Origin of the sequence: Aeromonas sp. R4-2 (assembly GCF_040908295.1) — a bacterium.
Classification (GTDB): domain Bacteria; phylum Pseudomonadota; class Gammaproteobacteria; order Enterobacterales; family Aeromonadaceae; genus Aeromonas; species Aeromonas veronii.
On record NZ_JBFODL010000005.1, the window covers coordinates 1 to 179033 of the forward strand.

Sequence of the window (179033 nt, forward strand, 5' to 3'; positions counted from 1 at the left end):
TTTTTTCTACAAACTGGTGGTCGTTACTGGGATCGAACCAGTGACCCCCTCCTTGTAAGGGAGGTGCTCTCCCAGCTGAGCTAAACGACCTGGGAATTCTGTCTCCACCGAGTGGAGAAAATGGTGGGTCGTGCTGGATTCGAACCAGCGACCAATTGATTAAAAGTCAACTGCTCTACCGACTGAGCTAACGACCCTCACCACGACCAGTTCCGACTGCATTACTGCTTCGGCTCTGACGGCGGCCTATATTACGGATTTAAATTTCCGGTGCAACAGAAAATTCGTAATTTAAATCCGTTTGCTCACTGTGCGTACAAATGCAGGCTGTTTTTACAGTAGCGTTACGAAAACAGTGACATACAGCAATGTTACAGCTTGGCCAGACTCTGTTTGGCCAACTGGGCTGGCGAGGTGTTGGGATAGCCCTTGATCACCTGCTCATAGAAGGATTTGGCTTCCGCCTTCTTGCCATCCAGTTGCGCCAGCATACCCAACTTCAGCAGCGCATCGGCTCGCTTGGGGGATTTGCTGTATTTGTTGGCCACGGTCGAAAACTGGGCCGAGGCACCGGCTCTGTCACCCTTGTTGAACAGCAACTGGCCGAGCCAGTAGTGTGCATTGGGAACATAGCCTGAATTGGGGTACTGCTTGATAAAGCCCTGGAAAGCCGGAATGGCTTTGTCGTAGTTCTTCTCTTTGAGCACCATGTTGACCGCTGCGTCGTAGGCCTGGTTCTCATCCTGATTGGTTGAGTAATTGGCGGCAGCAGCCGGTGTGGCAGCAGCAGTGGCCGGGGCGGCTGGAGCAGCTTGCTGGCTGCTGGCAACCTTGTCGAGCTCCTGGTAGAGCTGGCGCTGGCGCTCTTGCGACTGTTCCATCTGGTAGGTCTGCTGCTCCAGCTGACCACGCAGCTCGGAGACCTCCCCTTGCAGGGAGTCGACCTGTTGCTGCAATTCAGCTTGCAGTCGCAGACGGGCATTGAGGGTGCGCTCCAGCAGGGCAACCCGATCTTCCAGGCTACCGGTGGGCACGATGGCGCCGTTGTTGCCGCTAAGGACAACCCCACCACTTGAGTCACCGCCCAGATCGCTGACAGGAGCCGCAGCTTGCGCATTCAGAGCAACCAATACGGCCAGCGCAACGACAGCTTGCTTGTACACAGATTTCATTCGGATCAAACCTTAGCGTTTAGTACAGATAAAACGGCCAGCGCCATCGTCGCTCGCATATGCAGATTTCATTCGGATCAAACCTTGGCGTTTAGTGCAAATAAAACGGCCATCGAAATGGCCGCTTGCATATAAACGAACTTCGTTCGGTTTAAACCTTAGTAAACCAGAACCGCGCGGCGGTTTTTGGCAAAGGCATCCTCGGTGTGGGACATGTCCAGCGGCTTCTCTTCGCCATAGCTGACGATGGAGAGCTGCTCGGCCTGCACACCCAGGGTTTGCAGATACTTGGCAACAGCCTTGGCACGACGCTCGCCCAGGGCGATGTTGTACTCCGGAGTACCGCGCTCATCGGCGTGACCTTCGATCAGGACTTTAACGCTCGGGCGCTCGCGCAGGTAGCTGGCGTGGGCATCCAGCAGATCAGCGTACTGACCCTGGATATCGTAACCGTCGAACGGGAAGTAGATCACATTGTCACGCTGCAGTGCTTCGAACTTCTGACGCATCTGCTCTTCCGGGGACAACATGCCGTTGGCGCCGCCGGTTTGTACACCGCCCATGCCGTCGGTCATACCTGATTCAGCGCCAGCGGCGTCGGAATCAGAAGAAGAACTACAAGCGGCCAGGGTGAACAGTGGCAGTGCGATGGCCAAACCCTTGAGCAGTTTATTGAGTTGCATGCTATTTCCTTAAACCTTTATAACAAAACAAAAAACAATTGGATTTTTATCAATTCAAGAAGGGCGACCAAGCTGGTGCACGAATTTCACCGCTACTGGTCGGAAGCACAGCCTTGAAGCGACCATCAGTCGACACCAACGCGAGACTCTTACGACCCTGATAGATGGTGGCATAAATGATCATGCTGCCATTGGGAGCCACACTTGGCGACTCATCCAGAGCACTTTGGGTAAGGACCAACAGGGCATTGTTTTCCATGTCCTGACGGGCAATACGATACTGTCCCTGAACACGGGTCACCATCACCATGATTTTGCCATCAGGAGTGATGGATGCACCCTGGTTGGATTCACCTTCCCAAGTCATCCGGCGAGTCATACCAGTCGCCAAATTTACGCTATAAATCTGGGGTTTGCCACCACGTTCAGAGGTGAACAACAAATTTTGCCCATCCGGCATCCAGGAGGGTTCAGTGTCGATCACACGGCTGGTTGTGACGCGGGTCAGCTGCTTGCTAGCGACATCAACCACATAGAGGTTTGGTGAACCATCTTTGGAGAGAACGATAGCCAGACGACGACCATCCGGAGACCACTCCGGCGCCCCGTTGATACCACGGAAACTGGTGATCAGGCTGCGCTGCTGAGTGTAAATATCCTGCACATAGATTTCGGACTTCTGGTTCTCGAAGCTCACGTAGGCCAGCTTGCTGCCATCCGGCGACCAAGCCGGAGACATCAAGGGCTCGCGGGAGCGCAGCAGGGTCTTCTCGTTGTAACCGTCGTAGTCAGAAATACGCAGCTGGTACGGGAACTGGGTACCCTGCTGTACGGAGACGTAAGCCAGACGGGTCAGGAAGGCACCGCGTTCGCCAGTCAGACGCTCATAGACGATGTCGGAGATACGGTGGGCAAACTGGCGCATCTGGGCACCCGGGATGGTCGCCATGCGGCTATCCAGTATGTAACCGTTGCTCTCGCCACCTTGCGCCTTGGCCAGCTGGCCTTTCAGCACATCGACCAGCTCGAAGTTGACCTTGTAAGTGCCGTCACCGACTGCCGAAATGGAACCCACCACCACGGCTTCAACCCCTTGGGAGGCCCAAGGAGCGAAGTTGATCTCGCTGCTGCTGCTCGGGGTCTGCGGCATCTGGCCACGGGCCAGCGGCTTGAACTTGCCGCTACGCATCAGGTCGTTGGAGACCACTTCCGCGATGTCCTGCGGCAACTGTCCGTTGCCTTCCCACTTGAAGGGAGCAACGGCGATGGGGCGTGCGCTATCAATACCGCCGGTGATGACGATGTCCAGGGCCGCCTGGGCACTCTGGCCCAGCAACAAACAGCCAACCAAAGCAAAAAATACTTTTCTGATCATGGCTTAAATACTCGGTTCCAATATAGATGAGAGGTTAAATTCCTTTCTCGGCGAGAGGTTGCCAACCGGAGGCAAGCAACCTCGTTTTATCACGCTTAGATACTCGGTTCTAACTTCAGGTTAAATTCCTTCAACATCTCGAATGCCGCAGGATCCTTGGGCACAGGCAGTTGATTGGCTTTCAGAACAGCCGCCTTACCGGAACGACAGACCGCCGGGTCACCCTGGCCGTTATCTACCGATATGACAAAGCCACTGCTCGCAAGACGTACGCCGATAGTACATGTTTTGCCCCGCATGGTGGGATCCAAAATCATATACCGCTCAACAGTGGCCTTGATGAGCGCTGCATATTTGTCGACTTCGCCCTGGGCTGCTGCCGATGCCGCCTGGCTGCGGGCATTGGCCTCAGCCGACAGCTGCTGCTGCATCATCTCTTCCATCTCTTTTTGCAGCTTGGCCTGCTCGGCGGCTTTACGCTTGCGCTCAGCCGCGATCTTGGCCTGCTTTTCGGCCTCTGCCTTGGCTTTCTTCTCTGCGTCAGCTTTTGCCTTTTTCTCAGCCTCTTCCTTGGCCTTCTTCTCGGCCTCGGCTTTGGTTTTTTTCTCTGCTTCTGCCTTAGCTTTCTTCTCGGCTTCGGCTTTGGCCTTCTTGTCAGCTTCCGCTTTCTTGGCCTTGGCTTCTGCCGCCTTGGCCTTCTCTTCAGCCTCTTTCTTCTCTTGTTCCTTTTTCTTCTTCAGCGCCAACGCCTTGCTCTCGGCTTCCGCCGCTTTACGCTCGGCTTCGGCTTTCTTGGCCTTCTGCTCTTCCAGCTTGCGGGCTTCCTCAGCTTTTTGGGCCTTCTCTTCCGCCTGCTTCTGCTCGGCAACCTTCTTCTGCTTCTCGGCCTCGGCCTTGCGGGTCGCCTCTTCGGCCTGCTTGCGCTTGGTCTCGGCGATGCGAAGCTGCTCCTGTTTCTGAGCCAGCTCGCGCTTGGCGAGATCCGTGTCTTCCTTATCCTTCTCTTTCTCTACCTTTTGAGGCTTGGGCTGAGATTTCTGCTGCTGGATCTGCTTGGCCTGTTCGTTGAGGAAGTTCTCATCGAGCATGACGGCATTGACGATCTGCCCCTTCGATTCGGGTCGTTTCGGTTTGCTGAAATCGAGCCCGACAAACAGGATGATGCCGATGATCAGGTGCAGCAGAAACGACGCGATGAGATAACCGGAAATACCACGCTTCACATCCATCTCCGTTAGTTCACCGGATCTGTCATCAGGCCAACCTGAGGCACACCCGCATTCTTGAGGGCCACCATCAACAGGATCACCTCTTCGTAGCGCACGGCCTTGTCACCCGCGACCACCACGGGGGCATTCTGGTTGATCGCCAGATAGCCCATGGCTTTTTCGGTGATGTATTGCTGCATCGCCTCTGGCGTGCCGCTTGGCACCGGCTCGTCATCGGCTTCGCCAGCCTTGATGACATATTCGCCTTCGGTATTGACGCTGACGATGAAGGGTGGCTTGGCATCTTCCGGCAACTGCTCGGACTCAGCCTGTGGCAGATCCACCTTGACCCCTTGCGTGATCACCGGCGTGACCGCCATAAAGATGATAAGCAGCACCAGCATGACGTCGATATAGGGAACCACGTTGATCTCGGCCACCTTCTTGCGCCGGATCCGCTGATAGGTTTGCATTACTGATCACCCTGCTGCTGTGCAATTTGACGGTTCAGAATGGTAGTGAACTCGTCCATGAAGTTGGCGTAGGCGTTCTCCAGCCGCTCGACCTTGTTGGAGAAGCGGTTGTAGAAGATAACCGCCGGGATAGCGGCAAACAGACCCATGGCGGTGGCGATCAGCGCTTCCGCGATACCCGGCGCCACCATTTGCAGGGTGGCCTGCTGAACCTGACCCAGGGCGATAAAGGCGTTCATGATCCCCCATACGGTACCGAACAGACCGATATAGGGGCTGATGGAGCCGATGGTCGCCAGCACCGGCAGATTGGATTCCAGATCATCCACTGCGCGGGAGAGGGAGACGCGCATGGCGCGGTAGGTACCATCCATCACCGCATCCTGACCACGGGCACCGGCCTTGAGCAAGCGGGCATACTCCTTGAAGCCGGAGTAGAAGATATCTTCCATGCCTTCGATATCATCGCGGCGGGAAGAGGACTCCTGATAGAGGCGATTGAGATCGACCCCTGACCAGAAGCGATCTTCAAACTGTTCCGATGCGAGATTGGCCGCCTTGATCGCCTTTGAACGCTGGATAATCAGCGCCCACGAGACAATAGACATGCTCATCAGGGTCATCATGACCAGTTTTACCAACAGGCTGGCTTGCCAAAACAGGCCAATAAACGAAATTTCAGCGTGCACTTAACAGCACTCCCTTGATTTTTTCAGGTATAGCTACAGGTTTCATTTGCGGATGACTGACACAGGCTATCTGTACCATGGCCTGGGTGATCAGTCGTCCATCAGCCGCCAGGATCTGCTGCGAAAAGCGCAGGGATGCGCGTTTCACTTCAATCACTTGCGTTAATACATTCAATAGTTCATTAAAACGGGCCGCCGAGCGGAAATCGATCTCAGTTCGGCTCACCACGAAGGCATATCCCTCCTGCAGCCAGACGTCCTGTTCGACCCCTTTGGCACGAAGAAACTCGGTGCGAGCACGTTCCATAAACTTGAGATAATTGGCGTTGTAGACGATGCCCCCGGCGTCGGTGTCTTCGTAGTAGACACGCACCGGAAACTCAAAGACTTCCCCCATAACAATCTGTGATCCATTCGACAGTCAGATGGGGGGCTATCATAGCGCAGGGCTGAATAGGAAAGAAGCAGGGGGAGACAGGGAAATCCTGCCTCCCCCCGTTTTTTATGAAAGGAAATATGAATGTGTCAGCCAGAGGCCATACAACAAACTGGGCCAGGCGAGCCAGGGGTTGAACAGCACACGTCCGGGCAGGCTTTTCAGATGAAAGCCAAGCCCGTTAAGTACGCCACAACAGACGGCCCACATCAGCCAGGGAGCAAGCCAGAGACCATGCTCGCTGGTATTGGCCGCGATCAGATTGGGGGCCTGTAAAATAGCGACGGCCAACAGGGCCGCCGCGAGTAACATCAACCCCTGCCACGGCTGCCGCTCCAGTGGAGCGGCCAGCCTGGCGAGTCGATCACTTGTTTTCATCGATCTGACGATCCATGTTCTCGGTGTGTTCCAGCCACAGCGCATTGATGATGCCAAATGCACAGGCCAGCAACAGCCCCAGGATCCAGGTGAAATACCACATTGTCAGCGCACCTCTTAATAGAGAGATTGTTGGTTATCTTCGATGTGCTTGTTGGTTACCCGGCCAAACATCTTGATGTAAGTCCAGATGGTGTAACCCAGCACAATCGGTACGAAGATCGCTGCGGCCACAGTCATCACCTGCAAGGTGTTGAAAGAGGCGGTAGCATCCCACATGGTCAGGCTCAGTGACGGCTCAAGGCTTGAGGGCATCACGAACGGGAACATGGAGAAACCGGCAGTGAGGATGACCCCGGCAATCGCCAGCGAGGAGCTGGTAAACGCCAGCCAGCCGATGTTCATGCGGGCAAACAGCGCAGTCAGCAGGCTCATGGCCAGGCCCAGTACAGGGGCAGCCACCATCCACGGATAGAGGGTGTAGTTGTTCATCCAGGCACCCGCCTGCAGGACAACTTCCTTGTTCATCGGGTTGGATACCGCGTCAGTCGCAGCAGCCTTGACGATGACATACCCTTCCATACCGCTTACCCACCAACCTGCGGCAGCAAACAGCACCAGGGTCAGCAGTGAGCAGATCATGGCGGCAGTGCGGGAACGCGCCAGCACTTCACCGTCGGTCTTCATCATCAACCAGGTTGCGCCCTGGGTGAGCAGCATGAACAGACTCACCAGACCAGCCAGAATGCCGAACGGGTTAAGCAGACCAAAGAAGTTGCCGTGATAGGTCAACATCATGAACTGGTTAAACTCGAACGGAACGCCTTGCAGCAGGTTGCCAAAGGCCACACCAAAGACGATGGGCGGTACGGCGCTACCGGCGAACAAGGCCCAGTCCCAGTTGCTGCGCCATTTGGCATCAGCACGCAGCGAGCGGTACTTGAAACCGACCGGACGCAGGAACAGCGCCATCAGAGTCAGGATCATCGCGATGTAGAAGCCGGAGAAGGTCGCGGCATACACCATCGGCCAGGCGGCGAACAAGGCGCCACCGGCAGTGACCAGCCACACCTGGTTACCTTCCCAGTGCGGCCCCATGGTGTTGAGCATCACGCGGCGCTCGACATCTTTCTTGCCGACGAACGGGAGCAGTGCGCCTACCCCCATGTCGAAGCCGTCAGTGATGGCAAAACCGATCAGCAGTACGCCGACCAGAGCCCACCAGATGACACGCAGAGTTTCGTAATCAAACATGGTCGCTCTCCTTATGCCTTGATCTGTTCAAAGTGATACTTGCCAGTCTTCAGGCTGCTGGGGCCAAGACGGGCATACTTGAACATCAGGTACATCTCGATAACCAGAAGTACGGTATAGAACAGGCAGATACCGATCAGAGAGAACCAGATCTCGGCTGCAGGCAAATTGGATGCAGAGAGGGAAGTCGGCAACACCTCTGCAATGGTCCACGGTTGGCGACCATATTCAGCGACAAACCAGCCAGCTTCGATAGCGATCCACGGCAGCGGGATACCCCACAGCAGACCCTTGAGCAGCCACTTGCGCTTGCCGATCTGGTGACGGGCACTGTCATAGAAGGCCATACCAATCAGCACCAGCATCAGCATGCCGACGGCAACCATGATGCGGAAGGCGAAGAACAGCGGCAGAACCTGCGGGATGGAGTCATCCACAGCAGCCTTGATCTGCTCGTCGGTAGCATCGGTCACGTTGCTGGTGTAGCGCTTGAGCAGCAGACCGTAGCCCAGATCCTGCTTCACTTCGTCGAAGCGAGCGCGGGTCTCGTCAGACTTGTCACCGGATTGCAGCTTGGTCAGCAGGTCGTAAGCGGTCATACCGTTACGAACGCGCAGTTCGTGCTCGCTCTTCAGATCCTTCAGACCGGTTACCTGACCGTCCAGAGAACGGGTCGCGATAATGCCCAGCGCATAGGGGATCTTGATGGCGTAGTCGGTGCGCATCTCTTCCTGATTCGGAATACCGAACAGGGTAAAGGCGGCCGGAGCAGGTTCAGTCTCCCACTCGGCTTCGATAGCGGCCAGTTTCACCTTCTGCACTTCACCGGTCTCGTAACCGGATTCGTCACCGAGGATCAGCACGGACACGATGGAAGCCATACCGAACGCGGCGGCAATGGCGAAGGAGCGACGGGCAAAGGCCACATCACGATTCTTCAGCAGGTAGTAGGAGGAGATACCCAGCACAAACATGGCGCCACAGGTATAACCAGCCGCCACAGTGTGGACGAACTTGACCTGAGCAACCGGGTTGAGCACCACGTCAGCGAAGCTCATCATCTCCATCCGCATGGATTCGAAGTTGAACTCGGCACCGACCGGGTTCTGCATCCAGCCGTTGGCGACCAGGATCCAGAGGGCGGAGAGGTTGGTACCCAGCGCCATCAACCAGGTGGCAGCCAGGTGCTGATGCTTGCTCAGACGATCCCAACCAAAGAAGAACATACCGACGAAGGTGGACTCCAGGAAGAAGGCCATCAGTCCTTCGATAGCCAGCGGGGCCCCGAAGATATCGCCGACATAATGGGAGTAGTAAGCCCAGTTCGTCCCGAACTGGAACTCCATGGCCAGACCTGTGGTGACCCCCAAGGCAAAGTTGATACCAAACAACTTACCCCAGAATTTGGTCATGTCCCGGTAGATGGTGTTGTTGGTCATCACATAGACGGATTCCATGATCGCCAGGAGAAAGGCCATTCCCAGCGTCAGGGGTACAAACAAAAAGTGATAAAGGGCCGTCGCAGCGAACTGGAACCGCGATAGGTCTACCACATGCTCAGCAATCATGATGTTTCCTCACCGATTATTGGCACGGCTATTTTAAGTTTTAAGCACAAAGCTTCCGTTGGAGGTTAGCGAATGAGCCTTATTGGGACGTGTCACAACAAAACGCGTTCAGTAACCACTGGCATTAACAACAAGGCAATACGAGAACACAAATAAAGCTAATGTTTAACAATTCCAAAACAATCAGCCTAAATTTATTCTCGCCCATGATGACCGGGTTTTTATATCACCTTTATTTGATTGAAATCAATGTAAAAGGACCCGCCATACATGGCTTTGAAAGGCATTTTTAATCTATTTCACGATTATTGACGCGAGCCAGATCACAAAACACGATAAAGCGTAAAACATTGATTTAAATCAATTTAAGAATTTAACATCCCGCCACTCGGTTTAATTTGAAAAGCGTGAATGACGCGCCTTTTTCCATGTTATCCGAGTCAGTCAATCTGATTCGAAAACTCAATTTAAAATTGCAAAGAATGCATACTCATGCGAACCAATTTCATCAATAAAGACATTAGATAAACTAATTTGAAGAGTGCAATTTTTCTTGTTTGCCGGGGTCGATTCGAACTCCTACAATGCGCCTCGCAGTGAGGGCATACCCTTGGATACAGGCCGGTTAATCCGGGTTCACGGTACGTATTCGACGATCAATTTGAACCTGTCTATTGGAATCGAAGATGAAAAAGTTTGTTGCTAAAACCATCCGTTACTACAAGCTTTCCTTTGTTCAGCTCTATCAACTGAACCGACTCTGAGAGCTCGCGACGGCTCACCTGTTTATTTTCCGGTCTGTGTCCAGACGCACTCACTGTCTGTGAACATCCATCCTGAATTGTCTTTGCCCACCGCATCCGCCGTGGGCTTTTTTTTGCCCGGATAATAAAAAACCGCCTTTGACGGCGGTTTCATGTTCAAACGACTGTTTTTACTTCTCATCTGGTCGCTGAAGACCGAAATGAGCGTAGGCTCGTGTGGTCGCAATCCGTCCTCTGGGTGTACGTTGCAGATACCCTTGCTGGATCAGATAAGGCTCCAGCACATCTTCGATAGTATCTTTCTCTTCCCCGATCGCGGCGGCCAGATTATCGAGACCCACCGGGCCCCCCATAAACTTGTCTATCACAGCCAACAATAACTTGCGGTCCATGAAGTCGAAGCCTTCATTATCGACATCCAGCATGTCCATGGCGCGAGCAGCAATGGGGCCGTCGATCCGGCCATCGGATTTCACCTGGGCAAAGTCGCGCACCCGCCTTAACAAACGGTTAGCAATCCGCGGCGTGCCGCGAGAGCGACGGGCGACCTCAATGGCACCATCTTCCGTCATCTCGAGCCCCAGACAACGGGCGCTGCGGGAGACGATATCGGTCAGATCCTTGACGTTGTAGAACTCCAGCCGCTGGACGATACCGAAGCGATCCCGCAGCGGGCTGGTCAGTGAACCTGCCCGGGTGGTGGCGCCAATCAGGGTGAAGGGAGGCAGATCCAGCTTGATGGAGCGAGCTGCGGGTCCCTCCCCGATCATGATGTCGAGCTGGTAATCCTCCATCGCCGGATAGAGCACCTCCTCCACCACCGGACTGAGACGGTGGATCTCGTCGATGAACAACACATCGTTCGGTTCAAGGTTGGTGAGCAGAGCCGCCAGATCCCCCGCTTTCTCCAGCACCGGGCCGGAGGTGGTCTTGATATTGACCCCCATCTCGTTGGCGACGATGTTGGCGAGGGTGGTCTTGCCCAAGCCCGGAGGGCCGAAGATCAGCAGGTGATCGAGCGCTTCGCCCCGCTGACGGGCCGCTTCGATAAAGATCTCCATCTGTTCGCAGACGGTATCCTGACCGGTGTAGTCAGCCAGCTTCTTGGGGCGGATAGCCCGGTCGATAATGTCATCCTCACGGGCGGCACTGGCCGAGATGAGGCGATCTGCTTCAATCATCAACTACCTCACACCAGGCTACGCAGGGATTCACGGATGATATCTTCCACCGACATCCCCTCTTTGGCGATCTTGCTGACAATCTGGCTCGCCTGCTGCGGCTTGTAACCTAGGGCCACCAGCGCACTGGCCGCCTCTTCGGTCACATCCGGTGCCCGCAATTCGGGCTCACTGGCTGGCAAGGTGACCATGGCCGGGGAGAAGAGGTCGTGACTGACCCACCCCTTGAGGCGATCCTTCATCTCCACCACCAGACGCTCGGCGGTCTTCTTGCCGACTCCCGGCAGTTTGACCAGAGAGCTTATCTCTTCACGTTCGACACTCAGCACGAATTGGGTAGCTGTCATGCCGGAGAGAATAGCCAGCGCCAGCTTGGGGCCGACTCCGTTGGTCTTGATCAGCTCGCGGAACAGCGCCCGCTCCTGTTTGTGGTTGAAACCATAGAGTAACTGGGCATCTTCCCGCACCACGAAGTGAGTATGGATGGTCGCTTCCTTGCCGATCTCCGGCAAATCATAGAAGCAGCTCATCGGCATCTGCACCTCATAGCCAACCCCGCCCACTTCCAGCAGGACCTCGGGGGGCTGCTTTTCAATGACAATGCCTCTCAAGCGACCAATCACGGCTCTCTCCTCACCAATACAACTATTCGTAAATTGGCTCATAGCATAAAGAATAACTGGATAAGTATCCAGCATAGGGCAGCAACACCCGCATGGTCAGAGAGGCTTTTTATCCAATTTTCCACCATGCTTGATCGGGTGCAGCCAGTGCACGGGATGTTTCAGCGCCGCACCGGCCCCCGAGCGGGGGATAAACCACTACACTAAACCCGTTCGGAACCGAAACTGGTGCCAATGTCGATACCAAGGAAGGCCATCACATGAAAATTGTTACCACCTCCAATCTGGGTCTTGCCATATTGCTCGGATGTACGCTGGGCATGGGGGTCGTTGGCTGGTATGGCAGCCAGCGGCTAGCCAATCTGCTCTCCTACGTACTGGGCGCCGCCTGGCAGACCGCCGACGGTGCCATGGAGGGCTCCATAGAACTGGGCAATCAACAGCTACAGATTCAGAAGATGCAAAACGGAACCCCGCTCAATCGCGCCGAACTCGATGCTGCCAAGGCGGCGACCGATGATGCGCTGGCCCGAGTCAGCCAGGGGCAGCTCATTGATGGTGCGGCCCTTGCCACCATGGAACAGCACAAGCAGGACTATCAACAGCAACAAGAGAAGCTGCTGGCGCTCTATCACGCCTATACCGAGGTGGATCAGGCACTGCATCACAACGCCGATCTGATGGCTCGCCTCTCGACCCAGCTGGAGGTGATTGGCGATGGGGCGGTCGAGGCGCTGACCCAATCCCCCGACCAGACCATCAGCTGGAACAGCGGCCTCTCCACTCGCTGGGAAGCGGCCGACGGGGGGATGGAATCCAACATAGGCTTTTTGCGCCAGCTCTATGCGCTGGAGAAGATGCGCAGACAAGGAGTCACAGAGGCGATCAAGGCCGAGCTGAAAGAAGCGACCGAGTTCTACCACGAAGCAATCGACAGCATGCTCGGCACCGGGCTGTTCGATATCGAGGGAACCGGCGAATTTGCCGGCAAGACACTGTCGGCAGAGTATCGCGCCCTGTTGGCCCGGCATCAGCAACTGATGGGACAGTGGGTCGATGCGCTCGGCAGCTATCAGGCCCAGCAGTCCGCCTATGAGGTCAGTGCCGATGAGCTGCGACAACAGCTGGTTGCCATCGAGGAGAGCGGCGATGCCACTGTCGAGGATCAGGTGGCCCAGCTCAACGGCATCATCAGCCAGATCCGAACCCTGCTGCTGGGTGGCCTGTTGCTGAGCCTGGTCATGGTCACCCTCTGCGGCTTCTGGCTGACCCGCAAGCTGGTGACCCCGCTGCTGCAAGTGGACAAACGAATGCAGGATATCGCCGCCGGAGAGGGAGACCTCAACGCCCGCATCAACCTGCAACGGGATGACGAGATAGGTTCGCTGGCCAACAGCGTGGATCGTTTCATCGAGAAACTGCAGAAGATGATCAGCTCCACCATGGACAACAACCAGCACATCAGCGAACACGTTCACACCTCGGTCAACCGGGTGGAGGCAATCAGCCAGAGCAGCCGCCAGACCGCCGAACATGCGCTGGCCCTGCACCACGACAGTGAGCAGATGGTGCAGGTCGCCACAGGTATCTCGGACAACTGCAGCATGGCGGCCCACAATGCCAACGAGGTGCGCCAGCTGACCACCGAGAGCAGCCAGTATGTCGCCTCCGCCAGCGCGGGCATGCAGCGGGTGGTACAGGAGGTGAGCGAGTGTGCCATCGCCATCAACTCCCTCAAGGAGCAAGCGGGTCAGATTGGCCAGATCATCTCCACCATCAGCGGCATCTCGGAACAGACCAACCTGCTGGCCCTCAATGCGGCCATCGAAGCGGCTCGCGCGGGGGAGATGGGACGTGGCTTTGCGGTGGTCGCGGACGAGGTGCGCACCCTGGCCAATCGCACGGCGACATCAAGCGCCGAAATTAGCCAGGTGATCAGCAGCATCCAGCAGCAGACCGAGACCGCCTATCTGATGATGCAGCGCAACCTCAAGACGGTGGAGTCTGGCATGCAGGACTCCGAGAACACCAAGCAGATCCTGTTCAAGGTGGAAGGCGCCATCGACCAGCTGGCCGACATGGTGCAACAGGTGGCAGTAGCCACAGGTCAACTGTCACACACCCTGAGCCACTCCTCTGACAAGGTCTCCGGCATCAGTCTGCAAGCCAGAACCGGCGAACAGGAGGCGCAGGAGTGTCTGCAACTCGCCTCCTCGCTCCATCAGGCCAGCCTGCTGCAACAGCGCCTGCTCTCCCAGTTCAGGGTCTGACCCCTTTCAATAGCAAAGATGCCACTCATATGAGTGGCATCTTTTTGTTACCGGTCGCTCATTCCTGCCGCCTTAACTTCCTCAACGTCCTATGGCCAGTTGAATAGCCAGGCTCAGCATGATGATGCCAACCAGCAGGTCGATCCCCTGCTGCACCCGGCTGCGGGCCAACCAGGGCGCCAGTGCCGCAGCACCCAGCGCCAGCGAGTAGAACCACACCAGCGAGGCCAGCATGGCCCCCGCAGCAAAGGCCGGACGCAGGGACTCGCTCACCTGACTGCCAAGGGAGCCGAGCAGCATCAAAGTATCGAGATAGACGTGGGGATTAAGCAGCGTAACTCCCAGCGTCATCGCCAGCACGCTTTTGGCCCCCATCTGCTGAGCAGAATCGGCAAGTCCCTCCCCCTTACCGCGCCAGGCACTGAACAGAGAACGGCCACCAAACCAGCCGAGAAACAGCACGCCACCCCAGGTGAGTAGCGCCATGCCGAGGGGGCTGGTGGCCAGCACATTGGCCCCGCCAAATACGCCGATAGCAATCAGGGTGAGATCGCAGAAACTGCAGAGCGTGGCCGTCAGCAGATGGTGATTGCGATGGATGCCCCGGCTCAGCACAAAGGCATTCTGGGCGCCGATGGGGATGATCATGGCCAGACCGATGGTGAAGCCTTGCAGTGTCGTTGCGAGCATCATGGAGAGCACCGTTCGAAATGATGAATGAGCGGCACTATAGCGATGGTGGTTCCTTCTTAGAAATTCATTGATTTACTGATTGATTCATTTTGCTAATAAAGACCGGCATACCCAGCCGCTGTTCCAGCCCTTGTCAATTACCGGATCTGACAATTGTGACCCTCAGAGTGCGGCAGGAGAATCTGTTGCGCCTGTGGGCTCAGCCTACTGCAGCAATCTGGGGAAGTTGGTCACCACAACTTGCTCCAGATTGGGTAGCAACAGCCCCGTACTAACCCCTTTGGCAATGGCCTGATAGCGGTTCATGGAGCCGGTTTTGCGGGTGACCTGATTGAGATGGTAATTGACCGTGCGCTCCGTGATCCCGAGGATGCAGGCGATCTCGCTAGAGGTCTTCCCTTCGCTGGCCCAGAACAGGCACTCGGTCTCGCGCTCGGTCAAGGGGTCTTTACCCGCACTATCCATCATGCTGAAACGCACCACCCGAATGGCCGCCTCGAAGATGTAATTGGACATCCAGGAGAGGATCGGCGAGGACTCCAGCAGCAGGTCGCTCGAGGCCCGCTCGGAGGTGATGAAGGAGAGAATACCGTTCTCCCCGGCAGCACCGTGCAGAGGGAAGGAGATGCCGTTACGCAACCCGAACTCGGCTGCCAACCCCATCACGTCCATGGTTCCCTCCTGCAAAAAACTGGCCCGCTCATCGAGGCGGTTCCAGTAAATGGGCAGCGTCTGCTTGCGTGCCAGCCGGATCACCGGATCGCACGCCAGCATGTTGTTTTCGGTATAGGCCTGCACCCAGGAATCGGGGCACTGGTTGAACAGCACCACCTTGGGCCTTTGCATCGACATCGGCAGGATCAGGGCGAAGCGATAGTAGTCATAGCCCATCCCGAGCGTAAAGCGACCGATCAGTTCGGCCAGACGATTGCCGTCCGTCACCGAAGTGAAATGTTCGAGGTACTCAAGCAGTTGGTCTCTGTTCATATGAAAGCCCCCTTGGCCAGACATGTGATTATAACGGCGAATAGCAAGATAGAGGGTCCATAATGTTGGTTTTTAAAGGAAAATTGAGAGAACATCCACGAAACGAGGTGGAGAATGAACTCTATCGCTTTCGAAATCGCGTCTTTTCCGACCGGCTAGGCTGGGATGTCGAGTCTCATCGGGGCCTGGAGCGTGACAGCTTCGACACGCCAGACACCCATTGGGTTCTGATCGAGGACGAACAAGGGCTGTGTGGCTGTATTCGTCTGCTCAACTGTGCCGATGCCTATATGCTGCCCACCATCTTCCCCACCGCCCTTGCCGGTGAAAGCGCGCCACGCACCCCAGATGTCTGGGAACTCACCCGTCTGGCTATCGATGCCCAGCGCGCACCGCGCATGAGCAATGGCGTCAGCGAACTCACTTGCGTCATCTTCCGCGAGGTCTATGCCTTCGCCCATGCCCACGGGATCCGGGAGCTGGTCGCCGTCGTCAGCCTGCCGGTGGAGCGCATCTTCCGCCGACTTGGCCTGCCCATCGAGCGGCTCGGTCATCGGCAGGCGGTCGATCTGGGTGCGGTAAGGGGCGTTGGCATCCGCTTCCATCTGGATGAGCGCTTCGCGCAGGCGGTCTCCCAACCTCTGCTGGGCCATTATCAAACCAGCCATTATCCACTGCGGCAACCGTCACCGGTGTTGGCAGTTCACTCATAAAAAATCCCGGGAAAACAGACCCGGGATAAAGATGTCGCTACGATCTGCGCAGGGCTACCCCATGCGGCACCAGAGAGTATCCTCCCTCAATGGCCTGACCACTACTGTCAAAAATCACAGCGCAACGCCCCTTCCGCCGCCCATTGTTGTCCCCTGCCGAGTGACGTAGAGTCAGCCCTTGGGCAACGGAAGGGAGGGAAGATGAAAGAGCTGGACTACAAACTGCTGCGGGCGCTGGATGCGGTACTGCAGGAGCAGAACTTCGATCGGGCGGCCAAGTCGCTCCATATCACTCAGTCGGCCATCTCCCAGCGGATCAAGCAGCTGGAGCAGCAATTTGCCGAGCCGCTGCTCATTCGCAGCCAACCGCTGCAGGCCACGCCACTCGGCCAGAAGCTGCTGGCCCACTATCGGCAGGTACACCAGCTCGAGCTCGAACTGGCGGGGGAGCTGACCCCCGACCAACCGCAGGGACCAATCCGGATCAGCATCGCCGTCAACGCCGACAGCCTGGCCACCTGGTTTTTGCCCGCCATTGCCCCCTTGTTGAAACAGCACCCCATCGAACTCAACCTGCTGGTCGATGACGAGAGCCGCACCCTCGATAAGGTCCGCGAGGGTCAGGCCTTTGGTGCAGTCAGCCTGCATCCCCAGCCGCTGGCGGGTTGCTGCGTCGACGAGCTCGGTGAGATGAACTATCTGCTTACCGCCAGCCCCGCCTTCGTAGCCCGCCACTTCCCTCACGGCCTGACCCGTGAGGCGCTGGCCAAGGCACCGGCGGTGGCGTTCGATCAGCGCGATGACATGCATGTGAGCTTTATGAGAGAACACTTCGGGCTGGAGCCGGGCGGTTATCCCTGTCATACGGTCCACTCGTCAGAGGCCTTCGTCGCCATGGCCGAACAGGGGTTGGCCTATTGTCTCATCCCCGAATTGCAGATAAGAGGCCAGCTGGCAGGCAGGTCACTGCTCAACCTCAGTCCCGACCACGTTCTGACGGAACGCCTCTACTGGCACCGCTGGGTACTGGAAAAAGGGGTACACAAGCAGCTATCCCAACGCCTTATCGACCATGCCAGATCGCAGTTGAAACCACGCTGAGCAGGCCATTCACCTTGGCTTTGCAGGGCTAAAAACGTATAGTGCTGGGCGATCCTTCATCAGGTCTCCACCCAGGTTTTCACTTCAGGTTCCTCACTTATGTTCCAAGACAATCCGCTGCTGGCCCAGCTCAAGCAACAAATCCGCGAAAACATCCCGAAGAAAGAGGGTGTGATCCGCGCCTCGGACCGGGGCTTCGGCTTTCTGGAAGTCGATGAGAAGACCAGCTATTTCGTGCCGCCTCCCTACATGAAGAAGGTGATGCACGGTGACCGGGTGACCGCCCTGATCCGCACCGAAAAAGAGAAGGAAGTGGCCGAGCCGGATACCCTGCTGGAGCAGTCCGTCACCCGCTTCGTGGCCCGGGTCAAGATGTTCCGCGACCGCCTCAACGTGGTGGCCGACCATCCGCTGATCAAGGATGCCATCAAGGCCCGCGTCAAGAAGGGTCTGGATGAGAAAGAGTTCAAGGAAGGTGACTGGGTGGTGGCCACCCTCAAGCGCCATGCGCTGGTCGACGGCAACTTCTCTGCCGAGATCATCCAGAAGATTGCCGCCCAGGAAGATCACAATGTGCCCTGGTGGGTGGTGCTGGCGCGCCACAATCTGGCCCAGGTCGAGCCGGCTGACTTGCCGGAGTGGAAGGTGATCGAAGAGGAGGAGCTGCCCCGTCGTGACCTGACAAAGGTGCCCTTCTTTACCATCGACGGTGCCAAGACCAAGGATATGGACGATGCGCTGGCCATCACCAAGCTGGACAACGGCTGGGAGCTGCTGGTTGCCATCGCAGACCCGACCGCCTATGTGGCCGAAGGGAGCGAGCTGGACAAAGAGGCGGCCCAGCGCGCCTTCACCGTCTATATGCCGGGCCGCAACGTGCCGATGATCCCGCGCACCCTCTCCGACGAGCTTTGCTCCCTGAAAGAGGGCGAGGAGCGCAACACTCTGTGCGCCCGTCTGCTGATCGCCGAAGATGGTCTGCTGCTGGAGGAGACCGAGTTCTTCGCCGCCCGCATCTGTTCCCACGCCCGTCTCAACTATGACGACGTCTCCGACTGGGCCGAGCATGGCAAAGAGCTGTCTATCCACGCAGGCGTACTGGCCCAGCTGCCGCTGATGAAGGCGATGACCGAGGCGCGCATCGCGTGGCGCACCGAGCATGCGCTGGTATTCCCGGATCGTCCCGACTACGACTTCGAGCTGGGCGAGAATGGCGAAGTGCTGGCCATCCACGTCGAGCCGCGCCGCATCGCCAACCGCATGGTGGAAGAGTCGATGATCGCCGCCAACATCTGTGCCGGTCGCGTGCTGGGCAAGAGCGTCGGTTACGGCATCTTCAACGTTCACACCGGCTTTGACGAAGAGTCCCTCGACGGCGCCATCGACCTGCTGAAGAGTGCCGAAGCCCCGTTCGAGCGCGACGAGATCGCCAGCCTCTCCGGCTTCTGCGCCCTGCGCCGCTGGATCGACAACCTCGACACCCGCTGGCTGGATGGCAAGATCCGCCGCTTCCAGAGCTATGCGCTGATGTCCTCCGAACCGGGCGCCCATTACGGTCTGGGTCTGGATGCTTACGCCACCTGGACCTCCCCGATCCGTAAATACGGCGATATGGTCAACCATCGTCTGCTCAAAGCCGTCATCGCCGGCAAGACCCCGGGCGAGCGCCCGAGCACCGAGCTCACCGAGCACCTGACCGCCTGCCGCCGTCTGCACCGCATGGTGGAGCGCGACATCGGCGACTGGCTCTATGTTCGCTACCTCAAGGCCGATGCTGGCACCGACAAGGTGTTCAACGCCGAGATCATCGACGTGATGCGTGCTGGTCTCAAGCTGCGTTTGCAGGAGAACGGCGCCGTGGTCTTCCTGCCTGCCCGCCATATCCTCGACAACAAGGATCGACTGGAGTGCAACTGGGACAACGGCCGCGTCTATCTGGACAAGACCGAAGTGGTCTACGAGCTCGGCCAGATCATCGAGGTGAAGCTGACCGAAGCGGTGGAAGAGACCCGCTCCCTTATCGCCAAACCGGCGGTAGATCTGGTGCCGGGCCCGGCACCGGAAGCCCCGGCGGCCGAGAGTGCGCCAGCCGATAGCAGTGAAACGCCCGCTGAGGCTGCCCCCAAGGCAGAATAAGCCGCGCAGAATCATCTGATCTGCCCGAGAGCCCGCCATCGTGCGGGCTCTTTTTTGCCCGGCATCCCGCCCTACAAGCTGCCATATATACCGTTATGGCACACAGTTCTAGCCACGATTGGCAAAGAACGCAGTGAATATCTCCACCAGCAGGGCTGAAAGCAACCATTATGTGCGCCACCTCTCCTTTCTGACATATTAATCAAGGAGGAATATGTCTATACTCGCTTGGGTACAATCCAAGGGATATTGGTATGCAGGAATGGGACCCGGAACACTTCACCAACTTCGCTCAGTTATGCGAAGTGAGCCTCGCCACCATCCGTGAAAAGACCGATGCCGAACGCCTCTACCTCTGGCTAAAAGCCCCCGAACCGCAGCTCTACAGCTTTCAGCTCGATCAGGGGCTGACCACGCTTGATCTCGCCCATCTCGGTCAACTGACCCTGCCCCACCACCTGATCGACAAGGCGATGGAGAAGGGACAACTGGTGATCGAACAACTCCAACCTCCGCCGGATCCCGGCGAAAATGTGGAGCCCGCCCAGCCGCAGTTACGCGCCTGTTTCCCTCTCAAGCGTCACATGAAACTGGAAGGGGTCATCTATCTGGAGACCCGCCGCCGCATCGATCGCCTCTCCTCCCACCAGCGTCAGGGCATCCAGCTCCTTATCCACTATCTGACTGCCGAGCTCAGCAATCACCTGCTCTCCAGCCAGGTCAATCAGGAGCGGGACCAGCGGCTCCATACCCAGACCGATCTGGTACAGAGTCAGGCACTGCAGGGCTCCTTCCTCACCATGTTGCAGGCGCTGCACATGGTCAGCGTCACCCTCTCCCGCAGTCGCAGCGAGAACGATCTGCTGCGGGATGCCGTGCTGCTGGCCCGCAAGGAGCTGCAGTTCGATCGGGTTGCCATCTTCCTGATCGAACCCGATGGCAAGACCATGCGCGGCACCTGGGGCACCAGCGAAGAGGGCGAGCTGATGGATGAACACAACTTCATCAGCCCCATTCCGGATCACCCCACGGTGCAAGAGGCGCTCAGGCGCAAGGACTACGTGCTGGTGATGGAAGATACCCCCCTCTACTACGAGAAGCAGCAGGTGGGCCGTGGCTGGAACGCCATGGTATCGCTGTGGGATGGCACCACCCCCATCGGCTGGATCGCCGCCGACAACCTGCTCTGGCACCGTCCGCTCAAAGCCTATCAGAGCGAGATCTTCAAACAGTACGCCGCCATCCTGTCGCAACTGCTGATCCGCCAGCGCACCCAGGAGCAGCTGGAAACCCTCAACCGCCAGCTGGAAGCCCGGGTCGCCGAGCGCACCATGCAACTGGCCGAGACCAACCGTGCGCTGGAGGAGGCCAATCACCGCCTCTCCCTGCTGTCGCTGGAAGATCCCCTCACCGGCATCGCCAACCGGCGCCAGTGGGACATCACCATGCAGCGGGAGTGGGAGTGGGCACGACGCACCCAGAACCTGCTGGCGGTATTGATGATCGACGTCGACGAGTTCAAGGCCTACAACGACCACTTCGGCCATGCCAAAGGGGATCTCTGCCTGCAACAAGTGGCCCATGTGCTGCGGGATGCAGAGCGGCGCTGTACCAATCTGGTCGCCCGTTACGGCGGGGAGGAGTTCGTCATTCTGCTCTGCGCCCCGCAACCCGGTGAGGCCGAACAGCTGGCCGGACGGATCCACGATGGTCTTGCCCGCTTGAAAATGCCCCATCCCGCCTCGCGGGTTGCTGATTTCATTACGGTTAGCATAGGCTTTAGCTATCTGGTTCCCTCCCTGGACGGAGCATGGCAGACCCTGACCGAACAGGCTGACCAGGCGCTCTACCACGCCAAGTCACAAGGGAGGGCCCGCACTCTGGCCTATCGGTGATCCCATGCTGTTGCGTCGCTACCCTATCTTCAATCGTCGCCTGGCTCTGGTGGCCTACGGCATCGACTATCAGCTCAGCTCACCGGCCGAATGGCCTTCACTGGCGCAACATTGCCGCCTGCTAGCGCAGGGGCGTCAATATCTGGTGCCCTTCACCCACGAACAGCTCGATGAACAGCGCCCCCTGCTGCTGGATCAGGACGCGATCCCGCTGGTTGAAGCCTCCAGTGAACGCCAGCCCAACTCGTTCCCGGTGCTGGAGCAGTGGCGCGACAGTCGGCGCAGACTGGCGGTGCACGGCGCCAACCGGGATCCACGCTGGCTCGGCGCCAGCCGCCTGCTGGTGTACTGGATGGGGGAAGAGGGGATCTGCCAGCCCACCGAACACAAGCGGATGGCGCTGAACATCGAAACCTGGGCGGATTTTCTCCCGCTGCGGGAGGCTGGGGTCGACTTCTTTGCCGGCGGCTTTCTCGCCCGTCCGGAGCTGGTTAATCAGCGGGCCAACCAGCCCGATATGGCGCTGGTACAGCAGATCCTCCAGCTCATCTGCCACGAAGAGTTCTCCTTCACCCAGGTAGCCCGCCTGCTGGAGCAGGATGCCTGGCTGCCCGGCCTGCTGCTCACCTACGTCAACGCCCCCGGCTTCGATCATGCCGCCCCCATCACCTCGGTGCCCCGCGCCCTCTCCTATCTGGGGGAGCAGGAGATCCGCAAGTTCGTGCTGATCAACGGTCTGGCCCGGGTGAGCCAGCACATGCCGGAGGCCTGCACCCGCATGGCCATCGCCCGCGGCCGCTTCTGCGAGTTGATTGCCCTCACCGCCCTCGGTAAAGCGGAGGCAAGCTGGGCCTTTCTGGTGGGACTGGTGTTCGATGGATCCCTGCTGTCGGAGCCGTTGATGGCCCACCTGCCCAAGAGCGTGCAGCGCGCCATCGAACTGCACGAAGGGCCACTCTTTCATCTGTTTCAGCTGGTCAGCACCTATGAACAGGGTAACTGGGCCCTGCTGGAACAGCTTGCCCCCAAATATCAACTCGATCCGGCCCAGCTCACCCCCGTCTATTTTCAGTCACAAATGTGGGGGCAAGCGTTTCTCACCAGCTAGGTGATGGCGAGGCGGGGAGCCACTGGCTAGAATGGGCTCCCTTTTTTCAGAGACTGACCCGCACCATGACGCTTTCCGGATTCCAAGGCCTGGTCTTTGACCTTGATGGCACCCTGGTCGACTCCATGCCGCTGCACCTCGCCGCTTGGGGACATACCGCCCGCGAGTTTGGCTTTCACTTCGATGCCGACTGGTTCTATGAGCTGGGTGGCATGCCGAGCCGCAAGATAGCCCTGCTGGTCGCACAGGAGCAGCAGATCCCCCTCGATCCGCTCGAAGTCACCCGCTGCAAGACCGCCCACTATGTGGCCAACCTGCACAAGGCGACCGTCTTTCCGGCCATGCAGGCGCTGGTCGAGCGCTATCATGGCGTCATCCCGATGGGGATCGGCACCGGCTCGCCCCGCGTCAACGCCGAAGCGGTGCTGCGCAACACCGGGCTGGATCGCTACTTCTCCGTGGTGGTCACCGCAGACGATGTGGAGCTGCACAAGCCCAATCCGGACACCTTCCTGCTGGTCGCCAGCAAGCTGGGGGTCGAGCCATCAGGCTGTCTGGTGTTTGAAGATACCGGTATCGGGGTACAGGCCGGAGAAGCGGCGGGTATGCAGACCTGCATGGTCAAAGAGGGTCAACCGGTCGGCATAATGGCGTAGTGCGGAAAAAAATATCGCCCTGCAAGGGGCGATCACCGGAACCGGCTCTCATACGGGACATGAATGAAAATGAGAGCAGGTTCCGTCAGCCGCTGACGCAGGGCGCATCAACGGGGAGTGCGGGGCAGACGATTACTCGTTGTTGCCGCCACCCTGATTGTCGTCATAACGACCCGGCGCACCGTGGGGACGCGGCGCCATGGAGACACGTGGCTTGCGAGCACGCTGGATATTCACCTGCGGACGGCCGGTGTGCATGGCGATGGTGGAGATCTTGGCCTTGTAGACCAGCTGCTGGTTACCATGAGCATCGGTCAGCAGCACGCTGTACTGGTCGAACCCGCTGATGGTGCCTTCCAGCTTGATGCCGCTCACCAGAAAAATAGCGACCTGACTGCGGTTCTTGCGCAACCAGTTGAGGGCAGAATCTTGCCCGTTCCCGAGGGAGAAGGCTTGCTCAATCGTGGAGTAGCTGGGGGATTCAGTTGTCATAAATTATTGTCCCGCGGAAAAAAAGTGGCGTTTGATTGTGCTAAATGGGCACTGGCTTGTCAAAGTCATTCTCACTCCCGCCAGCAATAGCGGCCTTCGGGGCTGGTCGCTGACCGGTACAACTGCGATAATCGCCAGCTCTGGCTCTACCACGGGCCTTATCTGGGGTTTTATCTTGCATCCGGTTTCACACCAACACCACACCACCTATGTCCATGATGCCACTGCCTGCGAAGAGTGTGACCTGCTGATACCGGCCACACCGCTCGAGGTGGGACAGGCCAGCTGCTGCCCCCGTTGCGGACACACCCTGAGTCGCCACCTGCCACAGCAGGAGTTGCGGCCGATCTCCTACGGGTTCGCGGCACTCATCATGTTCGTGCTCGCCAATGCCTTTACCTTTATGTCCTTCTCGGCCAAAGGGGTGGGCCAGGAGATGACCTTTTTGCAGAGCATCACCACCCTGGTGGATGAGGGCTATCTGTTTCTCGGCGCGGTACTGAGCCTGACCCTGATCGGCCTGCCGCTGGTTTATATGGGGTCCATCATGCTGGTGCTGTGGCGGGTCGATAAAGATCTGCACAGCAATGCCCTGCGCTCCCTCGGCCGTCTGCTCTGCCGGATCAAACCCTGGCTGATGGTGGATGTCTTTCTGGTGGGGGTGCTCATCTCGCTGGTCAAGCTGATGGGGATGGCCGACATCAAGATGGGGCTGTCATTCTGGGCTTTCGTCGGTTACACGGTGCTACTCATCAAGATGATCTCCTCACTGGATCAGATGTGGCTGTGGCAGCGGCTGTTCGGCCCGTCCGAGGCGCGGGATATCGACCCGGAAGCGGGCGCGCTGGAATCCGGCCTGGTGGGCTGCCATATCTGTGGCGCTCTGAGCGAGGTGGGCAGCCACAGCTGCTCCCGCTGCGGCGGCAAGCTGCATGCCCGCAAGCCGGGCGGCCTGAACCGTACCTGGGCGCTGCTGTTTACCTCCGCCATTCTCTACATTCCGGCCAACGTCTATCCCATCATGGATACAGTGTTCCTCGGTGATGACAGCCCCTCCACCATCCTCGGCGGTGTAGTGCTGCTCTGGGCCATGGGCTCATACCCCATAGCTGCGGTGATCTTTTTCGCCAGCGTGGTGGTGCCGCTGGTGAAAATACTGGCGCTATTCTGGCTTTGCTATATGGTGCAGCGCGGCAATGTCACCTCCCCCCTCGGCAAGCTCAAACTCTATCGCATGACCGAATTTGTCGGACGCTGGTCGATGATCGACGTCTTCGTGGTGGCCATTCTGGCGGGCCTGATCCGGCTCGACAATCTGATGACCATCTACCCCGGCCCTGCGGCCGTCGCATTTGCAGGTGTGGTGCTGATCACCATGGTCGCCGCCATGAGTTTCGACTCCCGCCTGATCTGGGATTTACAACAAGGAGAACGCGAACGTGAGTGAGCGTAAAAAAAGGTGGAAACCGGGCTCTGACTTTCTGAGCTCTGCCGCCGCAATCTGGATGGTGCCCCTGCTGGCGCTGTTCATCGGTCTCTGGATGCTGTTCCAGCACTGGTACTCCCAGGGCCCCAGTTTCACCCTGACAGTCGCCACTGCCGAGGGCATAGTCGCCGGCAAGACGGTGATCCGCTCCCGCGAAGTGGACGTCGGCCGCATCGAGGCCGTCGAGCTGAGCGATGACTATAGCCATGCGGTGCTGAAAGGACGGCTGACCAATGCCGCCTCCGGCATGCTGCGCGGTGACAGCCAGTTCTGGGTGGTCAAGCCCAGAGTGGGCCGTGAAGGAGTATCGGGTCTGAGCACCCTGCTCTCCGGCGCCTATATCGAGCTCGCCCCCGGCAAGAAAGGTCGGGCGCGGGACGAGTACGCCATGCTCGACAAACCGCCGCTCGCCTCCCTCGATGCCAAGGGGCTGCGTCTCACCCTCAGCAGTCGCGACACTCGCGCGCTCGGGGAAGGCTCCCCCATCAACTATCAGGGCTTCACCATAGGTCAGGTAGAAGAGGCGAAGTTCCTGCCCGAGAAGAGCGAGATGCAGTATCAAATCTTCATCCACGCCCCCTATGACATTCTGGTGAGCAGCAACTCCCGCTTCTGGATGACCCCGGGCTTCGAGGTCTCCATGAGCAGCGAGGGGATGAAGGTGAAGATGGATTCGCTGGAGAGCCTGATCGATGGCGGCATCACCATGGGTCTGCCACCCGGCTGGGCCCCTGGCGAGCCGGTCAAACAGATGGAAGGGTTCACCCTGTTCCAGGATGAGGCGAGCGTGCTGGCCGGTAGTCTGGATCAGTTCATCGACTACGTCTTCCTGTTCGATGACAACGTGGGTGGCCTGCACCCGGGTGCGGCGGTGCAGTATCGCGGTATCCGGGTCGGTACCGTCATCTCCGCCCCCTACCTCATCGAGGACAAGGGCGTGCAGATCTTCAAGAGCCGCCAGATCCCGGTGCTGGCTCGCATCGAGGTACAGCGCCTCTCCCACCGCTATGCCAAGGCGGAGAAGGATCAGTGGCGTGCCCTATTCGGCAAGCAGTTCAAGGAGGGGTTGCGTGCCAGCCTCAAGACCTCGAGCCTGCTGACTGGCGGCAAGATCATCGACCTCAACTTCTATCCGGACGCGCCACGTTTCGAACAGGCCAAGCTGGCCGGTTATCAGGTCTTCCCTACCGTGCAGGGCGGGCTGGATCAGATCGAGCGCAAGGTGAACCTCATCCTCGACAAGTTTGTCGACATGGACATGGCAACCACCCTGACCAAGGTCAACGGGTCACTCACCACCCTGGATGGCACCCTGAAGAACATCAGTGCAGTCAGCGCCAACCTGAACAAGCTCACTGCCAAGGATTCCACCCAGCAGCTGCCGGCCTCGCTCAACGAGAGCCTCAAGCAGTTGCAGGAGACCTTGCAGGCCTATGACGCCCAATCGCAGACCAATCAGGATCTGCGTCAGTCGGTGCAGACCCTCAATCAGTTGATGCGCGAACTGCAGCCGCTGGTGCACTCCCTCAACGAGCAGCCCAGCTCGCTGATCTTCGATCGCGCGCATCCATCGGACCCTGAGCCCAAGCGAGGCAAACAATGAAAAAAGAGATCCTGACGCTGGCCCTGCTGGGCCTGCTGGCGGGTTGCAGCAGCCAGCCAAGCCTGCACTACTACTCGCTCGATGCCGACAACCAGCAACCCGTAACGGCCCCGGCCCAACCGCAGCACCAGCTGGTGCTGCGCCCGGTGGCGCTGGCCAGCCAGCTCGACCGGATCAGTCTGGTCTATCAGCTGGAAGGGCAAGAGCTGCACTTCACCGAGTACCATCGCTGGGCCGGTGCGCTGGACGATCAGCTCAACCAGCTCACCCTCAATGGCCTCTCCACCCGCCTGCCGGGCTGGGTGGTACGGCAGGATGGCGCCCGCAAGGGGCCAGTGCTGACCATTCTGGTGGAGCGCTTTCAGGGCCGTCATGACGGCAGCGCCGTGCTGAGCGGCCGCTGGCGCCTGCTGGCGGAAGATGGCACCGTGCTGCGCGATGCCCCCTTCCGTCAGGAGCGGGTGCTGCCGGCCGATGGCTACAACGCACTGGTGAACGAGCTGGGTCAGGGCTGGCAACAGCTGCTCGACCAGATCGCCGCCGAGGTGCGCAAGCAGGGTTGAGCACATCAACCTGCGAGCATCAGATAGAAAAAACGACGCCAGCTGGCGTCGTTTTTTTATGGGCAAGAGTCGGGGGCGACTTATGCCTTGGCTGGCAGGCTCAGGCGGGCAACCGCTTCCACATGCATGGAGTGCGGGAACATATCAACCGGCTGCACTTCGTCCAGCACGAAGCCCTGCTTGACCAGCCAGGCAAGGTCGCGGGCCAGGGTCTGCGGGTTGCAGGAGACATAGACCAGACGACGGGGCGCCATGGCGACCAGGGTCTGCAGCACCGCCTTGTCACAGCCTTTGCGGGGCGGATCCATCACCACCACGTCAGCGGTCACGCCCTGGGCGTGCAGCTCGGGCATCAGCTGCTCGGCCTTGCCGACGTGGAATTCGGTGTGCTCGATGCCGTTGAGGGCAGCGTTGCGGCGGGCATCGCTGATGGCGCTCTCCACCGACTCGATCCCCACCACCTTGGCGGCCTTGCCAGCCAGGAACAGGGAGATGGTGCCGATACCGCAATAGATGTCGAACACTGTCTCGTTGCCGGTCAGCTCGGCATACTCGAGGGCACTGGAGTAGAGCACATCGGTCTGGGTCGGGTTGTTCTGGAAGAAGGAGAGCGGCGAGATCTCGAACTCGAGCTCATGGATCTTGTCGCGGATCACCCCTTCGCCCAACAGCACCCGGTTGGTGGCGCCCAGAATGCGGTTGGTGCGCTCATCGTTGATGTTCTGCACCAGGGTAGTGACCGGCAGATCGCTTAAGCTCGCCAACAGCTCGGCTTCGAACGGTAACCCCTCGCCCAAAGTGACCAGCACCACCATCAGCTCGCCGCTCTTGAAGCCCTTGCGGGTCATCAGGTTACGCACGCAGCCGCTGTGGTTTACTTCGTCATAGGCGGCGATGTCATGCGCGCGCATCCAGTTGCGCACCCGGGCGTTGAGCTCCACGTGCAGCGGATCCTGCACCGCACAGTCATCGGCGGGGATGAGATCGTGGGAGTGCTTGCGATAAAAACCGATCTCGGCACCGGCATCGCAGCCACGCACCGCATATTGCGCCTTGTTGCGATAGGCGAACGGGCTCTCCATGCCAAGGATATCCTTGACCGGGGTGTCACCCAGCCCGACCTGCTCCAGTGCGCTTTGCACCAGTGCCTGCTTGAGCTTGAGCTGGGCCGGATAGGCCAGCGGACGTACCTGACAGCCACCGCACTCGGTGTTGGGACAGAAATCGGCAACCCGATCGGCAGAGGGCTGGAGCAGCTCGGCAACCTTGCCGTGCAGATAGTTCGGCTTGACCTCGGTCAGCTCCACCAGCGCCTGCTCACCGGGCAGCAGACCTTCGACAAACAGGGGGCGATCGAACAGGCGTCCTTTGCCATCTCCTTTGTCGGTCAGTTCCAGGATCTCGATCTGGTGTTGATGTCCCACTAACGGCATGAGCGGCTCCAAAAGTACTAAAAATGGGGGGTGATGAACGCGGCAGAGCCATGCCCATCGAGAAAAGGTGGCAGAGTTTAGCGGAGATCCGGCCAAATTGCAGGCATAAAAAGCCTGCTTGTTGCAATGGTCATTGCCCTTGGTCATCTGCCGGGCGTTGCCACCTTTCGGGTTGCGGCAAATTTAGCCCTTGGGCCGCAACGCCCAGCCTGTTAAAATTCCGCCCTTGAAATTATCCTGGGCCCCGCGCCCGTTCTAGCTAAGGTCTACCGCGATGCGTACCAGCCAATATCTGCTTTCCACTCTCAAGGAAACCCCCTCCGACGCTGAAGTTGTCAGCCACCAGCTGATGCTGCGCGCCGGGATGATCCGTAAACTGGCCTCCGGCATGTATGCCTGGTTGCCAACCGGTCTGCGGGTACTGAAGAAAATCGAGAACATTGTTCGCGAAGAGATGAACAATGCTGGTGCCGTCGAAGTCTCCATGCCGGTGGTTCAGCCTGCCGAGCTGTGGCAGGAGTCCGGCCGCTGGGATGACTACGGTCCCGAGCTGTGCCGTCTGACCGACCGCCACAACCGCCCCTTCGTGCTGGGCCCGACCCACGAAGAGGTGATCACTGCGCTGGTGCGTTACGAAGTGAACAGCTACAAGCAGCTGCCGCTCAACCTCTACCAGATCCAGACCAAGTTCCGCGACGAAGTGCGCCCCCGTTTCGGCGTGATGCGTGGCCGTGAATTCCTGATGAAGGATGCCTACTCCTTCCACATCGACAAAGAGTCTCTGGTCGATACCTACGAGAAGATGCACGCCGCCTACTGCAAGGCCTTCACCCGCATGGGTCTGAATTTCCGTCCGGTGCAGGCCGATACCGGCTCCATCGGGGGTACCGGTTCCCACGAATTCCAGGTGCTGGCCGAGAGCGGTGAAGATCTGATCGCCTTCTCCGATACATCAGATTACGCCGCCAACATCGAGATGGCCGAAGCGCTGGCACCGGCTGGCGAGCGAGCTGCCGCCACCGCAGCCCTGACCAAGGTTGCCACCCCGAACGTCCACACCATCGACGAAGTGGCCGCTTTCCTGAACGTGGCACCGACCGCCATCGCCAAGACCCTGCTGGTACTGGCAGAGGAAGATGAGCACGGCAAACAGGCCGTTATCGCGCTGGTACTGCGTGGCGACCACGAACTGAACGAAATCAAGGCAGAGAAACTGGCTGGCGTGGCCAACCCGCTCACCTTCGCCAACGACGAGCAGATTAAAGCTGCCGCCGGTTGCGACGCAGGTTCTATCGGCCCGGTCGGCTTTGCCGGTCGCATCATCGTCGATCGCAGCGCCGCCCATCTGGCGGACTTCGTCTGCGGCGCCAACGAGACCGGCTTCCACCTGACCGGTGCCAACTGGGATCGCGACATCGCTACCTATGAAGTTGCCGACCTGCGCAACGTGGTGGAAGGCGACCCGAGCCCATGTGGCCAGGGCAAGCTGCTGCTCAAGCGCGGTATCGAAGTGGGCCACATCTTCCAGCTGGGGACCAAGTACTCCGAAGCGATGAAGGCGAGCGTGCTGAACGAAGCTGGCAAGTCCGTCACCATGGAGATGGGTTGCTACGGTATCGGGGTTTCCCGTCTGGTGGCCGCGGCCATCGAGCAGAACAACGACCAGTACGGCATCATCTGGCCGGATGCCATCGCTCCGTTCGAAGTGGCCATCGTGCCGATGAACATGCACAAGTCCGAGCGCGTGGCCGAGCAGGCACAGCAGTTCTACGCCGAGCTGAAAGCGGCCGGTGTCGATGTGTTGTTCGACGACCGTAAAGAGCGCCCGGGCGTGATGTTCGCCGACATGGAGCTGCTGGGCATCCCGCACGCCATCGTCATCGGCGATCGCGGTCTGGACAACGGCGTGGTGGAGTACAAGTGCCGCCGCACCGGCGAGAAGCAGGAAGTGGCCATCAGCGACATCATCGCCATGCTCAAGGCCAAGCTGGGCCGTTAATTCCGCCCTCTTACCGATATAAAAAAGCGCGCCATTTGGCGCGCTTTTTGTTTCTGTCTGCTGACGACGGCAACCGGATGGCTGGCTTCGCCTCAGGGATTGCGACCGATAAAGAGGTCGGTCACGTGGCAGCTGCTTCTGGCTTCCAGCGCGTCGAGCATATAGGCCGCCGCATCTTCCGGGGTCATGAAGCCGCTCGGGTCCACGTGATCCGAGTTGTCCCAGAATTCGCTGCGGATCCCGCTCGGGTAGAGGTTGACCAGCCGTAGCTGCGAGCCTTTCAGCTCCGCGCGCAAGGATTCGAGAAAGCCGCGCATCCCCCATTTGGAGGCGCAGTAGAGGCTCTCGTTGGCCTTGCCCACCTGCGCGGCGGAGGAGAGCACATTGGCCAGTACTCCGCCTTTCTCACCGATAAGCCGCACCGTCTGCTGGGCCACCAGAATGGTGGAGATGAGATTGCTCTCCACCACCCGGCGGATCTGCTCGGCGGTGTAGACACCGACCGGGCCAAACTCGCCCACCCCGGCGCAGTGGATCACCATGTCGGGCAGGCCACCCCACTCCACCGCAGCGGCGAAGGCGACATCGACCTCTTCATGGTGCGCCAGATCGGCGGCGATGCCGATCACCGCGCTGCCGAGCAGTAGCTCCTGCTCCTGCAGTCGCTGATAACGGCGCCCCATCATGGAGACCTGATGGCCCCGCTCAACCAGCCCGATGGTCAGCGCCCGGCCGAGACCAGAACCGGCACCTGTCACTATGATGTGGCCCATGATTGCTCCTCGCCGTCAGCTGACGGGCAGATTAGAAGGTGAATTCGCCGCCCATGAACCAGCCATCGACAGAATGCTCTGATAGATGTTGGCGAAGAATATCACCCCGCGTTGTCAGACAACGTCAGATTAGAAAGTGAATTCGCCGCCCATGAACCAGCCATCAACAGACTGGTCGATATTGGCGAAGTCGACCTTGGCTTCACGCCAGCCGGCACGCAGCTTGATCGGCATGGAGGAGAACTTGTAGGAACCACCCAGACGGTAGTCATAGTTGTCCGCATCGTGAGTGCGCAGATCGCCGAAGAAGGCGATGCCGGTGCCCGGGATCTTCACTTCACTGCCGGCATAGGCCATCAGGGTATCTTCGTCATAACCCTTGCGGCCGAAGTAGACCTGCTCGCCATCGTAGTGACGGCCGGTCATACCCAGATCGATCTTGAACAGATCGTTGTTGAACAGACGGTAGTAGAGGCTCAGATCGTAGGCAGTCAGATCGTTTTTGAAGTTGCCGCCGGAGGTGCTGAAATCGGAGACTTCAAATTTGGCGTTCGGCAGGAAGATGATGCCGTGTTCCAGTTGCAGATAGCCGTTCCAGTTGTAGCTGTCGTCATAGCTGCCATCAGCACTGGTGCCATAAGCCTGACCACTGCCCTTGGCGGCCCATACGTCGGCACCGGCGGCAAAACGCCAGTCGTCAGCGGCCATGGCACTCTGGCTGCACAGAGCCAGCACAAAACCGGCAATCAGCGTCTTTTTCATTACGTCACTTCCTCTTGCATACATGGAAAAGAGCACTATTTTACTCGGTGCAGCCAAAATACCCAGCGTCAATCCTGAACAAACGACGACAAATGTCAGTGCTTCATATGCTTCATCTCTGCCATCGGCTCAATCGGCTTCACCGGCAGTGACAGATCCAGCTTCTGACCATCATCCATGGTGAGGGTGAGCGGGAAAGGGGTCTGCTCGGAGAGCGTGCCCACCTCGAACAGCATGATGTGCAGGCTGCCCGGCTTGAGCACAGCTTCGCCCTTGGCCGGGATCTCGATATTCTCGACCTGACGCATCTTCATCACGCCATTTTCGTGCAGGTGAGTGTGCAGCTCGGCACGCCCGGCCGCAGCAGAAGCCGCCGCCACCAGCTTGACCGGCTGGTCGGCGTCATTCTTCAGCACCATAAAGGCGGCAGTATTGGGGGAGCCCGGCGGCAACAGGCGCACATAACCGTCGACGGCCTCGACCTTGGCCAGTGCAGGCGCCGCCATACCCAGAACCAGCAGAGAATAAAACGCACGTTTAAACATGGTTGAAATCCTTTTATGATGTTGTTAAACGGCGCCAAGGTTACCCCAGCAGCAACCTTTTTTGCACCTTTCAATAACAAGGATTTAGACATGGCCCCCATTCTCATTGCCGAGCAGCAGGATGGCTTGCTCACCCTGACCCTCAACCGCCCCGACAAGCGCAACGCCCTCAATACCGAGCTCTATAAGCAACTGGTGGCAGCGCTGCGAGAGGCGGCAGCCGATGAGGAGGTGCATGTCCTGCTGTTGCAGGGGCAGCAAGATTGCTTTACCGCGGGCAATGATCTGGCCGACTTCATGGGCAAGAGCACGCTGGAGCCCGACGACCCCATACTGCAGTTCCTCCACACCCTGGCCGACTTCCCCAAACCCGTGATCGCCGCCGTTGCAGGCCCGGCTGTGGGGATTGGCACCACCATTTTGCTGCACTGCGATCTGGTCTATCTGGGGGATAACGCCCGCTTGCAGCTTCCCTTTGTCGAGTTGGGTCTGGTGCCGGAGTTCGCCTCCAGCCTGCTGCTGCCGCGTCTGGTGGGGCACCTCAAGGCGGCCGAGCTGTTGCTGCTGGCCGAGGCGATGGATGCCGAGGAGGCGCTGCGGCTCGGGCTGGCCAACAAGGTGGTGGCGGCCGATGGATTGCTCTCCTTTGCCCGCGAGCAGGGGCTGAAGCTGGCGGCCAAGCCGCCCAGAGCGCTTCAAAAGAGCAAGGCGCTGCTGAAACAGGAGCTCAAACAGGCGGTGCACTTTGTCATCGATCTGGAGGCGCGCGCCTTCGCCCAGGCACTCCAAGGGGAAGAGGCGCAGCAGCGGATCGCCCAGAAACTCAAACGGCGGGGCTGAGCCGCGCCCACATCCGTTCAGTTCAGGCGAAAACGGCCGATCAGCTCGCAGCCCAGCACCTTGTCCTGCAGCTGGATCAGCCGGGCAATTTCCGGATTGGGGTGGCGCTTGAGAAAGGCGAGCAGGGCTCCGCGACAGCAACCCAGCTCGCTGATCAGCGCCTCGCACTCCCGATTGGGGCACTGCGGCACCAGCGCAGTCACCAGCTCGGAGGCAAGTTTCAGGTAGCGCAGCTCGTAAGTCGGCTCATCCATCGCCCGCCAGAAGTCGGCCAGCCGGTGGCAGGTGGCGACTCGCATGGTGGCCAGTTCGGTCAACTCGACCTGGGTCATCTCGTAAACATCCCCCAGCGCCTGCTGATAAAAGCAGATCGCAGCCCCCAGCGAACCGGCCTGCCAGGCACGCTCCGCCTCCAGCATGTATCGTTGCCAACTTTGCGGTGTCATCTCGCTCTCCCGAGTCCGTCATGGTGGGAGTGTTATCATGGCTAATTGAGAATAAATATCAACCAGAGGGTTAGTGCAGGATCTCTGCGCAACCTTGGCAAACCCGGCGCCCGACCTTATGATCGTGCCCTTCCCCCCCCTTCTTTGGAGCACACCACAATGCGACCACGCCTCCCGCAATGGAGGCGATGATCATGCCCGGCGTCACCATCGGCGACGGCGCCATCATCGCCGCCCGTTCGCTGGTCAATCAGGATGTGCCGCCCTATGCCATGGTGGCGGGCACCCCGGCCAGGGTGGTGCGGATGCGCTTTGGCGAGGAGGAGATTGCCCGGCTACAGGCCCTCGCTTGGTGGGATTGGCGGGATCAACAGGTCAACGATCTGCTACCGCTGATCCAGCAAGGTGACGTCGCCCTGCTTGAACAGGCTGCTGCCCGCTGGGCGGAGCGCCATGAGTGACCACCGCTAACCGGTAGCTGACAGCATAAGGGCGACCCCGGGGTCGCCCTCTTTTATCTCCGACATGCTCTGGATGCCGACATCGCACATCCACTCACTGCGCGCTTTTGGACTGGTTGAGGCTGCACTGCTTGCCTGGATAACCGGGTAGCTCCTTGGCATCGCTGCCGCAGGCGAGCCGTTTGGCCTGTTGCAGGCGGGCCGCCAGATTGGCGCTGTCCACCGGCATCCACTGCATCTGCTTGCCGAGCCAGCTGGCCCAGGCAAACTCGACGAAATAGACCTGTTTGTCCTTGCGAAAGTAGCCCGCATTCTGCAGCAGTCCGGCGAGGGTGCGATAGGGGTAATCAGGCAGCTTGTCGATGCTGCTCGGCAACTGCTCCGGGGTCAGCGGCTGCCCCTTCTCATCCTTGAGCCAGGCCCAGTGGTTGTTCTGCATCTGACTCCAGAAGTTGGCTTTATCCTGCAGACGGCCAATCACCTTGACCCGGGCATCCTTGACGCCCTGCTGCCACAACGCCTTGGTGAGATGGTGGCGGTCCACCAGCCAGTAGCTGCCATCCGGCGCAATCACTACAGGAATCTCTTTCTTTTTCATCAACTTGTCGAGCTGCTTTGCGCTCATGCCCGCCAATGTGGCCTGGGTCTCATCGACCTGGATCTGGCCGACGCCCCCCTGGGTCGGGTGCAAGGCATCGATGCCGATCTCGCACCAGTTGCCCACCGCCGTGTCGCTCTGGCACGGGGCCAACGCCCAGGCACCCTGGCTCAGCACACAGGCCAGCAATAACCATGCTTTCATCGTTTGACACTCCTCACCACATTGAACTGCACAGACGCCGGGAACGCTCTTCTACCCCGATTGGGAGTGAGAGTCGAATGCTGGCGGTCAGACCAGCAAACGGGATATCATGATTTCCCATCTGTCGGCGATATTTTCTCGCCGAGTTTTCTCCCCGCTTCACACTATTTGAAGGATCCGACCCATGAAAGGATGGACCCCCTTGCTGGCCCTGTTGGGCTGTGCTGCTGTCCAGGCTGCCGATATTCCCGCCGGAACACAACTCGCCGCCGAACAGATTGTCGTTCGCCACCTCAAGGATGAACCTGCGAGCCTGAGCCCGCTCAAGCTGGTCGGCCTGCCGGAGTTGCAGGTGCTGCGGGATCTGTTCGAGGGGCTGCTGACCCAGGGGCCGGATGGCAAACCGGTTGCCGGGGTGGCGGCCAGCTGGGAGAACAAGGACAACCAGTTCTTTACCTTCCATCTGCGCCCGGATGCGCGCTGGTCCAACGGCGATCCGGTCAAGGCCGGTGACTTCGTCTACGGCTGGCGCAAGCTGGTCGACCCGAAAGAGGCGGCCACCTTCGCCTGGTTTGCCCAACTGGCCCGTTTCGACAAGGTGGACGAGATAGTCGCTGGCAAATTGCCTGCCAGCGAGCTGGGGGTCAAGGCCCTTGATGACCACACCCTGCAGGTGACCCTCTCCCAGCCGGTGCCCTACTTCCTGAACCTGCTGAGCCACCCCAGCCTGTCGCCGCTCCATCAGGCCAGCATCGAGCAGTACGGCAACCAGTGGACCCAACCCGGCAAACTGGTGGGCAACGGTGCCTTTGTGCTGAACAACCGGGTGGTCAACGAGAAGCTGGAGCTGACCCCCAACCCTTATTACTGGGATCGGGCCCATACCGTATTGACCAAGGTGATCTTCATGCCGATCAATCAGGAGAGCGCGGCCACCAACCGCTATCTGGCGGGCGATCTGCATATCACCGAATCCTTCCCCAAGGAGCAGTACGGCAAGCTGAAGCAGCAGATCCCGAATGAGGTCTACACCCCGGATCAGCTCGGCACCTACTACTACGCCTTCAATACCCGTCAGGCACCACTGAACGATGTGCGGGTGCGCAAGGCGCTCTCCTACACCATCGACCGCGCGCTGATCACCGACAAGGTGCTCGGCACCGGCGAGAAACCGGCTTATCACTTCACTCCGGATGTAACCGCCAGCTTTACCCCGGCCGCCAACTTGCTCTCCACCAGCAGCCAGCCGGCGCTGGACAGCAAGGCCAAGGCCCTGCTCAAGGAGGCCGGTTACGGCCCGGACAAGCCGCTCAAGCTGACCCTGCTCTACAACACCGCGGAAATTCACAAGAAAATGGCGTTGGCCATCGCCAGCATGTGGAAGCAAAAGCTGGGCGCTGAGGTCGAGCTGACCAATCAGGAGTGGAAAACCTATCTCGACAGCCGCCAGAGCGGTCAGTTCGAGGTGATCCGCTCCTCCTGGGTCGCAGATTACAACGACCCTTCAGCGTTCCTTGGCCTGTGGGGCTCTCGTCACAGCGGCAATATGGCAGGCTTTGCCAATGCCCGTTATGACCAGCTACTGGCAGAGGCGGCCAGCACTCAGGATGCCGCCAGCCGCAGCAAGCTGTTTGGCGAGGCGGAGGCGATCCTGCTGGATCAAGCCCCCATCGCCCCCATCTACCAGTACACCAATGCCCGACTCATCAAGCCATGGCTCAAGGGCTACCCCATCAACAACCCGGAAGATGTGGCCTACAGCCGCCAGCTCTATCTGATCAAACACTGAGACCGGCCACAACGATGCGAGGCCCCGCCGGGCCTCGCTATTGATACTGTTCACACCACGATTTCCAGCCTAAAATGCCGCCCCTTCTGTTCAATTAATCTTCAATACCCAGTCAGACATGCGTTATTTGATACTGCTCTCGTTGTTGTGGACCCTGCCTGCTCAGGCCAACAGCGAATCTCAATGCCAGCAAGAGTTTGTCGGCTGGATGCTGCACCAGCAGCAACAGTTCAGCGATCGCAAGTCTGACAAGATGGAGCGGCGCCGGGCCGAGCGGGCCATCGAGTTGGCTCGTCAGGAGTACGACAAGCAGACCAGCTTTTGCAAGACGATGGAGCTGGTGCGCAGCTACAAAGATAGCGATCCGCGCTTTAAACCGAGAAGCGGCGAAGTTCACGATTTCACACCGGCCAGCTGACCCTCACTTCATCAATTCATTGTGTTGATTAATTGACCCAAGCCAAGTTCGGGTCACTGAAGAGCCTTAGAATGATTAACTGAGAACGACAATAAAAAATATATTTATCAGTTATTTGGCTTTTTCAGGAACGACACATGACCAAACTCCATCAGGAGGGGGAGATACACTTCCCCGACAACATCGCACTCATCTCGACCACGGATCCCGCCAGTCATATTACCTATGCCAACCAGCATTTCTGTGATGTGGCCGGGTATGGTGCTGCCGAGATGGAAGGGGTGCCCCACAATCTGGTGCGACACCCCGACATGCCCAAGGCGGCCTTCGCCGACATGTGGCAGCGGCTGCGACAGGGCAAAAGCTGGATGGGGCTGGTCAAGAACCGCGCCAAAAGCGGTCAGTTCTATTGGGTAAACGCTTACGTCACCCCGATCCTCAATGCGCAGAAGGAGATCGTCGAGTTCCAGTCGGTGCGCACCAAACCCGCCGCCAGCGATGTGGCCTGGGCCGAGCTGCTCTATGGCCTGTTGCGCAGCGGCAAGGCGCTTCCCTGGCTGAGCCGCTTTCACATTGAACCGGGTCAGCTGACCCTCTGGCTCTCCGCTTCTGCCTTGCTCACCACTCTTGCTACCTTTGCCACCGGCAACCTGTTATGGCTGCTACCCACCGCCCTGTTGCTGTTGGCACAGGCAATCCACGGCTGGCGGTTACAGCAGCGACTGGCTCATCTGCTTACCCTTGCCGATCAAGACAAGGGAACCCGCCTCTGTCAGGTGCTCTACACCCGACGACGCGACACCCTGGCGGCCGTCGAACTGGCCCTGCGGATGAAGCAGGCCGAGCTCAAGGCCGTGGTCGGGCGCAGCGCCGACACCAACCAGCAGATCCTGCAGGCAGCCGAAGATGACCGGGGCAATATCCAGACCATTGATACTCATCTGCAGCAGCAGCGCGCCCATAGCGAGCAGCTGGCGACCGCCATCACCGAGTTGAGCCACTCCATTCGCGATGTGGCCCACAGTGCCCATGAGGCGAGCAATCTGGTCATAGAGGTACAGCAGGTCTCCGACGAGGGGCTGCAAGCATTGGCGACCACCCGCTCCGCCGTCAACCAACTCCATCAGGAGCTGGATGCCAACCATGCCGTGCTGGCCCAGCTCACCAGCGACAGCCAGAAGATCAGCGGTATTCTGGAGGTGATCAGTCAAATCGCCGACCAGACCAACCTGCTCGCACTCAATGCAGCCATCGAGGCAGCCCGTGCTGGTGAACAGGGGCGCGGTTTTGCCGTGGTGGCGGATGAAGTGAGGGCGCTGGCTCAGAAGACCCGTGCCTCGACCAGCGAGATCCACGAGATGATCCAGGCGCTGCAACAGACTACACAACAGCTGTCGGACGGGATGACACAAGGGGCACAGACTTCGGTGCGCTGCCAGCAGCACGCAGGCACCACCGCCGACGTGCTCACCCAGATCAACCGGATGCTGGGGCAGGTAACCCGCACCAGCGACGAGATCGCCCAGGCGGTGAGTCAGCAGGCCGATGTGACGACGACCCTCGATGAAGGGGTACACCAGATCCACCAGCTGGCCAGCCACACCGCCGACAACAGCAGGCAGGCGCTAGATGGCATCACCCTGCTGGTTGAGCGGCTGCAAGATCTCTCGCGGCTGATCAACCAGTTCAGATATTGAAGCGACAGCGATCAAAAAAGCGCGTCAACTGACGCGCTTTTTTCGCTTTGCCTGACAGAAGAGTTATTCGCCCTGCTCGCTGGCGGCAAACTCCGGCACCTTGGCCATGGCATCCAGCACCACCTGAATACCGGCGCCCGGCTTGCAGGCGTTCTCACTCAGGTGACGGCGCCAGGCGCGGGCACCCTGCATGTTCTGGAACAGCCCCAGCATATGGCGGGTCATATGGGAGAGGTAGTTGCCCTTGGCCAGCTCCTGCTCGATATAGGGCAGCATCATCCGTACCACCTCATGGCGGCTCGGCACGGCGTTATTCTGGCCGAACACCAGATTATCCACCTGCGCCAGAATGTAGGGATTCTGATAGGCTTCGCGCCCCATCATGACGCCGTCGACGTGTTGCAGGTGCTCGAGAGTTTGCTCCATGGAGGTGACACCGCCGTTGAGGGCGATGGTGAGATCCGGGTAATCCTGCTTGACCCGATAGACCCGAGGGTAATCGAGGGGCGGGATCTCGCGGTTCTCCTTGGGACTCAGGCCGCTCAGCCAGGCCTTGCGAGCATGGACGATAAAGGTGTCACAACCGGCATCGCGCACCCGTTCGATAAAGGCCTGCAGAAATTCGTAGGAGTCTTGTTCGTCGATGCCGATACGGGTCTTCACCGTCACCGGAATATCGACCACATCGCGCATCGCCTTGACGCAGTCTGCCACCAGCGCCGGTTCACCCATCAGGCAGGCACCAAAACGGCCGTTTTGCACCCGATCGGAGGGGCAGCCGACGTTGATGTTCACCTCGTCATAGCCGCGCTCCTCGGCCAGCTTGGCACAGCGCGCCAGATCGGCCGGATTGCTGCCACCCAGCTGCAGGGAAATGGGGTGCTCCTGCTCGCTGTAACCCAGATAATCCCCCTTACCGTGGATGATGGCGCCGGTGGTCACCATTTCGGTATAGAGCAAGGTCTGGCGGCTCATCAGTCGATGAAAGTAACGGCAATGCCGATCAGTCCAGTCCAGCATGGGGGCGATGGAAAAACGCTGCGCCTGCATAAAAATCATCCGGGTTGGCTAAAGAAAGGGGCGGATTTTATCACAACGTGAAGCAGCCCCAGAAAATGAATTTTGTCGCCGCGCCATGCGAGGCCCTGTGATAGTATCCGGCTAATAGAAAGGGTATCTGCGCGATCATGAATCAAGACCAACTTTTACAACGAGCCGAGCGACTCTGTATACAGCGAGGGATCCGCTTCACCCCGACCCGACGTCAGGTATTTCGCCTGCTGGCGGCACACGGCAACGCCATCAGCGCCTATGATTTGTTGGCCCAGCTGCAACAAACCGAAGCCAATGCCAAGCCGCCAACCGTCTATCGGGCACTCGATTTTTTGCTCGAACAGGGCTTTGCTCACAAGGTGGAATCTCTCAACGCGTTTATCTTCTGCTGCCACTTCGATCACGCTCACCCGATGCAGTTGCTGATCTGCGACGAGTGCGGGGATGTGGTCGAGCTTCACGATACGGCGATCGATAGCGCGTTTTCCGAGCAGGCCCACTTGCATGGTTTTACTATTACCAATAAGACGATAGAGGCACATGGCCAATGTGTCCGTTGTACGCCCACTGTAGGAAGTCATCATGAAGGCTGATTTTGTAAATCCGTTCCTGCTATCCCTGCTCAATGTGCTCTCGACCATGGCACAGCTGGAACTCAAACCGGGCAAACCGAAACGCAAGATGGATGAGCTGGCGCGCGGCGACGTCTCCGGCCTGATCGGCATGGTCGGCCCGCAGACCCGTGGCTCCCTCTCCATCAGCTTCGAGAAGGGGCTGGCGCTGGAGATCATGCGCCGCATGCTGGGGGAAGCGCCCGCCTCCATCAACGAAGAGGTGACCGACATGGTCGGTGAAATCACCAACATGGTGACCGGCGGTGCCAAGCGGATGCTGGGCGAGAAGGGCTACGAGTTTGACATGGCGACCCCCATCATCGTCTCCGGCCCCAACCACACCATTACCCACCGTGCCGATGGCACCAAGATCATGATGCCGTTCGAATCGGATTTCGGTCGCGCTACCATCGAAATTTGCTTCGAGTAACCCTATGTGGAAAGCATTGAAATGGATTTTCATCTGCTGGGCCCTGCTGTTGATACTGTCGGACATTCAGATCAGCACCTCCCTCTACAAGTACGAAGATAACCGGGTGCTCATCAACTTCCCGCGCTGGGAAGCCAAGCAGCCCTGGGGCACCTTCGAGTGGCATGCCGGACGGGTAGAAACCCACTGGTATGGTCTGGAGGGCAAACCCAAGCCGTCAGGCCCGCAAATCTGATCCGGTAACGGATCCGGCAGAAACAGAAGAGGCCAACAGATGCTGGCCTCTTTGCTATCTCGTTGATCCTGAATCAAGCCGCTTCGGCCGCCAACTTCCCGCTTGGTCGCACCAGGATGCCGACGATGCAGGCCAGCAGAGTCGGCAGCAGCCAGGCAAGCCCCTTGTCGAACAGCGGCAGGAAGGCAAAGCCGTCCATCGCCATCCCGGCAGCCCCCAGCCCATCGAGGCAACCAAACAGAAAGGCGACCGTCAGCACGCCGCGAAACGCCAGCCGTGGCTGGGCAAACCATCCCTTGAGGAAAGTCACCAGCACCAGCGCGATGGCAACCGGATAGATGGCCACCAGCACCGGAATCGAGAGGCCGATCAGCTCGCTCAGCCCCACATTGGCCACCACTGCACAGAGCGCCCCCAGCAGCATGACCCAGTTGCGATAGGCCCAACCTGTAAGGCCATGGAAGTAGTCGGCACCGGCACAGAGCAGGCCGACCGCACTGGTAAAACAGGCCAGGGTGATGATGGCAGCCAGAATAAACTGGCCCGGTTGACCAAACAGACTCAGGACGTAGGCATTGACGATGGCGCCGCCGTTGCTGATATCGCTCGCCACCCCACCGGCGCTGTTGCCCAGCTGAAAGAGCGAGACATACACCGCCGACAACCCGACCGCCGAGATCAAGCCCGCAATGGTCAGATATTTGAACTGGCTGCGATAATCCTCGATCCCCTTCTGGCGCAGCAACCCGATGATCAGGGCGCCAAACATCAGGGAGGCCAGGGTATCCATGGTGTTGTACCCCTCCAGCATTCCTTTGGTCAGGGCTGCATCTATGTACTCACCGCTGGCATCAGGCATGGTGCCCTGCGGCGTCATAAAGACCCCGACCGCCAGAATAAGCAGCATCGCCATCAGGGCTGGGGTCAGATACTTGCCGACCGCATCAAGGAGCTTGCCCCGATCGAGCGCCACCAGGATCACCAGCGCAAAGAAACTCAGGGTGTAGATCAGTAGTCCCGCATGACCGGTATCGCCAAGCCAGGGCTTGAGCCCCATCTCGTAGGCGACCAGACCGGTGCGGGGAATGGCAAAGGCGGGTCCCATGATGATATAGATGGCGATGGCCAGCGCCGTCGCCGCCCCGGCGGGCAGATAGCGGGTCATTCCGGTCCAGCCACTCGCGCCGCCCCCCGAGCTCCCCTTGGCCACCGCAATCAGGGTGATCAGCGGCAAACCCACCGCCGTCAGCAAAAAGCCGCACATGGCGGCCAGCAGATGCTCACCAGCCATAAAACCGGCCAGCGGCGGAAAAATGATATTGCCAGCCCCCAGATAGAAGGCAAACGTCATAAACCCCAATCCGAATACGTCGGACAACTTCAATGATTTCGTCAAACTCAACCTCATCTGCCTTATCAGCTTGTTATTGATTGCACCCACTGCCTGGCAGATAACCGGTAACAATACCTCTCGCCCCCACACGGCCCTCGGACCGGATGAGGCGCACCACCTTTAGCATAAAGAAGAAGAGTTCGATCTCAATCACCAATTAATATCTTGAAACAATTTACTGCTGCGGAATTAATCGCCGAACAACTCGGCGTTCCATAAACAGGTGTCACACGTGGCGTATGGGAGGTAAGAAGGGGGGAACAGGTTATAGCGGCCAAATACGGCTGCTCAGATGCTATCTGCGAACGGTGACAACTACGGCAGTGTAAAGCGAGGCGAGAAACGAAGCTCACAGAAAACAAAAGAGCCTGCACGGGGCAGGCTCTTGGCAATATCAGATCGGGCGTGATCAGGCAGCTTCGGCAGCCATCTCGGTCGGACGCACCATCACGCCAACTACGCAGGCCAGCAGGGTCGGCATCAGCCAGGCGAGACCCTTGTCGAACAGCGGCAGGAAGGCAAACGCATCCATCTTCATACCGGCAGCACCCAGACCATCCAGGCAACCAAACAGGAAGGCAACCATCAACACGCCACGGAACACCAGACGGGGGCGGCCGAAGTAACCCTTCAGGAAGGTGACCAGCACCAGCGCCACGGCAACCGGATAGATGGCAACCAGCACCGGAATGGAGAGGCTGATCAACTGGCTCAGGCCCACGTTGGCCACCACGGCACAGATAACGCCCAGCAACACCACCAGCTTCTTGTAAGCCATGCCGGTCAGATTGTGGAAGAAATCGGAACAGGCAGAGATCAGACCGACTGCAGTGGTAAAGCACGCCAGAGTGATGATGGCCGCCAGAATGAACTGACCCGGCTGACCAAACAGGCTCAGTACGTAGGCGTTGACGATGGCGCCACCATTGCTGACATCGGTCGCCACACCGGCTGCAGTGTTACCCAGCTGGAACAGGGAGACGTACACCACGCTCAGACCAACGGCAGAGATGAGGCCGGCAATGGCCAGATACTTGAACTGGCTCTTGTAATCGTTGATGCCTTTCTGGCGCAGCAGATCGACGATCAGAGCGCCAAACATCAGGGACGCCAGGGTGTCCATGGTGTTGTAGCCTTCCAGGATCCCTTTCACGAAGGGGCTGTTCTGATAGTCACCGGACGCATCAGGCATGGAGCCTTGCGGCGCAACAAATACTCCGATCGCCAGAGTCAGCAGCAGCAGCATCAGTACCGGAGTCAGGTATTTGCCGATGGCGTCCATCAGCTTGCCCTGGTTCATGGAGACCAGAATGGCCACACCAAAGAAGATCACGGTATAGGCAGCAAGACCCGCCTGCCCCATATCGCCGATAAACGGCTTGAGGCCCATTTCATAGGCAACCAGACCGGTACGGGGCGCGGCAAAGGCCGGGCCTATGATGATGTAGATGGCAACGGCCAGCGCAGTCGCGACACCGGCAGGCAGCAGCTTGGTCATGCCAGCCCAACCGTTACCGGCTTTCGCCACGGCCAGAATGGTCACCAGAGGCAGGCCCACGGCAGTGACCAGGAAGCCAAACATCGCCAGGGAGAGGTGCTCACCAGCCATGTAACCGGCCAACGGCGGGAAAATGATGTTACCGGCGCCCAGATAGAAGGCGAAGGTCATAAACCCTAATCCGAGTACGTCGGACAATGTGAGTGATTTCGTCAAGTTCAACCTCGTCTGTCTTGTAAATTATTGCTTGTTATAGTTTTTATCGGTCGCTGACCGGGTGTGTTCAGGGGGTATAAAAAAAGAGCCCCGCATGTTTTTTCATCGCAACCAGTGGTTTTAGCTGGTCTGGAGCGGGCGCTCGATCTGGAACCAGCATAATGGCGTGAAAAAATAGTTCAAGACGAAATTTACATCTTCAAATAGAAGGGGTTGGTCAGTTGGATATATCTGTCGGAATAGGCCCCATCAGCAGAATGGATCACAATTTCACCCCTCTCACACCTGTTTAATCCTCTGCCAAGTAGCAATAAAACACGATTTGCCTCTTTACCCTCTCTGGTGATAACAGCTGTATAACAAATGCCATGCAGATCATAATTCGCCGAAATGCATAAAATTTCATCGGCCATCGCCGTCGGCAGCACCAGCGCCACCTGCCCGTTCGGGCTCAGCAAACGATCGCAGGCCGCCAGTAATGCGTGGCTGTCGAGGGTACCGGTATGGCGGGCCAACGCCCGCGCCGGATCGCTAAATGACTGGCCTGCCACGAAATAGGGAGGGTTGGAGACGACAAGATCGTAAGGGGCGGCCTGATAATCCTGAATGGCACTCTCTATGACGGTCACCCGATCGGCCCAGGGAGAGGCAGCCGCATTCTCCCGCGCCTGACTAGCCGCATTAATATCCAGCTCGACCGCATCAAGACGGCAGTCAGATCTGCTGCGCTGGGCCAGCATCAGGGCGATCAGGCCGCTGCCGGTGCCGATATCGAGCACTCGACGCGCCTGTTCGACCGGCGCCCAGGCACCGAGCAAAATGCCATCGGTACCCACCTTCATGGCGCAGCGATCGTGATTGATATGGAACTGTTTGAAGGTAAATCCGCGACTACGTCCCATCTGGCCCCCGTCATCTGCAAAAATGGTGGGCGATTATAGCGGCTAAGACACACTCACCAATAGGAGCCGACGAGATAATCGCCTATAATCTGCCGTTTCCTTAATGACCGAGTATTGCCATGAGCCAGTCCTTTGATGATTTCGACCTGCACCCCGCCCTCAACCGGGCCTTGGCCGAGATGGGATTCACCCGCCCCACCACCATCCAGCAGATGGTGCTGGAGCCAGCCCTGGACGGCCGCGATATTCTGGCATCCGCTCCGACCGGTACCGGCAAGACTGCCTCCTTCCTGCTGCCAGCACTCCAGCACCTGCTGGACTTCCCGCGCCGCAAGCCCGGCCCCTGCCGCATGCTGATCCTGACCCCGACCCGCGAGCTGGCGCTGCAGGTGACCGCCCATGCCAAGGCGCTGGCGGCTCACACCAACCTCAGCATCGAGACCATCATCGGCGGCGTCAGCCATGAAGAGCAACTGCCAGCCCTGACCAAGACCACCGACATTGTCGTGGCCACCCCGGGTCGTCTGCTCGAATACATCGAGAAAGAGGAGTTCGAGAGCCACGACATCGAAGTGCTGGTGCTGGATGAAGCGGATCGCATGCTGGACATGGGCTTTATCAAGGATGTGAACCGCATCGTGGAAGAGGCGCGCTACCGCAAGCACACCATGCTCTTCTCCGCCACCCTGGAAGGGGCCGGCCTTGAGAAGTTCGCCAACGAGATCCTCAAGGATCCGGTGGAGCTGCACGCCGAGCCGCCCCGCAGCGAACGTCGCCCCATCACCCAGTGGATCCATCTGGCCGATGACGCCGCCCACAAGCTGGCGCTGCTGACCCATATCCTGAAAGATCCGGAAACCCAGAAAGCCATCATCTTCGTCAAGACCCGCGAGCGTCTGGCGGAGCTCTCCGGCCAGCTGCAGGCTGCAGGTATCTCCTGCGCCTGGATCCGTGGCGAGATGGAGCAGAGCAAGCGTATCGAGTCGATCCGCAAGTTCCACGAAGGGGAAGTGCCCTTCCTGATCGCCACCGACGTCGCCGCACGCGGCATCGACCTGCCGAACGTCAGCCATGTCATCAACTACGACATGCCCTACGGCGCCGATGTCTACGTCCACCGGATTGGCCGTACCGGCCGCGCCGGCAACCGTGGCTGTGCCATTAGTCTGGTAGAAGCCCACGACATGGCGATGGTCGCCAAAATCGAACGCTACACCGAGGAGCGCCTCAAGCGCCGGGTGATCGACGAGCTGCGCCCGAAACACAAAGAAGCGCGGGTACCGGTGAAGAAGAAAAAGCCGGTCGACAAGAAGAAGTCCGCCAAGAAGAAAAAGAAGAAGTGATCGCCTGGCGATAAAGAGAAGGGCCATCCCGCGGGATGGCCCTTCTGCATTCTGAATCACGCTGACGAGTGGTTATGCCACCACTCTGCGCATCCCCATATGGGGGATATCATCTTCGAGATAGCCTTCCCCTTCCGCCACAAAACCGTGTTGGCCATAGAAGCCTTGCAGATGGGCCTGCGCCCCCAGCCAAATGCTGTGGGTCGGCCAGAGCGCCTCGCACGCCTTGACCGCCTCGCTGATCAGCTTATGACCGAGACCGCCGCCGCGCGCCTTGGGTGAGGTCACCACCCGACCGATGGCGGCGCCGCTCTCGTCGCTGATGCCGGGCGCCATGATCCGCGTATAGGCGGCCAGCAGCTCGCCCTGATAGCCGAGCAGGTGCCAGACCCCTTCGCGGCGATCGAGCCCGTCCAGATCCTGAAAGGGACAGGTCTGCTCCACCACGAATACCTCGGCCCGCAGCGCCAGCAACTCATACAACTCGTCAGTGGTCAGTTCAGACCAGGGTTTCAGGATCCAGTTCATCGGCAACTCCTTATCAGTTCGGCCTGCCAGCATAATCGTGGCGCCAGCGCCCCGCATTAACCTTTGTTAAGTTCTTTCAGCCGTTTGCGAATGCGGCTCAGACTGATGGGAGTGATACCGAGATAGGCGGCGATCTGGTGATCCGGCACTCTGGCATCAAGCGCGGGAAAGCTGTCGAGAAAGTGCTGATAGCGCGCCTGCGGGCTGCCGGTCAGCAGCAACTGCTCCTTCTCCTCCTTGATGCGCAGCTGCACCTCCAGCAGGTGCTGGTACCAGCGCGGCCAGCCGGGCAGCTGGCGCAGGTCGGCCAGACTGAACAGCTGCAGACGACAGGGCTCCAGCGCCTCCACGCTGTAGCGGGCCGGCTCGCCACTGAGCAGGTGGTGAAAGTCGAGAAACTCGTCCCCCTCCCAATAGAACTCCTTGATGTACTCGCGGCCATCCTCCAGCACCAGCTTGGCCCGCAGCAGCCCCTGCTCCACCCTGACCAGCAGATCCGGGCTGTCACCAGCGTGCCAGAGGCAGCTTTTCGGGCTGAGGGTCAGCGGGCGGGCAAAAGAGAGGAGGCGCGCGGCCTCCTCTCTATCTGCGACCTGCGCCCAATCGAAGGGGGGTCTGTCAGTCAGCATGATTAACCGCGACGCTGACGCACGGCTTCAAACAGGCAGACGCCGGTTGCCACCGAGACGTTGAGGCTGGATACCGCCCCTGCCATCGGGATGCTCACCAGCTCGTCGCAATGTTCGCGGGTCAGGCGACGCATCCCTTTACCTTCAGCACCCATCACCAGCGCCATCGGGCCGATCAGTTTGGCCTGATAGAGGTCGTGATCGGCCTCGCCAGCGGTGCCGACAATCCAGACGCCGCGCTCTTGCAGCTCGCGCAGGGTGCGGGCCAGGTTGGTGACCTGAATAAGCGGCACCACTTCGGCCGCGCCACAGGCAACCTTGCGCACGATCGGGGTCAGGCCGGAGGCCTTGTCCCGCGGCACGATGACAGCATGAGCCCCGGCAGCATCGGCGCTGCGTAGGCAGGCACCGAGGTTGTGCGGGTCGGTCACGCCATCCAGCACCAGCAGGAAGGGCTGGTTCTGTTGTGCCGCCAACTCATCCAGCAGGCTGGCCAGATCGTGCTCTGCCAGCTTCGGCGCCTCTTTCACCCGGGCCATAATGCCCTGGTGATTGTTGCCTTCCGCTTTGTCATCAAGGGTCTTGCGGTTCACGCTCTGCACCTTGAGACCGAGAGATTCCAGCTCGGCCAGCAGGGGTTGCAGCCGGTCGTCGTCCCGCCCTTTCAGCGCCCATACCTCGATAAAGCGCTCGGGAGTGCGCTCCAGCAGCGCGGTGACAGCGTGAATGCCGTAGATCAGTTCTGTACTCATTTAGTGCTCTTGGCCTTATCGCGAGCCTTTTTGCTCGGTCGTCTGTTGCTCGGTTTGGCGCGGCCACCCTTGTCGGATTTGCCGTGATCCTTGCCCTCTTTACGTTTTTCGTGGCGCTGGGCGCTCTTGGCCTTCTCTTTCTTGATCTCGGCCTGTTTGCGCGCCATCTCTTTGGCGTTCTTGCCGGTGGCCTTGAGCGGCTCTTCCACCATCACGAAGTCGATCTTGCGATCATCCAGGTTCACGCCCATCACCTTTACCCGCACCTTGTCGCCCAGACGGTAGCGACGGCGGAAGTTCTCGCCAATCAGCTGCATGTGCAGGGGATCAAACTGGTAGTAGTCGTTGGTGAGGGTGCTGACGTGCACCAGACCATCGATGTGGATCTCCGCCAGACGCACGAAGAAGCCAAAGCCGGTGACGCTGGCGATAACGCCGTCAAACTCGTCACCCACGTGATCCAGCATGTACTCGCACTTGAGCCAGTCGGCCACGTCGCGGGTCGCATCGTCGGCACGGCGCTCAGTCATGGAACAGTGCTCGCCCATCGGGTCTACTTCTTCCAGCTGGTAGTGATAACCACCGCTCGGGGTCCACTTGTGGCGCAGATTGCCCTGCTGCTCCTTGGCAGTCTGGTACTTGATCGCCCGGTGCAGGATGAGGTCGGGATAGCGACGGATTGGCGAGGTGAAGTGCGCGTAGGACTTCAACGCCAGACCGAAGTGACCGATGTTGTCGGCCTGATAGATGGCCTGACGCATGGAGCGCAGCAGCATGGTGGAGAGCAGCTCCGCATCGGGGCGCCCCTCAAACTTGGCGGCCAGCTCGGCAAAGTCTTTCGGCTCGGGCTCGAGTCCGCCCTTGAGCTCCAGACCCAGTTCGGCCAGAAAATCGCGGAAACCGGTCAGACGCTCTTCGCCCGGACGGTCGTGCACCCGGAACAGGGCGGCGGCTTCGTTCTTCTCGATATAACGGGCAGCAGCCACGTTCGCCTGGATCATGCACTCTTCGATGATCTTGTGGGCATCGTTGCGCACCAGTGGCACGATGCGGTCGATCTTGCGCTGGGCGTTGAAGATGAAGCGGGTCTCCTCGCTCTCGAACTCCACCGCGCCACGCTGATGGCGGGCATGCTTGAGCGCCTTGTAGAGGTTGTTCAGCTCTTCGATGTGGCCCACCAGCGGATCATACTGCTGGCGCAGCTTGGGATCGCCATCGAGGATCGCGGCAACCTTGGTGTAGGTCAGACGGGCGTGAGAGTTCATTACCGCTTCGTAGAACTTGTAGCCGGACATGCGACCAGCGGCGGAGATGGTCATCTCGCACACCATGCAGAGGCGGTCAACTTGCGGGTTCAGGGAACACAAGCCGTTGGAAAGCACCTCCGGCAGCATGGGCACCACGAACTCGGGGAAGTAGACGGAGTTGCCGCGCTGATACGCTTCGGCATCCAGCGCCGTGCCGGGCTTCACGTAGGCGGAGACGTCCGCAATCGCGACCCACAGGCGCCAGCCGCCACCGCGTTTGGCTTCACAGAAGACGGCGTCATCGAAGTCACGGGCATCTTCCCCGTCGATGGTCACCAGCGGCAGGGCGCGCAGGTCGATGCGGCCCTCTTTGGCTTTCTCCGGCACCTGCTCGCCAAGACCGGCAACCTCTTTGGTCACCTCTTCCGGCCAGGTGTGCGGGATACCGTGGGTACGCAGGGCAATTTCGATCTCCATGCCCGGCGCCATGTTCTCGCCCAGCACTTCCAGTACGGTGCCGACGGCATTGATGCGGGAGGTGGCGCGCTGGTTAATGCGCACAACCACGACCTGGCTCTGGCGAGCCCCTTTGTTCTCCCCTTCCGGGATGATGATGTCCTGGCCGATACGGCTGTCATCCGGCACCACGAAACCTACGCCATTCTCGACGAAGTAACGGCCGACAATGTCTGCCTCACGGGACTTGAGCAGGCGCACCAGACGCGCTTCCTGACGACCCTTGCGGTCGATCTCGGTCGGTTGCACCAGCACGTAATCGCCATGCATCAGGCGTTGCATCTCTCGGTTGTTCAGATACAGATCCGGACCACCACCTTCCGGACGCAGAAAACCGAAGCCATCCTTGTGGCCGATTACATAACCTTTGACCAGATTCAGGCGATCCGGCAGGGCATAACATTGGTTGCGAGTGAATACCAGTTGTCCATCACGCTCCATGGCGCGCAGACGACGACGCAAGGCTTCCAACGGCTCTTCATCTTTCAGCTTGAGGACCTTGGACAACTCTTCACGGGACATGGGCTTTTCATGGCCCTTGATGAGTTCCAGGATCAACTCGCGACTGGCGATGGGGTTATCGTATTTTTCGGCCTCGCGTTCGAGGAAAGGATCTTTTTGAGACATAAGCAGGCCTTAGGGTAGGTGGTAACGGTGCCATTATATCGGAGGGGGGGGCGAATGGCATCCATCGGCTGCCTTTTGGCCAATCTCTCTGTCATACTATCTTCAGTTCGCTGGCATGATGAGACACAGAACTCATGAGTAAGGACACATTTGCCCAATCCGCCGCCTATCTCAAACAGGCGGTTCCCTTGATGATCAAGTACCAGATCCCCACGACGCCGGACAATTACCACCTGTGGTACAACTATGTCTCGGCCAGCATGCCCGAGCTCAACCAGGCGATTGATCAGGCAGTCAAAATGCAGGGAACCTGCTCGCTCACCACCTGCGAGCGGCTCTATCACCAGTATCTGGCCGCTCAGGACGAGAAGCAGATGGAGGCAATGAAACTGAGCCTCGCCGCCATGGCCAACGAGCTCGGCCACTCCATGCAGGACGCCATCTCCGATACCGGCATGTTTCAGGAGATGCTCGACAAGAGTTTTGACAAGCTCAGCCGCATTGATGACGAGGGCTTCAGCCTGGAAGACACCATGGGGATCCTGCGGGAGCTGGTGCGCGAATCGCGGGATGTGCGCATGTCCACCATGCACTTTCGCAACCAGCTCAGCAATGCGGAGAAAGAGATCAAGGAGCTGCGGGCGGCGCTCAACGAGACACGCAAACTGGCCAACGAGGATGCCCTCACCAACCTGCTCAACCGCCGCGCCTTCGATCTGGAGCTGGAGGGGTTGATCCGCAGCCAGCACCCCTTCTCGCTGATCCTCGCCGATATCGATCGCTTCAAGAACTTCAACGACGAATATGGGCACCTGCTCGGCGATCAGGTACTGCGCGCCTTCAGTAAACGGCTGCGCGATGCCTGCAAGGAGGGGGTCACCGCCTATCGGCTGGGTGGGGAGGAGTTCGCCATGCTGGTCCCCCATCGCTCGCTGGCGCTGGCCAGACAGATGGCGGAGAGCATGCGCCGCGCCATCGAGCGGATGTCGATTCTGGATCGCAAATCGGGCCGCCGCATCGACCACATCACAGCCTCGTTTGGCGTGGGTGAGTTCAACGGTCAGGAGAGCGCAGACTGTCTGGTCGAACGTACCGACAAGCTGCTCTACAAGGCCAAGGAGCTGGGGCGCAACCGGGTGATGCCGCTCCCTTCCTGATTTAGTCCCCTGCCCGACCGCAATGCCAATGTAAAAAGCCAGTCAGATCAACTGACTGGCTTTTTGGTCTCTCTTGCTCCGACAGGGGCTGTTCATTCCAGCCCCAGTGGAACTCTGCTCAGTGTGAAGGATTACTCCTGCACCTCGCTGACACCTTCGACTTTCACATCAACACGACGATCCGGAGCCAGACAGACGATCAGCTCACGCTTGGACTTGCTGACGCAGCTGTCGCCGGTAACGGGTGAGGATTTACCACGCCCTTCCACATTGATCTTGGCGGCCGGGATCCCTTTACCAACCAGATAGTTGGCAACGGTCTGGGCACGCTGTTCGGAGAGCTTCTGGTTGTAGGCATCGGAACCAATACGGTCGGTGTGACCAATTACGGTTGCCACGCCATCTTTGGGTCGTGCTTCTTCAATCTGGCTATAGAGGCTATCCAGTGCCTGACTGGCCTCTGGCTTGAGGGTCGCCTTGTTGAAGTCAAACAGCACATCGGAGCTCAGGGTGAACTGCTTCTCAACCATCACAGGTGCAGGAGCAGGTTCCGGAGCCGGGGCGGACGCCACAGGGGCAACCTGACCAAAGCGATAAACCGCTGCCAGTGAGAGCAGGCCGTTATCCATTCTCAGACCGGTATCATCGCGGCTGCCATACGGGGTGGTGTACTGGTACTCCAGGCGAGCGGCCCAGTCGAGATTGAACGCATACTCGGCACCCAGTGCACCGACCATGACAAAGCGGCTGTCATCTTTGTAGACATCGCTCTTGGTATCAGCCCAGCCATAACCGCCACCGACACGACCATACAGATCAAGATTATCGGTAACCGGGAAACCCAGTTTCAGGGTCAGTTGAGCCAGCTGTGCTTTTACTTCATCACTGAAAGCGCCTGCCGCCGTAGTGGCATCGTATTTGTAATTGCCCAGATAGTCGTAACCCAGCTCCAGTCCCAGATTCTGGTTGATCTGATAACCGCCAAACACGCCTGCACCCAAGGCATCGTTGGTCTCATTGCCAAGGGTCAGGGCATTGCTTTCATCAATGCCGTAGAAGTTGGACCAACCCAGTTTGGCACCGCCATACCAGGTGTTGTCCTGACCGGCAGCCTGGGCATTGGCCGCCAGCAAGCCGGTAACCAGCAAGGTAATCAATGATTTTTTCATGTTTGAGCCTCTGCAACTTTATGTAGGAGGAGGTTGATTGATATCACCTCGTCTTATAGGTGCAACCACCCAAAAGCGATCGCAGCATATCAACGTTAGCCTATTTTCAAGTCACTGATATCAATTAACAAAAAACACTTTAACGCAACCACGTTACAAAAACAGCAACAAACGTTTGTTATTTGAACTGGATGTGACGCAAAAAGACGCACAGATGAGGGCAGATAGGAGAAAAAGGCCAGCAACATGCTGGCCCGAAGCGATATCAGTGACGAACAAACTCGTAGTGCTGATCGATAAAGTCAGCAACACGCTGGCTCAGTACCTTGTGCACCGTCTTGGTCGGATGCACCTGATCCCAGAACATATGCTCATCGCAGTTGAGAGTCGCTGCTCGCCCTTTTGCCTGCCCGCTCACCACCGCCTGCGCCAGGATCGGGTTACCGGCAATAGCCACTCTTTCGGAGAAACTTAAAGCCGGGGTCGCAGCCACCTCGGCGGCGCTGCCGGAGAATGGCTTCCACGTATAGCCGCCACCGTAGCAAGCGTGTTCTGTGTCACTCAGCCCGAACAGCTGGGGATCGCGCATCATCTCGTCAAACTGCTTGTCCACTTCGAACAGCTTCACGATGCCAAGGGGAGCCAGCTCGCGAGTGAGGTTCTGCAACTTCTGGTTGTGGTAGCTGGCCACATGACGCACCTTCTCCACCACCTTCATGCTGCGGGCTGACGGGGTCTGCCCCAGATCAGGAATGTTGAACAGCAGGATCTGCTGCGCGCCGTTGAGCACCAACCGGTTGGATGCCAGCCGGATGGTATCGATCACCAGATCCGCATCCCGCTCGGTGTTCCAGCCATAGGCCAGATAGTCGTTGGCACCGACCCAGATCACCACCAGATCATCGGGACGGAACTTGTCCTTTTTCAGGAACTGATCGATCTCGTAATCGAGGTTGTTGATCACCTGATATTTGGGATTCCAGGACCAGAAACCGAGCCAGCCATTCAGGGCTCCCAGATGGTTATAGGCCACCGCGGTTGCACCGCCTTCCGCCTCGTTGGCCACGACCAGACCGGGAAAACGCTCGTCACCCAACTGCTCCAGCCACACCGGGCCGTTGCTGAAGCGCCCGTTGAAGTAAGGTGGGCTGGAGGGGAGATACCCCCGCATCTTTTTGTACATCTTGCCGGTGTCGGAGAGGCTGTCACCAAACATCACAACCCGGGAAAAAGGTTGGCGTCCCTCTGCCGCTTGCGCGGTCAATGCCATTAACCCCAATAAACAAACAAGCCATTTTTTCATATTGTTATGCTCTTCGATTAAGCAGGTGAGACCTGCGGACTTCTCCTCGAGTGGCGACAGGCATGGGAAGAGTCTGCTGCCACTGACTTCTGGTGAAGGCGACAGATTACAGTTCCAGATGAAATCACACATGTTCCGCCACCGATGAAATCGCTTGCGCTCACAAAACAGACAATCACACCAGCCTATTTCTTTCACGCTTGTTTCACGCCCCCCCCGGCACAATGCCCTCATACCAACGACAGGAGTATGAAATGAACAAGGCAAGCGCAAGCGTAATCGGACTGTTGACCCTGATGTCTGTCTCCTCTTTTGCCATGGCGGCCTATACCGGCCCGCAGGAGCAGAACAAGGTTTCCGTTGCTCAACTGAAAGATCTGGCCGATGACAGCTGGGCCACCCTGGAAGGGAAACTGGTCAAGCACCTGGGCGGCGAGAACTATCTGTTCCGCGATGCCAGCGGTGAAGTGGAGGTCGAAGTGGATCAGGATGTGTGGCGTGGCACCGAAGTGGGCCCGGATGATCAGATCCGCATCCGTGGTGAAGTAGACCACAGCTGGAACAAGACCGAAGTGGAAGTCAAAACCCTGGAGAAAGTGGGCGCGGCTCCGCAGACCAAGGGCGGCTTTATCGCCAAATAAGGCCACTTCAACGACGAACTGGCCAGACGTTAAAAGGGCGCTTGATATCAAGCGCCCTTTTGCATGGTTAACGCAGCGTTACCGCTTAACCGGCCCGACTGGAAAAGGCTCTCTTGAACCCCTTCTCGGCCTGATTGACCTTGTAGAGGTAACGGCGCGCCTCCTCTTTGGGATGTTGCTCGGTCAACACCTGATAGACCGCCTCGGGGGAGAGCTGGTTGATCCGGCCCGGCGCCGCCTTGCGATCGCTGGAGAAGGTATTGAGCACCCCGCCCGCACCACCGTTATAGGCGGAGATCACCGCATAACGACGGGAGCGCGGATCCTCGATATCCGCCAGATAGACGGTCTGCAACAGGTGCAGATAGGCGGTACCGACATCGATGTTGTAGGCCGGGTTGAACAGCTCCTCCCGGGTCGGCTGGCCGTTCTTGCCCTTGACCCGCACATAGACGTCACGACCGGCAGTGGCAGGGATCACCTGCATCAGGCCATAAGCGTTGGCATGGCTCACTGCATAGGGGTTGAAGCTGCTCTCGGTCTTGATCACCGCATAGATCAGGCTCTCCGGCACGCCGTATTTGCGCGACGCCTCCCGGATGATCCCCGCATACTTGTAGCCACGTCGATCTTCATGGTTAGCCACCATGGGAATATCGACGAAGAAGATGGTGCGAATCCCCAGAGTGCGCTTCTTCATCGCCGTGTTGAGCAGGTAATCGGCATAACGCTCGGCGCGCCAGGAGGCGCGGATTGGCTGGCGCTGATTGTCCAGCACCTGACCGTAGAGGAAGGGCTCGCCGCCGGTCAGAATTTCCCGATCGGAGTAAAGATCCACTTCTGCCGGATCGTCCGGTGTCAGCAGGGTCTCGATGATGGCGCGACGCAGGTGAGCGCGGGGATCGATGCCCGAGACCGTCTCCACCATGATGTGACCGCTGGAGAAGTCGATGTGGGCTCGGCTCTTGTACTGATCCGTGTATTTTACGTAGTCAAACTTACCCGCAAACAGCGCCTCCCTCCCCCATATCTCGTTCACGTTATGGGAGAGCGCACTGATCATGTGTTCAAAACCGCGGATGTCCTTGCCGTTGACCAGATCGTCATCCTCACTCCCGCTGGGCTTGGGGGAGGATGAGCAGGCAGAGAGAAACAGCAGGGTGCACAGCAGCCAAAAAATTCGGCCCATAGGATCCTCAAACCGGGCAGCAGAGCTGCCCATCATTCATTTGCTGCGACTTCAGGAGCGGTCACGCCAGTGTGGTGCCATTCCCGCTCCGATTCACACGTACAACAGCCGGAGAGCTTACTGGGCCGGCGGGGTGTAACCTTCGATCTGCACTTCACCGGCATCAAACAGGTAGCTGACCATCTCTTTTTCCAGCAGTTGGCGATGCTCAAGATTCATCATGTTGAGCTTTTTCTCGTTGATCAGCATCACCTGCTTCTTCTGCCACTCGGCCCAGGCTTCCTTGCTGATGTTGTCAAAAATCCGCTTGCCGAGCTCACCGGGATAGAGTTGGAAATCCAGACCCGGGCCCTCTTTTTTCAGACGTTGGCAAAATACAGTACGGCTCATGTTGACCTCTATGGTTGTAACTCTGGATAGGCGAGCAGACGGGCCGTGGCGGCCGCCAGCCCCACCTCGGCAGGATGGCGTAAGTTATACCAGAGTCGGTTATCTGCTTCCATGAGCCGCAGCGGCTGCGCCTCATCAATGTCAATCAGCAGCGGCTGAATATCGAGATGGAAGTGGCTGAAGGTATGGCGAAAACCGGCCAGTTCACGATAACCGTGATGGCTCAGGCCGAGGGATGCCAGCAGACCATCCACCTCCGCCAGCGAGGCCACCTGCGGGAAGCAGTAAAGCCCACCCCAGATCCCCTGCGGCGGCCGCTTCTCCAGCAGCAGCTCATCACCATGCCGGATCAGCAGCATGATGCCATCGCGAGCCGGAATGCTCTTCTTCGGCTTGCTGTTGGGATAAGCGGTAGGCTTGCCTTGCGACAGCCCCTGGCAATCGGCCCGCACCGGACAGCGATCACAGGCAGGCTTGCTGCGGGTGCAGATTGTGGCCCCGATATCCATCATCGCCTGATTGTATTGCGCCACGCCCAGTTTGGGAGTGAGCCGGATGGCGATCTCCCACAGCTCGTTCTCCACCTGTTTTTGGCCGGGCCAGCCCTGCAGCGCCAGCCAGCGGGTGAGTACCCGCTTCACATTGCCATCAAGGATGGCGTGGGGCTGACCCAGAGAGAGCGACAACACGGCCCCGGCGGTAGAACGACCAATCCCCGGCAACGCCATCACCTCGTCAAAGCGCTCGGGAAAGAGACCATGGTGATGATCGCGGATCTGCTGGGCCGCCTTGTGCAGGTTGCGGGCCCGGGCGTAGTAGCCAAGCCCGGTCCAGTGGTGCAGCACCTCGTCGACAGGGGCATCGGCCAGCGCCACCACATCGGGGAAGCGTGCCATAAAACGCTGGTAGTAGGGGATCACGGTAGCGACTTGGGTCTGCTGCAGCATGATCTCCGAGACCCAGACCCGGTAAGGGGTCTTCTCCTGCTGCCAGGGCAAGGTTTTGCGGCCATGAAGCTCGTACCACTCCAGAACCCGGCTTGCGAAGGTTGATTGATTCACGTTGTTCTCATGTCGTTGATATATGGGGAACTCTGCGGTTCCTTCGGCTCATCTGGCCTGCGCGGGCATAAAGTCATCCCGCAGCACAGCGCCAGCTGTCTGGTGCGGCAGCGTAAGGCCTCGTCACGCCCAAGTCAAAGCCGCGCTGACTGGCGCTGCGGGCAGGTGGTGGTCAGGCAGCAAAGCGGTAACAAAGACGATATACTCGGCCCCACGATTGATGACGGGAGAGACGGTTTGCAGACTTATCTGGTTGGGGGCGCAGTGCGGGATCGCCTGCTGGGATTGCCGCAGGGCGACAGGGATCATCTGGTGGTCGGTGCCACCGTGGAACAGATGCTGGCGCTGGGTTTTACCCAGGTCGGTCGCGACTTTCCCGTGTTTCTTCACCCCAAAACCCAGCAGGAGTATGCCCTCGCCCGTACCGAACGCAAACAGGGTCAGGGCTACACCGGTTTTGTCTGCCACGCCGCCCCCGATGTGATGCTCGAGCAGGATCTGCTGCGCCGGGATCTCACCATCAACGCCATCGCCGAAGATGATCAGGGCCAGCTCCATGATCCCTACGGTGGCATTGAGGATTTGGAAAAACGGCTGCTGCGCCACGTCTCCCCTGCCTTTGCCGAAGATCCGCTGCGCATCCTGCGGGTCGCCCGCTTCGCCGCCCGCTTCCACGCTCAGGGCTTTACCATAGCGCCGGAAACCCTCGCCCTGATGAGCGAGATGACGGCCGCTGGCGAGCTGGCCCACCTCACGCCGGAGCGGGTCTGGAAGGAGCTGGAAAAAGTGCTGCTGGGGCCGACCCCGCAGATCTTTATCGAGGTGCTGCGCCAGTGCGGCGCCCTCAAGGCGCTGTTCCCAGAGATTGATGCGCTGTTTGGCGTCCCCGCCCCGGCCAAGTGGCACCCGGAGATCGACACCGGCATCCACACCCTGATGGTGCTGGAGCAGGCGTGCCGGATCTCCCCGGAATTGACCGTCCGCTTTGCCGCCCTCTGCCACGACCTTGGCAAGGGAGTGACCCCCAAGGAGTTCTGGCCAAGCCATCACGGTCACGGCCAGAAAGGGCTGCCGCTTATTCGCGCTCTGTGCGAGCGGTTCCGGGTACCAAATGAGTGCCGGGATCTGGCGCTGCTGGTGAGCGATCTGCACACCCACATCCATATCGCTTTTGAGCTCAAGCCCGCCACCCTGCTCAAGGTGTTCGACAAGGCTGATGCCTGGCGCCGCCCCGAGCGCTTTGCCCAGCTTCTTGATGCCTGCCGCGCCGACTTCCATGGCCGTACCGGTTTCGAGGAGCGGGTCTATGCCGAGCCGGACTATGTGGCCGAAGCGCTGGCTGCCGCCCAGGCGGTGCCGGTGAAAGAGATAGTGGCGGCCGGTTACAAAGGGGAAGAAATCAAGGAGCAGCTCGCCAAAAAGCGGACCGATGCCATCAGCCGGGTCAAGGATGAGTGGACCTTTATCGAAGAGTAACCTCGGCCCCATAACAGACGGCCGCCCTGATGATGAGCTCCGCAAGGAGAGCATCGCCAGGGCGGCCGTTTTGCATCCAAGTTTATATGTAAAGGGGCGCTAACCCCTGCTGGTGCGGTTATGCCGGACCAATTCGCTCCATCAGGCTCATATGGGATGAGCCATCGTGGCGCTTGAGGTTCTGGCGATACTCGAACTGGCGCTGACTCTCCTGCTTGAGCCCCAGCATCAGCGAATAGCACATCGCCAACATGATCACCGAGAAGGGCAGCGCGGCTATGATGCTGGCCGCCTGCAAGGCTGCCAGGCCGCCGGAGACCAGCAGGATAGCGGCAACCAGCCCCTGCCCCAGACCCCATACGGCGCGGTGCAGTACCGGCGGCTCCTGATCACCAATGGAGAGCAGGGTCGTAATCACGAGCGTGCCCGAGTCACTGGAGGTGATGAAGTAGGTGCAGATGAGCAGGGTCAACACGGCCTTGGCGATCCAGCCGAAGGTATCCCAGTGCAGCAGCTCGACCGTCTTGTAGAGCGCCTGCGTCACATCCTGATTGACCGCAGCGACCACGCCACCACCGCCAAACAGCTCCAGATTCATCGCCGTACCGCCAAACACGGTGAGCCAGAACATGCCGAGCAGCGAGGGTACCAGCAGCACACCGAGCACAAACTCGCGGATAGTACGCCCCTTGGAGATGCGGGCGATAAACATGCCGACAAACGGCGCCCATGCAATCCACCAACCCCAGTAAAACGCAGTCCAGCTCGACTGCCAGGCCGAAGTGCCGTTGGCCTCGGTGTTGGTCCAGAAGCTCAGTTTGACGATGTTCTGCAGGTAATCACCGATGTTCTGTACATAGGCGTTGAGGATATAGGTAGTCGGCCCCAGCACCAGAAAGAGCGCGAGCACGAAAACACTCAGCCAGATATTGAGCTCGGAGAGGAGCTTCACTCCGCGCCCGACCCCGGAAACCGCCGAGAGGGTGGCGATCAGGCTGATGCCGCCAATCAGCCAGAGCTGGTTGGACTGCGACACCGCCATACCAAACATCTGGTTGAGGCCGGTATTCATCTGGGAGACACCCAGTCCAAGGGAGGTTGCCACCCCGAACACGGTGCCGAACACCGCCAGCACATCGGCCGCATGGCCCCAGAAGCCGTAGATGCGCTCACCGAGGATGGGGTAAAGCACGGAGCGGATCGCCAGCGGCAACTTGCGACGATAACTGAAAAAGGCCAGCGATAGGCCAACGATCACATAGATGGCCCAGGGGTGCAGGCCCCAATGGAAAAAGGTGAGGCGCATGGCGATCTGGGCCGCTTCCGGGGTCATCCCTTCGGTAATGAACGGATTGCCCTGCAGATGGTTCATCGGCTCGGCGATGCTCCAGAACACCAGACCGATACCCATGCCCGCGCTAAAGAGCATGGAGAACCAGGCGAAGTAGCCGAACTCCGGTACCTGGTCGTCGTCACCCAGCCGGATGCTGCCAAAACGGCTGAACATCAGGTAGACAGCGAAGAACAGGAACAGGGCGACCACCAGAATGTAGTACCACTTGAACCCGGCAATAATCTGATCCTTGGCACCGACAAACCAGGCGGCCGCGGTATCGGGAACAAATACGCCAAACAGCAAAAACAGGGTGATCACGGTGAGGGCCGTCATGGCCATAGTCGGGTTGAGGCCTTTCAATAGCCCTTTGCTTGCTCGCATCCAGCCTCCTTAGTCGTTGTTGAAAAAGTCTTCGCCCACATGATCACCGGCGCCGCCGATGGCGCGATAGACCAGTTTGCCGGCTGCCTGTTCGCGGTGATCCACCAGCGAAACCGAGGGCTGGCCATTCACGGCGTGACGCTTGCCAAGGAAGATGGCCATGGGGACGCCCAGATTGGAGATACCGCTGGTGATCCAGAGGCGGTTGAAGTCGTAAGAGCCACCGATGAACTCCAGCTGTGCCAGGCCGGTATCTAGGCCAGTCAGATAGAAGTTCATGGCACTTTCGTCAGGAAAGAGGTGCACCAGCACATAGGCGTAGCGTAATTCATTCACCAACTCCTTTAGGTTGAAAGTACCTGTCTCACTGCAAGAGAGGGGTAACTCACCATCATAGTGGTGTACCTTGAGGTTGTTGGGGTCTTCATCATAGGCAGGCTGATAGCGCACAAAAGCCGAGGTATCCGGCAGTTCATAGCGCACTCTGACCACACGTAACTCGGCCACCAGAGACTTGATATCCAGCTCGTCATTCATCATTTCGCTCCTCAAATGTCAGGGTGAATTCCGTGAAATGCCCGTCAACCTAACACAAAATTAATTAGAGCAGAAATTATTACAACAAAAACCATATTGACCTTGTGACGAATTAGGCGGAAAATTTTGCGCCTCTCCATAGCCTTCCAATAACGCACATCCCATGGAAAAACATGATGAAGTGCTGGTCGCCCTGCGCCAGATTATTCGTGCCATCGACATGCACTCCAGGCGCTTGATCAAAGAAGCCGGGCTCACCTCCCCGCAACTCTTGCTGCTCAAAGGGATCGACGAGTTGGGACAGATCTCCATGCGCCAGCTGGCCGATCACACCAACATGAGCCAGGCCACCGCCACCACTATCATGGACCGATTGGAGAGCCGCCAACTGGTGCAGCGCGTTCGCAGCAATACCGACAAGCGCAAGGTTCACGCGACACTGACTGATGCAGGCCGAGCCCTGCTGGCCCAGGCCCCGACCCCGCTGCAAGAGCGCTTCATCCAGCGTTTTCAGGCACTGGAAGCGTGGGAGCAGACCCTGCTGCTGTCTTCCCTGCAGCGCATCTCCGCCATGATGAATGCAGACGAAATCGATGCCGCCCCGGTGCTGAGCGTCAGACCCCTCACCGAAGAGCAGGCATAAGCTGCTGAACAATTTCAGGCATAAAAAAGCTCCCGAACGGGAGCTTTTTTCGATCAGGGGCCGCAGAGGATTACTCTTCCAGGCTGATCCCGATATTGGAGACGCCATCCTGAGAGGCGAATGCTCTGATGGCCAGGATACGATCGCTGTCGCGCTCATGAGCAACCCGCTTGAGCAGCTCGACCTGGAACTCCAGCTCGGCTTCCATGTACTCGTGCTCGTAGAGCTCTTCTTCGGTCAGATCCCGCTCTTCCAGCAGCTCGATAAAACCGGCCACAGTACCGACTGACGCATGGCTGGCATCGTTGGCCTCTTCACCAACCCGGCAGATCACCGAGTTGTAGGCGCAGCCCAGCGCAACACAGGCATCCAGCGCGGGATAGGCACCGTAGGATTCAAACTTGCGGGGATCCGGAATGTGAGACTCGAACTCTTCGAGAATGGCACCCAGATTGACCCGGGATCCCTTGACGGTGAGGTAGACCCACATCTGATCCAGCGCATGCCGGAAAGCGCCAGCATTGCCAAAGCCGGAGGCCTGACAGAACAGGGCATAGTTGGGGTACATGCGCTCTGCCAGCGCCAGGGTGTAGACGGTCTGTTGCCAAGGCTGTAGCTCGGCCAGTCGCTTATAAAACTTGTCACCAAACACTGGAGTCGGATCCTTTGCAAAATGTGGGGCAGATTGTAGCCCACGAGGGGCGCGGCGAAAACGAAAAAGCGCCCTGGTCGGCTATGTTGCGATATGAAGTCAGGTAAGATGGGTCGAGAGCGGCATCTTGTTGCGCCGCAAATTCTGATAAGGAACAAGAGTATGAGCCAACGTACCCTTCTTTTGCTCAGCCAGGATAATGCTCACTACGAACGGCTGCTCAAGGCCGCCAATCTCCCCCATCTGCGCATTCTGCGAGCCGATAACCAGAGTGATGCCGAGAAGCTGATCGGCGAAGCCCATATTCTGATGGCCGAACCGGCCCGTGCCAAACCGCTGCTGCCCAAAGCCAACAAGCTGAGCTGGTTCCAGTCCACCTATGCGGGAGTCGATGTGCTGCTCGACCCTGACAGTCGCCGTGATTATCAGCTCACCAATGTGCGCGGCATCTTCGGCCCGCTGATGAGCGAGTATGTCTTTGGTCATCTGCTCAGCCTGATGCGCCAAATTCCCCTTTATCGGGAACAGCAGAAACAGCGACTGTGGCAAAGCCACCCCTATCAGGGCCTCAAGGGGCGCACCATGCTGATCCTGGGGACCGGCAGCATTGGTCAGCATATTGCCCACACCGGCAAACATTTTGGCATGAAGGTGCTGGGCATCAGCCGCAGCGGTCGGGAGCGGGCCGGGTTTGATCAGGTTTATCAGCTACCTGCGCTCAACAAGATGCTGGCGCAGGCCGATGTCATCGTCAGCGTGCTGCCAGCCACCCGCGATACCCGTCATCTGTTCAATGCCGCCCGCTTCGAACACTGCAAACCGGGCGCCATCCTGTTCAACGTCGGCCGTGGCAGCGCCGTACACTCGGGCGATCTGCTCACCGCACTGCGCACCGGCAAGCTGGCGATGGCAGTGCTGGATGTGTTCGAGCAGGAGCCGCTGCCCGCCGACAGTCCACTGTGGGGCCAACCCAACCTCATCGTCACCCCCCACAACAGCGCCTACAGCTTCCCGGATGATGTAGCCCAGATCTTTGTGCGCAACTACATCCGCTTTATCGATGGCCAGCCACTGGATGGCAAAATCGACTTCGACAAGGGTTACTGACCTCACTGCGCATGTAAAAAGGCCCCACCAATCTGGCGGGGCCTTTCATTTCAGGCGGTGACAACCGGAATCAACCCGCAGCCAGCTCCTTGCGGTAGCTCTTCACCTTGGCAAGGAACTGACGACGCTCCTTGCCGCTCAGGGGTTCAGCCATCGGCAGCTTGGCGGTCATGGCATTGACCGGGCGGTTGTTGATCCGCAGCTCGTAGTGCAGGTGAGCACCGGTCGAGCGACCTGTGTTGCCGGAGAGGCCGATCTTGTCGCCCATCTTCACTCGCTGACCGGTTTTGACCAGCAGCTTGCTCAGGTGCAGATAACGGGTAGAGAGAGTACGGCCATGCTTGATGACGATATAGGTACCCGCCAGCGGGTGGCTGGTTGCCTTCTGGACGACACCATCGCCGGTCGCCAGCACTGGCGTGCCCACCGGTACCGCGAAGTCGGTGCCCTCGTGAGGACGCACCATACCGGTTACCGGATGTTTGCGGGCCGGGTTGAAATTGGAGCTGATCCGATAGCGGCTATGGGTCGGGTAGCGGCGGAATCCGCGCTCCAGACTGTTGCCCTGACCGTCGTAATAGTTGCCGTCATCGGAGAGCCAGGCCGACACCGTCTTGCCCTGGCTGGTCACTTCCACCCCCAGCAACTGGCTGTTGCCAGTGCTCTTGCCTTCCACCGTCTCCTGGCGTACCAGCACTTTGAACTTGTCGCCCTTCTGCAGATCCTTGGCGAAATTCATTCGCCACTGGAACAGGTTGGCAATTTTCTGGATATGGTTGGCCGGAATCCCCGCATTGCGGGCACTGACATAGAAGCTGCCGTTGATCACGCCGTTGTAACGCTGCGGTTGCCACTCGACCTTCTCATTGATCATGGAGGCGGTATAGGCATCGTCGCTGCGTGCCATCACCAGCGTCTGCTTGATGTTCAGGCGAATTTTGAGTTGCTGCAGGATGTTGTCCTGATCGATCAGCAGCTCGATATTCTGGCCCGGCTTGAGGCGCGCCAGATAGTTCTTGTTGTCCGCGTCCAGCACCTTGTAGAGGGTGGTGGTGGAGAGACCGAGATTGTTAAAAATGGCGGTCAGGTTTTCGCCGTTGCGGACCCGGTAATCCTGCCACTGGGGGGTGGTGTCGACCGGGATGTCGTCATCCGGCGCACTCTGATCAACCAGTTCGTGATCGGGAATTTCGTTAAAGTCGGTGTTGTTTTCGTTGGTTGCCGTACCTGCGGTATCAATGGGCAACTCAAGACGCAGCGGCCGCTCGAGGATATCACCCGGAGCTGGCAATAATGCCACTGCTGACAGGGTCATGGCCGTCAGCATCAGCATGGCGTAAAAGTGTTTGCGGGGAACCGGTGGTTCCCAATTGGCAGCCTGTACTACCAAGGGACGGAGACGTTTCATCCGCTATCCTGTATTTAGATCTAAAGAGTGTGAGTTGCGATGTCAGTTGTGACAAAACCGTATAAAACTGTTTGTTGGACACAAATAGTTACAAATAGTTCATCACAATCTGCATGAACCTCACATTTTATGCATAACCCGCCCGGATGGGCAGAAATGATCGTCTTTTTTAACCATTTTTTCCTATTTTTAAGAACCGGGTCGGATTCGATACTGAATAGAAACCTGAAATGTTGCGATAACTTTTCCATGGAGTGGATATGTCGTTAGCAAAACTGTTAATCAGAATAATTGTCGTCCTGTTCCTGATCGGTGCTGCGCTGCTGTTTGCACTGGAAGTCACGACGGTCCGCCAATCCATCCTCGACCAGATGTCAGCCAACCTGGAAACCGCCATCACCGCGCTCGGGCTGGTGCTGCAAGGAACCCTGCTTAATGACGACAATGTGCTGGCCGAGACCATCGTCAATGCCATGTTCGACGGCGGCTTCGTCAGCTCGGTCATTCTGGTGGATCCGGATGGTCAGGTGCTGTTTCAGAAGGTATTCCACTCTACCCAGCAAAATGTCCCCGGCTGGCTTCCCTCGGTTATCGGCATGCCCCCCGTCAAGATTGAGCAAGAGTTGACCGATGGCTGGCGCATGCTGGGCACTCTGACCCTTGAAGGACATAGCGGCTACGCCTATCAGCATCTGTGGAATGCCATCAGTCGCACCGGTCTGGCGCTGCTGGCGGGCCTCATCGTATTTACCCTGATCATCTCCCTGGTGTGCAAACGCCTGCTGCAGCCCCTGGAGCAGATCAACCTGCAGCTGATCCGTATCCGTAAACACCAGTTCAACAGCACCCTGCCCACTCCCTGGTTGCAAGACCTCAAAGAAGTGGCACTTTCCATCAACCAATTGGTTTCCGAACGCAAACGGGATCTGCTGCAACAACGACTCAAAATCACCCAGCTGGGAAAACAGCTGCCACTGACGACCCCACAGCCGCTGCAAGGAGTGAGCCCATTGCCGGAAGGCGGGCAACTGCAAAAATTTGTCTCCACACAAGGGGAGATCGCGCTCTATCAGCGTTTCTTGCCCAGTCAGCCCCTCGGTGCCGACAGCGATCTCGCAACCATCCAGAGCACCCTGCAACAGTGGCAGCACTCTCATATAGAAGGGGTCTTGCTGCCCCTCTCCCTGCTCAATCACCCGCAATGGTCCGAGATCGCCCCTCTGCTAAGCCAGGGGCGAGGAAAAACACTGGATTGGCGCTGGGATGTAGCCACATTCCCCGCCCACGGCCAGTCTACCTTGGCCGCGTTGCAGGAACAGGGGTGTGAGCTCGCCTTCAGCGCCATTCCCCTCAATGCGGATACCTTCAATCAACTTGACCCGCTCAATCCCATCTTTATCAGCTGTCAGCTGACCGATGCGCCGCTCTACTGGAATCTGCTCTCCCAAACCATGCATGCCGCCGGTTATACCCTGCTGGCAGAATCGGGAGAGTGTCGCGACATCGACAAACTGCGGACCTGGGGTATCGATGGTTATGCCAAGGAGGCGCAATCATGAAGAAGCTCGCCATGCTGTTGCCCCTGCTGTGGCAACCCGGCCTGATGGCTGAAACCGTCACTATCACCACCGGGGGTGAGCAGGGGATTTATCACCAGATAACCAAAGAGTTTTGCCGTCTGGCTCATGAGGTCGACGAGCAACTTGCGTGCACACTGCAGAGCTCATCGGGTTCAATAGAAAACCTGACGCGGCTGAAGAGTGGCGAGACCTCCTACGCCATGGTGCAGTCAGACTGGCTATATCAGGCAAGCCAGGGCTTGGGCCCTTTTGCCACGCAGCCGCAACCTGATCTGCGCGCCCTGTTTGCCACCCATGCCGAGCCCTTCACCATAGTGATCCGTGCCGATGGCGATATCACTTCACTGGAACAGCTCAAGCTCGCCCCCATCGACATGGGGTTGAAGAGCTCGGGTACCCGCCAGACGGCGCTGGCTCTGTTCAACATCCTGGGAGCGAAAGAACAGGATCTCGATCTGAAGAGCATGGCCAACCTGCCGGATGCGCTCTGCAGCAAGCAGATCGACGCATTTGCACTGGTGATGGGGCACCCTAACCGGATTGTGCTCGACACCGCCAAACGTTGCGCAGTCAGTTTCCTCCCCATCGATGGGGCCACCCGTGATCAGCTACTCAAAGGGGTCAAATATTACCAACGTAGTCAGGTGCCCGCCCGCATCTACCCCGGCAATCTGAAGGCAACTCCCACCTTTGCCATTGCCGCCACCCTGGTCACCAATGCAAACATGCCGGAAGAGTCTGTCTATCGCCTGACCAAGGCCATGCTGACCCAGCAGACCAAGTTCAATGAGCAGACTTATGGCTACGCCAATATGTTTCACCGGGCACGCAATAAAACCGGCCCGGTGCTGAGTATTGAGCAGCATCCGGGCGCAGCTAAATATTTCGAGGAGCTGAAAGCGGCGGGCAAGCTATAACTGACGACGGGGAGAGCGCAGTTGCTCGCTGGAGAAACGGGTCTTCATCGATGTCCACTGCGCCAACCGATCGGCACTCCCCGCCAGCGTCCCTTCCCGCCGTGACTTCATGATCCAGATGCTTTTGGCATCGAAACTGTAAACGGGAATGAGATCGGTACGCTTGCTGCCCGGCAGGATCCGGCTGTTGATGTTGTCGAGCACCAGTGGGTCAGCCTTGGGTGTCGGAAAATAGAGAGTCACCATGTGGAACTGGTTGTAACGCACCGCCTTGACGTAGGCCAGCCGCAGCTTCTTCTCATCCACCCCCAGCTCCATCAGGGTGTAGTACTTGGAGATGCTGTAATCCTCGCAATCCCCACCCCGGGCGCCGATGAACTCCAGCGGATTGGCCCAGTAATCCTCATCTCCCCACAGCTTGGGATCCTCGCTGTAGGTCAGATTGTTGAAGTAATTGTTCACCAGCTCGATCTTCTGCTGGTCGGTGGTACCCGCTCTGGGGGTGAGCAGGCGAGAGAATGCCTCGGCCCGCTGAATGGCCCGGCCACCATACACTTCCTGCAGCTTGGCCCGCAGATCCGGACTGGCAATATATTCGGAAAGACGCGAAGCCTGCACGTTGGCGCAACATAGCGCCAACGTGCAAGCCGGGATCAACAACCATTTCATACCGGACACTCCATGTCAGATGCTGGAGGTCAGTATAGTCCCTCCGGATGAGAGGCTCAGCAGGCGATCAGCGACACTGTGCGAATGCGTCTGCCAGTTGCTGCATGAATTGGGGATAACCATCCGGGCCGAGCGGTACCTGCTCACCCACCTCGTCCAGCAGCAGCACCTTGGCACCGGTATTACGAGCAACCGACTCAATCACTGCGGGGGAGAATTGCGGCTCGGCATAGATGCAGCTCGCCTGCTTCTCTTCCAAAGCCTTGCGAATATCCACCAGCGTCTTGGCGCCTGGGCGACGCTCCGGACTCACGGTGAAGTAACCTTTTGAACTCATGCCGTAGTGGCGCTCCCAGTATCCATACGCCTCGTGGAATACAAAGTACCCCTTCTCATTCACCGCCTTCATCTGGCCAGCAATCACCTTGTCTTTGGCATCCACTTTGGCATCAAATGCCGCGAGGTTGGCGTCATAACGAGCCTGATTGGCCGGATCCAGCTTGCCCAATTCACTTGCGATCGCCTTGGCAATCACTTTGGCCTGCATCGGTCCAAGCCAGATATGGGGATCGACCCCTTCGTGATGATGTCCCTCATGCCCTTCATCATGGTCACCGTGCTCGTGGACGGCATGATCGTGATCATCATGGTCATGGGAGTCATGACTATCCTGAGTCGCGTAGTTGAACAGCGGCATCCCATCAACCTGAGTCAGGGTCAGAGCATGAGGATGATTGGCCAGCGGCTTGGCCATGAAGCCTTCCAGCTCGGGGCCGACCCACACCACCAGATCGGCACTGTTGATGCTGCGAATATCGGACGGACGCAGGGAGAAATCGTGGGGAGAGGCACCGGTCGGCAGCAATACCTTGGGCTCGCTCACCCCGTCAGTGATCGCCGCGGCAATGAAGCCAAGGGGCTTGATGGTGGTCAGCACCTCAATGGCACGAACAGGCAAACTCACCGCCAGCAGGGCAGTGAAAAGCGCAATAATTCTCATTGGTGAATCTCGTCAGGGGGTGAGTATGTGATAATATAACAGCTGTTTTTTGTTATATTATAACTCTCACTGGCTGTAAACCCCGGAGTTGTCATGAGCCAACTGGTAGAGCTGAAAGAGGTCTCTCTCTCGTTTGATGGACGCACTGTGCTCGACAAGGTCTCCTTTACCCTCAATAAAGGCAAAATCACCACACTAGTCGGCCCCAACGGGGCAGGCAAGAGCACCCTGAGCAAGCTGGTGCTGGGTCTGCTCACCCCAGATTCGGGCAAGATCACCCGCTGCCGCGATCTGAGAGTCGGCTATGTGCCCCAGCGCCTCTATCTGGATCCCACCCTGCCGCTGACAGTACGCCGCTTCCTGCAACTGGGCAAAAATAGCCGCCTCTCCATCGAGGAGGCGCTGGCCCGGGTGGGCGCAGAGGGATTGCTGGAGAACCGGATGCAAAAACTCTCCGGCGGTGAGATGCAGCGGGTACTGCTGGCTCGCGCCCTGCTGGTCAAGCCCGAGCTGCTGGTGCTGGACGAACCGGTGCAAGGGGTCGATATCACCGGCCAGATCGAGCTCTACGCCCTCATCGGCCAGCTCGCCGCCGAATTCAATTGCGCCGTGCTGATGGTATCCCACGACCTGCATCTGGTGATGGCCAGCACCCACGAGGTGATCTGCCTCAATCGCCACGTCTGCTGTCATGGCGAGCCGGAAAGCGTGGCCCGCCACCCCGAATTTGCCCGCCTGTTCGGGCGACCGGAGCAGGAGGTGCTGGCGGTCTATACCCATCATCACCACTGCGATGGCGAACACCATCATCATGAACCGCAGGCTCCCATCATCCGCCTGCCTTCTCGCAACAACGCTCACAGCAAATAGCGCAAGCAACAGGACATTCAAGTGGACAGCTTTCTGTTATACGCCCTCGCGGCCGGTCTCGGCATCGCCCTGCTGGCCGGCCCCCTCGGCAGCTTCGTGGTATGGCGCAAGATGGCCTACTTTGGCGACACCCTCTCCCATGCCTGTCTGTTCGGCATCGCGCTGGGCATTCTGCTGCAGGTCGATCTCACCCTGGCGGTAGTGGTCTGCTGCCTCGCCATGGCAATGCTATTGGTGATCATGAGCCGCAACCAGCAGGTGGCCACCGATACCTTGCTCGGCATTCTGGCCCACAGCGCCCTGTCGCTCGGTCTGGTTACCTTGAGTTTTATGGATAACGTGCGGGTGGATCTGATGGCCTACCTGTTTGGCGACCTGCTCTCGGTACAACCGATGGATCTGCTCTGGATCTACGGCGGTGGCGCGCTGGTACTGCTCACCCTGTGGCGACTGTGGGATCCCCTGCTCTCCATGACCATCTCGGAAGAGCTGGCACGGGTAGAGGGGATCCGGGTCGATGTGCTGCGCTGTGTATTGATGCTGCTGATCGGGCTGGTGATTGCCGTAGCGATGAAGTTTGTCGGGGCGCTGATCATCACCTCCCTGCTGATCATTCCCGCCGCCACCGCCCGCCGCTTCAGCCAGACGCCGGAGCAGATGGCCAGCTTTGCCGCACTGATTGGCTGTCTCGCCGTACTCGGCGGACTGACCCTCTCCTGGTATCAGGACACCCCGGCTGGGCCTTCGGTCGTCGTCTGTGCCACCAGCCTGTTTGTGCTGAGCCAGTTCAAGAGAGCGTAACGGTGCAGGCTAGAGCGGCATGCTCTGGCGTGTCTCCATCATCAGCCACTGGCGCAACCGGCTGATGGCAGGCTCATGAGCCCGCGAGCGCTTGCAGGTGAAGTAGAAGGCATCCCCCGTCTCCAGCTGATGTACCGGCAAGGCCACCAGCTGGGGATCATCGGGCCGCAGCATGTAGTCATTCACGAACGCCACCCCCTGATCCCAGGCCGCCGCCTCCATCGCCAGCAACACATGGCTGAAATGGTGCATCCGCGCCTCGTCCGGAATCACCAGCCCACCCGCCTTGGCCCAGCGCTGCCAATCCTCCCCCCGCGCCTTGTAGATGGACTGCACCGACAGCAACGGCAGCTGCCAGATGGCCTCGGGCCACTCCCCGCAGATCTGCTGCAACAAGCGGCGGCTGCAGACCGGAAAGAGCCGCTCCTGATAGATAAGATCGTGACAGTAGCCCCGTCCGTGGGGTGAGACTGTGATAAAGCAATCCGCCACCCGATCGGAGAGCTCGGGATCTTCCGCCACCATCTCCAGACTCAAATCCAGCTCGGGGTAGAGTTGGCGCAATCCGGCCAACCGCGGGATCAGCCACTTCACCGCAAACGAGCTGTAGACTGCGAGCCGGACTCGCATCTCGCCACCACCACGCAGCTGTTCGCTGCTTTGGGCAATCTGGCTGAGCCCGGCGGCAATCCCTTCGAAATAACTCTCCCCCTGGGTTGTCAGCGAGAGCAGACGCCCCTGACGCAGCAGCAAGCGCTCACCCAGAAAATCTTCCAGCAGGCGGATCTGGTGGCTGACCGCACTCTGGCTGACGTTCAGTTCCAGAGCGGCGCGAGAGAAGCTGAGCAAGCGTGCCACCACCTCGAAATATTGCACCGCACGCAGGGGAGGAAGCTTCATTATCTAAATATCTCATGAGTGGTCATTTTTTATCATTTTACTGGATATCAACCGGCACGCTACCCTCCGCTCATCTGAAGTGGAGGTGGTATGAATGCAGTAGGGATCGGCATCCTTTATCTGGTGCTGGGCAATATGGTAGCGGTCTTTTCCGATGCGCTGGTCAAGGTACTGGAGCCGGATCAGCCCATCTTCCAGTTTGTCTTCTTTCGCCAGCTCTCGGCCGCCATTTTGCTGATGCCCTGGCTGCTCTGGTCATGGCGCCGCAACCCGCCGGTGGCCATCAAGTGGCACCTGCTGCGGGCTCATATCTGGGCGGTCGGCGTCTGCCTGATGGTGGTGGCCCTCACCCGCTTGCCGCTCGCCACTGCCAATGCCCTTTTCTATGCCGCCCCCCTGATGATGGTGCCGCTGGCGGTGTGGATGGCAGGAGAAGCGATCTCGCGCCAGAAGGTGCTGACCGCAGTCATCGGATTTATCGGGGTTTTGATCGTGCTGCGCCCGACCGAAGTGAACTGGGCTGCGCTGGCGGCGCTTGGGGTGGCGCTGTCGATGGCGCTCAACAACCTGCTGATCAAGCGGATCCCGCTCAAGCAGCCCATCGCCCAGACCCTGTTTTTCACCAACGTGCTGAGCATGCCCTTCATTCTCGCGCTGGCCTGGTGGGAAGGGGGCGACTGGCAGTGGCAGATGTGGTGGCCCGCTTTTGGCTCCTCGGCACTGATCATGGTCTATGCGGGATTGTGCGTGGTGGCCTATCGCAAGGCGGAGGCGAGCAAGATCGCCTCGGCGGAATATACCGGTCTGCTGATGGCCGTCGCCATTGGGGTGTGGCTGTTTGACGAGCAACCGGGCCTGCCGCTGCTGCTGGGCTGTATCTGCATCGTCCTGCCGCTCATCGCCATGGCCCGCAGCAAACCAAAACCGCTGGCCGAACCGGCGGTTTAAGCACTCAGGGTCGTGCCAGCAAAGGGGCGACCCTTTGCTGCAGATGGGGAACAATCTCCTGTTCGAACCAGGGATTCTTCCTGAGCCAGAGGGTATTGCGCGGGGAGGGATGCGGCAGCGGCAGCCAGCCGGGGCCATAGTCAGCCCAGCTGCGCACCGTCTCGGTGAGCGACCCCTTGGCCGCCCCCCGCAGGTAATGGGCTTGTGCATACTGGCCAATCAGCAGGGTCAGTTCGATGTTGGGTAGCAGCATCAATACCTTGTCGTGCCAGGTGGGCGCACATTCGGGGCGCGGCGGCAGATCGCCGGATTTTCCCCTGCCGGGATAACAGAGCCCCATCGGCATGATGGCGATGCGGGATTCGTCGTAGAAGGTGGCTTTATCGACCCCGAGCCACTGGCGCAGTCGGTCACCGGAGGGGTCATCCCACGGGATACCGCTGGCATGCACCCGGGTGCCGGGCGCCTGACCAATGATCAGCAAGCGGGCACTCTCGGCCCCGCGGATCACCGGACGAGGCCCCAGCGGCAGATGAGCCTCGCACAGACGGCAGGCCCTGATTTGCTCAAACAACTTATCGATTCGCTGCATGACGTTGATAGTACCAGCATTTCCCTGTTTTCCCTCTTGTGGAAACAGGGCGCGCCCCCTACTATCGCCATGAGTGTTTAATTTAATAAACGGAAAATAATGAAAAACTGGCTAGGTACCGGCACCGCGACCCTCTCCTTCATCCTGTGGGGGATGCTGCCGCTCTATTATCAATTCATGCCCGAGGTCAACATGTGGGAGCTGATCTCCCACCGGGTGCTCTGGTCTGTGGTACTGCTGGGGGCCCTGTTTTTGCTGCTTGGCCACAAGGTGCCCTGGGCACAACTGCGCAGCGAGCCGCGCCAGCTCGGCCTCATTCTGCTGGCGGGCCCCGTGATGTCCATCAGCTGGTGCATGTTCACCTGGTGCCTCACTACCGGGCAGGTGCTGACCACCAGCCTCGCCTTCTTTATGACCCCGCTGTTCAATATCGTATTCGCCGTCATCTTCCTCAAAGAGCGACTCACCCCGCAAAAGCATCTGGCGGTCGCCCTGGCGCTGGCGGGGCTCGCCTACATGCTCTTCTGCTACGGCCAACTCCCCTGGTTCTCCCTCATCATGGGGGCCAACTTCGCCTGCTACGGCCTTATCAAGAAGAAGATCCACTACGACACCGGCTCCAGCCTCTATCTGGAAGCCATGGTGCAACTGCCCGTCGCGCTGATCATCATCGGCACGCTGGCGTGGCACGGGGAAGGGGCATTCGTGAACGGGGATTTGGCCGACAAGCTGCTGCTGATGGGCAGTGCGCCCGCCACCCTGCTGCCGGTGGGGCTGTTCTGCTACGCGGTGGCAAGAACCCGGATGAGCACTGTGGGACTGTTGCAATATATCGAGCCCAGCCTCGCCTTCCTGCTCGCCATCTACTGGTTTGGTGAGGCGCCGGACCCCATCAAGGCAGTTGGTTTCGCCTTCGTCTGGGCAGGTCTGCTGGTGAGCCTGTTACCGCTGCACCGGCTCAAGCGCCGCCCTCAGGGCGTACCGCGATAGGACTCCAGCACCTTGTGCCAGCGGGGATCCCTGTCCATCTGTTCGGCGATGTCGTTGAGAGTGGCATGCAGCTCGGGACGGGATTTGGGCAGCAGGATATGGCGGGTATAGCTGGATTGGGGGAAGGGCGAGATAAACAGCTTGCCCTGATAGTGCTGTGAGTCGATGAAAAAGCCCAGCGATGAACCACTTACCAGCGTCACATCGATGCGACCGCGCACCAGCAGCTCAAGATTGGTCTTCACCTTCTTGGCATCCTGACGCACCAGCTCCCCGCGGCCAGCCGCATCATCGATCCCCTGATAGCGGTAGCCCTCCACCCCGCCAAACACCAACCCCTTGAGGGAGTCAGGCCCGCGATAGGTGACCGGGTTGTCGATGTTCGAGACCAGCTCGTTGGTGTCGCGCATCACCGGGAAAGTCCAGAGATAGCGCTCGCGATGGGGATCCCCCACCCAGGCGGGATTGACCCAGACCACCAGACCGTCAAAGTCGGGATCCGCCATCTCCAGCGCCAGCCGGGCGCGATTGACCAGCCAAAGCTCGATTCTGGGTTCACCCCTCAGCTTTTCATTGAGATACTTGACCAGCTCGCGGCTCAGCCCTGCATCCACTCCGGTGTTGAAGGGGGGATGCTGATGGTAATCGTAGAGACGGATCGTCTCCCCCAGAGCCGGGACCGACAACAGTAACCACAACCAAAACCAGACTCTCATCGCACCTCCTTGAGCTGCCTCTGAGTTTGGCACAGAGAATTTGAATGAGAGAACCCGCGACCACCACTCCAGCGCTGCAACCATCCGCCCCTTCCCGCTGGTCTGTCTATATGGTGCGTACTGCCACCGGCCTGCTCTATACCGGGATCAGCACGGATCCGCTGCGCCGCCTGCGCCAGCACCAGAGTGGCAAGGGTGCTCGCGCCCTGCGCGGCAAGGGGCCACTGACGCTGGCGTGGCAACAGGAAGTCGGCGAGAAGGGGGCGGCTCTGCGCATCGAATATCGCCTCAAACAGCAGCCGAAATCCTTCAAGGAGCAGCTGATCCACAGCCCGGCACTCTGGCAGAGCTGGAGCCCCCAGTGGTTACCCGCAGCCACCCAGCCTTGAGGACGACAGGCAAAAAAAGGCCACTCGATGAGTGGCCGGAAAGGGGAAATCAGGGAACATCACACAACGTCTTGCACAACCTCAGGCGGGTTAGAGGTAGGTATTGGAACGCTTGCTGCGGTTGCTGATCAGCCAGCAAACCGCCAGCACCAGTAGCAACCAGGGGGCCAGCTTGATGATCAGAGCAAGCATGCCACCCAGCGCCCCAAGCAGCACGAACAGGCCGCTCACCAGCAACATGGCTACCAGGGTAAAACCGGTCAGTGCCATGACCAGCAGCACCACCAGCAATATGAAAAATTCCAGCATAACTTGCTCCTTATCAGTACCTTGTCTGCCGGCAGATCAACCCTTCGGTCAATCCAGCCAGCGCTTCAATTCATAACGGGGCGGCATCACCAGCACCGCCAGCAGATAGGCGGCCAGAGCCAGCGGCGGCATCAGGATCAGGGCGAGCAGCGCCACCACCCGCACCGTCACTCTGGATATCCCCAGCCGTTTGGCAATGCCGGCGCAGACGCCGGTCAGCTTGCGATGGACAAGATCCTTGGGCCAGGGAGTCATGGTTATGCCTCCACCTTCTGACCCTTGAGATGGGCCAGCTCGCGCTCTATCTCGTCATTGAGTTCCAGCTCGCGGAACTGGGCTTCCAGCGAGGGATTCTGCCCCAGAGTGGCTGCCTCCAGCTGGGCTTCCAGCTGATCGACCCGCCCCTGAAATCCTTCGAAGCGGGCCATCAGCTCATGCATACGCTGGTTGTCCACCTGAGCGCGGGCACGAATGCGGCTATGGGCGGTCTGCTCGCGCAGGGTCAGCAGTTTCTGCTTCTCCCGCGCCTCGGTCAGCTTGGCGGCCAACCGTTCGCTGTCGGCGGTAAGCTGGGCCAGCACTTCGGCCACCCGGGCCTTGTCCTGTTCCAGCTGTTCACATTTCCGAGCCTCGGCCAACTTCTCGGTCAGCGCGGCGCGGGCAAGATCCTCGCGCCCCTTCTGGATGGCGAGCTCGGCCTTGGCCGACCACTCCTGGATCTGCACCTGCAACGCCTGCTGATGGCGCTCCAGCTGTTTTTGCTCGGCGATGACGCGAGCTGCCTGGGTGCGCATATCGACCTGCACCTGCTCCATCTCCTCGACCATCAGGCGCAGCATCTTCTCCGGCTCTTCACTCTTGTCGAGCAGGCTGTGCAGGTTGGCATTGATTACGTCGGTCAGGCGGCTGAATACGCTCATGGTCTGGCTCCTTGTTGATGGGATGGCTATCTCTTCCCATAGCATTACAAGAGCCGTGCCAAGAAAAATTATTGTTGTTTTACATATAGATGGGAATTTACTGAGGAAATTCAAGAAGGATTTATTGGTGAAAATAGCCAACCAGGTGGTGATTTTCACCAACAAAAAAGGGAGCCTCAAGCTCCCTTGTCGATTCGTCTGCGCTATCCGTCAGGCGGCGTGGCTGTGGCCCAGCTTGCTGTCCAGTTCGGCCAGCTTGGCCTCCATCCGGGCGCGGCAGGTATCGGAGAGATCGCGAATGCCGCTGGCACCGTGCTCCTTGCTGCAGACCGGCGCCATCACTTCCACCAGCACTTCGCCGTTGTCCCAGCGATTGAGGTCGACCTGACCGAAGTAGCTGGAGCAGACGATGGGCACCACGGGCACTTCAGCCTGTACCGCAGTGTGGAAAGCACCTGCCTTGAACGGCAGCAGGCCACGCCCCTGGGAGCGGGTCCCTTCCGGGAACATCCAGATGGAGGTGCCACGGTTCTTGATGCGATCCACCACCTGACCTATGGTGCCGATGGCACGGGAGCGGTTGGAGCGGTCGATCAGCACGTTGCCGGAGAGCCAGAAGATAAGGCCGAACAGCGGCAGCCAGAGCAGGCTCTTCTTGCCTACAGCCACCACACCGGGCTGCACAGCACCGGTCACGGTGAAGATGTCGAAGTTGCTCTGGTGGTTGCAGACGTAGACCGCCGGGCCGACCGATTTGACCTCGTCGGCCACCGTCACCTTGACTCGCAGCCCGATCAGCGGACAGACCGCGTGATACATGCGGGCGAAAACATAGACGTTGTTGGGATGGCGCGGACGAACCAGACAGAGCAGCAGGCCGAACAGGAACCAGAAAATGAGCAGCAGACCAAGCAGCAGCACACGGGCAATTTTGAGCATCGAACACCTCGAGTTTTAACTCGGCGCAGTATACTGATCCCCCTTTTAGCGAACAAGCGTTCGCCAAACAGAACCGACCACCCTCCCCGTCGCGCCACCCACAGTACTGCTCATCAATACACCGCCGACTTGCCCCACCCGTCATTGGTCGTTAGGATGGCCCCATCTTGATGGACGGGGCGAACATGATGTTGCAACAACGGGTAGCGAAACATCTCCTGCTGCTGGTCTGCCTGCTGGTGCTCAATTGTGCGGCCCAGCCGCTGGCCCGGCTTGCCCTGCTCGATCACGCCCTCAGCTGTCAGGTACTGCCCGTTCCAGGCTCGGCAACGGATCAAGAGGATGCCAAACCGGCCAGCCCGCAACCCACCAGCTGCCAGCTCAACGGCAAGTGGCTAAGCGCCGCCACCCTGCTCTGCGTCGAACAGCTCTTCTTTGCCGTGGCCGTGCTGATCGCCCTGCTGGCCCCCCTTTGGCGCTACACACCGCCACTGCCCCCTCCCAGAGTCATCTCGCCGCCCGAGCGGCGTCTGCACCTCACCCTGTGCGTCTGGCGGGAATGAGTTCGACAGCGTTCTTTCGTTAGCTGTCACTCAATTTTTGCGAGACCAAAAAGATGTCGAATCTCTTCAAGGCGGCCCTGCTACTGGGCGGTCTGCTGTGGCAATCCATGGGATTGGCCAGCGACACGGGCTGGCTCACCAGCCCACAGAATGATCACGCCCGAGTACGGCTGCAGGCCGACCGCGGCACGGCAGATCAGACCCGCATCCTGCTCGATGTCGAGCTGGAGTCAGGCTGGAAAACCTACTGGCATAGTCCGGGAGAAGGGGGGATTGCCCCCCAGATCCTTTGGGATGAGCCGGTCGGTGACTTTCAGTGGCGCTGGCCGGTGCCACGCCACTTCGAGGTAGCCGGGCTCAGCACCCAGGGTTATCAGGGGGACGTGACCTTCCCTCTGAGCTTCAACCATCCCGCCGGGCAACCGCTCAAGGGGACTCTACGCCTCTCCACCTGTAGCAATGTCTGCATCCTGACCGACTTCCCCTTCACCCTCGCGCTGGATAGCGCCGCCCCGGCCGACTTCGATTTTGCCTGGGCGAAGGCGATGAGCACCCTGCCCCAGCAATTGCCTGCCGACACCCGGGTCGAGCTCGGTTATCAGCACAACCAGCTGCAACTGCGCGCCGAGCGGGCAGAGGGCTGGCAATCACCAGCGCTCTTTATCGACGCTCTGGAGGGGGCCGAGTTTGGCAAACCGGCGCTTGAGGTAGAGGGCAACACCCTGATCGCCCGGGTGCCGGTGAGCGATGGCTGGCAGGGGGATGCGCCGGATCTGCGCGGCCAATCCCTCGGCTTGCTGCTCACCAGTGGCGAACAGGCATGGCAGGGTAAGGAGACGATCGGCGCGCCGCTCGCACTGCCCAACCAGAGCCATTCGCTGTTCTGGTTGCTGGGAGCAGCGCTGCTCGGCGGCCTGATCCTCAACCTGATGCCCTGCGTGCTGCCGGTGCTGGCGCTCAAGCTGGGAACTGTGTTGCAACATCAGAAGCGTGAACAGGGAGCGGTGCGCAAGCAGTTCCTCGCCGCCAGCGCCGGGATCATCGCCTCCTTCTGGGTGCTGGCGGCCATGAGCAGCCTGCTACGCGCCACGCAAGGGGCCGTTGGCTGGGGCATCCAGTTCCAGAGCGCCGGTTTTATCGGCTTGATGGTGCTGGTCACCCTGCTGTTTTGCGCCAACCTGTTGGGGCTGTTCGAGATCCGCCTGCCCAGCGCCCTCAGCACCCGCCTCACCACCAGCGGCGGCAACGGCCTCGGCGGTCACTTCCTGCAGGGGAGCTTCGCCACTCTGCTGGCGACCCCCTGCTCGGCACCCTTTCTCGGCACTGCAGTGGCCTTTGCGCTGGCGGCACCGCTCGGCCAGCTCTGGCTGATCTTCACGGCATTGGGGATTGGCATGAGCCTGCCCTGGCTGCTGGTGGCGGCCCTGCCACGACTCGCCCTCTGGCTGCCGAAACCGGGACGCTGGATGAACCATCTGCGCATCCTGCTCGGCCTGATGATGCTGGGCTCCAGCCTCTGGCTCACCAGCCTGCTCGACAACCATCTCGGCACTTATGCCACCGGCTGGCTGATGGTTGCCATGCTGCTGGCACTGCTGATTGGCATCATCTGGCGTTACGGCATCCGCGGCTTCACACTGGCGATCGCCCTTACCGCCCTGATTGGCAGCCCCTTGCTGCTGAGCGGCGCCTTTAGCACGCAGGGCTCGGCCAGTGTTGACAAGGTGGTCTGGCAGCCGCTCTCCGAACGCGCCATCACAGATGCGCTGGCCCAGAACAAGCGGGTCTTTATCGATGTCACCGCCGACTGGTGCGTCACCTGCAAGGCCAACAAATACAACGTGTTGCTGCGCGATGAGGTACAACAGGCCCTCTCTGCCCCCGATGTGGTGGCCCTGCGCGGCGACTGGAGCAAACCGAGCGACGCCATCGCCGCCTTCCTGCGTAAGCGGGGCGCGGCGGCCGTCCCCTTCAACCAGATTTACGGCCCGGAGTTGCCGCAAGGGGCCACACTGTCACCCCTGCTCGATAAGGACGATCTGCTGACCACATTGCACAAGGCTGGCCTGCTTCAGGCTGGCACCACCCGATTTTAAGGAGCAACCATGAAACCGACTCTTAGCGCCCTGACCCTGCTGGCCTCCCTTTCCGCAACCCTGCTGGCTCCGGCCCTGCACGCAGCCCCCTTCACCCCGGAGCAGGAGGCGCGCATCAAGGAGCTGATCCGCGAGACCCTGATCGCCAACCCCAAGATCCTCGACGAGGCCGCCGAATCCTGGGAGAAACAGAACGCGGCAGCCCAGGAGGCGCAGCTTGGCAACTTCATCAAGGGCAACAAGGATGTGCTGTTCAACAGCGCCACCAGCCCGCGCCTCGGCGCCAAGAACCCCAAGCTGACGCTGGTGCTGTTCACCGACTACAACTGCCCCTACTGCAAGCAGTTCGATCCCCAGCTGACCAAGCTGCTCAAGGCCTATCCGGACGATCTGGGGCTGGTGATCAAGCTGCTGCCGTTCAAGGGGCAGACCTCCGCCAAGGCGGCCCAATACAGCCTGACCCTGTGGCAGCAAGATCCCGCCCGCTTCCTCACCCTGCACGACAAGCTGATGAGCAAGCAGGGGATGCTGACCGAGGCGGACATCAACAAGGCGCTGGCCGCCACCGGCAACACCGCGCTCAAACCGGCCGCCAAGGCGACCGAAGAGCTGCGCAACAGCCTGCGCATCGGCACCATTCTGGGGGTACAGGGCACTCCGGCGACCCTGATTGGCAACCAGCTGGTGCCAGGCGCCATCCCCTATGAGGAGCTGGAGCAACTGGTGAAGGCCGAACTGGCCAAGCAGGGGTAAGGGATGACCACCAATCCTCAACCCCGCTGGCGCCGCTGGGGCAAGGAGGCGCTCTGGCTGCTGCTGATGGCGCTGATCATCTCGACCCTGCTGGATCTGTGGCGCAGCCCGACTCTGCCAGAGGGGGCGATGAGCGCCCCCGTCACTCTGCAGGATGGCACCAGTACGGATCTCGCTACCTTAAGCCAGGGCAAGCCGCTGCTGGTCTACTACTGGGCCAGCTGGTGCGGTGTCTGCCGTTTCACCACCCCGGCCGTGCAGCAGCTCTGGCAAGAGGGGGAAAACGTGCTGACGGTGGCGCTGCGCTCCGGCAATTCGGAGCAACTTGGCAAAGGGATGAGCAAGAAGGGGCTCACCTTCCCGACCCACAACGACGAGTCGGGGGAGCTGGCCGCCAAGTGGCAGGTGGGGGTCACCCCGACTTTCCTCGTCATCAGGGATGGGACGCTTGTGAGCAGCACCACCGGCTGGAGCTCGAAGTGGGGCCTGCAGCTGCGGCTCTGGTGGGCGTCGCTCTAGCCACACAACAACATTGCCTTCAACAGGGCCATCCCACCGGATGGCCCTTTTTTATGCCGACATCAGGCGGGGAGCGGCATCCCGCGCACCTGAGCCAGCAGGGCGGTCACCGCCGCCGAGCGCAACGCATCGGGGGCGTAGCAGAGCCCCACCCGCCGCTTGAAGGAAGAGGCCGCCAGCTCGGCGACTGTACAACCGGGCGGACAAAGCGAACGGGGCAACCAGGCGATCCCAGCACCGGCGGCCACCATGGTCGCCGCCAGTCGCAGCGACCCCGCCCGCCGTGGATAGAGGGGCGCCTGATTGCCGAGGATGGCGATCAGCCGCAGGTGGGAGTCGTGACGCGGGCAGGTGACCCACGGCTCGTCCGCCAGCGCTGCCGGGGTGAGCGTCCCCTTGCCCGCCAGCGGGTGATCCGGCGGCAGCACCAGCACGAACTCCTCCTCCAGCAGGGGGATAAAGAGCTCGTCGCCACAACGCAGGGATTCACACCCCAGCCGCACATCGCCACAACAGCCCTCCTCCAGGGTCAGCAGGATCTCCTCGTGGGCGAGCGCCCCTTGCACCAGCGCCCCCACCACGCCATCACCCAGATCAGCCTCAATTCCCACCGTCAGCTCGAGGCAGGGGGAGGTTTCACGAAACTCGCGGGCGAGGGAGTCGGTGTCGGCGATCAACCGCTTGGCGCGGGGATAGAGCCGGTGCGCCGCTTCGGTTCCCTCCACCCCGCGCGCCTGCCGCACAAACAGGGTCACCCCCAGCTCATCCTCCAGCGTCTTGATGGTGGTGGAGAGGGTGGGCTGGGTAATGAAGAGGCGAGTGGCCGCCGCCGTGATATTGCGCTCCTCGAAGACAGCCACAAACGCACGCAGGGTTCGCACATCCATAGAATTCACCTATACCAGACAGTCATAAAAGCCATTTTTCACGGCGACACTGGGCAAATATAGTGGCTTACCTGCCACAAGGCATCCCAATTTTCTATATCAGCGTCTATCAACACCGTCAGGAGCCATCATGCGCCATCTCTCTGTCATCGGCCTCGGGGCCATGGGCTCCGCCCTCGCCACTACCCTGCTCAAGGCGGGCCATCCGGTCACCGTCTGGAATCGCAGCGCCGCCAAGGCGGCCCCGCTGCAAGCGCTGGGTGCGACACTCGCCCCCTCGGTTGGCGCGGCCATCGCCGCAAGCGATATCACCCTTGTCTGCGTCGATAACTACACCGTCAGCCAGCACCTGCTGGACGAAGCGAGCGACGCCGTGGCGGGCAAGCTGCTGGTGCAGCTCTCCACCGGCAGTCCGCAGGGGGCCAGAGCGCTGGAGAACTGGAGCCACGCCCGCGGCGCCCGTTATCTCGATGGCGCCATCCTCTGCTTCCCGGATCAGATCGGCACCACTGATGCCAGCATCATCTGCTCGGGGGCCAGCGCTGCCTTTAGCGAGGCCGAGCCGGTGCTGCGCCTGCTCGCCCCTACCCTCGACCATGTGGCCGAGGCGGTAGGCGCCGCCGCGGCGCAAGATTGTGCCGTCGCCGCCTACTTTGCCGGTGGCCTGCTCGGTGCCCTGCACGGCGCGCTGATCTGCGAGGCGGAAGGGTTGCCGGTAGCCAGGGTGTGCGCCCAGTTCAGCGAGCTCTCGCCCATTCTCGGTGGCGATGTGGCCCACCTTGGCAAGACGCTGGCGAGCGGCGATTTCGATCACCCCTACGCCAGCCTGAAAACCTGGAGCGCCGCCATCAGCCGCCTCGCCGGTCATGCCACCGATGCCGGGATAGACAGCCGCTTCCCGCGCTTTGCCGCCGATCTGTTTGAGGAAGGGGTGGCGCAAGGATTTGGTCAGCAGGAGGTATCGGCCCTCATCAAGGTGCTGCGGGCTCGCAACGGAGCGGCACAATGAACGAGCTGACCAACCACACCCCAATTGCACTGGTCACCGGCGCCGCTGGCGGGATTGGCCGCCAACTCTGCATCGGGCTGGCCGAGGCAGGTTATCGGGTGATCGCCACCGATCTGGCTCCTCACGCTTTCGACCATCCCGAGATCCACTTTCACCCGCTCGATCTGCGGGACGAGCAGGCCATCGCGCGGCTCTTTACCGAGGTGCGCGAGCAGCATGGCGGCATCCATCTGCTGATCAACAACGGCGCCATCAGCAAGTTCCACACCCGCTTCGAGGAGCTGAGCGCAGCCCAATTCGATCAGGTGATGACGGTCAATGTGCGCGGCGCCATGCTCTGCGCCCGCGCCTTTGTGCAGGCCAACCGCGGGTTGCCCTATGGCCGCATCATCAATATTGCCTCCACCCGCTGGCAGCAGAACGAACCGGGTTGGGATGCCTACGGCGCCTCCAAGGGGGCACTGGTCGCCCTCACCCAGTCCCTCGCCAACTCGCTGGCCGACTACCCCGTCACGGTCAATGCCATCAGTCCGGGCTGGATCCAGGCGGAGGATTACCACACCCTGACCGAGGCAGATCATCGCCAGCATCCGAGCGGCCGGGTCGGTCGCCCCGACGACATCACCCGCGCCTGCCTCTTTCTGGCCGATCCTCGCAACGACTTTATCAACGGTACCAATCTGGTGGTCGATGGCGGGATGAGCAAGAAGATGATCTACCACACCTCCGCCTCCTTCTGGGAGGAGTGACCTCTGCGGCGGCAGCCCGATTTGCGCTGCCGCCGCCATCTCGCCTCAAGCTCACCCTGCCCGTTTTTTCATCGCTTCTGCCCCGCCGCCCTTGCACTGGCCAGACCGACTGGCAACAATAGGCACTCAACTGACCCCTCTTCATCTAGCCCGTTAATTGATCGCCCAACTCATCGCGTTGGCGGGCTGTTTCCGTTAAAATGACGGGTTTTTGCCGTGCCTGGTTTGCCAATCCCCGCCATCAGGCACTCGCAGCGTGAATCCTATGATGCCAGTGATGCAGGATCTGCCATGAACAACTACTTTCGGGTGCTGGGCGTCAAGTCCAACGCCAGCGAAAACGACATCAAGAAAGCCTATCGTCGGCTGTCAAACCAGTACCACCCCGACAAGCTGCACGGGGCCAGTGAAGAAGAGAAAGAGCAGGCAGCCATCAAGCTGCACCAGGTAAAGCAGGCCTATGAAGTGCTGTCCGATCCGAAACAGCGGGCCGCCTTTATCAAGGATTTCAACAACGTCATCGTGACCGACCCCGCCTCCGCCATGCAGGAGATGTGGGATCAGTTCTACCCCTGAAACAGCAGGCAGAAAGAGCAACTATGCAAAAGAGATGGGACCAGGCGCGGCTCAAGTCGCTGCAAAGCGATGCCAGCGAAAACATCGAATCCTACCGGGATCAGGACGACCCCAAGGGGCTGGAACAGTTCACCGACCAGATGAAGAGCCTGCTGCTGGCCGATATGAGCATGCTGGAGTTTATGCCCGAGTATCTGCCGCTGGCCCTCTATGGCCGGGTGCAGTTCCCGGCCAAGGCCAAGTCGCAGTGGAACAAGTGGCTCGCCAGCGGGGAGCAGCCAAGCTGGGACGAGTTCAAGGTGAGCGTCGGCTTCAACAACGCCGCCCTGCCGCTGGTCAAGGCGGTGCGGGCCCAGAGCGAAGATCAGCTGATGGAAGCCTGCGCCGTGTTGTTCCTGCTCGACAACCCGCTGCCGCGCGGCAGCCACCGTGCCGACGACGACTATGAGCTGCGCGACGAAGAAGATGAAGACGGGGAAGATGCCGACGCCGACTACCACGGCGGCAGTGACCGCTATGGTGATGACGACGGCGATCAGGATATGTACGACGAAGTCCGTTTCTAATTGGGGCAAGGCATGAGCAACAGTCTGATAGAAATTACCGCCATCGAGATCAAAGAGCTGGCCGTTATCGAGCCGAAGCAGGCCAGCGAGAAGTTCGAGCTGATCGCCAAGACCATGTCTGACGACCAGCTGGCAGAAGTGATTGAAAACATTGATATCGTTACCCTGACCCAGATTAACGGCCAGCACGACATCTCCTTCCCCTCCATCATCTCCGAGCTGATGACCCCGGAGCGGATCCGCGACATCGTCTGCCAGCAGCCGCTCTACTGGGAAGAGGCGATCAAGAACAACGCCGACGAGCTGCAACAGCACACCTTCGACTTCCTCAACTACCTGATCCGCACCCAGGATAGCGAAGCCAAGCAGCGGGAGATCCTCGAGTGCGTGGCCGAAGATCCGGCCGGTCTCTTCTACCTCGCCATCCCCTTTATCGAGTTCTATCGCGGCGATCGCTATGAAGAGGACGAAGGCTATCGCGACGTGCTGCACGCCGAAGAGGAAGATCTCGAAGAGTCCTTGCGCTACAGCGAGCGCCAGCAGAGCGAGGATGTCCACGACTACGCGCTGGATGACCCGCGCAGCCTCTTGATGCTCATTCGCGAGCTGGCCCCCGAGGTGGAGAAAGCCATCAAGGCGCTGCTGCGCAACGAGCACTCAACCTGGGACGGCATCATCAACAAGTTTGCCGCCGAGCTGGTGATGCAGGCCAAAGAGAAGAACAAGGTCGAGGAAGACGAGTACGGTGACGTCGACGACATGTTCAGCTTTCTGGATTAAGGAGCCCATTCATGCAGTTAGTCATTCGCGATGCCAACCAGGGCCCCTTTCTGACCCAGGTACTGCGCTTTGGCCGCGACAACGAACTCTTGAGTCAGCAACAGCTCGCCGCCATCAAGGGCAAGGCGGTGCTGATGAGCCTCAAATTCGCCGACAAGTACTACAACAAGTACAAGATGCACCTGCTGGAGCAGGCCGCCCACGACGTCATCGGCGTGGTGAGCCTCGGCCTGCAGGAGCTCTCGGCGCGGGATCCGGCCAAGGCGCTGGCGCTGCTGCAGGCGCCGGAAGGCCCCATCAAGCCGTTCCAGAAGGGCTGGTCGATGCTCATTACCGTCAGCCCCAAGCAGGCTGGCAACAGCCTCTACGGTGACGTGGATGCCCGCCTGCTGGACAAGATCTCGAGCCCGCCCGATGTGGAGGAGTGGCAAGGGTGGCAGGAGTATGAGAAGGCGCTGACCGAGCACAACAAGAGCCGCCTGATGGAGCTCATCGACCAGCACTTCTTCGCCTGCGAGAGCGACCACCCCACCATGGAGGACAAGCTGGCCGAAGCGCTGCTCTACCGCATCCTCTGCGGCAAGGGCAGTGGCGCCGCCCCGCTCAAGGTGAAGCAGGATCTCAAGCGCAAGCTGGCGCGGGAGATTGAGCTCGACGAGAGCTGGTATGACACCGACTACCTCGCCGCCCAGCTCGCCCTGATGCTGAGCGCGCTGCCCGCCGACATGGCCGCCGCCCTGCGTCAGGAGCTGAGCCCGGGCTTTGTGCCCAACCTGCTGCACACCCTCGGCTTTGTGCGCCAGTACCAGCTGCTGCAAAAAGAGAACGCCTCGCCGGAGAAGCTCGACAACATCGAGATGCGCGCCGGTCTCAAGCACCCGCTGCTTGGCTGGCCGCTCTACCACGACTTCTAAGGCCGCTTTCACCGCCCATCAGTCGCACCACAACGCCCGGCCCGCCGGGCGTTGTTCTATCCTCCCCTCACCCTCTCGACAGCAAAGAGAGAACACACGCAAGTCACCCTGAGGCTACCCCTTCTCTTACCGATATTTATTCACTCAATGCCCAAGGATGAATAAACAACCTGCGATACAACGGCTTGGCGCCAGCTGCGTTTCGGGACAACAAAGTGGGACATAGATCCCGCCACAGCGCCATAATCGGCACTAAATAGCCGACTGGCTCACATCAACCGTGCCGCAATCGCGTGGTAAGCCGAGCTACAACCATGACTAAATCACGCATAAAAAGGCGGAATAGATCAATAAAAAGCAATTAATCGCGCCGGATTAAATTTCAGGTATGGCTATTTGTACCGCTTGGCCGCTAAATGACAGACCGGCCTTCAGACCAGCATGGAAGCGCACAAGGCTAGCCGGCAGCAGACCGGTACGCTCTCAGGATGAGTTGTGATTTTCTCTTCTCACAGGAGACAGACCGTGAGCGCTTCGACACCACACCCTCATCACGCCGCCGTCCCACCCGGCTCAGGCGCCCTGTTCTTTATCCAGACCTTCTCGACCCTGGGGTTTGCCGTGCTCTACTCCACGCTGGTGCTCTACGCCACCAAGCGGCTCGGCTTCAGTGAATCCCAGGCCAACGCCATGATGGGGGTCTTCGGGGCCTTCAACTATGGCCTGCACCTGTTTGGCGGTTATCTAGGCGGGCGCTACCTCAGCAACCGCAACCTGTTCGTGATGGGGATGGTGCTGCAGGTGATCGGCTGCTACTTCATCGCCGAGATGGGGATCACCGGCCTCTACTGGGGGCTCGCCATGTTCCTTACCGGCAGCGGCCTCAACGTCACCTGCCTCAACATGATGCTGACCCAGCGCTTCGCCCCGGATGATCACCGCCGCGAGAGCGCCTTCCTGTGGAACTACGCCGGGATGAATCTGGGCTTCTTTATCGGCTTCACGGTGGCGGGCTACTTCCAGCTCACCGAGGATTACCGCACCCTGTTCCTGTTTGCGACGCTGGGCAACATCATCGCCATCATCGCCACCTTCGCCTGCTGGCCCATTCTGGCGGATATCAGCACCCCACTGCGCCATGTCAAAGGGAGCGGCTTCTACCGCCGCATGCTGGCCGGGATCGCCATTCTGGCCATGCTGGTGCCGGCGCTGCGCCTGCTGCTGACCCACGCCAGCTTCAGCGGCAGCTTTGTGCTGACCCTGGGGGCCGTGGTGCTGGTGCTGCTCAGCGTAATGACCGCCCGCCACCCGGACGCCGCCGAGCGCAGCCGCATGGTGGCCTACCAGATCCTCGCCCTCGGCTCCCTCATCTTCTGGTCGCTCTACCAGCTGGCGCCCATGGGGCTGATGCTCTTCTCCGAGCACAACATCAACCTCAACGTGTTCGGGCTGCGGGTTGCTCCCCAGTGGATCCAGAACATCAACACCCTCGTCATCGTCATCGGTGGCCCGCTGATGGCGCTGCTGTTCAAGCGACTGCGCGAACAGGGCTGGAATATCGACATCCCTTCCCAGTTTGCCGCCTCGCTGTTTTGCATGGGGCTCGGCATGCTGGTGCTGCCGATCGGCATCCATCTGGCGGGGGCTGACGGGCTGGTCGCCTTCAAGTGGATCGCCATCAGCTATGTGCTGCAGAGCTTTGGCGAGCTGCTGATCTCCCCCATCGGCTACGCCATGATTGGCAAGCTGGCCCCCGCCAGCCTGCAAGGCTTGATGATGGGCTGCTGGATGATGGTGACCGGCGTTGCCTCGGTGCTGGCGGGCTATGTCTCCGGCGCCATGCCGCAAAATATCGGCAGCACCCCGGTCGCCACCAACCCGGGTTACAGCTCGGTATTCAATATGCTGGGCTGGGGCTCGCTGGCGGGCGGCTTGGTGTTGCTACTGCTGGTGCCCCGCCTGCGCCAGCTGATCGCCTCGAAAATTGCCCCACCACCGGCAGCGACCGCCATTCCTGTTTAATCGGGTTCGGGCCAGCCATTTTATTGGCCCCTGCCAGTGCGACGGTTGAATCAGCAACGCGGCTGATAATGCAAAGGGCCCCGCCATCATGGATGGCGGGGCCCTTCTTGTTTGGTGGGATGGATGACCCACGTCTGGCTGGCGAGCCCCCGTTTAGGCTTCGTCAATCAAGCCTATGTCCCCACAGGTCTCGTTTCTCAAACATCCGATTTTGGGGTTCCCAAACGCAGCAGCTTGAGCAATCGATATAGAAAAAGTGGCTGAATAATCGTCAACACTATGGTTAGCCAAGCCAATAGAGTTATGTTGCCAAGGTGACCATCGACATTTGTTAAAATCATCGAAGAGACGACGGCAGCCGAGCCACTGAATATATGTTGAAAAACATTTTGCAATGACATGAATCCCGCCCTTTCCCAAGGCGCTGCCACTTGACTATTAACAGCAGCTACGGTGATCGTTCGGGTTGATGTAACCACCATGAATAACGTGAAAATCACTATGGTCGGCAACCAAGGCTCATGCAAAAAACCATCCCAAACAACCGCTATCGTCAATGCCCCCATCAAAATCGTCACTTTCATTGCGCCGAAACGGTCAATAAATAATCCGCCAAGCTGCATTGAAAACAGGCTAAAAATGCCACCCATGACATAGTACTGACTCATATCGCCGCGAGGGACATCAAGGTTAAATTGAAAATAAGCAGCTATGTTGGGAACAATAAGGAAGGTGCTGAAAATTGCCAACCCAATTGCCATAAACGCATTCAACACCACAGGTCGCTTCAACATTTCAATGGATGAAAAAGCCTTCTGGTTCAACCCCAAGTGGGCCGTCATTCCAGGCAGCCTTGTATATACCGCCACGCAGACACACAATCCCAAGCCACCTAAAACATAGAAAGGTGCACTCCATCCTTTTAACATTGCCAGCTCCAATCCCAACGGCACACCGGCAATCGCTGACAACGAAAACGCCCCCATCACGATGGCCATCGCTCGGCCACGTTGCTGTACAGGCGTGGCATCCACAACGAGCGCCAGAGCAATGGATGTTGCTGGACCGGCAAACATACCGGCCAGCAAGCGGGTAAAGAATAAACTTTCCATATCCCATGCCAAAGCGCAGGCCCAAGTGGATAGGGTGATACCCAACAATGTGATCAGTGCAACATGCTTTCTATCAAATCGGTCGAGATATCTGGCACATAACAACGATGATAGTGCGGCTGCCAGTGCATACCCGCCTCCTAAATATCCTATATAGGTTGGACTTATATTTAGTGCACGAGATAAATCAGGCCCAAGCGGCATAATCATCATGAAATCAAGCGCACTGACCAATTGAATCAATGCCGCCAACCAGACAACGTTAAAATCCATAACCGAACGATTATTGTGAGTTCTTTCACCCATATTATTTTCATCTAGTATCATAGTGTTTACTCTCAATCTTTAGAGATAAAAACTATACCCACTATCACATTTTAATTTTATTCGTTAAAATGGCATAGATTGTTATCAGATTAGGGATAATCAATGCGTACCGGCATGGAATTGAATGCGCTGAAGATTTTCATTGCAGTGGTTGAAAACAGCAGTTTTGTCGGGGCATCTAAAACCCTTCAAATCCCCACCTCAAATGTGAGCCGCAGTATTTCTCAATTGGAAGAAGCCTTGAACCTTCAACTGATTGAACGCTCAACCCGCCATATGAAGCTCACACAGTCAGGGCAACTGCTCTATACCCGAGTAAAACCACTGCTGGAATCACTGGAGCAAACCGAGGCTGAATTGACATCACAGCAGATTCAGCTGAAAGGGCCATTACGCATCTGCATCCCCAATGAGGCTGGGCCAAAACTGCTCGGTACTGCCATTGCCGACTTTGCCTGCCAACATCCTGAAATAACGATCAGCTGCATTACCAATCTCTCCGGACTTGAATCATTAAGAGAGGATTTGGATATGGCAATCATCATTCACAGAGGTAAGATGGATGATTGCGATTACATAGCCAGCCATTTGACCACCATTCCTTGTACTGTTGTTGGCTCCCCTTCATTGATCCAGAAGTGGGGACTTCCCAACCACACATCACAACTCAAAACTCTTCCATGCATAACAACGGTGAGCGCACTGAAAGGGATGCCTTGGCAATTTACTCGCACGAGCAGTGAATTTTCCACCATCCAGGTGAATGAACACTACCGGGTCAATAGTGGCGAACTGGCATTAAAAGCAGCAATAGCCGGTGTAGGGTTTGCCATTCTTGCCAAGGTATCTTGCCAAGAGTTTATTGATGATGGCAGGTTAGTTGAAATTGAACTTGAGTTACCCGCCGCCCCATTGCAGTTGTTTGCTGTTTATGCGAACCGCCAATATCTTCCTGCTAAAACACGCGTATTTCTTGAGTTTATACGACAAAATATTATGAGCTATCAGTAGCTAAAACCGGCAAAGCCTCAACAGGTCAGACTGACTTTCAAGATATCAAAAAGGTGAGCTTACCAGATTTTATCATTCGCAAAAGTTTGATTGCGCTTCGCCAATCAAAACTATGGCCCATACATACAAATAAATTAGTTTTCAAGCCAACGATTTAACAAATTAACAGTGAACATAACAGATAATGAACAAATCAATACTTTATTTAATTCACTAACACCAAAGTAATTAGCAGTCATACCAGCAAGGAGACCAGAGATAATAACACCCACCATTCGTAAAATATTTTTCATTCAGTCATCTCATATGTATTATTTTTTGGAACACGACTAATATCACAGCGGATCCCAAACCTTTCATTTGAGAAAAAAAGTGTATCAAATGAGAACCCCTCGCTCAACAACTTATTGATAACTATTCTCACCAAAGTACCACTAAGATGGCTGAGACCGATTACTATGCGACCAGAGTGTAGGGTCGATTAGCGAAGCGTAATCGTCCACACCGCAATCTCGGTGGCGATGGACATAGAGAAGAGATCAGCTGGCGCACCGGCAAAATTGTGGCAACCCCTTTTCGCGATCGTCTGATTACGCTTCGCTAATCAGACCTACAACTCTGTCACCCACATATGCAGTATTAACCTGACCAAGTGGAGAAAAATCAACCGGAGTGGATTTTGATGATGTACTTGGGTCATAAGATACAGCACAACCACTCATAAGTGATGTTAACACCATAAAAAATAGAAATTTCTTCATATTAGACTCACTGATTTTAATTACAAAACAAAAAAAATAACACATTTGTCAATTTAGGTGTGTAATAAAGATCATTTTTTTGCCAGAAACGGCCATAAAATGGCAATCATTAATACCTGCAATATAAATGATATAAGTCACAGAATATCATCTCTCAACTCTGATAATATTGCTAAAGCCAACCAAACACATAAACCCAGCTTAAGTGAGTTTACTATTTATGAAAAAAACGATGATTATATTATTCTCAAGCATCCTTCTACTAATTCCCCCAGCCTATGCCAAAAACTGTAAAAAGGGGCAGCCATGTGGAAACTCATGTATTTCATGGAGTAAAACTTGCCATAAAAACACCTATACCTACTCATCTCCGATAGAAAATCAGGAAAAAATCAAAAAACCTGCATCTGCATCTGCGAAGGTATTGGTAAGGTATGTTATCCCTAAAAAATTGAACGTGCGTACATCACCAACTATCAAAGCTAATATAAATACATCTCTTTCTAAAGGGGACTTTGTTTTATTGCACCATCAAGAAAATCAGTGGGCATATATTAGCAAGAGTGGCGTATATGGATGGGTCAGCAAAAAATATCTCTCTTCATCTCCCGTGAAATAATTTATATTAAACAGGAAGGGCGCTTTCGCGCCCTTCTATATTAATTATCCTTCCTGATTTTCCCCAGCTACCTGTTCGGCACCGGCGGCGGGTTCAATCTCGATACGATCAACCCGCTGCAAACCGCGGGGCAACTTGGCGCCACGGCGACCGCGCTCGCCGCGGTAGTAATCGAGATCAGAGGGTTTCAAGGTCAGCTTGCGCTTGCCGGCAAACAGGGTGACCGACTGGCCCTGCGGGATGACGGCTGCCATCACCACAAACTCCTCTCTCGCCTTCACGCGCGCCGACGGAATGCTGATCAGCTTGTTGCCCTTGCCCTTGCCGAGTACCGGCAGGGTGTTGAGCGGGAACAGCAGCATGCGCCCTTCGTTGGAGATGGCCATGCAGAGATCGGTCTCCGGCGAGCCGATCTTCTGGGGTGCCATCACCTGCCCCCCTTCCGGCACGGTGAGCAGCGCCTTGCCGTTCTTGTTCTTGCCGATGAGGTCGTCATAGGTGCAGACAAAGCCGTAACCGGCATCGCTAGCGATCAGGTAGGGCTCGCCTTCGTTGCCCATCACCAGATGACGCACCTCTTCCCCAGCCCCCAGCGCAAAGCGGCCAGTGAGCGGTTCGCCCTGACTGCGCGCGGATGGCAAGGTGTGAGATTCGAGGGCGTAGGTTCGGCCCAACGTGGAGAGGAACACCGCCTGCTGGTTGCTGCGGCCACAGGCGTGGGCCAGATAGCTGTCCCCCGCCTTGTAGGAGAGCCCCTCGACATCCACGTCGTGGCCCTTGGCGGCGCGCACCCACCCCTTGTCGGAGAGGATGACGGTGACCGGTTCGCTGGGAATAAGCTCTTTCTCGGTCAGCGCCACGGCGGTGGCACGCTCCACCAGCGGGGTGCGGCGATCGTCGCCGTACTTCTCGGCATCGGCCAGCAGCTCTTTCTTGAGCAGGGTGTTGAGGCGACGCTCGGAGCCCAGGATCAGCTCCAGCTTGTCGCGCTCTTCGGCCAGTTCGCTCTGTTCGGCGCGCAGCTTGAACTCTTCGAGCTTGGCCAGATGGCGCAGTTTCAGCTCGAGGATCGCTTCGGCCTGGGTCTCGGTAATGTTGAAGCGCTCCACCATCACCTTGCCCGGCTCATCCTCGGTGCGGATGATCTCGATCACCTCGTCGATGTTGAGATAGGCGATCAGCAAGCCTTCGAGGATGTGCAGGCGAGCCAGCACCTTGTCGAGGCGGAACTGCAGACGGCGACGCACGGTCTCGCGGCGGAACTGGATCCACTCGCTGAGGATGGTCTTGAGGCACTTCACCTGCGGCCGGTTGTCGAGGCCGAGGATGTTGAGGTTGACCCGGTAGTTCTTCTCCAGATCCGTGGTGGCGAACAAGTGGGCCATCAGCCCCTCCACATCCACCCGGTTGGAGCGCGGCACGATCACCAGACGGGTCGGGTTCTCGTGGTCAGATTCATCGCGCAGGTCGGTGACCATCGGCAGCTTTTTCGCCACCATCTGGGCGGCGATCTGCTCCATGATCTTGGCGCCGGAAGCCTGATGGGGCAGCGCGGTGATGACGATGTCGCCATCCTCCTCGCTCCAGACCGCCCGCTGCTTGATGGAGCCCTTGCCGGTCTCGTAGATTTTGCGGATATCGTCGCGCGGGGTGATGATCTCGGCGTTGGTCGGGTAGTCCGGCCCCTGAATGTGCTGCATCAACACATCCAGCCCCGCATTGGGGTTGTCGAGCAGCTCGGCACAGGCGTAGGCCACTTCCCGCGCGTTGTGGGGCGGGATGTCGGTCGCCATGCCCACCGCGATACCGGTCACCCCGTTGAGCAGGATGTGCGGCAGACGGGCAGGCAGCACCACCGGCTCCTTCATGGTGCCATCAAAGTTCGGCGTCCACTCCACCGTGCCCTGACCGAGCTCTGAGAGCAGCAGCTCGGAGAAGCGCGACAGCCGCGCTTCGGTATAACGCATGGCGGCGAAGGATTTGGGATCGTCCGGCGCACCCCAGTTGCCCTGACCATCCACCAGCGGGTATCGGTAGGAGAAGGGCTGGGCCATCAGCACCATGGCTTCATAACAGGCGCTGTCACCGTGGGGGTGGTACTTACCCAGCACGTCACCCACGGTACGGGCGGATTTCTTGTGCTTGGAGAGGGCCGACAACCCCAACTCGCTCATGGCGTAGATGATGCGCCGCTGCACCGGTTTGAGGCCATCGCCAATATGCGGCAAGGCCCGATCCATGATGACGTACATGGAGTAGTTCAAGTAAGCCTGTTCGGTAAAGGTGCGCATTGGCTGGCGCTCTACCCCGTCCAGACTGAGCTCGATAGCATCACTCATGTGATTTTCTCTTTCGGTTCGGGAGCCGCCACAGGGCGACTCCGGCTAAATGCTTGCTGGCCCTGTGCGGGCCAGCCGACGGCTTAAATGATGGCGAGGTTGCCCTTCTCTTCGAGCCACTCACGGCGATCGCTCGCCCGCTTCTTGGCCAGCAGCATGTCCATCAGCTGCAGGGTCTCATCAGCCGCATCCCCTTCGCTCTCTCCTGCCGGCTCCATGGTGAGCTGCACCAGACGACGGGTGTTGGGATCCATGGTGGTTTCCCGCAGCTGTTTCGGGTTCATCTCACCCAGACCCTTGAATCGGGTCACCATCACCTTGCCTTTCTTCTTCTCGGCTTCGACCCGCTGCAGCACGCCGTTCTTCTCGTCCTCGTCGAGGGCGTAGTAGACCTCTTTACCGATATCGATCCGGTAGAGGGGCGGCATGGCGACGTAGACGTGACCCTTCTCCACCAGCGTGCGGAAATGTTTCACGAACAGGGCGCAGAGCAGGGTGGCGATGTGCAGACCGTCCGAGTCCGCATCCGCGAGGATGCACACCTTGCCGTAGCGCAAGCCGCTGAGATCCTCGGAGTCGGGATCGAGCCCGATGGCGACCGAGATATCGTGAACTTCTTGCGAGGCGAGCACCTGACCGGCCTCCACCTCCCAGGTGTTCAGGATCTTGCCGCGCAGCGGCATGATGGCCTGAAACTCGCGATCCCGCGCCTGCTTGGCACTGCCGCCCGCGGAGTCACCCTCCACCAGGAACAGCTCCCCCTGCATGGGGTCGGCGCAGTTACAGTCGGTCAACTTGCCGGGCAGGGCCGGGCCCTGGGTAATCTTCTTTCGCACCACCGTCTTGGCGGCGCGCATCCGGCGCTGGGCGCTGCTGATACAGATCTCGGCGATCTGCTCTGCCAGCTCGGTGTTGCTGTTCAGGTAGAGGCTGAAGGCATCCTTCACCACGCCAGAGACGAACGCCGAGCTCTGGCGGGAGGAGAGGCGCTCCTTGGTCTGACCGGCGAACTGCGGATCCTGCATCTTGATGGAGAGGATGTAGGCGCAGCGATCCCAGATATCTTCCGGGGTCAGCTTGACCCCCCGCGGCAACAGGTTGCGGAACTCGCAGAACTCGCGCATGGCATCGAGCAAGCCCTGACGCAGGCCGTTGACGTGAGTACCGCCCTGCGCGGTGGGAATGAGGTTCACATAGGATTCGGCGAGGCATTCGCCCCCTTCCGGCAACCAGCAGAGCGCCCAGTCCACCGCCGACTGTTCGGAGCTGAACGAGCCGATAAAGGGCTGCTCCGGCAGGCAGGTGAACTGCTTGACCGCATCGACCAGATAATCCTTGAGGCCATCTTCGTAGCACCACTCCAGCTTGATGCCGGTGTTCTTGTCGAGGAACTTGATGGTGAGGCCGGGGCAGAGCACGGCCTTGGCTTTGAGCAGGTGCTCCAGCTTGGTGACCGAGAATTTGGGCGAATCGAAGTAGCTCGCCTGCGGCCAGAAGCGCACCCGGGTGCCGGTGTTGCGACGGCCGCAGGTGCCGGTGATGGTCAGCTCCTGCACCTTCTCGCCACGCTCGAAGGCGATGTCGTAGACCTGACCGTCGCGGCGCACCGTCACCTCGACCCGATCGGAGAGGGCGTTTACGACCGAAATACCCACCCCGTGCAGACCGCCGGAGAACTGGTAGTTCTTGTTGGAGAATTTGCCGCCCGCGTGCAGCTTGCAGAGGATCAGCTCCACCCCGCTGACGCCCTCTTCCGGGTGGATATCGACCGGCATGCCGCGGCCGTCGTCGATCACTTCGAGGGACTGGTCTTCATGCAGGATCACCTCCAGATTGCGGGCGTGACCTGCCAGCGCTTCATCGACGCTGTTGTCGATGACCTCCTGGCCGAGGTGGTTGGGCCGGGTGGTGTCGGTATACATGCCGGGGCGGCGACGCACCGGCTCAAGGCCATTGAGGACCTCAATGGCATCCGCATTGTATTGAGTAGACATGGAGGGCCTTGCGAATTGACGTTTGGGGAGAATCTTACTCGTTGGGAGGGTATTGGACAAACTTGGCTGCGGGAAAGGGTGATCCGGAGGGGATTGTGCCCCTCCGGAGCCTGTTTCAACTCCCCTCGGCGGGGCCCGACAGCGCCTGTTGCAGCTGGGAGAGCGAACTTTGCAGCCGCCACACCATGCCTGCCAGCTCTCGCGCCGTGCCATCGCCATGGTTGGCCAGCCCCTGACTGATCCGCTGCAGCTCGGCCAGCGTGCGGTCGAGGGAGGCGTGCTGCACCCCCTGCTCGGTGAGGATCCCCTTCAGGCTGCGGATACAGTTGTCGCGCACCAGATAGAGGGGGTGCTCGTCACCGCGCCACTGGCGCAGCTGCCAGACGATATGGCTGCAGTTGAGCAGCACCACGCCCCAGCGCAGCACCCAGAGGCGGGCGGTCTGATCCTGACTCTGACCGAGCTGGCTGATGCAGTGGTAGATGAGCGACTCGAACTGGCTCTCGCTCTGGCGCGGGGCCGGCTCCAGCTGATCCATGAAGTGGCGGCGCAGGGAGCGGATGAGGCGGCGACTCTTGCGCCGATCCGAGCTGGGTCGCAGCAGCTGAAACGCCAGCGCGGCGCTCATCACCCCCAGCATCTGGGCGAGGCTGCTGTTGATGAACTGCTGATAGTCGTAGCTGGGCGGATTGGTGATGGCGAGAAACGAGCCGAGCAGCACGATCATCTGGCCCCAGAGGCCCGCCTGCCGTACCTGCTGCTGTTTGCAGAGCTGCATGGTGAGCAGCGCCGGAAAGAGCAAGAGGCAGAAGACCCAGAAGTCGTCGATGCGGATCATCAGGCCAAACTTGACCGCAAAGCAGATGAGGCTGAGCAGCAGGATCGCCCTGAGCATGGTGTTGGCCCCCTGAGCCGGGGCCGGGGTCGCCGAGTAGAGCACGCAGCAGATGGAGAGCATGGTGAGCGCCGAGCTGCCCGCATCCCACTGACTGTTGATCCAGAAGGTGCAGCCGAGCAGCACGCAGAGAAAAGTCCGCCCGCCGTTGTAGGCAGCCTCCAGCGTGTCGGTATGGCTGGTGAGAGAGGTGTGACGGGGCGGCGCCGGCCACTCCTGATCGTCGTAGCGGGTCAACCGGTCGAGCCAGCGCTGACACTCCAGATAGCTCCAGCAGAAGTGGCGCAGCCGCAGCAAAAAGGTGCGCAGTCGATAATCATGCTCGCCGGTCGGCATCAGGGGAGCCAGCAACCTCGCGACCCGATACTTGTCGCACCCCGGCTTGCCAAGCTCGGTCAGCAGGGGGGCGAGCAGCGCCTGAATGCCTTCCGGTTGTTCCGGCCAGTTGTGCAGCATGCGGCGCTGGCTGGAGATAAGGCTGATGAGCCGCAGCTGGCGATGGAGCAGGAAGTTGAGCAGCCGGTTGTGGCGCCGCAGCCGGTGATGGCTCCAGACCGCCTGAATGCGCAGCACGTTCATGGTGAGGATCTGGCCGATCAGCCCTTCGTGGGAGCTACGCACCTCGGGCGTCATCTCCCCCAGCCAGAGCAGCTGGGCATGCTCCAGCAGGCGGGCTTGGCTCTTGCGCAGGGATTCCAGCAGGGTTTCGCTATCCGAGGTGCTGGGCAGGATCATCATCATCAGACCGCCGCAAAGGATACCGATGATCACCTCGCTCACCCGCGCCTGGGCAATATCGAAGATATGGTGGGGATCCGCCACATTGACGCAGGAGAAGGCGATGATGGCGGCTGTGTAACCACCGAGGGCAAAAGCGTAGGAGACGTTGTTCTGATAGTGGTTGGATATGTAGGTACACAAGCCCAGCCAGAGGGCGATAAGGAAGCTGAACAGCCAGGGATCGCTGATGCCAAGACCGGTGATCACCACCGCCGCCATCGCCCCCATCAGGCTGCCAACCACCCGTCCCAGACTCTTGCTGATCACTCCGCCCACGGTGGGAAAACTCACCACGGCGGCCGAGCTCATCGCCCAGTAGGGGGAGTCGAGCTGCAGCACGAAGGCCAGCCAGAGCGACAGGCACATGGCCAGCGCATTGCGCAGGGCATAACGCCACTGCCCCCCTGTCGCCCTCCCCCAGGGGGTGCGCAGCCAGAACGACTCGCTCACCCTACTCGCCAATAGTGATGGTGCAGGTGGTGCCGGCGATCAGCGTCACGTCAGCCGGCACATCCAGCAGCTTGATCCGCACCGGCACCCGCTGGGCCAGCCGCACCCAGGGCACGTTGGGTTTGACGTCTATCAGCAGACCGTTGCCGCCATCGACGCTCTGATCGTGGATGGCGCGCCCTATACTCTCCACCTCGCCGCGCAACCGCTGCTCACCGCTGTAGAGCACCACTTCGGCCGGTTTGCCCGGCGCTATGTGGCCGAGCTTGGTCTCTTCAAAATAACCCTGCACATAGAAGGAGTGAGTATCCACCAGCGCCACCAGCGGCACGCCGGCGCTGGCATAGTTGCCGACCCGGGTCTGCAGGTTGGTGATGTACCCATCGCTCGCCGCATGCACCCGGGTCTTGGCCAACGACCACTCCGCCTTCTCCAGATTGGCCTGTGCCACCTGATAGGCCGCCTGCATCGCCTGGGCATTGAGGCGCGCTTCGTCCATCGTCTCGGCGGAGATGACACTGCGCGACAGGCCGCTGCGGCGGTTCGCCTCGTGCTCGGCCTTGTCGAGATCCGATTTCGCCTTGGCCAGCGCCGCCCGGGCATTATCGAGGGCGATCCGGTAGGGCTCGGGGTCGAGCGTAAAGATCTCCTCCCCCGCCTTCACCAGCTGGTTGTCCTTCACCGCGATCTTGATGATCTTGCCCGACACCTCGGGGGTAATGCTGACCAGCTCGGCGCGCACCTTGCCATCCCGGGTCCATGGCCCCTGCATGTAGTAGTTCCACAGCCACCAGCCCGCCGCCAGCGCCAGCGCGCAGACCAGCAGGGTGGAGAAGTATTTGAGGGTGGCGAGAGGTGATTTAGCCATGTAACAGCATCCATAGAGCGCCGCTGACGGCGAGGATAAAGAGGGAGAGATCCATCAGCAGGGGATGCCAGACATCCCCGCCGTAGAGCCAGTCGCGCAGCAGATGGTGCACCGGCAGCCAGCAGAGCAGACCGAGCAGCACCGCCTTGAACAGCGGCGGAAAGAACAGAGAGGCACCCAGTACCAGATCCGGCAGCGCAGAAGGAGTTGTCACAAACGAGCTCCCTGTTGGCAGTGAAGTTCAGAAGAGTCAGGCCATCCCCTGCCCCGGGCGAGGCAAAGTAAACAGGCCGCTAAAGATTAACACTGCCCCGCAGGGCGCAACAGGAACATATGAGCCCTTTTTGTTCAGACCTGTCGATCTGCTGGATGGTGCACGCCATCGCGCGTCGGCACCTCCCCCAGCTCGAACGGGTTCACTTCCTCAGATGTCAATCAAACAGGGTATCGCGCCGCCCCTGCAGCAAGTGCTCATGGAGGGTGCGCAACTGGGAGGCCACCACCCGATGGCAGGAGAGCGGGGGCAAGTCGTCGATGGGGAAGTACCCCGCCCCTTTGGTTTCATCGGTTTCGCCCAGCAGCTGGCCGCCGGTCACCTCGCACAGAAAGAAAGCCTTGTGCGCGTGAGGCAGCTGGGGCGGATGAGGATGTTTTAGCTTGTCGAACAGGGCCAGCAGTTGCACCGCACGGCACTCAAGGCCGGTCTCCTCCACCACTTCACGCACCACGGCATCCGCCGGCGAGTCGCCGATATCGCACCAGCCACCGGGCAGAGTCCAGCAGTCGTCGCTGCGCTCCTGTACCAGCAGGATATGGCCCGCATCGTTCTGAATGAAGGCCCGTACATCCAGCTTGGGGGTGGGATAACCGTTATCGAGGGCAATCCAGTCGCTGATGGCTTCCGGCGCCAGCTCGCTCTGGCTGGCAATAAGGGCCACTGTAGCCGCTCGCAGCGCCTCGAAACGGCCGATATCGAAGGGATCTTTGGAGTAGGTGAGGCCCGCTTGCGCCGTGGCCAGTACCTGTTCCAGAAAGGCGGCCAACGGCGGTTGCATGATTAAAGTCCGAGGAAACGGATGATCTGGGCGGGGTAGCGCTCGAACGCGACAAAGGCGTGGTTGCCGCCGCACTCCAGCGAGAGGCGGGCAAAGCGGTATTCATCCAGCGCCTTGCGATAGTCGAGCACCTCATCCCCCTGCTGTTGCAGGATCCAGAGTCGCTCCGGCGCCGCCACCGGTACCGCCAGTGCCCGCAGCTCATCCATATGTTCAGGCAGCAGTTCGTACTGCTCACCCGTATAGGGATTGGTCTGGGGGCCGAGGTAGTCGCAAAGCAGCTCATGCGGGCGCACCGCCGGATTGATCAGTGCAGCGCGGCAGCCGTACTGCTCGCTCACCCGGGTCGCCATAAAGCCGCCGAGGGAGCTGCCCACGGCGCCGAGCTTGTATTCACTACCATAACGACCCTGCAGATCGGCAATGGTCTGCTCGATAGCCGCCCAAGCCGCCGCTGGCGTATTGGGCTGGGCCGGAATGATCACCTCGATGTCGGGCCGGTTGGCGGCCACCCAGGCAGCCATCTGCTGCGCCTTGGCGGAGCCCGGTGAGGAGTTGAAACCGTGCAGATAAAGGAGAACCGATTTCATGAAATGCTCTCCTCAATAACCGGTGGCGTTGGGGTCGGGCACAAACTGCCCCACCGGCAGGCGCCACACCTCGCTGGCCACCCGCCCATCCGGATAGAGGGTGAGATAGCGCCAGCCCGGGCCGGACTCGTCCAGCGCGAAGCCGTCGGATAGCGGTTTGAACTGGATGCAAGTCGATGGGCTGGCAATCAGCCGCACCCCGCGGTGCACCTCGTCAAACTCCTGATGAACGTGGCCGAACAGGATGGTCTTCTGCTGCGGATGACGGGCCAGCACGGCGAACAGGTCGTCGGCATTCTTGAGATTGTGCTGATCCAGCCAGGCGCAGCCCACCGGCACCGCCTGATGGTGCAGGGTGATAAGGGCGTGGCGATCAGGATATTGGCGCAGGGCGCGGTCGAGGGCGGCCAGCTGGTGATCGCCAATCATGCCGTGGGGTTTGCCGCGCACCTGGGTGTCGAGCAGGATCACCTGCCAGTGCTCGCCCACCAGCTGCTTGGATTCACTGATCCCGGCGGCATGGAGATATTCGGTCATCAGCGGGCTGTCATCGTGATTGCCCGGCAGCCAGTAGATGGGGCGGCCCAGGGGCGCCATCATGGAGGCGAAACGCTGATAGGATTCCGGGCTGTGATCCTGCGACAGATCGCCGGTCGCCAGAATCACCTCGTAGGGGTGTTCATTGGCCTGCACCTGTTCCAGCACGGCGGCCAGACTCTCTGCGGTGCGCACAGCCAACAGCCGCCCTTCGGCACTCGCGAAGAGGTGGGTGTCGGTAATTTGCAACAGGCGCACACTGCCGTCCTGCGCCTGGGGGAGCTCTGTTTCCAAAATCACGCTTCTTTTTATTTGTTCAACTGGAGATATTGATCGGGCTGGTCCCATGTCTGAGACAAAATTTTAGCCATTCGGCCAGAAACAGATTTACCTGCTCCTTTTCGTCCCGCTGGTGCATCTTTTTATTGGGATAATCATAACGTGGTTGCAAACGGGAAATCTGTTGCGCTGCACACACTTCCGCCATCCGCACATCATGATACAAACGAATCTCTATCTGAGCTTGTAAATATTCGGGCAATTCGGGGTTGTGCTGGCTCAGGATCACCTGATTGGTGAAGCGACTCTCGCCAATGATGGTGAGCTGGAACTGCAGATCGTTGCCGACCCGATAGCGGCGCTCGGCCCCGACCTCTCCATCTGGCGGCAGCAGCTTCATCAATGCCATGTAGTTGACCTCGCAGGTACGCTGCAAGGACATCAGATCAGGCACATAGCGCCTGCTCTGTTGCAGGGTCAGCGCCACCTCAGCGATCCGCCAGCCAGCGGGCGCGCAGCTCGCCATGGTTGAGGGCCAACCACTGCAGGGCAATGACCGAGGCCGCATTGTCGATGCGTCCCTCTTTGAGCCAGGCGTAGGCCTGTTCGCGGCTCACCACGTGCACCCGGATATCCTCACCTTCATCAGCCAGACCGTGCAGCCCCTCGGCCTTGCTGGCATCCACCTCGCCCACAAAGACCTCGATCCGCTCGGTGCTGCCGCCCGGACTCACCAGATAGCTGATGGCATGCTCGCAGCGGGCCACCTCGATCCCGGCCTCTTCCACCGCTTCGCGGCGCACCACCGCCTCGGCAGTCTCCCCTTCGTCGATAATGCCGGCCACCAGCTCCAGCAGCCAGGGGGTCGGGCTGGTCTCCATGGCGCCGATGCGGAACTGCTCCACCAGCACTATCTGGTCGCGCACCGGATCATAGGGCAGCAGCGCGGCAGCATGGCCCCGCTCGAACAGCTCGCGCACGATGGGCTGGTTCCAGCCGCCCGCAAATAACCGATGCTGCAGACGATAGACATTCACCTTGAAGAAGCCGTTATATCCAGCTGATTTTTCAATGATTTTCACATCATCGGCGGCGTAATGCCGATCTTGCGGCAAGGGTTGCTGCGACATCCGGGGCTCCCGTCAGCTTGACTTGTATCAGTTTGACCATAAAATCCGAGGAACATGAATGAACGTTCATTCACTCGGCGCATCATGGCAATGAGGGGTGGATTTTAGCAGCCACAGACCATTTGGCTAGGCGCGCGGGGAGAAAACTGCGTCCGGTTCTTGACGTTCCCGTCACCGGACCTGAGACTCTTAGCATTAAATTTTGCTTATAGTAGAGTGATTAAGCTGCAATCAAGCTTGGTCGGTGACAATATTTGCCTCTCCAGCAACCAGTTTGGGTTACTACATAAGGTTAAAACGATCTATGAAAAGAACACTTTTGTCAGTCATGGTGTTGCTGGGCGTCAGTGCCGGTGCCCATGCCGAAAACCTGCTCGACATCTACCAGCAAGCCCAGATCAAAGACCCGCAGTTGCTGCAGTCCAAAGCCGTTCGCGACCAGGCCTTCGAGAAGATCAACGAATCCCGTGCCCCTCTGCTGCCCCAGATCGATCTGGGTGCCGGGCTCAATTATCTGCAAAACAAGAACGATACCCAGAGCAATACCAACGCCAAGGGTGAAGTGACGCTGTCGCAATCCCTCTATCGTCGCAGTAACTGGGTCAATCTGGATATCAGCGAGAAGCAGGCCACCCAGTCAGATGTCGCCTACAACCTCGAGATCCAGAACCTGATGGTGCGCACCGCCAAAGCCTACTTTGATGTGCTCAAGGCGATGGATACCCTGGAGTTCGTCCGTGCCAACAAGGTTGCCGTAGAGCGTCAGCTGGAGCAGACCCAGCAGCGTTTCGAAGTGGGCCTGACCGCCATCACCGACGTCCATGAAGCCGAAGCCTCCCGCGACCAGGCGCTGGCTGACGAGATCAATGCCGAAAACTCGCTGGACAACAGCTACGAGACCCTGCGCGAGCTGACCGGTATCGATCACCGCAATCTGGACATCCTCAACACCGATCGTTTCAGCCCGCAGAAGACCGCCTTCGGCTCCGACAAGTGGCTGGAGCTGGCGCTGGACAAAAACCTGCAACTGCACAGTGCCCGCATCAGCAAGGACATTGCCAAGGAACAGATCGATCTCGCCAAAACCGGCCATGAGCCGACGCTGGATCTGGGTGCCGGACTGCAAACCAGCAATACCGATTACAAGCTGGATAGCATGCCGGGCGGCAATGACAATCAGGCCAATATCGGTCTGACCTTCAAGCTGCCCATCTACAGCGGTGGCGCTACCAGCTCCAAGGTGAAGCAGGCTCAATACAACTACGTAGCGGCCAGCGAACTGCTTGAGAAGAACTTCCGCTCGGTGCAGAGCACAGTGCGCTCCTCCTACAACAACGTGAACGCAAGCATCGGCTCGGTACGTGCCTACAGCCAGTCTGTGGTCTCCGCCGACAGCGCCCTGAAGGCGACCGAAGCCGGTTACGAAGTGGGTACCCGTACCATCGTCGACGTGCTGGACTCCACTCGCAAGCTGTACGAGGCCAAGCAGAAGCTCTCCGAAGCCCGTTACAACTACATTCTCAATATCCTGAGCCTGAAACAGGCTGCCGGTATTCTGGAAGCGCAGGATCTGGTGGAAGTGAACCAGGGTCTGATGCCTGCCACGGCAAAAGCCAAGGGCTGATAGCCGCTATCGGACATGAAAAAGGCGACCGCAAGGTCGCCTTTTTGTTATCCGTATTTCTTCCGGCTTGCTACCGCCGATAGTGAGCCCCGCCAGATTGCGGGGCCAGCAGAACGTTAGCCGCGCTCGCGGATCGTCTTGATGATGTCGGTGGTGGAGCAACCATCCTCGAAGTTGAGAACGCGGACCTCACCGCCATTGGCGGTCACCTCGGCGTAACCGGCGATATCTTCCGGCTTGTAGTCACCGCCCTTGACCAGCAGATCCGGCAGGATCTCGGCGATCAGACGCTGCGGGGTATCTTCACCAAATGGCACAACCCAATCCACCGCGCCCAGCGCAGCCAGCACCGCCATGCGGCGCTCGGTCGGGTTGACCGGACGACCCGGCCCTTTCAGACGGCGAACCGACTCGTCGGTGTTGACCGCCACGATCAGGCGATCCCCCAGCTTGCCCGCGTTGGCCAGATAGGAGACGTGGCCGGCGTGCAGGATGTCGAAGCAACCGTTGGTCATCACCACCTTCTCGCCGCGCAGACGGGCGGCACGAACCGCCACTTTCAGCTGGGCTTCGGACATGACGCCGAAGCCTGTCTCCTGCTCGGTGTAGAGGGCGTTGGCCAGCTCGACCGGGCTGACGGTAGAGGTACCCAGCTTGCCGACCACGATACCGGCAGCGGTATTGGCCAGCGCACAGGCTTCGTCCAGACTCTTGCCTGCCGCCAGCGAGGTAGCCAGGGTCGAGATGACGGTATCACCGGCACCGGTCACATCGTAAACCTCGTGGGCCTGAGCCGGCAGATGCAACTCCGGCTGACCTTCGCGGATCAGGGTCATGCCGTTCTCGGAACGGGTGACCAGCAGGGCATCCAGCTCGAAGCGCTTGACCAGATCCAGCCCCTTGGCGACCAGCTCCTCTTCGCTCTTCACCTTGCCCACCACGGCCTCGAATTCGGACATGTTGGGGGTCAGCAGGGTGGCACCGCGGTACTTCTCGAAGTCGGTACCCTTGGGGTCGACCAGCACCGGAATACCGGCGGCACGGGCTCTCTGGATCATGCCGGGCACGTCGTTGAGAGCACCCTTGCCGTAGTCGGAGAGGATCATCACGTCGCTATTCGGCAGCGCCTGCTCGACCTTGCTCATCAGCAGGGTGGCATCGACGGAGTGGAAGGGCTCTTCAAAGTCCAGACGCAGCAGCTGCTGGTTGCGTGACAGCACCCGCAGCTTGGTGATAGTCGGGAAGTCGGCCAGACGAACGAAATCACAGGCCACCTTGACACCAGCCATCTGACCTGCCAGCGCATCGGCCGCTTCATCCTGACCGGTCAGGCCAAGCAGCACGGCATGAGCGCCAAGGGCGGCGGAGTTGAGGGCCACGTTGGCCGCGCCACCGGGACGCTCCTCAATGTGTTCAACCTTGACCACGGGCACCGGCGCCTCGGGGGAGATCCGACCGGTGGGGCCATGCCAGTAACGGTCCAACATGACATCGCCAACGACCAGAACGCGGGCTTTTTCAAAATCGGGCAGGGTGATCTTCATCTGTATCGACTCTCAAAACCTGAAAAATCAGCGGGCGATTTTATCACACTCTTTTATCCGGTGTAGAAAAAGCCGACCGCAGTTGCCGCCGCTGTCACGCTAACCGGACGCAGGCTACCCCTCTGACCAGCACACAGCCATTCGCCCCCGCCCCCCCTTTTCGGCTAGAATCCCCCGATTGTGTTTGCGAACAAGAGATTAGCCATGGCCCATGACAACGCTCCCCGCCTGGAGCCCCGCCTGTTTCATCCCCGTTACTGGGCCAGCTGGTTCGGCCTAGGCCTGCTCTGGCTGCTGACCCTGCTGCCGTGGCGTAGCCAGATGTGGCTGGGCCGTCAGCTCGGTCGTCTCGCCGCCAGGATATTGAAGTCCCGGGTCAAGATTGCCCGTCGCAATCTGGAACTGGCGATGCCCGAGCTGACCCGGGATGAGCGGGAGAAACTGCTCAAGGCAAACTTCGAGAGCGTGGGCTGCGCCGTGTTCGAGGTGGGGATCGCCTGGTTCTGGCCAGACTGGCGGATGCGCAACCTGATGAAGGTGGAAGGGGAAGAGCACGTCATCGCCGCCATGGAAAAAGGCCAGGGCATGCTGCTGCTCTCCTGCCACTTCCTGACGCTTGAACTCAACGCCCGCTGTTTCGGTCTGGTTCGCCCCGGCGTGGGGGTCTATCGCCCCAACACCAATCCGGTGCTGGAGTATGCCCAGTACCACGGTCGCTGCGCCTCCAACAAATATCTGGTAGACCGGATGGATGTGAAGGGGATGATCAAGGCGCTGCGCAACGGTGACGCCCTCTGGTACGCGCCGGATCACGACTACGGCAGCCACGCCAGCGTGTTCGTGCCCTACTTCGCGGTAGAGCAGGCCGCCACCATCACCGGCACCGCCACCCTGGCGCGGGTGAAGAACACCGTCACCCTGCCCTGCTACAACATCCGCACCAGCGAGGGTTACACCCTACATATCGGGGCGCCGCTCGCCGACTACCCGAGCGGGGATGACATGGTCGATGCCGCCCGCGCCAACCGAGAGATTGAAGCCGCCGTGCGCAAGGCGCCGGAGCAGTACATGTGGCTCCATCGCCGCTTCAAGACCCGCCCCTCCCCCGAGGATGCCGGCTTCTACTAAGCCGCAGCCCCGACTGGGGCCAGATCGCAAAAACCGACAAACCGCCTGCTGGCGGTTTGTTTTTATCTGCTATCAGCCCTGCGCGGCAAGCAAGCGCCCCGAACATCTGCCGCTCGATAACATCCTGCATGTTGGCGCCCATTCCCATCAGCCAGCAGCAAAAGAGACCTCATCGCCGACCGTAAAAACTGAAAGCGGGTTACAAATTTATTGATTCATTGGTAAGCAATGGAGTGTTTCTATAGATCCATCGTCACTACCCGCTGATGAGTGACTGAGTGATTTGTCCCATTCGAATACAAAAATTGAATTTGTGACATGAATCACCTTTACGCAAGGGAGTCACCAAGAAACTTTAGTGACTTGAGTCACATAAAATGACCATGCAAAACAGAAAAGATCGAAATGTAGCCGAATTACAGCATGTGAATGTGACGCAGGTCACTGGTTATGGAGGGGGTACCGCTGGGTATCCGAGAGCTGGATCACAAGATACCCCGTTTTCAGCCTAATTTGATATCAAGCTGGTAGATTGAAGTTGCTTAGACGACCGGGATGGAGGTTCGGCAAAACCGGCCATCCCGACTACCACTTTTAATCAAACAGGCTTAAAACGGGGTCCCGACATGTTATCACCGGATACCAAAGTCAAGATACAGAATTTTGGACGCTTCCTGTCCAATATGGTCATGCCCAACATAGGCGCCTTTATCGCCTGGGGCTTTATCACCGCCCTCTTCATCCCCACCGGCTGGCTGCCCAATGAAACCTTGGCCAAGCTGGTCGGTCCCATGATCACCTACCTGCTGCCGCTGCTGATTGGCTACACCGGCGGCAAACTGATGGGCGGCGAGCGCGGCGGCGTGGTCGGCGCCATCACCACCATGGGTGTCATCGTGGGGACCGACATCCCCATGTTCATGGGCGCCATGATGGTCGGCCCGCTCGGTGGCTGGGCCATCAAGCGCTTCGACAAGGCGATGGACGGTCGCGTCAAGAGCGGCTTCGAGATGCTGGTCAACAACTTCTCCGCCGGGCTTATCGGCATGCTGCTGGCGATCCTCGCCTTCTTCGTGATTGGCCCCTTCGTCAAGGTGCTCTCCGGCCTGCTGGCCGGTGGTGTCGGCTTCCTGGTGGATAACCACATGCTGCCGCTCACCTCCATCTTCGTCGAACCGGCCAAGATCCTGTTCCTCAACAACGCCATCAACCACGGCATCTTCTCGCCGCTGGGGATCCAGCAGGCGACCGAGCACGGCAGCTCCATCTTCTTCCTGATTGAAGCGAACCCGGGCCCGGGTATGGGCGTGCTGCTGGCCTACATGGTGTTCGGCCGTGGTGCGGCCAAGCAGTCCGCGGCTGGCGCCTCCATCATTCACTTCTTCGGCGGCATCCACGAGATCTACTTCCCGTATGTGCTGATGAACCCGCGCCTCATTCTGGCGGTGATCGCCGGTGGCATGACCGGGGTCTTTACCCTGACCCTGTTCAACGCCGGTCTGGTCTCCCCCGCCTCACCGGGCTCCATCTTCGCCGTGCTGTTGATGACGCCGAAAGCCTCCCTGATCGGGGTCGCCCTCTCCATCATCAGCGCAACTCTGGTCTCTTTCCTGGTCGCCGCCGTGTTCGTTCGCGCCCAGCAGCCGGAAGCTGACGAGGCCGATGCCCTCGATGAAGCCACTCGCAAGATGAAAGCCATGAAGGGCGGCAAGCCCGAAACCGCAGCGGCCAAGAAGCCGGGCGGCGAACTGATGGCGGTACGCAATATTGTGGTCGCCTGCGATGCGGGCATGGGCTCCAGCGCCATGGGCGCCGGCATGCTGCGCAAGCGGGTGCAGGCCGCCGGGCTCGATATCAGCGTCACCAACCGCGCCATCGATCAGCTCGACGATCAGGTGGATTGGGTCATCACCCACAAGGATTTGACCGAGCGGGCCCGTCGCCATGCGCCGAACGCTCACCATATCTCGCTCACCAACTTCCTCGACAACGGCCTCTATCAGGAGCTGGTACAGAGCCTGAGCCGCGCTGCCAACGATGACGTTGCCAACCCGCAGCTGCTGGTGGCGGCCAACGACGACAGCTACGAGCCACAGGCCGCCGAAGTCTTTACCCTGAGCCGTCATGACGTGCATCTGGGACTGAAAGCGGACAACAAGGAGGCCGCCATCCTGACCGCTGGCCGACTGCTGGCAGAGCGCGGCTACGTGGCGCCCGACTACGTCAACGCCATGCTGGAGCGGGAACAGCTGGTCTCCACCTACCTCGGCGAATCCATCGCCGTGCCGCACGGCACCATCGCCGCCAAGGAGTTTGTGAAGCGTACCGGCATCGTCATCTGCCAGTACCCGGCCGGGGTCGCCTTTGGCGAGGCTGCCGATGAGGTAGCGCGGCTGGTGATCGGCATCGCCGCCCGCAACGACGAACACATGCAGGTGATAACCCGCCTGACCAATGCACTGGATGAACCCGGTCTCATCGACCGGCTGGCCAGCACCACGGATCCCCAGGCCTTCCTGGATCTGCTGGGTGCCGAACGGGCTGCGTAATCATCTTTCATCGTCTTTGGTTCAAGAGGTTAATATCATGAAAACATTGCATTTTGGTGCTGGTAACATCGGTCGCGGCTTTATCGGCAAAGTGCTGGCGGATGCCAGCCATCAGGTCACCTTCGCCGACGTCAACGACACCCTGATCGACCAGCTCAACCACCGTCAGGAGTACAAAGTCCATGTGGTGGGGGCGGATCAGAAGCTGGATGTGGTGCGTAACGTGGCGGCGGTGAGCTCCGCCGGTCACGAGGTGATCGCCCGTATCATCACCGCCGATCTGGTCACCACGGCAGTGGGCCCCAACATTCTGGACAAGATTGCCAGCACCCTGGCCAAGGGGCTGCAGGCCCGCTTCGATGCCGGCAACTTGACTCCGCTCAACGTCATCGCCTGCGAAAACATGGTGCGCGGCACCAGCCACCTCAAGCGGGAGGTACTCAAGTACCTGCCGGTCGCGTATCATGCCACGCTCGAATCCTGTATCGGCTTCGTCGACTCGGCGGTGGATCGCATCGTGCCGCCCGCCGCGGCTGCCAACGATGACCCGCTGGAAGTGACTGTAGAGAGCTTCAGCGAGTGGATCGTCGACCAGACCCAATTCAAGGGAGAGCTGCCACAGGTGGCGGGCATGGAACCCACCGACAACCTGATGGCCTTCGTCGAGCGCAAGCTGTTCACCCTCAACACCGGCCACATCGTCACCGCCTACCTCGGCAAGCTGCGGGGCTACCACACAGTGCGCGAGGCGATCGAAGATCCGGTGATCCGCAGCAAGGTGCGCCGCGCCATGGAGGAGAGCGGTGCCGTGCTGGTGAAACGCTACGGCTTCGACCCGCGCCTGCACGCCGCCTACATCGAGAAGATCCTGGCCCGCTTCGCCAACCCCTATCTGGTGGACGAGATTGACCGGGTCGGTCGTCAGCCACTGCGCAAGCTGGCGGCGGGAGATCGACTGGTGAAGCCGCTGCTCGGCACCATGGAGTACGGCCTGCCCAACGAGCAGTTGCAGGAGGGGATCGCCGCGGCGCTCCACTATCGCAATGCCGATGACCCGCAGGCGGTGGAGCTACAAGCCCTGCTGGCGGAGCTGGGCCCGGCCAAAGCGTTGGCCCGCGTCACCGGACTGGATGAAGAGAGCGAGGTGGTTCGCGCCATCGTCGCCCGTTACGAAACCCTGTAATGACCCTGCTTGCGGCGCATTCAGCCACCACTGATAGCGCGCCAAGCGCTTGAATGGCAAGGGAATGTGCCCCATATGATAGAAACCGGGAGAGAGGCCCACTCTCTCCCTGTCAGCTGGACCCTATGCACCTATGACCACACACCAGGAAGATGAAGTACTGGAACGACTGAACGAGCAGGATGGCCCCCGCGGCTTCTTTCTCGAAGCCGTGACCATCCTGGAAGAGGCGGTCGACTCCCTGATGCGACGCGCGTTCCGTCAGGAGGAGTATGCCGTCAAATACGCCATCGAACCCCTGCTCAACCAGAGCGGCCCCCTCGGCCAGCTGGAGGTGCGCCTCAAGCTCATCTTCGCCCTCGGCCTCATCTCACTCGAGCGCTATCAGGATATCGAAGCCTATATCAAGATCCGCGACTTTCTGGTGCGCGACCCCAAGGATTACCGCTTCAGCGACAAGCCGATCCGCGATCTGCTCGACCGCCTGCACGGGGTCAATCAGGGCGGCATGATGAAGCTGGAACCTCCTGCCAGCGAAGAGGATTGGGCCTTCTACCAGATGCAGCTCAACCGGCTCGATCAGATGGTGCGCTCCGCACTGGTACTGGCGCTGGCCGACTGTGTCGGCGAGCTCCACAAGGAGAGCCCCATCTAATCCGGCCCCAAGGCCACCCCATCACCACGGTTGGCGTCTGGCTGGCGCCCTGCACACCACCGCCAGCCACCATGACGCCGACTGTCGCACATCTCCCCATCCCGGCCATGATGCTCGCTCCTTCGGGTGTCAATCTGACCAACTTAGCCACTACACTAGCTCCATACTCACTGCCTGAATCGAGGTCTGCATGATTGCCCTCTCTCTGGCCGGGATCGCCCTGGTCTCCGTACTGGCCCAATGGCTCGCCTGGTCGCTGCGGGTGCCCGCCATCTTGTTTCTGCTGCTCACCGGCCTGACTCTGGGCCCGGTCAGCGGCCTGCTCGACCCCGATGCCCTGCTCGGGGATCTGCTGTTTCCGCTGGTCTCCCTGTCGGTAGCCATCATCCTGTTCGAGGGGGCGCTGACCCTTCATCTGGCCGAGCTCAAGGGGATCGGCAAGGTGGTGCGCAATCTCTGCTCCACCGGCATGCTGGTCAGCTTCGCCGTCATCGGCAGCGCCGGTTACTTCCTGCTGGGGCTGGACTGGCGGGTCGCCACCATGCTCGGCGCTGTGCTGGTGGTAACGGGCCCGACGGTGATCGCCCCCATGCTCAACGTGATCCGCCCCACCCGGGAGGTGGACCGCATCCTGCGCTGGGAGGGGATCGTCATCGACCCTATCGGCGCCCTGTTTGCGGTGCTGGTGTTCGAGGCGGTCCGCCTCGGCAGTCAGGGAGATCTCATCAGCCATACCCTGCTGGCGCTGGGCAAGACAGTGCTGGTCGGTTCCCTGATCGGGGTGGCGGCAGGCTGGCTCACCACCCTGCTCATTCGCAAGGACTGGCTACCGGTCAGCCTGCACAAATTCGGCGTGCTGGCGCTGGTGCTGGTCACCTTCAGCCTCTCCAACTGGCTCAGCCACGAGTCCGGCCTGCTGGCGGTGACCGTGTTCGGCATCTGGCTCGCCAATCAGGAGGGGCTGGATCTTGAGGAGGTGCTGGCATTCAAAGAAGACCTCGCTGTCATCCTTATCTCCAGCCTTTTTATCCTGCTGGCGGCCCGCCTCGATCTGGCACAGCTCTGGCAACTCGGCCCCATGGTGCTGGCGCTGCTCTGCGTAGTGCAATTCGTGGCGCGTCCGCTCTGTATTCTGGTCTCGACCTGGGGCTCGGATCTCTCCTGGCGGGCTCGCGCCCTGCTAAGCTGGATTGCACCGCGCGGCATCGTTGCGGCGGCGGTCAGTGCCTCGTTTGCCATCAGCCTGCATCAGGCCGAGATCCCCGATGCCGACAAGCTGGTGCCGCTGGTATTTGCGGTGATCATCTCCACCGTGGTGTTGCAGAGCCTCACCTCGGCACCGCTGGCCAGCCTGCTCAAGATGCGCCAGAGCGCCCCCAACACCTGGCTCATCATAGGGGCCAACTCGGTGGCGCGGGCCATTGGCAAGGCGCTGGCGGATCAGGGGGTGCCGGTGCAACTCTGCGATCCCGCCTGGGAGTTCTGCAAACAGGCGCGGATGAGCAACCTGCCCTGCTACTTCGGCAACCCCCAGTCAGAACATGCCGAGCTGCACCTGCCGCTCACCAGCATCAGTACCGTGCTGGCGCTCTCCCCCAACCGCCACAACAACGCCCTCGGGGTACTGCACTTTGCCCACCTCTACGGCGAGGAGCAGGTCTATTCCCTGCGATCCAGCGAGCAGCACGGCAAGGCCAACCGGGAGAGCGCAACCTTTCGAGCTCGCCAGAACCTGTTCGGTCCCGACATCAACTATGCCAGGCTGAGCGGCCTGCTGAGCCGGGGTGGCCAGATCAAGGCGACCCGCCTGAGCGAGGCGTTCGACTGGGCCCAGTATCAGACCGCCAATCCCGGCGCCATCCCGCTCTTCATCATGGATGGCAAGGGCAAGCCCCAGATCGTTACCGGCCCCGTCACCCCGCAGGCGGGTGAGCTGCTGATCGCCCTGCAGCCGCCCAGAGAGCAGGGCGCCGAATGAACGAAGCCAACAACAATCCGCTGATCGCCCCTCTGCTGGTGCTGCTGCAACAGGCGGCGGGCAGCTACAAGGTGCATGAACTGATGGCGGCTCTGCGCCAGCAGGCGGCGCTCCCCCGGCTGGCCGACGACGAGCAGCTGCAGCTGTTTCGGGTCAACTTCCTGATCATGAACGCCCTCTACCAGTTGCAGGCCGAGCTTTGGCAAGAAGGATGGTGGCTGGTGATCAGCACTCTGGATATCCGGCTCGAACCGCTGGCCGAGAACCTACAAACCAACCACGGCTTTGCCCTTGGCGAAAATCTGCGTAGCTACTATCTAGACTGGCAGGTGTTCTGGCAGACCGATCGTGCCGAAGTTGAGGCCCTGCTCAACCGCTTCTGGCGCGCTTATGACGGTGAGGGGCACAAAGCCGAGGCGCTGGCCCTGTTCGAGTTGAATGAAGGGGCGAGTCAGGAGGCAATCCGCCGCCGCTGGCGGGAGCTGGCATTGCAGCACCATCCGGATCGGGGCGGCAATGCCGAGACCTTTATCCGCATCCGCTGGGCATGGGAGGTCCTGCGGGGATGATCCCGTTGCCGCATATAAAGGGCAGGCATAGACTGGAGCTGGATATTCCCCACAGGAGAGCATCATGACAGTCAGTGAACTTCGTAAGCTCTATCAGCAACAGATCCTGCAAGAGGCCGAAATACTCCACGACGTGGCTATTCCCGGCTGGATCATCGAATTCAGAGGCAAGGATGGCGCCCTCTACGAGCTGACCGACACCCTCGGCTGCCCGGTCAGTTTCGGCACCGTCGAGCAGGCCCGCGAACATCTGCATCAGGTGGCCGACTGCCCGGTTCAGGTGGAGCACCTCTACCGCTTCTTCGAACGCTAGCGCCACCCACCGCACAGTAAAAAGGCTCCCGAGGGAGCCTTTTGTTATTCCGGTTGCTTTCTATTCCGGTTGCAGCGGTTCCGCCACCTTGCCCTCCAGCTTCCTGACCGGCTTTTGCAGGATCAGGTTGGCCGGATAGGTGACCAGATCGCCGTTGTCATCACGCACCCGCACGTAGAACAAGCCAATCTCGGTGATGACGCCGGTGACCGAATCATCTTTGTCGAGGATGCGGATCCGGTCGCCAATCTTGTAGGGGAAGGCGAAGAAGATGGTGATGCTGGCGGTGATGTTGGAGAGGATCGACCACTGGGCGACCATGGCGACCCCCAATACCGCAAAGAAGGAGGAGGCGAGCACCACCAGTCGGGAGAAGTCGAGCCCCCACACCCCGGCCAGTACCAGCAAGGTGGCGCAACCGAGCAGGAAGTGGAACACATGGGCCACGTAGAGCACCCGGTTCTCGCTCACCTGCCTGCTCTGACCGAGCGCCAGCAGGCTCTTGTGAATCAGCCGCCGGATCAGGGTATGACCCAGCAACAGCAGCAGGGTCAGGCCAATTGATTGCCACATGGGTTATGCCTCCTTACCACCAGCGCCGATGCTTGAGCCAGATAGCCAGCCCGCTTGCCAGCGCCACCAAGGATCCGCAGAAGACCCAGAAGGCGGTCGGATTCTCGGCCCCGGGGATACCGCCGAGGTTGATGCCAAACAGGCCGGTCAGGAAACTGGCGGGCAAAAAGAGCAGCGCCATCACCGACATCTGGTAGGCGCGGCGGTTGGTCGCCTCCGCCATCAGATTGTTGATCTCGTCCGCCAGCACGGCAGTACGTGCCACTCCCGCATCGAGGTCGTCGAGCCAGCGCCGCAGCCGATCGGCGATATCGAGCAGACGACGGCGATCATCCTCATCCAGCCAGCTGATCTTCTCGTTGGCAAGGCGCGCCACCAGATCCCGTTGCGGCGAGAGGTAGCGGCGGATCATGATGAGCTGCTTGCGGATCAGCGCCAGCCGGCCATTGGCGGGCATGTCGCGCATCAGCACCATCTCCTCCAGATCGAGGATCTTGTCGTGCAGCTCCTCGACAAACTCCCCCGCCCGATCGGTCAGGGCATCGCAGATCTCCACCAGCCAGTCGGCCGGGGTATCGGCGCCGCCCCCCAGCTTGAGCTGGTTGAAGACATCCTGCTCGGAGAGCAGCGGACGACGACGGCTGCTGATAATGAGATCCGGGGTGATGAAGATGCGCAGCGCCACCATCTCTTCGGGCCTGTGATCCTTGTTGTGGTTGATGCCGCGCAGGATCAGCAGCACAGTCTCTCCCATCCGCACCAGCTTGGGACGATTGCTCTGGCCGAGCAGCGACTCCCTGGCCGCCTCGCTGAGCAAGGGGGTCTGCAACAGCCAGCGCGCCGAATCGGGATTGCCGTAATCCAGATGCAGCCAGCCGGGATGCGCCGCCGGGACTTCGCTTCCCGCCGTCAGCGGCGCCATGCCACCCTTGCCATCCAGGGTCAGGGCATAAATCACTTCACCGGGCACCCGATCCATCTCGTCTCCTTCTCGTTTCATGTGCAGGCCCCAGCTTACACGAAAGGCGGGGCCGACTCAGCCCCGCGCCGGGAAGGGGAGGCCTGTGTTAACATGGCCGCTCTCGTTTTTTATCCGCTTTCACTACAGGAAACCATGCCATGCCCATCTGGGTTGATGCCGATGCCTGCCCCATTCCGGTCAAGGAGATCCTCTACCGCGCCGCCCACCGCGCCCAGGTCGTCACCACCCTGGTGGCCAATCAGGGGTTGCGGGTGCCCCCCTCGCCTTTCATCAAAACCCAGCAGGTGGAGAAGGGATTCGATGTGGCAGATCATGTCATCGCCCAGCAGGTTCAGCCCGGCGATCTGGTGATCACTGGTGACATCCCCCTCGCCTCCTGGGTGATCGATGCCGGTGGCGAGGCGCTCAATCCCCGTGGCGAGATCTACACCCGCGAGACCATCAAGGCGCGGCTCGGCATGCGCAACTTTATGGAAGAGCTGCGCTCGGCTGGCGTGCAAACCGGCGGCCCGGCCCCCTTCAATGCCGCTGACAAACAGCGCTTCGCCAACGCCCTCGACAAGTGGCTGGTCAAAGGCAAGCTGTAAAGAGACCCTAAAGGCGCCCAACATGGGCGCATTTTCGCCGTAACATCCTGATTTTTAAAATAAGAGCTGACCACAACCGTCAGGCTGGTAAGATGCGCCGCCATCTTGTCCACGCCGTAATCATCATGACAGCCCAAGGGCACCTGCTCTTCTCCGTTACCTGCACCCTGATCGCCCATAAACTGCAGCTCACTCCGGCACTGGCCGATGCCAGCCTGTGGCAGACCATCCCTGCCGCGCTGGCCAGCGCCCTGTTGCCCGACCTCGACCACCCCAAATCGGTGCTGGGGCAGCGCCTGCCGTGGATCTCGAAACCTCTGTCGCGGCTGTTCGGCCATCGCGGCTTCACCCACAGTCTGCTGGCAGTCGCCGCCGCTGTCTGGGGGCTGAACCAGAGCCTGCCGCCGGGCACCCTGCCCATGGGGGTCAAGGATGCGCTTATCGTCGGCTACCTCAGCCATCTGCTGGGGGACTGGCTCACCCCGGCGGGCATTCCGCTCTTCTGGCCCATCAAGCGCCGTTACCGCCTGCCGGGCTGGCCGCTGCGCAGCGGCGGTGCCATCGAAACCGGCTTTTGCACTCTCACCCTGCTGGTCGCCGGCTGGTGGTGCGGCTGGCGGCTGTGAGGCAGAAACAAAAAAGCCCCTGACAAGGTCAGGGGCTCAAACCGTGGCGGGTGCCGCCAGAGGATCAGATCATGATGCCAGCGATAACAGCAGAGAGCAGGCTGACCAGGGTAGAACCGTAGACCAGCTTCAGGCCGAAGCGGGAAACCATGTTGCCCTTCTCTTCGTTCAGCGCTTTTACCGCACCGGCGATGATGCCGATGGAGCTGAAGTTGGCGAAAGAGACCATGAAGATGGAGAGGATGCCGACAGTACGCGGAGAGAGCTCGGCAGCCACCTTGCCCAGATCCATCATCGCCACGAACTCGTTGGTCACCAGCTTGGTCGCCATGATGGAGCCGGCTTGCAGCGCTTCACCATTCGGGATACCCAGGATCCAGGCGATCGGGTAGAAGAGGTAGCCCATGACGAACTGGAAGTTCACGCCAAATGCCATCTCGAACAGGTAGTTGATCAGGGCAATCAGGGCGATGAAACCCACCAGCATGGCACCCACGATAACGGCAACGGTGAAACCGGCCATGATGTACTCACCCAACATCTCGAAGAAGTTCTCTTTCTTCGGCGTGTGGTGCTCGTCACCTTCGGCAATGGCCTTGATGTCGGTCACGGAGTTATCCGGCTCGTAGGGGTTGATCAGCGACAGCACCACGAAGGTACTGAACATGTTGAGCACCAGCGCGGCAACCACGTAGCGCGGCTCGATCAGCTGCATGTAGGCACCGACGATGGACATGGAGACGGTAGACATGGCCGTCGCCGCCAGGGTGTACATCTGCTTCTCGTTCAAGTGCGGCAGGATGTTCTTGAGGGCGATGAAGTTCTCGGACTGGCCGACGATCATCGAGCTGATGGCGTTGAAAGACTCCAGCTTGCCCATGCCGTTGATCTTGGCCAGCACGGTACCGATACCGCGGATCACCAGCGGCAGCAGGCGGATGTACTGCAGAATACCGATCAGCACGGAGATGAAGACGATGGGCATCAGCACCATCAGGAAGAAGGAGAAGGCTCCTTCGTTGACCAGGCCACCGAACACGAAGTCGGTACCCTGTTTGGCAAACTCCATCAACTTGGTGAAGCCGGCCGCGAAGCCACCCACCACCGCCAGACCCACTTCGGAGTTCAGCATGAACCAGGCCAGCGCCAGTTCGACCACCAGCAGCTGGCCGATATAACGCAGCTTGATCTGTTTCCAGTTGTGGCGGTTAGCCAGCAGAGAGAGAGCGAGGACCATCACCAGTCCGAGCACAAAGTGAACGTATTCCATACCTGTAGCACCTGAGTAAATTGTAATTTTTGACCGGCGCCATCATAGACATTTGCACATTTAAAAATCAGATAGCCATCACAATCCCGCGCAATATTATGGAGGCGGAATAATACAAACGTTTTTAAATTAATTGTGCAATGAACTGATATTAATCGCGCAACATGGACAATATAAATTCTTTTAAAACATCATGTTGAGTAAGGTCTGCGCCGTTTTCATGTTCTTTGAAAATATTTCATCAGCATTTTTGCAACATTCCATGTGGCGCAATAACTGCTCGTGAAATATTTTCCAGTCATTATATTAAAATACTGAAAATGGAAAACGTTTATCCGCGATAAATAATTAGATGTGTGTTTGAAAAATAGTCCTTATTACATTGTCAGTGCTCGCCCGCGATCGGTTTGGCAACAAATGAACCTTTCATGGCCCCTCGTGACCAGCCGTTCAAAAATCCGCCACATCCGGTGCCACATTCTGGTATGATGCGCGGCCTTAGCGCTCGCGCATCCCCGTTTTCTCCGAAATAGAGTCCTTTTGTGAACAACAGCGAATTTAGCAGCCTCAATCTCTCCCCCGCCCTGCAAGAGAACCTCACCAGCCTGGGTTACCTGCAGATGACCCCGATCCAGGCCCAGAGCCTGCCCCTGGTACTCGATGGCAAAGACCTGATCGCCAAGGCAAAAACCGGCAGCGGCAAGACCGCCGCCTTCGGCCTCGGCCTGCTGGCCAAGCTCAACGTCAACCGCCTCGAAGTGCAGGCGCTGGTGCTCTGCCCGACCCGCGAACTGGCGGATCAGGTGGCTCAGGAGATCCGTCGTCTGGCGCGCGCCCTGCCCAACGTCAAGCTGGTGACCCTGTGCGGCGGCACCCCGACCGCACCGCAGTCCGCCACCCTGAGCTTTGGTGCCCACATTGCCGTCGGCACCCCGGGTCGTATTCTCAAGCATCTGGAGCAAGGCACGCTGGAGCTATCCGGCCTCAAGACGCTGGTGCTGGATGAAGCGGATCGCATGCTGGACATGGGCTTTGGCGAAGATATCAACCGGGTCATCAGCTATGCCCCCCAACAGCGCCAAACCCTGCTCTTCTCCGCGACCTATCCGGAAGGGATCGCCCAGATGAGCCGCGGCGTGCAGCGCAATCCGGTCGAGGTGAGCGTGGAGTCCCTGCACGAGGGGAGCGCCATCGAACAGAAGCTTTACGAAGTGCCTGCCGGTCAGCGCCTCGACGCCCTCACCTGGTTGCTGAGCCACTACCAGCCCAGCTCCTGCGTGGTGTTCTGCAACACCAAGCGCGCCTGTAACGACGTGGCAGACCATCTGGCCGCCAAGGGCTTCTCGGCGCTGGCGCTGAACGGCGATCTGGAACAGCGCGAGCGGGATCAGGTGCTGGTGCGCTTTGCCAACGGCAGCGCCACCATTCTGGTGGCCACCGATGTAGCGGCCCGCGGTCTCGACATCAAGGAGCTGGGCGCCGTCATCAACTACGAGCTGACCTATGATCCGGAAGTGCACGTGCACCGCATCGGTCGTACCGGTCGTGCTGGCCAGCAGGGTCTGGCCCTGAGCCTCTATCAGCCGAACGAAGCCCAGCGCGTCAACTTTATCGAAGAGTACCAGCAGGCTCCGATGCCGCAGGGTGATCTCGACAGCATCGGCCGCGACATCAAGCCGATCGCCCCGCAGATGGTGACCCTCTCCATCGATGCAGGCCGCAAGACCAAGGTGCGGGCCGGTGACATTCTGGGCGCCCTGACCGGTGAAGGCGGCATTGCCGGCGCCGATGTGGGCAAGATCCAGATCTCCGAGCAGTACTCCTACGTCGCCGTGAAGCGCAGCGTGGCGAGCGCCGCCCTGAAGCGGTTGCAGGAAGGCAAGATAAAGGGTCGCAGCTACCGCGCCCGCAAACTGGGCTAAGGTTTTTTGCAAGCCGTTAGCCAGACCACAGGCGCCTGACAGGCGCCTGTTTCATATCTCCGATGCCGCCATGCGGCAAGACAGGCACCATGACCCAAGCAATCCAAACCGATGTGAGCTGCCAGAACTGCGAAGCCTGCTGCTGCCGCCTCGAAGTGATGCTCTTTACCGATACCGGCGTGCCGGACCGTTATGTACTGGAACGGGAAGGCGAGATACCGGTCATGCGCCGGCTCGACGATGGCTGGTGCGCCGCCCTCGACCGCAACACCATGATGTGCCGTATCTACGAGGTGCGACCGCTGATCTGCCGTGAATTCGAAATGGGTGAACCCGACTGCGTTGACGAGCGGGACAAGTGGTTTATCAAGCTGGATTAACCAGGCTCCTCGAATACACTCACCACGATGATGTGCCCCATCCATGTACGAGGTGCGGCCGTTGATCTGCCGCGAATTCGAAATGGGTGAACCCGACTGTGTTGACGAGCGGGACAAGTGGTTTATCAAGCTGGAGTAAACCCGAGCCAACCAGAATGCGGGGTCGTCAAGCGCTCGCAGGTTCACAGGGAGCTGTGTTGAGCTGCTCCCCAGCCACTGGATGGCCGCTGCCTCCTGCTCGAAGTAACGCACCGCCCGAAACTGCAGATCCTTGAAGATGTTATCCGCCAGATAGCGCTTGAAGCCCCCCACGAAGACCACCGCCAGAAACTGACAGCCGCTCTCGGCACACCAGCCAAACTGGCGACGAAAACGGGCCAGCACCTCGGGCCCGGCCGCTTCAAACTCGGTCGCGACCTCGACAATCCCCCAGGGGCCATCCATCAATCCGGCCAGTTCGTGACGAAAGCGCGCCTCATAGGCCATGGCACCAGCCAGATTGAAGGGGCCACTCGGGCGGCAGATCAGCATCTGGCCCCTGCGCTCCATGTCGAATTGCCCATGTGGCTGCATGACTGCACCCATTCCGTTACCACCACCATCGCCTGCAAATTGTTACCACAAGGTAATAATTTATAAGGAAAAGTCCAGCAGCAAACAGGCTTTTCCCAAAGCGTGCTCATCCTATCCAGCAAACCGTCGGCACCTCATGTTACCGACATCCCGCACCGAATCGCTCTCAAGATGTGTGATTGCAGTTAACGAAACGTTACTGCTATTATCCGCGCCGCCACAAACATTCCACCTGCCGAAAGGTTTGGCACTTCAACAAGGATGTGCAATGAAAAACAGGGACTCGAGTCATTACCAACGGATCTGGCGCTGGCACTTCTACGCCGGTCTCTTTGTCGCCCCTTTCCTGATCCTGCTGTCACTGACCGGGATCGTCTATCTGTTCAAACCCCAGCTCGACAACCTGATGTACCCCGAGCTGATGAAGGTCGCCCCCGCCAGCCAGACCCTGAGTGCCGACCAGCTGCTGGCCAAGGCGATGATGACCATGCCCGATACCAGCCTGCGTAAATACCTGCCGCCTGTCGCACCCGATCAGAGCGCTCAGTTCATCGTCAATCGGGGTGAACAGGAACTGACCCTGTTTATGGATCCCGCCAGCGGCGCACTGCTCGGCACCATGGATAACAAGTGGAATCTGCAAGCGGTAGCCCGATCCCTGCACGCCGACCTGCTGCTCGGCACCACTGGGGATCGGCTGATCGAACTGGCCGCAGGCTGGGGGCTGGTGCTGCTGCTGAGTGGTCTCTACCTCTGGTGGCCACGCAAGGGGCCCGGGGTGGGCGGCATCCTCTGGCCCAGAGTGAGCCAGCGCGGACGCCTCTGGTGGCGGGATCTGCACGCCGTGGTCGGCTTCTGGGGCGCCGGTTTCCTGCTGCTGTTGCTGTTGAGCGGCATGACCTGGACCGGTTTCTGGGGCGATCAGTTTGCCGCAGTCTGGAACCGCTTCCCCGCCGCCATGTGGAACGAGGTGCCCAAATCGGCGCCGCTGGCCCGAAGCCTAAATCAGGCCCACGAGCAGACCGTCCCCTGGGCGGTGGAGAACACCCCTATGCCCAGCTCGCAGCTCGTCGATGAGGGGCACGATCACGGCGCCATGAACCACGGCGAGCACGAGGGAGTGGTGATGGCGAGCCAGCGCATTGCGCTGCAACGGGTGGTCGAGATCGCCCACGAGCGGAGAGTCCAACCGGGTTACAGCATCACCCCGCCGGTCGGCGCCACCGGCGTCTACACCATCGCCCTGTTTGCCGACGATCCACGCAACGATGCCACCCTGCATATCGATCAATACAGCGGCAAGGTGCTGGCCGATGTGCGCTGGCAGGATTACGGCCCGGTCGCCAAGACGGTGGAGAGCGGCGTCATGCTGCACATGGGCAAGCTCTACGGCTGGCCCCATCAGCTGGCCATGCTGATCATCTGCCTGATGGTGCTGACCAGCGCCGTAAGCGGCTTGTGGATCTGGTGGTGCCGCCGCCCGCAGGGCCGTCTCGCCGCGCCGCTGCTGCCCGCCAAACTCCCGCCGATGCGCGGTGCCATCGCCCTGCTGATCCTGCTGGGGATCGCCTTCCCGCTGGTGGGCGCCTCCATGGTCGCCATCTGGCTGCTGGATACCCTGATTTTCTCCCGCCGCCCCCTCAGGGTGGCGCGCGCCAGCTAAACCCGCCAAAACCAAAAAGGGCTCCCATCTCGGGAGCCCTTTTCATTGTTCGCCTTGGCGAGCTGCGACCAGCGGTCAGGAGAGCGCTAACCCGATGGAGAGCAGCAGGCTGAACAGAAAGGCGCTGATAGCGGTCTTCTTGAGAGCGCCAGTCAGCACCTCGCCATCGTAGCTTTCGCGAAGGGTCTTGGCCGCATCGCTGAGAGGCTTCATGGCGGGCAGGAAGATCCACGGCCAGAAACTGGCGGGCTGGATCAGGATAAAGGCGATGGTCGCCAGCAGCGCTGCCCCCAGCAGTACCCAGTGATAGGCGATGGCGCGATGGCGGCCAAGGCGCACCGCCAGGGTGATCTTGCCGCTGGCGGCGTCGGTCTCGATGTCGCGCACATTGTTGATATTGAGCACGGCGGTGGCCAGCAGGCCACAGGCGGTGGCAGGCAATAGCAGATCCCACTCCAGCGTCTTGGTGAAGAGGTAGTAGGAGCCGAGCACCCCGAGCAGGCCGAAGAAGAGGAACACCGAGATATCGCCAAACCCGCGATAGCCGTAAGGGGTCTTGCCGACCGTGTAGGTCACCGCCGCGACGATGGCCGCGCCACCCAGCACCACAAATGCCAAAATCTGCAGCCACTGGCCGCCGAAGGCACAGCCCAGCAACAGCAGGCCACTGGCCACCGCCGCCAGTGCGGTCAGCCCCATCGCCACGCACATCTGCTTTTTGGTGATAAGACCGGAGACCACCGCCCGCTGCGGACCGATCCGCTCGCCGTTGTCGGCGCCGGAGACCGCATCGCCGTAATCGTTGGCCAGATTGGAGAGGATCTGCAGCAGGATGGCGGTCAGCAGGGAGAGCGCCATGATGGCGCCATCGAAGGCACCACGACTGGCAGCCAGCCCCGAGCCCAGCAGGATGGAAGAGCAGGCGAGCGGCAATGTTCGCAAACGCGCCGCCAGCAACCAAACAGAGAAGGTATTTGTCATTTTGTGATGGCCAAACAATCGGATATTGATCGTGTTAAGGGTTATCGAACCGGATTTGGGTATACTTGGCCCCGGAGAGTGAAGCTCCCGCGGGCGATTTACATGGACGAATGGGCAGATAATATATAGGAAATCATCGCCCTTTGGCATAAACCTACGGCATCCAGCTACCGGATCGCTCGTTACTACCCGGCTCAGAAAAGAATCCATGTTGGCTCAGACCCATATCAAGCAACAACTGGACGCCCTGCGTCACAGCAACGTCAGCGGCTTCGTACGGTTGCGAGTGGCGATCGAAATCCGCTCCTTTCTGGGCTGGCTCGCGGCGCAAACCCTCTATCCCCGCATCTACTGGCAGGCCCGTGGAGAGGCTCGTCCCGAGTATGTCGCGCTGGGCGCCATCCATGAACTGACCGAACCGCACGCCATCAAGCAGGTGTGCACTAACACAGCCAACCAGCATCATGACGACAGCCCTCGCTACTATGGCGGGCTGGCGTTCGATCCGGCCCAGTCCGGCTGGCAAGGGTTTGGCCCCTGCCGTTTCGTGCTGCCCCGCATCGAGCTGGTGCGCCGTGGCGAATGCGTCAGCCTCTGCCTCAACCTCTGGCTGGATGAAAACAATCTCGAGGCCGAACTGCAGGCGGCCGAAGCCGCCCTCGATGCCCTGCGCCCGGAAGCCCCGCTACCCGCCCTGCAAAAGCAGCCCTGGCAGCGGCAGGATTGCCCCGGCCCCGCCCAGTGGCAGACGCTGGTAGAGCGCGTCACTGCCCCCGATTTTCAGGCCCACACTCCCAAGGTGGTGCTGTCGCGGGAGAGCCTGCTGACCAGTCCGAACCATGATGCGGATATCAATCCCTGGGCCATGCTCGACCAGTGGGCCCGCCACGCCCAGGACTGTTTCCACTTCGGTTTTCAATTCTCCCCCGAGCAGGCCTTTATCGCCTGCTCCCCCGAGCGGCTCTACCGCCGGGAAGATCGCCACCTCTTTACTGAGGCGCTGGCGGGCACCATTCGCCGCTCCGGCGATGAAGAGGTGGATGCCCAACTGGCCGCCGAGCTACTGGCCGACAGCAAGAACCGGCTGGAGAACCGGCTGGTACATGCCGACATCCTCAGCCGACTGGCGCCACTGACCCACGATGCCACCCTGACCGAGCCGCGCATTCTCAAACTGCGGCTGCTGCAACATCTCAAGTGCGATATCGAAGCCGAGCTCAAGCCTGGGGTCTGCGACTGGCAGTTGCTCGACGCCCTCCACCCGACGCCAGCGGTGGGCGGTGCCCCGCGCGAGGCGGCGCTCGCCTTTATCCGCGAGTTCGAACCCTATGATCGGGGCTGGTACGCCGGTGCTTGCGGCATGCTGAGCCGGGAGACCTCGGAGTTCTCGGTCGCTATTCGCAGCGCCCGCATTCAGCCGGGCAGCGTCACCCTGTTTGCCGGTGCCGGCATTGTCGCCGGTTCCGAGCCTGTCGCCGAGTGGGCCGAACTCGACAACAAGATCGCCAATGTGCTCTCCCTGCTGGGATAGTCATTCACCCTTTTCACGCTACGAGAGCCCCTATGCCCACCCGTAAAGAGCCTGCCAGCGAAGAGTTTGCCTGCACACCGTTTTCGAGCCAGCACGCCACCTTCAACCACGTCTGGTCCTCCCTCTTGCTGGAGGAGCTCTTTCGCCTCGGGGTGCGCGACATCGCGCTGGCCCCCGGCTCCCGCTCCGCGCCGCTGACCATGGCAGCCGCAGCGCATCAGGGCTTTCGTCGTCACCTGCACTTTGACGAGCGCGGTCTCGGCTTTATGGCGCTGGGGCTGGCCAAGGGGAGCAACCGGCCGGTGGCGGTGATCATGACCTCGGGCACCGCGGTAGCCAACCTCTGGCCCGCAGTGGCTGAGGCCCAGCTCACCGGCGTGCCGCTGATTATTCTCTCCGCCGATCGTCCTCACGAACTTATCGACAACGGCGCCAATCAGGCGATCGACCAGCAAGGGATCTTCGGCCGCTATCCCGTCTATCAGCAGAACCTGCCGAGCCCCACCCCGACCATTCCGGCGGCGTTTGTGCTGAGTTCGGTGGACCAAGCCTTGGCCAAGCAGGTGCTCACCCCCGGGGTGGTGCACTTCAACTGCATGTACCCCGAGCCCCTCTACCCGGGCGAACACTATCAGGATTTCTCCGACTATCTGGCCCCCCTCGGCAACTGGCTCAACTCGCAGACGCCCTGGAGCCCGTGGCAGCAGAGCGAGCCGACCTGCCCCCCTCAGGCAGAGTGGGAAAACTTTCGGCAAAAGCGCGGCATCGTGGTCGCCGGTCGCATTACCGACCCGCAGCAAGCAAAGGCCGCCGCCGAGCTGGCGGAGCGACTTGGCTGGCCGCTGCTGGCCGATATCCAGAGCCAGCTGCGCTTCGATCGCCGCAATCTGATCGAGCTGGATCTCGCCCTCAACAATGCAGCCGTGGCCGCCGAGCTGGGCCGTGCCGAGGTGCTGCTGCAATTTGGCGCCCGACTGGTCTCCAAGCGCCTTGGCCAATTCATCAAGCAGCAGGCGTGGCACGACTACTGGCTGGTGGACCCGCAGCCGGCGCGGCTCGATCCCGACTACCGGCTGCGCAACCGCCTGCTCTGCAACGCCGGCGCTTTTGCCTCTGCCCATCCGGTCACGGCCAGCAAGGCTCCCTGGCATCGGTTGCCAACTCTGCTGCAACCGGTCGGTCAGGCGATAGCTGCCGCCTGCGATCGCTTCTCCGAGCTCGGAGTCTGCCATCGCATCAATCGCCTTATCGAGGGGCAGCTCTTTGTCGGCAACAGCATGCCAGCCCGACTGATGGATATGCTCGGCGAAACGGGCAAGGGGCCGAGCCGGGTGATGACCAACCGCGGCGCCTCCGGCATCGATGGTCTCATCGCCACCGCTTACGGATTTGCACAAAGCAGCAACCAGCCCACCACCCTGCTGATCGGCGATCTGAGCGCCCTGCACGATCTCAACAGCCTGGCCCTGCTCAGCAAGGCGAGCCAGCCGCTGGTGGTGATCCTGCTCAACAACGATGGCGGCAGCATCTTTCGCATGTTGCCGGTGCCCACCGAAGGGGAGCTGCTGGAGAGCTACTACCGGCTGCCCCATGGCCTCGGCTTTGAACATGCCGCCGCCATGTTTGGCCTCGCCTACCGCGCGCCGACGACCCTGGCCGAGTTCGAGCAGGAGTACGGTTTGGCCCTCAAGGGTGGCGTTACCCTGATCGAGATCAGGGTACCGAGCGAGCAGGTGGCCGATGATCTCAAGGCATTGGGAGCGGCCATCCGTGAGCTGTAACGACACACCGCTGGTTCTGCTGCACGGTCTGCTCGGCGATGCAAACGACTGGCAACCGGTCATTGACCGCCTGCCCGGCCACCACTGCATTGCCCTCGACCTGCCGGGTCACGGCCAGCACCACGAGCTGCGGGTCAGCGACTTCGAGCAGAGTCACCAGTGGCTGTGCCGCGAGCTAGCCAGTCGCGGTATCGAGCGCTACCTGCTGGTCGGCTACTCGCTGGGCGGGCGACTGGCCCTATACCACGCCAGCCGTGAGCCGGCGGGGCTGTTGGGGCTGCTGCTGGAGAACTGCCACCCGGGGCTGCCAGCCGGTGAGCGGGCCGCCCGCATCGCCCACGATGAGAGCTGGGCAGCGCGCTTCGAGCGCGAGCCCCTGGCTGACGTGCTGGCCGACTGGTATCGGCAGGGGGTGTTTGCCGATCTCGACGAGGCGGCCCGCGCCCGCCAGATCGCTCGCCGCCTTGGCAACGACGGCAAGGCCGTGGCTGCCATGCTGCGCGCCACCTCCCTTGGCAAGCAGCCGGATCTCGCTTCCTGGCTGGCACAAGGCGAGTTGCCAGTCACTTATGTCAGTGGCAAGCGGGATCACAAATTCCATCAGCTGGCTTGCCTCATGGCGAGTCAGCATCGCAAAATCAACCACTTGGAGCTGGATGGCGGCCATAACCTGCATGCCCACCAGCCCGAGGCTTTTGCCCGACTCCTTGCGGAGTGGGTCAACCAACAACAAGAAGAGAAGAGTCATGATTGAAGCAATGACTGAAGCGGAACTCTACGCACCTGTCGAGTGGCGTGATTGCTCCGCCGGTTACGAGGACATCCTCTATCACAAGTCCGGCGATGGCATTGCCAAGATCACTATCAACCGCCCCCAGGTGCGCAACGCCTTCCGTCCCCGCACAGTCAAAGAGATGCTGCAGGCGCTGGCCGATGCCCGTTATGACGATCAGGTCGGTACCATCATCCTGACCGGTTTCGGCGAGAAGGCCTTCTGCGCTGGCGGTGACCAGAAGATCCGTGGCGACTACGGTGGCTATCGCGATGACGAGGGGACTCATCACCTCAACGTGCTCGACTTCCAGCGCGACATCCGCACCTGCCCGAAACCGGTGGTGGCCATGGTGGCCGGCTATGCGGTCGGTGGCGGCCACGTGCTGCACATGATGTGTGACCTGACCATCGCCGCCGACAACGCCCAGTTTGGCCAGACCGGCCCGAAAGTGGGCTCCTTCGACGGCGGTTGGGGCGCCTCCTACATGGCCCGCATCGTCGGCCAGAAGAAAGCCCGCGAGATCTGGTTCCTCTGCCGCATGTACGATGCCCGACAAGCCCTCGACATGGGTCTGGTCAACACCGTCGTGCCGCTGGCGGATCTGGAGCGCGAAACCGTGCGCTGGTGCCGCGAGATGCTGCAAAACAGCCCGATGGCGCTGCGCTGCCTGAAGGCGGCCCTCAACGCTGACTGTGATGGTCAGGCGGGCTTGCAGGAGCTGGCGGGCAATGCCACCATGCTCTTCTACATGACCGAAGAGGGCCAGGAAGGCCGCAACGCCTTCAACGAAAAGCGTCGCCCCGACTTCTCCAAATACAAGCGGAACCCCTGATGACACTCGCCCTGTATCGCTATCAACTGCCTTTTACCCAGCCCCTGACCTTTCACGGCAAGGTGGAGGTGGCGCGAGAGGGGCTGTTGGTGCGCATCAACGACGGCTGGGGGGAAATTGCCCCCCTGCCCGGCTTCTCGAAAGAGAGCCTGCAACAGGCAGAGGCAGAAGCCCTTGCCACGCTGGCAGCCTTGGCTGCTGGCGACACCCCGAACCCCGTGCTGCCGTCGGTGCAATTTGGCCTCGACTGCGCGCGCCGGACATGGCCCGAGCAGCGCAACCCGCTGCCGGAGCCCTATCCCCTCATTCAAGGCTCCCCCCAGGAGCTGCTGCGCAACTGGAAAGAGTGGCTGCACCGCACGCCCGGCAAGGCCAAGCTGAAAGTGGCGCGTTACCCGATGCGTGACGAGCTGGCACTGATCCGCCTGCTGTGCGACCGCCTCCCCTCCCTCAAGCTGGTGCTGGATGCCAACCAGGGCTGGACTCGCGAGGAGGCGTGGACCTTCTGCGGCCACCTCGACCCGAATCGCATCGAGTATCTGGAAGACCCCTGCGCCGACTTTGCCGACATCGCCTTTGTCGCCAACCGCACCGGCATGCCGGTGGCGCTGGACGAACTGCTGGCGCAGGGCAAGCCGTGGGAGCCGATCCCGCAACTGCGCGCGCTGGTGCTCAAGCCTACCCTGCTCGGTTCGCTGGCCAACTGCGAAGCGCTGATCGCCCGCGCCCGCGAACTACGGCTCAAGGTGATCATCTCCTCCTGTTTCGAATCGGATCTGGGCCTGAACCAGCTCTTTCATCTGGCAGGCGAGTGGGCACCGGAACAGGCGCCGGGGCTGGATACCCGCCGCTGGATGGCAGGCAACCTGCTGGGGGAAGATGGCAAACCGGATCTGAGTCGACTGGAGCAACTGTATTACCGTGATTGACCCCTCCCGTTCACCCGAACAGACACCTTGCCCGGTACGCCACCGGGCAATCACAGCCCCGAACCGCATTGCCATCCACGCAGTCTCCCCCCTCAGTTACCGCCAGCTCGATGCCCGCCTCAACAGCCTGTGCCAACAGCTGGAACAAGCCGGAGTGCGTCGTGGCGATCATCTGGTAGCGGTGGTGCGCGGTGCGCTGGAAGATGTGCTGCTGGCGTGGGCCTGCGTACGCAGCGGCGTGGTGTTCTGCCCGCTCAACCCCGCCTTTCCTATCGAAAAGCAGCGCGAGCTGGCGGTGCAACTCGATGCCGATGCCTTCTGGTCGGCAGGGGAGATCCCGGCAGGCAACTGGCAACCCTTGTGCCTCGACTTCACGCACGAACTGCCGGCAAGCGAGGAAACATGGCCGCTGGAATCGACCCAGCTCAACAACATGATCCTCACCTCCGGCTCCAGCGGTACGCCGAAAGCGGTGGCGCACCGGCTCTGCAACCACCTTGCCTCGGCACGCGGCTCTGCCACCCTCATTCCCCTCGAGGAGGCCTGCGGCTGGCTACTCTCCCTGCCGCTGTTCCATGTGGGCGGCTACGCCATCCTGTTTCGGGTCTTTCTGGCGGGCGCAACTCTGGTGCTGGATCAGCGTGAACGCTCCCTCAAGGAGCGGCTGGAGTGCCAGCCAATCACTCACCTCTCGTTGGTGCCAACCCAGCTCTGGCGCCTGCTGGCAGAGGGTTTTGATCCCGCCCGTACCCGCCTGCGCGAGCTGCTGCTCGGTGGCGCCGCCATCCCGCAACCGCTGGTGAGCCGCCTCTGCGCCATGGGGCTCGAACCCAAGGTGAGCTATGGTCTCTCCGAGATGGGCAGTCAGGTCTGCACCGCTATCCCCGGCGATGCTGGTGTAGTTGGCAAACCGCTACCGGGACGGGAGGTGTGCATCAGGGAGCAGGAGATCTGCGTTCGCGGCGCCACCCTGTTTGCCGGTTACTACCGGGCTGGCGAGCTGGATCTGCCCCTCGATGACGAGGGCTGGTTTCATACCCGCGACAAGGGGAGGTTCACTGCGGCAGGGGAACTGCTGGTAGAGGGGCGGCTCGATAACCTCTTTATCTCGGGTGGCGAAAACATCCAGCCCGAAACCATCGAGCAGCGACTGGTAGATCATCCCGCTGTCGCCCAGGCGCTGGTGGTGCCGGTACCGAGCGACGAGTGGGGGCAACGCCCCGCCGCCTTTATCGACTGGCACGGCGAGCCGGTTCCCGACTCCGAACTGGCTGCCTGGATCCGTGCCACCCTGCCCGGCTTTATGGTGCCCGACCACTGGCTCCCCTGGCCCGATCTTGGCGGCAATCTCAAGCCACAGCGAAAACAATTTCAGAATATTATTAGGTCGCAATAATTATTCATGCGACAAAAACTGACACCATGGAGCCATCCAAATACACATATGACTCAAAATAAAATGCTGGTGGTATCAAAATCCTCCTCCTCAGTCTGAATAAGTGAGAACGATTACATAAACGGCTTTTTTTTGCACATTTTTTGAACCAAATTAATTGGCTGTAGTACCATACCCTCCACCATGCATTTAGTAGGAAAGCTAACCATATGATAATAAAAGAAATTGACAATTTATCATTATTTGAACAAAGACTGCATGGTGGTAAAATGCACTCCTTGGCAGTAAGACGAGTCACACATGAGTAACAAAATTTATAAAATTGCAGAGGATATCTTTTTCTCCGCTGCAATATTTCGACTCTCGAAAGGGGACAAGGACATCAAGCTCAGCAACAAGGAAGCCGAGCTACTCGAAATGTTATGTGATGAGGCAGGCACTGTCATTCCAAGAAGCAAACTGCAGGATGCCTTGTGGCCAAATCAGGACAATACCGATACCAATTTGAACCGGCAGATACTCTCGTTGAGAAGAAAGCTGGAATCCTTCGGCTTGATGGATGCGATCGATACCATTCCACGGGTTGGCTATATGTTTTGTGCTCCGATTGAGCTCGCTGGGGAAAGTGAAGAACCAGCACCAGCGGAAGAAATTCAAGCGCCGACGCCTTCCCCTGCACCTCAAGCCAGGCGGCAATATACTCGCCGCAAATATGACCGATATTTCAGCCCAAAGCGTATTTTGCTGTTTGCATTGCTGCTGGTCTCGCTGACTTCACTAGCCCTCGTCATTTATAACTATGCGACAGCAAATACACTACGCACTATCAATTTAGGTCAGATTTCTCTCTATATGACCAGCGAGACGGAAAAAACACTGAATGTGAAAATAGATTCACTGACGCCCTTGATAAAACCTGTTTCACGTAAAGCTGATGAGCAGATTTCAATTCTGGTTGGAAAAGAAGCCATCAGCTATTTTTCCATCAACAATAGCAGCAGGAAATTATCCGAAAATATCTTTCTGTTGCGTAGCGGTCACCCTGTGGCCGAAGAAGTTCAATGCGTTATCACAACCATGAACCAGCAGGGAAATAATGTTTCCAACAACTATTACAATAATCAAGAAACTACAGTCAGATATCACAGAGATTGTCAGGCACCAGACAACTGGGTAGAAATGACCAGAAAGAGTAAATATATTGTGACCATGAACAGAGAAATAGTAGTGGCCACCGTGATAGCCACTGACAATCAGGGAAAGACGCTGTTCAATCTGGATTCTGTTGGGGATCTGGAGCGGGATAATGGCGATATTTCGGTCGAGATAAAAAATACCATTGTCAATTTCATTGACCAGCAGGCGCTGACCAATAACGCTATGGTCGCCACTCTGGTCGCGGCGCTAACGCCCCCCAAACAAAAAGCCAAGTTCATTCAATTGCCCGGAGGTATTTACCTTTCCAGTTATCTAGGTGGCGTCATCACCTGGCCTAGCCATGGCAATACAAAAGTCATCCAGCGCAACGACTTCTGAGTTTACTCATAAGCAACGATGAAATTGGCGACGGCAGAATAGTCGCCAGGCTGGATGTTCTTGGCGGTCAATGCCGCTGGATGTCCTTCAACCCTGGCAAAAAATTGAAGCTCATTATCTGCCGCACCACCTAGCAGATAGCCGCGGGAGGCACTACCCAAATTCAGAGGTGATTGAGCCACGTCATACAGGCGGATGCCTGCCCCCCTGGCAATCCCAGCCGTGAATGCCAATCCGCCGCTTAGTTCGGTATCCTGCGAGCCAGTAAAGGTCACCTTGGCCATGCGGAAAATCCCCGGCTTGCAATTGGTCAGACGGATGAAGAACGGCACTAGCTGCCCGACTCCGTTGGCATAGAGTTCCTTCACGTCAACTACCCCCATCTCGACCTCCTGATCGAGGGATTCAGGAGAAACCACACATGGCTGATCGATGATCCTGCCATGGAGATGGACCGTATTGCCAAGCAATTCCAGGTCATTGCTGGCACGGGGGGCTGCCGTTACCCCCAACAACGGGTACAGCACCAAGCCTATCCACAATGTCCGTAGCATAAAACATCTCCTCATTGGAACTCGGCAACAATGGTGGCTGTCGCATAGAAATCGCCCGCCGGAATATCTGCACCTGTCGGGGTTACCGGTGCAGCGATAAAGCCCCAATCACCGATATTTCCCTGCATGGAAACCGGATAGAAGGTATTCAATTTCAGCTGAGAACCATCCAGCTGTTTGAATTTTATCCCTAAATCGGAAATAACATTTCCACCTTGATAGCCATCCCGAGTTGTCCGCAGATAGTCTTGACTGAAAGAGGTTGGTTTTCCAGAAATGCCAAGGTTGATCTTCAAAGCATCCCCTTCGAAAACACCACCACGGCATTGAAATGTCAGAGGGACCGTCTTTTCAAAGTTATTTCCATCCAATCCCGAGCCCGGCAAATCACCAAACTCTACTTCAATCGTCTGCCCACCATTGATCACGCACTCTTCTGGTACATATAAAATTGCAGATGTAATCGTAATCCTAGACATTGGCAAACTATTAAAGTCTGTCGTTGTAGCCCCTAGACGACCATACATCTCTACAACTTGACGATCTGATATTTGCACACCATTAATTATTTGTTTTCTCACGCGAAAAGTTACCTTTCCACGGCTACCGCTTTCGAAATTATTTATTCTTGTCTCTTTCCCTTTAGTACAAGAGTAATTTGGGTAATCGTTACTTTCATTCGGAAATGGGGCTGTAACAAATTTTTTCTTCCAACCAGCTATCCAAATTTCGACTTTCATATCCAAAAAGTCATTTAGTTTTACAAAACCATCACCAGCTTGAGGCAAGCCATCCGTCATTGTTGCTTTATAGTACACTGGAGATTGCGGAATGCTCCTATCTGGGCAGGTAACGATACCTGAGTATTGCCCTCCCAAATTCCACTCAAATGCCTTGGTAGTAAAACCAGGTCTGTTTTGAATGTCAGCCTTGTCCAACGATATATAGTAATCATGGGTTGGGTTAGGCGTCACATAGCCATTTGCCAATGCCGTTCCTGCAAACAGCATAAGACTTGAACAGAAGATAGAACGTAGCATAAGGCTTACTCGCTCTTCACGGCTTTACAGGCATTGCCTGTGCACTGGTATTTGAGATCCATATATCCGCCGTAGTCATTGACGTAACTGATCACAAATTCATTACCCAGTGCTTCCGGGATGGTGACCGTCTGCTCTGACTTGGGGGCAACCATAAAGGCGGAGAAACCCTTGATGGTGGTCCGCTCCTTGCCCTGTGGATGACCTAGGCCCACGTAGGTGATGTAGTAAGGGGTCGGATTGTTGACCTTGAGGGCTTTGCCCTGCTTGGTGATCAGCACCTGATCCTGCCAGACGGCTCCACGCTCCGGCAGAATAGCCTCGGGGCGGTAGAACAGCTTGATCTTGGACTGCACGGCAATCTGCATCACGTTGCTCTTCTCGCTCTTGGGCGGGATCTCGCGCAGGTTGAAGTAGTAGATGGACTCGCGATCCTTGGGCAAGCTATCGATGGCCGGCACACTGGCGATGCGCACGATGGACTTCTGGTTGGCATCCACCCGCTGTACCGGCGGCAGCACCACGAAGGGAGAAGAGATCTTCTGGCCTTGGGCATCTTCAATCCAGGCCTGCGCCAAGTAGGGCAGCTTCTGGTTCTCGTTCTTGATGTTGAGGCTGATGGACTTTGCGCCGCCCGGATAAACGGCACGAGTACGATCCAGCACAATGGCGGCACTGACGTTGAGTGAGGTCATGCCAAGCGCAGCCAGACAGATATAAGAGAGCAGCTTTTTCATCGGTATCCCATTACTTGCAAGTGAGAGTCTTCATCGACAGATCGGTTACTTGTTGCGGCGCCACTATCTTGCACTGGCGGGCCCCGCCCCAGGAGAGTTCAAACGCTTCATTCGGTTTCACCCCGGTCAGATAGACCAGGCCATCTTCATCCACCACCGAGAGCACACGGCCGGAATCCTTGACGACGGTGGCACCAAACGGCGGCACTGAGCCATCGGGTAGTCTGACATTGGCCAGCAGCTTGAACCCTTCCGCAATTTCGAAAGCATTATACCCAATTGCGCCCTCGGTCAGGGTCCCCTGCTTGATGGCATTCATCGCATCGATGTCGTCGCTCAGCTGATCCACATCGACCCGGGTGTCACTCTTGCGATAGTCGGTCATGTCGCTGATCACCGCGACGCCAAAGCGGTTGGTCACGGCGCGGCCATTGTTGAAAGAGATGCCGGAGGTATTGTCGGTATCCACCATCATACGGGTACCGCCACGACGAGTCGCCTGGTGCAGGGCTGCACCGTGCTGGGTCGCCGTCAGACCGCCACGCAGGCTGGCACCAACCGAGGTGTATTCGCTCTGCACGCTGTAGGCATTGAGACTGACCGCTCCGATGTCGCTGTTGTGGTTGTAGTAACCCCGCGCCACGGCGTGGCCATTGCTCTGCACGCCCGCCCCCAACTGATAGGTATCATCCGGTCGACTGTAGTCCTGATAGGTGGCCAGGTGAGTCACCTTGCCGTTGGAGGACTGTACGCTGTATCCCGCGCTCTTTCTGTCCCCTATTGGCACGCTGAGGGTCAACATGACGCTCTTGTCATCCTCGTAGTTCTCGGTCTTGGTCTTGTAGGCCGACACATAGACGGAAACATCCTTGAAGCTGCCGATGTTCACGTTCTTGTTGATAGTGAGGCCGTAGCGATCCTCTGCCTCGTGATCCCAGTAGGTTCGGTGGGTGTAGTCCAGATAAACAGTCAGCGCCTTGGCTGCATCCTCCGCCCAGAAGGTCTTGTTGGCGGTGATGGTGTAGAGCTCCTTGTCACCCCAGGTGTTGTAGTCATCATTCGAGGTCGTAGTGTTGTTCTCCAACCGATCCTTGTTATTGAGGAACTGCGACATGGTCATGAAGTCATGTTGGGAGAAGCGATAACCCGCGAAGGTGATCGAGCTGTTGTATTCATCAAACTGCTTGGCGTAGTTCACCCGTACCGACTGGCCAATCTTGGTCGACAGGCCCGGCAACTTGGCGATGGACTGGGTCAGGTCGGCGGAAATAGCGCCGAAGGCATAGAGGTCACGACCGATACCCAATCCCATGGAGTTGTATTCACCCGCAATCAGGCTGCCGCCGTACAGCGACCAGGAGTTCGCCACCCCCCAGGAGAAATCACCGGTCACAAAGGCAGGGCCGTGCACATCGTGCACCGAATCCGTCTGTTCGGAAGGTGCACCAACCGCCAGGTTGTATCGGACATAGCCAGGGCGAGTCAGGTAGGGAACGGTTGCCGTGTCTACCTGGAACGAATTGACACTGCCATCTTGCTCCTCTACCCGCACATCAAGGCGGCCGCGCACCGAGCTGTCCAGCCCCTGGATGCGAAACGGGCCCGCCGGCACGTTGGTTTCATAGATGATCCGGCCGGACTGGGAGATAGTGACCTTGGCGTTGGTCTTGGCAATACCGCTCACTTCCGGCGCATAACCCTGCAGACTAGGCGGCAACATGCGCTCGTCATTGGCCAGGTTGACGCCGGTATAGCGGAAACCATCGATTAACTGGGAGTTGAGCTGCTGCTCACCTACTGTCAGCTTGGCGGCCATGTTCGGCAGCGGACGATAGGCATAGATACGGTTCAGCTCGGTCGACGTCCGCTCATTATCACCCCAGTAAGAGCTGGCCTGATAGTCACCCCGCAGACGCCAGGCGCCGTAGTTGAACCCCAGCGTACCATAGCTGCTGATGTTGTGATTGGAGTAACCATCGCCTTCGTTGACCTGGGCATTGATGTTGTAATCCAGCATCATCCCCGGGATCCCTTCATCCCATTGCTCGGGCGGAATCCAGTTGGGATCGCTGTACTTCATCCACGCCTGAGGGATGGCAATGCGCAGCAAGCCGTTACCGATATCGTTCGAGATCACTACGCCGTCCAGCGCCAACAGGTTGGCACACTGACCATCGTGCCAAGTATCGATCTTGGCGATGGCCTCGTCGGTCAGCGCCAGCTTGGGGATCACATCTTGCGGCAGGCAGGCCACCCCGCCCTTTCCCTTGCCAGTATCGTTCTCGTAGAAAGGGATTTTCTGCAGAGGCAGCTTGTTCTTGTTGACCTCGATCTCGAGGTAGTAGTCGCCGGGCAGGATGTAGCCTTCGTCGGCAAACTGGGAGAGGTCGATCTTGGTCCGATCATCCAGATCGAGCGCATCAATATTAAACTCCGTTTCTGCCCATGCGTGATTTGCCACCGCCATCAGGCCGGACACGCATAGCATAAAAGCCATTTTTGAATAATGTTTTTTTCTCACAGAGTCTGATGTTGAAACGCTCATATTTTCACTCTAGGAATTGCATAAAGGTCTCACGTAATGAGGTATCTACACTAAGCAATTGGTTTGCTTACATATAATTGAGTTCTAACAGCGTCGTACTGTCCGGAAGAAACAGCTGACTGCTGATGAGCCCCAAATTGAATTCCAGATCACTGTTGACGATATCCGAGACAATAAAGCGCTCACCGGATACCTTGTGATATTGGCCGTTATTGAGAATGCCCAGCTCATCGCTCATGGCACCACGCACGGACATGGAAATAAAAGGCAGTGATGCCACCGTCGCTCCGTCAACCTGACAACCGCTGATTTTCAACGTGCCCGGTTGCTGAGCCTGCAGTGGAATGCTGCGCAGCACCTCCAGCGTACAGCCCGATTCGGCTAGTCCATCCGTTAGTTCGTTGGCGTGGACTGATCCCGCCATCATCACCAGCTGCAGCACCATGGCCGCCATCATTGAAGTTTTCATGATTAGGGTTCGATGTGAGGAAACAGAATGTGTGAAGTTGTGGTGGCTCGCACCACCACAACCCTTGTCACACGTTAAGGCACTCTATTACTCGTAGGAGAGAGTAAAGTTGGTCACTGCAGTGAAAGCACCGGCTTTCAGCGGGTTGGTGTCTTGGCTTGCATAGCCTTTCAGCACGGCGCTAAAGGGCAACTCGTTGTCACCGTTGACCAGGCCGAAGGCGGCAGTCGGGGTACCCAGTACGATCGGAGCACCGCCCGGAGCAGTCATCTTGATACCGGCACCCGCGGCGTCACCACCACCGATCACCAGCAGGCTGGAGTCTACCGGGTCTTTGGCACCACTGAAGGTCACCTTGACGGCATCTTCCTTGTCAGAGATTTCACAGTTCAGCAGCTTGATGCTGAACGGCTTGGAGCTGGACTCACCACCGTTGGCCAGCTCTTTGGTGCTGATCTGGCCCATTTCAACTACCTGGTCAACAGACTCAGGGGCTACAGAGCAAGGAGCGTTGATGATTTCACCGTTAAAAGTGACTTTACCGGAACCGGCACCACCAGCAGCAAAAGCGGAGCCGCACAGCAGCATGGAACCAACACCCATAGCAACCAGAATTTTATTAGCTTTCATTCGTTTATACCTACATTAACGTGTGTTGTACTGCATCACTCCAATCATGCTGGAGTCACGATATTAAGTGATGCCGCGATATACTGCACAGCAACTGTTGGCGTTCGCCTCTCATTAAGCCGATGAGAGGTCATGCCAATAATAAACTGTGCCTTTCAGGTTTATTTAAATAAGCAAAAGCAGCACACCGCATCAGGGGTAGTTCCCGCTACACCTCAACTGCACAACTACATACGTCCTTGTCGTCTGTGCAGAAAGCCGCATTCCGCTTTTGCTTGGCGAACAAATTAACGACTCGTTTGATGCACATCAAATACATTTTGATTTGTATAAATTTTTTTATAAACACATAAAAAACAACAACTTAAACCAACAGTGAAACATAAAACGACATCATGAAATAAATAAAGTTCATATAAAGGACATCTATTGCAATATTGTCAGACTATGAATTTAAAGTTGCATACAAAACTCCAACAAAAACACAACAAAGATAACCTATCTATTTTTGACAATAGTTATCAACCACTTCATAAACCGCCCCCTAAAGAGGTAATCAGGTAATCAGGTAATCAGGTAATCAGGTAATCAGGTAATCAGGTAATCAGGTAATCAGGTAATCAGGTAATCAGGTAATCAGGTAATCAAATTATTGGCAGCCCACACATAAATATACATCTACTACATTACATATTAATTATAGATATGACGCGCTAATATAGAGGCTTGCCCGCAATATTCACAGGCAAGATTTGAGATAAAAAAAATATACGTTATTAATTATGCAGACTAACTGTGATCCATCTCTCATGATTTTTAAGCCGATTGATTTCTCAAAGTGGAGTGTTATCATCTAGACATAGAGTAAAGGGCAAACCGATCGAAAGGTCGGGACGCAAAGCCACCGGTCTAAGGGTTTTGATACCTAAGACAGCGGAGCTGCCATCTGAGAAGAGTGATGTTATTGCCGATTTATGGCATTACTCTTTGATTGCGTTGCCCTTTTCGTACAACACCTGTGACGAAAAGGACATAGATATGAAAGCTCAACACACCGCCTCCCGTTTAGTTCGCAAGACAGTTTTCTCTGTATGCACCTCCTTGCTGCTTGGTACCGCCTTGTTGCCATCCACAGCTTCTGCGGCTGATGGCTCAGTGACGTTTACTGGCACTATCTATGAATCTCCATGTGATTTTTCTGACAGCAGCGTGACCTGCTATTCAGGCATGAACAAGCAAACCATGCCTTTGGCTCACTTGCAGCAAGCCGGTCAAATCAGCTCAATTAGCAGCACTATCAGCTATAAAGTGACCAATGCCAGCAACATGGCGATCGTGACTGTCAGCTATCTCTGATGACTCATCTGTAGTGACGCTGAAATTGGCGCGAAAAAGATGAGCAGGTGATGTTGAAAGCAACTCTTATCAGGTCGCCTGTGCTACCCATACAGGCGGCCAATATCTTTTCATCCCGCCTCCTCACGAACAAATAGCTGGCTTTGCTGATTGAGTCACCAGTCATCATCCGCCCAGATAATGTGGCTTAAGCCATAGGGACATCTCGCTTTTCCTGATCATTTGCTGCATGTCTTGTGTTGATTAAATGAGATCTGACACGCACTTTACACAACTAACAACCTCTTCAATAAAGTCGCATGTGAGCCCTCACTACGGCAGCAGGAGTTCAAAAACAGCAAGCATATAAATCAACTCTATATCATTGATTTATATGTTATTTAAAAAATCATTGATATCCCTCTGAGTCCCTGTAAATTGCCTTGCGATTACTCGCAAGACAATACACAAACAAGAACAAAGGGATAAAAATGAACCGTTCAGGTACCGGGTGGCTGCTGCTGGCAGGCCCCCTGCTTTTGGCGACATCCTCGGCGCAAGCCAACTACTCCCCCAATGACTGGCGACAGTATCAGCTGACTGGCGAATCGAGCCGGCAACTGGCCGCTCGCATCACCGAGATCACCTACGATCTCAAGGCGCGCAGCAGCAAAGCGCCTTACCAGCAGCTTAGGGTCTACCGTCGCTTCGACTGGCAGAGCAGCGATCTCGCCGCACTGGCCGAGCAACAGTGTGGCGAGCCGCAGCTCAAGGTAGATGCGGGCTGGCAGATCCGCTTCGTGCGCTGTGAAGATCGGATCCCGGCGGGCAAGCTCATTCCCGCCAGCAGTTATGACTTTGGTTATGGCCTCAAGCAGGGTCGCTGGGAGCAGCTGGCGGGCACGCCGACCGCCCAGCGGCAGGATCGTCTGCCGCTGCCACAAGCCATCATCCTGGGTCAGAGCGAAAGGGAGCTGGATCGCTGCGAACTCAACGCGCAGGGCCGCTGCGCCGAGTCGGAGTGGCACTATCAGCCGCAGGATTGGCAGCAGTTGCAGGTACTTGAAGAGACCCCGAGTGAGCGGGATGGCCGGTTGGAGCAGATCTTCTTCCGCCTGCAGCCGGTGGCAGGCAGTCAGGCTGCCGCTCAGGTCAGCGAGCTCCACGTCTGGCGCCGCTATCAGTGGCAGCTGGATCAGCTCACGCCTCAGCAGGAGTGTGATGAGCCGCAGGAGCGCAAGGAGGGGAGCAACACCATCCGCTATCGCATCTGCCGTCAGGTGATCCCCGCAGGCAGCGAGGTTCAGGTAACGTTGCAAGATAGCGGCTACCAATACCCAGTCGCTGGCGGCGAGTGGCAACCACTGCCAGAGAGCAAAGAGTGGCAGGAGAGCCGGGTGCTCAATCGCCCCATCGTGCTGGCCAGCAAGGAGGAGCAGCTGGAGTGCCGCCGCGCCAACGGTCGTCTCTGCTCCGAGCCCGAGCAGCCCGATGTGGATCTGCTCGACAGCGATGCCGCCAAACTGGTAGCCGACGTGAGCGGCCAGAACAGTCCTGCCTGGCAGGCGGATTACGGCCACGATGACGCCAAGCTGATGGCGGTGGTGCGCGGCATGCGTGCCCTACTGGCGGCCAACCAGCCGACCCATCCGGCAATGGACAAGCTGCTCTACTATGTGCGCGCCCATAACTACCATGGCGGCGTTGGCAAGGAGAGTGATCAGGCCGCCCGGGCACTGGCCGGGGTGATGATTGATCTGCTCAACCACCCCCTGCTGCTGGGAGCTGAACCACAGGATCAGGCTGGCACAGTGCTGGAAGCCTGGAGCGTAGCGGCGCAGGGACAGCTTGGCCAAGCCGCCTTCCGCCAGAGTGCCGCCCCCATGCTGGCCCAGCTCAACCAGGCGCTCGGCTATGCGGTGCAACATGCGGCGCAGATCAATGGCCACAAACCCTGGGCCGATGGCCTGTTCGAGCTGCTCAATCTGGTCGATCAGAGCGCCTCATACGGTCAGCAAGCTGACTTCAGCGCAGCCGTGCTGCAACAGGAGGCGGCATTGCGCCAGAGCCTGCTGCAACTGGGCCTGAGCGAGCTGGCACTCTGGAAACAGCGCGATGGCTCACGGGATCTGTTTATCTTCAACAACATCCTCGATGCCCACAGCCGCCTCTATCAGATGATGCGCTACCTCCATCACACCAGCCCGGATAAGGCGATTGCCTATCGCCAACAGCTGGATCGCGATGTCATCGCCATCATGCGCCACCAGGGGCTGATCCCGGGTGGACAGCATCCGGCTGCCATGCTGGAAGAGGTCTCCTTGACCCTCTCCAGCTACTACCTCACCTACACGGATCGCACCAGCGAAGCCTGTGTCAGCGGCGAGTTCGCCGGGCTTTGCACACCGATCCGCATGGAAGATATTCTGCCGTTCGAGCACACCTGCTCACCCACCCTGCGTCTGCGTGCCCAGGATCTGACCCAGGCTCAGGCCGAAGGGATCTGCCGCGAGCTGGGTGATGAAGAGCAGCGCTTCCACCAGCAAATGGAGACAGGCTGGCAACCGGTGGCCGATGATCACAACGAGGCGCTGGAGCTGGTGATCTTCAACTCCTCCGCCGACTGGGGCCGCTACGGCAGCGCGCTGTTTGGCGTATCCACCGACAATGGCGGCATCTATATCGAGGGGGATCCGGCTCGCCCCGGCAATCAGGCCCGCTTCTTCGCCTATGAGGCGGAGTGGAAACGCCCTGCCTTCCAGGTGTGGAACCTGCGCCACGAGTACGTTCACTATCTGGATGGTCGCTTCAACCAGTACGGCAGCTTCGGACACTATCCGCTCAACCGCACCACCTGGTGGGCAGAGGGGATTGCAGAGTACATCGCCCACGGCCAGTGCTTTGCCCGTGGTCTGGATAACGTGGCAAACCGCCCCGCCAACCAGCGTCCGACACTGGCGGCGATCCTCCACCTTGACTACGACCAGGGTGGCGAGATGGTCTACTCCTGGTCCTATACCGTGCACCGCTTCCTCAACGATACCGGTCGCGGCGCCAGCTGGCTGGCGCTGGCACAGGCGCTGCGCAATCCGGATCGACAGCAGGCGATGAGCGACTTCGAAGGGGAGCTAGACCGGCTGATCGCCAACGACAGCGATGCCTATCAGGCGTGGCTGAGCCGGGATCTGCTGCCCTGGTGGCAAGCCAACAAGGAGTCAGACGCCTGCAAGGGTAACGACTCCGCCCACTGATAAACCTTCACCTACCAGAGGGGCTGCCATTGCAGCCCCTCGCTTTATCCCTCCGGACTCCCGCCTCTGCTGCGACAACCTCTGCCCGAATGAGGTGCCCGCCCGTTATCAAGCCTGACGCCAGCGGCCGAGTTGTAATAGAATGCCGATAGCCACTCCCAACTTCAGACCCTGACCGCACCGCGCATGAAGAAGTTTGCCAAGATCCTCCTCGCCTGCCTCGTTTTGCTGCTGGCCCTGATTGCCATGCTGCTGGGCTACAGCGAGTGGATCGTCTCGGATGCCCGTCACTACACCTACGATCAGGTGGACAAGGTGCCCTACAACCGGGTTGCGGTGGTGCTGGGTACCTCCAAATATCTCTCCGGTGGCGGCCCCAACCACTACTTCAAATACCGCATCAAGGCGGCGGCCGAGCTCTACAACAATGCAAAGGTGGACTTCATCATCGTCTCCGGTGACAACGCCACCGTGCAGTACAACGAGCCACGCCAGATGCGCCGCGCCCTGATCAAGGCGGGTATCCCCGCCTCCGCCATCTATATGGATTTCGCCGGATTCCGCACCCTCGACTCAGTGGTTCGCGCCAAGGAGGTGTTCGGCCAGGAGCGCTTTACCGTGGTCTCCCAGGGCTTTCATAACGAGCGGGCCATCTTCATCGCCCGCCATTTCGGTATCGATGCGGTCGGCTTCAATGCCGAGGATCCCAGCGCCTATCAGGGGATCCGCACCCGGGTACGGGAAGTCTTTGCCCGCCTGATGGGGCTGCTCGACCTCTATGTACTGGACAAGGGGCCCAAGTTTCTCGGGGCACCGGTCCCCATCGGTCTGCCTGTGCCTTGCCAGTCACTGAGCACCATCGGCAGCCTGCAACCCTGCCTCAAACAGCCCAAACCGGCGGTGGATGAGGCCAAGCCAGCGGCAGTCTCTGCCACGGTTGCCACCGAGTCAGCAACTTCGTCTGCCTCGGCCACGACTGAACAAGTCACTCCTGCTTTATCCGCAGCGGCAACGACTGGTCCGGTCACTCCCGCCAAATCCGCGGCAGAAACCGCCGCAGAGGCGCTCAGCGCGGCCTTGCCCACATTGCCGGTGGCCCCTTCAGCCGCCAGCGTCAGCACTGCCACACCATAAACAGACGACCCGCCAACTGGCGGGTCTTGGTATTACAGCGCGGGTTGTGGCGGTGAGCCTGTACACCCATTCCCAGCGACCAGGTCAGCCTCGCACCGCCTGATAGCGGCGGGCCACTTCGGCCCAATCCACCACCTGATAGAAGGCTGCGATATAGTCAGGACGCTTGTTCTGGTACTTGAGATAGTAGGCGTGCTCCCACACATCCAGACCCAGGATCGGGGTATGGCCATGCATCAGGGGGCTATCCTGATTGGCACTGCTCTCCACCTGCAATCTGCCCGCCTTGTCCACCACCAGCCAGGCCCAGCCGCTACCAAAGCGGCTCAGGGCCGCCTGAGTGAAGGCCTGCTTGAAGGCATCGAATCCCCCCAATTCCCGCTCGATGGCCAGAGCCAGCTCACCACCCGGCTCACCGCCCCCCTGCGGGCTCATCACCAGCCAGAACAGGGAGTGGTTGGCATGGCCGCCACCATGGTTGCGGACCGCCCCCTGCAGGGCGGTTGGCAGGGTGTCGAAGCGGCGCAGCAGATCCTCAACCGGCAGTGCAGCCAGCTCTGGCGCCCCTTCCAGCGCGGCGTTGAGGTTGTTGATATAGGTCTGGTGATGACGGCTATGGTGGATCTCCATGGTCAGGGCATCGATATGGGGTTCCAGTGCGTCGTAGGCATAGTTCAGGGCTGGCAGGGTATGGCTCATGATGACCTCTGTTCGGATTAATGGAGCCGGGATGAGGGCTCGCTCTGACACAGGCAGTGACCGAGCGAACGCATGATCCCGGCGTGGCTGCCGTGGCGCTGTACGAACGTCAGCAACTCGGCACGGGTTGTGCGGGTATGGCGCAAAGCAGCCTCTCGCAGGCGAGAGGAGCAAGCGGGGGAGTGACAGGTCGCCAGCAGGCAGTCGTGCACATAGCAGAGCAGGTCGGCGGCGCGATCGGGCAGAGTCATGGCCACCAGCAGATCCGCCAGATTGTGGTGAGCCACAACCAGCGCAGCCACCGCCTCATCGGCGTCATGCCACAGCACCAATTGCTGACGAGCCAGCCAGAGCGCCTGCTGATAATGGGCCAACGCCTGATGATACTCGCCGCAGTCAAACAGCCGGTTGCCCTCTCTGGTCTGCTGTTTCCAGTGATTCATGCTGCTGCCACCTTCGGTCGACTCGACCCACCCCTTCACCCAGGTTGCTGTCATATGCTTCACACCAACAAATGATAATAATTATCATTACATGAATCATATCCGGGAGACAAGGGGCGTCGGGATCGCAGCAAACAGCCAAAAAAGCGCGGCCACCCCTTGGCAAGGAGTGGCCGCTTGAGGCACCGGTCAGTGGATTCGACCGGCCAATTGGAAGTTAATGGCAGGTCAGATGTTGTTGGCGGGCGAAGGCGGGGCAATTCCCAGCAGCATGTGATCCATCATCCCCACCATGCGCCCTATCTCGGGCTTGGTGATGGTATCATTGGCCCCCAGTTGCAGCGCTTTCTGGCGGTTGTCATCGCTCATCAGAGAGGAGAACATCACGATGGGCATCTCCTTGTAGGAGGGGGTGTCCCGCAGCCGCTTGAGCAGGTGCATGCCATCCATGCGCGGCATCTCCACATCGGTGATCACCGCATTGACGAAGCCGGTCACCGGCATTCTCTCCTCCTGGGCCAGACGATCGAAATCCGTCATCATCTCCAGCCCCTCTCCCCCGTCCTTGGCCGTGATCACGTTGTAACCGGCGGTGCGCAGGGTAGTCTCGATCATCTTGCGGATAAAGGCCGAGTCGTCCACCACCAGAATGGTTTTGCCCTGGCGCAGCGCCATCATGCGATCGTCGATGAGCACCTTGCGATCCTGAGTGACGTCGTACTTCTCCATGCTGAGCTCGGGGTTGATATCGGCGATGATCTTCTCGAAATCGAGGATCATGATGAGGTTGCCATCGCGCCTGACCACGGCCACCACGCAGTCGTTCTCCCCCGCTTCCAGAAACTGGCTGGGGGACTCCACATCCTCCCAGGAGACCCGGTGGATCCTGCTGACACCGTCGATCAGAAAACCGTTGGCCATCTTGTTGAAGTCGGTGACGATCACCACCTTGTGGCTGGGGTCGGGGTTGGTCTTGATGCCAAGCCAGCCCGCCAGATCCACCAGCGGGATCAGCCGATCCCGCAGGGAGAATACCCCCACCATATGACGCTGGGCATTGGGGTAATCGGTTGTCTCCGGCACCCGGATCACCTCGCGCACCTTGGCGACGTTTATCCCGTAATAAGCGGTTTTTTCACGACCGTCCGGTAGCTGCTTCTTGAGGTGAAACTCGATGATCTCAAGCTCGTTGGTGCCACTTTCGGTCAGGATAGATTTACGCTCTTCCCCATCTTTGGACATCATGGTGACTCTCATTCTGGTTGCGCGGGCAGCAGACCGCTGCGGTTTTCCCTCAGTATAGGAATGGAATTCACCCAGCGGCTCGGATCTCGGCAAGATTGCAGCGTTAACCGCTTGATCCCGCAGGCTGGCGGGCTCGTATCTGCCACTCAGGACAACATTGGCAGATGGTGAAATCCATCATGTACTCACAAGGGGGCTGAGATGAGTGAAGGTATAGTCGTGATTGGCGCTTCTGGCGGGATCGGGGCGGCTCTGGTAACACACTGGTTGGCGGCGGGGGGCGGGCCAGTGATTGCCATCAGCCGTCAGCCCGCACCTGCTGGCCTCTCATCGCCGGGTCTGCACTGGCTATGTTGTGATTACAGTGATGAGCAGATGACAGAAGTGGTGGCGCGCATCGCGGAGTTGGCACCGAGACCGCACAGGGTGGTGATCTGCAACGGCATCCTGCATCAGGGGGAGATCCAGCCAGAGAAGCGGCTCGAAGCAATCAATCTGGATGCCATGACCCGTCTCTACCAGACCAACGCCCTGCTGCCGCTGCGCTGGATCAGCCAGCTGTTACCGCTGTTTGGCCGCGAGCCTTGCACTCTGGCCGTTCTCAGTGCCCGGGTCGGCAGCATTGGCGACAACCGAGCGGGCGGCTGGTATGGCTATCGTGCATCCAAGGCCGCCCTCAACATGCTGCTCAGGTGTGCCGCCATCGAGCTGGCCCGGCGGGCCCCAGGCGTCAAATTGCTGGCCTTCCATCCCGGCACCGTGGATACCCCACTCTCCCGCCCGTTTCACGCCAATGTGCCAGCGGGAAACGTGCAGAGTCCCGAGCTGGTAGCCGACCATCTGATTAACCTGATGAACCAGCTGCAACCGGATGGCGAGCTGAGCTTTCTCGACTGGCAGGGCAAACCTATCGAGTGGTAGAGGAACTCAAGAGACGCGCCAGCAGCGCCCGCAAACTCTTGATCACGGCGGGCTTGCCCGCCAGTTGCAACCTCGCGGCCAGCGCCCCCCAGTCGGCATATTGCCAGATGGCTGCGATCAGCAGATAACGCTCGTCAGGAGTCAGCGAAGCCAGCACACCCAGATTGCGCGCCAGCCACAACTGCAGGCTCGACTGGCTCAGTTCGAACGGCTTGTGATGCAGGGCAAAGCACTCAACCTCATCACGCTCGAACTCGCCAAGCTCAGCCGCGGTGATGGTGCTGCCTTGCAGACATTGCCATACCAACTCGGGATCCAGCTCGCTCAACTCACCAGCCAGCAGGGTAGGCAACTGGCGAATGAAACGCTGCTGCCACTGATCCAGCTCGGGCTCATGCTCGGGTTTCAGCGCCTTTAGCAGCAGGGCGGCGTGGCAGCCGCTGGCGGCATCCCGTTGTAGACCAATGCGCAGCACCGTCAGTCCGGCCTTGCGCCAGAAGGGGAGCAGGTCGGCGCTGGCCGAAAAGGCAGAACCGAGGTAATCGATCCCCGCCTGACGATAATGTTCTTCAAGCCTGCCAAGCAGCAGCGAACCCAGCCCGTGGCGGTGTAGCTCGGGATGGATGGCGATACGCATCACCCGGGCGTAGCTGCGCCCCCCCGCCGTTTTAAAACCGGCGTGGGCCAGCAGCGATTGGGGCAGCAGATGGCCGCGCGGACGGCGGCGACCGGCCCAGATCGCCTCGGCCAGTTCGGGCTCTATCTCCCCTTCCCGCGCCACCAGCGCCACACCCAGCAGGCTCGCATCCTGCTCCAGCAGATGGATGTCGAGATCCGGGCTCTCCAGCAGGGACCTGAGATCGCTCGGCGTAGTCTGGTAGTGAGCCAGCACCAGCAAGCCGAACAGCTGGTTGAGCAACGTCTCGTCGCTCGCCAGCGCCTCCTGACTGACCAGACGCCAGCTCGGGCTGGTAGGCGGCAAGGGAGTTGCCACTTCGGCATTGAGGCCGAGCAGGCGGAAGATCAGCGGCTCCAGCGGATCACGCTCACTCCAGCGAATGGGCTCAGAGAGGTGGATCTCCTGCCACTCCGGGGTCTGGCTATCGAGCACCCGTTTGAAGCGCAGGTGAAAACCGCGCCCCGTCCCTTCGTAACCGTGCTCGGTGGTGGCAAACACAATGCGGCTGTGGCGGGCCAGCATGGCTTCAAGCAGCGGGGTCGGAATGGCGGCCGCTTCATCCACCAGCAGCAGATCGGGATTCATCGCCTCGTGCACCAGCCGATCCGGCGAACAGTAGCTCAGCCCTGTCAGCTGTTCCGGCGTGCAATCGAGCCCGCAAGCGGCGTGGGCAAACAGGGTGGCGACCGTCGCCTGCGAGGGGGCCGTCACCACGATGTTCAGCCCTGGCTGCTGGCGCAGCAGCTCGGCGGCAGCCAGCCCCAGCAGCGCACTCTTGCCACGGCCGCGGTCGGCGCTCAGCACCAGCGGACGGCGGCGATGGCCCTGCAACACCTTGTGGATGGCGGGCAGTGCCCGTGCCTGATCGCTGCTCAGCCTGCGCTCGGGCCCAATCGGTTGCCACGGCTGCGAGCAAACTGGCGGCTCCAGAAAGAGGGCTGGATCACCTTCCAGCAACCGAACCAGTCGGGCGATAAAGCCGTGGCCGGCCCGGCTCGCCTCCTCCGGCTGGGCCACCAGCCGGATCCGGTCGGGATCCGGCCATGCGGGCCACTGCGCTCTGGGCGGGGTCAGCAGCAACAGCAAGCCACCGGCGCGCAGAGTGCCCGCCAGCGCCCCGAAGGCGTCGGGATGAAAGCCGCTGAAGGCGTTGAACACCAGCGTGTCGCACTCCTGACCGAGCCGCTGCAGCGCCTTGGCGGCGGGTTGCGGGGCATAACTCTCGGGCCCGGCACCCAGCCAGAAGACGGTCTCGCCGAGCAGGGATTGGGCGCGGGCAATACACTCGGCCTCCTCCCCCTCCAGCCAGATCAGGCGCCGCTCACCGGCGCGGGCCAACGCCTCGCGCAGGCTGTTGAGCTCTTGCGGCGTCATGAAGCCTGGCTGTCAGCCGGTTTGCGGGGCTCGAACATGCGCTCTCCCATCTGATCGATAAAGGTGTGGGCCTTCTGCACCATGAAACGCTCGGCATCGGCCGGATTGGCAAACAGATCGGAGCGGATAAAGCGGTGAGTCTGCAGCACCCCATCCAGCTCTTTGGTGATGCGGCCCGCCAGCCGATACTGGCCACCTTCGGCCATGGGCTCCGGATAGATGAGATAGCCGGCATATTCGGTGGGAGTGACTTCCGGCGCCTTGGTCGGCTCGCCCCCGAACAGGGCGCTGAACAGTTTCTTGAGCATGGTGATCTCCTCTGGTTGCCAGCATTGTCCCTAAGGGGTTGCACAGTGGCAAGCAGGGGATCTTATTACGAATGGTTATTTGCACTACGAACCATTCTCATTTAGATTTCATCTCATTCCACAAGAGGTGACCATCATGTACGTCTGTTTGTGCCGCGGCATCACAGATACCCAGATCCGCAAAGCGGTGCAGTCAGGTAAAAGCGAATTCCGACAGCTCAAGCAGTCGCTCGAGGTGGGCGCCCAATGTGGCAAATGCGTGCGCATGACCATGGAGATCATTGCCGCCGAGCTCGACAAGATGGAGCAGGAGCAACCCGTGCTCTACTACGAAGTGGCCTGATCCGGACACCTCCTTTCTGATGCGACCCGCCAACAGGGTCACCCCTTTTCTCAGGCGAGCTGGCTCGCCAGACCTCTTGTTGTCACTTTTCTGGACTAAGCTCTAACGATCGGAGCCTCAGGCACGAACCAAGGAGCACTGTCGATGAAAGGAGATCCCAAGATCATTGCCCACCTCAACAAGGTGCTGGCCAATGAGCTGATTGCCATCAACCAATACTTCCTGCACGCCCGCATCTACGATGACTGGGGCCTCAAGGCGCTCGGGCACAAGGAGTATCACGAGTCTATCGATGAGATGAAACACGCCGACGAGCTGGTCAAGCGCGTACTGTTTCTGGAAGGTCTGCCCAATTTGCAGGATCTGGGCAAGCTGCGTATCGGCGAGACCGTCGAAGAGATGTTGCGCTGCGACCTCTCGCTGGAGATGGATGCCATCCCCGACCTCAAGGTAGCCATCGCCTATGCCGAGTCGGTGCAGGACTACATCAGCCGCGACCTGTTCCAGGAGATCCTGGAGGATGAGGAGGAGCACGTGGACTGGCTGGAGACCCAGCTCGATCTTATCGATCGCATCGGGCTGGAGAACTACCAGCAGTCGCAACTGCACCACGGCTCCTGAGCCAGCAGGCCAGCAAGCAAAGAGACCCGCCAGCGCGGGTCTCTTCATTTGAGCAGCCATGACCCGAAAACTTTTCGACAGGATCACAGTTAATACGCCCGACGCAGCATCTGTCATGGCTTTCGATTAGGATACGACTCTCTGCCAATAACAATGCTACGGACGATTTCCATGGAACAGATTGCACGCGAGATGGCGCCCCACAAACGGGTGGCTCTGGTGGCTCACGACAACATGAAAACCCCTCTGCTGAACTGGGTAATGCGCCGCAAGGAGGAGCTCAAGCTCCACCATCTCTATGCGACCGGCACCACCGGCACCATGCTCGGCAAGAAGGCGCAGCTGCCCATCACCTGCCTATTCTCCGGCCCCATGGGTGGTGACCAGCAGCTCGGCGCCCTGATCGCCGAAGGGAAGATCGACGTGCTGATCTTCTTCTGGGATCCCCTCAATGCGGTGCCGCACGATCCGGACGTGAAGGCGTTGCTGCGGCTGGCTGCGGTGTGGAACATCCCGGTCGCCACCAACGAGGCGACCGCCGATTTCATCATGGACAGCCCCCATATGCGGCAGGCGTTCAGCGTACAGATCCCGGATTACGCCGGTTATCTGAAGGCACGCACCGAGTGATCGGCTAACCCGTCATGCAAGAGGGCCGCAACAAGCGGCCCTCTTTAATTGGGAAAATGAATCAGCCAGGGACACAAACCGGCGCCGGCTTATAGCGCGCGGGCGAGAATGCGTGCCACCCGATCCGGGTCGATATCCTGCTGCTCACCGAGCGCGGTGCGCCCCACCCGCTTGAGGTTGGAGCAGACCGCCGGAATGCAACTTTCGCTGAGGCCATAGTCGGCCAGCCGGGTACCCAGTCCCATCTTCTGGAAGAACTGCTCGGTGCGGATAATCGCCTCTTCGATGCGCAGGGCCTTGTCCTCGCGGGTCGAATGCCACACCCGCTCGGCAAACTGGGCCAGCTTGTCCTGCTTCTGGCTCGCCCGCTCACGGAGCAGTGAGGGGAGCACCACCGCCAAGCTCTGGCCGTGGTCGAGCCCGTAAAGCGCCGTCAGCTGATGACCGATGGCGTGAGAGGCCCAATCCTGCGGCACCCCGCAACCGATAAGGCCGTTGAGCGCCAGACTGGCCGCCCACATCAGATTGGCCCGCACCTGATAGTTGGTCGGCTCCGCCAGCGCCCTGGGGCCGTTCTCCACCAGCACCTGCAGCAAACCTTCCGCCAGCCGATCCTGTACCTCGCCTCCCACCGGAAAGGTGAGGTACTGCTCGGCAATATGGACGAAGGCATCCACCACTCCGTTACCGGTCTGGCGCGGCGGCAGACTGTAGGTGGTCGCCGGATCGAGCACCGCAAATTGCGGCTGCACCAGCGGGCTTCTGAAGGAGATCTTCACATCCCCCCGGCTCACCACCGAGGTAGGATTGCTCTCGGAGCCGGTGGCTGGCAGGGTCAGCACACAGCCCATCGGCAGCGCCTTGTGCACACTCGCCTGTTTACCGCAGATATCCCAGGGATCATCCCCCTCGTAGCAGGCGGCGGCCGCAACAAACTTGGTGCCATCCACTACCGAGCCGCCGCCGACGGCTAACAAGAAGTCGATACGATCGCGTTTAACCTGCGCCACCGCCTCCATCAACAGCTCGAATCTGGGGTTGGCGCCGATGCCGGAAAACTCCTGCCACGTCACCCCTTCCAGCGCCCGGGTCAGCTGCTCATAGACGCCGTTTTGCTTGATGCTGCCTCCGCCGTAGAGCACCAGCAGCCGGCTGCCGGGCGGGATCAGTTCGGGCAGGCTGGCGATCTGCCCCTCGCCGAAACAGATACGGGTCGGATTGGCATATTGGAAGTTGTACACGGCGGACTCCTCGACTGGCTCAATGCGCGGACATTGTGCGCCTGTGGGGAGGTGAGGTCAAAAGAGGTGGCAGAAGCTTGCCCATCGGCGGTCGACACTGGCCCATCGGTGCCGACCGGGTAGATCTCAGAACAGCGGCAGGATCAGGCAGTTTTGGCCTCATCTTTGGATGAGCTCTTCTTGCCGGTCAGGCGATCCATCGCCTCCTTGAGCATCGCCTCTCGCTGCTCGTTGAGCGGCTTGCTCTGCTCCGCCCGCTCTTCCGGCGTCAGCTTCTTGTTATCGGCGATGGTCTTGAGCTTCTCTTCGATCTCGTTGAACTTCTTGCGATCGAAACCAAGCGCCTTGTCCACCAGCTGCTGCACCACGCCCCCCTTGTCGGAGCTCATATCGAGCGCCGGCGGCAGCTTGTTGTTCTTGGCCAGATGTTCGTAGGTCAGCACCTGCTGGGCTTGGCCGGTCATGCGCTGGGTGGAGAGGCTGACCATCTCCTCCCAGCCACCGCCCTGACCGCCGCTACTGGCACTGTTGAGGGTAGCGAGGGCGCGGTTGTTGGAGGCGCTCTGGGCAAGCTGCTGGCTGTAGGGTTTGATATCCATGGGGGCTCCAATTCGGTGCGCATCTGCGGCAATGGGCACAGGCTGATCCGGTCACATGGGGCGTCAGGCCCCACCATTATCAATTAAACCAGCAAGTTACAGGCCAACTTGTCAGATGTTGCAAGATCCCGCGCTATGGCGGATCTCACCACGCCCCACACGCAAGGCTGGCGTCAGAATCATGACTCATCTGCTGCCGGCTCTCGCTGTTTTGGCACATTTTGCCGTCCACGCGCCACGACGCCAGAGAAAAGTCAGGAACCGCAGATCGATCACAAAACAAACAACCACTCGGGAATACAATTTTGGCGCACATCACAACCAGCCAGCCGTGTCATGGATGATCTGTTCGAAAAACCAATAACAGGCAGACCAATCTGTCGTGCTCACTCCGCTGCCAGTTCGGAGTTGCAGCCTCCCCACACCTCATCCCCTCGTCTGACTCTCACTCACCGCAACCCTTCGGGTACACCTATGAAAAAACACACCTTGAGTCTTCTCTCCGCCACCCTGCTCACCCTGCTTGGCACCAGTGCCGACGCCTGTACCGGCCTCATCGTCGGCAAGGGGGCCAGCGCCGACGGCAGCGTAATGATCGCCAGAAACGAGGATTTTGGCGTCAACAACTGGAACAAGTACCTCGCCTTCCGGCCCGCGCAGCAAAATGAGGGCAAACTCTGGAAACTGGGCAACGGGCTGGAAGTGCCGATGCCCAAGGCGTTTTTCGCCTACTCCGCCATCCACGACTGGGATGCCACCACCAGCGATCCGGCTGGCAAATATTATGAAGAGCGCGGCATCAACGAGTTCAACGTCGCCATCTCGGCCACCACCAGTGCAGAGGTCAACGACAAGGCCCAGAAAGCCGATCCGCTGATCGAGAAAGGAGTGATTGAAGCCATCATCCCGACCCTGATCCTGCCGCAGGCCAAGACGGCCAAAGAGGGGGTCGAGCTGCTCGGTCGCTATGTGGAGCAATATGGCGCCGGTGAGGGCAACAGCCTCTATCTGGCGGATGTGAACGAGGCCTGGCTGATGGAGATCGGCTCCGGCCACCACTGGATCGCGGTGCGGGTGCCGGACGACAGCTACGCCATGGTGGCCAACGGCCTGCGCATTCACGGCGTCAATCTCGACAGTGCCGATGTGCTGCACTCGCCCAAGCTGCTGGAGTTCGTGCGCAAACACAAACTGCTGGATAACGCCGACCCGAAAGATTTCAACTTCGCCAAGGCGTTCGGGGTCATCGCTGACCCCTACAACGTGGATCGGGAGTGGCTCGGCCAGAACATGCTGACGGCCTCCCACAAACAGGCGACCCGGCAGGCGCAATATCCACTGTTTATGAAGCCGGATGCCCCCATCGCCGTGCCGGACGTGGCCAGGGTGCTGAGCGCCACCTATGAGGGCACACCGCTGGCGGGCAAGGCGGAGCGGCCGATCCGCGTCGATCGCCAGCTGGAATCCCACGTCATCCAGCTGCGCAAGGAGATGCCCAAAGAGCTGCAGGGATTGATCTGGCAGAGCTATGGCGTGCTGGCCGAATCAGTGATGGTGCCGCTCTACAACACCCTGGAAAACTATCCCCTGCCCTATCGCACCGGCAGCGACAGCTACTCCGATGATTCCGCCTACTGGCAGTTCCGCAGCCTGACCGCGCTGGCCAGCGCCGATCCGGACAAGTACCTGCCGCTGCTGCGCGGCGTCTGGAGCAAGGAGAGCAACAAGCTTTACAAGGAGGTGGCCCTGCTCGACCAGAGTCTGAAGCAGGCCTATGCCAGCGACAAGGCTACCGCCATCGGGCTGGCCGCCGACTACTCCTACGGCCAGTTGGAGCAGACCTATCAGATGGCCAAAGATCTGCGCTACAAGCTGATGACGGATCTGACCAAGAGCAGCGAGAAGAAGTACTCGGAGGAGGAGTTCAAGAAGATCATGAGCCTGTAATCTGCTCGCCAACGCAAAGAGGCTCCCGAGGGAGCCTCTTTTGTTTCATCCAATGCAGCGATCAGCGGCGGCTGATATTGAGCGGGCCGAAGGTCTGCGCCACCGGCATGATTTCGATGCTGTTGATGTTGACGTGGGCCGGTTGCTGGCTCACCCAGAGCACGGTATTGGCGATATCGTCCGGCTGGATCGCCTCCACCCCCTGATAAACGGTCGCAGCCTTGGCGTCGTCACCGTGGAAGCGCACGTTGGAGAACTCGGTGCCGCCGCACAGGCCCGGCTCCACGTTGGTGACGCGGATGGCGGTGCCCGCCAGATCGGCGCGCAAGTTGAGGCTGAACTGCTTCACGAACGCCTTGGTGGCGCCGTAGACGTTGCCGCCCGGATAGGGGTAGGTGCCCGCGATGGAGCCGATGTTGATGACGTGACCGCGATTGCGCGCCACCATGCCCGGCAGCAGCAGGCGGGTGAGCAGGGTCAGACCGCTGATGTTGGTGGCGATCATCTGCTCCCAATCTTCCAGATCCGCCTTGTGGGCCGGCTCCAGCCCCAGCGCCAGACCGGCGTTGTTGACAAGCAGATCCACCTCGCTCCAGGCGGCTGGCAGAGCGGCGATGGCGGCGCGGGTAGCCGCCTTGTCTTGCACATCGAACGCCAGCGGCAGGAACTGCTCGCCCAGCTCGTCAGCCAGCGCAGCCAGCCGCTCGGCACGGCGACCGGTACCGATCACCTTGTACCCCGCCTGCACCAGCTGGCGGCTGATGGACTCACCAAAACCGGACGAGGCGCCCGTTACCATTGCAATCATCTGAACCTCCATTATCTCAACCGATATTGTTATTTATGTTGTTGAAACCAATCTGATTTATTCATCGCTCAATTCACGTCCGGTCGCCTTGCGCCAGACAAATACCACCAGATGGAGCAGCAAAAGGGCCGAGCCACCCAGCGCAAACAGCAGGCCGGTGAGGGCGTTGACCGAGGTGTCGGCACCAAACCACCACCAGACCAGCCAACCGACCATGCCGATGGCAAAGGTCTGGCCGGCGCAGACCGGACAGCGCCCCAGCTTGGCCCTGATGGCGGTGGCAAGACAGTTGTCGCAGCTCATCCTGCTCCTCTATTCTGCTCGTTCAACATGATCAGTTGGCCTGTGAAGAGGGCTTGCGCGCCTGAGTGCGAGCCACTCTGCGCCGCTCACGCTCCTCGTCGCTCACCAGCGGCAGCACCAGCCGGTGGGCGTGCTGGTCGCGGCCATAGTAGTCCGCCAGCCGCTGCTGGGGACGAAATCCCAATCCCTGATAGAGCGCCAGCGCCTCTTCGTTGGCGTCCCCCACTTCGAGACGAATCGCCCCCCAGCCAGCGGCCTTGCCCTCGCGGATCACCTGCTCCAGCAGGCGGCGGGCCCAGCCCAGACGGCGCACCGTCCAGCGGATGGCCAGCGCCTGAATGACCAGCCGATCCCAGCCTCTGTGCTCCAGCAGGCAGAGATAGCCCATCAGCTGATGTTTCTCATCCAGCAGTAACAGGGTGCGCCCCTTGGCATGGGCCAGCAGATAGTGCCAGCGGCTGCGGCCGAAGGCGACTTCGGGGGGAAAACAGTAGCGTTCCAGATTAACGATGGCGCCCAGATCATCGGTTCGGGCCGCTCGTACGGTCAACACGGGGAGTCCTTGTTCGGTTATTTATCCTCAGCACCAAAAATGCGACTTGTATCACAAGTTACCAAGGCGTCATATTAGGCACTGTAACCTCTTGTTTCCCCTCGCGCCATTGTCGTGCTTTTCGGTGCATCGAAGCCCACTGGGGATCCTGCCTGTTCAGGCAGTCTGATCTGTGGAGCCGAAAATATGAGTACCTATGTCATCGTCGAAGAGCTGGGCGACTGGCCTTGCCATGCCGATTATCTGCTGACCGCCCGCACCTATCTGCAACATGGCGTGCCGACCACCGGCGGCCGACCCCGCATCATCAACCTCTGCCGCAATCTGGAACACCTGAGCGCAGGCTACTACTGCTCGCTGCTGGCCCAGGCTCGCGGCCACCACTGCCTGCCGGGTCTGCAAGCCATCAGCCGCCTGCAACCCCAGCAGCCACCGGCCAAGCTGTGGCGCAAGGCGCAGGGGTGGCTGGCCCAGCAGAGCGAGGATCGGATTAGAGTGCGCGCCATCTTCGGCCAGTGTGAACAGAGCGAGCTGGCGGGGCTGGCCCGCTACTACTATGGCCTGAGCCAGCTACCGCTGCAGGAGCTGACCCTCAAGCGCGGCCGCCACGGCTGGTCCGTGCGCCAGCAGCAGAGCCTGTCACCGCTGGAGCTGAGCCCAAGCGAGAAAGAGTTGATGCTGCACCACGCCCAGGCGCTGGTGGGGACCGGTGATGAGGAGCCGGCGGCGCAGCTCTATCAGCTCGCCATTCTGGTGGATCCCGATGATGGCCGGGCCAGCAGTGACGGGCTGGCGCTGGAGCGCTTTATCCGGGCTGCCGCCGCCCAGGGCATCCGGGCCGAGATCCTGCCACCGTCGGCCATAGAGCGGCTGCCGGAGTTCGACACCCTCTGGCTGCGTGCCGAAACCGCAGTCGGCCACTACACCTTCGAATTTGCCCATCGTGCCGAACAGCTCAAGATGCCGGTGATCGACAGCTCCCGCGCCATCCTCGCCTGCAGCAACAAGCTCTATCTCTACGAGCTGATGGTGCGCAGCGGCGTGCCCATGCCGCCCACCATGGTGGTGACCCGCCGCGGCCGCCACCATGTGGATGAGCTGGTGCAGCGGCTCGGCCTGCCGCTGATGGTGAAGGTGCCCGACGGGGCGCAGGGGCGCGATCTCGCCATGGCCAGCGACGAGCAACAGCTGGCCCGCCTGCTGGACGAGGGGCTGGGCCGCTCCGCCCTGCTGCTGGTGCAGAGCCGGATCCCCGCCGAGTTCGACTGGCGCATCGGCTTTCTCGACGGCTCGCCGCTGTTCGCCTGCCGCCGCTACCGGCCCGAACCCGGCAACCGCATTCGCCGCCGCAAGCACCCCCTCGACATGAGCCGCATCGAGGCGCTGCCGCTCAACGAAGTGCCGGAGCGGGTACTGCAGACCGCTCGCCGTGCCGTGCATCAGCTCGGCAATGGCCTCTACGGGCTCGATTTGCGCCAGCAGGGGCGTGACTGCGTGCTGCTGGAGATCGTCGACAACCCCTGGATCCGCGGCGATATCGAAGACAAGGAGGCGCAGGATCTCTACGAGCGACTGGCCCGCGCCTTCCGCCAGCGGCTGGAAAACCGGGGCCAGAGCACCGCATGACCCCGCCATGACTTTGTCGCCCACAATGACAGAGAGGGCCCCGCGATGGGGCCCTCTCTCATATCAAAGCGTGCTGTGGCTGACTTATTGCAGACGCAGGAAACGCCCGCTCAAGGGCGGTATCTCCACCGTCACGCTGCTGCCGCCGATAGCCAGACTCTCTCCGCTTTGCAGATCCACCAGCGCGCTGCCGCTGTGCAGCTTGCCCGTCGGCAGGTTGTAGCTGAGCGCCGTGGTGGAGAGGTTAAGCAGGTAGACTATCTGCTCCCCCGCCGTCTGCTTGATGTCACCATAGAGACTACCCTCGGCCACCAGTTTGACTCGCTCTCCCTGATAGAGCGCGGGGTGGGCGGCACGCATCGCCAGCAGCTGGGCGAGCCACTCTTTCAGCTCGGCTTGTTCGCTACCCGGCACAAAGCCGGTGACAGCGGGCACCTTGCCATCGCTGCGGGCCACATGATCGTCGCACAAGCCCTGCGCCGCACAGTCACCGCTGACCTTGGCAGCAAAGCCCGGCACCTCGTCGCCAAACTCCTCACCATAGTAGAAGGTGATGGGGCCGGAGCGGGCCGCCATAAAGCTGAAGGCTGCCTTGTGGCGCTGCCAGTACTCGGTCGACTTGAAATTGCCACGCTCCAGCAGATCACCGAAACGCACCAGATCGTGGTTGCCCAGCATCAGGTTCGGCATGGCGTGATTCGGGTAGTTCTCCACCTTGTTCCAGCTGGCGTCAAGCACGCTGGCCCCCTGGCCGCCCTTGCCGGACTCCTCCACCGCCAGCGCCTGCACGATGCCGTAGCGCAACGGGAAGTCGAACGCCGAGGAGAGCGCCGGATTGTCGCTGCTGCCATAAGCCTGAGCGCGAATATCGTCAGCCCCCTTCCACACCTCGCCCACCATGTAGCCGAGGGTGCCCCACTGCTGACCGGCGGCCTTGCGCGCTGCGCTGGCCTGCTCCACCTCGCTGCGAATGGCGCGCCAATCATCCAGCCCAAGCTGATAGGCCTGATCGAGGCGCCAGCCGTCGATGCCGTACTGCTCGACCCAATAGCGGGCCACCTCCTTGAAGTAGGCGAGGCTCTCCGGCTTGCTGTAATCCACCAGCTGGCCGGGATAACCCGCACCGCCGCTGGTGAGGGCTGGCAGACGCCCCTCTGGCGAGGGCTTGCTCACCCCCACCTTGTTGACGTGGCCAAACACCCCGTCGAGGAAGACATAGAGGCCGCGCTGGTGCGCCCCGTCCACCAGCTGTTTGAGCTTGGCATTGCTGCCAAAGTTGGGATCCACGGTAAAAAAGTCGCAGGCGAAGTAGCCGGTGGCATCGAGCTTGTTATCACCGCCTTGCCCCGCGCAGGAGTCGAACACCGGGGTGAGCCAGATGGCGTTGACGTTGAGACTCTTGATGTGGTCGAGACTGTCGATGATCCCCTGCAAATCGCCGTTGTGCTGGGAGGGGCCATAGCCGACGCCGTAGTTGGCACTGCCGTCGCCATCGGCAAACGACTCCACCATTACCTGATAGATGCGCAGGTTGCAGGCGGGTTGATCGTCGCCATAGCAGGCACGACTGGCCGTGGCGACCGGAGGGTGGGTGACCGGCGGATTGACGACGGGGGGAGAGCTCTCCCCGCCTGAACTACCACTGCCGCCGCAAGCAGCAAGTAACAGGGCGGCCCCGAGCAGGCCGCCATAGCGTAACGTTCCCTGTTTCATTGTTATGTTCCCGCTGTGAGAGCAGGCGTCTGATACGCCTGTTTTTCACCATGATAGCGATGCTCACACAGCGGTGTCTGTGACTGAAAACGTTATCTGACTCAACTGGTTAGAGCACCCCTGCCGAAGCAAAACGGTAGTTGAGCGAGAGCCAGTACGAGCGACCCGGCTCGGGGATGCGGCCGCTCTGCTCATAGCCCAACCCCGCCTGACTGCTGTGCACCGACTTGGAGAGGTGCTCGTAGTAGAAGGTGTCGAACAGGTTGTCTACCCCGGCCGAGAGCTGCCACCCTTTGGCAAACTGCCAGGCGCCGCTCAGATTCATGGTGAAGAAGCCCGGAGTCTCCCCCTGATCCTGACCCGCAACGGTACCGGACCAGAGATCTACCCGATCCTGCGCCGCCACCGCGCGCCCCAGCAGGGTGAAGTTCAGCGCCTCATTTGGCTGCCAACCAAGGGCCAGCTTGCCATCGAGCGGCGGCATCTGAGCCAGCGGTTTGTTGTCGCTCTGGTTTTCGCCGTAGACCACCGCCAGACCACCATCGAGACGCCACTGCTCGGCAAACTGCCAGCGCCCCTCCAGCTCGCCGCCCCGGGTCTGGGCATCGATATTGCGCACCTTGTTCGACTTGCTGTTGTAGAGCAGGTAGTCCTTGATATCGGCGCTAAAGAGGGAGAGGGTCAGGTCCAGCTCGCGACTGCGCAGGGCCAACCCAGCATCCCACTGGCGACTGCGCTCCGGGTTGAGGGTGAACGGGGTAGTGTCCTTGCTGCGCTCCCAGTAGTCCGGCGCACGCTCTGCCTGCCCCCACGCCAGATAGCTGGACCAGCGTGGCGACCACTGATATTCGTAGCGGCCAAACCCGCTGTTAAGACTCTGGGTATCGCTGTAGAGGGTCTGTTCACCAGCGCCATAGCGGGTGGTCTCTACCCTATCCTGACGGTAACCGCCCTTGTAGCTGTGAGCCCCCTGCTGACGACCCAGTTCGGCGAAGCCGCCCTGCTGCTCGAAACGCAGGGTGCGCTGGCGATCCTTGGTGGCATAGTCGACCCCACTCCGACTGCGGTGCTGATCCCGGTTGCTGTCGAGCCCGGCGGTCAGCAGCCAGTCTGCTGGCAAGGCGATGTCGTTGGCCCAGCGACCGCCGGTGTTGCGGCGATCCGGGTTGGAGAGCATCTTCATGCCGCTGTTTTGCCGCAGGCTGAAGTTGTCCATGATGTGGTCTATGTAGTTGTCCCACAGGGTCAGCTCGCTGCGCTGCCAGTGAGTGGTGATCTGCTCCTGCTTGAGCTTCAGCCCGAAGGATTCGCGATCAAACATGGGGCCATCCATGGTGCGATCCGCATAGGCGGCGCGAGCATTGCTGCGCTCGGCGGTCAGTTCCAGCCAGGTGTGCTCCCCCGGCGTCCAGCCCAGCTGGGCGGTGCCGTTCTCGCGGCGATAGAAGGATCGCACCTTGTCACCGTGGCCATCGCGGTAATCATCGCTGTCGGAGTGGGTGAACTGACCGCGCAGATAACCATCGGTCGAGCCTGCCGTCATGTCGACCATCTGATCATCGCGGCCGAAGCTGCCAAAGAGGGCCGAGGCATCGGCCTTGAGACCCGGTGCAGTGAACTCGGGTCTGTCCCGCTCGAACAGCACAGTTCCCGCTAGAGTGGCCCCCTGCTCGAGGGATTGCGGCCCCTTCAACACCCGGATCCGGTCAAAGGATTGGGGGAACACATAGGCCGTGGGCGGGTCCATCCGGCCGCCACAGCCACCTGCCAGCATGCCGCCATCCATCTGCACGTTGAGGCGGGACATCCCCATCCCCCGCAGCACGGGATCGCCACCGAGCCCCCCTTTGCGCACCATGCTCATGCCGGTGACATTCTTCAGATAACCGGCGCCGTCGGCAGCGGGCATGGGGGAACCGGGCTTCTTGGGATCCAGCGTCACCTCCAGGGTGCTGGCGGGGCGGGTTGCCACCACCACCATGGGATCCAGCTGTTGCAGCGGTTCCTGACCGGCAGCGCCGTGACAGGCGAGCCCGCCCACCAGCAGGGCAAGAGGTGTGCGCATATGACAAGCCATACATTTTCCTTATGTATTTGTTTATTTTGTTGTTTTCATTCAACCAACCAAACCTTTCAGCAAGGGAAAGGTTTGCCGTCAGGCCGCAAAAAAGGCCTGCGGCGCGAAAGCGGCAAGCCTCTGTCAGGTGAAGCGAAGGCAAGTTGGCAAAATGTTGCGCAGGTTTTACCCAAGTTGGCTCAGAAAGGCAAACGGGCAAACATTCCAGTAACAGGAATCTGGCGTTGGCTCACAAAAAATGAGGATTAGCTGAAGGCTTCCCGCTCATCAATGGGAGAGATGAGGTGATAGACCTCATGAGCGGATAGCGTGCAGCCAACAGGCCACTCCAGTTGGTGGTGACGATTGATGAAGACCCGGGCGCAGTGACGCTCGCTCTCCAGCTTTGCAAACAGCGGCTGGGTTCGCCAGGGGGTCAGATCCAGCACCCCCGTGGTGCCATCCGATAACACCAGAAACAGGCGCCATCCCCGCACATACTCGACATCGATAAAGACCGGCATCCCTTCGGCTCCGATTGAGATAATTCGCGGCAATTATAAACACCCACCCCCCATCCATACGCGCTGTGGCTCACATTTTATCCAGCAGGTTATGCTGTGCTCATTAAGCGCGCGACATCACATTTTTAGATGATAAATGTGTTAATTCCGGCTTTTAACAAAATTGAATGCAACCTTAACCAGTTCGATCTGTCATAACCTCACAACAAGTAAAAAACGTCTGTGGACAGGCGCTTACAGTCTCATTCAGGAACAAAAATGACAGATCTAAAACAGCGACTCGGCCCGTTCTGGCCCTTCGCCATCTTCTGCGCGCTCGCGCTTTTCTCTCTCTCTTTCAGCCGAATCGCCCTCGGTATATGGCAACTGGAACGAGTGGATGCCGTGGCCGGTTGGCAGGAGATGCTGCTGCAAGGGATCCGGGTCGACTTTGCGACCCTCTGCTGGGTCTGGGGTGTCCCCGCCATGCTCACTCTGCTGCTGGCAGGCCCCCATGCCATCGGCCGGGGCTGGCTGCAACTGATGCGCGTCTGGCTGACCGTCGGACTCTGGCTGATGCTGTTCCTCGAGATCTCCACCCCCTCGTTTGTCACCGAGTATGGCGTGCGCCCCAACCGTCTCTATGTGGAGTACCTCATCTATCCGAAAGAGGTGTTCGCCATGCTGTGGGCGGGGCGCAAGGCCGAGCTGCTGCTGGCGTTACTCTTCAGTGGCGCCGTGCTGACCGGCGGTTGGTGGCTGAGCGGCCGTCTGGTACGTGGTCTCTGCTTCCCCCGCTGGTATCTGCGTCCGGCCTTCGCCCTGCTCATTCTGGCCATAGGTTTTCTCGGTGCCCGCTCCAGTCTCGGCCACCGCGCCCTGAACCCGGCCATGGTCGCCTTTGCCGAGGATCCGCTGGTCAACTCGCTCACCGTCAACTCCGCCTACTCCCTCTTCTTTGCCATCAAGCAGATGGGCGCCGAGGAGGATGCCGGCCAGTTTTACGGCGAGATGACGGAGCAGAAGGTGCTCGAGGTCATGCGCAAGGAGAGTGGCCGTCCGGCCAGTGATTTCAACTCCGAGCAGCTGCCCAGCCAGACCTTCAACGAGGCGAGCTTCCAGGGTAAACCGAAGAATCTGGTGATCCTGCTGCAGGAGAGTCTGGGCGCCCAGTTTGTCGGCTCCCTCGGTGGCCTGCCGCTCACCCCCAACATCGATGCCCTGTCGCAGCAGGGTTGGGCCTTCGAGCAGCTCTACGCCACCGGCACCCGCTCGGTGCGCGGTATCGAGGCAGTACTGACCGGCTTCACGCCGACCCCGGCACAGGCGGTGGTCAAACTCGGCAAGAGCCAGACCAACTTCTTCACCATCGCGGATCTGCTCAAACAGCGGGGTTACGACACCAGCTTTATTTATGGCGGCGAGAGCCACTTCGACAACATGCGCAGCTTTTTCCTCGGCAACGGCTTCACCACCATCGTCGAGCAGAAGGATTTCGACAATCCGGTGTTCAAGGGCTCCTGGGGCGCCTCCGACGAGGATCTGATGGCCAAGGCCGACGAGACCTTCAAAGCGCTGCACAAGGAGGGCAAACCCTTCTTCAGTCTGGTGTTCAGCTCCAGCAACCACGATCCGTTCGAATTCCCGGACAACCGCATCGAACTCTTCGAGCAACCCAAACAGACCCGTAACAACGCGGCCAAGTACGCGGATTACGCCATCGGCGAGTTCTTCAAGAGGGCGAAACAGTCCGAATACTGGAAGGACACCCTGTTCCTGGTCATCGCCGATCACGACAGCCGGGTCGGTGGCGCCAGTCTGGTGCCCATCCCCCGCTTCCATATTCCGGGGGTTATCGTGGGCGATGGCATAGTGCCGAGAAAGGATTCGCGTATCGTCAGCCAGATCGACATGGCGCCTACCCTGCTCTCCCTGATGGGGATCAGTGCCGACTACCCCATGCTCGGCAAGGATCTGACGCGCATGCCCGCCGACTGGCCGGGGCGCGCCATCATGCAGTACGACAAGAACTTCGCCCTGATGCGCGGCAAGGATGTGGTGATCCTGCAACCGGAACGGGCGGCAGAGGGCTATGTCTACGACAATGCCAGCGAGAAGCTGACCCTGGCGGCGCAGCCGGACGCCTTGAAGGAGGATGCCCTTGGTCTTGCCCTGTGGGGCAGCATGGCCTATCAGAAGAGTCTCTATCAGACGGCCAAGGATGAACGCACCGCAGCCAATTGAGCCGCTCGTGCTGCTTCAACCCATAGCAGAATAGAAAAAACCGCCAGCTGGCGGTTTTTTCATCTCCCCATATTGTCGGCCCACTGGCCGCTATGGCTGGGGAAAGCAGGGAAGGGAGCGGCTGAACTTGTGCTCGAACACCAGCGAGGTTTCGAGGTGCACCACCTCCTCGCGGGAGGTGAAGTGATCAAAGACGAAGTTGCGCAGGTGCTCGGTATCGGAGACACACAGGTGCACCAGAAAATCATCCTTGCCGCCCATGTGGAACAGACTGATCACTTCGGGCAGAGCCAGAATGGCATCGCGGAAAGCATCGATGATCTGACGGCTGTGGCGGGCCAGTTGCAGGGAGACCATGGCCTGAATGTGGCCACCGAGGGCCTGATAATCCACTTCGCAGTGCGCCCCCTTGAGCACGCCATCCTGCTGCAACTTGCGCACCCGCTCCAGACAGGTGGAGGGGGCAACGCCCACCAGCGCGGCCAGATCCTTGTTGGTCATGCCCGCATCCCGAAACAGATGGGCCAGGATATCCAAATCCAGTTGATCCAGGTTTCTCATCTTAACTCCTTGAACCGCTCAATTTTTTAGACTCTGCCCGTAAACCGGGGCAAACACAACGGCCATTGACATCCCCCCTGCCCCGCCTATCCTTGGCGCCATTCACCGGCCGCAGCCCTGCGGCCACCACGCGAGGATCCGCCATGCACCCGTATCACCCCTTCTGGAGCCTTGAGGTTCCCCGTGTCGACGGTCAGCTGCTGCTGACCCCCTGCCCCGGCACCCAGCAGGTGCCGCTGACCCTGGCGCTCGATCAACTGCGGTTGGCCGGTGCCCACGGGGTGGTGACCCTGATGACAAGCGCCGAGTTGATCCGACTCGAACTGGCGCAGCTCGGCCAGCAGGTCGAACACGAAGGGATGCGCTGGTTCCATCTGCCCATCGAGGATGATCTGGCCCCCGACACCGACTTCGAGGCGGCCTGGCAACAGGCGCTGCCGCAGCTGCGCGAGCTGCTGGGGGATGGCAAACATCTGGTCATCCACTGCAAAGGGGGCAGCGGTCGTACCGGTCTGGTCGCTGCCGCGCTGCTGATGACCCTCGGCCAGCCACAGCAAGAGGCGATGGCCACCATCAAGGCCCACAGACCCAAGGCGTTTACCCTGGCCTGCCACCGCCAATGGCTCGACCAGCTGGCCAAGCGGCTGGCGCAGGGCGACTGACTACTTGCCCCCCTGGTCGTAGGTAAAGACCTTGCCGATATCCTCCACCCGATAGCTGGTGAGCTGATAGACGTAGTAGTTGAGCCAGTTGGCAAACAGCAGGTGACCGTGGCTGCGCCAGCTGGCGCGCGGGGTCTTGCCCGGATCGTTATTCGGATAGTAGTTGACCGGAATGGCCGGTTCGAGCCCTGCCGCCAGATCCCGCTGATACTCCCCGTCCAGCGTCAGGGCATCGTACTCCGGGTGCCCGGTGACAAACACCTGACGACAATCCTTGGTCGCAGCCAGATAGACCCCCGCCTCTTCTGACTCGGCAAAAATCTGCAAGTCGGTCTGGGCGCGGATCAGATCGCCATCAAACGCCGCGTAACGGGAGTGCGGGGCGACGAACTCGTCATCGAAACCGCGCAGCAACGGCTCGTGCTCATCGAGGCGATGGTGGCGGTAAACCCCGGAGAGCTTCTCGCCGTGGGTCTGCTTCTCCATGCCATACAAGGCTTTCAGCGCCGCCTGCACCGCCCAGCAGAGGAACAGGGTGGAGGTGACATGCTGATGGGACCACTCGATGATCTCGACGATGCGCGGCCAGTAGACCACCTCTTCGAACTCCACCAGCCCGAGCGGCGCCCCTGTGATGATCATGCCGTCGTAGTTATTGCCACGCACCTGCTCGAAGTCGTGATAGAAGTTCTCCAGATGGGCCTGCGGCGTGTTCTTTGACTCCCTGTCATCAATACGCAGCAGATCCACATCCACCTGCAGCGGCGAGTTGGAGAGCATCCGCATCAGCTGGATCTCGGTCTCAATCTTCTTTGGCATCAGGTTGAGGATGAGCACCCGCAGCGGGCGGATGTTCTGGGTGACGGCCCGGGATTCCGTCATCACGAAGATGTTCTCCTGCCCCAGCACTTCGGCGGCGGGTAACTGATCCGGGATCTTGATCGGCATGCTTACTCCCTGTACTGCATCAGTAAATATGTCTGGACATCCAGAAGCCTATAATAAAGCTCCTGCCCTGTCATCAGATACCTTTTGTATTCACCCCCGCCTTTGACTAGCATACGGCTCAGTGTGTCTCCTGCTTCCAAGATAATGACCGGTATCAAGATTTCCGTAGATCGACTGCAAGTCGGCAACTATGTATCCCTGCCACTGGGGTGGCGCGAACACCCGTTCCTGTTTTCCAGCTTCAAGATCAAAAGTGAAGAAGAGATCGAGCTGATCCGCCGTCTCGGCCTGAAACTGGTCACCATCATTCCCGACAAGAGCGACGTTCCGCCCAAGCCCCTCAATCAGGTACAGCCTCAGCAACAAGAGAGCGCAGACGCCGCCCAGCGCCAGGCCCAGATGCAGCAGGAGAAAGATCGCCGCATCGAGCAGTTGCAACTCTATCGCCGCAATCTGCAGCAGTGCGAGAAGCAGTTCCAGCAGTCGCTGGCGCAGGTGCGCAGCGTGATGAGCAAGATCCAGTCACGCCCCCTCAATGCCATCGGCGAGGCGCAGGAGCTGGTCAACGCCATGACCGAGCAGCTGCTCTCGGTTGACGAGATGGTGCTTCATCTGGTCTCCGACAGCGAGGATGGCAACAACCTCTACTTCCACTCCCTCAATGTGAGCGTGCTCAGCATGCTGCTGGCCAAGGAGTGCTGCATGACGGCCGACGAGATCCGTCAGGTCGGCATGGGGGCGCTGTTCCACGATATCGGCAAGCTGAAGATCCCGAGCCAAATCCTGCGCAAGACCGAGCCGCTGACCAAGCCGGAGCAGAACCTGATGGCCCAGCACCCGCGCTACGGGCTGGATCTGCTCAATCTGGCCAAGGATTTCCCGGCCGAGGCGAAGGGGATCGTGCTCCATCACCATGAATATCTCGATGGCAGCGGGCCGGAAGGGCTCAAGGGTGGCCAGCTCGATCCGCTGACCCAGATGGTGTCGCTGATCAACGAGTACGATAACCTCTGCCACATGCAGGCCAAGGTGCCCTACTCGGCCCTGAGCGGCCTCTACAAGCAGCGCAAGGCGCAGTTCAATCCGGAGTACCTCAGCATGCTGATCCGGTTGATGGGGATCTACCCCCCCGGCAGCGTGGTGCAACTCTCCAACGGTCAGGTGGGGCTGGTGATGTCGGTCAACGCTTCCCGCCTGCTCTACCCCTCGGTGCTGGTCTACGATCCGCGCATTCCCCGTCAGGAAGCCGCCATCATCGACCTGCAGCAAGCCGAACTGTCGATCGCCAAGGTGATCCACCCCAAACGGCTGCCGCCCGCCGTGTTCGAGTACCTCAATCCGCGTACCCGGATCAGCTACTACTTCGAGCACAACAAAGCCTGATTGTGTTGGCCCGAGGCCAACCGTTGCCACCCGTTTAATCCAAGGAGCCTGCCATGCGTATCGAGATCATCAGTACCGGAGACGAGATAGTGACGGGTCTGGTGGTGGATACCAACGCGGCCTGGCTCAGCGCTCTGCTGCTGGAGCAGGGCTGGCAGGTGCGCCGTCGCCTGACGGTAGGGGACAACCTCGCCGACCTGAAAACGGTGCTGCAAGAGAGTGCCCGCCGCGCCGAGGTGGTGTTGGTGTGTGGCGGGCTCGGGCCCACCGCCGACGACCTCACCGCTCAGGCGGCAGCCGAGGCCTTTGACCAACCGCTCACCCTCTTCCCCGACTGGCTCGCTACCATCGAAGCGCGCTACGCCAGCCGTGGCCGCCCCATGGCACAAAGCAATGCCAAACAGGCCTGGCTGCCACAGGGGTGCGAGATCCTCGACAACCCGGTCGGCACCGCCTGCGGCTTTGTGGTGCGAAGTGGCCAGAGTCAGCTCTTCTTCACCCCGGGCGTGCCGTTCGAGTTCAAGCAGATGGTGCGCGAGCAAATTCTGCCGCGCCTCAAACAGCTGGCCGGGGCACAAGTCGATACCGAGCTGCGTCGCTTTTACACCTTCGGCATCTCGGAATCAGCCCTCAGCGATATGCTGGATGCCGAACCCTGGCCAGCCAGAATCGAGCTGGGTTACCGCTCCTCCATGCCCCTTATCGAGCTGAAGCTGATCGGCCACGGCGCCAGTGCCGCTGACATGGAGAGTGCAGAGCGCCGACTGCTGGATACGATCCGCCCCTGGCTGGTTGGCAGCGGAGATACGGAACCGGCGCAGCAGATCCTGGCGCTGCTGCAAGACAAACCGCTGACTCTGCTGGAGGGGGAGAGTGGAGGTGCGCTGCTGGCGCTTTGTCACGGCCATCCCAGGCTGGAGGCCAACTTCAGCGCGCAACTGGCCGATGAGCTGGCGCAACTGCCGACCACCGATGCGGGCCTGCAACTGACCATAGGGCGAGAGGGGCCGGAGGGAGTGCCACTGCAGCTCAGCGCCGATGGCAAGCACATCGGTCAGACGGTCAAGGTCAGCCACCCAGACCCGGAGAGCCGCCGCAAGATCCTCGCCTTTGCCGCCCTCGACATGCTGCGCCGCCATATGCTGGGTGAGCCGGTACTCGGCGATTACCTCACCCTGGCCAGAACAGCCCAGCGCAGCTGATAACTACCGCCCCTGCCAGCGACCCTACGTCGCTGGCGCTGCGATCCGCCTTTTCACGCCATTGCCAAACAGCACCCATATTTATCCGGCCGCCATCACCGATTTGACTTCAATTCATTGACCATTCAGAGGAAATATCTGAATACTGCCCACTCTCAGGGTTGGCGACTCGCTTTATTAATCACTGAGAGATTAAATGACAGTAGAGGAGCGAGCCGATCGTTCCGTTCTCATCCAGCAAGGAGATGCGGTGTTAAGCAAAGAGTGGTTGCTGCTATCAAGCGATATGGAACTGGTCTGCCTGCGGATTGCCGCCGGTCTCACCAAACCTGTCACGGAACAGGATGTGCAGGCTCTGCTGCTCGCTTCCAACTGTCGCCGCTATCAGCCGCTGCCCGAGGGGATCAAACAGGCCATCAGCCTGCTCAATACCCTGCTCACCAACCCTGCCGCCCCCGTCCCTGCCAACCCCATCCCCATCGGCAAGCGTCAGGATGCCCGACTCGCCGTAATAGTGGAGAAGGATCGCATGAGCGCCATCGCCCAGATCACTGCCGACTGGGGTGGCAAGTATGTGACGCTGGAACAGCTGAAAGAGGCGATCGCCATCAGCGAAATCAAACAGGGGGTGAGTGAGCAACTGCTCACCGCTGCCATCCAGTCAGCCAAGGAGGCCGCCCCCGGCAGTCAGCTCAAGCTGGTGATTGCCAACGGCCAGCCAGCCGTCAATGGTCAGGACACTCGCTATGAGCGGTTGGTGGAGACCCCGGCCGAACGGATCCTCAAACCGCAGGAGCTGGGGCATGGCAAGGTCGACCTGCGGGATCTCGGCTCCATCGTCACCGTCAAGGCCGGCGCTCCGCTGATGCGCCGTCATCCGGCCACCGTCGGGGTACCCGGTTTTACCGTGACCGGTCAGGACCTACCCGCCAAGGATGGCAAAGACAGTCCGATGAGTGCTGGCGAGGGCACCTTTATCTCCCCCGACGATCCCGACCTGCTGATTGCCGGTCGGGCTGGCCTGCCCTGTCAGGAGAAAGCAGGCATGAAGGTGGACGAGGTGCTCAGCGTAAAACAGGTGGATGCCCGCCACGGCCATATTGATTTTGAAGGGGGCTTAATCGTCAGCGGCGACGTCAACCCGGGCATGAAGATCCGGGTCAGCGGTGACATCGTGATTGGCGGCTTTATCGAAGGGGGCTGGATCGAGGCGGGGGGCAGCATTACGGTACGCCACGGCATCATTGGCCGCCGCAACGAGCAGGGGGAGTACCTTTGCCAGCTCAATGCGCAAGGGGAGATCCACGCCAGTTACGCCCAGTATGCCCAGCTGGAAGCGGGGGGGGATATCCAGATCCAGAGCCAGCTCAGCCACTGCTACTCCCGCAGCGGACAAGACATCAAGGTGGGCGATAGCAACATGCGCAAAGGCACTCTGCTGGGGGGCACCAGCATTGCCAATCGCCTGATCATGGCCCCCAGCCTGGGGGCCGAGGCCGCCAACCATACCCGGCTGCAGATCCTTGGCGGCTACTTCACCCACAAGGAGCAGGAACACCAGCTCAAGCTACGCCAGCAGGCGTGTCAGGCCCAGCTGGAGAAAATCAAGGAGCTGGTCATGAAGTTGCTGCAACTACCCAGCGACAAGCGCAATCCGGATACCCTGCGCAAGCTCAAACCGATCCGGGACCATCAGCTGGCCGAACTGGCCCAGCTCGATGAGCAGCTCACCGCCAACCAGGAGGAGCTGCGAAACTTGATGGCTCAGATGGAGGTCATTGCCACCCAGCACCTCTACTCCGGCATCGAGGTCGAGATGGCCAGCTTCAAACGCAAGGTTACCATCACCCGAGGCCCTACCCGCCTGACCATCCATGATGAAACCCTGGAGATGACTCCTTACGAGGGACACAAATAGCTCAACCGGCACGCCCCCATCGCTGAACCGGCCGTGATCCCGCCGCCGATTTTCGCTACACTCGCCACTTCCTTGGCCCCACCGGGCGGGCCACCCAGACTCAGGTAGTGAGAGATGTACAAGCTGATCGCATTGGATATGGATGGCACCCTGCTCAACCCGCAGGGCCAGATTACTCCCCGCACCCACGCCGCCATCAGCGCCGCGCGCGCCAAAGGGGTAACCGTTGTGCTGGCCTCCGGCCGCCCGCTGGAAGGGATGAGCCGCTATCTGGAAGAACTCGGCCTCACCACAGAGCATGACTACGTCATCTGCTACAACGGCGCTCTGGTGCAACAGGTGGCCGATCAGCGCATCATCCGCAGCCAGCTGCTGACCGGCAGTGACGCCAGCGCCGTCGCCAAACTGGCTGATGAGCTGGAAGTGAACGTTCACGGTTTCTCGGTCACCCGCGGCCTGATCAGCCCCCGTGTCAGCACCTACACCGAGCACGAATCTCGCCTTATCGGCATGCCGATCAATCTGATCGACTTCGCCACCCTGCCTGCCGACGAGCAGATCATGAAGGTGATGATGATCGACGAGCCGCCCCAGCTCTCCCGCGCCATCGAGCGACTGCCTGCAGAGCTCTATGAGCGCTATACCGTGGTACAGAGCGCCCCCTTCTTCCTCGAGTTCATGAACAAACAGAGCAACAAGGGAACCGGCGTGGCCGCGCTGGCCGAGCACCTGGGCCTGACCGCCGCTCAGGTGATCTGCGTCGGGGATGCGGGCAACGATCGCCACATGATCGAGTACGCTGGCCTCGGTGTGGCGATGGGCAATGCCACCGACGAGATCAAGGCTCTCGCCCAGCACACCACTGCCCGCAACGATGAAGATGGCGTAGCTCAGGTGATCGAGCAGTTCGTACTGAATGCCTGATCACAATCGAGCGCCGCTGCGCCCGATAAGGAAATAAAAACGGGGAGGCTGTCAGCCTCCCCGTTTTTTCTGGTTAGTTATCTGCGTGATGAGCGGTAATTCGCTCACATCACTGGTTCGCCAGACACTGGGTATGGGAGCCCGGTTGCAGGTAAGGCGTCAGCAGGGGAGCCATCCCCTTGAGCACCTGCACCGGCAGCGCCGAGGTGAAGCGGAACTTGTCAGACTGGCTACCCGGTACATAGGCGGTCAGGGTACCGAAGTGATCCTCACCCAGATAGAAGACGAAGGTTGCGGTGCGGTTGCGCGCCAGCGAGCTGGTCACGTTGCCATAACGGCCCACTGTTTCAATCCGGTTATCCCCGGTCCCGGTCTTGCCCCCCATCTGCAGCACAGTGCCATCCGGCAGGGTAAAGGCACCGGCGATACGTCTTGCCGTGCCCCCTTCAACGACCTTGGAGAGCGCACTGCGCAGGGCGGCCGCCACCTCTGCTGGCATCACCCGGGTTCCCTCGGTGTGCTGCGGCTCAAACTCGGTCTCGAAAGGAGTCCCCTTGGCGAACGAGAGGTGTTCGATACGCAAGGTTGGCGAGCGGATACCGCCATTCTGGATAATCCCCATCAGCTCGGCCAGTGCAGCCGGGCGATCGCCGGAGCTACCCAAGGCGGTCGCCAGCGAAGGCACCAGATGGTCGAACGGGTAACCGAGCTTGGCCCAGCGCTGATGGATATCGAGGAAAGCTTCAACCTCCAGCATGGTGCGGATCCGGCTGTCACGGGCACTGCGATGACGGGTCTTGAACAGCCAGCTGTAGACCTCTTGCCGCTCGTCACGACTGGCCGCCACCGCGTCGGCAAAGGTCGCCTTGTCGAACTCCTTGAGATAGGCCAGCAACCACAGCTCCAGCGGGTGAACCCGGGCGATGTAGCCCTGATCCGGCAGTGAATACTTGCCCGGGCCATAGCTCACATAGAGCTGATTGACCCGTTTCGCACTCAGCTTCTCGCGCGGCAACCGCTCCGCCAGGAAGGCAGCAAATGCGGCTTCGCTGGCTTCCGGCATCAGGTAGCGGTGAACCGCCGCCAGACGTACCGCACTCGGCTTGAGACCGTCGAGGAAGGTATCGAGCTGCTCCTCGGGAGTCTTGCCGCGATATTTTCGCCAGAAGCGCAGCAGATAGGTCTGGCCCTCTTTGTCGGCAAATTTGGCCAGATACTCCTGACGACGGGGATCCTTGTCATCCTTCAGCAACTGGGCACGGTTGCCCTCCTTGTAGAGGCTGTAGCGCACGATATCGCGCATCAGCCGCACAAAGGGCAAGTTAATCGACTCACGCAGAGAGTCACGCAACGTCGGAATACGATTGTTATCCTCGCGGCGGAAGTTGTTGAAGGTGTGCATGCCGCCACCGGTAAAGAACCCTTCGTTGGGGCTGGCGGAGTATTTGCGATCCAGCGCCGCTTCCAGCATTACAGGCAGGCTCTTGTCCTGAGCCGTCATCAGATAGGAGATGGCCCAGCGGCTGAGGTTGTCCTGAGAGACGGCAGCCAGCTTGCGCAGATTCTCGACCGGCATCCCGGCATAGTTGTCGTGCAGCTCGGCCACGATCTCCAGATAGGTAGTCAGTACCCGCAACTTGGCGGTTGAGCCCAACTCCAGCTTGGAACCTTCGTTGATATCGAACGGCTGATCGGTGTTGTCAGTCTGCACCCGCACCTTGAACCCTTCCGGCGATTTCTCAAACAGGGTGAAGCTGTAGCGCACATCGCCGGTCTTCTCCGGCGAGAGCAGGCGCTCACCAAACAGTCCCACCTGAGCGGCAAACGTCGGGTCGGCCAGCTGTTGCAGATAACGGGAGATTTCGTTCTGCAACGGCATGTTGAGGCTGGTATCGGCGGTCAGATCCATCCGGTCGAGGTCATAGAGCTGCACCCCGAGCTGGCGGCTCAGGCGAGTACGGGCAACCTGCAACCCCTTGTTATTGTTCACCCGGGTGATAGCAGGGGACTGCAGGAAGTCACGGAACGTAATCTTGGCCTTGAGCGCCGCCTCCATCAGTGGCGGCGTGATCATTCCCTCCTGCACAAACAGGCGCAGGTAGCTGTCGGTCAGGGTAGCCAATGCCTCTCGCCCCTGAGCCAGATAGTAAGAGGGACGGCGGTGCGCAATCATCAGCGAGACCACCTGACGCAGGGCAAGCCCCTGTTCGGCCAGCGGTGCGTTCTGGTTGCGGGCGGGGTCCAGCAGACGGTTCACGTCATCGACATTTGCACCAAACCAGACCCAGAGACCATCTCCCAGACCATGCACTTCACCATATCCCGGCGCAGCCGAGAGCGGTACCGAGTTGAGGTAGGCCCAGGCGACCAGTTTGCGCGCTTCGAGGGTTTCCGGCCCGAGACGATAAGCCCGCACGCTGGCAGAGGCCATCTGACGGATCTTCTCGGTCGGCGACAGGGTCAGCCCGTCCGGCGAGTGGCGATACTTCTCCACCTGGGTTGCCAGGGTACTGCCACCGGCAGATTGATCCTGCATATCGAGCGCCTTGCCCACCTGAGAGAGCGCGGCCTTGGCAAAACGGGGCCAGTCGACTGCCGGGTTGGCCAGCGGCTCTTCGTTGCTCAGCAAGTCGCGGTTCTCGATAAACAGCAGCGACTGGATGACGAGCGGTGGAATAGAGTCAAAATCCGGATAGTGATGGGTCGGATACTTGAATTGATAGAAGGGCTCAGCGCGGCAATCGTGCAGCGTCAGTCCGGCCTGCACCTTCTCGGTATAGGGCACGAAGAAGCCACGACTGGCGTAGTCATAGAGTGCGTCGGAGAAATGCACCTGTTTGCTGACTTCATAACCCCGCTGCAGCAGGCGCTCCTGCATCATCGGCAGTTGCACATAGCCGAGCCGCTTGTCGAACGGGCCATCCTCAGGGAAAGCGATCTGCTTGCTCTGACCAGGTTCGACCTGATACGTGAGCTTGGCGGCATAGCGGGAAATCTCCTGAGATTGCAGCTTCGAGGTTTTCATCTCATAGCCAACCAGAGCGATCACCGCCCCCAGGCACAATAAAAAGAGAAAACAGAACAGCCAACGCCACCAGGGACGACGCTTGCGCTTTGGGTTCCCGTCCGAGGTCTGGACAGATGAATCTTGAGATGCCACTTGTGTCAAATCCGTCTGTTCTGATGCGCCCATATCAGCCCCACCATGGTTGCGCAATTTATTGTGTTTCACTCAAGCTTAGTCTTTTCAAGTCAATGGCTTGAAACTATTGACCGCTTTGTGGTGATGGTAACAGGGCAATTCTAAAAAGGGGAGCCGATTGTTGCAGGAGTGGCAGAGATCCGAGCTGATAACAAAACACCGGCCAGTGGCCGGTGTCTCTTAAGCGAAAGCGCAACGCTTATTTGTGAGAGCTCATGCCCTTCAGCTTGGTGCTCAGCTCTTTACGCTCTTTGGAGAGCTCGGCGTTCTTGATGATGTGGTCATCCACGCGCTCTTCATAGTCGGCACGCATGTTGGCGATGATCGCCTGCACATCATCAATGCTCATACCCGGCTTGATATAGTCGCTCAGGTTGTCGAGCAGCAGCACGCGCTTCTGGTTGTCACGGATCTTCTTCTCGTTATCCGCAATTTCACGCTTGAGTTTGTTCTGGCGACGGGACATACGCACATATTCCAGTACATCGCTGAAGGTGGACTTGTTTACTTGTTCCATATCGATACCACTGACTTAAGGTTGATAAAAACTGGCCAAGTTACACCTGGAACCCGGCAAACCCAGCGCGGGACAGGCAAACTCAAGATGCCCTTACTCTACCGAGTTATAAGCGAGATACAACCCTAATCGCGCGCCATGAACAGAGTTTGGCCAAAAGTAAACCAGTTAAAATGGCCAGTAATCCATCAGATAAGGGCTTGATATAGATAGAAAATGGAGGAGATAACAGGGTTTTAGTTCTCTTCCTGCAGATAAATGCTAACACTGGCTGTTTAACACGCTAAAAACAGCAGAGCCCAGTCTCACGGCTGGGCTCTGCTGTGCAAATCTGTGGTTCTTATGGACAAAACCGCCCATAGCAAAAAGGCCTTCCCATCTGGGAAGGCCTTCAAATTAGTGGCGGAGCGGACGGGACTCGAACCCGCGACCCCCGGCGTGACAGGCCGGTATTCTAACCGACTGAACTACCGCTCCGCATTCGGTTAGCTTGCGCTAAATCTTCTGCTGCTTCTTCTGAGGTGTCATCCTCGCAGCCGGCTATGTGTTTTCACATCACCGTTTAATTGGGTGCCTGGCAGTGTCCTACTCTCGCATGGCGAATGCCACACTACCATCGGCGCTACCGCGTTTCACTTCTGAGTTCGGCATGGGATCAG

At 59.4% G+C, this 179033-nt stretch carries 169 protein-coding genes, 3 tRNA genes, 3 pseudogenes and 1 riboswitch; of the genes and pseudogenes, 82 read left to right on the top strand and 93 right to left on the bottom strand.

Going from position 1 to position 179033, the window contains the following annotated elements; genetic code table 11:
• Nucleotides 1-14: 14 nt before the first annotated feature.
• The 15 genes from AB5Y99_RS01310 to ruvA all read right to left on the bottom strand — a co-directional run bounded on the left by AB5Y99_RS01310 (nucleotide 15) and on the right by ruvA (nucleotide 11804).
• Nucleotides 15-90: transfer RNA gene (locus AB5Y99_RS01310), tRNA-Val, on the bottom strand.
• A gap of 31 nt (nucleotides 91-121) precedes the next feature.
• A tRNA-Lys gene (locus AB5Y99_RS01315) sits at nucleotides 122-197 on the bottom strand.
• Between the two features lie 174 nt (nucleotides 198-371).
• A complete protein-coding gene (gene ybgF / locus AB5Y99_RS01320; RefSeq protein WP_236317517.1) occupies nucleotides 372-1172 on the bottom strand; it encodes a tol-pal system protein YbgF in 801 nt (266 codons plus the stop codon).
• A gap of 158 nt (nucleotides 1173-1330) precedes the next feature.
• On the bottom strand, nucleotides 1331-1855 hold the full coding sequence (gene pal / locus AB5Y99_RS01325) for a peptidoglycan-associated lipoprotein Pal (protein ID WP_005304908.1): 525 nt from the start codon (nucleotides 1853-1855) through the stop codon (nucleotides 1331-1333).
• 49 nt (nucleotides 1856-1904) lie between these two features.
• On the bottom strand, nucleotides 1905-3230 hold the full coding sequence (tolB, locus tag AB5Y99_RS01330; protein WP_005335728.1) for a Tol-Pal system beta propeller repeat protein TolB: 1326 nt from the start codon (nucleotides 3228-3230) through the stop codon (nucleotides 1905-1907).
• A gap of 95 nt (nucleotides 3231-3325) precedes the next feature.
• Complete coding sequence (gene tolA, locus AB5Y99_RS01335) at nucleotides 3326-4459, bottom strand: cell envelope integrity protein TolA (protein WP_368208470.1); 1134 nt, start codon at nucleotides 4457-4459, stop codon at nucleotides 3326-3328.
• A gap of 5 nt (nucleotides 4460-4464) precedes the next feature.
• Nucleotides 4465-4911 carry a protein TolR gene (gene tolR / locus AB5Y99_RS01340; RefSeq protein ID WP_005335733.1) on the bottom strand — a complete coding sequence of 149 codons (447 nt, stop codon included), beginning with the start codon at nucleotides 4909-4911 and terminating at the stop codon, nucleotides 4465-4467.
• Nucleotides 4911-5600, bottom strand: a complete 690-nt coding sequence (gene tolQ, locus AB5Y99_RS01345; protein WP_005335735.1) for a protein TolQ — start codon at nucleotides 5598-5600, stop codon at nucleotides 4911-4913. Before tolQ ends, tolR begins: the two co-directional genes overlap by 1 nt.
• Complete coding sequence (ybgC, locus tag AB5Y99_RS01350) at nucleotides 5590-5997, bottom strand: tol-pal system-associated acyl-CoA thioesterase (RefSeq protein ID WP_005335737.1); 408 nt, start codon at nucleotides 5995-5997, stop codon at nucleotides 5590-5592. Before ybgC ends, tolQ begins: the two co-directional genes overlap by 11 nt.
• A gap of 105 nt (nucleotides 5998-6102) precedes the next feature.
• Complete coding sequence (locus AB5Y99_RS01355) at nucleotides 6103-6414, bottom strand: cyd operon YbgE family protein (RefSeq protein ID WP_041202810.1); 312 nt, start codon at nucleotides 6412-6414, stop codon at nucleotides 6103-6105.
• Complete coding sequence (gene cydX, locus AB5Y99_RS01360) at nucleotides 6401-6517, bottom strand: cytochrome bd-I oxidase subunit CydX (RefSeq protein WP_005304933.1); 117 nt, start codon at nucleotides 6515-6517, stop codon at nucleotides 6401-6403. Before cydX ends, AB5Y99_RS01355 begins: the two co-directional genes overlap by 14 nt.
• Before the next feature lie 14 nt (nucleotides 6518-6531).
• On the bottom strand, nucleotides 6532-7668 hold the full coding sequence (cydB, locus tag AB5Y99_RS01365) for a cytochrome d ubiquinol oxidase subunit II (protein WP_005335741.1): 1137 nt from the start codon (nucleotides 7666-7668) through the stop codon (nucleotides 6532-6534).
• An 11-nt stretch (nucleotides 7669-7679) separates the two neighbouring features.
• Nucleotides 7680-9236, bottom strand: coding sequence for a cytochrome ubiquinol oxidase subunit I (locus AB5Y99_RS01370; protein WP_005335743.1), 1557 nt, complete (start codon nucleotides 9234-9236; stop codon nucleotides 7680-7682).
• 934 nt (nucleotides 9237-10170) lie between these two features.
• Nucleotides 10171-11181 carry a Holliday junction branch migration DNA helicase RuvB gene (ruvB, locus tag AB5Y99_RS01375; RefSeq protein WP_033135661.1) on the bottom strand — a complete coding sequence of 337 codons (1011 nt, stop codon included), beginning with the start codon at nucleotides 11179-11181 and terminating at the stop codon, nucleotides 10171-10173.
• Between the two features lie 8 nt (nucleotides 11182-11189).
• Nucleotides 11190-11804, bottom strand: a complete 615-nt coding sequence (gene ruvA, locus AB5Y99_RS01380; protein ID WP_005335746.1) for a Holliday junction branch migration protein RuvA — start codon at nucleotides 11802-11804, stop codon at nucleotides 11190-11192.
• A 260-nt stretch (nucleotides 11805-12064) separates the two neighbouring features.
• On the opposite strand from ruvA, the gene AB5Y99_RS01385 reads away from it, so the two are divergent.
• A complete protein-coding gene (locus AB5Y99_RS01385) occupies nucleotides 12065-14074 on the top strand; it encodes a methyl-accepting chemotaxis protein (RefSeq protein ID WP_368208473.1) in 2010 nt (669 codons plus the stop codon).
• A gap of 81 nt (nucleotides 14075-14155) precedes the next feature.
• On the opposite strand, the gene lysE is transcribed toward AB5Y99_RS01385, so the two are convergent.
• Nucleotides 14156-14764 carry an L-lysine exporter gene (gene lysE / locus AB5Y99_RS01390; protein WP_368208560.1) on the bottom strand — a complete coding sequence of 203 codons (609 nt, stop codon included), beginning with the start codon at nucleotides 14762-14764 and terminating at the stop codon, nucleotides 14156-14158.
• 207 nt (nucleotides 14765-14971) lie between these two features.
• Nucleotides 14972-15754, bottom strand: coding sequence for a LuxR family transcriptional regulator (locus AB5Y99_RS01395; protein ID WP_005335753.1), 783 nt, complete (start codon nucleotides 15752-15754; stop codon nucleotides 14972-14974).
• A 62-nt stretch (nucleotides 15755-15816) separates the two neighbouring features.
• Between AB5Y99_RS01395 and AB5Y99_RS01400 the strand changes: the two genes are divergently transcribed.
• From AB5Y99_RS01400 to AB5Y99_RS01425, 6 genes are all read left to right on the top strand, one after another.
• Nucleotides 15817-16467, top strand: coding sequence for an acyl-homoserine-lactone synthase (locus AB5Y99_RS01400; protein WP_236269406.1), 651 nt, complete (start codon nucleotides 15817-15819; stop codon nucleotides 16465-16467).
• 201 nt (nucleotides 16468-16668) lie between these two features.
• Nucleotides 16669-17568 (top strand): LysR family transcriptional regulator ArgP, encoded by a 900-nt coding sequence (locus AB5Y99_RS01405; RefSeq protein ID WP_270817840.1) that lies wholly within the window; start codon nucleotides 16669-16671, stop codon nucleotides 17566-17568.
• Between the two features lie 99 nt (nucleotides 17569-17667).
• On the top strand, nucleotides 17668-19704 hold the full coding sequence (locus AB5Y99_RS01410; RefSeq protein WP_270817841.1) for an exoribonuclease II: 2037 nt from the start codon (nucleotides 17668-17670) through the stop codon (nucleotides 19702-19704).
• A 254-nt stretch (nucleotides 19705-19958) separates the two neighbouring features.
• Entirely contained in the window at nucleotides 19959-21599 is a 1641-nt protein-coding gene (locus tag AB5Y99_RS01415; RefSeq protein WP_107682771.1) for a sensor domain-containing diguanylate cyclase, read from the top strand.
• Between the two features lie 4 nt (nucleotides 21600-21603).
• Nucleotides 21604-22707, top strand: coding sequence for an EAL and HDOD domain-containing protein (locus tag AB5Y99_RS01420; protein ID WP_368208476.1), 1104 nt, complete (start codon nucleotides 21604-21606; stop codon nucleotides 22705-22707).
• Nucleotides 22708-22772: 65 nt separating this feature from the next.
• The gene (locus tag AB5Y99_RS01425) at nucleotides 22773-23363 is read left to right on the top strand and encodes an HAD family hydrolase (protein ID WP_368208477.1); all 591 of its coding nucleotides are present in this window, start codon (nucleotides 22773-22775) and stop codon (nucleotides 23361-23363) included.
• A 132-nt stretch (nucleotides 23364-23495) separates the two neighbouring features.
• Here AB5Y99_RS01425 and hfq read toward each other — a convergent pair whose 3' ends face one another.
• Nucleotides 23496-23855: an RNA chaperone Hfq gene (gene hfq / locus AB5Y99_RS01430; protein ID WP_005335772.1), complete on the bottom strand. Its 360-nt coding sequence runs from the start codon at nucleotides 23853-23855 to the stop codon at nucleotides 23496-23498.
• 175 nt (nucleotides 23856-24030) lie between these two features.
• On the opposite strand from hfq, the gene AB5Y99_RS01435 reads away from it, so the two are divergent.
• Genes AB5Y99_RS01435 through AB5Y99_RS01445 form a run of 3 tightly spaced genes read left to right on the top strand, consistent with a single transcriptional unit; the run spans nucleotide 24031 to nucleotide 27507 of the window.
• On the top strand, nucleotides 24031-25302 hold the full coding sequence (locus AB5Y99_RS01435; protein ID WP_245148129.1) for a paraquat-inducible protein A: 1272 nt from the start codon (nucleotides 24031-24033) through the stop codon (nucleotides 25300-25302).
• The gene (gene pqiB / locus AB5Y99_RS01440; protein ID WP_005335774.1) at nucleotides 25295-26944 is read left to right on the top strand and encodes an intermembrane transport protein PqiB; all 1650 of its coding nucleotides are present in this window, start codon (nucleotides 25295-25297) and stop codon (nucleotides 26942-26944) included. The genes AB5Y99_RS01435 and pqiB overlap by 8 nt, the downstream gene beginning before the upstream one ends.
• The gene (locus tag AB5Y99_RS01445) at nucleotides 26941-27507 is read left to right on the top strand and encodes a membrane integrity-associated transporter subunit PqiC (RefSeq protein WP_042052434.1); all 567 of its coding nucleotides are present in this window, start codon (nucleotides 26941-26943) and stop codon (nucleotides 27505-27507) included. The genes pqiB and AB5Y99_RS01445 overlap by 4 nt, the downstream gene beginning before the upstream one ends.
• Before the next feature lie 80 nt (nucleotides 27508-27587).
• Here the strand turns inward: AB5Y99_RS01445 and rlmD are convergent, their stop codons facing one another.
• Nucleotides 27588-28940 (bottom strand): 23S rRNA (uracil(1939)-C(5))-methyltransferase RlmD, encoded by a 1353-nt coding sequence (rlmD, locus tag AB5Y99_RS01450; RefSeq protein ID WP_159144362.1) that lies wholly within the window; start codon nucleotides 28938-28940, stop codon nucleotides 27588-27590.
• 274 nt (nucleotides 28941-29214) lie between these two features.
• Between rlmD and AB5Y99_RS01455 the strand changes: the two genes are divergently transcribed.
• The gene (locus AB5Y99_RS01455) at nucleotides 29215-30939 is read left to right on the top strand and encodes a proline--tRNA ligase (protein ID WP_368208480.1); all 1725 of its coding nucleotides are present in this window, start codon (nucleotides 29215-29217) and stop codon (nucleotides 30937-30939) included.
• A 92-nt stretch (nucleotides 30940-31031) separates the two neighbouring features.
• Here the strand turns inward: AB5Y99_RS01455 and AB5Y99_RS01460 are convergent, their stop codons facing one another.
• The 3 genes from AB5Y99_RS01460 to AB5Y99_RS01470 all read right to left on the bottom strand — a co-directional run bounded on the left by AB5Y99_RS01460 (nucleotide 31032) and on the right by AB5Y99_RS01470 (nucleotide 33019).
• Nucleotides 31032-31712 carry an SDR family oxidoreductase gene (locus tag AB5Y99_RS01460; RefSeq protein ID WP_245133753.1) on the bottom strand — a complete coding sequence of 227 codons (681 nt, stop codon included), beginning with the start codon at nucleotides 31710-31712 and terminating at the stop codon, nucleotides 31032-31034.
• Between the two features lie 129 nt (nucleotides 31713-31841).
• Nucleotides 31842-32474: a TIGR04219 family outer membrane beta-barrel protein gene (locus AB5Y99_RS01465; protein WP_005354809.1), complete on the bottom strand. Its 633-nt coding sequence runs from the start codon at nucleotides 32472-32474 to the stop codon at nucleotides 31842-31844.
• A gap of 95 nt (nucleotides 32475-32569) precedes the next feature.
• Complete coding sequence (locus AB5Y99_RS01470) at nucleotides 32570-33019, bottom strand: copper chaperone PCu(A)C (protein ID WP_159157658.1); 450 nt, start codon at nucleotides 33017-33019, stop codon at nucleotides 32570-32572.
• Between the two features lie 90 nt (nucleotides 33020-33109).
• Here AB5Y99_RS01470 and AB5Y99_RS01475 point away from each other — a divergent pair, with 90 nt between their 5' ends.
• A complete protein-coding gene (locus AB5Y99_RS01475) occupies nucleotides 33110-33859 on the top strand; it encodes an enoyl-CoA hydratase-related protein (protein WP_252412467.1) in 750 nt (249 codons plus the stop codon).
• A gap of 17 nt (nucleotides 33860-33876) precedes the next feature.
• Here the strand turns inward: AB5Y99_RS01475 and AB5Y99_RS01480 are convergent, their stop codons facing one another.
• Nucleotides 33877-34305, bottom strand: a complete 429-nt coding sequence (locus tag AB5Y99_RS01480) for a DUF2753 family protein (RefSeq protein ID WP_368208481.1) — start codon at nucleotides 34303-34305, stop codon at nucleotides 33877-33879.
• A 179-nt stretch (nucleotides 34306-34484) separates the two neighbouring features.
• Here AB5Y99_RS01480 and AB5Y99_RS01485 point away from each other — a divergent pair.
• Nucleotides 34485-34766, top strand: a pseudogene (locus tag AB5Y99_RS01485) (CatB-related O-acetyltransferase); the annotation flags it as partial.
• Nucleotides 34767-34860: 94 nt separating this feature from the next.
• Here the strand turns inward: AB5Y99_RS01485 and AB5Y99_RS01490 are convergent.
• Nucleotides 34861-35568: a ParB-like protein gene (locus tag AB5Y99_RS01490; protein ID WP_005363020.1), complete on the bottom strand. Its 708-nt coding sequence runs from the start codon at nucleotides 35566-35568 to the stop codon at nucleotides 34861-34863.
• Between the two features lie 184 nt (nucleotides 35569-35752).
• On the opposite strand from AB5Y99_RS01490, the gene AB5Y99_RS01495 reads away from it, so the two are divergent.
• From AB5Y99_RS01495 to AB5Y99_RS01505, 3 genes are all read left to right on the top strand, one after another.
• A complete protein-coding gene (locus AB5Y99_RS01495; RefSeq protein WP_368208483.1) occupies nucleotides 35753-37357 on the top strand; it encodes an ABC transporter substrate-binding protein in 1605 nt (534 codons plus the stop codon).
• A gap of 118 nt (nucleotides 37358-37475) precedes the next feature.
• A complete protein-coding gene (locus AB5Y99_RS01500) occupies nucleotides 37476-37775 on the top strand; it encodes a hypothetical protein (protein WP_005335795.1) in 300 nt (99 codons plus the stop codon).
• Between the two features lie 137 nt (nucleotides 37776-37912).
• The gene (locus AB5Y99_RS01505) at nucleotides 37913-39472 is read left to right on the top strand and encodes a methyl-accepting chemotaxis protein (protein WP_368208485.1); all 1560 of its coding nucleotides are present in this window, start codon (nucleotides 37913-37915) and stop codon (nucleotides 39470-39472) included.
• A gap of 63 nt (nucleotides 39473-39535) precedes the next feature.
• Here AB5Y99_RS01505 and dusA read toward each other — a convergent pair whose 3' ends face one another.
• A complete protein-coding gene (dusA, locus tag AB5Y99_RS01510) occupies nucleotides 39536-40522 on the bottom strand; it encodes a tRNA dihydrouridine(20/20a) synthase DusA (protein WP_368208487.1) in 987 nt (328 codons plus the stop codon).
• Nucleotides 40523-40659: 137 nt separating this feature from the next.
• On the opposite strand from dusA, the gene zur reads away from it, so the two are divergent.
• The 3 genes from zur to AB5Y99_RS01525 are packed head-to-tail and all read left to right on the top strand — an operon-like array spanning nucleotide 40660 to nucleotide 41804.
• Nucleotides 40660-41118, top strand: a complete 459-nt coding sequence (gene zur / locus AB5Y99_RS01515; RefSeq protein ID WP_139747120.1) for a zinc uptake transcriptional repressor Zur — start codon at nucleotides 40660-40662, stop codon at nucleotides 41116-41118.
• A complete protein-coding gene (locus AB5Y99_RS01520) occupies nucleotides 41108-41569 on the top strand; it encodes a chemotaxis protein CheX (protein ID WP_005343179.1) in 462 nt (153 codons plus the stop codon). Before zur ends, AB5Y99_RS01520 begins: the two co-directional genes overlap by 11 nt.
• A 4-nt stretch (nucleotides 41570-41573) precedes the next feature.
• The gene (locus AB5Y99_RS01525) at nucleotides 41574-41804 is read left to right on the top strand and encodes a hypothetical protein (RefSeq protein WP_040066994.1); all 231 of its coding nucleotides are present in this window, start codon (nucleotides 41574-41576) and stop codon (nucleotides 41802-41804) included.
• A 73-nt stretch (nucleotides 41805-41877) separates the two neighbouring features.
• On the opposite strand, the gene brnQ (AB5Y99_RS01530) is transcribed toward AB5Y99_RS01525, so the two are convergent.
• The 3 genes from brnQ (AB5Y99_RS01530) to AB5Y99_RS01540 all read right to left on the bottom strand — a co-directional run bounded on the left by brnQ (AB5Y99_RS01530) (nucleotide 41878) and on the right by AB5Y99_RS01540 (nucleotide 45813).
• A complete protein-coding gene (gene brnQ, locus AB5Y99_RS01530) occupies nucleotides 41878-43155 on the bottom strand; it encodes a branched-chain amino acid transport system II carrier protein (RefSeq protein ID WP_368208562.1) in 1278 nt (425 codons plus the stop codon).
• Nucleotides 43156-43606: 451 nt separating this feature from the next.
• A complete protein-coding gene (brnQ, locus tag AB5Y99_RS01535; protein WP_005335813.1) occupies nucleotides 43607-44911 on the bottom strand; it encodes a branched-chain amino acid transport system II carrier protein in 1305 nt (434 codons plus the stop codon).
• 191 nt (nucleotides 44912-45102) lie between these two features.
• Complete coding sequence (locus AB5Y99_RS01540; RefSeq protein WP_368208489.1) at nucleotides 45103-45813, bottom strand: tRNA1(Val) (adenine(37)-N6)-methyltransferase; 711 nt, start codon at nucleotides 45811-45813, stop codon at nucleotides 45103-45105.
• Between the two features lie 119 nt (nucleotides 45814-45932).
• Here AB5Y99_RS01540 and srmB point away from each other — a divergent pair, with 119 nt between their 5' ends.
• Nucleotides 45933-47156, top strand: coding sequence for an ATP-dependent RNA helicase SrmB (gene srmB, locus AB5Y99_RS01545; protein WP_005335816.1), 1224 nt, complete (start codon nucleotides 45933-45935; stop codon nucleotides 47154-47156).
• Between the two features lie 72 nt (nucleotides 47157-47228).
• Here the strand turns inward: srmB and AB5Y99_RS01550 are convergent, their stop codons facing one another.
• Genes AB5Y99_RS01550 through rnr form a run of 4 tightly spaced genes read right to left on the bottom strand, consistent with a single transcriptional unit; the run spans nucleotide 47229 to nucleotide 51455 of the window.
• Nucleotides 47229-47684: a GNAT family N-acetyltransferase gene (locus AB5Y99_RS01550; protein ID WP_368208491.1), complete on the bottom strand. Its 456-nt coding sequence runs from the start codon at nucleotides 47682-47684 to the stop codon at nucleotides 47229-47231.
• 56 nt (nucleotides 47685-47740) lie between these two features.
• Nucleotides 47741-48313 (bottom strand): Crp/Fnr family transcriptional regulator, encoded by a 573-nt coding sequence (locus tag AB5Y99_RS01555; RefSeq protein ID WP_005354833.1) that lies wholly within the window; start codon nucleotides 48311-48313, stop codon nucleotides 47741-47743.
• 2 nt (nucleotides 48314-48315) lie between these two features.
• The gene (gene rlmB, locus AB5Y99_RS01560; protein ID WP_368208492.1) at nucleotides 48316-49065 is read right to left on the bottom strand and encodes a 23S rRNA (guanosine(2251)-2'-O)-methyltransferase RlmB; all 750 of its coding nucleotides are present in this window, start codon (nucleotides 49063-49065) and stop codon (nucleotides 48316-48318) included.
• Nucleotides 49062-51455, bottom strand: a complete 2394-nt coding sequence (gene rnr, locus AB5Y99_RS01565) for a ribonuclease R (protein ID WP_247823489.1) — start codon at nucleotides 51453-51455, stop codon at nucleotides 49062-49064. The genes rlmB and rnr overlap by 4 nt, the downstream gene beginning before the upstream one ends.
• A gap of 134 nt (nucleotides 51456-51589) precedes the next feature.
• Here rnr and AB5Y99_RS01570 point away from each other — a divergent pair, with 134 nt between their 5' ends.
• A complete protein-coding gene (locus AB5Y99_RS01570) occupies nucleotides 51590-52612 on the top strand; it encodes a GGDEF domain-containing protein (protein WP_019445736.1) in 1023 nt (340 codons plus the stop codon).
• Nucleotides 52613-52743: 131 nt separating this feature from the next.
• Here the strand turns inward: AB5Y99_RS01570 and ompA are convergent, their stop codons facing one another.
• Both ompA and AB5Y99_RS01580 read right to left on the bottom strand, forming a co-directional pair.
• On the bottom strand, nucleotides 52744-53781 hold the full coding sequence (gene ompA / locus AB5Y99_RS01575) for a porin OmpA (protein ID WP_368208494.1): 1038 nt from the start codon (nucleotides 53779-53781) through the stop codon (nucleotides 52744-52746).
• 265 nt (nucleotides 53782-54046) lie between these two features.
• A complete protein-coding gene (locus tag AB5Y99_RS01580) occupies nucleotides 54047-55084 on the bottom strand; it encodes an SGNH/GDSL hydrolase family protein (RefSeq protein ID WP_368208496.1) in 1038 nt (345 codons plus the stop codon).
• Between the two features lie 254 nt (nucleotides 55085-55338).
• On the opposite strand from AB5Y99_RS01580, the gene AB5Y99_RS01585 reads away from it, so the two are divergent.
• Nucleotides 55339-55725 (top strand): YgiW/YdeI family stress tolerance OB fold protein, encoded by a 387-nt coding sequence (locus AB5Y99_RS01585; RefSeq protein ID WP_005335826.1) that lies wholly within the window; start codon nucleotides 55339-55341, stop codon nucleotides 55723-55725.
• Nucleotides 55726-55810: 85 nt separating this feature from the next.
• Here AB5Y99_RS01585 and mltC read toward each other — a convergent pair whose 3' ends face one another.
• The 3 genes from mltC to mutY all read right to left on the bottom strand — a co-directional run bounded on the left by mltC (nucleotide 55811) and on the right by mutY (nucleotide 58365).
• Nucleotides 55811-56914 (bottom strand): membrane-bound lytic murein transglycosylase MltC, encoded by a 1104-nt coding sequence (gene mltC, locus AB5Y99_RS01590; protein WP_368208497.1) that lies wholly within the window; start codon nucleotides 56912-56914, stop codon nucleotides 55811-55813.
• A gap of 117 nt (nucleotides 56915-57031) precedes the next feature.
• Nucleotides 57032-57304 carry an oxidative damage protection protein gene (locus AB5Y99_RS01595; protein WP_005335828.1) on the bottom strand — a complete coding sequence of 91 codons (273 nt, stop codon included), beginning with the start codon at nucleotides 57302-57304 and terminating at the stop codon, nucleotides 57032-57034.
• Nucleotides 57305-57312: 8 nt separating this feature from the next.
• Nucleotides 57313-58365, bottom strand: a complete 1053-nt coding sequence (mutY, locus tag AB5Y99_RS01600) for an A/G-specific adenine glycosylase (protein ID WP_323924869.1) — start codon at nucleotides 58363-58365, stop codon at nucleotides 57313-57315.
• Nucleotides 58366-58602: 237 nt separating this feature from the next.
• Between mutY and AB5Y99_RS01605 the strand changes: the two genes are divergently transcribed.
• Nucleotides 58603-59841, top strand: coding sequence for a multifunctional CCA addition/repair protein (locus AB5Y99_RS01605; RefSeq protein ID WP_368208499.1), 1239 nt, complete (start codon nucleotides 58603-58605; stop codon nucleotides 59839-59841).
• A gap of 118 nt (nucleotides 59842-59959) precedes the next feature.
• Here AB5Y99_RS01605 and AB5Y99_RS01610 read toward each other — a convergent pair whose 3' ends face one another.
• On the bottom strand, nucleotides 59960-61558 hold the full coding sequence (locus AB5Y99_RS01610; RefSeq protein WP_158110510.1) for a BCCT family transporter: 1599 nt from the start codon (nucleotides 61556-61558) through the stop codon (nucleotides 59960-59962).
• A gap of 9 nt (nucleotides 61559-61567) precedes the next feature.
• Entirely contained in the window at nucleotides 61568-62095 is a 528-nt protein-coding gene (locus AB5Y99_RS01615; protein WP_005335836.1) for a hypothetical protein, read from the bottom strand.
• Nucleotides 62096-62258: 163 nt separating this feature from the next.
• Between AB5Y99_RS01615 and AB5Y99_RS01620 the strand changes: the two genes are divergently transcribed.
• Entirely contained in the window at nucleotides 62259-62738 is a 480-nt protein-coding gene (locus AB5Y99_RS01620; RefSeq protein ID WP_021231719.1) for a MarR family winged helix-turn-helix transcriptional regulator, read from the top strand.
• Nucleotides 62739-62808: 70 nt separating this feature from the next.
• Here AB5Y99_RS01620 and AB5Y99_RS01625 read toward each other — a convergent pair whose 3' ends face one another.
• Nucleotides 62809-63390, bottom strand: a complete 582-nt coding sequence (locus AB5Y99_RS01625; protein ID WP_021231718.1) for a YjaG family protein — start codon at nucleotides 63388-63390, stop codon at nucleotides 62809-62811.
• Between the two features lie 162 nt (nucleotides 63391-63552).
• Between AB5Y99_RS01625 and AB5Y99_RS01630 the strand changes: the two genes are divergently transcribed.
• Nucleotides 63553-64497 carry a D-2-hydroxyacid dehydrogenase gene (locus tag AB5Y99_RS01630; protein WP_005363043.1) on the top strand — a complete coding sequence of 315 codons (945 nt, stop codon included), beginning with the start codon at nucleotides 63553-63555 and terminating at the stop codon, nucleotides 64495-64497.
• A 70-nt stretch (nucleotides 64498-64567) separates the two neighbouring features.
• Here AB5Y99_RS01630 and mepM read toward each other — a convergent pair whose 3' ends face one another.
• On the bottom strand, nucleotides 64568-65905 hold the full coding sequence (gene mepM, locus AB5Y99_RS01635; protein ID WP_042081590.1) for a murein DD-endopeptidase MepM: 1338 nt from the start codon (nucleotides 65903-65905) through the stop codon (nucleotides 64568-64570).
• A gap of 260 nt (nucleotides 65906-66165) precedes the next feature.
• Here mepM and AB5Y99_RS01640 point away from each other — a divergent pair, with 260 nt between their 5' ends.
• The gene (locus tag AB5Y99_RS01640; protein WP_368208500.1) at nucleotides 66166-67464 is read left to right on the top strand and encodes a LapD/MoxY N-terminal periplasmic domain-containing protein; all 1299 of its coding nucleotides are present in this window, start codon (nucleotides 66166-66168) and stop codon (nucleotides 67462-67464) included.
• Nucleotides 67461-68402 carry a TAXI family TRAP transporter solute-binding subunit gene (locus AB5Y99_RS01645; protein WP_368208502.1) on the top strand — a complete coding sequence of 314 codons (942 nt, stop codon included), beginning with the start codon at nucleotides 67461-67463 and terminating at the stop codon, nucleotides 68400-68402. Before AB5Y99_RS01640 ends, AB5Y99_RS01645 begins: the two co-directional genes overlap by 4 nt.
• On the opposite strand, the gene AB5Y99_RS01650 is transcribed toward AB5Y99_RS01645, so the two are convergent.
• Together AB5Y99_RS01650 and znuA are read right to left on the bottom strand one after the other, a co-directional pair.
• Entirely contained in the window at nucleotides 68397-69071 is a 675-nt protein-coding gene (locus AB5Y99_RS01650; RefSeq protein ID WP_005335848.1) for a transglutaminase-like cysteine peptidase, read from the bottom strand. The genes AB5Y99_RS01645 and AB5Y99_RS01650 overlap by 6 nt on opposite strands.
• Before the next feature lie 67 nt (nucleotides 69072-69138).
• On the bottom strand, nucleotides 69139-70071 hold the full coding sequence (gene znuA, locus AB5Y99_RS01655; protein WP_368208503.1) for a zinc ABC transporter substrate-binding protein ZnuA: 933 nt from the start codon (nucleotides 70069-70071) through the stop codon (nucleotides 69139-69141).
• Between the two features lie 93 nt (nucleotides 70072-70164).
• On the opposite strand from znuA, the gene znuC reads away from it, so the two are divergent.
• The gene (znuC, locus tag AB5Y99_RS01660; RefSeq protein WP_111900249.1) at nucleotides 70165-70941 is read left to right on the top strand and encodes a zinc ABC transporter ATP-binding protein ZnuC; all 777 of its coding nucleotides are present in this window, start codon (nucleotides 70165-70167) and stop codon (nucleotides 70939-70941) included.
• 21 nt (nucleotides 70942-70962) lie between these two features.
• On the top strand, nucleotides 70963-71742 hold the full coding sequence (gene znuB / locus AB5Y99_RS01665; protein ID WP_043826084.1) for a zinc ABC transporter permease subunit ZnuB: 780 nt from the start codon (nucleotides 70963-70965) through the stop codon (nucleotides 71740-71742).
• Nucleotides 71743-71751: 9 nt separating this feature from the next.
• On the opposite strand, the gene AB5Y99_RS01670 is transcribed toward znuB, so the two are convergent.
• Nucleotides 71752-72642 carry a LysR substrate-binding domain-containing protein gene (locus AB5Y99_RS01670; RefSeq protein WP_279463861.1) on the bottom strand — a complete coding sequence of 297 codons (891 nt, stop codon included), beginning with the start codon at nucleotides 72640-72642 and terminating at the stop codon, nucleotides 71752-71754.
• Nucleotides 72643-72732: 90 nt separating this feature from the next.
• On the opposite strand from AB5Y99_RS01670, the gene AB5Y99_RS01675 reads away from it, so the two are divergent.
• The gene (locus AB5Y99_RS01675; protein ID WP_203118386.1) at nucleotides 72733-73590 is read left to right on the top strand and encodes a DMT family transporter; all 858 of its coding nucleotides are present in this window, start codon (nucleotides 72733-72735) and stop codon (nucleotides 73588-73590) included.
• A gap of 4 nt (nucleotides 73591-73594) precedes the next feature.
• On the opposite strand, the gene AB5Y99_RS01680 is transcribed toward AB5Y99_RS01675, so the two are convergent.
• The gene (locus AB5Y99_RS01680) at nucleotides 73595-74182 is read right to left on the bottom strand and encodes a uracil-DNA glycosylase family protein (RefSeq protein WP_203118385.1); all 588 of its coding nucleotides are present in this window, start codon (nucleotides 74180-74182) and stop codon (nucleotides 73595-73597) included.
• Nucleotides 74183-74281: 99 nt separating this feature from the next.
• Between AB5Y99_RS01680 and rarD the strand changes: the two genes are divergently transcribed.
• On the top strand, nucleotides 74282-75172 hold the full coding sequence (rarD, locus tag AB5Y99_RS01685) for an EamA family transporter RarD (RefSeq protein WP_005363056.1): 891 nt from the start codon (nucleotides 74282-74284) through the stop codon (nucleotides 75170-75172).
• Here rarD and AB5Y99_RS01690 read toward each other — a convergent pair.
• Nucleotides 75154-75888 (bottom strand): ABC transporter substrate-binding protein, encoded by a 735-nt coding sequence (locus tag AB5Y99_RS01690; protein WP_115544551.1) that lies wholly within the window; start codon nucleotides 75886-75888, stop codon nucleotides 75154-75156. The genes rarD and AB5Y99_RS01690 overlap by 19 nt on opposite strands.
• Nucleotides 75889-75932: 44 nt before the next feature.
• Here AB5Y99_RS01690 and AB5Y99_RS01695 point away from each other — a divergent pair, with 44 nt between their 5' ends.
• Nucleotides 75933-76277, top strand: coding sequence for a GIY-YIG nuclease family protein (locus AB5Y99_RS01695; RefSeq protein ID WP_139443455.1), 345 nt, complete (start codon nucleotides 75933-75935; stop codon nucleotides 76275-76277).
• 90 nt (nucleotides 76278-76367) lie between these two features.
• Here the strand turns inward: AB5Y99_RS01695 and pspG are convergent, their stop codons facing one another.
• The 4 genes from pspG to AB5Y99_RS01715 all read right to left on the bottom strand — a co-directional run bounded on the left by pspG (nucleotide 76368) and on the right by AB5Y99_RS01715 (nucleotide 78445).
• A complete protein-coding gene (gene pspG / locus AB5Y99_RS01700) occupies nucleotides 76368-76586 on the bottom strand; it encodes an envelope stress response protein PspG (RefSeq protein WP_005335871.1) in 219 nt (72 codons plus the stop codon).
• Nucleotides 76587-76634: 48 nt separating this feature from the next.
• The gene (locus AB5Y99_RS01705; RefSeq protein ID WP_279009783.1) at nucleotides 76635-76841 is read right to left on the bottom strand and encodes a PspC domain-containing protein; all 207 of its coding nucleotides are present in this window, start codon (nucleotides 76839-76841) and stop codon (nucleotides 76635-76637) included.
• A 2-nt stretch (nucleotides 76842-76843) separates the two neighbouring features.
• On the bottom strand, nucleotides 76844-77506 hold the full coding sequence (gene pspA, locus AB5Y99_RS01710; RefSeq protein WP_368208505.1) for a phage shock protein PspA: 663 nt from the start codon (nucleotides 77504-77506) through the stop codon (nucleotides 76844-76846).
• Between the two features lie 210 nt (nucleotides 77507-77716).
• Nucleotides 77717-78445 carry a 1-acylglycerol-3-phosphate O-acyltransferase gene (locus tag AB5Y99_RS01715; protein ID WP_019446682.1) on the bottom strand — a complete coding sequence of 243 codons (729 nt, stop codon included), beginning with the start codon at nucleotides 78443-78445 and terminating at the stop codon, nucleotides 77717-77719.
• Nucleotides 78446-78630: 185 nt separating this feature from the next.
• On the opposite strand from AB5Y99_RS01715, the gene AB5Y99_RS01720 reads away from it, so the two are divergent.
• Genes AB5Y99_RS01720 through AB5Y99_RS01735 form a run of 4 tightly spaced genes read left to right on the top strand, consistent with a single transcriptional unit; the run spans nucleotide 78631 to nucleotide 82376 of the window.
• Nucleotides 78631-79008, top strand: coding sequence for a hypothetical protein (locus AB5Y99_RS01720; RefSeq protein WP_193861068.1), 378 nt, complete (start codon nucleotides 78631-78633; stop codon nucleotides 79006-79008).
• 53 nt (nucleotides 79009-79061) lie between these two features.
• Nucleotides 79062-81104, top strand: coding sequence for a protein-disulfide reductase DsbD family protein (locus AB5Y99_RS01725; protein WP_368208507.1), 2043 nt, complete (start codon nucleotides 79062-79064; stop codon nucleotides 81102-81104).
• Between the two features lie 9 nt (nucleotides 81105-81113).
• A complete protein-coding gene (locus tag AB5Y99_RS01730) occupies nucleotides 81114-81857 on the top strand; it encodes a DsbA family protein (RefSeq protein WP_005354886.1) in 744 nt (247 codons plus the stop codon).
• 3 nt (nucleotides 81858-81860) lie between these two features.
• A complete protein-coding gene (locus AB5Y99_RS01735) occupies nucleotides 81861-82376 on the top strand; it encodes a protein disulfide oxidoreductase (RefSeq protein ID WP_368208509.1) in 516 nt (171 codons plus the stop codon).
• A gap of 62 nt (nucleotides 82377-82438) precedes the next feature.
• On the opposite strand, the gene AB5Y99_RS01740 is transcribed toward AB5Y99_RS01735, so the two are convergent.
• Nucleotides 82439-83263 carry a LysR family transcriptional regulator gene (locus AB5Y99_RS01740; RefSeq protein WP_368208511.1) on the bottom strand — a complete coding sequence of 275 codons (825 nt, stop codon included), beginning with the start codon at nucleotides 83261-83263 and terminating at the stop codon, nucleotides 82439-82441.
• Between the two features lie 130 nt (nucleotides 83264-83393).
• On the opposite strand from AB5Y99_RS01740, the gene AB5Y99_RS01745 reads away from it, so the two are divergent.
• The 7 genes from AB5Y99_RS01745 (at nucleotide 83394) to AB5Y99_RS01775 (ending at nucleotide 89879) form a co-directional block, all read left to right on the top strand.
• Nucleotides 83394-84272, top strand: coding sequence for an NAD(P)-dependent oxidoreductase (locus tag AB5Y99_RS01745; protein ID WP_368208513.1), 879 nt, complete (start codon nucleotides 83394-83396; stop codon nucleotides 84270-84272).
• The gene (locus AB5Y99_RS01750; protein WP_368208515.1) at nucleotides 84269-85021 is read left to right on the top strand and encodes an SDR family NAD(P)-dependent oxidoreductase; all 753 of its coding nucleotides are present in this window, start codon (nucleotides 84269-84271) and stop codon (nucleotides 85019-85021) included. Before AB5Y99_RS01745 ends, AB5Y99_RS01750 begins: the two co-directional genes overlap by 4 nt.
• Nucleotides 85022-85312: 291 nt before the next feature.
• Entirely contained in the window at nucleotides 85313-85597 is a 285-nt protein-coding gene (locus tag AB5Y99_RS01755; protein WP_005343121.1) for a DnaJ domain-containing protein, read from the top strand.
• A 23-nt stretch (nucleotides 85598-85620) separates the two neighbouring features.
• Complete coding sequence (locus tag AB5Y99_RS01760) at nucleotides 85621-86163, top strand: hypothetical protein (RefSeq protein WP_005363079.1); 543 nt, start codon at nucleotides 85621-85623, stop codon at nucleotides 86161-86163.
• A gap of 12 nt (nucleotides 86164-86175) precedes the next feature.
• Nucleotides 86176-86943 carry a hypothetical protein gene (locus AB5Y99_RS01765; RefSeq protein WP_005335887.1) on the top strand — a complete coding sequence of 256 codons (768 nt, stop codon included), beginning with the start codon at nucleotides 86176-86178 and terminating at the stop codon, nucleotides 86941-86943.
• 11 nt (nucleotides 86944-86954) lie between these two features.
• On the top strand, nucleotides 86955-87857 hold the full coding sequence (locus AB5Y99_RS01770) for a hypothetical protein (RefSeq protein WP_013723446.1): 903 nt from the start codon (nucleotides 86955-86957) through the stop codon (nucleotides 87855-87857).
• A gap of 525 nt (nucleotides 87858-88382) precedes the next feature.
• Complete coding sequence (locus AB5Y99_RS01775; protein ID WP_368208517.1) at nucleotides 88383-89879, top strand: peptide MFS transporter; 1497 nt, start codon at nucleotides 88383-88385, stop codon at nucleotides 89877-89879.
• Between the two features lie 197 nt (nucleotides 89880-90076).
• Here the strand turns inward: AB5Y99_RS01775 and AB5Y99_RS01780 are convergent, their stop codons facing one another.
• Entirely contained in the window at nucleotides 90077-91318 is a 1242-nt protein-coding gene (locus tag AB5Y99_RS01780; RefSeq protein ID WP_368208518.1) for an MFS transporter, read from the bottom strand.
• A gap of 102 nt (nucleotides 91319-91420) precedes the next feature.
• On the opposite strand from AB5Y99_RS01780, the gene AB5Y99_RS01785 reads away from it, so the two are divergent.
• Nucleotides 91421-92329 (top strand): LysR family transcriptional regulator, encoded by a 909-nt coding sequence (locus AB5Y99_RS01785; protein WP_120415372.1) that lies wholly within the window; start codon nucleotides 91421-91423, stop codon nucleotides 92327-92329.
• 590 nt (nucleotides 92330-92919) lie between these two features.
• On the opposite strand, the gene AB5Y99_RS01790 is transcribed toward AB5Y99_RS01785, so the two are convergent.
• Nucleotides 92920-93090 carry a hypothetical protein gene (locus AB5Y99_RS01790; protein WP_368208519.1) on the bottom strand — a complete coding sequence of 57 codons (171 nt, stop codon included), beginning with the start codon at nucleotides 93088-93090 and terminating at the stop codon, nucleotides 92920-92922.
• A 220-nt stretch (nucleotides 93091-93310) separates the two neighbouring features.
• Here AB5Y99_RS01790 and AB5Y99_RS01795 point away from each other — a divergent pair, with 220 nt between their 5' ends.
• Nucleotides 93311-93709: an SH3 domain-containing protein gene (locus AB5Y99_RS01795; protein WP_368208520.1), complete on the top strand. Its 399-nt coding sequence runs from the start codon at nucleotides 93311-93313 to the stop codon at nucleotides 93707-93709.
• A gap of 44 nt (nucleotides 93710-93753) precedes the next feature.
• Here AB5Y99_RS01795 and parC read toward each other — a convergent pair whose 3' ends face one another.
• The 10 genes from parC to nudF form a co-directional block, all read right to left on the bottom strand.
• On the bottom strand, nucleotides 93754-96048 hold the full coding sequence (gene parC / locus AB5Y99_RS01800) for a DNA topoisomerase IV subunit A (protein WP_368208521.1): 2295 nt from the start codon (nucleotides 96046-96048) through the stop codon (nucleotides 93754-93756).
• A gap of 83 nt (nucleotides 96049-96131) precedes the next feature.
• Nucleotides 96132-98042 (bottom strand): DNA topoisomerase IV subunit B, encoded by a 1911-nt coding sequence (gene parE, locus AB5Y99_RS01805; RefSeq protein WP_005335894.1) that lies wholly within the window; start codon nucleotides 98040-98042, stop codon nucleotides 96132-96134.
• A gap of 115 nt (nucleotides 98043-98157) precedes the next feature.
• Nucleotides 98158-100167, bottom strand: coding sequence for an FUSC family protein (locus AB5Y99_RS01810; RefSeq protein WP_368208522.1), 2010 nt, complete (start codon nucleotides 100165-100167; stop codon nucleotides 98158-98160).
• A 1-nt stretch (nucleotide 100168) separates the two neighbouring features.
• On the bottom strand, nucleotides 100169-101035 hold the full coding sequence (locus AB5Y99_RS01815) for an HlyD family secretion protein (RefSeq protein ID WP_005343109.1): 867 nt from the start codon (nucleotides 101033-101035) through the stop codon (nucleotides 100169-100171).
• Nucleotides 101028-101270 carry a DUF1656 domain-containing protein gene (locus AB5Y99_RS01820; RefSeq protein ID WP_368208563.1) on the bottom strand — a complete coding sequence of 81 codons (243 nt, stop codon included), beginning with the start codon at nucleotides 101268-101270 and terminating at the stop codon, nucleotides 101028-101030. Before AB5Y99_RS01820 ends, AB5Y99_RS01815 begins: the two co-directional genes overlap by 8 nt.
• A gap of 196 nt (nucleotides 101271-101466) precedes the next feature.
• Nucleotides 101467-102090 carry an NUDIX hydrolase gene (locus AB5Y99_RS01825; RefSeq protein ID WP_236318104.1) on the bottom strand — a complete coding sequence of 208 codons (624 nt, stop codon included), beginning with the start codon at nucleotides 102088-102090 and terminating at the stop codon, nucleotides 101467-101469.
• A 2-nt stretch (nucleotides 102091-102092) separates the two neighbouring features.
• Complete coding sequence (locus AB5Y99_RS01830; RefSeq protein ID WP_368208523.1) at nucleotides 102093-102680, bottom strand: YqiA/YcfP family alpha/beta fold hydrolase; 588 nt, start codon at nucleotides 102678-102680, stop codon at nucleotides 102093-102095.
• 12 nt (nucleotides 102681-102692) lie between these two features.
• A complete protein-coding gene (gene cpdA, locus AB5Y99_RS01835) occupies nucleotides 102693-103511 on the bottom strand; it encodes a 3',5'-cyclic-AMP phosphodiesterase (protein WP_069526926.1) in 819 nt (272 codons plus the stop codon).
• Nucleotides 103512-103533: 22 nt separating this feature from the next.
• Nucleotides 103534-103983 carry a DUF1249 domain-containing protein gene (locus AB5Y99_RS01840; protein ID WP_005335899.1) on the bottom strand — a complete coding sequence of 150 codons (450 nt, stop codon included), beginning with the start codon at nucleotides 103981-103983 and terminating at the stop codon, nucleotides 103534-103536.
• A gap of 1 nt (nucleotide 103984) precedes the next feature.
• Nucleotides 103985-104626 (bottom strand): ADP-ribose diphosphatase, encoded by a 642-nt coding sequence (gene nudF / locus AB5Y99_RS01845; protein WP_005335901.1) that lies wholly within the window; start codon nucleotides 104624-104626, stop codon nucleotides 103985-103987.
• Between the two features lie 304 nt (nucleotides 104627-104930).
• Here nudF and tolC point away from each other — a divergent pair, with 304 nt between their 5' ends.
• Nucleotides 104931-106250: an outer membrane channel protein TolC gene (tolC, locus tag AB5Y99_RS01850; RefSeq protein WP_201933590.1), complete on the top strand. Its 1320-nt coding sequence runs from the start codon at nucleotides 104931-104933 to the stop codon at nucleotides 106248-106250.
• A 116-nt stretch (nucleotides 106251-106366) separates the two neighbouring features.
• On the opposite strand, the gene hldE is transcribed toward tolC, so the two are convergent.
• Nucleotides 106367-107794, bottom strand: coding sequence for a bifunctional D-glycero-beta-D-manno-heptose-7-phosphate kinase/D-glycero-beta-D-manno-heptose 1-phosphate adenylyltransferase HldE (gene hldE, locus AB5Y99_RS01855; protein WP_005335903.1), 1428 nt, complete (start codon nucleotides 107792-107794; stop codon nucleotides 106367-106369).
• 204 nt (nucleotides 107795-107998) lie between these two features.
• On the opposite strand from hldE, the gene lpxL reads away from it, so the two are divergent.
• The 7 genes from lpxL (at nucleotide 107999) to AB5Y99_RS01890 (ending at nucleotide 116169) form a co-directional block, all read left to right on the top strand.
• Nucleotides 107999-108922, top strand: coding sequence for an LpxL/LpxP family Kdo(2)-lipid IV(A) lauroyl/palmitoleoyl acyltransferase (gene lpxL, locus AB5Y99_RS01860; RefSeq protein ID WP_021231687.1), 924 nt, complete (start codon nucleotides 107999-108001; stop codon nucleotides 108920-108922).
• Nucleotides 108923-109548: 626 nt separating this feature from the next.
• Complete coding sequence (locus AB5Y99_RS01865; RefSeq protein WP_368208524.1) at nucleotides 109549-111471, top strand: PTS mannitol transporter subunit IICBA; 1923 nt, start codon at nucleotides 109549-109551, stop codon at nucleotides 111469-111471.
• Nucleotides 111472-111508: 37 nt separating this feature from the next.
• Complete coding sequence (locus tag AB5Y99_RS01870; RefSeq protein WP_368208526.1) at nucleotides 111509-112654, top strand: mannitol-1-phosphate 5-dehydrogenase; 1146 nt, start codon at nucleotides 111509-111511, stop codon at nucleotides 112652-112654.
• A gap of 133 nt (nucleotides 112655-112787) precedes the next feature.
• Nucleotides 112788-113309 (top strand): MltR family transcriptional regulator, encoded by a 522-nt coding sequence (locus tag AB5Y99_RS01875; protein WP_005335907.1) that lies wholly within the window; start codon nucleotides 112788-112790, stop codon nucleotides 113307-113309.
• Between the two features lie 190 nt (nucleotides 113310-113499).
• Entirely contained in the window at nucleotides 113500-115287 is a 1788-nt protein-coding gene (locus AB5Y99_RS01880; RefSeq protein ID WP_110303612.1) for a sodium:proton antiporter, read from the top strand.
• On the top strand, nucleotides 115284-115856 hold the full coding sequence (locus tag AB5Y99_RS01885) for a DNA-J related domain-containing protein (protein WP_368208528.1): 573 nt from the start codon (nucleotides 115284-115286) through the stop codon (nucleotides 115854-115856). Before AB5Y99_RS01880 ends, AB5Y99_RS01885 begins: the two co-directional genes overlap by 4 nt.
• Nucleotides 115857-115920: 64 nt before the next feature.
• Nucleotides 115921-116169: a hypothetical protein gene (locus tag AB5Y99_RS01890; protein ID WP_005354919.1), complete on the top strand. Its 249-nt coding sequence runs from the start codon at nucleotides 115921-115923 to the stop codon at nucleotides 116167-116169.
• Between the two features lie 60 nt (nucleotides 116170-116229).
• On the opposite strand, the gene AB5Y99_RS01895 is transcribed toward AB5Y99_RS01890, so the two are convergent.
• Together AB5Y99_RS01895 and zntB are read right to left on the bottom strand one after the other, a co-directional pair.
• On the bottom strand, nucleotides 116230-116742 hold the full coding sequence (locus AB5Y99_RS01895; RefSeq protein ID WP_005354921.1) for a mechanosensitive ion channel domain-containing protein: 513 nt from the start codon (nucleotides 116740-116742) through the stop codon (nucleotides 116230-116232).
• Between the two features lie 13 nt (nucleotides 116743-116755).
• Nucleotides 116756-117721: a zinc transporter ZntB gene (gene zntB, locus AB5Y99_RS01900; protein ID WP_005341467.1), complete on the bottom strand. Its 966-nt coding sequence runs from the start codon at nucleotides 117719-117721 to the stop codon at nucleotides 116756-116758.
• Between the two features lie 140 nt (nucleotides 117722-117861).
• On the opposite strand from zntB, the gene AB5Y99_RS01905 reads away from it, so the two are divergent.
• The gene (locus tag AB5Y99_RS01905; RefSeq protein WP_005335916.1) at nucleotides 117862-118311 is read left to right on the top strand and encodes a YaiI/YqxD family protein; all 450 of its coding nucleotides are present in this window, start codon (nucleotides 117862-117864) and stop codon (nucleotides 118309-118311) included.
• A 125-nt stretch (nucleotides 118312-118436) separates the two neighbouring features.
• Nucleotides 118437-118937, top strand: coding sequence for a metal-dependent hydrolase (locus AB5Y99_RS01910; protein WP_031227918.1), 501 nt, complete (start codon nucleotides 118437-118439; stop codon nucleotides 118935-118937).
• 64 nt (nucleotides 118938-119001) lie between these two features.
• Here AB5Y99_RS01910 and AB5Y99_RS01915 read toward each other — a convergent pair whose 3' ends face one another.
• On the bottom strand, nucleotides 119002-120207 hold the full coding sequence (locus tag AB5Y99_RS01915) for a NupC/NupG family nucleoside CNT transporter (protein WP_368208530.1): 1206 nt from the start codon (nucleotides 120205-120207) through the stop codon (nucleotides 119002-119004).
• Nucleotides 120208-120749: 542 nt separating this feature from the next.
• Between AB5Y99_RS01915 and dbpA the strand changes: the two genes are divergently transcribed.
• From dbpA to AB5Y99_RS01930, 3 genes and pseudogenes are all read left to right on the top strand, one after another.
• Nucleotides 120750-122129: an ATP-dependent RNA helicase DbpA gene (dbpA, locus tag AB5Y99_RS01920; RefSeq protein ID WP_058059357.1), complete on the top strand. Its 1380-nt coding sequence runs from the start codon at nucleotides 120750-120752 to the stop codon at nucleotides 122127-122129.
• Nucleotides 122130-122218: 89 nt separating this feature from the next.
• Entirely contained in the window at nucleotides 122219-122509 is a 291-nt protein-coding gene (locus tag AB5Y99_RS01925; RefSeq protein WP_005363120.1) for a YkgJ family cysteine cluster protein, read from the top strand.
• Nucleotides 122510-122533: 24 nt separating this feature from the next.
• Nucleotides 122534-122648, top strand: a pseudogene (locus AB5Y99_RS01930) (YkgJ family cysteine cluster protein); the annotation flags it as partial.
• A 71-nt stretch (nucleotides 122649-122719) separates the two neighbouring features.
• Here AB5Y99_RS01930 and AB5Y99_RS01935 read toward each other — a convergent pair.
• Nucleotides 122720-123082 (bottom strand): annotated as a pseudogene (locus AB5Y99_RS01935) (hypothetical protein); the annotation flags it as partial.
• Nucleotides 123083-123350: 268 nt separating this feature from the next.
• On the opposite strand from AB5Y99_RS01935, the gene AB5Y99_RS01940 reads away from it, so the two are divergent.
• The gene (locus tag AB5Y99_RS01940; RefSeq protein ID WP_368208532.1) at nucleotides 123351-124745 is read left to right on the top strand and encodes a PepSY-associated TM helix domain-containing protein; all 1395 of its coding nucleotides are present in this window, start codon (nucleotides 123351-123353) and stop codon (nucleotides 124743-124745) included.
• Between the two features lie 75 nt (nucleotides 124746-124820).
• Here the strand turns inward: AB5Y99_RS01940 and AB5Y99_RS01945 are convergent, their stop codons facing one another.
• On the bottom strand, nucleotides 124821-125726 hold the full coding sequence (locus tag AB5Y99_RS01945) for a 1,4-dihydroxy-2-naphthoate polyprenyltransferase (protein WP_368208534.1): 906 nt from the start codon (nucleotides 125724-125726) through the stop codon (nucleotides 124821-124823).
• A gap of 208 nt (nucleotides 125727-125934) precedes the next feature.
• Here AB5Y99_RS01945 and AB5Y99_RS01950 point away from each other — a divergent pair, with 208 nt between their 5' ends.
• The 7 genes from AB5Y99_RS01950 to AB5Y99_RS01980 all read left to right on the top strand — a co-directional run bounded on the left by AB5Y99_RS01950 (nucleotide 125935) and on the right by AB5Y99_RS01980 (nucleotide 134506).
• The gene (locus AB5Y99_RS01950) at nucleotides 125935-127257 is read left to right on the top strand and encodes an isochorismate synthase (protein ID WP_219594761.1); all 1323 of its coding nucleotides are present in this window, start codon (nucleotides 125935-125937) and stop codon (nucleotides 127255-127257) included.
• A gap of 32 nt (nucleotides 127258-127289) precedes the next feature.
• On the top strand, nucleotides 127290-129038 hold the full coding sequence (gene menD / locus AB5Y99_RS01955) for a 2-succinyl-5-enolpyruvyl-6-hydroxy-3-cyclohexene-1-carboxylic-acid synthase (RefSeq protein WP_368208535.1): 1749 nt from the start codon (nucleotides 127290-127292) through the stop codon (nucleotides 129036-129038).
• The gene (gene menH, locus AB5Y99_RS01960; RefSeq protein ID WP_368208536.1) at nucleotides 128998-129792 is read left to right on the top strand and encodes a 2-succinyl-6-hydroxy-2,4-cyclohexadiene-1-carboxylate synthase; all 795 of its coding nucleotides are present in this window, start codon (nucleotides 128998-129000) and stop codon (nucleotides 129790-129792) included. The genes menD and menH overlap by 41 nt, the downstream gene beginning before the upstream one ends.
• A 4-nt stretch (nucleotides 129793-129796) precedes the next feature.
• Nucleotides 129797-130645, top strand: coding sequence for a 1,4-dihydroxy-2-naphthoyl-CoA synthase (gene menB / locus AB5Y99_RS01965; RefSeq protein WP_197025515.1), 849 nt, complete (start codon nucleotides 129797-129799; stop codon nucleotides 130643-130645).
• Nucleotides 130645-131574 carry an o-succinylbenzoate synthase gene (menC, locus tag AB5Y99_RS01970; RefSeq protein ID WP_005335937.1) on the top strand — a complete coding sequence of 310 codons (930 nt, stop codon included), beginning with the start codon at nucleotides 130645-130647 and terminating at the stop codon, nucleotides 131572-131574. The genes menB and menC overlap by 1 nt, the downstream gene beginning before the upstream one ends.
• Entirely contained in the window at nucleotides 131567-132970 is a 1404-nt protein-coding gene (menE, locus tag AB5Y99_RS01975; RefSeq protein ID WP_368208537.1) for an o-succinylbenzoate--CoA ligase, read from the top strand. The genes menC and menE overlap by 8 nt, the downstream gene beginning before the upstream one ends.
• Nucleotides 132971-133270: 300 nt before the next feature.
• Nucleotides 133271-134506 carry a transcriptional regulator gene (locus AB5Y99_RS01980; protein WP_368208539.1) on the top strand — a complete coding sequence of 412 codons (1236 nt, stop codon included), beginning with the start codon at nucleotides 133271-133273 and terminating at the stop codon, nucleotides 134504-134506.
• Between the two features lie 2 nt (nucleotides 134507-134508).
• Here AB5Y99_RS01980 and AB5Y99_RS01985 read toward each other — a convergent pair whose 3' ends face one another.
• The 6 genes from AB5Y99_RS01985 to AB5Y99_RS02010 all read right to left on the bottom strand — a co-directional run bounded on the left by AB5Y99_RS01985 (nucleotide 134509) and on the right by AB5Y99_RS02010 (nucleotide 140481).
• Nucleotides 134509-135060, bottom strand: coding sequence for a fimbrial protein (locus tag AB5Y99_RS01985; RefSeq protein ID WP_149152128.1), 552 nt, complete (start codon nucleotides 135058-135060; stop codon nucleotides 134509-134511).
• Between the two features lie 11 nt (nucleotides 135061-135071).
• Nucleotides 135072-136100 carry a fimbrial protein gene (locus AB5Y99_RS01990; protein ID WP_158111291.1) on the bottom strand — a complete coding sequence of 343 codons (1029 nt, stop codon included), beginning with the start codon at nucleotides 136098-136100 and terminating at the stop codon, nucleotides 135072-135074.
• A 5-nt stretch (nucleotides 136101-136105) separates the two neighbouring features.
• Nucleotides 136106-136837 (bottom strand): molecular chaperone, encoded by a 732-nt coding sequence (locus tag AB5Y99_RS01995; RefSeq protein WP_368208540.1) that lies wholly within the window; start codon nucleotides 136835-136837, stop codon nucleotides 136106-136108.
• A gap of 10 nt (nucleotides 136838-136847) precedes the next feature.
• Complete coding sequence (locus tag AB5Y99_RS02000) at nucleotides 136848-139382, bottom strand: fimbria/pilus outer membrane usher protein (RefSeq protein ID WP_368208542.1); 2535 nt, start codon at nucleotides 139380-139382, stop codon at nucleotides 136848-136850.
• Between the two features lie 67 nt (nucleotides 139383-139449).
• The gene (locus AB5Y99_RS02005) at nucleotides 139450-139839 is read right to left on the bottom strand and encodes a hypothetical protein (protein WP_128815986.1); all 390 of its coding nucleotides are present in this window, start codon (nucleotides 139837-139839) and stop codon (nucleotides 139450-139452) included.
• A 99-nt stretch (nucleotides 139840-139938) separates the two neighbouring features.
• Nucleotides 139939-140481, bottom strand: a complete 543-nt coding sequence (locus tag AB5Y99_RS02010) for a fimbrial protein (protein ID WP_005354944.1) — start codon at nucleotides 140479-140481, stop codon at nucleotides 139939-139941.
• An 860-nt stretch (nucleotides 140482-141341) separates the two neighbouring features.
• A riboswitch (cyclic di-GMP riboswitch) is annotated at nucleotides 141342-141428 on the top strand.
• A 91-nt stretch (nucleotides 141429-141519) separates the two neighbouring features.
• Here AB5Y99_RS02010 and AB5Y99_RS02015 point away from each other — a divergent pair.
• The 3 genes from AB5Y99_RS02015 to AB5Y99_RS02025 all read left to right on the top strand — a co-directional run bounded on the left by AB5Y99_RS02015 (nucleotide 141520) and on the right by AB5Y99_RS02025 (nucleotide 146201).
• Nucleotides 141520-141837 (top strand): hypothetical protein, encoded by a 318-nt coding sequence (locus AB5Y99_RS02015; RefSeq protein ID WP_005354947.1) that lies wholly within the window; start codon nucleotides 141520-141522, stop codon nucleotides 141835-141837.
• 470 nt (nucleotides 141838-142307) lie between these two features.
• Nucleotides 142308-145067 (top strand): collagenase, encoded by a 2760-nt coding sequence (locus tag AB5Y99_RS02020; RefSeq protein ID WP_368208543.1) that lies wholly within the window; start codon nucleotides 142308-142310, stop codon nucleotides 145065-145067.
• A gap of 186 nt (nucleotides 145068-145253) precedes the next feature.
• On the top strand, nucleotides 145254-146201 hold the full coding sequence (locus AB5Y99_RS02025) for a vancomycin high temperature exclusion protein (RefSeq protein WP_368208545.1): 948 nt from the start codon (nucleotides 145254-145256) through the stop codon (nucleotides 146199-146201).
• 84 nt (nucleotides 146202-146285) lie between these two features.
• On the opposite strand, the gene AB5Y99_RS02030 is transcribed toward AB5Y99_RS02025, so the two are convergent.
• The 3 genes from AB5Y99_RS02030 to AB5Y99_RS02040 form a co-directional block, all read right to left on the bottom strand.
• Nucleotides 146286-146900: a superoxide dismutase gene (locus AB5Y99_RS02030; protein ID WP_368208546.1), complete on the bottom strand. Its 615-nt coding sequence runs from the start codon at nucleotides 146898-146900 to the stop codon at nucleotides 146286-146288.
• A 17-nt stretch (nucleotides 146901-146917) separates the two neighbouring features.
• The gene (locus AB5Y99_RS02035; RefSeq protein WP_368208547.1) at nucleotides 146918-147397 is read right to left on the bottom strand and encodes a hypothetical protein; all 480 of its coding nucleotides are present in this window, start codon (nucleotides 147395-147397) and stop codon (nucleotides 146918-146920) included.
• 174 nt (nucleotides 147398-147571) lie between these two features.
• Entirely contained in the window at nucleotides 147572-148588 is a 1017-nt protein-coding gene (locus tag AB5Y99_RS02040) for a chemotaxis protein (protein WP_368208548.1), read from the bottom strand.
• A gap of 201 nt (nucleotides 148589-148789) precedes the next feature.
• On the opposite strand from AB5Y99_RS02040, the gene AB5Y99_RS02045 reads away from it, so the two are divergent.
• Entirely contained in the window at nucleotides 148790-149509 is a 720-nt protein-coding gene (locus AB5Y99_RS02045; RefSeq protein WP_110303631.1) for an SDR family NAD(P)-dependent oxidoreductase, read from the top strand.
• On the opposite strand, the gene AB5Y99_RS02050 is transcribed toward AB5Y99_RS02045, so the two are convergent.
• Both AB5Y99_RS02050 and AB5Y99_RS02055 read right to left on the bottom strand, forming a co-directional pair.
• On the bottom strand, nucleotides 149496-151562 hold the full coding sequence (locus AB5Y99_RS02050; protein WP_110303632.1) for a tRNA(Met) cytidine acetyltransferase TmcA: 2067 nt from the start codon (nucleotides 151560-151562) through the stop codon (nucleotides 149496-149498). The two genes, AB5Y99_RS02045 and AB5Y99_RS02050, sit on opposite strands and share 14 nt — an antisense overlap.
• Nucleotides 151559-151870 carry an HlyU family transcriptional regulator gene (locus AB5Y99_RS02055; RefSeq protein ID WP_107682840.1) on the bottom strand — a complete coding sequence of 104 codons (312 nt, stop codon included), beginning with the start codon at nucleotides 151868-151870 and terminating at the stop codon, nucleotides 151559-151561. The genes AB5Y99_RS02050 and AB5Y99_RS02055 overlap by 4 nt, the downstream gene beginning before the upstream one ends.
• A gap of 136 nt (nucleotides 151871-152006) precedes the next feature.
• Between AB5Y99_RS02055 and AB5Y99_RS02060 the strand changes: the two genes are divergently transcribed.
• From AB5Y99_RS02060 to AB5Y99_RS02070, 3 genes are all read left to right on the top strand, one after another.
• Nucleotides 152007-152213 carry a bacterioferritin-associated ferredoxin gene (locus AB5Y99_RS02060; RefSeq protein WP_005335965.1) on the top strand — a complete coding sequence of 69 codons (207 nt, stop codon included), beginning with the start codon at nucleotides 152007-152009 and terminating at the stop codon, nucleotides 152211-152213.
• A gap of 144 nt (nucleotides 152214-152357) precedes the next feature.
• Nucleotides 152358-152834, top strand: a complete 477-nt coding sequence (gene bfr / locus AB5Y99_RS02065) for a bacterioferritin (protein ID WP_005354959.1) — start codon at nucleotides 152358-152360, stop codon at nucleotides 152832-152834.
• A 171-nt stretch (nucleotides 152835-153005) separates the two neighbouring features.
• Entirely contained in the window at nucleotides 153006-153464 is a 459-nt protein-coding gene (locus tag AB5Y99_RS02070) for a methylglyoxal synthase (RefSeq protein WP_005363178.1), read from the top strand.
• An 89-nt stretch (nucleotides 153465-153553) separates the two neighbouring features.
• On the opposite strand, the gene AB5Y99_RS02075 is transcribed toward AB5Y99_RS02070, so the two are convergent.
• The gene (locus tag AB5Y99_RS02075; RefSeq protein WP_058059388.1) at nucleotides 153554-154705 is read right to left on the bottom strand and encodes an iron-containing alcohol dehydrogenase; all 1152 of its coding nucleotides are present in this window, start codon (nucleotides 154703-154705) and stop codon (nucleotides 153554-153556) included.
• A 143-nt stretch (nucleotides 154706-154848) separates the two neighbouring features.
• Entirely contained in the window at nucleotides 154849-155304 is a 456-nt protein-coding gene (locus AB5Y99_RS02080) for a hypothetical protein (protein WP_019446593.1), read from the bottom strand.
• A 474-nt stretch (nucleotides 155305-155778) separates the two neighbouring features.
• On the opposite strand from AB5Y99_RS02080, the gene AB5Y99_RS02085 reads away from it, so the two are divergent.
• Nucleotides 155779-157251, top strand: a complete 1473-nt coding sequence (locus AB5Y99_RS02085) for a C69 family dipeptidase (RefSeq protein WP_368208549.1) — start codon at nucleotides 155779-155781, stop codon at nucleotides 157249-157251.
• A 61-nt stretch (nucleotides 157252-157312) separates the two neighbouring features.
• Here AB5Y99_RS02085 and AB5Y99_RS02090 read toward each other — a convergent pair whose 3' ends face one another.
• The 3 genes from AB5Y99_RS02090 to AB5Y99_RS02100 are packed head-to-tail and all read right to left on the bottom strand — an operon-like array spanning nucleotide 157313 to nucleotide 158915.
• Nucleotides 157313-158059, bottom strand: coding sequence for an SDR family oxidoreductase (locus tag AB5Y99_RS02090; RefSeq protein WP_368208550.1), 747 nt, complete (start codon nucleotides 158057-158059; stop codon nucleotides 157313-157315).
• A 57-nt stretch (nucleotides 158060-158116) separates the two neighbouring features.
• A complete protein-coding gene (locus AB5Y99_RS02095) occupies nucleotides 158117-158362 on the bottom strand; it encodes a DUF3624 domain-containing protein (RefSeq protein ID WP_368208552.1) in 246 nt (81 codons plus the stop codon).
• A gap of 31 nt (nucleotides 158363-158393) precedes the next feature.
• Nucleotides 158394-158915 carry a GNAT family N-acetyltransferase gene (locus tag AB5Y99_RS02100; RefSeq protein WP_021231662.1) on the bottom strand — a complete coding sequence of 174 codons (522 nt, stop codon included), beginning with the start codon at nucleotides 158913-158915 and terminating at the stop codon, nucleotides 158394-158396.
• A 186-nt stretch (nucleotides 158916-159101) separates the two neighbouring features.
• Between AB5Y99_RS02100 and AB5Y99_RS02105 the strand changes: the two genes are divergently transcribed.
• Nucleotides 159102-160541: a RimK family protein gene (locus AB5Y99_RS02105; RefSeq protein ID WP_368208554.1), complete on the top strand. Its 1440-nt coding sequence runs from the start codon at nucleotides 159102-159104 to the stop codon at nucleotides 160539-160541.
• Between the two features lie 84 nt (nucleotides 160542-160625).
• On the opposite strand, the gene AB5Y99_RS02110 is transcribed toward AB5Y99_RS02105, so the two are convergent.
• Together AB5Y99_RS02110 and AB5Y99_RS02115 are read right to left on the bottom strand one after the other, a co-directional pair.
• Nucleotides 160626-162254: an alpha-amylase family glycosyl hydrolase gene (locus tag AB5Y99_RS02110; protein WP_368208555.1), complete on the bottom strand. Its 1629-nt coding sequence runs from the start codon at nucleotides 162252-162254 to the stop codon at nucleotides 160626-160628.
• Nucleotides 162255-162363: 109 nt separating this feature from the next.
• A complete protein-coding gene (locus tag AB5Y99_RS02115; RefSeq protein ID WP_368208556.1) occupies nucleotides 162364-164331 on the bottom strand; it encodes a TonB-dependent copper receptor in 1968 nt (655 codons plus the stop codon).
• Here AB5Y99_RS02115 and AB5Y99_RS02120 point away from each other — a divergent pair.
• Complete coding sequence (locus AB5Y99_RS02120) at nucleotides 164320-164580, top strand: hypothetical protein (protein ID WP_247823546.1); 261 nt, start codon at nucleotides 164320-164322, stop codon at nucleotides 164578-164580. The genes AB5Y99_RS02115 and AB5Y99_RS02120 overlap by 12 nt on opposite strands.
• On the opposite strand, the gene AB5Y99_RS02125 is transcribed toward AB5Y99_RS02120, so the two are convergent.
• Complete coding sequence (locus AB5Y99_RS02125; RefSeq protein ID WP_005335997.1) at nucleotides 164577-164834, bottom strand: DUF2442 domain-containing protein; 258 nt, start codon at nucleotides 164832-164834, stop codon at nucleotides 164577-164579. The genes AB5Y99_RS02120 and AB5Y99_RS02125 overlap by 4 nt on opposite strands.
• Nucleotides 164835-165092: 258 nt before the next feature.
• On the opposite strand from AB5Y99_RS02125, the gene AB5Y99_RS02130 reads away from it, so the two are divergent.
• Nucleotides 165093-167057, top strand: a complete 1965-nt coding sequence (locus AB5Y99_RS02130) for an LTA synthase family protein (protein ID WP_323915085.1) — start codon at nucleotides 165093-165095, stop codon at nucleotides 167055-167057.
• A 90-nt stretch (nucleotides 167058-167147) separates the two neighbouring features.
• Here the strand turns inward: AB5Y99_RS02130 and AB5Y99_RS02135 are convergent, their stop codons facing one another.
• Nucleotides 167148-167618: an Lrp/AsnC family transcriptional regulator gene (locus AB5Y99_RS02135; RefSeq protein ID WP_005336001.1), complete on the bottom strand. Its 471-nt coding sequence runs from the start codon at nucleotides 167616-167618 to the stop codon at nucleotides 167148-167150.
• 143 nt (nucleotides 167619-167761) lie between these two features.
• On the opposite strand from AB5Y99_RS02135, the gene AB5Y99_RS02140 reads away from it, so the two are divergent.
• Complete coding sequence (locus AB5Y99_RS02140; protein ID WP_323915086.1) at nucleotides 167762-168280, top strand: cyclin-dependent kinase inhibitor 3 family protein; 519 nt, start codon at nucleotides 167762-167764, stop codon at nucleotides 168278-168280.
• Here the strand turns inward: AB5Y99_RS02140 and metA are convergent, their stop codons facing one another.
• The gene (gene metA, locus AB5Y99_RS02145; RefSeq protein ID WP_005363203.1) at nucleotides 168281-169228 is read right to left on the bottom strand and encodes a homoserine O-succinyltransferase; all 948 of its coding nucleotides are present in this window, start codon (nucleotides 169226-169228) and stop codon (nucleotides 168281-168283) included.
• Nucleotides 169229-169372: 144 nt separating this feature from the next.
• Here metA and AB5Y99_RS02150 point away from each other — a divergent pair, with 144 nt between their 5' ends.
• The 4 genes from AB5Y99_RS02150 (at nucleotide 169373) to yidA (ending at nucleotide 174655) form a co-directional block, all read left to right on the top strand.
• On the top strand, nucleotides 169373-170611 hold the full coding sequence (locus tag AB5Y99_RS02150) for a DUF3391 domain-containing protein (protein ID WP_005336014.1): 1239 nt from the start codon (nucleotides 169373-169375) through the stop codon (nucleotides 170609-170611).
• A gap of 53 nt (nucleotides 170612-170664) precedes the next feature.
• Nucleotides 170665-171813 (top strand): competence/damage-inducible protein A, encoded by a 1149-nt coding sequence (locus AB5Y99_RS02155; protein WP_368208558.1) that lies wholly within the window; start codon nucleotides 170665-170667, stop codon nucleotides 171811-171813.
• Nucleotides 171814-172063: 250 nt separating this feature from the next.
• On the top strand, nucleotides 172064-173731 hold the full coding sequence (locus tag AB5Y99_RS02160; RefSeq protein ID WP_203118562.1) for a DUF342 domain-containing protein: 1668 nt from the start codon (nucleotides 172064-172066) through the stop codon (nucleotides 173729-173731).
• A gap of 114 nt (nucleotides 173732-173845) precedes the next feature.
• On the top strand, nucleotides 173846-174655 hold the full coding sequence (gene yidA / locus AB5Y99_RS02165; protein ID WP_113739910.1) for a sugar-phosphatase: 810 nt from the start codon (nucleotides 173846-173848) through the stop codon (nucleotides 174653-174655).
• 109 nt (nucleotides 174656-174764) lie between these two features.
• On the opposite strand, the gene AB5Y99_RS02170 is transcribed toward yidA, so the two are convergent.
• From AB5Y99_RS02170 to AB5Y99_RS02180, 3 genes are all read right to left on the bottom strand, one after another.
• Entirely contained in the window at nucleotides 174765-177848 is a 3084-nt protein-coding gene (locus AB5Y99_RS02170) for a transglycosylase domain-containing protein (RefSeq protein ID WP_047436640.1), read from the bottom strand.
• A 208-nt stretch (nucleotides 177849-178056) separates the two neighbouring features.
• Nucleotides 178057-178374: a PTS system regulator TmaR gene (gene tmaR / locus AB5Y99_RS02175; protein ID WP_005336024.1), complete on the bottom strand. Its 318-nt coding sequence runs from the start codon at nucleotides 178372-178374 to the stop codon at nucleotides 178057-178059.
• A 400-nt stretch (nucleotides 178375-178774) separates the two neighbouring features.
• Nucleotides 178775-178851: transfer RNA gene (locus tag AB5Y99_RS02180), tRNA-Asp, on the bottom strand.
• Between the last annotated feature and the right edge of the window lie 182 nt (nucleotides 178852-179033).

Bases quoted from the DNA above. Each gene is read 5' to 3' on its own strand.
- ybgF (WP_236317517.1), bottom strand. From the start codon at position 1,172: ATGAAATCTGTGTACAAGCAAGCTGTCGTTGCGCTGGCCGTATTGGTT.
- pal (WP_005304908.1), bottom strand. From the start codon at position 1,855: ATGCAACTCAATAAACTGCTCAAGGGTTTGGCCATCGCACTGCCACTG.
- tolB (WP_005335728.1), bottom strand. From the start codon at position 3,230: ATGATCAGAAAAGTATTTTTTGCTTTGGTTGGCTGTTTGTTGCTGGGC.
- tolA (WP_368208470.1), bottom strand. From the start codon at position 4,459: ATGGATGTGAAGCGTGGTATTTCCGGTTATCTCATCGCGTCGTTTCTG.
- tolR (WP_005335733.1), bottom strand. From the start codon at position 4,911: ATGCAAACCTATCAGCGGATCCGGCGCAAGAAGGTGGCCGAGATCAAC.
- ybgC (WP_005335737.1), bottom strand. From the start codon at position 5,997: ATGGGGGAAGTCTTTGAGTTTCCGGTGCGTGTCTACTACGAAGACACC.
- AB5Y99_RS01355 (WP_041202810.1), bottom strand. From the start codon at position 6,414: ATGAAAACAAGTGATCGACTCGCCAGGCTGGCCGCTCCACTGGAGCGG.
- cydX (WP_005304933.1), bottom strand. From the start codon at position 6,517: ATGTGGTATTTCACCTGGATCCTGGGGCTGTTGCTGGCCTGTGCATTT.
- cydB (WP_005335741.1), bottom strand. From the start codon at position 7,668: ATGTTTGATTACGAAACTCTGCGTGTCATCTGGTGGGCTCTGGTCGGC.
- AB5Y99_RS01370 (WP_005335743.1), bottom strand. From the start codon at position 9,236: ATGATTGCTGAGCATGTGGTAGACCTATCGCGGTTCCAGTTCGCTGCG.
- ruvB (WP_033135661.1), bottom strand. From the start codon at position 11,181: ATGATTGAAGCAGATCGCCTCATCTCGGCCAGTGCCGCCCGTGAGGAT.
- AB5Y99_RS01385 (WP_368208473.1), top strand. From the start codon at position 12,065: ATGAAAATTGTTACCACCTCCAATCTGGGTCTTGCCATATTGCTCGGA.
- lysE (WP_368208560.1), bottom strand. From the start codon at position 14,764: ATGCTCGCAACGACACTGCAAGGCTTCACCATCGGTCTGGCCATGATC.
- AB5Y99_RS01395 (WP_005335753.1), bottom strand. From the start codon at position 15,754: ATGAACAGAGACCAACTGCTTGAGTACCTCGAACATTTCACTTCGGTG.
- AB5Y99_RS01400 (WP_236269406.1), top strand. From the start codon at position 15,817: ATGTTGGTTTTTAAAGGAAAATTGAGAGAACATCCACGAAACGAGGTG.
- AB5Y99_RS01405 (WP_270817840.1), top strand. From the start codon at position 16,669: ATGAAAGAGCTGGACTACAAACTGCTGCGGGCGCTGGATGCGGTACTG.
- AB5Y99_RS01410 (WP_270817841.1), top strand. From the start codon at position 17,668: ATGTTCCAAGACAATCCGCTGCTGGCCCAGCTCAAGCAACAAATCCGC.
- AB5Y99_RS01415 (WP_107682771.1), top strand. From the start codon at position 19,959: ATGCAGGAATGGGACCCGGAACACTTCACCAACTTCGCTCAGTTATGC.
- AB5Y99_RS01420 (WP_368208476.1), top strand. From the start codon at position 21,604: ATGCTGTTGCGTCGCTACCCTATCTTCAATCGTCGCCTGGCTCTGGTG.
- AB5Y99_RS01425 (WP_368208477.1), top strand. From the start codon at position 22,773: ATGACGCTTTCCGGATTCCAAGGCCTGGTCTTTGACCTTGATGGCACC.
- hfq (WP_005335772.1), bottom strand. From the start codon at position 23,855: ATGACAACTGAATCCCCCAGCTACTCCACGATTGAGCAAGCCTTCTCC.
- AB5Y99_RS01445 (WP_042052434.1), top strand. From the start codon at position 26,941: ATGAAAAAAGAGATCCTGACGCTGGCCCTGCTGGGCCTGCTGGCGGGT.
- rlmD (WP_159144362.1), bottom strand. From the start codon at position 28,940: ATGCCGTTAGTGGGACATCAACACCAGATCGAGATCCTGGAACTGACC.
- AB5Y99_RS01455 (WP_368208480.1), top strand. From the start codon at position 29,215: ATGCGTACCAGCCAATATCTGCTTTCCACTCTCAAGGAAACCCCCTCC.
- AB5Y99_RS01460 (WP_245133753.1), bottom strand. From the start codon at position 31,712: ATGGGCCACATCATAGTGACAGGTGCCGGTTCTGGTCTCGGCCGGGCG.
- AB5Y99_RS01465 (WP_005354809.1), bottom strand. From the start codon at position 32,474: ATGAAAAAGACGCTGATTGCCGGTTTTGTGCTGGCTCTGTGCAGCCAG.
- AB5Y99_RS01470 (WP_159157658.1), bottom strand. From the start codon at position 33,019: ATGTTTAAACGTGCGTTTTATTCTCTGCTGGTTCTGGGTATGGCGGCG.
- AB5Y99_RS01475 (WP_252412467.1), top strand. From the start codon at position 33,110: ATGGCCCCCATTCTCATTGCCGAGCAGCAGGATGGCTTGCTCACCCTG.
- AB5Y99_RS01480 (WP_368208481.1), bottom strand. From the start codon at position 34,305: ATGACACCGCAAAGTTGGCAACGATACATGCTGGAGGCGGAGCGTGCC.
- AB5Y99_RS01490 (WP_005363020.1), bottom strand. From the start codon at position 35,568: ATGAAAGCATGGTTATTGCTGGCCTGTGTGCTGAGCCAGGGTGCCTGG.
- AB5Y99_RS01495 (WP_368208483.1), top strand. From the start codon at position 35,753: ATGAAAGGATGGACCCCCTTGCTGGCCCTGTTGGGCTGTGCTGCTGTC.
- AB5Y99_RS01500 (WP_005335795.1), top strand. From the start codon at position 37,476: ATGCGTTATTTGATACTGCTCTCGTTGTTGTGGACCCTGCCTGCTCAG.
- AB5Y99_RS01505 (WP_368208485.1), top strand. From the start codon at position 37,913: ATGACCAAACTCCATCAGGAGGGGGAGATACACTTCCCCGACAACATC.
- dusA (WP_368208487.1), bottom strand. From the start codon at position 40,522: ATGCAGGCGCAGCGTTTTTCCATCGCCCCCATGCTGGACTGGACTGAT.
- zur (WP_139747120.1), top strand. From the start codon at position 40,660: ATGAATCAAGACCAACTTTTACAACGAGCCGAGCGACTCTGTATACAG.
- AB5Y99_RS01520 (WP_005343179.1), top strand. From the start codon at position 41,108: ATGAAGGCTGATTTTGTAAATCCGTTCCTGCTATCCCTGCTCAATGTG.
- AB5Y99_RS01525 (WP_040066994.1), top strand. From the start codon at position 41,574: ATGTGGAAAGCATTGAAATGGATTTTCATCTGCTGGGCCCTGCTGTTG.
- brnQ (WP_368208562.1), bottom strand. From the start codon at position 43,155: ATGACGTTTGCCTTCTATCTGGGGGCTGGCAATATCATTTTTCCGCCG.
- AB5Y99_RS01540 (WP_368208489.1), bottom strand. From the start codon at position 45,813: ATGGGACGTAGTCGCGGATTTACCTTCAAACAGTTCCATATCAATCAC.
- srmB (WP_005335816.1), top strand. From the start codon at position 45,933: ATGAGCCAGTCCTTTGATGATTTCGACCTGCACCCCGCCCTCAACCGG.
- AB5Y99_RS01550 (WP_368208491.1), bottom strand. From the start codon at position 47,684: ATGAACTGGATCCTGAAACCCTGGTCTGAACTGACCACTGACGAGTTG.
- AB5Y99_RS01555 (WP_005354833.1), bottom strand. From the start codon at position 48,313: ATGCTGACTGACAGACCCCCCTTCGATTGGGCGCAGGTCGCAGATAGA.
- rlmB (WP_368208492.1), bottom strand. From the start codon at position 49,065: ATGAGTACAGAACTGATCTACGGCATTCACGCTGTCACCGCGCTGCTG.
- rnr (WP_247823489.1), bottom strand. From the start codon at position 51,455: ATGTCTCAAAAAGATCCTTTCCTCGAACGCGAGGCCGAAAAATACGAT.
- AB5Y99_RS01570 (WP_019445736.1), top strand. From the start codon at position 51,590: ATGAGTAAGGACACATTTGCCCAATCCGCCGCCTATCTCAAACAGGCG.
- ompA (WP_368208494.1), bottom strand. From the start codon at position 53,781: ATGAAAAAATCATTGATTACCTTGCTGGTTACCGGCTTGCTGGCGGCC.
- AB5Y99_RS01580 (WP_368208496.1), bottom strand. From the start codon at position 55,084: ATGAAAAAATGGCTTGTTTGTTTATTGGGGTTAATGGCATTGACCGCG.
- AB5Y99_RS01585 (WP_005335826.1), top strand. From the start codon at position 55,339: ATGAACAAGGCAAGCGCAAGCGTAATCGGACTGTTGACCCTGATGTCT.
- mltC (WP_368208497.1), bottom strand. From the start codon at position 56,914: ATGGGCCGAATTTTTTGGCTGCTGTGCACCCTGCTGTTTCTCTCTGCC.
- AB5Y99_RS01595 (WP_005335828.1), bottom strand. From the start codon at position 57,304: ATGAGCCGTACTGTATTTTGCCAACGTCTGAAAAAAGAGGGCCCGGGT.
- AB5Y99_RS01610 (WP_158110510.1), bottom strand. From the start codon at position 61,558: ATGCGAGCAAGCAAAGGGCTATTGAAAGGCCTCAACCCGACTATGGCC.
- AB5Y99_RS01615 (WP_005335836.1), bottom strand. From the start codon at position 62,095: ATGAATGACGAGCTGGATATCAAGTCTCTGGTGGCCGAGTTACGTGTG.
- AB5Y99_RS01620 (WP_021231719.1), top strand. From the start codon at position 62,259: ATGGAAAAACATGATGAAGTGCTGGTCGCCCTGCGCCAGATTATTCGT.
- AB5Y99_RS01630 (WP_005363043.1), top strand. From the start codon at position 63,553: ATGAGCCAACGTACCCTTCTTTTGCTCAGCCAGGATAATGCTCACTAC.
- mepM (WP_042081590.1), bottom strand. From the start codon at position 65,905: ATGAAACGTCTCCGTCCCTTGGTAGTACAGGCTGCCAATTGGGAACCA.
- AB5Y99_RS01640 (WP_368208500.1), top strand. From the start codon at position 66,166: ATGTCGTTAGCAAAACTGTTAATCAGAATAATTGTCGTCCTGTTCCTG.
- AB5Y99_RS01645 (WP_368208502.1), top strand. From the start codon at position 67,461: ATGAAGAAGCTCGCCATGCTGTTGCCCCTGCTGTGGCAACCCGGCCTG.
- AB5Y99_RS01650 (WP_005335848.1), bottom strand. From the start codon at position 69,071: ATGAAATGGTTGTTGATCCCGGCTTGCACGTTGGCGCTATGTTGCGCC.
- znuA (WP_368208503.1), bottom strand. From the start codon at position 70,071: ATGAGAATTATTGCGCTTTTCACTGCCCTGCTGGCGGTGAGTTTGCCT.
- znuC (WP_111900249.1), top strand. From the start codon at position 70,165: ATGAGCCAACTGGTAGAGCTGAAAGAGGTCTCTCTCTCGTTTGATGGA.
- AB5Y99_RS01670 (WP_279463861.1), bottom strand. From the start codon at position 72,642: ATGAAGCTTCCTCCCCTGCGTGCGGTGCAATATTTCGAGGTGGTGGCA.
- AB5Y99_RS01675 (WP_203118386.1), top strand. From the start codon at position 72,733: ATGAATGCAGTAGGGATCGGCATCCTTTATCTGGTGCTGGGCAATATG.
- AB5Y99_RS01680 (WP_203118385.1), bottom strand. From the start codon at position 74,182: ATGCAGCGAATCGATAAGTTGTTTGAGCAAATCAGGGCCTGCCGTCTG.
- rarD (WP_005363056.1), top strand. From the start codon at position 74,282: ATGAAAAACTGGCTAGGTACCGGCACCGCGACCCTCTCCTTCATCCTG.
- AB5Y99_RS01690 (WP_115544551.1), bottom strand. From the start codon at position 75,888: ATGAGAGTCTGGTTTTGGTTGTGGTTACTGTTGTCGGTCCCGGCTCTG.
- AB5Y99_RS01695 (WP_139443455.1), top strand. From the start codon at position 75,933: ATGAGAGAACCCGCGACCACCACTCCAGCGCTGCAACCATCCGCCCCT.
- pspG (WP_005335871.1), bottom strand. From the start codon at position 76,586: ATGCTGGAATTTTTCATATTGCTGGTGGTGCTGCTGGTCATGGCACTG.
- AB5Y99_RS01705 (WP_279009783.1), bottom strand. From the start codon at position 76,841: ATGACTCCCTGGCCCAAGGATCTTGTCCATCGCAAGCTGACCGGCGTC.
- pspA (WP_368208505.1), bottom strand. From the start codon at position 77,506: ATGAGCGTATTCAGCCGCCTGACCGACGTAATCAATGCCAACCTGCAC.
- AB5Y99_RS01715 (WP_019446682.1), bottom strand. From the start codon at position 78,445: ATGCTCAAAATTGCCCGTGTGCTGCTGCTTGGTCTGCTGCTCATTTTC.
- AB5Y99_RS01720 (WP_193861068.1), top strand. From the start codon at position 78,631: ATGATGTTGCAACAACGGGTAGCGAAACATCTCCTGCTGCTGGTCTGC.
- AB5Y99_RS01725 (WP_368208507.1), top strand. From the start codon at position 79,062: ATGTCGAATCTCTTCAAGGCGGCCCTGCTACTGGGCGGTCTGCTGTGG.
- AB5Y99_RS01730 (WP_005354886.1), top strand. From the start codon at position 81,114: ATGAAACCGACTCTTAGCGCCCTGACCCTGCTGGCCTCCCTTTCCGCA.
- AB5Y99_RS01735 (WP_368208509.1), top strand. From the start codon at position 81,861: ATGACCACCAATCCTCAACCCCGCTGGCGCCGCTGGGGCAAGGAGGCG.
- AB5Y99_RS01740 (WP_368208511.1), bottom strand. From the start codon at position 83,263: ATGGATGTGCGAACCCTGCGTGCGTTTGTGGCTGTCTTCGAGGAGCGC.
- AB5Y99_RS01745 (WP_368208513.1), top strand. From the start codon at position 83,394: ATGCGCCATCTCTCTGTCATCGGCCTCGGGGCCATGGGCTCCGCCCTC.
- AB5Y99_RS01750 (WP_368208515.1), top strand. From the start codon at position 84,269: ATGAACGAGCTGACCAACCACACCCCAATTGCACTGGTCACCGGCGCC.
- AB5Y99_RS01755 (WP_005343121.1), top strand. From the start codon at position 85,313: ATGAACAACTACTTTCGGGTGCTGGGCGTCAAGTCCAACGCCAGCGAA.
- AB5Y99_RS01760 (WP_005363079.1), top strand. From the start codon at position 85,621: ATGCAAAAGAGATGGGACCAGGCGCGGCTCAAGTCGCTGCAAAGCGAT.
- AB5Y99_RS01765 (WP_005335887.1), top strand. From the start codon at position 86,176: ATGAGCAACAGTCTGATAGAAATTACCGCCATCGAGATCAAAGAGCTG.
- AB5Y99_RS01770 (WP_013723446.1), top strand. From the start codon at position 86,955: ATGCAGTTAGTCATTCGCGATGCCAACCAGGGCCCCTTTCTGACCCAG.
- AB5Y99_RS01780 (WP_368208518.1), bottom strand. From the start codon at position 91,318: ATGATACTAGATGAAAATAATATGGGTGAAAGAACTCACAATAATCGT.
- AB5Y99_RS01785 (WP_120415372.1), top strand. From the start codon at position 91,421: ATGCGTACCGGCATGGAATTGAATGCGCTGAAGATTTTCATTGCAGTG.
- AB5Y99_RS01790 (WP_368208519.1), bottom strand. From the start codon at position 93,090: ATGAAGAAATTTCTATTTTTTATGGTGTTAACATCACTTATGAGTGGT.
- AB5Y99_RS01795 (WP_368208520.1), top strand. From the start codon at position 93,311: ATGAAAAAAACGATGATTATATTATTCTCAAGCATCCTTCTACTAATT.
- parC (WP_368208521.1), bottom strand. From the start codon at position 96,048: ATGAGTGATGCTATCGAGCTCAGTCTGGACGGGGTAGAGCGCCAGCCA.
- parE (WP_005335894.1), bottom strand. From the start codon at position 98,042: ATGTCTACTCAATACAATGCGGATGCCATTGAGGTCCTCAATGGCCTT.
- AB5Y99_RS01815 (WP_005343109.1), bottom strand. From the start codon at position 101,035: ATGGCTAAATCACCTCTCGCCACCCTCAAATACTTCTCCACCCTGCTG.
- AB5Y99_RS01825 (WP_236318104.1), bottom strand. From the start codon at position 102,090: ATGCAACCGCCGTTGGCCGCCTTTCTGGAACAGGTACTGGCCACGGCG.
- AB5Y99_RS01830 (WP_368208523.1), bottom strand. From the start codon at position 102,680: ATGAAATCGGTTCTCCTTTATCTGCACGGTTTCAACTCCTCACCGGGC.
- nudF (WP_005335901.1), bottom strand. From the start codon at position 104,626: ATGTCGCAGCAACCCTTGCCGCAAGATCGGCATTACGCCGCCGATGAT.
- tolC (WP_201933590.1), top strand. From the start codon at position 104,931: ATGAAAAGAACACTTTTGTCAGTCATGGTGTTGCTGGGCGTCAGTGCC.
- hldE (WP_005335903.1), bottom strand. From the start codon at position 107,794: ATGAAGATCACCCTGCCCGATTTTGAAAAAGCCCGCGTTCTGGTCGTT.
- lpxL (WP_021231687.1), top strand. From the start codon at position 107,999: ATGGCCCATGACAACGCTCCCCGCCTGGAGCCCCGCCTGTTTCATCCC.
- AB5Y99_RS01865 (WP_368208524.1), top strand. From the start codon at position 109,549: ATGTTATCACCGGATACCAAAGTCAAGATACAGAATTTTGGACGCTTC.
- AB5Y99_RS01870 (WP_368208526.1), top strand. From the start codon at position 111,509: ATGAAAACATTGCATTTTGGTGCTGGTAACATCGGTCGCGGCTTTATC.
- AB5Y99_RS01875 (WP_005335907.1), top strand. From the start codon at position 112,788: ATGACCACACACCAGGAAGATGAAGTACTGGAACGACTGAACGAGCAG.
- AB5Y99_RS01880 (WP_110303612.1), top strand. From the start codon at position 113,500: ATGATTGCCCTCTCTCTGGCCGGGATCGCCCTGGTCTCCGTACTGGCC.
- AB5Y99_RS01885 (WP_368208528.1), top strand. From the start codon at position 115,284: ATGAACGAAGCCAACAACAATCCGCTGATCGCCCCTCTGCTGGTGCTG.
- AB5Y99_RS01890 (WP_005354919.1), top strand. From the start codon at position 115,921: ATGACAGTCAGTGAACTTCGTAAGCTCTATCAGCAACAGATCCTGCAA.
- AB5Y99_RS01895 (WP_005354921.1), bottom strand. From the start codon at position 116,742: ATGTGGCAATCAATTGGCCTGACCCTGCTGCTGTTGCTGGGTCATACC.
- zntB (WP_005341467.1), bottom strand. From the start codon at position 117,721: ATGGATCGGGTGCCCGGTGAAGTGATTTATGCCCTGACCCTGGATGGC.
- AB5Y99_RS01905 (WP_005335916.1), top strand. From the start codon at position 117,862: ATGCCCATCTGGGTTGATGCCGATGCCTGCCCCATTCCGGTCAAGGAG.
- AB5Y99_RS01910 (WP_031227918.1), top strand. From the start codon at position 118,437: ATGACAGCCCAAGGGCACCTGCTCTTCTCCGTTACCTGCACCCTGATC.
- AB5Y99_RS01915 (WP_368208530.1), bottom strand. From the start codon at position 120,207: ATGGAATACGTTCACTTTGTGCTCGGACTGGTGATGGTCCTCGCTCTC.
- AB5Y99_RS01925 (WP_005363120.1), top strand. From the start codon at position 122,219: ATGACCCAAGCAATCCAAACCGATGTGAGCTGCCAGAACTGCGAAGCC.
- AB5Y99_RS01940 (WP_368208532.1), top strand. From the start codon at position 123,351: ATGAAAAACAGGGACTCGAGTCATTACCAACGGATCTGGCGCTGGCAC.
- AB5Y99_RS01945 (WP_368208534.1), bottom strand. From the start codon at position 125,726: ATGACAAATACCTTCTCTGTTTGGTTGCTGGCGGCGCGTTTGCGAACA.
- AB5Y99_RS01950 (WP_219594761.1), top strand. From the start codon at position 125,935: ATGTTGGCTCAGACCCATATCAAGCAACAACTGGACGCCCTGCGTCAC.
- menD (WP_368208535.1), top strand. From the start codon at position 127,290: ATGCCCACCCGTAAAGAGCCTGCCAGCGAAGAGTTTGCCTGCACACCG.
- menH (WP_368208536.1), top strand. From the start codon at position 128,998: ATGATCTCAAGGCATTGGGAGCGGCCATCCGTGAGCTGTAACGACACA.
- menB (WP_197025515.1), top strand. From the start codon at position 129,797: ATGACTGAAGCGGAACTCTACGCACCTGTCGAGTGGCGTGATTGCTCC.
- menC (WP_005335937.1), top strand. From the start codon at position 130,645: ATGACACTCGCCCTGTATCGCTATCAACTGCCTTTTACCCAGCCCCTG.
- AB5Y99_RS01980 (WP_368208539.1), top strand. From the start codon at position 133,271: ATGAGTAACAAAATTTATAAAATTGCAGAGGATATCTTTTTCTCCGCT.
- AB5Y99_RS01985 (WP_149152128.1), bottom strand. From the start codon at position 135,060: ATGCTACGGACATTGTGGATAGGCTTGGTGCTGTACCCGTTGTTGGGG.
- AB5Y99_RS01990 (WP_158111291.1), bottom strand. From the start codon at position 136,100: ATGCTACGTTCTATCTTCTGTTCAAGTCTTATGCTGTTTGCAGGAACG.
- AB5Y99_RS01995 (WP_368208540.1), bottom strand. From the start codon at position 136,837: ATGAAAAAGCTGCTCTCTTATATCTGTCTGGCTGCGCTTGGCATGACC.
- AB5Y99_RS02000 (WP_368208542.1), bottom strand. From the start codon at position 139,382: ATGAGCGTTTCAACATCAGACTCTGTGAGAAAAAAACATTATTCAAAA.
- AB5Y99_RS02005 (WP_128815986.1), bottom strand. From the start codon at position 139,839: ATGATGGCGGCCATGGTGCTGCAGCTGGTGATGATGGCGGGATCAGTC.
- AB5Y99_RS02010 (WP_005354944.1), bottom strand. From the start codon at position 140,481: ATGAAAGCTAATAAAATTCTGGTTGCTATGGGTGTTGGTTCCATGCTG.
- AB5Y99_RS02015 (WP_005354947.1), top strand. From the start codon at position 141,520: ATGAAAGCTCAACACACCGCCTCCCGTTTAGTTCGCAAGACAGTTTTC.
- AB5Y99_RS02020 (WP_368208543.1), top strand. From the start codon at position 142,308: ATGAACCGTTCAGGTACCGGGTGGCTGCTGCTGGCAGGCCCCCTGCTT.
- AB5Y99_RS02025 (WP_368208545.1), top strand. From the start codon at position 145,254: ATGAAGAAGTTTGCCAAGATCCTCCTCGCCTGCCTCGTTTTGCTGCTG.
- AB5Y99_RS02030 (WP_368208546.1), bottom strand. From the start codon at position 146,900: ATGAGCCATACCCTGCCAGCCCTGAACTATGCCTACGACGCACTGGAA.
- AB5Y99_RS02035 (WP_368208547.1), bottom strand. From the start codon at position 147,397: ATGACAGCAACCTGGGTGAAGGGGTGGGTCGAGTCGACCGAAGGTGGC.
- AB5Y99_RS02040 (WP_368208548.1), bottom strand. From the start codon at position 148,588: ATGATGTCCAAAGATGGGGAAGAGCGTAAATCTATCCTGACCGAAAGT.
- AB5Y99_RS02045 (WP_110303631.1), top strand. From the start codon at position 148,790: ATGAGTGAAGGTATAGTCGTGATTGGCGCTTCTGGCGGGATCGGGGCG.
- AB5Y99_RS02050 (WP_110303632.1), bottom strand. From the start codon at position 151,562: ATGACGCCGCAAGAGCTCAACAGCCTGCGCGAGGCGTTGGCCCGCGCC.
- AB5Y99_RS02055 (WP_107682840.1), bottom strand. From the start codon at position 151,870: ATGCTCAAGAAACTGTTCAGCGCCCTGTTCGGGGGCGAGCCGACCAAG.
- AB5Y99_RS02060 (WP_005335965.1), top strand. From the start codon at position 152,007: ATGTACGTCTGTTTGTGCCGCGGCATCACAGATACCCAGATCCGCAAA.
- bfr (WP_005354959.1), top strand. From the start codon at position 152,358: ATGAAAGGAGATCCCAAGATCATTGCCCACCTCAACAAGGTGCTGGCC.
- AB5Y99_RS02070 (WP_005363178.1), top strand. From the start codon at position 153,006: ATGGAACAGATTGCACGCGAGATGGCGCCCCACAAACGGGTGGCTCTG.
- AB5Y99_RS02080 (WP_019446593.1), bottom strand. From the start codon at position 155,304: ATGGATATCAAACCCTACAGCCAGCAGCTTGCCCAGAGCGCCTCCAAC.
- AB5Y99_RS02085 (WP_368208549.1), top strand. From the start codon at position 155,779: ATGAAAAAACACACCTTGAGTCTTCTCTCCGCCACCCTGCTCACCCTG.
- AB5Y99_RS02090 (WP_368208550.1), bottom strand. From the start codon at position 158,059: ATGATTGCAATGGTAACGGGCGCCTCGTCCGGTTTTGGTGAGTCCATC.
- AB5Y99_RS02095 (WP_368208552.1), bottom strand. From the start codon at position 158,362: ATGAGCTGCGACAACTGTCTTGCCACCGCCATCAGGGCCAAGCTGGGG.
- AB5Y99_RS02105 (WP_368208554.1), top strand. From the start codon at position 159,102: ATGAGTACCTATGTCATCGTCGAAGAGCTGGGCGACTGGCCTTGCCAT.
- AB5Y99_RS02110 (WP_368208555.1), bottom strand. From the start codon at position 162,254: ATGAAACAGGGAACGTTACGCTATGGCGGCCTGCTCGGGGCCGCCCTG.
- AB5Y99_RS02120 (WP_247823546.1), top strand. From the start codon at position 164,320: ATGACAAGCCATACATTTTCCTTATGTATTTGTTTATTTTGTTGTTTT.
- AB5Y99_RS02115 (WP_368208556.1), bottom strand. From the start codon at position 164,331: ATGGCTTGTCATATGCGCACACCTCTTGCCCTGCTGGTGGGCGGGCTC.
- AB5Y99_RS02125 (WP_005335997.1), bottom strand. From the start codon at position 164,834: ATGCCGGTCTTTATCGATGTCGAGTATGTGCGGGGATGGCGCCTGTTT.
- AB5Y99_RS02130 (WP_323915085.1), top strand. From the start codon at position 165,093: ATGACAGATCTAAAACAGCGACTCGGCCCGTTCTGGCCCTTCGCCATC.
- AB5Y99_RS02135 (WP_005336001.1), bottom strand. From the start codon at position 167,618: ATGAGAAACCTGGATCAACTGGATTTGGATATCCTGGCCCATCTGTTT.
- AB5Y99_RS02140 (WP_323915086.1), top strand. From the start codon at position 167,762: ATGCACCCGTATCACCCCTTCTGGAGCCTTGAGGTTCCCCGTGTCGAC.
- metA (WP_005363203.1), bottom strand. From the start codon at position 169,228: ATGCCGATCAAGATCCCGGATCAGTTACCCGCCGCCGAAGTGCTGGGG.
- AB5Y99_RS02150 (WP_005336014.1), top strand. From the start codon at position 169,373: ATGACCGGTATCAAGATTTCCGTAGATCGACTGCAAGTCGGCAACTAT.
- AB5Y99_RS02155 (WP_368208558.1), top strand. From the start codon at position 170,665: ATGCGTATCGAGATCATCAGTACCGGAGACGAGATAGTGACGGGTCTG.
- yidA (WP_113739910.1), top strand. From the start codon at position 173,846: ATGTACAAGCTGATCGCATTGGATATGGATGGCACCCTGCTCAACCCG.
- AB5Y99_RS02170 (WP_047436640.1), bottom strand. From the start codon at position 177,848: ATGGGCGCATCAGAACAGACGGATTTGACACAAGTGGCATCTCAAGAT.
- tmaR (WP_005336024.1), bottom strand. From the start codon at position 178,374: ATGGAACAAGTAAACAAGTCCACCTTCAGCGATGTACTGGAATATGTG.